Source organism: Alkalibacillus haloalkaliphilus (assembly GCF_007991275.1).
GTDB classification, from domain to species: domain Bacteria; phylum Bacillota; class Bacilli; order Bacillales; family Alkalibacillaceae; genus Alkalibacillus; species Alkalibacillus haloalkaliphilus.
This window is the reverse complement of record NZ_BJYA01000001.1, coordinates 286020-516705: the sequence shown is the minus strand read 5'-3', so window position 1 is coordinate 516705 and position 230686 is coordinate 286020. Positions and strand designations below refer to the sequence as shown.

The 230686-nt window shown below is 36.8% G+C and carries 237 protein-coding genes, 5 tRNA genes, 1 other RNA gene, 1 riboswitch and 1 other annotated feature (2 of these 245 only partly in view); of the genes, 118 read left to right on the top strand and 125 right to left on the bottom strand.

Going from position 1 to position 230686, the window contains the following annotated elements:
* Nucleotides 1–221 carry the start of a vWA domain-containing protein gene (locus AHA02nite_RS02600; RefSeq protein WP_146814054.1) on the bottom strand. 529 nt of this gene lie to the left of the window's left edge, so only the first 221 of its 750 coding nucleotides appear in the window; the start codon lies at nt 219–221; its stop codon lies off the left edge, out of view.
* Nucleotides 222–284: 63 nt separating this feature from the next.
* Nucleotides 285–2732 (bottom strand): stage II sporulation protein E, encoded by a 2448-nt coding sequence (gene spoIIE / locus AHA02nite_RS02595; RefSeq protein WP_146814052.1) that lies wholly within the window; start codon nt 2730–2732, stop codon nt 285–287.
* Between the two features lie 289 nt (nt 2733–3021).
* On the opposite strand from spoIIE, the gene AHA02nite_RS02590 reads away from it, so the two are divergent.
* Together AHA02nite_RS02590 and AHA02nite_RS02585 are read left to right on the top strand one after the other, a co-directional pair.
* Nucleotides 3022–3098: transfer RNA gene (locus tag AHA02nite_RS02590), tRNA-Met, on the top strand.
* A 12-nt stretch (nt 3099–3110) separates the two neighbouring features.
* A tRNA-Glu gene (locus AHA02nite_RS02585) sits at nt 3111–3182 on the top strand.
* A 175-nt stretch (nt 3183–3357) separates the two neighbouring features.
* On the opposite strand, the gene AHA02nite_RS02580 is transcribed toward AHA02nite_RS02585, so the two are convergent.
* From AHA02nite_RS02580 to veg, 19 genes are all read right to left on the bottom strand, one after another.
* Nucleotides 3358–3738 carry a S1 domain-containing RNA-binding protein gene (locus AHA02nite_RS02580; RefSeq protein ID WP_146814050.1) on the bottom strand — a complete coding sequence of 127 codons (381 nt, stop codon included), beginning with the start codon at nt 3736–3738 and terminating at the stop codon, nt 3358–3360.
* Nucleotides 3739–3811: 73 nt separating this feature from the next.
* Nucleotides 3812–4210 (bottom strand): septum formation initiator family protein, encoded by a 399-nt coding sequence (locus tag AHA02nite_RS02575; protein WP_146814048.1) that lies wholly within the window; start codon nt 4208–4210, stop codon nt 3812–3814.
* Nucleotides 4179–4787 (bottom strand): spore cortex biosynthesis protein YabQ, encoded by a 609-nt coding sequence (yabQ, locus tag AHA02nite_RS02570; RefSeq protein WP_146814046.1) that lies wholly within the window; start codon nt 4785–4787, stop codon nt 4179–4181. Before yabQ ends, AHA02nite_RS02575 begins: the two co-directional genes overlap by 32 nt.
* Nucleotides 4784–5089, bottom strand: coding sequence for a sporulation protein YabP (gene yabP, locus AHA02nite_RS02565; RefSeq protein WP_017187582.1), 306 nt, complete (start codon nt 5087–5089; stop codon nt 4784–4786). The genes yabQ and yabP overlap by 4 nt, the downstream gene beginning before the upstream one ends.
* Before the next feature lie 54 nt (nt 5090–5143).
* The gene (locus tag AHA02nite_RS02560) at nt 5144–5413 is read right to left on the bottom strand and encodes an RNA-binding S4 domain-containing protein (protein WP_146814044.1); all 270 of its coding nucleotides are present in this window, start codon (nt 5411–5413) and stop codon (nt 5144–5146) included.
* A 13-nt stretch (nt 5414–5426) separates the two neighbouring features.
* Entirely contained in the window at nt 5427–6875 is a 1449-nt protein-coding gene (gene yabN / locus AHA02nite_RS02555; protein ID WP_146814041.1) for a bifunctional methyltransferase/pyrophosphohydrolase YabN, read from the bottom strand.
* Nucleotides 6862–8442, bottom strand: a complete 1581-nt coding sequence (locus tag AHA02nite_RS02550) for a polysaccharide biosynthesis protein (protein ID WP_146814040.1) — start codon at nt 8440–8442, stop codon at nt 6862–6864. The genes yabN and AHA02nite_RS02550 overlap by 14 nt, the downstream gene beginning before the upstream one ends.
* A gap of 71 nt (nt 8443–8513) precedes the next feature.
* Nucleotides 8514–9047 (bottom strand): stage V sporulation protein T, encoded by a 534-nt coding sequence (gene spoVT / locus AHA02nite_RS02545; RefSeq protein ID WP_146814038.1) that lies wholly within the window; start codon nt 9045–9047, stop codon nt 8514–8516.
* Between the two features lie 90 nt (nt 9048–9137).
* Entirely contained in the window at nt 9138–12677 is a 3540-nt protein-coding gene (gene mfd, locus AHA02nite_RS02540) for a transcription-repair coupling factor (protein ID WP_146814036.1), read from the bottom strand.
* A 73-nt stretch (nt 12678–12750) separates the two neighbouring features.
* Entirely contained in the window at nt 12751–12981 is a 231-nt protein-coding gene (locus AHA02nite_RS02535; RefSeq protein ID WP_146814034.1) for an anti-sigma-F factor Fin, read from the bottom strand.
* A gap of 128 nt (nt 12982–13109) precedes the next feature.
* Entirely contained in the window at nt 13110–13673 is a 564-nt protein-coding gene (gene pth, locus AHA02nite_RS02530; protein ID WP_146814032.1) for an aminoacyl-tRNA hydrolase, read from the bottom strand.
* A gap of 140 nt (nt 13674–13813) precedes the next feature.
* Complete coding sequence (locus AHA02nite_RS02525) at nt 13814–14470, bottom strand: 50S ribosomal protein L25/general stress protein Ctc (RefSeq protein WP_146814030.1); 657 nt, start codon at nt 14468–14470, stop codon at nt 13814–13816.
* Nucleotides 14471–14608: 138 nt separating this feature from the next.
* Nucleotides 14609–15562 (bottom strand): ribose-phosphate diphosphokinase, encoded by a 954-nt coding sequence (locus AHA02nite_RS02520; RefSeq protein WP_146814028.1) that lies wholly within the window; start codon nt 15560–15562, stop codon nt 14609–14611.
* 57 nt (nt 15563–15619) lie between these two features.
* Nucleotides 15620–16993 carry a bifunctional UDP-N-acetylglucosamine diphosphorylase/glucosamine-1-phosphate N-acetyltransferase GlmU gene (gene glmU / locus AHA02nite_RS02515; protein WP_146814026.1) on the bottom strand — a complete coding sequence of 458 codons (1374 nt, stop codon included), beginning with the start codon at nt 16991–16993 and terminating at the stop codon, nt 15620–15622.
* A 259-nt stretch (nt 16994–17252) separates the two neighbouring features.
* Nucleotides 17253–17540, bottom strand: coding sequence for a septation regulator SpoVG (gene spoVG / locus AHA02nite_RS02510; RefSeq protein ID WP_017186526.1), 288 nt, complete (start codon nt 17538–17540; stop codon nt 17253–17255).
* 192 nt (nt 17541–17732) lie between these two features.
* The gene (gene purR, locus AHA02nite_RS02505; protein ID WP_146814025.1) at nt 17733–18548 is read right to left on the bottom strand and encodes a pur operon repressor; all 816 of its coding nucleotides are present in this window, start codon (nt 18546–18548) and stop codon (nt 17733–17735) included.
* Nucleotides 18549–18612: 64 nt separating this feature from the next.
* A complete protein-coding gene (gene ispE, locus AHA02nite_RS02500) occupies nt 18613–19461 on the bottom strand; it encodes a 4-(cytidine 5'-diphospho)-2-C-methyl-D-erythritol kinase (protein WP_146814128.1) in 849 nt (282 codons plus the stop codon).
* 141 nt (nt 19462–19602) lie between these two features.
* Nucleotides 19603–19782, bottom strand: coding sequence for a small, acid-soluble spore protein, alpha/beta type (locus AHA02nite_RS02495; RefSeq protein ID WP_017186529.1), 180 nt, complete (start codon nt 19780–19782; stop codon nt 19603–19605).
* Nucleotides 19783–19902: 120 nt separating this feature from the next.
* Nucleotides 19903–20157 (bottom strand): biofilm formation stimulator Veg, encoded by a 255-nt coding sequence (gene veg / locus AHA02nite_RS02490; protein ID WP_146814022.1) that lies wholly within the window; start codon nt 20155–20157, stop codon nt 19903–19905.
* Between the two features lie 490 nt (nt 20158–20647).
* On the opposite strand from veg, the gene AHA02nite_RS02485 reads away from it, so the two are divergent.
* A protein-coding gene (locus tag AHA02nite_RS02485) for an IS3 family transposase (RefSeq protein WP_146814021.1) occupies nt 20648–21975 on the top strand; the annotation gives its coding sequence in 2 pieces (ribosomal slippage) (nt 20648–21020 and nt 21020–21975; 1329 coding nt in all).
* Nucleotides 21976–22027: 52 nt separating this feature from the next.
* On the opposite strand, the gene yabG is transcribed toward AHA02nite_RS02485, so the two are convergent.
* The 6 genes from yabG to metG all read right to left on the bottom strand — a co-directional run bounded on the left by yabG (nt 22028) and on the right by metG (nt 28792).
* Nucleotides 22028–22918 (bottom strand): sporulation peptidase YabG, encoded by an 891-nt coding sequence (yabG, locus tag AHA02nite_RS02480; RefSeq protein ID WP_146814019.1) that lies wholly within the window; start codon nt 22916–22918, stop codon nt 22028–22030.
* Between the two features lie 105 nt (nt 22919–23023).
* The gene (gene rsmA / locus AHA02nite_RS02475; protein WP_146814017.1) at nt 23024–23902 is read right to left on the bottom strand and encodes a 16S rRNA (adenine(1518)-N(6)/adenine(1519)-N(6))-dimethyltransferase RsmA; all 879 of its coding nucleotides are present in this window, start codon (nt 23900–23902) and stop codon (nt 23024–23026) included.
* A complete protein-coding gene (rnmV, locus tag AHA02nite_RS02470; protein ID WP_146814016.1) occupies nt 23899–24459 on the bottom strand; it encodes a ribonuclease M5 in 561 nt (186 codons plus the stop codon). Before rnmV ends, rsmA begins: the two co-directional genes overlap by 4 nt.
* Nucleotides 24460–24591: 132 nt before the next feature.
* The gene (locus AHA02nite_RS02465) at nt 24592–25800 is read right to left on the bottom strand and encodes a G5 and 3D domain-containing protein (protein WP_146814014.1); all 1209 of its coding nucleotides are present in this window, start codon (nt 25798–25800) and stop codon (nt 24592–24594) included.
* 208 nt (nt 25801–26008) lie between these two features.
* Nucleotides 26009–26773, bottom strand: a complete 765-nt coding sequence (locus AHA02nite_RS02460; RefSeq protein WP_146814012.1) for a TatD family hydrolase — start codon at nt 26771–26773, stop codon at nt 26009–26011.
* Nucleotides 26774–26839: 66 nt separating this feature from the next.
* Entirely contained in the window at nt 26840–28792 is a 1953-nt protein-coding gene (metG, locus tag AHA02nite_RS02455) for a methionine--tRNA ligase (protein WP_146814010.1), read from the bottom strand.
* Between the two features lie 276 nt (nt 28793–29068).
* On the opposite strand from metG, the gene AHA02nite_RS02450 reads away from it, so the two are divergent.
* The gene (locus AHA02nite_RS02450; RefSeq protein ID WP_146814008.1) at nt 29069–29341 is read left to right on the top strand and encodes an AbrB/MazE/SpoVT family DNA-binding domain-containing protein; all 273 of its coding nucleotides are present in this window, start codon (nt 29069–29071) and stop codon (nt 29339–29341) included.
* Between the two features lie 36 nt (nt 29342–29377).
* Here AHA02nite_RS02450 and rsmI read toward each other — a convergent pair whose 3' ends face one another.
* From rsmI to AHA02nite_RS02405, 9 genes are all read right to left on the bottom strand, one after another.
* On the bottom strand, nt 29378–30253 hold the full coding sequence (rsmI, locus tag AHA02nite_RS02445) for a 16S rRNA (cytidine(1402)-2'-O)-methyltransferase (RefSeq protein WP_146814006.1): 876 nt from the start codon (nt 30251–30253) through the stop codon (nt 29378–29380).
* A complete protein-coding gene (locus tag AHA02nite_RS02440) occupies nt 30246–31007 on the bottom strand; it encodes a tRNA1(Val) (adenine(37)-N6)-methyltransferase (protein WP_146814003.1) in 762 nt (253 codons plus the stop codon). Before AHA02nite_RS02440 ends, rsmI begins: the two co-directional genes overlap by 8 nt.
* Nucleotides 31008–31262: 255 nt before the next feature.
* Nucleotides 31263–31595, bottom strand: coding sequence for a DNA replication initiation control protein YabA (gene yabA / locus AHA02nite_RS02435; protein WP_146814126.1), 333 nt, complete (start codon nt 31593–31595; stop codon nt 31263–31265).
* A 13-nt stretch (nt 31596–31608) separates the two neighbouring features.
* Nucleotides 31609–32436, bottom strand: a complete 828-nt coding sequence (locus AHA02nite_RS02430) for a PSP1 domain-containing protein (RefSeq protein ID WP_146814001.1) — start codon at nt 32434–32436, stop codon at nt 31609–31611.
* A 6-nt stretch (nt 32437–32442) separates the two neighbouring features.
* Nucleotides 32443–33438, bottom strand: coding sequence for a DNA polymerase III subunit delta' (gene holB / locus AHA02nite_RS02425; protein WP_146813999.1), 996 nt, complete (start codon nt 33436–33438; stop codon nt 32443–32445).
* Between the two features lie 18 nt (nt 33439–33456).
* Nucleotides 33457–33897, bottom strand: a complete 441-nt coding sequence (locus tag AHA02nite_RS02420) for a YaaR family protein (protein ID WP_146813997.1) — start codon at nt 33895–33897, stop codon at nt 33457–33459.
* A gap of 15 nt (nt 33898–33912) precedes the next feature.
* Nucleotides 33913–34242 (bottom strand): cyclic-di-AMP receptor, encoded by a 330-nt coding sequence (locus AHA02nite_RS02415; protein ID WP_146813994.1) that lies wholly within the window; start codon nt 34240–34242, stop codon nt 33913–33915.
* A gap of 103 nt (nt 34243–34345) precedes the next feature.
* Nucleotides 34346–34978, bottom strand: a complete 633-nt coding sequence (gene tmk / locus AHA02nite_RS02410) for a dTMP kinase (RefSeq protein WP_146813992.1) — start codon at nt 34976–34978, stop codon at nt 34346–34348.
* Nucleotides 34979–34997: 19 nt separating this feature from the next.
* Nucleotides 34998–36428: an aminotransferase class I/II-fold pyridoxal phosphate-dependent enzyme gene (locus AHA02nite_RS02405; RefSeq protein ID WP_146813991.1), complete on the bottom strand. Its 1431-nt coding sequence runs from the start codon at nt 36426–36428 to the stop codon at nt 34998–35000.
* Between the two features lie 197 nt (nt 36429–36625).
* Between AHA02nite_RS02405 and murB the strand changes: the two genes are divergently transcribed.
* Nucleotides 36626–37546, top strand: a complete 921-nt coding sequence (gene murB / locus AHA02nite_RS02400) for a UDP-N-acetylmuramate dehydrogenase (RefSeq protein ID WP_146813989.1) — start codon at nt 36626–36628, stop codon at nt 37544–37546.
* Between the two features lie 67 nt (nt 37547–37613).
* Here murB and AHA02nite_RS02395 read toward each other — a convergent pair whose 3' ends face one another.
* The 7 genes from AHA02nite_RS02395 to tadA form a co-directional block, all read right to left on the bottom strand.
* Nucleotides 37614–37805, bottom strand: coding sequence for a sigma factor G inhibitor Gin (locus AHA02nite_RS02395; RefSeq protein ID WP_146813987.1), 192 nt, complete (start codon nt 37803–37805; stop codon nt 37614–37616).
* 124 nt (nt 37806–37929) lie between these two features.
* The gene (locus AHA02nite_RS02390) at nt 37930–38193 is read right to left on the bottom strand and encodes a pro-sigmaK processing inhibitor BofA family protein (RefSeq protein WP_146813985.1); all 264 of its coding nucleotides are present in this window, start codon (nt 38191–38193) and stop codon (nt 37930–37932) included.
* A gap of 79 nt (nt 38194–38272) precedes the next feature.
* A complete protein-coding gene (gene recR, locus AHA02nite_RS02385; protein ID WP_146813984.1) occupies nt 38273–38869 on the bottom strand; it encodes a recombination mediator RecR in 597 nt (198 codons plus the stop codon).
* Nucleotides 38870–38882: 13 nt separating this feature from the next.
* On the bottom strand, nt 38883–39203 hold the full coding sequence (locus AHA02nite_RS02380) for a YbaB/EbfC family nucleoid-associated protein (protein WP_146813982.1): 321 nt from the start codon (nt 39201–39203) through the stop codon (nt 38883–38885).
* Between the two features lie 15 nt (nt 39204–39218).
* Nucleotides 39219–40934, bottom strand: a complete 1716-nt coding sequence (gene dnaX / locus AHA02nite_RS02375) for a DNA polymerase III subunit gamma/tau (protein WP_146813980.1) — start codon at nt 40932–40934, stop codon at nt 39219–39221.
* A gap of 135 nt (nt 40935–41069) precedes the next feature.
* An RNA gene (gene ffs / locus AHA02nite_RS02370) (signal recognition particle sRNA large type) lies at nt 41070–41337 on the bottom strand.
* 95 nt (nt 41338–41432) lie between these two features.
* Complete coding sequence (gene tadA / locus AHA02nite_RS02365; RefSeq protein WP_174758173.1) at nt 41433–41894, bottom strand: tRNA adenosine(34) deaminase TadA; 462 nt, start codon at nt 41892–41894, stop codon at nt 41433–41435.
* Nucleotides 41895–41997: 103 nt separating this feature from the next.
* Between tadA and AHA02nite_RS02360 the strand changes: the two genes are divergently transcribed.
* Entirely contained in the window at nt 41998–43278 is a 1281-nt protein-coding gene (locus AHA02nite_RS02360) for a glycoside hydrolase family 18 protein (RefSeq protein ID WP_146813976.1), read from the top strand.
* On the opposite strand, the gene AHA02nite_RS02355 is transcribed toward AHA02nite_RS02360, so the two are convergent.
* The 14 genes from AHA02nite_RS02355 to AHA02nite_RS02290 form a co-directional block, all read right to left on the bottom strand.
* The gene (locus AHA02nite_RS02355; protein WP_146813974.1) at nt 43275–44033 is read right to left on the bottom strand and encodes a DUF3891 family protein; all 759 of its coding nucleotides are present in this window, start codon (nt 44031–44033) and stop codon (nt 43275–43277) included. The genes AHA02nite_RS02360 and AHA02nite_RS02355 overlap by 4 nt on opposite strands.
* A gap of 62 nt (nt 44034–44095) precedes the next feature.
* Nucleotides 44096–44611, bottom strand: coding sequence for a type 1 glutamine amidotransferase domain-containing protein (locus AHA02nite_RS02350; RefSeq protein WP_146813972.1), 516 nt, complete (start codon nt 44609–44611; stop codon nt 44096–44098).
* Nucleotides 44612–44698: 87 nt separating this feature from the next.
* Nucleotides 44699–46015, bottom strand: coding sequence for a lysine N(6)-hydroxylase/L-ornithine N(5)-oxygenase family protein (locus AHA02nite_RS02345; RefSeq protein ID WP_146813970.1), 1317 nt, complete (start codon nt 46013–46015; stop codon nt 44699–44701).
* A gap of 133 nt (nt 46016–46148) precedes the next feature.
* Entirely contained in the window at nt 46149–47870 is a 1722-nt protein-coding gene (gene acsA / locus AHA02nite_RS02340; protein WP_146813968.1) for an acetate--CoA ligase, read from the bottom strand.
* Between the two features lie 361 nt (nt 47871–48231).
* A complete protein-coding gene (locus AHA02nite_RS02335; protein WP_017185086.1) occupies nt 48232–48588 on the bottom strand; it encodes a YidH family protein in 357 nt (118 codons plus the stop codon).
* 36 nt (nt 48589–48624) lie between these two features.
* On the bottom strand, nt 48625–50277 hold the full coding sequence (locus tag AHA02nite_RS02330) for a SulP family inorganic anion transporter (RefSeq protein ID WP_146813966.1): 1653 nt from the start codon (nt 50275–50277) through the stop codon (nt 48625–48627).
* 81 nt (nt 50278–50358) lie between these two features.
* Complete coding sequence (locus tag AHA02nite_RS02325; protein WP_146813964.1) at nt 50359–51489, bottom strand: MBL fold metallo-hydrolase; 1131 nt, start codon at nt 51487–51489, stop codon at nt 50359–50361.
* A 24-nt stretch (nt 51490–51513) separates the two neighbouring features.
* Nucleotides 51514–52083: a sulfurtransferase TusA family protein gene (locus AHA02nite_RS02320; protein ID WP_146813962.1), complete on the bottom strand. Its 570-nt coding sequence runs from the start codon at nt 52081–52083 to the stop codon at nt 51514–51516.
* A 17-nt stretch (nt 52084–52100) separates the two neighbouring features.
* Nucleotides 52101–52400: a rhodanese-like domain-containing protein gene (locus tag AHA02nite_RS02315; RefSeq protein ID WP_146813960.1), complete on the bottom strand. Its 300-nt coding sequence runs from the start codon at nt 52398–52400 to the stop codon at nt 52101–52103.
* A gap of 76 nt (nt 52401–52476) precedes the next feature.
* Nucleotides 52477–52956, bottom strand: coding sequence for a DsrE/DsrF/DrsH-like family protein (locus tag AHA02nite_RS02310; RefSeq protein ID WP_017185091.1), 480 nt, complete (start codon nt 52954–52956; stop codon nt 52477–52479).
* Nucleotides 52957–53011: 55 nt separating this feature from the next.
* Nucleotides 53012–53239: a sulfurtransferase TusA family protein gene (locus AHA02nite_RS02305; protein ID WP_146813958.1), complete on the bottom strand. Its 228-nt coding sequence runs from the start codon at nt 53237–53239 to the stop codon at nt 53012–53014.
* A 49-nt stretch (nt 53240–53288) separates the two neighbouring features.
* On the bottom strand, nt 53289–53516 hold the full coding sequence (locus AHA02nite_RS02300; RefSeq protein ID WP_146813956.1) for a sulfurtransferase TusA family protein: 228 nt from the start codon (nt 53514–53516) through the stop codon (nt 53289–53291).
* A 93-nt stretch (nt 53517–53609) separates the two neighbouring features.
* On the bottom strand, nt 53610–53870 hold the full coding sequence (locus AHA02nite_RS02295) for a metal-sensitive transcriptional regulator (protein WP_146813954.1): 261 nt from the start codon (nt 53868–53870) through the stop codon (nt 53610–53612).
* A gap of 204 nt (nt 53871–54074) precedes the next feature.
* The gene (locus AHA02nite_RS02290) at nt 54075–54626 is read right to left on the bottom strand and encodes a CotY/CotZ family spore coat protein (RefSeq protein WP_146813953.1); all 552 of its coding nucleotides are present in this window, start codon (nt 54624–54626) and stop codon (nt 54075–54077) included.
* A 170-nt stretch (nt 54627–54796) separates the two neighbouring features.
* On the opposite strand from AHA02nite_RS02290, the gene AHA02nite_RS02285 reads away from it, so the two are divergent.
* Together AHA02nite_RS02285 and AHA02nite_RS02280 are read left to right on the top strand one after the other, a co-directional pair.
* The gene (locus AHA02nite_RS02285; RefSeq protein WP_146814125.1) at nt 54797–55450 is read left to right on the top strand and encodes a deoxynucleoside kinase; all 654 of its coding nucleotides are present in this window, start codon (nt 54797–54799) and stop codon (nt 55448–55450) included.
* On the top strand, nt 55447–56118 hold the full coding sequence (locus tag AHA02nite_RS02280; RefSeq protein WP_146813951.1) for a deoxynucleoside kinase: 672 nt from the start codon (nt 55447–55449) through the stop codon (nt 56116–56118). The genes AHA02nite_RS02285 and AHA02nite_RS02280 overlap by 4 nt, the downstream gene beginning before the upstream one ends.
* A gap of 43 nt (nt 56119–56161) precedes the next feature.
* On the opposite strand, the gene AHA02nite_RS02275 is transcribed toward AHA02nite_RS02280, so the two are convergent.
* The 15 genes from AHA02nite_RS02275 to dnaA all read right to left on the bottom strand — a co-directional run bounded on the left by AHA02nite_RS02275 (nt 56162) and on the right by dnaA (nt 72799).
* Nucleotides 56162–56566, bottom strand: coding sequence for a bactofilin family protein (locus AHA02nite_RS02275; RefSeq protein WP_146813949.1), 405 nt, complete (start codon nt 56564–56566; stop codon nt 56162–56164).
* 15 nt (nt 56567–56581) lie between these two features.
* On the bottom strand, nt 56582–57523 hold the full coding sequence (locus tag AHA02nite_RS02270; protein WP_146813947.1) for a M23 family metallopeptidase: 942 nt from the start codon (nt 57521–57523) through the stop codon (nt 56582–56584).
* A gap of 133 nt (nt 57524–57656) precedes the next feature.
* A tRNA-Ser gene (locus tag AHA02nite_RS02265) sits at nt 57657–57749 on the bottom strand.
* A gap of 246 nt (nt 57750–57995) precedes the next feature.
* Nucleotides 57996–59276 carry a serine--tRNA ligase gene (gene serS, locus AHA02nite_RS02260; protein WP_146813945.1) on the bottom strand — a complete coding sequence of 427 codons (1281 nt, stop codon included), beginning with the start codon at nt 59274–59276 and terminating at the stop codon, nt 57996–57998.
* A 73-nt stretch (nt 59277–59349) separates the two neighbouring features.
* Nucleotides 59350–59565 (bottom strand) — a binding site (T-box leader).
* A 36-nt stretch (nt 59566–59601) separates the two neighbouring features.
* The gene (gene pdxT, locus AHA02nite_RS02255) at nt 59602–60198 is read right to left on the bottom strand and encodes a pyridoxal 5'-phosphate synthase glutaminase subunit PdxT (protein WP_146813943.1); all 597 of its coding nucleotides are present in this window, start codon (nt 60196–60198) and stop codon (nt 59602–59604) included.
* 12 nt (nt 60199–60210) lie between these two features.
* Nucleotides 60211–61098 carry a pyridoxal 5'-phosphate synthase lyase subunit PdxS gene (gene pdxS / locus AHA02nite_RS02250; protein ID WP_146813942.1) on the bottom strand — a complete coding sequence of 296 codons (888 nt, stop codon included), beginning with the start codon at nt 61096–61098 and terminating at the stop codon, nt 60211–60213.
* Between the two features lie 32 nt (nt 61099–61130).
* A complete protein-coding gene (locus tag AHA02nite_RS02245) occupies nt 61131–62453 on the bottom strand; it encodes a serine hydrolase (protein ID WP_146813940.1) in 1323 nt (440 codons plus the stop codon).
* 212 nt (nt 62454–62665) lie between these two features.
* On the bottom strand, nt 62666–63727 hold the full coding sequence (locus AHA02nite_RS02240) for an HD-GYP domain-containing protein (protein WP_146813938.1): 1062 nt from the start codon (nt 63725–63727) through the stop codon (nt 62666–62668).
* A 32-nt stretch (nt 63728–63759) separates the two neighbouring features.
* A complete protein-coding gene (gene gyrA, locus AHA02nite_RS02235; RefSeq protein ID WP_174758175.1) occupies nt 63760–66234 on the bottom strand; it encodes a DNA gyrase subunit A in 2475 nt (824 codons plus the stop codon).
* A gap of 111 nt (nt 66235–66345) precedes the next feature.
* On the bottom strand, nt 66346–68268 hold the full coding sequence (gene gyrB, locus AHA02nite_RS02230) for a DNA topoisomerase (ATP-hydrolyzing) subunit B (protein ID WP_146814122.1): 1923 nt from the start codon (nt 68266–68268) through the stop codon (nt 66346–66348).
* 39 nt (nt 68269–68307) lie between these two features.
* Nucleotides 68308–68592 (bottom strand): extracellular matrix regulator RemB, encoded by a 285-nt coding sequence (gene remB, locus AHA02nite_RS02225; protein ID WP_146813935.1) that lies wholly within the window; start codon nt 68590–68592, stop codon nt 68308–68310.
* A gap of 9 nt (nt 68593–68601) precedes the next feature.
* Nucleotides 68602–69720, bottom strand: a complete 1119-nt coding sequence (gene recF / locus AHA02nite_RS02220) for a DNA replication/repair protein RecF (RefSeq protein ID WP_146813933.1) — start codon at nt 69718–69720, stop codon at nt 68602–68604.
* A gap of 23 nt (nt 69721–69743) precedes the next feature.
* The gene (yaaA, locus tag AHA02nite_RS02215) at nt 69744–69965 is read right to left on the bottom strand and encodes a S4 domain-containing protein YaaA (RefSeq protein ID WP_146813931.1); all 222 of its coding nucleotides are present in this window, start codon (nt 69963–69965) and stop codon (nt 69744–69746) included.
* 160 nt (nt 69966–70125) lie between these two features.
* A complete protein-coding gene (gene dnaN, locus AHA02nite_RS02210; RefSeq protein ID WP_146813929.1) occupies nt 70126–71271 on the bottom strand; it encodes a DNA polymerase III subunit beta in 1146 nt (381 codons plus the stop codon).
* Nucleotides 71272–71455: 184 nt separating this feature from the next.
* The gene (dnaA, locus tag AHA02nite_RS02205; protein WP_146813927.1) at nt 71456–72799 is read right to left on the bottom strand and encodes a chromosomal replication initiator protein DnaA; all 1344 of its coding nucleotides are present in this window, start codon (nt 72797–72799) and stop codon (nt 71456–71458) included.
* Between the two features lie 542 nt (nt 72800–73341).
* On the opposite strand from dnaA, the gene rpmH reads away from it, so the two are divergent.
* The 11 genes from rpmH to AHA02nite_RS02150 all read left to right on the top strand — a co-directional run bounded on the left by rpmH (nt 73342) and on the right by AHA02nite_RS02150 (nt 83240).
* Complete coding sequence (gene rpmH / locus AHA02nite_RS02200) at nt 73342–73476, top strand: 50S ribosomal protein L34 (RefSeq protein ID WP_017185403.1); 135 nt, start codon at nt 73342–73344, stop codon at nt 73474–73476.
* Nucleotides 73477–73551: 75 nt separating this feature from the next.
* Nucleotides 73552–73893: a ribonuclease P protein component gene (gene rnpA, locus AHA02nite_RS02195; protein WP_146814120.1), complete on the top strand. Its 342-nt coding sequence runs from the start codon at nt 73552–73554 to the stop codon at nt 73891–73893.
* Nucleotides 73894–73991: 98 nt separating this feature from the next.
* Nucleotides 73992–74765, top strand: a complete 774-nt coding sequence (gene spoIIIJ / locus AHA02nite_RS02190) for a YidC family membrane integrase SpoIIIJ (RefSeq protein WP_146813925.1) — start codon at nt 73992–73994, stop codon at nt 74763–74765.
* On the top strand, nt 74762–75391 hold the full coding sequence (gene jag, locus AHA02nite_RS02185; protein ID WP_146813923.1) for an RNA-binding cell elongation regulator Jag/EloR: 630 nt from the start codon (nt 74762–74764) through the stop codon (nt 75389–75391). The genes spoIIIJ and jag overlap by 4 nt, the downstream gene beginning before the upstream one ends.
* 210 nt (nt 75392–75601) lie before the next feature.
* Nucleotides 75602–76978 carry a tRNA uridine-5-carboxymethylaminomethyl(34) synthesis GTPase MnmE gene (gene mnmE, locus AHA02nite_RS02180; protein WP_146813921.1) on the top strand — a complete coding sequence of 459 codons (1377 nt, stop codon included), beginning with the start codon at nt 75602–75604 and terminating at the stop codon, nt 76976–76978.
* A 28-nt stretch (nt 76979–77006) separates the two neighbouring features.
* Entirely contained in the window at nt 77007–78896 is a 1890-nt protein-coding gene (mnmG, locus tag AHA02nite_RS02175; protein WP_146813919.1) for a tRNA uridine-5-carboxymethylaminomethyl(34) synthesis enzyme MnmG, read from the top strand.
* A 9-nt stretch (nt 78897–78905) separates the two neighbouring features.
* Nucleotides 78906–79625, top strand: coding sequence for a 16S rRNA (guanine(527)-N(7))-methyltransferase RsmG (gene rsmG, locus AHA02nite_RS02170; RefSeq protein WP_146813917.1), 720 nt, complete (start codon nt 78906–78908; stop codon nt 79623–79625).
* 215 nt (nt 79626–79840) lie between these two features.
* Nucleotides 79841–80698 (top strand): nucleoid occlusion protein, encoded by an 858-nt coding sequence (gene noc, locus AHA02nite_RS02165; RefSeq protein ID WP_146813915.1) that lies wholly within the window; start codon nt 79841–79843, stop codon nt 80696–80698.
* A gap of 130 nt (nt 80699–80828) precedes the next feature.
* Nucleotides 80829–81602 (top strand): ParA family protein, encoded by a 774-nt coding sequence (locus AHA02nite_RS02160; protein ID WP_146813913.1) that lies wholly within the window; start codon nt 80829–80831, stop codon nt 81600–81602.
* Entirely contained in the window at nt 81583–82422 is an 840-nt protein-coding gene (locus AHA02nite_RS02155; RefSeq protein WP_146813911.1) for a ParB/RepB/Spo0J family partition protein, read from the top strand. Before AHA02nite_RS02160 ends, AHA02nite_RS02155 begins: the two co-directional genes overlap by 20 nt.
* A 101-nt stretch (nt 82423–82523) precedes the next feature.
* The gene (locus AHA02nite_RS02150) at nt 82524–83240 is read left to right on the top strand and encodes a DUF554 domain-containing protein (protein WP_146814118.1); all 717 of its coding nucleotides are present in this window, start codon (nt 82524–82526) and stop codon (nt 83238–83240) included.
* A gap of 39 nt (nt 83241–83279) precedes the next feature.
* Here the strand turns inward: AHA02nite_RS02150 and yyaC are convergent, their stop codons facing one another.
* On the bottom strand, nt 83280–83837 hold the full coding sequence (gene yyaC / locus AHA02nite_RS02145) for a spore protease YyaC (RefSeq protein WP_146813909.1): 558 nt from the start codon (nt 83835–83837) through the stop codon (nt 83280–83282).
* A gap of 83 nt (nt 83838–83920) precedes the next feature.
* Between yyaC and AHA02nite_RS02140 the strand changes: the two genes are divergently transcribed.
* The 24 genes from AHA02nite_RS02140 (at nt 83921) to AHA02nite_RS02025 (ending at nt 108022) form a co-directional block, all read left to right on the top strand.
* Nucleotides 83921–84943: a YkvI family membrane protein gene (locus AHA02nite_RS02140; RefSeq protein ID WP_146813907.1), complete on the top strand. Its 1023-nt coding sequence runs from the start codon at nt 83921–83923 to the stop codon at nt 84941–84943.
* Between the two features lie 42 nt (nt 84944–84985).
* Nucleotides 84986–85180 carry a DUF951 domain-containing protein gene (locus tag AHA02nite_RS02135; RefSeq protein ID WP_146813905.1) on the top strand — a complete coding sequence of 65 codons (195 nt, stop codon included), beginning with the start codon at nt 84986–84988 and terminating at the stop codon, nt 85178–85180.
* A 195-nt stretch (nt 85181–85375) separates the two neighbouring features.
* Nucleotides 85376–86476: a redox-regulated ATPase YchF gene (gene ychF / locus AHA02nite_RS02130; protein ID WP_146813903.1), complete on the top strand. Its 1101-nt coding sequence runs from the start codon at nt 85376–85378 to the stop codon at nt 86474–86476.
* Between the two features lie 131 nt (nt 86477–86607).
* Nucleotides 86608–86895: a 30S ribosomal protein S6 gene (gene rpsF / locus AHA02nite_RS02125; RefSeq protein ID WP_146813901.1), complete on the top strand. Its 288-nt coding sequence runs from the start codon at nt 86608–86610 to the stop codon at nt 86893–86895.
* 12 nt (nt 86896–86907) lie between these two features.
* Nucleotides 86908–87399, top strand: coding sequence for a single-stranded DNA-binding protein (ssb, locus tag AHA02nite_RS02120; RefSeq protein ID WP_146813899.1), 492 nt, complete (start codon nt 86908–86910; stop codon nt 87397–87399).
* Between the two features lie 26 nt (nt 87400–87425).
* Nucleotides 87426–87653 (top strand): 30S ribosomal protein S18, encoded by a 228-nt coding sequence (gene rpsR / locus AHA02nite_RS02115; RefSeq protein WP_017185420.1) that lies wholly within the window; start codon nt 87426–87428, stop codon nt 87651–87653.
* A gap of 185 nt (nt 87654–87838) precedes the next feature.
* Nucleotides 87839–88780 carry a YybS family protein gene (locus AHA02nite_RS02110; protein ID WP_146813897.1) on the top strand — a complete coding sequence of 314 codons (942 nt, stop codon included), beginning with the start codon at nt 87839–87841 and terminating at the stop codon, nt 88778–88780.
* 38 nt (nt 88781–88818) lie between these two features.
* Nucleotides 88819–90792, top strand: a complete 1974-nt coding sequence (locus AHA02nite_RS02105; protein ID WP_146813895.1) for a DHH family phosphoesterase — start codon at nt 88819–88821, stop codon at nt 90790–90792.
* Nucleotides 90789–91235 (top strand): 50S ribosomal protein L9, encoded by a 447-nt coding sequence (rplI, locus tag AHA02nite_RS02100; RefSeq protein WP_146813893.1) that lies wholly within the window; start codon nt 90789–90791, stop codon nt 91233–91235. The genes AHA02nite_RS02105 and rplI overlap by 4 nt, the downstream gene beginning before the upstream one ends.
* Nucleotides 91236–91282: 47 nt before the next feature.
* The gene (dnaB, locus tag AHA02nite_RS02095) at nt 91283–92632 is read left to right on the top strand and encodes a replicative DNA helicase (protein ID WP_146814116.1); all 1350 of its coding nucleotides are present in this window, start codon (nt 91283–91285) and stop codon (nt 92630–92632) included.
* 171 nt (nt 92633–92803) lie between these two features.
* Nucleotides 92804–94090: an adenylosuccinate synthase gene (locus AHA02nite_RS02090; RefSeq protein ID WP_146813891.1), complete on the top strand. Its 1287-nt coding sequence runs from the start codon at nt 92804–92806 to the stop codon at nt 94088–94090.
* A gap of 143 nt (nt 94091–94233) precedes the next feature.
* Nucleotides 94234–94310, top strand: a tRNA-Asp gene (locus AHA02nite_RS02085).
* Nucleotides 94311–94479: 169 nt separating this feature from the next.
* Nucleotides 94480–94555, top strand: a tRNA-Phe gene (locus AHA02nite_RS02080).
* A gap of 303 nt (nt 94556–94858) precedes the next feature.
* Complete coding sequence (locus AHA02nite_RS02075) at nt 94859–96433, top strand: M23 family metallopeptidase (protein WP_146813889.1); 1575 nt, start codon at nt 94859–94861, stop codon at nt 96431–96433.
* 194 nt (nt 96434–96627) lie between these two features.
* The gene (yycF, locus tag AHA02nite_RS02070) at nt 96628–97332 is read left to right on the top strand and encodes a response regulator YycF (protein WP_146813887.1); all 705 of its coding nucleotides are present in this window, start codon (nt 96628–96630) and stop codon (nt 97330–97332) included.
* A gap of 5 nt (nt 97333–97337) precedes the next feature.
* Nucleotides 97338–99167 (top strand): cell wall metabolism sensor histidine kinase WalK, encoded by a 1830-nt coding sequence (gene walK, locus AHA02nite_RS02065; RefSeq protein WP_146813885.1) that lies wholly within the window; start codon nt 97338–97340, stop codon nt 99165–99167.
* Entirely contained in the window at nt 99164–100519 is a 1356-nt protein-coding gene (locus tag AHA02nite_RS02060) for a YycH family regulatory protein (protein WP_146813883.1), read from the top strand. Before walK ends, AHA02nite_RS02060 begins: the two co-directional genes overlap by 4 nt.
* Before the next feature lie 2 nt (nt 100520–100521).
* The gene (locus AHA02nite_RS02055) at nt 100522–101352 is read left to right on the top strand and encodes a two-component system regulatory protein YycI (protein WP_146813881.1); all 831 of its coding nucleotides are present in this window, start codon (nt 100522–100524) and stop codon (nt 101350–101352) included.
* Nucleotides 101349–102143: an MBL fold metallo-hydrolase gene (locus tag AHA02nite_RS02050; protein ID WP_146813879.1), complete on the top strand. Its 795-nt coding sequence runs from the start codon at nt 101349–101351 to the stop codon at nt 102141–102143. Before AHA02nite_RS02055 ends, AHA02nite_RS02050 begins: the two co-directional genes overlap by 4 nt.
* Before the next feature lie 28 nt (nt 102144–102171).
* Nucleotides 102172–103395 (top strand): S1C family serine protease, encoded by a 1224-nt coding sequence (locus tag AHA02nite_RS02045; RefSeq protein ID WP_146813877.1) that lies wholly within the window; start codon nt 102172–102174, stop codon nt 103393–103395.
* A gap of 400 nt (nt 103396–103795) precedes the next feature.
* Nucleotides 103796–105301, top strand: coding sequence for an asparagine synthase B (gene asnB, locus AHA02nite_RS02040; protein WP_281284087.1), 1506 nt, complete (start codon nt 103796–103798; stop codon nt 105299–105301).
* 83 nt (nt 105302–105384) lie between these two features.
* Nucleotides 105385–105864: a 23S rRNA (pseudouridine(1915)-N(3))-methyltransferase RlmH gene (gene rlmH / locus AHA02nite_RS02035; protein WP_146813875.1), complete on the top strand. Its 480-nt coding sequence runs from the start codon at nt 105385–105387 to the stop codon at nt 105862–105864.
* A gap of 170 nt (nt 105865–106034) precedes the next feature.
* Nucleotides 106035–107030 (top strand): virulence RhuM family protein, encoded by a 996-nt coding sequence (locus tag AHA02nite_RS02030; RefSeq protein ID WP_146813873.1) that lies wholly within the window; start codon nt 106035–106037, stop codon nt 107028–107030.
* Between the two features lie 158 nt (nt 107031–107188).
* Complete coding sequence (locus AHA02nite_RS02025) at nt 107189–108022, top strand: NAD(P)-dependent oxidoreductase (RefSeq protein WP_146813871.1); 834 nt, start codon at nt 107189–107191, stop codon at nt 108020–108022.
* A 225-nt stretch (nt 108023–108247) separates the two neighbouring features.
* On the opposite strand, the gene AHA02nite_RS02020 is transcribed toward AHA02nite_RS02025, so the two are convergent.
* A complete protein-coding gene (locus tag AHA02nite_RS02020) occupies nt 108248–108433 on the bottom strand; it encodes a hypothetical protein (RefSeq protein ID WP_146813869.1) in 186 nt (61 codons plus the stop codon).
* Nucleotides 108434–108463: 30 nt separating this feature from the next.
* Nucleotides 108464–108994: a hypothetical protein gene (locus tag AHA02nite_RS02015; RefSeq protein WP_146813867.1), complete on the bottom strand. Its 531-nt coding sequence runs from the start codon at nt 108992–108994 to the stop codon at nt 108464–108466.
* Between the two features lie 611 nt (nt 108995–109605).
* On the opposite strand from AHA02nite_RS02015, the gene AHA02nite_RS02010 reads away from it, so the two are divergent.
* The gene (locus tag AHA02nite_RS02010; protein ID WP_146813865.1) at nt 109606–111126 is read left to right on the top strand and encodes a hypothetical protein; all 1521 of its coding nucleotides are present in this window, start codon (nt 109606–109608) and stop codon (nt 111124–111126) included.
* Between the two features lie 138 nt (nt 111127–111264).
* Here AHA02nite_RS02010 and AHA02nite_RS02005 read toward each other — a convergent pair whose 3' ends face one another.
* Nucleotides 111265–111417, bottom strand: coding sequence for a small acid-soluble spore protein P (locus AHA02nite_RS02005; RefSeq protein WP_017186188.1), 153 nt, complete (start codon nt 111415–111417; stop codon nt 111265–111267).
* A gap of 338 nt (nt 111418–111755) precedes the next feature.
* Here AHA02nite_RS02005 and AHA02nite_RS02000 point away from each other — a divergent pair, with 338 nt between their 5' ends.
* Together AHA02nite_RS02000 and katG are read left to right on the top strand one after the other, a co-directional pair.
* A complete protein-coding gene (locus AHA02nite_RS02000; protein ID WP_146813863.1) occupies nt 111756–112625 on the top strand; it encodes a DMT family transporter in 870 nt (289 codons plus the stop codon).
* Nucleotides 112626–112896: 271 nt separating this feature from the next.
* Complete coding sequence (gene katG / locus AHA02nite_RS01995) at nt 112897–115080, top strand: catalase/peroxidase HPI (RefSeq protein ID WP_146813861.1); 2184 nt, start codon at nt 112897–112899, stop codon at nt 115078–115080.
* A gap of 95 nt (nt 115081–115175) precedes the next feature.
* Here katG and betB read toward each other — a convergent pair whose 3' ends face one another.
* Genes betB through AHA02nite_RS01975 form a run of 4 tightly spaced genes read right to left on the bottom strand, consistent with a single transcriptional unit; the run spans nt 115176 to nt 119136 of the window.
* Nucleotides 115176–116651 (bottom strand): betaine-aldehyde dehydrogenase, encoded by a 1476-nt coding sequence (gene betB / locus AHA02nite_RS01990; protein WP_146813859.1) that lies wholly within the window; start codon nt 116649–116651, stop codon nt 115176–115178.
* Between the two features lie 30 nt (nt 116652–116681).
* Nucleotides 116682–117683, bottom strand: a complete 1002-nt coding sequence (locus AHA02nite_RS01985; protein WP_146813857.1) for an NAD(P)/FAD-dependent oxidoreductase — start codon at nt 117681–117683, stop codon at nt 116682–116684.
* A 19-nt stretch (nt 117684–117702) separates the two neighbouring features.
* Nucleotides 117703–118062, bottom strand: coding sequence for a Rieske (2Fe-2S) protein (locus AHA02nite_RS01980; protein ID WP_146813856.1), 360 nt, complete (start codon nt 118060–118062; stop codon nt 117703–117705).
* Between the two features lie 15 nt (nt 118063–118077).
* Complete coding sequence (locus tag AHA02nite_RS01975; protein WP_146813854.1) at nt 118078–119136, bottom strand: amidohydrolase family protein; 1059 nt, start codon at nt 119134–119136, stop codon at nt 118078–118080.
* 466 nt (nt 119137–119602) lie between these two features.
* Here AHA02nite_RS01975 and AHA02nite_RS01970 point away from each other — a divergent pair, with 466 nt between their 5' ends.
* The 3 genes from AHA02nite_RS01970 (at nt 119603) to AHA02nite_RS01960 (ending at nt 122643) form a co-directional block, all read left to right on the top strand.
* The gene (locus tag AHA02nite_RS01970) at nt 119603–120274 is read left to right on the top strand and encodes a GOLPH3/VPS74 family protein (protein WP_146813852.1); all 672 of its coding nucleotides are present in this window, start codon (nt 119603–119605) and stop codon (nt 120272–120274) included.
* A gap of 180 nt (nt 120275–120454) precedes the next feature.
* Complete coding sequence (locus tag AHA02nite_RS01965) at nt 120455–121174, top strand: alpha/beta fold hydrolase (RefSeq protein ID WP_146813850.1); 720 nt, start codon at nt 120455–120457, stop codon at nt 121172–121174.
* Nucleotides 121175–121824: 650 nt separating this feature from the next.
* Nucleotides 121825–122643 carry an AraC family transcriptional regulator gene (locus AHA02nite_RS01960; protein ID WP_146813848.1) on the top strand — a complete coding sequence of 273 codons (819 nt, stop codon included), beginning with the start codon at nt 121825–121827 and terminating at the stop codon, nt 122641–122643.
* On the opposite strand, the gene AHA02nite_RS01955 is transcribed toward AHA02nite_RS01960, so the two are convergent.
* Nucleotides 122619–123821 carry an MFS transporter gene (locus AHA02nite_RS01955; RefSeq protein WP_146813847.1) on the bottom strand — a complete coding sequence of 401 codons (1203 nt, stop codon included), beginning with the start codon at nt 123819–123821 and terminating at the stop codon, nt 122619–122621. The genes AHA02nite_RS01960 and AHA02nite_RS01955 overlap by 25 nt on opposite strands.
* Nucleotides 123822–124008: 187 nt before the next feature.
* Nucleotides 124009–124899, bottom strand: coding sequence for a fructose bisphosphate aldolase (locus tag AHA02nite_RS01950; protein WP_146813845.1), 891 nt, complete (start codon nt 124897–124899; stop codon nt 124009–124011).
* Between the two features lie 322 nt (nt 124900–125221).
* On the opposite strand from AHA02nite_RS01950, the gene AHA02nite_RS01945 reads away from it, so the two are divergent.
* A complete protein-coding gene (locus tag AHA02nite_RS01945; protein WP_146813843.1) occupies nt 125222–126493 on the top strand; it encodes a patatin-like phospholipase family protein in 1272 nt (423 codons plus the stop codon).
* Between the two features lie 38 nt (nt 126494–126531).
* Here AHA02nite_RS01945 and AHA02nite_RS01940 read toward each other — a convergent pair whose 3' ends face one another.
* Nucleotides 126532–126783: a spore coat protein gene (locus tag AHA02nite_RS01940; protein WP_146813841.1), complete on the bottom strand. Its 252-nt coding sequence runs from the start codon at nt 126781–126783 to the stop codon at nt 126532–126534.
* A gap of 13 nt (nt 126784–126796) precedes the next feature.
* The gene (locus AHA02nite_RS01935) at nt 126797–126982 is read right to left on the bottom strand and encodes a hypothetical protein (RefSeq protein ID WP_146813839.1); all 186 of its coding nucleotides are present in this window, start codon (nt 126980–126982) and stop codon (nt 126797–126799) included.
* 349 nt (nt 126983–127331) lie between these two features.
* Between AHA02nite_RS01935 and AHA02nite_RS01930 the strand changes: the two genes are divergently transcribed.
* The 6 genes from AHA02nite_RS01930 to AHA02nite_RS01905 all read left to right on the top strand — a co-directional run bounded on the left by AHA02nite_RS01930 (nt 127332) and on the right by AHA02nite_RS01905 (nt 132567).
* Nucleotides 127332–128840 (top strand): malate:quinone oxidoreductase, encoded by a 1509-nt coding sequence (locus AHA02nite_RS01930; RefSeq protein ID WP_146813837.1) that lies wholly within the window; start codon nt 127332–127334, stop codon nt 128838–128840.
* 197 nt (nt 128841–129037) lie between these two features.
* Nucleotides 129038–129784 carry a methionine ABC transporter ATP-binding protein gene (locus AHA02nite_RS01925; protein WP_146813835.1) on the top strand — a complete coding sequence of 249 codons (747 nt, stop codon included), beginning with the start codon at nt 129038–129040 and terminating at the stop codon, nt 129782–129784.
* Entirely contained in the window at nt 129777–130439 is a 663-nt protein-coding gene (locus AHA02nite_RS01920) for a methionine ABC transporter permease (protein ID WP_146813833.1), read from the top strand. The genes AHA02nite_RS01925 and AHA02nite_RS01920 overlap by 8 nt, the downstream gene beginning before the upstream one ends.
* A gap of 12 nt (nt 130440–130451) precedes the next feature.
* Nucleotides 130452–131273, top strand: a complete 822-nt coding sequence (locus AHA02nite_RS01915; RefSeq protein WP_146813831.1) for a MetQ/NlpA family ABC transporter substrate-binding protein — start codon at nt 130452–130454, stop codon at nt 131271–131273.
* A 118-nt stretch (nt 131274–131391) separates the two neighbouring features.
* On the top strand, nt 131392–131778 hold the full coding sequence (locus AHA02nite_RS01910; RefSeq protein ID WP_146813829.1) for a DUF1761 domain-containing protein: 387 nt from the start codon (nt 131392–131394) through the stop codon (nt 131776–131778).
* Between the two features lie 72 nt (nt 131779–131850).
* Complete coding sequence (locus tag AHA02nite_RS01905; RefSeq protein WP_146813827.1) at nt 131851–132567, top strand: VCBS repeat-containing protein; 717 nt, start codon at nt 131851–131853, stop codon at nt 132565–132567.
* Nucleotides 132568–132608: 41 nt separating this feature from the next.
* Here the strand turns inward: AHA02nite_RS01905 and AHA02nite_RS01900 are convergent, their stop codons facing one another.
* Nucleotides 132609–132788 carry an H-type small acid-soluble spore protein gene (locus tag AHA02nite_RS01900; protein WP_146813825.1) on the bottom strand — a complete coding sequence of 60 codons (180 nt, stop codon included), beginning with the start codon at nt 132786–132788 and terminating at the stop codon, nt 132609–132611.
* Nucleotides 132789–133004: 216 nt separating this feature from the next.
* Between AHA02nite_RS01900 and AHA02nite_RS01895 the strand changes: the two genes are divergently transcribed.
* From AHA02nite_RS01895 to AHA02nite_RS01880, 4 genes are all read left to right on the top strand, one after another.
* Complete coding sequence (locus tag AHA02nite_RS01895) at nt 133005–133997, top strand: DUF3231 family protein (RefSeq protein WP_146813823.1); 993 nt, start codon at nt 133005–133007, stop codon at nt 133995–133997.
* Between the two features lie 250 nt (nt 133998–134247).
* Nucleotides 134248–134781 carry a diaminobutyrate acetyltransferase gene (gene ectA, locus AHA02nite_RS01890; RefSeq protein WP_017187169.1) on the top strand — a complete coding sequence of 178 codons (534 nt, stop codon included), beginning with the start codon at nt 134248–134250 and terminating at the stop codon, nt 134779–134781.
* Nucleotides 134782–134860: 79 nt separating this feature from the next.
* Nucleotides 134861–136135 (top strand): diaminobutyrate--2-oxoglutarate transaminase, encoded by a 1275-nt coding sequence (gene ectB, locus AHA02nite_RS01885; RefSeq protein WP_174758172.1) that lies wholly within the window; start codon nt 134861–134863, stop codon nt 136133–136135.
* A gap of 187 nt (nt 136136–136322) precedes the next feature.
* Nucleotides 136323–137522, top strand: coding sequence for a D-alanyl-D-alanine carboxypeptidase family protein (locus AHA02nite_RS01880; RefSeq protein WP_146813821.1), 1200 nt, complete (start codon nt 136323–136325; stop codon nt 137520–137522).
* A 13-nt stretch (nt 137523–137535) separates the two neighbouring features.
* Here AHA02nite_RS01880 and AHA02nite_RS01875 read toward each other — a convergent pair whose 3' ends face one another.
* Entirely contained in the window at nt 137536–138168 is a 633-nt protein-coding gene (locus AHA02nite_RS01875) for an NUDIX hydrolase (protein WP_146813819.1), read from the bottom strand.
* Nucleotides 138169–138481: 313 nt separating this feature from the next.
* On the opposite strand from AHA02nite_RS01875, the gene AHA02nite_RS01870 reads away from it, so the two are divergent.
* Nucleotides 138482–140113, top strand: a complete 1632-nt coding sequence (locus AHA02nite_RS01870; protein ID WP_146813817.1) for a BCCT family transporter — start codon at nt 138482–138484, stop codon at nt 140111–140113.
* Between the two features lie 46 nt (nt 140114–140159).
* Here AHA02nite_RS01870 and AHA02nite_RS01865 read toward each other — a convergent pair whose 3' ends face one another.
* The gene (locus tag AHA02nite_RS01865; RefSeq protein ID WP_146813815.1) at nt 140160–141152 is read right to left on the bottom strand and encodes a hypothetical protein; all 993 of its coding nucleotides are present in this window, start codon (nt 141150–141152) and stop codon (nt 140160–140162) included.
* A 102-nt stretch (nt 141153–141254) separates the two neighbouring features.
* Nucleotides 141255–142514 (bottom strand): L-lactate MFS transporter, encoded by a 1260-nt coding sequence (locus AHA02nite_RS01860; protein WP_146813813.1) that lies wholly within the window; start codon nt 142512–142514, stop codon nt 141255–141257.
* Between the two features lie 278 nt (nt 142515–142792).
* Between AHA02nite_RS01860 and AHA02nite_RS01855 the strand changes: the two genes are divergently transcribed.
* Together AHA02nite_RS01855 and AHA02nite_RS01850 are read left to right on the top strand one after the other, a co-directional pair.
* Nucleotides 142793–143836: an SDR family NAD(P)-dependent oxidoreductase gene (locus AHA02nite_RS01855; RefSeq protein WP_146813811.1), complete on the top strand. Its 1044-nt coding sequence runs from the start codon at nt 142793–142795 to the stop codon at nt 143834–143836.
* 72 nt (nt 143837–143908) lie between these two features.
* Nucleotides 143909–144643 (top strand): GntR family transcriptional regulator, encoded by a 735-nt coding sequence (locus AHA02nite_RS01850; protein WP_146813809.1) that lies wholly within the window; start codon nt 143909–143911, stop codon nt 144641–144643.
* Between the two features lie 61 nt (nt 144644–144704).
* Here the strand turns inward: AHA02nite_RS01850 and AHA02nite_RS01845 are convergent, their stop codons facing one another.
* Nucleotides 144705–146180, bottom strand: a complete 1476-nt coding sequence (locus AHA02nite_RS01845) for a DEAD/DEAH box helicase (protein ID WP_146813807.1) — start codon at nt 146178–146180, stop codon at nt 144705–144707.
* A 315-nt stretch (nt 146181–146495) separates the two neighbouring features.
* Here AHA02nite_RS01845 and AHA02nite_RS01840 point away from each other — a divergent pair, with 315 nt between their 5' ends.
* Both AHA02nite_RS01840 and AHA02nite_RS01835 read left to right on the top strand, forming a co-directional pair.
* Nucleotides 146496–147731, top strand: coding sequence for a TraB/GumN family protein (locus AHA02nite_RS01840; RefSeq protein WP_170235946.1), 1236 nt, complete (start codon nt 146496–146498; stop codon nt 147729–147731).
* Between the two features lie 78 nt (nt 147732–147809).
* Nucleotides 147810–149096, top strand: a complete 1287-nt coding sequence (locus tag AHA02nite_RS01835) for a glucose-6-phosphate isomerase (protein ID WP_146813803.1) — start codon at nt 147810–147812, stop codon at nt 149094–149096.
* Nucleotides 149097–149235: 139 nt separating this feature from the next.
* Here the strand turns inward: AHA02nite_RS01835 and AHA02nite_RS01830 are convergent, their stop codons facing one another.
* The 7 genes from AHA02nite_RS01830 to AHA02nite_RS01800 form a co-directional block, all read right to left on the bottom strand.
* Complete coding sequence (locus AHA02nite_RS01830) at nt 149236–150852, bottom strand: glycoside hydrolase family 13 protein (RefSeq protein ID WP_146813800.1); 1617 nt, start codon at nt 150850–150852, stop codon at nt 149236–149238.
* 13 nt (nt 150853–150865) lie between these two features.
* Nucleotides 150866–151888, bottom strand: coding sequence for a LacI family DNA-binding transcriptional regulator (locus AHA02nite_RS01825; RefSeq protein WP_146813798.1), 1023 nt, complete (start codon nt 151886–151888; stop codon nt 150866–150868).
* A gap of 14 nt (nt 151889–151902) precedes the next feature.
* Complete coding sequence (locus AHA02nite_RS01820; RefSeq protein ID WP_146813796.1) at nt 151903–152715, bottom strand: carbohydrate ABC transporter permease; 813 nt, start codon at nt 152713–152715, stop codon at nt 151903–151905.
* The gene (locus AHA02nite_RS01815) at nt 152715–153575 is read right to left on the bottom strand and encodes a carbohydrate ABC transporter permease (RefSeq protein WP_017185035.1); all 861 of its coding nucleotides are present in this window, start codon (nt 153573–153575) and stop codon (nt 152715–152717) included. Before AHA02nite_RS01815 ends, AHA02nite_RS01820 begins: the two co-directional genes overlap by 1 nt.
* An 81-nt stretch (nt 153576–153656) precedes the next feature.
* Nucleotides 153657–154943, bottom strand: a complete 1287-nt coding sequence (locus AHA02nite_RS01810; protein WP_146813794.1) for an ABC transporter substrate-binding protein — start codon at nt 154941–154943, stop codon at nt 153657–153659.
* 131 nt (nt 154944–155074) lie between these two features.
* Nucleotides 155075–155944 (bottom strand): ROK family protein, encoded by an 870-nt coding sequence (locus tag AHA02nite_RS01805; RefSeq protein ID WP_146813792.1) that lies wholly within the window; start codon nt 155942–155944, stop codon nt 155075–155077.
* Between the two features lie 15 nt (nt 155945–155959).
* Nucleotides 155960–157558 carry a glycoside hydrolase family 13 protein gene (locus AHA02nite_RS01800; protein ID WP_146813790.1) on the bottom strand — a complete coding sequence of 533 codons (1599 nt, stop codon included), beginning with the start codon at nt 157556–157558 and terminating at the stop codon, nt 155960–155962.
* 217 nt (nt 157559–157775) lie between these two features.
* Between AHA02nite_RS01800 and AHA02nite_RS01795 the strand changes: the two genes are divergently transcribed.
* The 4 genes from AHA02nite_RS01795 to AHA02nite_RS01780 all read left to right on the top strand — a co-directional run bounded on the left by AHA02nite_RS01795 (nt 157776) and on the right by AHA02nite_RS01780 (nt 162135).
* On the top strand, nt 157776–158942 hold the full coding sequence (locus tag AHA02nite_RS01795) for a TraB/GumN family protein (protein ID WP_146813788.1): 1167 nt from the start codon (nt 157776–157778) through the stop codon (nt 158940–158942).
* Nucleotides 158943–159071: 129 nt separating this feature from the next.
* The gene (locus AHA02nite_RS01790) at nt 159072–160118 is read left to right on the top strand and encodes a hypothetical protein (protein WP_146813786.1); all 1047 of its coding nucleotides are present in this window, start codon (nt 159072–159074) and stop codon (nt 160116–160118) included.
* A gap of 99 nt (nt 160119–160217) precedes the next feature.
* The gene (rlmN, locus tag AHA02nite_RS01785) at nt 160218–161291 is read left to right on the top strand and encodes a 23S rRNA (adenine(2503)-C(2))-methyltransferase RlmN (protein ID WP_146813785.1); all 1074 of its coding nucleotides are present in this window, start codon (nt 160218–160220) and stop codon (nt 161289–161291) included.
* Nucleotides 161292–161388: 97 nt separating this feature from the next.
* Nucleotides 161389–162135 (top strand): coiled-coil domain-containing protein, encoded by a 747-nt coding sequence (locus AHA02nite_RS01780; protein ID WP_146813783.1) that lies wholly within the window; start codon nt 161389–161391, stop codon nt 162133–162135.
* Nucleotides 162136–162264: 129 nt separating this feature from the next.
* On the opposite strand, the gene AHA02nite_RS01775 is transcribed toward AHA02nite_RS01780, so the two are convergent.
* The 6 genes from AHA02nite_RS01775 to AHA02nite_RS01750 all read right to left on the bottom strand — a co-directional run bounded on the left by AHA02nite_RS01775 (nt 162265) and on the right by AHA02nite_RS01750 (nt 166655).
* Nucleotides 162265–162444 carry an H-type small acid-soluble spore protein gene (locus AHA02nite_RS01775; RefSeq protein ID WP_146813781.1) on the bottom strand — a complete coding sequence of 60 codons (180 nt, stop codon included), beginning with the start codon at nt 162442–162444 and terminating at the stop codon, nt 162265–162267.
* A gap of 17 nt (nt 162445–162461) precedes the next feature.
* A complete protein-coding gene (locus AHA02nite_RS01770) occupies nt 162462–162647 on the bottom strand; it encodes an H-type small acid-soluble spore protein (protein WP_146813779.1) in 186 nt (61 codons plus the stop codon).
* 126 nt (nt 162648–162773) lie between these two features.
* Nucleotides 162774–163334 carry a choline uptake/conversion transcriptional regulator CudC gene (gene cudC / locus AHA02nite_RS01765; protein WP_146813777.1) on the bottom strand — a complete coding sequence of 187 codons (561 nt, stop codon included), beginning with the start codon at nt 163332–163334 and terminating at the stop codon, nt 162774–162776.
* Between the two features lie 146 nt (nt 163335–163480).
* Complete coding sequence (locus AHA02nite_RS01760; RefSeq protein ID WP_146813775.1) at nt 163481–164212, bottom strand: metallophosphoesterase family protein; 732 nt, start codon at nt 164210–164212, stop codon at nt 163481–163483.
* A gap of 16 nt (nt 164213–164228) precedes the next feature.
* A complete protein-coding gene (locus AHA02nite_RS01755; RefSeq protein ID WP_146813773.1) occupies nt 164229–164981 on the bottom strand; it encodes a 3-hydroxybutyrate dehydrogenase in 753 nt (250 codons plus the stop codon).
* A gap of 108 nt (nt 164982–165089) precedes the next feature.
* Complete coding sequence (locus AHA02nite_RS01750; RefSeq protein WP_146813771.1) at nt 165090–166655, bottom strand: vanadium-dependent haloperoxidase; 1566 nt, start codon at nt 166653–166655, stop codon at nt 165090–165092.
* Between the two features lie 165 nt (nt 166656–166820).
* On the opposite strand from AHA02nite_RS01750, the gene AHA02nite_RS01745 reads away from it, so the two are divergent.
* Complete coding sequence (locus AHA02nite_RS01745) at nt 166821–167171, top strand: DUF4870 domain-containing protein (RefSeq protein ID WP_146813769.1); 351 nt, start codon at nt 166821–166823, stop codon at nt 167169–167171.
* A 95-nt stretch (nt 167172–167266) separates the two neighbouring features.
* Here AHA02nite_RS01745 and AHA02nite_RS01740 read toward each other — a convergent pair whose 3' ends face one another.
* The 7 genes from AHA02nite_RS01740 to AHA02nite_RS01710 all read right to left on the bottom strand — a co-directional run bounded on the left by AHA02nite_RS01740 (nt 167267) and on the right by AHA02nite_RS01710 (nt 173118).
* Nucleotides 167267–168031 carry a YiiX/YebB-like N1pC/P60 family cysteine hydrolase gene (locus AHA02nite_RS01740; protein WP_146813767.1) on the bottom strand — a complete coding sequence of 255 codons (765 nt, stop codon included), beginning with the start codon at nt 168029–168031 and terminating at the stop codon, nt 167267–167269.
* A gap of 64 nt (nt 168032–168095) precedes the next feature.
* Nucleotides 168096–168818 carry a DUF421 domain-containing protein gene (locus AHA02nite_RS01735; protein WP_146813765.1) on the bottom strand — a complete coding sequence of 241 codons (723 nt, stop codon included), beginning with the start codon at nt 168816–168818 and terminating at the stop codon, nt 168096–168098.
* Between the two features lie 115 nt (nt 168819–168933).
* Complete coding sequence (locus AHA02nite_RS01730; protein WP_146813763.1) at nt 168934–170181, bottom strand: ABC transporter permease; 1248 nt, start codon at nt 170179–170181, stop codon at nt 168934–168936.
* Nucleotides 170171–171106, bottom strand: coding sequence for an ABC transporter ATP-binding protein (locus tag AHA02nite_RS01725; RefSeq protein WP_146813761.1), 936 nt, complete (start codon nt 171104–171106; stop codon nt 170171–170173). The genes AHA02nite_RS01730 and AHA02nite_RS01725 overlap by 11 nt, the downstream gene beginning before the upstream one ends.
* A gap of 21 nt (nt 171107–171127) precedes the next feature.
* Nucleotides 171128–171979 carry an ABC transporter ATP-binding protein gene (locus AHA02nite_RS01720; protein WP_146813759.1) on the bottom strand — a complete coding sequence of 284 codons (852 nt, stop codon included), beginning with the start codon at nt 171977–171979 and terminating at the stop codon, nt 171128–171130.
* Nucleotides 171976–172368: a GntR family transcriptional regulator gene (locus tag AHA02nite_RS01715; RefSeq protein ID WP_146813757.1), complete on the bottom strand. Its 393-nt coding sequence runs from the start codon at nt 172366–172368 to the stop codon at nt 171976–171978. Before AHA02nite_RS01715 ends, AHA02nite_RS01720 begins: the two co-directional genes overlap by 4 nt.
* Nucleotides 172369–172392: 24 nt before the next feature.
* On the bottom strand, nt 172393–173118 hold the full coding sequence (locus AHA02nite_RS01710; RefSeq protein ID WP_146813755.1) for a hypothetical protein: 726 nt from the start codon (nt 173116–173118) through the stop codon (nt 172393–172395).
* A 180-nt stretch (nt 173119–173298) separates the two neighbouring features.
* Here AHA02nite_RS01710 and AHA02nite_RS01705 point away from each other — a divergent pair, with 180 nt between their 5' ends.
* From AHA02nite_RS01705 to AHA02nite_RS01675, 7 genes are all read left to right on the top strand, one after another.
* Nucleotides 173299–174492, top strand: a complete 1194-nt coding sequence (locus AHA02nite_RS01705; RefSeq protein ID WP_146814111.1) for a multidrug effflux MFS transporter — start codon at nt 173299–173301, stop codon at nt 174490–174492.
* A 190-nt stretch (nt 174493–174682) separates the two neighbouring features.
* Complete coding sequence (gene exaC, locus AHA02nite_RS01700) at nt 174683–176203, top strand: acetaldehyde dehydrogenase ExaC (protein ID WP_146813753.1); 1521 nt, start codon at nt 174683–174685, stop codon at nt 176201–176203.
* A gap of 23 nt (nt 176204–176226) precedes the next feature.
* Nucleotides 176227–176589, top strand: a complete 363-nt coding sequence (locus AHA02nite_RS01695) for a DUF779 domain-containing protein (RefSeq protein WP_146813751.1) — start codon at nt 176227–176229, stop codon at nt 176587–176589.
* Between the two features lie 80 nt (nt 176590–176669).
* A riboswitch (SAM riboswitch) is annotated at nt 176670–176785 on the top strand.
* Between the two features lie 100 nt (nt 176786–176885).
* Complete coding sequence (locus AHA02nite_RS01690) at nt 176886–177914, top strand: methionine ABC transporter ATP-binding protein (protein ID WP_146813750.1); 1029 nt, start codon at nt 176886–176888, stop codon at nt 177912–177914.
* Nucleotides 177904–178566 (top strand): methionine ABC transporter permease, encoded by a 663-nt coding sequence (locus AHA02nite_RS01685; protein WP_146813748.1) that lies wholly within the window; start codon nt 177904–177906, stop codon nt 178564–178566. The genes AHA02nite_RS01690 and AHA02nite_RS01685 overlap by 11 nt, the downstream gene beginning before the upstream one ends.
* Nucleotides 178567–178583: 17 nt before the next feature.
* A complete protein-coding gene (locus AHA02nite_RS01680; protein ID WP_146813746.1) occupies nt 178584–179402 on the top strand; it encodes a MetQ/NlpA family ABC transporter substrate-binding protein in 819 nt (272 codons plus the stop codon).
* Between the two features lie 72 nt (nt 179403–179474).
* Nucleotides 179475–180179 carry a DsbA family oxidoreductase gene (locus AHA02nite_RS01675; protein WP_146813744.1) on the top strand — a complete coding sequence of 235 codons (705 nt, stop codon included), beginning with the start codon at nt 179475–179477 and terminating at the stop codon, nt 180177–180179.
* Nucleotides 180180–180224: 45 nt separating this feature from the next.
* Here AHA02nite_RS01675 and AHA02nite_RS01670 read toward each other — a convergent pair whose 3' ends face one another.
* On the bottom strand, nt 180225–180863 hold the full coding sequence (locus AHA02nite_RS01670; protein ID WP_146813742.1) for a GDSL-type esterase/lipase family protein: 639 nt from the start codon (nt 180861–180863) through the stop codon (nt 180225–180227).
* 79 nt (nt 180864–180942) lie between these two features.
* Entirely contained in the window at nt 180943–181458 is a 516-nt protein-coding gene (locus tag AHA02nite_RS01665; RefSeq protein ID WP_146813740.1) for a hypothetical protein, read from the bottom strand.
* Nucleotides 181459–181644: 186 nt separating this feature from the next.
* Between AHA02nite_RS01665 and AHA02nite_RS01660 the strand changes: the two genes are divergently transcribed.
* Entirely contained in the window at nt 181645–181890 is a 246-nt protein-coding gene (locus AHA02nite_RS01660) for a hypothetical protein (RefSeq protein WP_146813738.1), read from the top strand.
* A gap of 19 nt (nt 181891–181909) precedes the next feature.
* Here AHA02nite_RS01660 and AHA02nite_RS01655 read toward each other — a convergent pair whose 3' ends face one another.
* Both AHA02nite_RS01655 and AHA02nite_RS01650 read right to left on the bottom strand, forming a co-directional pair.
* A complete protein-coding gene (locus tag AHA02nite_RS01655) occupies nt 181910–182392 on the bottom strand; it encodes a hypothetical protein (RefSeq protein ID WP_146813736.1) in 483 nt (160 codons plus the stop codon).
* 139 nt (nt 182393–182531) lie between these two features.
* Nucleotides 182532–182912: a rhodanese-like domain-containing protein gene (locus tag AHA02nite_RS01650; protein ID WP_146813734.1), complete on the bottom strand. Its 381-nt coding sequence runs from the start codon at nt 182910–182912 to the stop codon at nt 182532–182534.
* Between the two features lie 105 nt (nt 182913–183017).
* Between AHA02nite_RS01650 and AHA02nite_RS01645 the strand changes: the two genes are divergently transcribed.
* From AHA02nite_RS01645 to AHA02nite_RS01635, 3 genes are all read left to right on the top strand, one after another.
* Entirely contained in the window at nt 183018–183608 is a 591-nt protein-coding gene (locus AHA02nite_RS01645) for a class I SAM-dependent methyltransferase (protein WP_146813732.1), read from the top strand.
* Nucleotides 183609–183667: 59 nt separating this feature from the next.
* A complete protein-coding gene (locus AHA02nite_RS01640; RefSeq protein WP_146813730.1) occupies nt 183668–184147 on the top strand; it encodes a GNAT family N-acetyltransferase in 480 nt (159 codons plus the stop codon).
* A 231-nt stretch (nt 184148–184378) separates the two neighbouring features.
* On the top strand, nt 184379–185335 hold the full coding sequence (locus AHA02nite_RS01635) for an MBL fold metallo-hydrolase (RefSeq protein WP_146813728.1): 957 nt from the start codon (nt 184379–184381) through the stop codon (nt 185333–185335).
* Between the two features lie 32 nt (nt 185336–185367).
* Here AHA02nite_RS01635 and AHA02nite_RS01630 read toward each other — a convergent pair whose 3' ends face one another.
* On the bottom strand, nt 185368–185568 hold the full coding sequence (locus AHA02nite_RS01630; protein WP_146813726.1) for a hypothetical protein: 201 nt from the start codon (nt 185566–185568) through the stop codon (nt 185368–185370).
* Nucleotides 185569–185715: 147 nt separating this feature from the next.
* Between AHA02nite_RS01630 and AHA02nite_RS01625 the strand changes: the two genes are divergently transcribed.
* From AHA02nite_RS01625 to AHA02nite_RS01605, 5 genes are all read left to right on the top strand, one after another.
* The gene (locus AHA02nite_RS01625) at nt 185716–186975 is read left to right on the top strand and encodes a YeeE/YedE family protein (RefSeq protein ID WP_146813724.1); all 1260 of its coding nucleotides are present in this window, start codon (nt 185716–185718) and stop codon (nt 186973–186975) included.
* Nucleotides 186976–187307: 332 nt separating this feature from the next.
* Nucleotides 187308–188003, top strand: a complete 696-nt coding sequence (locus tag AHA02nite_RS01620; RefSeq protein WP_174758171.1) for a response regulator transcription factor — start codon at nt 187308–187310, stop codon at nt 188001–188003.
* Nucleotides 187987–189321 (top strand): HAMP domain-containing sensor histidine kinase, encoded by a 1335-nt coding sequence (locus AHA02nite_RS01615; protein WP_017187220.1) that lies wholly within the window; start codon nt 187987–187989, stop codon nt 189319–189321. Before AHA02nite_RS01620 ends, AHA02nite_RS01615 begins: the two co-directional genes overlap by 17 nt.
* A 120-nt stretch (nt 189322–189441) precedes the next feature.
* On the top strand, nt 189442–191586 hold the full coding sequence (locus tag AHA02nite_RS01610; RefSeq protein ID WP_146813722.1) for an MMPL family transporter: 2145 nt from the start codon (nt 189442–189444) through the stop codon (nt 191584–191586).
* Between the two features lie 15 nt (nt 191587–191601).
* Nucleotides 191602–192060 (top strand): hypothetical protein, encoded by a 459-nt coding sequence (locus AHA02nite_RS01605; protein WP_017187222.1) that lies wholly within the window; start codon nt 191602–191604, stop codon nt 192058–192060.
* Nucleotides 192061–192112: 52 nt separating this feature from the next.
* On the opposite strand, the gene AHA02nite_RS01600 is transcribed toward AHA02nite_RS01605, so the two are convergent.
* Genes AHA02nite_RS01600 through AHA02nite_RS01580 form a run of 5 tightly spaced genes read right to left on the bottom strand, consistent with a single transcriptional unit; the run spans nt 192113 to nt 195884 of the window.
* Entirely contained in the window at nt 192113–193189 is a 1077-nt protein-coding gene (locus tag AHA02nite_RS01600; RefSeq protein WP_246118796.1) for a sensor histidine kinase, read from the bottom strand.
* Nucleotides 193164–193856, bottom strand: coding sequence for a response regulator transcription factor (locus tag AHA02nite_RS01595; protein WP_146813718.1), 693 nt, complete (start codon nt 193854–193856; stop codon nt 193164–193166). Before AHA02nite_RS01595 ends, AHA02nite_RS01600 begins: the two co-directional genes overlap by 26 nt.
* Nucleotides 193857–193899: 43 nt before the next feature.
* Nucleotides 193900–194475 (bottom strand): peroxiredoxin family protein, encoded by a 576-nt coding sequence (locus AHA02nite_RS01590; RefSeq protein WP_146813716.1) that lies wholly within the window; start codon nt 194473–194475, stop codon nt 193900–193902.
* Between the two features lie 21 nt (nt 194476–194496).
* Nucleotides 194497–195240: a cytochrome c biogenesis CcdA family protein gene (locus tag AHA02nite_RS01585; RefSeq protein ID WP_017185798.1), complete on the bottom strand. Its 744-nt coding sequence runs from the start codon at nt 195238–195240 to the stop codon at nt 194497–194499.
* Nucleotides 195237–195884, bottom strand: a complete 648-nt coding sequence (locus AHA02nite_RS01580) for a hypothetical protein (RefSeq protein ID WP_146813714.1) — start codon at nt 195882–195884, stop codon at nt 195237–195239. The genes AHA02nite_RS01585 and AHA02nite_RS01580 overlap by 4 nt, the downstream gene beginning before the upstream one ends.
* Before the next feature lie 137 nt (nt 195885–196021).
* Here AHA02nite_RS01580 and AHA02nite_RS01575 point away from each other — a divergent pair, with 137 nt between their 5' ends.
* The 4 genes from AHA02nite_RS01575 to AHA02nite_RS01560 all read left to right on the top strand — a co-directional run bounded on the left by AHA02nite_RS01575 (nt 196022) and on the right by AHA02nite_RS01560 (nt 200157).
* Nucleotides 196022–197659 carry a CocE/NonD family hydrolase gene (locus AHA02nite_RS01575; protein WP_146813712.1) on the top strand — a complete coding sequence of 546 codons (1638 nt, stop codon included), beginning with the start codon at nt 196022–196024 and terminating at the stop codon, nt 197657–197659.
* Between the two features lie 20 nt (nt 197660–197679).
* Nucleotides 197680–198765 (top strand): alanine racemase, encoded by a 1086-nt coding sequence (locus tag AHA02nite_RS01570; protein ID WP_146813710.1) that lies wholly within the window; start codon nt 197680–197682, stop codon nt 198763–198765.
* A 63-nt stretch (nt 198766–198828) separates the two neighbouring features.
* Nucleotides 198829–199395 (top strand): DUF3231 family protein, encoded by a 567-nt coding sequence (locus AHA02nite_RS01565; protein ID WP_146813708.1) that lies wholly within the window; start codon nt 198829–198831, stop codon nt 199393–199395.
* A gap of 150 nt (nt 199396–199545) precedes the next feature.
* On the top strand, nt 199546–200157 hold the full coding sequence (locus AHA02nite_RS01560) for a hypothetical protein (RefSeq protein WP_146813706.1): 612 nt from the start codon (nt 199546–199548) through the stop codon (nt 200155–200157).
* Nucleotides 200158–200235: 78 nt separating this feature from the next.
* On the opposite strand, the gene AHA02nite_RS01555 is transcribed toward AHA02nite_RS01560, so the two are convergent.
* Both AHA02nite_RS01555 and AHA02nite_RS01550 read right to left on the bottom strand, forming a co-directional pair.
* Nucleotides 200236–201147, bottom strand: coding sequence for a pseudouridine-5'-phosphate glycosidase (locus AHA02nite_RS01555; RefSeq protein WP_146813704.1), 912 nt, complete (start codon nt 201145–201147; stop codon nt 200236–200238).
* Nucleotides 201148–202239, bottom strand: a complete 1092-nt coding sequence (locus AHA02nite_RS01550) for a carbohydrate kinase (RefSeq protein WP_146813702.1) — start codon at nt 202237–202239, stop codon at nt 201148–201150.
* Nucleotides 202240–202578: 339 nt separating this feature from the next.
* Here AHA02nite_RS01550 and AHA02nite_RS01545 point away from each other — a divergent pair, with 339 nt between their 5' ends.
* The 5 genes from AHA02nite_RS01545 to AHA02nite_RS01525 all read left to right on the top strand — a co-directional run bounded on the left by AHA02nite_RS01545 (nt 202579) and on the right by AHA02nite_RS01525 (nt 208087).
* Nucleotides 202579–204150, top strand: a complete 1572-nt coding sequence (locus tag AHA02nite_RS01545) for an ABC transporter substrate-binding protein (protein WP_146813700.1) — start codon at nt 202579–202581, stop codon at nt 204148–204150.
* Between the two features lie 72 nt (nt 204151–204222).
* Nucleotides 204223–205179 carry an ABC transporter permease gene (locus AHA02nite_RS01540; RefSeq protein WP_146813698.1) on the top strand — a complete coding sequence of 319 codons (957 nt, stop codon included), beginning with the start codon at nt 204223–204225 and terminating at the stop codon, nt 205177–205179.
* Nucleotides 205179–206072, top strand: coding sequence for an ABC transporter permease (locus AHA02nite_RS01535; protein ID WP_146813696.1), 894 nt, complete (start codon nt 205179–205181; stop codon nt 206070–206072). The genes AHA02nite_RS01540 and AHA02nite_RS01535 overlap by 1 nt, the downstream gene beginning before the upstream one ends.
* Nucleotides 206073–206085: 13 nt before the next feature.
* Nucleotides 206086–207150: an ABC transporter ATP-binding protein gene (locus AHA02nite_RS01530; RefSeq protein WP_146813694.1), complete on the top strand. Its 1065-nt coding sequence runs from the start codon at nt 206086–206088 to the stop codon at nt 207148–207150.
* Nucleotides 207101–208087 (top strand): ABC transporter ATP-binding protein, encoded by a 987-nt coding sequence (locus tag AHA02nite_RS01525; RefSeq protein ID WP_146813692.1) that lies wholly within the window; start codon nt 207101–207103, stop codon nt 208085–208087. The genes AHA02nite_RS01530 and AHA02nite_RS01525 overlap by 50 nt, the downstream gene beginning before the upstream one ends.
* Before the next feature lie 39 nt (nt 208088–208126).
* Here the strand turns inward: AHA02nite_RS01525 and AHA02nite_RS15430 are convergent, their stop codons facing one another.
* On the bottom strand, nt 208127–208462 hold the full coding sequence (locus AHA02nite_RS15430) for a TIGR04104 family putative zinc finger protein (protein ID WP_146813690.1): 336 nt from the start codon (nt 208460–208462) through the stop codon (nt 208127–208129).
* Between the two features lie 453 nt (nt 208463–208915).
* Between AHA02nite_RS15430 and cpaB the strand changes: the two genes are divergently transcribed.
* The 19 genes from cpaB to AHA02nite_RS01425 all read left to right on the top strand — a co-directional run bounded on the left by cpaB (nt 208916) and on the right by AHA02nite_RS01425 (nt 225761).
* Nucleotides 208916–209620 (top strand): Flp pilus assembly protein CpaB, encoded by a 705-nt coding sequence (cpaB, locus tag AHA02nite_RS01515; protein WP_146813688.1) that lies wholly within the window; start codon nt 208916–208918, stop codon nt 209618–209620.
* Nucleotides 209607–210776: an AAA family ATPase gene (locus AHA02nite_RS01510; RefSeq protein ID WP_146813686.1), complete on the top strand. Its 1170-nt coding sequence runs from the start codon at nt 209607–209609 to the stop codon at nt 210774–210776. The genes cpaB and AHA02nite_RS01510 overlap by 14 nt, the downstream gene beginning before the upstream one ends.
* Nucleotides 210777–210794: 18 nt before the next feature.
* Nucleotides 210795–212165, top strand: coding sequence for a CpaF family protein (locus AHA02nite_RS01505; RefSeq protein ID WP_146813684.1), 1371 nt, complete (start codon nt 210795–210797; stop codon nt 212163–212165).
* Entirely contained in the window at nt 212137–213066 is a 930-nt protein-coding gene (locus tag AHA02nite_RS01500; RefSeq protein ID WP_146813682.1) for a type II secretion system F family protein, read from the top strand. The genes AHA02nite_RS01505 and AHA02nite_RS01500 overlap by 29 nt, the downstream gene beginning before the upstream one ends.
* A 3-nt stretch (nt 213067–213069) precedes the next feature.
* Nucleotides 213070–214005, top strand: coding sequence for a type II secretion system F family protein (locus AHA02nite_RS01495; RefSeq protein WP_146813680.1), 936 nt, complete (start codon nt 213070–213072; stop codon nt 214003–214005).
* Between the two features lie 21 nt (nt 214006–214026).
* On the top strand, nt 214027–214242 hold the full coding sequence (locus tag AHA02nite_RS01490) for a hypothetical protein (RefSeq protein WP_146813678.1): 216 nt from the start codon (nt 214027–214029) through the stop codon (nt 214240–214242).
* A 120-nt stretch (nt 214243–214362) separates the two neighbouring features.
* Nucleotides 214363–215775: a VWA domain-containing protein gene (locus tag AHA02nite_RS01485; protein ID WP_170235944.1), complete on the top strand. Its 1413-nt coding sequence runs from the start codon at nt 214363–214365 to the stop codon at nt 215773–215775.
* A 26-nt stretch (nt 215776–215801) separates the two neighbouring features.
* A complete protein-coding gene (locus AHA02nite_RS01480) occupies nt 215802–217214 on the top strand; it encodes a VWA domain-containing protein (protein ID WP_146813674.1) in 1413 nt (470 codons plus the stop codon).
* Nucleotides 217215–217428: 214 nt separating this feature from the next.
* Nucleotides 217429–217986, top strand: a complete 558-nt coding sequence (locus AHA02nite_RS01475; RefSeq protein WP_246118795.1) for a hypothetical protein — start codon at nt 217429–217431, stop codon at nt 217984–217986.
* Between the two features lie 16 nt (nt 217987–218002).
* Entirely contained in the window at nt 218003–219235 is a 1233-nt protein-coding gene (locus AHA02nite_RS01470) for a hypothetical protein (protein WP_146813670.1), read from the top strand.
* Nucleotides 219236–219250: 15 nt separating this feature from the next.
* Entirely contained in the window at nt 219251–220087 is an 837-nt protein-coding gene (locus tag AHA02nite_RS01465; RefSeq protein ID WP_146813668.1) for a hypothetical protein, read from the top strand.
* Between the two features lie 84 nt (nt 220088–220171).
* The gene (locus AHA02nite_RS01460; protein ID WP_146813666.1) at nt 220172–221491 is read left to right on the top strand and encodes a hypothetical protein; all 1320 of its coding nucleotides are present in this window, start codon (nt 220172–220174) and stop codon (nt 221489–221491) included.
* Between the two features lie 22 nt (nt 221492–221513).
* Nucleotides 221514–222356, top strand: coding sequence for a hypothetical protein (locus AHA02nite_RS01455; protein WP_146813664.1), 843 nt, complete (start codon nt 221514–221516; stop codon nt 222354–222356).
* 7 nt (nt 222357–222363) lie between these two features.
* Entirely contained in the window at nt 222364–222768 is a 405-nt protein-coding gene (locus tag AHA02nite_RS01450; protein ID WP_146813662.1) for a TadE/TadG family type IV pilus assembly protein, read from the top strand.
* The gene (locus AHA02nite_RS01445; protein ID WP_146813660.1) at nt 222768–223436 is read left to right on the top strand and encodes a Tad domain-containing protein; all 669 of its coding nucleotides are present in this window, start codon (nt 222768–222770) and stop codon (nt 223434–223436) included. The genes AHA02nite_RS01450 and AHA02nite_RS01445 overlap by 1 nt, the downstream gene beginning before the upstream one ends.
* Nucleotides 223437–223449: 13 nt before the next feature.
* A complete protein-coding gene (locus AHA02nite_RS01440) occupies nt 223450–223656 on the top strand; it encodes a hypothetical protein (protein ID WP_146813658.1) in 207 nt (68 codons plus the stop codon).
* An 81-nt stretch (nt 223657–223737) separates the two neighbouring features.
* Entirely contained in the window at nt 223738–224319 is a 582-nt protein-coding gene (locus tag AHA02nite_RS01435) for a hypothetical protein (RefSeq protein WP_146813656.1), read from the top strand.
* A 269-nt stretch (nt 224320–224588) separates the two neighbouring features.
* On the top strand, nt 224589–225182 hold the full coding sequence (locus AHA02nite_RS01430) for a hypothetical protein (protein ID WP_146813654.1): 594 nt from the start codon (nt 224589–224591) through the stop codon (nt 225180–225182).
* 75 nt (nt 225183–225257) lie between these two features.
* Nucleotides 225258–225761: a hypothetical protein gene (locus AHA02nite_RS01425; protein WP_146813652.1), complete on the top strand. Its 504-nt coding sequence runs from the start codon at nt 225258–225260 to the stop codon at nt 225759–225761.
* Between the two features lie 49 nt (nt 225762–225810).
* Here AHA02nite_RS01425 and AHA02nite_RS01420 read toward each other — a convergent pair whose 3' ends face one another.
* Entirely contained in the window at nt 225811–226806 is a 996-nt protein-coding gene (locus AHA02nite_RS01420; RefSeq protein ID WP_146813650.1) for an NAD(P)/FAD-dependent oxidoreductase, read from the bottom strand.
* A 158-nt stretch (nt 226807–226964) separates the two neighbouring features.
* Between AHA02nite_RS01420 and AHA02nite_RS01415 the strand changes: the two genes are divergently transcribed.
* A complete protein-coding gene (locus tag AHA02nite_RS01415; RefSeq protein WP_146813648.1) occupies nt 226965–227495 on the top strand; it encodes a gamma carbonic anhydrase family protein in 531 nt (176 codons plus the stop codon).
* A gap of 3 nt (nt 227496–227498) precedes the next feature.
* On the opposite strand, the gene AHA02nite_RS01410 is transcribed toward AHA02nite_RS01415, so the two are convergent.
* Both AHA02nite_RS01410 and paaX read right to left on the bottom strand, forming a co-directional pair.
* The gene (locus tag AHA02nite_RS01410; protein ID WP_146813646.1) at nt 227499–228068 is read right to left on the bottom strand and encodes a VanZ family protein; all 570 of its coding nucleotides are present in this window, start codon (nt 228066–228068) and stop codon (nt 227499–227501) included.
* A gap of 64 nt (nt 228069–228132) precedes the next feature.
* The gene (paaX, locus tag AHA02nite_RS01405; RefSeq protein ID WP_146813644.1) at nt 228133–228954 is read right to left on the bottom strand and encodes a phenylacetic acid degradation operon negative regulatory protein PaaX; all 822 of its coding nucleotides are present in this window, start codon (nt 228952–228954) and stop codon (nt 228133–228135) included.
* Nucleotides 228955–229210: 256 nt separating this feature from the next.
* Here paaX and paaA point away from each other — a divergent pair, with 256 nt between their 5' ends.
* The 3 genes in view from paaA to paaC are tightly spaced (at most 18 nt apart) and all read left to right on the top strand, a layout consistent with a single transcriptional unit that may run on beyond the window.
* On the top strand, nt 229211–230200 hold the full coding sequence (gene paaA / locus AHA02nite_RS01400) for a 1,2-phenylacetyl-CoA epoxidase subunit PaaA (protein ID WP_146813642.1): 990 nt from the start codon (nt 229211–229213) through the stop codon (nt 230198–230200).
* Between the two features lie 18 nt (nt 230201–230218).
* Nucleotides 230219–230578 carry a 1,2-phenylacetyl-CoA epoxidase subunit PaaB gene (paaB, locus tag AHA02nite_RS01395; RefSeq protein WP_017185599.1) on the top strand — a complete coding sequence of 120 codons (360 nt, stop codon included), beginning with the start codon at nt 230219–230221 and terminating at the stop codon, nt 230576–230578.
* On the top strand, nt 230575–230686 hold the 5' portion of the coding sequence (paaC, locus tag AHA02nite_RS01390) for a 1,2-phenylacetyl-CoA epoxidase subunit PaaC (RefSeq protein WP_100214242.1). 704 nt of this gene lie beyond the right edge of the window; the window shows 112 of its 816 coding nt (coding positions 1–112); it begins with the start codon at nt 230575–230577; the stop codon falls past the right edge of the window. The genes paaB and paaC overlap by 4 nt, the downstream gene beginning before the upstream one ends.

The following is a 230686-nucleotide window of genomic DNA, read 5'->3' as shown; positions in this document are numbered from 1 at the left end:
TCAGCATATACAATGCGACTAATGCCACCACCTGCTTCTGCAATATCATTAACTTCTTGCAAACCAGTTGGATCTTCTGTTTGATCATCTTCTAGTACACCTATGACATTGACGGTAATTCCCTCTTGTGCAATTTGCTGACTAACAGATACCGGGTCTTCACCTTGGTTTGAACACCCGTCTGTGATTAATAGAATTTGACTAACCGTACCCTTATTCATACAAACGCCTCCTCTTTTTTGCTATAACCATTGTTGACATGAAATGAGGAGAATATACGTCAGCTAGACAGATGCTACAGAAGAGAAAGAAGCCCACTTCGGTCTACTTTTCTCTACTTTCGTAACGAGTACCGTCATATCATCAATGATATGACCATGATTACTCCGAATTGTCTCTTCTAATACTAAATCTGCTACGGCTTGTGGGTCTTCTGTTTCAATTTCACGGATTTTGCGCTTTAACCACGCTTCACGGTTTTCACTAAAATTCATGGACTCTAATATGCCGTCACTTACCATAATTAATAGGTCACCGTCTTTTAACTCTTCACGAACAGGCTCTACATCAAATTCTTCTAAAATACCGATTGGCAAGTTACCGGACTCTACAGGGTACACTGAACTTCCACGTTTTATATAACTTACCATCGCGCCGATCTTTAAAAAGTTGGCATGAGGCTCTTGTAAATCAATGAACGCCAAATCTAATGTCGCATAGATCTCATCTGAAGTTCTTAACGATAAGATTGAATTAATGGATTGTAATGCCACTTGCTCATTTATTCCTGATTGTAAAATTTGCTTAAGTAACTTCAATGTCTCAGAGCTTTCTAAATAAGCGCGTTCACCATTACCCATTCCATCACTAATTGCTAAAGCGAATCGACTTTTACCTAACTCTAGCATTAAATAACTATCACCTGATAAGAAGTTGCCTTTCTTCGCTGCGTGGGCAACACCTGAACTAAGCTGATAATTTTTCACGGAACTAAACGTAAATGTACGGTCTCCATTCCTTTCGTTTACTGATTGTTCATCTTCAACGACAACTGTTTCATCTAACAGATCCGATAAGAGGGGCGCAATTAACTTCTCGCCTTCACCTCGATAATCATTAAAATATACCGTCATCTCAACATCAACATTTCCTTTTTCAATAGAAAACAATTCTAAATGCTCTAAGGAAAAATGATGAGCTTCTAGCATTCTACGAATTTCTTGCTCGTGCCAAAAATACTCTTCTCGTTCTTTCACCATTTCTTTTGCAAAGTTATTCATAACTTCTGACACACCATTTAATTGTTCAGAAACAAACTTCCTACTCTCTTTCACTTGTTGCTTTAAGCGTTTGTTCGCTTTATAGTAAGACAATTCATAACGCATTTGATCGACAACTTGATCACTTTTAACGCAAAAGTTTTTAAGTTTGCCGACATTAAAATTAACATTGGATGTATCATTCTCTTCAATCGACATAATCGTTTGTTGTAAGACTGGGTAAGTTCGATCAAAATTATTCACCCAGCAAGAATGCTTTTTTAAGCAAGTTTGACAAGTTTTCTCTGTTACTCGACTTAAATATTCGTCTACATCACTATTCGGATCACTTGGCTTACCATCTGTATCGATATAAGCAAAACTATGAGATAACGCTTCGAACATTTCAGAAAAACGTTCTACACGACTAGCAGTAGCATCTCGAACTTTTTGTAAATACTGTTCATTTTCCTCTTTTTCTTCTTCAGTTCCTGGAACGTATTTCGCAACTTTACTAATTAAACTTTTCGGGGTTAACATAAACAAAGCTGCTGCAACAACCGCTTGTAATAACAGTTGCTCAAGTGGAATGACTTCAATGTTGTACATACCGATTAAAAAAGCTGACACAAAAAGCCCTATTGTAACAGCATACCGATTAACATCTTTCATTAGCCCACCTAGTAACCCGGCTAGTGCTAACAAACTGACTTGATACAAATGAAAAGCGCTGACTAAACTTAACATTAACCCGATCATAACACCGACCGCTGAACCGACAGTTGCTCCAGCAATAAAAGCAGCCATAACTACTAAGTACATAGCTCCTATTTGTTCTAAAGACAATTCATATATTGAGAGGCCGACAAACCCTGTTAAGACAGCCGTTGATAAAATAACGATACAAACCATTTCTTCGACTTTCAGTTTAAGACGAGGCGCTTTAAGTTTTAAAAAAGGATAAGATTGAATAAAGACCATAACAAGAAAACCAGCTAAAGCTGCCTCTAACACAAAAGTTGCTACATCGTATATAACTACTGTTCCTGTAACAGCTTGTACAATTAGTCGACCAACTACAACACTAACGAATGTAGACACTGCCATCCATTTAATTCGCTTCTCTACTTTGTGCACCCATTTCTTATAGAGCATCATTAATATTAAGCCTGAAAGCAAAATATAGGAAGCGTGCGAGAAACTAACCGTAATCGCCCCAGCTACCGCAAAAAGAAATGTTGGAAAAGCAAATTGCCTTTTTGCTATGATTGCAGTTGCTAAAAATGCTAAAGCAAATGGAGATATTGATGTTAATACAATAGCTCGTCCTAAAAAGAAGCTTAATATATAAAGTAAAACCCCACGGGCAAAAAGTAGTTGGCTAACAGAGCTTTTTAACGATGCGATCCATTGACCAATTTTATGGATCTTTGAACCATCAGCTAATACTGCCATTTTAAGTAATCGTTCCATTTTGTCACCACCCCTTTATATGAAAATTCAAACATATTTATGACTAAAACTTTGTCAAAATAAAGGATAGTGGTAAAAAAAGTATTCGACTTACATACTTCATGAAATAACTTTATTCTACACTTTTTATACTGAAGGCTCGCGCGGTTTAAAGCAGTTTTTAGCTTTTGTTAGCTCTTTTCGTATAAGTAAATCGAATTTTTATTAAAGAAAAGATGAAAATATTGTTGACATGTGAAATAACGTGTTGTACTATAATTTTTGTGCTCAACAAGAGGAAACAACATATGGCGGTGTAGCTCAGCTGGCGAGAGCGTACGGTTCATACCCGTGAGGTCGGGGGTTCGATCCCCTCCGCCGCTACCATTTAAATATTAAGGCCCATTGGTCAAGTGGTTAAGACACCGCCCTTTCACGGCGGTAACAGGGGTTCGAATCCCCTATGGGTCACTACTTAAAACACGTCATATAATTATGGCGTGTTTTTTATTTTGATTATTTATGCTCTAAAGTAGGGCTACTTCAACAAGTATATTAGAACCAAAAAACACGTAACCCTAAAAAGAGTTACGTGCTGTATTATCAACATTAACTATATATACTGCTACTTTCATAGACAGCAAGATTATCCTCTTTTAGCACCTCGACCTCCACGACGGGATTCTGTGTGCTTCTTAAGTGAGGCTAACTTATCTTCACTATCTTTTAGAAATTGATTCATCTTTGATTCAAAGTTTTCAGTTCGCTTTTTCTGCTCTTGCCTTTCGAACTTTTCATCCGCCTTTTTAATTGAAAGGCCGATCTTTCCGTTGTCTTCTACATTTAAAACTTTAACATCAACTTCATCCCCTACTGCTAAATGTTCATTGATGTCTTTAACGTACTTATTAGCTACCTCACTAATGTGGACCAGTCCTGTTGAGCCCTCTGGTAATTCCACAAATGCTCCAAAGTTAGTAATGCGGGTAACTTTACCGCGCACCTTGCTGCCTACTTCAACTGACATAAAGAAAATGCTCCTCCTTAGATTTATTAAAAGATCTATTCCTTACTATTATATATAAGCTTTTTAAAAAGTGTCAATAAGAAGGCTCTTCCTCTTCCTCTGGTAAAGTAAAAATAATTTCTCCTTCTTTAGAAAAAAAGTAATCTTTTCTTGCTATTTGCAATAAATAATCCACATCATTTAACAACTCAACTTCGCGCTCTAGCTCTTCTTGCTCTTCTAACTGAGCTTGAAGCTCGCTTTGAAGTTGTTCGTACTCACTTTCCTTCTCACTATGAATAGTCTGCTGTTGAAAAAAATAAAGTGAAAGGGTTCCGACTATGATCGAAAAGAGAACGCCAAAAGCTACAAGTCGACGAATCAATAGTTTCTTTTCTCGTTGCTTACGTTCTAAATGTTGTTCTTGTTGTTTAACATAAGTCGTATTTATTTTTTTTACGTTATTCGTCTTCGTTCCCTTTCTTTTCAACACTTGTCTTCCTCCTATTTTCCCACCAAGACCTTAATATTTTCCACCATCTTCTAATTTCATTATCGCAAGTATGGACAAAACTATTAAGGTACTTTTTTACTATTCTTGGAACGAAAGGCGAGATTATTGCGAACAAGACCTTAATGAGCAATTGCAACAACTTTAGTAAAAACCTTCCAATTGCAACAATTATACTAAAACTCAGTAGTAAAATCCATACTATTGGCTTAACAAGTAATAGATTTACTAAGTTTGTAATAAAATTGTACAAGTTCACAATGATCCGAATGGTTACTTCTAACATTTTTAAAAATAAACTTTGAAACAATGCATAGTACGCTGAAACTCCTAGCAAGAATGCTATGACTAAGTAAAATCGTAAAATACCACCATTAGCTAAGAACAACAAGTAATAAACAACAGATCCCATCGTTAGAAAGAACAATATATCTATTGCGTACTGTTGCCAATAGACTTGTGGTCTTAACAACCTTTTATAAGTATCAAATGATCCGACAGAGAGGATGCCTGCGAAGACCATTGTTAACATGGTAATAAACTGTGTACTTAGCGTCATTTAAACAACTTGCTAAAGATTCCTTTAGCTTGGTTTTGTTTATTTTCATCAATGTAGTCAAATGAATGAATTTTACCTTGAATCGTTAAGAAACCTTCATCAACATTCAAGTTCTTCATATGCAAGTTGTGACCGCGAATCAGTAAATAGCCCATCGTTGTTTTTAATAGAAACTCTTCTGTATCAAAGCTATCTACATCTAAAACACCTGTCACTTCTAACTTGCGACGGTCTTTCAACTTCAGGTCATGTTCACGTTTCGTTTCACGTTCCCCTTGATATAACTGTTTTTCGTATGGCATGTCCTTCCCTCCTATTCACTACTACCGTATGATAGAGGGATTAAAAACATGCTATTAAATTGAATTGGACTCTATTTTTTCTTCATTAATTACTGAATATAGTCGAGACGTTTGATCTTTTTTTACATGTTCCTGTAAGGACTCTACTTTAATTGTTAGTTTTTTATGTCCGTATTGAATCATCACTTCATCACCGACTTTTAAGTCAGTAGAAGCTTTGGCTGACTGTCCATTAACTTGGATTCTACCTTGGCTAGCTACGTCTTTTGCAACTGTTCTTCTTTTAATGAGTCTCGATAGTTTCAAAAATTTATCTAAGCGCATGTTAACACCTCTTTCATGCTTTTGATGATTTAACTTGTTCCCAATACTGATCTAAATGCTCTAAAGATAAATTAGTTAACGTTTCATTATTTTGTTGCACTAATTTTTCTACTTCTTTAAAGCGACTAATAAACTTCTCACACGTTTTATTTAAAGCTATTTCAGGGTCAATTTTATAAAATCGGCCTAAATTAACAATCGAGAATAAAACATCACCTAACTCCATTTCTGCTTCATCTATTGACTTATTCGCTATAGCGTCATGGAATTCCTCTATTTCTTCTTTAACTTTATTAATTACTGGGCTTTCTTCTTGCCAATCAAAGCCTACTTTCGCTACTTTCTTTTGGATCTCTTTTGCATACAACAAGCGCGGTAGAGCGTCATTTAATCCATCAAGAACTGACTGTGTCTTCGGCTTGTCTTTCTGTTTAATTGCTTCCCAGTTGTCTGTTACTTCATCGACAGATTTAACTGATACATCACTAAAAACATGTGGATGGCGCTCAACCATTTTGTCTGTAATTCCTTTTATTACATCATCGACGGTAAAGAATCCATTCTCTTCACCAATTTGGCTATGTAACATAATTTGTAACAAGACATCACCTAACTCTTCAGCAAGGTGATCATCATCTTGAGCATCAATTGCTTCGATTACTTCATATGCTTCCTCAATTAAATACGGTCTTAACGACTCGTGTGTTTGTTTTTGATCCCACGGGCAACCATTTGGCCCTCTTAAAGTAGCAATAACTTCCTTTAATGCAGCAAAAGTATGGTGTAACTGATTGCGTTCTTGTGGTCTAATATATAGCGTAATTAAATTACTCACTTGAAAGTCACGATCTAATTCATGTAAAGGTACTGTTTTAACTGTTTCATTATGGCTACCGGCTTCTTCAACAATTGTAATTGGGTAGTCAAACGGTAAGTCTTCCATTAGCGTCAGTTTTACCTCTGAAGCTGTAAAAGTATCAAACACTTGGCTAATGAGTAGATGGTTTTCATATTGAATCTTGCTTCTATCTAAATTAGTTCCATCTAACAGTTGAAAACCTTCAATTGGATCAATTTGAACCGCTGTAAATAGAGGGTCAAGGAAACTTTGTCCTCCTTCTATTTCTACTTCTACGTTAGTTTCATTTGCATTTAATAGAAGTTGAACCGTTTTTTCAGCAACCATTGGATGTCCTGGAACCGTATAGATAACGTCTTCTTCCTTTGCTTGGTTAATTAGATCATTGGCGATGACATCATAAACATTTTCAAATTGTTCGTTCTTTTCATAGATTTTATCAAAGCTTTGAAATTGAACTCCTTCATCTACTAATTCGTCTATTACTGGGTGATTTATAGTCCTCGTTAAGACTCGGCTACTCTTAATCAGTTCACGATAGACACCTAACGGTAGCTGTTCAATCGTACTAGCTCCTAGACCAATTACTTTAATGCGCCCCATACTTACCCAACTTTCTTAGCTTTTTTATCAATGGTATCGTATTAATTGCTGCTTGTTCTTCGTCTGTAAATAACTTTATTCGATCAATACAATATAAAACAATTACAGCACCTATAAAACAAAGAGCAATTACTATTAATAGTAATAGTAATCTTTCATCTAGTGCAACAAAGTATCTCGCTAACAAGTTCAAGCTATATACCACAGTAGTCATTAAGAGAACAACAGCAGAAGCTTTAACTAAAAATCGATTAATCCCTTTAGCCACCACTCTTGATGACCATAATCGATAAAATACTATTACAATAAGTCCAGTCGCGATCACTGAAGCAAGACTAGCTCCAATTATGCCAAACTGTTGTATTAATAGAATGTTTAACATCCACTTCACAACTAATAGTAGAGCTAGCCATTTGACTTGTGCTACGCGAATACCATGTCCTTGTAGAAGTACAGAAAGCGTCATAATCATTGAAAACAAAAAGACTAATACCATCATTAACTGAATCGCTACTGTACCATCACTAGACAAGTAAAATAATGGGTTTAAAACAGGCATGATCGCCACTAAACCAAAGGCAGCACTCAACGAAAACAAAAATGTTAATTTAAAAGCAAATACTTGATTCCACTCGGTAACTTTTTGTTCACTCGGTTCATTCATTTGGATCGCTGGAACAATCGATAAAGCTAAAGCTGAACCAAAAACAAGCCCTAGCTGCACTAATGGATTGCCCCGATCGTAGACACCTTTTGAATTGACCGCTTCTGTAAATGTATTGCCAAATTCTTTTAAGCTGTTAACCATTGTCAAAACATCAACGAACTGAACAATGAGATGTAAGACGTGAGTTAAGCTATAAACAACCATACCTGTTATTAACGGAACTAAAACTTTTTTTAGTTTTAAAGAAACTGTTTCCTTCGTAGTCTTTCTATACTTAAAGTAAAAAAATAATAAAACTAAAATAGCAAAGACTACACCTGCTAATGTTGCCACTGTAGCAAGCCATCCAATGTTATACACCGATAGCCCATAGTTCACGATGATTATAGTTGAAACAACAATTAATAACACACGTATTAATTGCTCTGTCACTTGTGATAAAGCAAAAATCGCTTCTTGTTGTTTAAACTGAAAATATCCTCTGAAAAAGGCTGTGATCGGGATAAGCAAAAATAGTAGGCTTGTCATCTTAAATGGGAACAATAATCGGTCGTCTCCCATTAAATTAACTAAGAAAGGCGATGCCACATATAGCGTTAAAGCTACCATAAAACCTAATGTCACTAATAAATAAAACACCACAGATACGTTTTTGAAACGAATCTGGGCGTTTTGTGGTGAGTAATATGTTAATACATGCGAAAAAGCGCTTGGCAAACTATAAATGGACAACATAAGAGCTAATGAAATAACAGGGTAAATCTGTTGGTATACATATAGCCCTTCATCCCCTGCCAAGTTTTGCAACGGGATGCGATAAACCATTCCAAGCACCTTTCCAATCAATGCTGCGATTGTTAATATAACCGTACCTTTAATCCATGCACTCGAGTTCGACATGTCGTTCCTCACTTGTCTAAATAAGTATTGGTTATATTATATCACATACATAATTAAAGATATTATTTTTATTATTCCATCTGCCTAGCTAAGAAGTTAGCTGCCGTTTCACACACTTTAATTTCAACATCAGTAAGAGATCCTTTATCTGCATACATAATAATACTGCCTACTGGATCACCATTTGTTACAATCGGTTGAATAAGAAACGATGCGACCGTCTCTTCTTGCCCTTGAATCATTTCTAACGTATATTCATTTCGTTCCACTACTGCTTCTCGTTTTTCCATTGCCTTTTCAATAGGTTGGCCAATACTTTTATTTAAGTACTCTTTCTTCGAAGCACCCGCGGCAGATATAAACTCGTCTCGATCGGAAATTAATACTTTATATCCCGTGGCATCGAAAAGTGAATGAGCATACTCTTGTGCAAACTCACTTAATTCGTTAATAGGTGAGTACTTTTTTAAAATGACTTCACCTTCACGGTCAACAAAGATCTCCAAAGGGTCTCCCTCTCGAATGCGTAACGTGCGCCTTATTTCTTTAGGGACAACAACTCTTCCTAGGTCATCAATACGACGTACTATTCCTGTTGCTTTCATACTCTGCAATCCCCGCTTTCTGTGATGTACTCATATAGATGAGTGTTTAATGATTTACTCGTGTTTGTAGTATGAAGCAACAGGAGAAAACTATTCATGATTTGGTTGTTTTTTCACGTTTTCTAATTTTGATAGCAAATCTTCCAATACATCGTAACGCTCTTGTTTGTTTTTATGGTTGTATTGAATCTTGATTTTTAACTTTTGACCTTCTGTACCTAATTGAACCATCCGACCATACTCATTAGCTAACATGAATAATTCAGACCCATCAATTTTTAGACTTTCTTCTTCTTGCATAAGCATTTCTATTTTATTGTTTTTCTCATGAACTGTTTCTACTTTTTCTTTTTGAGCAAGTAACCTAATACGTGCTACTTGCATAAGCTCTTCAACTTCTTGCGGATACGGTCCAAAACGGTCGATTAGTTCATCTTTAATCTCAAAGATCTCACTAACTTCTTTAACCGCATGAATGCGTTTGTACATATGAATCTTCTGTGTTTCATCCTCAATGTATTCGCTTGGAATATATGCATCTAAAGATAACGTCATTTCGACTTCAAATGGTTTCGTTTCTTCATAAGTTTTGCCTTCTTGTTTCGCTTGAATGGCTTCGTTAAGCATTTGTGAGTACAAATCAAAACCGACTGAATCAATGAAACCATGCTGTTCAGTACCTAATAAGTTACCAGCACCTCTTATCGATAAATCGCGCATAGCGATTTTAAAACCAGAGCCTAACTCAGTAAATTCTTTTATCGCCTCTAACCTCTTTTCAGCCACTTCACTTAACACTTTATCTTTTTGATGTGTGAAATAAGCGTAAGCTAAACGGTTTGAACGTCCAACTCGCCCCCGCAACTGATAAAGCTGACTTAAGCCCATTTTATCAGCATCGTTAACAATTAAAGTATTAACATTCGGTATATCAACACCGGTTTCAATGATTGTGGTACTCACTAAAACATCATAATTCCCTTCAAGGAAATCTAAAATAATGTTCTCAAGCTGCCTTTCATTCATTTGTCCATGAGCATGTGCAACCCGCGCATCTTCCACTAGCTCATCGATCTCGGCTGCAACACGATCAATCATATCGACTCGATTATATAAGAAGAAGACTTGGCCATCGCGCGACATTTCTCTTTCAATCGCTTCCTTAATGAATGGTGGGTTGTACTCCACTACGTAAGTTTGAATTGGAAAACGATTTTCAGGCGGTGTTTCAATTACAGAAAGGTCTCTTACACCAACCATTGACATATGAAGTGTTCTTGGAATTGGCGTAGCTGTTAACGTTAGTACATCAACATTCGACCTTAGCTGTTTAATCTTCTCTTTATGTTTAACACCGAAACGTTGCTCTTCATCAATAATTAATAACCCTAAATCTTTAAATTTAATGTCTTTTGAAAGAAGACGATGCGTTCCAATTACAACATCGACTAGACCTTTTTCAAGTTGGTCTAACGTTTCCTTTTGTTGTTTAGCCGTTTGGAAACGACTTAGTATACCTACATTTAGTCCAAAGTCTTGAAACCTTTCTAGAAACGTTTCAAAATGTTGCTGTGCTAAAATAGTCGTTGGCACAAGTAAAGCAACTTGCTTATTATCGATTACTGCTTTAAACGCTGCACGAATAGCAACTTCTGTCTTACCATAACCAACATCACCACAAAGAAGACGGTCCATTGGGCGTTCTCTTTCCATGTCGTCCTTAACTTCTTCAATACAACGCAACTGATCCTCTGTCTCTTCGTAAGGAAAAGCCGCTTCAAAGTCTTTTTGCATTTCACTATCTTTTGAGAAAGCATATCCTTTTGAAGCTTCTCGTTCTGCATAAAGTTGAATTAAATCATCAGCAATATCTTCTACTGAAGACTGGACTCGTGATTTAACTTTCTTCCATTCAGTTCCACCTAAACGATAAAGTTTAGGCTCTTTTCCTTCTGAGCCGACATACTTTTGCACTTGATCAATTTGTTCGACAGGGACAAACAGTTTATCATTACCCGAATAACGTAATACCATATAATCTTTGTGCACATTATTTACTTGCATCGTTTCAATTCCTAAATACTTACCAATACCATGGTTCGTATGTACAACATAGTCGCCTGTTTCAAGCTCTTGATAACTTTTAATTCGCTCAGCGTTTGAGATCTTTTGCTTCTTACGCTTTTTTGGCATTTTCTTTCTGAACAGTTCTTCCTCTGTTAATACCGCCAGTTTGTAACTCGGCATTTCAAAACCTTCACTAATACTACCTTGAATAATAATTGGTTCTTGGACAGGCAGTTCAGTTAACTGATTCGGTCTATGAGAAACCATGTCATAATCTTCTAAAACACGCTCTACTCTTTTAGCTCTTTCATCATCGGCAGCAATAATGACAACGGAATATTCTGCTTGCATCCATCTGTCCATTTCATTTTTTAACAAATTCATCTGACCATGGAATTGCTGCATTTGACGGCTTGAAATGTTAATAATGTTTTCCGGTTTCGTATTAGGGATATGTCTTAAAAATAATGACATATAGATTTTAGAGAATTTCATTTTGTCCCATACTTGATACCAATCGAATGACAATTGTAAGCCATTTACAATATCTTGTTGTTCAAGCATTTCAGTGTACCAATTAGCCTCTTCACGATCCAATTGTTCTGCTGTTTCCGAAATACGACTCATTTCATCTAGTAATACAACACTATTTTTAGGTAAATAATCTAGTAAACTACTCGTATCTTCATAAAGCAACGTCAAATACTGATATATCCCGGTAAAAATCTCTCCTTGTTCAAGCCGCTCAATGTCGTAGTTTACTTTTTCATACAAACGCTCTTTTTGTTGATCGCTCTTTAACTGTTCAACCGATGACTTCAGTAATGATTTAAGCTTCTCAGCTGCTTGTTCCATTTGTTCATGTGTTAAAACAAATTCCTCTGCAGGTGAGATATCAAAATGGTCCATCTCACCTTGTGAACGCTGAGTTTCGGCATCAAAATACCGAATCGATTCTACTTCGTCATCAAACCACTCGATTCGAACGGGGTAGGCTTCGGTTAAAGGATATACGTCAACAATTCCTCCACGGCGACTCATCTCACCCGGTGCGTTCACTAAATCAACCATCTTATAACCTAATCGTTGTACATCTTTAATCGCTTCTTCCAGTGGCTTTTCCTCACCAACTTTAAAATAAACTTGAAATTGTTCAACTAACTCTTTAGGGGGCAATAATCGTTTTAAAGCTGATACTGGTACGACCATGATCCCTTTTTCGTGTTTCTGCCAATTTTTCAATGCTTCAAGTCTTTGAGCTTTTAACTCAGGTGAAGATGAGACGATCTCTGCTGCTAATAACTCATTGGCAGGGTATAAATGGATCTTACTTTCATCTTCTGTAATGGATAATAACTCTTCATATACTTTTTGCGCTTGTGATAATTGATGGGTTACATATAGAATTGGTTGTTTAGCGGATTCATGAATAAGTGAAGCTAATACAGCTCTTGTTGAGTTCGTTAACCCAGATATGAGCTGTTCATTCATGCCAGTTTCTATACCATCAATTATATGAGCAAAATCATCTTGAGTTACTAAATAGTCTTTTATGTTCTTCATTCTATGCTCCCCCTTCAAATCACAAGACGGGTATTTCTCAACAGAAAAATGCTTTGGCTCTCACCAAAGCGGGTTAATGGATAAAGTTTTCTAATTCAAATAAACTTGGATTTTGTGAGAGTATATCCTCACATTCTTCACATACGAGAAGAACATTCAACTCACCCTGTTCTCCTTCTTGTAATATATCATTTAATTCTTCTTGCGTTAGCGACTGTTGTTCAATCAATTGTTGCACTTGTTTTGTATCATCGATCTCACCGAGGTTTCGACTACAATGACGACATTTTACTTTTGCTGACACAAAGGAACCTCCTTAAACTTCCACATTTCAACTAATTCATGATATGCAAAACTACACAAATCTGTTTTTAAAATGTGAAGTGAAAACTAGTTATAGGTTTTCCAAATAAAAGGTTCCTTATTCAATTATTAAGATTGGTTGAAATCGTTCATCACTTGTAAAAATGGTTTCTCACACCAAGTTTCATAGGCTTCTTTCGACTTTTTAATTGACGGTGTAATGTCAACTTGCTCTGCTTTTGAGAATTTGCCTAATACATAATCTGTTACACTTTCATTACCTTCTGGTCGACCAATTCCAAAGCGGATTCGATTAAATTCTTTAGTGTCTAATTGAGCGATTATATCTCTTATTCCGTTATGCCCACCATGTCCACCTTTTTGGCGCAACCTAATTTTCCCTGTCGGTAAGTCTAGGTCATCGTATATTACTAATACATTCTCTGCATCGATATTAAAGTAATCAGTTGCTTCTTTGACTGATTGGCCTGAACGATTCATATATGTTTGTGGCTTTAGCAATAATACTTTCTCTCCATTAACTACTTCTTGAATGTAATGGGCATTGAACTTATCTTTTTTAAACTTCCAGCCATTTTCTTTCGCTATATAATCAATGACTTGAAATCCAATATTATGTCGTGTTTTTTTGTACTTTAAGCCTGGATTGCCTAACCCAACAATGCACTTCATTATATGTAACTCCTTTAACTCGATATGCTGTTAAGTTTATATTTTACATAATAGTCACTTTTATCAGTATAAATTAGAAAACAGACCGAAGCTCACAACTGAGTATGACTTCGATCTGTTCACTTCAAGTAAATATCAAATTATTCTTCGTTTTCGCCTTCGCCATCAGATTTATCATTAATCACTTCAGGCTCAGCTTGTTCATCTCCAGCTGCTCCTTCTTCACCTACTTCAGGAACATCTGCTTGTTGTGGTGGTAAAACCGTCACAATCGTCGACTCATCATCATCTAGGATTTCATAGTCTTTTGTTGTTTTAAGGTCGCCAACTGTAACACTGTCGCCAATATCTAAATCAGCTGAAGCTATAGTAATTTCATCTGGGATCTTATTAGGTGTTGTTCTAATGTTTAATGTATGCAACGTTTGCTGCAGTACGCCACCTTCTTTTTCACCCTTAGACTCACCATCAATATTAATCGTCACTTCGACATCCACTTCAGTAGACATATCTACTAGGTAGAAATCGATATGAGTTAAGTCTTGTCTAATTGAATCTGTTTGGTAATCATATAGCATAGCGTCTAACGATTTACCGCCTTCAATTTGTAATGAGAATACCGCGTTACGGCCTTCATCTCTTACTTTCTTAACTAAATCCATGTTTTCTACTGAAATTGTTACTGGTTCTTTACCTTTGCCGTAAACGACTGCAGGTACAAAACCTTCTCTACGAATTGATTTAGTGACAGAATTTCTTGTGTCTGGTCTTTCTTTCGCTTGAATTACTGCTGCCATGTGTTACAACCTCCGTTTTAAGAAATCTCTGATATTTACTCTTACCCTTTATTATACCTTTTTAAACGCAAAAGTAAAATTTAAAAGATGCAAATCTTAACAAAAATTAGCAGAGTGACTAAATTTATTAACTAAATTTTAGTCAAATAGACTGCTGATAGAACGGTGCTCATGAACACGTTTAATTGATTCACCAACCATCTTTCCGACTGATAGTGTAACAATTTTATCTGTGCCTAAGTCATCCGATAGTTTGATTGTATTCGTCACAACACATTCTTTAATTGCTGAGTTTTCAATTCGTTCAATTGCTGGTCCGGATAATACCGGGTGTGTACAGCAAGCATATACTTCTTTTGCTCCATTTTCGATCATCGCATTCGCTGCTAACGTAATCGTACCCGCAGTATCGATAATATCATCGACCAAAATAGCCGTCTTTCCTTCAATATTACCAACGATGTTCATTACTTCGGCTACGTTTGGTTGAGGACGACGCTTATCAATAATCGCTATTGGAGCTTTTAATCGGTCAGCCATATGTCTAGCACGCGTTACACCACCATGGTCAGGTGAAACGATGACCACATCTTCTAACTCTTTGCTTAAGAAATAGTCAGATAATGTCGGAACTCCAACTAAGTGGTCAATTGGAATGTTAAAGAAACCTTGAATTTGAGCTGCATGTAAGTCTACTGTAACGACACGGTCAGCGCCTGCTGTTTCTAATAGATCTGCCACAAGCTTCGATGTAATCGGTTCTCTTGATCGAGCTTTACGGTCCTGTCTTGCATAACCATAGTAAGGCATTACAATATTGATCGTACGAGCTGAAGCTCTCTTTAATGCGTCTACCATAATGAGTAATTCCATTAAATGTTCGTTTACTGGATTACTTGTTGATTGAACGACGAAAACGTCACAACCACGAATACTTTCTTCAATATTAATTTGTACTTCACCGTCTTTAAAGCGTTTAACAGAACATTTCCCTAATTCAACGCCAACAGAATCTGCAATTTCTTGCGCTAATTCAGGGTTAGAGTTTAATGTGAACACTTTCAAATAAGGGTCTTTGTAATGATTAGCCATAGAACAGGAACCTCCACAATAATAATTGTTATATTTTCAGGCTATATTAAGCCAAAATTATGATCGTTTATTTAATCGCTCCACATATCCTTCTTTGTTTTCTTGGCGAGATCGAGCAATTGATAATGCTTTTTCGGGTACGTTTTTTGTAATAGTTGAACCTGCTGCAACATATGCACCCTTCTCTACTTTAACTGGGGCTACTAAATTAGAGTTACAGCCAATAAAAGCGCCGTCCTCAATAACTGTCTTATGCTTCGATCGACCATCGTAGTTCACTGTAATACTACCACAGCCAACATTAACGTCTGATCCAATTTCAGCATCTCCTAAGTACGAAAGGTGAGAAGCTTTACTACCTGTTTGCATACTTGTCTTCTTCACTTCTACAAAGTTACCAATTTTTACTTCATCTTCTAAATGACTTTCTGGTCTAATATGGGCAAATGGACCAATTTGTACATTGGATCCAACATAACTGTCTGTAACAACACTTTGTTTGATCGTTGACCCTTCACCGATTTCACAGTTTTCAACTTCCGTATTTGGACCAATAGTCGTATAGTTACCCACTCGAGTCTGGCCTTTAATGTGTGTACCAGGCTCGATTGTAACGTCTGTGCCAATTAAAACATCCGCTCCAATATATGTGTTGTCAGGATCTACAATGGAGACGCCATTACGCATATGCTGTTCATTAATGCGATCCTTTAGCAGTTTTTCTGCTTTAGAAAGGGCGACACGATCATTTACACCTACTGTTTCACTTACGTTTTTCGTTTGAAAAGCGGCTACTTTTTCTCCATGATTATTAGCAATTTCTAAAACATCCGGTAAATAATATTCACCTTGCGCATTGTTATTAGACACTTGTTTTAATGCATCAAACAACAACTTATTGTCAAAACAATACGTTCCTGTATTAATTTCTTGTACGGCCTTTTCTGTTTCGTTTGCATCTTTTTCTTCAACGATTTTTTCGACATGTCCTTGTTCATTGCGAATAATTCGACCATATCCAGTTGGTTCTTCAACTTCAGTTGTTAGAACAGTTACTTTAGCCTGTTCTTGCTCATGTTGATTCATTAACTGACTAATCGTTTCTGAAGTTAAAAGTGGTGTATCCCCACAGACAACAACTGTTGTTCCTTGCTTTCCTTCTAACTGACTACTTGCCATTTGGACAGCATGACCTGTCCCTAATTGTTCTCCTTGAATGGCATAAGCTGTTTGATCACCTAACTGCTCTTGTACAGACTCAGCTCCATGACCAACAATTGTTACTATTTCATCTAACTGAGATTTATGTAGTTGGTCGACAACATGTTGAACCATTGGCTTACCACATACAGGATGTAACACTTTATAGAGGCTTGATTTCATTCTTGAGCCTACTCCTGCAGCCAATACGACCGCGAAACGTTTTGACATCATTTTCCCTCCAACTAATCATGCGAAATTTATCGAAAAAAGGGTATCTTAATCCTTATAATCATCCATTATGAATATATCTTAAATAGATAGCACATGCAACTTAATCCTATTTAATATTGTTGTGGTATTTTTTACTTTCATAAGTAGGGCATTTAATAATTCTTCTATTTCGATTAATCGGGGTTTAATTCTATTGAAAAGAGGTAAAATATAAAAAAGAAGTCCAATCACGGGCGATTGAACTTCTCTAAAAATTTTAAGAAGCACCTGCTTCTTCATATTCAACTTCTTCACCGACACGGTGGTATTCTTCTAAAACGGCATCTTGAATCTTACCACGTGTACCCGAATTAATTGGATGAGCAATGTCTCTAAACTCTCCATCTGGAGTTCGTTTACTCGGCATCGCTACAAATAATCCATTGTTCCCATCAATGACACGAATGTCATGTACAACGAACTCATCATCCAATGTAATCGAAGCGATCGCTCGCATACGACCATCCGTATTCACGCGACGAAGCCTTACGTCAGTTACTTGCATTATGTCTCACCACCTTTTAGATAAATAACTACAAAACATGTCGTAAGTCTCACAAGCTCAACACTAAGCTTTTAAGACCCTCTCTATTACCTTTCAACAATGAATCCGAAAATCCTTCTAAAAAATTTATTTTTTTATAATTTTGTGACAAAATTTACTGTAAAAAAAGAGGGGGCTATTTCCCCCTACTAATTAACTATTAAAATAATTACCTGGTATAACTTTTATAGCACCTGATCTTTCATTTACTTCTTGAATTTTTAATAACGACACATAGTCTTCTACACGACGTTCTTCGTCTTCATCTTCAGCTTCTGCTAATACAGCAATTCCTTTAACCGTAGCATTAAACTCTTGCATTAAATTTTCCATACCTTTAATGGTGCCACCAGCTTTCATAAAGTCATCAATTAGTAGAACGTTTGACTCTTCTTGAATACTTCTTTTAGCTAAAGCCATCGTTTGAATTTTTCTTGAAGAACCAGAGACATAATTAATACTTACGGTTGAACCTTCTGTTACTTTAGGATCCCTTCTAATTATGACGACTGGTACATTTAGCACTTCAGCAACCGCATATGCTAATGGTATTCCTTTAGTCGCTACTGTAACAATATAATCAAGGTCTACATCTTTAAAGGCAGCACCGAACACTTTACCCGTTTCTCTAATGTAATTGTAATCACCTAATATATCACTCATGTATACATAACCGCCTGGTAAAATACGGTTTGGATCTTCTAATACATGAATTAATCGGTCAATAAATTGACGGCCTTGGTCATGGTTAAAATCAGGTATATAACGAACACCACCAGAAGCTCCTGCTGTTGTCTCAATTCTACCGATCCCTAAAGACTGGAACATTTCATCAATAATATCTATATCCTCGCTTACAGATGACTTTGCTGCCTGAAAAGAATCAACAAAATAAGGAAGCGAGATTAATTTCCTCGGATTTTCTTTAAAGTGATGTGTCATCGCCACAATTCTCTCACTACGTTTCATCTACTACACCTCAAAACACGAATATTAACCTATAATATATCATGTATTATTTGTAATTTCCAACTTATCGCAAAGAATGGACGACATAAACTTCCTCACAAAAACCTTTCAAGCTATTATAAATTCTTTCAGCCTTGGACTGTTGCTTAACTATTGCATATACAGTCGGCCCGCTCCCACTCATTAAAACGCCATCAGCATCCGCGTTATCCATTTGTTCTTTAATTGGACTAATTTCTTTATGCATGTTCATCGTTATAGGTTCAAGTACATTTACCATTTGATCACACACCGCTTGAAAGTCTTGGTCTTCTAATGCTTTAATAGCTAGTTCATTGTTAGGGTGGATCATATTATTTAAATCTACTTTTCCATAAACCTCTTTCGTTGATACACCAATTTTCGGTTTTGCTAATACGACGTAACAAGCCGGCAATGGAGGTAGTGGTGTCAACACTTCACCCCGTCCTTTTGCTAGCTGAGTACCACCTTGAATACAATAAGGCACATCAGAGCCGATTTGCTCAGCCATTTTTTCCATCTGTTCGTTTGAAAGGCCAGTCGAAAACAAACGGTTCAAACCTCTAATTGTTGCTGCAGCATCACTACTTCCCCCAGCTAAACCTGCAGCTACAGGTATGTTTTTATCAATATCAATTTTAACACCTGAACGAATTCCACATTGTTTCTTAAAAACTTTAGCAGCTTGATACGCTAAGTTTCGATGATCATTAGGGACGTATCGATTTTCAGAATCAACAATGATTACATCTTTAGTCAAAACTTCAAAAAATAATCGGTCTGACAAATCAATCGATGTCATAATCATTTCAACCTCATGGAATCCATCTTTTCGTTTATGTAATATATCTAAAGTTAAATTAATTTTTGCTGGCGCTTTTTCATAAACCATATTTTCACCTTCTGTTTTTATTATCACCGTGATTGTATCATAATCATCATGTGTTCGCTCAACTAAATTAATATATAGCAAATTACAAAAGTGTAAAAAAAGTAGGCCTTTTAAAAGACCTACTTTTTACTATGTCCAACGTTAGCGTTGGCCCTTTTCCATTTGTTCTTGTGCCATCTCAACTGCTCTTTTCACCATGTTACCTGCATCGCGAGACTTAATCCCGCCCCAACCTTCTCTTTGTACAGTGTCGTAAATACCTAACTCTTTTGCGATCTCCTCTTTAAAACGGTCAGACATAACGCCTTTACGTCTACTCAACGGACCACAACTCCTTTTGTCGTTTTTTACGACACACTTATTATATGTACTTTTGAGAAACTGAAACATGGAAAGTGTTGAGGATGTTAGCAAAAAGAAGTAATGCAGTAGAACTACGGATTATGCCATCTTGGTGATTTCGTCTGTGAAGGTAATTTTGACCGTTTCAGTCAACACATCCGCGTAACTATAAGATACGCGCTCAAATGAATGCTCGTCTTGGTCGAGTTCAACAATAAAAACAGATGGATACGTTTCCGCTAGAATTCCACAACGCTCAATTGTTTTGCGGCGCCCACCATTAGCTTCTAACGTTAAACGTTGACCAATTTTTACATCTAATGCTTGTTTAATTTCACCCAATGTCTTGCCCATTAGACTCCACCTCGCTGTCAATAATATACCATATTTAAGCCGTTAAGTCAAAAATTTTTCATTATAACAATTTAACAGTTACAATGTCAATAAAATATCCATTCCTTTTCTTAACATTACCTAATAAGACGTAATCATACATAAATATACAATTTTCAACAGTGTTGTTTTGACAAAAAATTAAAAACACCGCTTTTAGACGGTTGAACTATACCCCAGTTAGTGGACTTAAAATAAAAAGTCCCCTAGCTGGGGTTTATTATGTTAATTGTTGTCTTGTTGCTTGTTATAATAGGTAATAATAAATTAATCAAGTAAGGCTTAAACACTCCGCAGTGGAAATACACTTCGCTTTCCATGGGCACGGCCTCAACTTCCCAAAACTCACTGCCGTGTCGTTTTGGGTGATTTTCGGCTCGCGCTGTTCCCATTGGAGTCTCCGTGTATTTCCACTGCTGGGTAAAACTTTCTCTCTGGGGGATGTGTCGTAATGAGTAAAAGAATTTTTAATGCCAAACAGATGGAACAACTTGAACAAAATCCAAATGTAGATAAAGCATCTGACCGTTCAATCAGTTACAGATCTGACTTCAAAATACGAGCTGTTAAAGAAAACTTACAAGGTAAAGGCCCTCAACAAATATTCACAGAGAATGGGTTTGACCTTAAGGTCATTGGTTCTAAGAAGCCTGGAGAATGTTTGAAAAGATGGCGTGCAACCTATAACAAATACGGTGAAATAGGGTTTCAGACAGAAAGAAGGGGAAAAGGCTCAACAGGCCGCCCTGCTGAAAAAGAGTTAACATCTGAGCAAAAGCTAAAAAAAGCAGAAGCTAGAATTGCCTATTTAGAAGGCGAAGTTGATTTCTTAAAAAAGCTCGAAGAACTAGAAAGGCAGGCGATGAAAAAGAAGTACTAAAACCGCATGAAAAATATGAACTTATAGAACGAACAATTCGAACTAATCAATTACATGGTATGACGAGGCATCTGTGTCAATTAGCCGGCGTGAGTAAGAGTGGTTATTACAAGTGGTTAAATAATGAAGAGTATAGACTGAAATCCGCACAAAGTGATGCACAAGACCTTAATTTGATCCAACATATTTTTCTAATTAAAAATAAAAAAGTAGGAGCCAAAAGCATTAAGATGATACTAGAAAATGATTATGGTGTCATTATGAACTTAAAGAAGATCCGTCGGTTAATGAATCAAGGTGGATTAGAGACGAAGGTTAGACAAGCCAATCCCTATAAAAAGATGGCTCAAGCCACTCAAGAGCATAAAACATGTGAAAACCTTGTAAATCGTGAGTTTGATCAAGGTGAGCCAGGAAAAGTATTACTAACAGATATAACATATTTACACTATGGAAAAGGTCATGTCGCTTATCTATCAGCTATTAAGGATGGTGCAACGAATGAAATTTTGGCTCATTATGTTTCAACTTCGTTGAAGATGGATTTAGTTTATAACACACTAGAAACATTATTCGAAAATGGTCATGTAGTGTCCCCTGAGTGCTATTTCCACTCAGATCAAGGCTTTCACTATACGCACCCAGAATTTCAGGTACAAATTAAAGAATATGGTTTTATACAATCGATGTCCCGAAAGGGAAACTGTTGGGATAATGCGCCAATAGAGTCTTTCTTTGGGCATTTAAAAGATGAATTAGAGATTAAGAGGTGTCAAACAATCAAAGAATTGAAATCCTTAATAAATGAGTATATATTAGAATACAATTCTTCAAGATATCAGTGGACATTAAAAAAGATGACCCCTAACCAGTATCGGGATCACCTTTTAGCTGCGTAGTTTTTTTAATACTGTCCACTTTTCGGGGTACAGTTCAGGTGTTTAAATTTATTCATTCTTCTTTTGATTTCTCATTTGTTACTGGCAAGCCTTTCATGTATGGCAAACCAATTCTAAATAAGCCTCTAGTTTCAACGCCGCCAATCCCTTTTTCTCTTGTGATGGTTTTATTTATGACATCATGCAAGTTAACCTTTTCCATAAAAGATGTATAACCAATCTTAGCAATGACATAAACTGGGTCTAACGCATGAATGTTAATTCTCGTAGGGGAACTTGCGAAATTGGCTCCAGCTTTAATAAGCGATTCAAAGTGAGACTGGCATGCACCTGCAAATATAACTAATTGGTCAAGACTCGGCTCGATCTTCCTAGCTTCTCTAACCGACTCAACGAAGTACTTACTATTACGATAAGCCCTAATGTCATGCTCTTCACCTTTTTGCTTCGAGTATGAGTCATGACCTGTAATCACTAAAATGTCTGGTTGTACTTTCTCCATTAATTCTTTTATTTTCAATGGCATCTCTGATTCTTCAACGTGAATTCCATGCACTTGTAAGCCAAGTCTTTTATAAAGCATGACACATTTCTTCAAGAACAAAGCGTCTCCATCAATATGAAGAACTTTAGGACATAACTGAAATTGTGCTACATCCTCTTCTTTAACCGAAGTCGGTTGTGCATAATCACGGAATGAACGTAAATAATAATCCTGTCTAAACATTCGATAAGATGTTGCTTCTTTTTGGCGTACTTGTCGTTCAATTTTGTGTCTCTCATCATTTTGTACACGCTTTAAGTCATCTAATGGGGCATCTGCTTCTAAGCGAAAGTTTTCCCCATAGATGATTGCTTGGTTGTTATAAACTTTTTGCACCCGAAATAACAAGTCATGACCATAAGAGTGCCGTGTCACGATTTCTCCTCTATGCCAATTCATCTCGTTCTCCCTTTCACTAATTACCTTCTCTTATAACGTATTGTGAAAGCGAACAGATTGTGCATAAGCCCTTAATAAAAGTAAAACTCACCATATAAAGGTGAGTTAAGAACGCGTTATATATTGATTAAACACATTAGCAAGCTCTGCAAATTCTTCTAAGCTTAACGATTCTCCGCGACGTGTTGGATCTATACTTGCCTCTTTAAATATTCCTTCTAACGTTTCACTGTCTATTTCATCGCTATAAGCTCTTTTTAAGTTGTTTTTTAACGTTTTACGCCTTTGACCAAAGCTAGCTTGAACAAGCTCAAAATAAAGCTCCTCATGCTCAACATGAACTTTAGGTTGTGAACGAACATTTAACTGCAAAATAGCCGAATCGACATTTGGTTGAGGCATAAAACAAGTCTTCGGAACATTCATTACAACTTTTGATGTCGTATAATACTGTACAGCAATTGATAAAGAACCATAATCTTTATTATTTGGATCGGCAGACATTCTTGCTGCTACTTCTTTTTGCATCATGACAGTAATTGAGTCGACTGGTAAATGGCTCGTTAATAATTTCATCAAAATTGGTGTTGTAATATAGTAAGGTAAATTGGCTACAACTTTGACTTTCTCACCTTGATTAACATGTTCTTCAATAAAGTTTTGTAAATCCACATCTAAAATATCCTGTTGAAAAACCGTGACGTTGTCATAAGGCGATAACGTGTCTTCTAAAACATCAATTAAACGGCCATCAATTTCAAAAGCATAAACATGTTTAGCTTTCTTCGCAATTTGTTCTGTTAATGCCCCAATTCCTGGTCCAACCTCAATAACAATACATTCTTCATCGACGTCTGCTTTTGATACAATGTTTTCTAATATATTTACATCAATTAAGAAGTTTTGACCTAAACTTTTCTTAAAAGATAAGTTATGCCTTTCCATGATTGCTTTCGTTCTTGTAATTGTTGCAATCGGCTTCATTCACTCGTTCGCTCCTCTTCATAGATCTTTTTCATAGCTTGCTCTAGAGTTGATATTTCAATTTGAAACATATTTAATCGTTTTTCTAACTGCTTGGCGTTCGCGTACCCGATCTTTAATAAATGCCCTAATTTTTCACGCCTTTGTTTAGCTTTAGTTCCACCTATTAAGCCATAATGGACTAAATACGGCTTCCATATGATATTTTCATGTTTTGTCTCATTAACTTCATATACTGCTTCTAACGCTGTTTTAAGATCATCGACGTTAGCATGTTCTATACCTAAACCTTTCTTTCCTTTTGCTTGACCTCGAGGTAAAAAGGCATGTTTACACCCTGGGACGTGTTCATCGATAATTCTTCTTATTCTCTCTCCTGGATAATCTGGGTCCGTAAAGATGATTACACCGCGTTTTTCTTTCGCGTGCTTAATTTGTTCAATCGTTTCTTCATTAATCGCTGAACCATTCGTTTCAATTGTATCAGCATCGACAGCTAGCTTAACACGTACGGTGTCGTCTTTACCTTCAACGACAATCACTTCATTTATTCGCAAACGGACGCTTCCTTTCTCGTTCAAGTCTCTCATTCAGTTATGTAATCTTAAGGATTTAAACCAAAAAAAGATAATCCTAACTATACGTTATTATAGTATAGCAGGATTATCTATAAATCAAAAAAGATTGTTTTATTCAATTACGCGAACTTGAACTGTTCGGCGGCCCCAATTCATCGCTTCATTTCTTGAATCAACTAAAATATCAATCTTGTTTCCGACAATTGCACCACCTGTATCAAGTGCAATAGCTGTGAAAGTTTCACTTGGTGTTTTAACTTCGACAATCGAGTAAAGTGGAATGACACTAGGGTCAACTGCAATTACTCTCATACCATTATGGTGAATTGTATTATTGACGTTAACACCCGTAGCCGTTACACCACTACATCCTGAACAATTAGCTGTATACTTCGTTGATGTAAACTCTTGAAACTCACCAGAAGATGAAGATGCGAGTTGAACTTCTTCTTCCTTAGTTCCTTCCATCACAACACGATTGACACTTTCTTCTACAATCTCTTCATCGACAAGTTCTCGAGATACGACTTCACCGTTTTCTTTTACGACTTCATACTCTTGAACTTTTTTACCTTCTTCACCTAATTGAACAACTTCATTTTCACCTTGTAACATTGAGTCGTCTTCGCGTGTCTCTGTTGTATATGGAACACTTTCTTCAACAGTTTCATAGTCTATAGACACACGTACGATTTCAATATCACGTTGGTCTCTAACCATTTGCGACGGTTCAACGTTTAACTTATCATGCTCACTTAAATCAATATCTTCTTGATTAAGTAAACTTTGGACCGTCTGGTTTGTTACAACCTTTGTCTTTTCTTCGCCACCATCCACAATTTTAACTTCAAAAGCTGAGCTAATGGCAATATGCATCTGATCATGAACCGAATCATTTAGAGAGACTGACATTTGGTCATGCTCTGATAATTCGATATCTTTATTATTTAAAAAGTCTTCTACTGTATTTTCAGTTGTATAGTAATGTTCTGTACGTTGGTCCATTGTAACAATAACTTCTCTTGCCTGCTCATAAGTAATGTCCATACCATCTTCTAAATCAGCATTGACATCTACAGATAGATGATCATGTTCACCGACTTCAACATCAAGTTCATCTAGCAATTCATCTACTGTATCCGCTGTTGTCACAACTGTTTGTTCTTCATCGTCTAATACAACAGTTACTTCAGCCCTCATAGAGTCATAGACAAAGAAAGTAATTGAGGCTAAAACTAAAATTGTTGCGAACAAGGTTAGGGCTATTTGCTTAAAACCAAAACGACTAAAACCCTTTTTCGCCTGTTCTGTACCTGCCATAAAAATGCCTCCTCTGTACGCATCTGATTATAGGCACCATATAGTTATAAGTCAAATAATATTTGTTTAAGAGAATATTACATGTTTATTACAAGTAGTACTTTAGCCATAGAATAATAGACTAAAGTAGGTGCCTACATGCCATCTTAACCAAAACAGGCCTCTATTATACGTACGTTAAACATACATTTTTATGACTGCACCTATACTAGATTTTAAATAATTGTCTAGCATTTTGATTCGTATGTCTTGCTACTTCTTCTACTGATAAATCTTTTAACTCAGCTATTTTTTCAGCGACTAGTTTGACGTATGCAGGTTCATTACGCTTACCACGATTCGGATGCGGTGCTAAGAATGGACAATCTGTTTCAATTAATAACTTTTCAAGTGGGACTTCTTGTGCAACCAATTTAGGGTCTTTCGCATTCTTGAAAGTAACTGGTCCACCTAGTGAGATATGAAAGCCCATATCTAAACACGCTTTAGCATAGTCAACATTGTCGTTATAACAATGCATAATGCCCCCAACTTGTCCTGCTTGCTCTTCTTGTAAAATTTCAACAATATCTTCAGTTGCTTCTCGATTATGAATAATGATTGGCATGTTAATACGTTTAGCTAATGCGACTTGTTTGCGAAATACATCTTTTTGTACCTCTTTCGGTGATTTATCCCAGTGATAGTCTAGACCCATCTCACCAATCGCGACGACTTTTTCGTGGCGACTTAGTTCTTCAATCCAATTTAAATCTTCATCTGTCATATCGATAGCATCTACAGGGTGCCATCCTACCGCTGCATAGATGAAATCATATTTTTCAGCAATTTCGATAGCTATTGGAATCGTTTTGCGGTCAAATCCAACAACAACCATATGTGTAACACCTTCAGATTGTGCACGTTGGATCACTTCCTCGCGGTCTTCATTAAATTGATCAGCATTTAAATGTACATGTGTATCAAATAACATTATACCCACTCCTCTAGTTATACAAGACAAAAGGGAACGTAAAACTCCGCCCCCTTTTTGTTAGTATTATTTTATTGGTGTTCCATTCGGTAACGTTTGATCAACTGTAGCTAATGACAAGTTTCCATCATCATCTTCACCAGCTAAGATCATTCCTTCTGATAATTCGCCTCTTAATTTAGCTGGCTTTAAGTTTGTAACACAAATTACTTTACGCCCTACTAAATCTTCTTCTGTATAATGCTCAGCTATACCAGAGATCACTTGTCTCTTTTCTGAACCTAAATCAATTTGAATTTTTAATAACTTGTTTGTTTTCTTAACTTTCTCGACATGAACAACTTCAGCTACTTTGAAATCAACTTTGAAGAAGTCATCGGTCGTAATTTCATCTTTTTGTTCAGACTTTTCTTCTTCTGATTGCTTTGGTGTATTTTTAGTCATCATATCTTTAATCGCTTGAACTTCGTCTTCTGTTTCTAAGCGAGGGAAGATCGGTTTACCTTTTTTGACTACTTGTGCACCATTAACTAAGTCGTGTTGTGAAATGCTATCCCAAGCTTTTAGCGATTCTTCTTCAAGACCTAATTGACTGAAGACTTTCTCAGGTGTAGACGTTAAGAATGGCTGTAACATTACAGCTGTCTTGCGTAGTGACTCGACTAAGTGAGCCATCACATTACCTAAACGGCCTTTTTGTGACTCATCTTTAGCTAATACCCACGGTTCATTTTCATCAATATATTTATTTGTACGACTTATAAACTGCCATAACGTTGATAAAGCAACAGAGAACTCCATCTCATCCATCGCATTTTCTACTTCTTGCTTCGTTTGTTCAGCTAGTTCAATTAAGCTTTGATCATATTCAGTTTCATTTAGCGTAATGGATGGAATATTTCCATCAAAGTATTTATTAACCATCGCCACTGTACGGTTTAATAGGTTACCTAAATCGTTCGCTAAGTCATAATTAGAACGTTCCACAAACGCCTCTGGTGTAAAGACACCGTCAGAACCAAACGGCACTTCGCGTAATAAATAGTAACGTAATGAATCTAATCCGTAACGGTCAATTAAATCAACAGGGTCAACGACGTTCCCTTTAGATTTGGACATTTTACCATCTTTCATTAGTAGCCAACCGTGAGCGAATACTTTTTTCGGTAATGGTAAATCAAGCGCCATTAACATGATCGGCCAATAGATGGTGTGGAAACGAACAATTTCTTTACCAACTAAATGAACATCAGCTGGCCAATATTTTTGATAACGTTCGTCCTGATCTGTTCCGTAGCCTAATGCTGTTATATAGTTTGTTAAAGCATCGATCCAAATGTAAATAACGTGTTTTGGATCACCAGGTACTTTAATACCCCAGTCAACTGTCGTACGTGATACAGCCAAATCCTCTAAGCCTGGTTTAATGAAGTTATTTAACATTTCATTTTTGCGGCTTTCTGGCTGAATGAATTCTGGATTATCTTCATAAAACTGAACAAGGCGGTCAACGTACTTACTCATTTTGAAGAAATACGACTCTTCTTTAACTTTCTCTACTGGGCGACCACAGTCTGGACAGTTTCCTTCTTCTAACTGACGATCCGTAAAGAAAGATTCACACGGTGTACAATACCAACCTTCATACTCATCAAGGTAAATATCACCTTGTTGAACAAGTTGATCAAAAATCTTCTCAACGATATCTTTGTGGCGTTTTTCAGTAGTACGAATAAAGTCATCATGAGTAATTTCTAACTTATTCCAAAGCTTTTCAATACCACTTACAATATCATCAACATATTCTTTAGGTGTTACACCATTTTCTTCAGCTTTTTGTTGAATTTTTTGACCATGTTCATCAGTACCGGTTAAATACATCACATCATAACCTCTTAACCGCTTATAACGCGCCATGGCATCACCAGCAACTGTCGTGTAAGCATGGCCAATATGTAAATTGCCGCTCGGATAATAAATAGGTGTTGTAATATAAAACGTATTACGTTCTTCTGGCATGGTTTGACCTCCTATATTTAAATACTGTTTCTTCATTATATAACTAAGTTTATATACAACTAGGTACTATATATTGTAACGATTAAATTAAACAATTTCCATTGTTATTCGTAGTTTATCTCACATAACTTTGACAACTTATGTAAATCATCTATGTTGTTTCAAAATGAAACAATTTACAATTATTTATATTTTAATTAATTGACTATACATACAAAGAGTGGTAAATTTAGTTGCGAAAGATAGCGAAATTATGATCGAGAGGGGAGAAAAATAATGAAATCAACTGGTATCGTAAGAAAAGTAGACGAATTAGGAAGAGTAGTAATTCCTATTGAGTTGCGTCGCACACTAGATATAAACGTAAAAGACGCACTAGAGATCTACGTAGATGACGATCAAATCGTCCTAAAGAAATACCAGCCAAACATGGCTTGCCAAATCACTGGCGAAATCTCTAACGACAACATCTCTGTTGGAGACAATATCGTCCTTAGCAAAGAAGGCGCACAACAACTAATGGACGAGATCCAAAAGAAAATGAGCTAATTGTAACGGGGCTATTAAAGGCCCCGTTTTTTTATGTTACTGATGAAACTCGTTATACACGTCACGACTTGAAAGTCCTCGGTCTTGCGAAACTCGTTTAACAGCTGCTTTTGTCTTTAATTGCTCGTTTTCCATATAGTATTCTACATGTTCGACTAATGATAAATCATCCCACCAAATATCACTTTCCATATCTTTTTCATCAATTGGCTCAACAATGATGCAAAATTCACCACGTATTGTAGAATCGTCCGATATAGACCAATCATAAACGTCATTTATAGAACCACTAATATACTCTTCGAACTTCTTCGTTAACTCCCTAGCAAGTGTAACCTTTCGATCACTACTGTATACTTCTTTCATAACTTCTAATGTCTTAGTCACTCGATAGGGCGATTCGTAAAATATAAGCGTATGTTGTTGTTGATCAAGTGATTCTAATATATTAACGATCTCTTTCTTTTTCTTAGGTAAGAAACCTGCAAATGTAAAGGAATTAGTCGGTAATCCTGAGCCGACTAAAGCACATAACGCTGCATTTGCTCCGGGTAATACGACAACATCAATTCCTTCTTCTCGAGCTCGGCTAACTAAAGTATATCCTGGATCTGAAATTAAAGGCATGCCTGCATCACTTACTAACGCAAGGGACTCACCGTTATGAATACGTTGTAAAATGTCTTCAGTACGTTTGTCATGGCTGTGCTCATGGAAACTAATTAATGAATTGTTTAAGTCAAAAAAGTTAAGTAACTTTTGCGTTTGCCTCGTATCTTCACACGCAATTAGATCAGCATTCTCTAATACTTTTAGCGCTCTAAATGTGAGGTCTTCTAAATTTCCAATGGGTGTTGGAACAACGTATAGTTTAGCCCCTTCTTCTCCAAAACTCTTTTGAACGTTAACCATGAGCGGAACTCCCTTCTTCACCGTACAAAATTTTCGTCATCTCTTTAGTATAATCCCCATTTTCCTCATGGATATATAATGGCGGTTCTACTTTTAAATCAGGTTGTCCATCTTTTGCGAATTCAACTAATAAAATATTAGCTTCTTTATGTCTTTTTGGGTAAACAAACTTCAAACGTTTTACTTCTAACTTATAACTTTTAGCAATTGTTATAATTTCGGAAAGTCTATTAGGACGATGAACCATTGATACTTTGCCACCTGATTTCACTGAACGGCTACATGCTTTTAATACATCATTTAAATCACAATAGACTTCATGGCGAGCAATCGTTAAGTGTTCGTTTTGATTACGTTTATTGGGTTCTTCTGTTTTAAAGTACGGTGGATTACATGTGACAACATCAAACGTTTGATTAAAACGTCTCGTTTCTTCTCGCAAATCACCATGAATCATATCAATTTGATCTGTTAGTTTGTTAAGTTGAACATTTCGTACAGCCATATCATAAAGGCGTTCTTGTATTTCAACCCCGACCATTTCTGCTTGCGAACGTTTAGTTAAAAAAAGTGGTATAACACCATTACCAGTACATAAGTCTAAAACACGACCCCGTTTAATCGGCAAATATGTAAAATGAGCTAATAGCACAGCATCCACCGAGAAAGCGAACACCGTTGGGCTTTGAATAATTTGCCTTCTTTGGTCATTTAATAAATAGTCTATTCTTTCATCACTTTTTAACTCTACCATATAGCTCATCCCTCTTATGTGTCTTAACGTTGTTCTATTTTAAGTGTGGTGGTGTAAAAATTTACACCATCCACTTATTATCCTTTTAACAAATAAATTTTATCATCGCTACATCAAAATGCTTCGCTTCTACCCACAGGGCACAAGTGCAACATCTGCTCAAACTCCCTAAGGTCGTTTGTCGCAGTGAAGTTCCCCCTACATAAAACAACCTTTACTACATTATTTGCAGTAAAGGATGTTACAAATGTATATTTAATTAAAAAACTTTAAACAAAACATACAATCTTCTTCTTCACGAGGTGTTCCGAAATAAACGTGACATATGTGGAAGCCTTCCTCGTAAATTCTAGCTAAATTATCATAACCTTCACCGACGCTTTTTGAAGGAGTTTGATGATCGTTTGACGAGTCCTCTTGTGTTAAATCATCTAAACGTTGACGTAAATGATGATTTTCATGCGCCAGTTGATGGTTTTCTTCCATTAACTGTACGAGGTCGTTTTTTAATAATGAAAAGTCTTTCTGTAAGTCTTCAAACTGTTTTTCTAAATGAGAAAAACGGTCTAAAACTTCTTTTTTGTTCACAACATCCACCTCATTACTCTGCTGCTGGAACGGAAATTGCTCCTTCATCAATTAACTCATCAAGTGTATATTCGACAACACGTTCCATCTCTGATAATTCAACTTGTACTAATCTTTCTAGCATGTTTAAACCGACAACTTTACCTGAACCATGTGATGTTGTTAGTCTTTCACCGATATCTGGAAGCTCTTGTTTAGCATCTTCATACATATCATTTTCATACTTTAAACAACACATTAAACGACCACATAGGCCTGAGATTTTAGCAGGATTCAATGATAAGTTTTGGTCCTTTGCCATTTTAATTGATACAGGTTCAAAATCACCTAAAAACGTAGAACAACACAGCATTCTTCCACAAGGTCCGATTCCGCCTAACATTTTAGCCTCATCACGAACTCCGATTTGTCTAAGTTCGATTCGTGTTTTAAACACGGCAGCTAAATCTTTAACTAAATGACGGAAATCAACACGGCCATCTGCTGTAAAGTAAAAGATTATTTTGTTACGGTCGAATGTATACTCGGCATCAACTAAATTCATATCAAGTTGATGTTCTTTAATCTTATCTGAACAAGTACGGACTGCTTCTTCGGTCATCTCGTTGTTCTCACTTACCGTTAGCTTGTCCTTATCATCTGCAATTCGAATAACTTTCTTAAGTGGAAGAACGACATCTTCTTCATCAACTTGTTTATTCGAGATTACGACTTTACCAAATTCGACTCCGCGTACTGTTTCAACAATGACATAATCATCCGTTGTTAAGTCAGCATCACCTGGGTCGAAATAATATATTTTACCCGCTTGTTTGAAGCGAACTCCAATTACTTCTAACAATCTATATCACCTCTGCAATTGAAGGACTAAATGTTCCATTGCAAGTGTATTGTGAACGTTATATGCTAACTTACGCTTTGTCTGTAAGAGTTCATAAACACATGTTTTTGCATCACTTAACGAAATTGTGTACTGATATTGTTGTAGTCTGTCTAGTTGATCTGTTAGCACGACCATATCTTCTCTATTTAAATGAGACGATATAAGGTCTTGGTACCATAACAACAGCAAATCTATACCTAACTCCTGTTGGTGGCGCTCTTGAAAATGATTTAACCACACTTGATGGAGAAACAAGTAACCTTCTTCTTTAGGATTCATTACTTTATCTATTAATTGTATCACTATTCTTCTTGCTTCGGCAAACCAACTATCTTGACTAAGCTCTTTCGCTTCATCTAAACCTATATTTAAAGCAGCACAAATTTTGGCTGTCGACTCTGGAATCCCTTCACCAATAAATTGTTCGTACATATCTTCGCTTTTCAAAGGGTGAAATTGAATTCTTTGGCAACGAGACAAAATCGTATTTAAAACAGAACCAGTATTTTCTGTTAATAAGATGGCAACGGTTTGTCTACTCGGTTCTTCTAGAAATTTTAACAAACGGTTTGCTGCATTTGTCGTCATTTTCTCTGCTTGATGTAAAACATATACTTTTTGATTCGATTCTAATCCTGTATATGTAAACTCTTTCTGTAAATACTCAATTTGGTCTTTTTTGATCGACTGCCCATCTGGTTCGATAAAGTGCACATCAGGATGGTTGCCTGTTTGAATTCTTTTGCACGAGCTACACTCATAACAAGGTTCGCTATACGACTTGTCAGCTTGCTCACAAAAGTAACGCATCGCAAACAAAAGACTGGCCTTTTGTTTGCCAGTCCCTTTAGGTCCGTGGAATAAATACGCATGAGCTATTCTATCTTTCACAATACTGTTTTGTAACATACGTGTTGCTACAGGTTGTACTTCACGCATCGTTGACCAAGTTGTTGTCATTTCATTCATCCTGTTCCTTTAAGCATATAAGTTAAGTAACATACCTTTAATTTCTCCAATGACATCTAAAACGTCAATTGAACTTTTCTCTTGATCTAATACGTCATCTGTTAAATCAATTAACTTATCATCAATTTGCTTAACTAAAGAAAGGGTCTGGCTGCCGCCTTCTAAATCCCATTTACGGGACTGCTCGAGATCTAACCCATAGTTAACCGCTTCTTGAATAAACTGTCTGACCATCTTTTTATACTTTCCTAAATCCTGAAACGAGCGGAACTTCGCTACCTTTTCACCTTGCTTAGTTAAATCAGCCAAAAGACGGTTTAGTTCTGTTTCCTTTAGCTTTTGTGTTTCCTGTCCTACAACGCTTTGAAAAGATGATTTAGCATTACTCTGTTTCAGATTACTTTGTTTAGATGTTTCCATTTGCGTACGTACTTCTTGGCTTACCTTCACTACTTGTCACTCCTACTAAAATTGGTGAAATGCATCGACTGGAAGAACAAAAACAGTCGCTCCACCAACCTCTACTTTAACAGGCTTGGGAATGTATGAGTCTGCATTACCACCCATTGGTGAAATTGGTGCTACCATTTGCTCGCGGTAACTACAATTATCTTTAATGATTTCTAAAGCTTGATCAACATCACCGTCGTCACAACCGATCATTAATGTCGTGTTACCTTCCTTTAAGAAACCACCACTTGATGATAATTTAGTCGACTTAAAATTCTCTTCAGACAACGCATCTGAAAGACGATTTGAATCTTTATCTTGAACAATCGCAAGGATTAATTTCATCCTTTTCCTCCTCATAATTTGTACTTACTAATATTATAACAAGTTTTCTGATTATTTAGCACATGATATGATTATTTTTCACAAAACGTGTGCATACCAAACATTACTTGCTTGATAAGAAAGAACGTATAACAGTTTCACATTCAGCCTGAACATTATCTAAAGGCTCGTGAGCATCTATACTTTTAATTCGATCAGAGAAACGCTCTTTTAATTGACGGTAAGCTTCTTCTACTTTTTTATGAAAATCTAGCTTTTCTAAATCAAGTCGGTTTTTCTCTCTTTGTTCGTTGTCACTGATTCGCTCTAAACCAACTTTAGGATCAAGTTCAAATAAAATAGTCAAGTCAGGCATACAGTCCTCAATCGCAAACTCGTTTACTTGATAGACTTCTTCCATCCCTAATCCTCTTGCATAACCTTGATACGCTAAACTACTATCGACAAACCGGTCGCACAAAACAACTTGTCCACGCTGTAATGCGGGCATTACTCGTTCTACTAAATGTTGCCTACGGGCAGCAGCATAAAGTAAAGCTTCTGTACGACTGTCCATAGCAGTATGCCCTTTATTTAAAATGACTTCACGAATTTTTTCAGCAATTTCAATGCCTCCAGGTTCACGTGTTGTTACAACTTCATAACCTTCAGCTCTTAACTGAGTCGAAATATATTGAATAACTGTAGACTTCCCCGCACCTTCTACACCTTCAAACGTTATAAATAATCCGCTCACGAAGATAACTCCCTTTATACTAAATTTGATAAACTTTTATTTTATTAACATGACCATTATTGTTCCTTTGGATATGTTGCTTATGTTTTTCAGCTTTTTCAATTGTGTTTAAAGATTGTTGAGAAATATACTCACCATTTAATATAACTGGTATTCCAGGTGGATAAGGTGTAATCGACTCCGCAGCGATTCGTCCGATCGCCTCACGAACATCCACCCACTCTGTTTTTAACAACTTTAACTCACGATATGAATATGGAAAATGCTGAATTGTACTTACATTAAAATGACTGTCTACCATTTTATCATGATAAGCGTTGTCTTCCACTGTTTTTATACAATTAATTATTGCCGCACTCTGCTTTTGTCTTAAATTTATATCTGATTTGATTCCATGGATCAGTAATAATTGATTTTGGTCAACTAATTCTGCATCAATACCGTAATCGTGTAAATGCTTGTACACTACATTCAAGTCGATCGTATTTGAAGTTAGAACCGTTTTTAATGGGTCATCTATTTGTTCACGAACAGGTAGAACATTACAGTTAGGCAACGTGCTTAATTGGTTATTGAACTCCGTAATTTCTTCAACTAACTGAACTTGATTTTCTTTACTAAAGTTAGCTATGTACTGCCTAGCTAAATCTAAGCTCGCCATAATTAAATAAGATGGACTGCTCGATTGGACAACTTCTAAATAATACTCTAACTTACTGCGCTCGATTCGGTTAGAATTCACATGTAGAAAAGAACCCATCGTTAATGCAGGTAAGGTTTTATGAGCTGATTGAACGACGAGGTCAGCACCACATTGTATGGCTGATTTAGGAAAAGGTGCATCGAATGAAAAATGAGCACCGTGTGCTTCGTCGACTAACACTGGGACATTATAAGAATGTGCTACTTCTACAACCGACGATAAATCAAAAGTTGTTCCGAAATAATCTGGATAAGTAAGAATAACTGCCTTTATATTTTGGTCACTCGTTAAAGCTTGCTTAACAACATCAGAAGAAATATGACAGTATCGACGTGCAGTTGGGTCATATTCAGGTGAGATGAAAACAGGCTTTGCTCCAACTAACTCTAAAGCATGCATCACTGATTTATGGCAATTTCGTTGCACTAACACGTGTTCATCTGCATTTAAACTAGCTAAAATCATTGCCAAATTACCAGAAGTTGTCCCATTTACTAAAAAGTAAGTCTGTTTTGTACCAAAGTATTGAGCAGCTAAGTTTTGGGCTTCTAATATAGGTCCTTCTGGTTCATGAAGATCATCAAGGCCTGGCAATTCCGTTAAGTCATAGCGAAACAGTTCTTGCATGTGCCTGAATAGATTATGTACGACGTCCCCACTTTTATGTCCCGGGACATGAAATGAATGACGCTTTTGATTTACATGCTGTTGAATGGCCTCAAACAAAGGCGCTCGTTGTTGATTCATATAAACACCTAACTTAAACTCGTTTTAATTCATATTGTACACGAAAATAAAACACGTAACATAAACGTTATACACTCCTAAACTAACTTTTATAAATTTTCATGTTACAATAATAAAATAATACAATAAATAAAAGAGAGACCTTTGACACACCATGCGTTAAATTCTCTATGATAAATATTAGAGGTGAATAATTAATGTTAGATGATCAATCAATTGAACATAAACTACGTGAAATCCTTTCAGATGAAAATATTTTAATTAATGAACCGTTAAATAATCATACTTATACAAAATTAGGCGGTAAAGCTGACTTTTTCGTAACACCTACTTCTTATAAAGCAGTCCAAGACGTTGTAAAGCTTGCTAATCAAGAACAGCTACCTTTCACACTACTTGGAAACGGCTCTAACTTAATCGTAAAAGATGGCGGTGTTCGCGGCGTTGTTTTAAGTCTTAAAAAGTTAGATGATATAACTGTAGATGGCTATGAGATGATTGCCCAAAGCGGTGCTCGAATCATTGATGCTTCACGCGAAGCTTTAGCAGAACATTTAACAGGGTTAGAGTTCGCTTGCGGTATTCCAGGAACAGTCGGTGGTGCTTTGTTTATGAATGCAGGTGCCTATGGCGGTGAAATTAAAGATGTATTAAAAGAAGCCGTCGTCGTTGACCGGGAAGGCAACCTTCTAACACTACCAGCAGACGCTTTTGACTTACAATACCGTCATAGTAATATACCAGAAAAAGGTTATATCGTTTTAGAAGCATTGTTCGAATTAAAACCTGGTAAATATGATGAGATTAAAGCTGTCATGGATGACCTTACGTACAAACGTGAGTCAAAACAACCGTTAGAGTACCCATCTTGTGGCAGTGTGTTTAAACGTCCTCCAGGTTACTTCGCAGGAAAACTAATTCAAGATAGTGGTCTGCAAGGTAAAGGTGTCGGTGGAGCTGAAGTATCTAAAAAACATGCCGGGTTTATCATTAATAAAAACAACGCGACCGCAACCGAATACATTCAATCGATCGAAATGGTCCAAAAAACCGTTAGTGAAAAATTCGGAGTAAATTTAGAACGTGAGGTTCGTATAATCGGCGAAGACCTTGAGTAAATGCAAAGAAGCGGCTAATCATTAGCCGCTTCTTTTTTATATAAAATTAGGGGAGATATCTATTAAGTTATGATGTTGTTTGATTTAGTAAACGGCGGAATTTCATTCGATCAACAAAATATTGATAGCGCTCATCATCAGGGTTAGTATTAACAATCTCTCTTTCACAACCTTTACAAATAAAAGAAGATAATACATGAATCCCCTCTTGCTTCCATTCTCCACAAATTTGACAACAATTAATTGATTGACCTTTCATCGTCTCCCACCTCCATTAACTAGAGTGGACAACTTACTAGATTTTTATACGTATCTATTAAACTTTTTTTATAAAAATAACCGTAAAAAAGAGAGGCGCATTTGCACCCCTCCTTAAATGACCGTTATAAAATAAATACATGGATCGCAACTAATGCACCAACACCAAATATTCCTAAAAAACCTGCTATCGCTGATGTAAACAAATTGATCGGTATATGCAGACCGAACATTGAGCCAAATACATTAGCGAAAAATATAAACAGTGCACCAACTATGACCTTCAAGACCCCTTTTGAAGCCCATTGCATAAACTTCAGTGGTGGTCCAAAAAACAACAATAAAATAACAACCGCCAAAAATGCTAATGTCACAACTATTGGATCCATATTTGATCTCCTTTCGCTTGTCCTACTAATACGCTATGTCGCTTAGCCTATTAATAGAACTAAAAAAGGAAAATCTTTATTATAGGTCTCTTCTTCCTTCTAACGCTTTGGATAACGTCACTTCATCGGCATATTCTAAGTCGCCTCCGACCGGTAGTCCGTGAGCGATTCTAGTTAATCGTAAACCTGAAGGCTTCACTAACCTTGAAATATACATGGCCGTAGCTTCACCTTCAACATTCGGATTAGTCGCTAGAATAAGTTCCTCGACTTTTTCATCTTTTAATCGTTCAATTAAAGTTGAAACGTTTATATCCTCAGGGCCAATACCTTCCATAGGAGATATTGTGCCATGTAGCACATGATACTTCCCTTGAAAGTCTTTCATTTTCTCCATCGCGATCACATCTTTCGGGTCTTGAACGACACAAATGACAGAGTTATCACGACTTTGATCACTACAAATACTACATGGGTCTTGGTCTGTAATATGACCACAAACTGTGCAATGCGTTAATTCACGCTTAGCATTAACTAACGACTTCGCAAAGTCTAACACGTCATCTTCTTTCATTTCTAACACAAAAAATGCCAGGCGAGCGGCAGTTTTTGGACCTATACCTGGCAATTTTGTAAAGCTGTCAATTAACTTTGTAATTGGTTCTGGATAATACATGGTGGCATGCCTCCTAGAACATTCCTGGCATATTCATACCTTTCGTGAATTGTCCCATTTTTTCATTCGTTGTATCATCAACTTGCTTTAGCACATCGTTTGTCGCAGCAATGATTAAGTCTTGTAACATATCTACATCATCTGGGTCGACGACTTCTTCGTTAATTTCAACGTCTGTAATTTCTTTCTTACCATTAGCGGCGACTTTAACCATACCACCGCCAGCAGTTGCTTCAAACGTCATTTCATGAAGCTCCTCTTGCGCTTTCATCATTTTCTTTTGCATTTTTTGCATTTGTTTCATCATGTTATTCATATTTCCCATTCCTTTCATATTTGTAATTTTTCATTAAGAATCCTTAATCTCTATTAAATCATCGCCAACTAATTTTTGTGCTTCAGAAATTAATTGATCTCCATCGGTGCTAGTATTTTGGTGACTTTCTCCATCTTCATCACTTTCACCTAGCTCAGATTGTTGGCTTAAGAAGTCTTCTCTTATTGGTTTCCATTCTTCCTCTGGAATTGGAATAATCGTTATTCTTTTTCCAATATAATCACTTAGTACAGTTTCCACCATTTCCTGGTTTTCTTGAATAAGTGAACAATGAATCTCGAACTTAAAAGCTAATATTAAGTTTTGAGAAGAGGCTGCTTTCGGTTGACTATTAACTAGTTTAGCATGTGCTGGTGGACTTGTCTTTTTCAATCCGTCCATAAAGCTAGCCCAGTTAGTTTTAATCGCGTTAATATCCTCTTTCGTTGCTTCTGCTAAAGTTTGACGTACTTTTTCATAAGGTACTTTATATTTATTTTGGCGACTAGGTGCTGGTCGTTTATTCGTTTCACTTCTCGGTTGTTCTGTATTATTCACCGTGACACCTTGTTCTTTTAAAGCCTTTAATTCTTTTTCTAAAGTTGCTATTTGTTGTAACAACTCTGGTGATGTCGTTTGTACTTGCTCGCTAGTTGATTGATGACTGATTTCTTGAATATTTAACAAAGCAACTTCTACTAAAATTTTAGGGCTACTTGTCCATTTCATGTCTTGTTGTGTTTGGTTTAGAATTGAAATCGCTTCTTCTAACCAGTCTGATGTTAAAAGTTCTCTTACTTGATGAAACTGTTCGTTCGGAATAGCTCGGACTAACGCTTCTTCAACACCTTCTGCACTGTTGTACATGTACAGATCCCTTAGAAAGTGGATAAAATCAAAGACAAAGCGACTTGGGTCTTTACCTTCTTGCATCATTTGATCAAGCAAGCTTAACGCTTCTTTTCCATCTTGGTTAACAAGGGCATCAATCATGGATAACAGCTGCTCTTGAGCAATTGATCCTGTAACAGCTAACACATCTTCCATATGAATATGACCATCTTCACTATATGCAATGGCTTGGTCTAATATACTAAGTGCATCACGCATTCCGCCTTCAGCTGTTAAACCAACATGTACGACAGCGTGATCATCATATTGAATTCCACCATCATCTAAGATCAATTTCAGTCGATCGACAATAGCTTGTTGCGAAATTCGTTTAAAATCAAACCGTTGACACCTTGAAATGATCGTTAATGGAATTTTGTGTGGTTCTGTCGTTGCTAATATGAAAATGACGTGAGCTGGAGGTTCTTCTAATGTTTTTAACAGTGCGTTAAAAGCTCCAGTTGATAACATGTGCACTTCATCAATGATGTAAACTTTAAACGGAACAGAGCTTGGTGCATACTTCACTTTATCTCTAATTTCGCGAATGTCATCTACACCGTTGTTAGAAGCTGCGTCAATTTCAATTATGTCTGAGATCGAACCGTCTTGAATTCCTCGACAAGCATCACATTCTCCACAAGGCTCTTTAACAGGGGAATGTTTACAATTGATAGCTTTTGCGAAAATTTTCGCAGCACTTGTCTTACCTGTACCACGTGGACCAGTAAAAAGGTAAGCATGTGCTACTTTTGATTGTTCAATCGCATTTTGTAGCGTTCTTGTAATATGTACTTGACCAACAACATCTTGAAACTGTTGTGGGCGCCAAACTCGGTACAATGCTTGATATGCCATGGACATAATCTCCTTTAAGTTCTCTCTTCATTATAACTGATTCGAATCAGACATTTCAAAATGTATCGTACGTTTTTACGAAATATATGAAAAAACTCACCTGATTAACCAGGTGAGTTTCATCGTTTATGTACGCCGTGCACCCATCTTCGATAAAGTAACCCATAAGCGTTACGCAAGATCCTAGCTCGGTTCAGGTAACCCTGCGACACACGAGAGAGACCGCTTACTGCTGCTTCCTTCCGGACCTGACAGGGTTCACGGGTTCTCGTTGCACAGGACCCAAACGTCAACACTATTCACTTACGTCAGACCTTAAGATTACTTTACCTCAGACGGGAATTCAGCCCCACTATAGCGGATTGTGGGTAACAGGGCACCGCTACCTCCCCACCTAGCACGGCAAGTGTTATAAGGTTTGCGCTTTGTTTAGCGCATATACAAGTATATTATCTTTTAAGTGAAAATGCAATAATAATAACGAACCAATATTTTCTCCTATTTTTGCTTTCTTTTTTGTCTTAATTGACGAAAGAAGTTCGTTAAAAGTTGCGCACATTCTGCCTCAAGTACACCATGTTCCACTTTAGCACGGTGGTTAAAACGTGGTTCTTCTAACAAGTTAGTAATAGACCCAGCACAACCTGCTTTCGGATCTTTTGCTCCATATATAACGTGAGGAATTCTTGATTGAACAATAGCTCCTGCACACATAGGGCATGGTTCTAACGTGACATACAACTGACAATCTTCCAAACGCCAGCTCCCAATGACTTCATTTGCCTTTTCAATTGCAATTAGTTCAGCATGAGAAGTGCTTTTTTGACTCGATTCTCGCTTATTATACCCTGTTGCAATGACATTTCCATCAAATACAATAACTGCACCAATCGGTACTTCACCAATAACTTCTGCTTTTTTCGCTTCTTCAATGGCTAACTGCATATATTGCTCATGCATGATAATTTCACCTCTAGGCTTATGAACATCTATTTCATTTATGCATATCTATAGAAACTGACACATACATTCAAAAAGAATAAATTGGAAAGGAGTGTGCTCATTGCTCATCCACGTCGTACAACAAGGTGATTCTGTATACTCTGTTGCTAACCGGTATCAAACGCCTATTGAGGATATCGTTGAAGTAAACCAATTAGATCAACCAGACGACCTTGTCATTGGGCAAGCATTAGTAGTTCCTGTATCTCAGTATACTGTTCAAGAAGGTGACAGTTATTATTCAATCGGTCAAAGGTTGAATATTCCGTATGAATTACTAGCCTCTTACAATGAATTAGATTTAAATGAGCCATTAATGATTGGTCAGGAGTTAATATTACCTGAGCCTGACCGTCGCACGATTACCACTAACGCCTATATTGAACCATTTGGTGAATCAGTAAGTGAAGAGTTATTACAGTCAGCTTGGGCTCGCACACCTTTATTAACATACTTAGGTATGTTTAGTTATGAAGTGAACGAAGATGGAACACTTTCTCCACCGCCATTAGATGACATTCCTATGATTGCACAAGCTAATAATACAGCATTAATGATGGTGATTACAAATTTACGTGACGGTGCTTTTGATCAAGAGTTAGGAAGAATTATTTTAACTGATGAACAAGTTCAAGACCAACTGCTAGATGAAATTATTCGTGTAGCAAATGAAATCGGCTATCGTGATATTCACTTTGACTTTGAATTTTTACCACCAGAAACACGTGAAGATTATAACAACTTCTTAAGAAAGGCAAGAGAAAGACTAAGCCCACAAGGTTTACTCATCTCAACAGCATTAGCACCAAAGACAAGTGACGAACAAACAGGGCCATGGTATGAAGCCCATGACTATCAAGCCCACGGTGAAATTGTTGATTTTGTTATTTTAATGACTTATGAATGGGGTTATGGTGGCGGTCCAGCAATGGCTGTCTCGCCGATTGGGCCAGTTCGTGAAGTTGTAGAATATGCCTTATCAGAAATGCCAGCTGAAAAAATTATGCTTGGTCAAAACACTTATGGATATGATTGGACTTTACCGTTTGAAGAAGGCGTTACAGCACCTGCTATTAGTCCTAACGAAGCAATTCAAATCGCAAGGGAGAATAATCAAGCAATTGAATATGATGAAGAAGCACAAGCACCATACTTCTATTATTGGGATGAAGAAGGGAACCAGCATGAAGTATGGTTTGAAGATGCTCGTTCAATCCAAGCTAAATTTGACTTAATTGATGAACTAGGATTAAAAGGAATCAGTTATTGGAAGTTAGGCTTGGCCTTCCCACAAAACTGGGCACTTTTGAATTATAACTTTGATATCGATAAAATAGTTTAACGAATATAAACTTCTCTAAGTTCGTTTGGTGTTAAGTCATAGGCTTGCTGTAGTCCTCTCGTTTCACAGTCTTCTTTTGATACAGCTTTGTATGGGATTTCAACTTTAAATGGATTTTTAAAAGGGTTAGGCGAAACGGAAACAGCCTGTTCGTCTAACCATTTTGCTTTGATTTTACCTTTAATGCCTGAAAATTGTTGCCTAAAACCATCTTTAAACATCGGGTTTTCATCTTCTTTTGCAGTACCCGGTTCATTCAAGCATAGGTATAAAGATAAGTCATCACAAAACTGAAGTAAACGAAAGTGAAAGTCGATATATTCTTCTGGCACTTGAATGTTTAAGATTCTTTTTATCTTATCTTGTCGAATCATTTCCTGGGAAATGAAGTCGGTAATAGTCGAATTTGTACTATTTTGATCGAAGAATGATAAATAGTGTTGGCTACATAATAAAGCTGCATATTCAGACTGATCTTCTACTAAATCAATTCCTTTTCGATAATGCTCAACCTTTGGCTTCAACGGGTAATCCATAAAGGAATGCGGTTGGTCTTTTTCTTCGTTCCAAGTGGGGTGTTTGTCTAATGGGATCCAAGCACAATCATGTTGGCTTACTGCATACTCAACTTCCTTACGGTAAAGCCCGCCTTCAAATATTGAATCTGACCAGTTTTTCGCTAATTCCCCACTCACTAAAGCATGATCATGTTGTGTAATCATTTTAAAATGAGTGTTAGAAGATGTCACAATCATGCGCACTCTCTCCTTTTGTATGTATAGTATGAAAGCCAGCTACATGTAGCTGGCTTTTTAATTTAATTACTTAATTGTTTTAATGACTCACGATTAAATGCTGGTAAATCATCTGGCTGTCTACTTGTCACTAAGTTATGACAAACAACTACCTCTTCGTCCTTAAAATTAACACCGGCATATTCTAAATCAACAGCTATTGATTTATACCCAGTTACCGTTCGCCCTTCTAATGCTTTTGCTGTAATAAGTAATTGAGGACCATGGCATATTGCAAAAACGGGTTTATTTTCGTCCATAAAATGTTTACTAAATTCAACGAAACGTTCATCTGCTCTTAGTATATCTGGAGAAAATCCACCAGGAATAAAGAGTGCATCGTAATCCTCTGCTTTTACTTCATCAATACCATAATCAATGGCTACTTCCGTTTCTCCTTGCTTACCAGTTACAACTACTCCGCTTTCTTTTTCAATCGTTTCAACAGCGTGTCCTGCTTCACGTAAAGCATTAGCTGGCTCAGTATATTCGCTATCTTCGAATAAGTTAGTCATGACACATGCTATTCTTTTTGCCATAATAATGCCTCCTTTAATTATTCAATGATGTTTCTATAAACAATATTCCCAATATCAATCGAATAGAAACTTAAACGCTCATACTTATTAACCTTCATGCTTAAATTGTTGAAAAATCGAATGCCCTTTTGCTTGATACACTTCTTTATCGAGCATATCATTAATAATCTCCATATTTCTTTGGATAGCCAAGCCTAAATTAGTGGCAGCTGTTCCGTGAGAATGCTCTAAATTAGTCACCATATAAAACTGGTTTTGACGTTCATCTTTAAACTTCAAGCGGTAACGACGCGAGATATCAAATAAATAATCTTCTTTTTGTTCCCATTTTATTTTATTTTCAAATCGATTCATAAACCAATCCGGAATGTTAGGTTTATAGCCTGTCGCTAGAACCACTTTTTCTGTTTCATAATTAAATGATTCCTCTTGTTGCCACTGCTCACAGTTCAGCTCATACCGTTGACCTTTTTTCTCAATGCCATTTACTTCTGTTAACGGTTGGATCGTCACTTTCGGGTCTTGTTCACCGATTGAATAGTGATACAACATATCATATATACCTTCAAGAGTTGATTCATCTACACCATTACGTAATGGATCTAACGTATCTAAAGTTTCTTGACGCTTTTTAAAATTTAATTGATGGAAGTAATCAACGTAGTTAGGTGAGAAAAACTCCTGCCCCATCTTAGCTGATTCCAGTTGAAAAATGCCTTTACTACGCGTAAACCAAGTTATATGAAACTCTTTATTTTCCCGTTCTTCTAACAAATCATAAAACACTTCCGCTGCACTCTGTCCTGATCCAACGACTGTTATGTGATTAGAGTTTAACAGTTCATCTTTATGATACAAATAACGGCTCGTATGCAGCACATCTTCTTCTGGCAATCCTTCTGTAGACTCAAGAACAAAAGGCTCAGAACCTGTTGCCATGACGACATGCTTAGCATAATAACTTGAAATCTCTTTCGTTTCTTGGTCTTCGACAACGACTTCATAATGAGGCGTTTCGGTATCTTGATGTTCGATTACATCAACGACACGGTGACCAAAATAAAGACCGCTAATTTGATCTGTTGCCCATTGTAAATAGTCATTATATTCTTGTCTTGGAATCTCTAACTTTTGAAAGAAGAAAAACTTATATAAACGGCCATGTTCATGTAAGTAATTTAAAAAAGTGTAGCGACTTTTCGGGTCTGCAAACGTAATTAAATCTGCTAAAAACGGAACTTGCAAGTCTGCTCCTTCAATTAACATACCAGGGTGCCAATCCATCTTTGGTGTTTGGTCAAAAAATACGCGGTCAACGTCGTTTAAGTCTTCTGTTAGTGCAGCTAATCCTAAGTTATAAGGTCCTATCCCAATACCGATAAATGTATATAACTTATGTTCCATTACACGATCACCCTTTTTCCATTTTTTATTAGTATGTACTTATTTAAGTTTCCTAACTATAAGTGTTCTAAACACTTTTTCGCACAAAAAAGTGAGCACCTTCTAAAGGCACTCACTTTAATAGACACTTAATTTATTCTTCTAACGTTGAAGTATCACCTTCTGGTAAGCCAAGCTCCCTAGACTTCAATAGGCGGCGCATAATCTTACCACTACGTGTTTTCGGAATAGCTTTTGCTACTTCAATTTCACGAGGAGCAGCATGGGCAGCGAACCCTGTCTTAACAAACTGTCGAATATCTTCAAGTAATTCTTCTGATTCTTCATAGCCTTCATTTAACGCAATGAAAGCTTTAATAATCTCACCACGTTCAGGGTCAGGTTTACCAATTACACCAGCTTCTGAAACCGCTTCGTGCTCGATTAATTTACTTTCCACTTCAAATGGACCAACACGTTCACCTGATGTATTAATGACATCGTCTAAACGGCCTTGGAACCAGAAATAACCGTCCTCATCACGGTAGGCACTATCACCTGATACATACCAACCATTTAAGAAATAGCTCTCATACTTTTCAGGACGTTTCCAAATGGCACGCATCATCGATGGCCATCCTTCTTTAATCGCTAAATTACCCATTTGATTCGGTGGTAGCTCCTGACCTTGGTCATCAACAATTGATGCAACAACACCTGGAATTGGTTTACCCATAGAGCCAGGACGAATATCCATTGTTGGGTAGTTACAGATCAACTGTGCACCCGTTTCAGTCATCCACCACGTATCATGAATACGTAAGTCAAAAGCTTTCATTCCCCAGTGAATAACTTCTGGGTTCAACGGTTCACCTACACTTAAAATATGGCGAACTTTAGATAAATCAAACTGCTTAACGGCATCCTCACCAGCACTCATTAATTTTCTGAATGCTGTAGGTGCTGAATACCATACTGTCACATTATAATCAGCTAAAGCTTTATACCATGCTTCTGGCGTAAAACGGCCACCAACGACCACATTTGTCACACCATTTAACCACGGGGCAAAAATACCGTAACTTGTGCCTGTTACCCAACCAGGGTCAGCAGTACACCAGTAAACGTCATCATCTTGTAAATCTAACACCCACTTACCTGTTTGGTAATGCTGAATCATCGCATTGTGTACGTGATAGACACCTTTAGGTTTACCAGTGGAACCTGACGTATAGTGAATTAACATACCATCTTCTAGATCAACCCACTCAATATCAAATTGTTCACTAGCACTGATCATTTCTTTATGATAGTCAATGTATCCATCTTGAATATCGCTTGCATCACCTACTAAAACAACCTTCTTCAAGTTTGGCAACTCATCTTCTGGAACACGTGATAATAAATCAGGTGTTGTAATAAGCATTGTCGCTTCACTATCTTCTAAACGGTCTTGAACAGCTTGCTCCATAAATGCTTCAAATAAAGGTCCAGCAATCGCACCAACCTTTAAAATGCCTAAAAAGCTTGCGTAGAACTCTGGTGATCTTGGCATGAATAAGAAAACACGGTCGCCCTTCTCAATACCTTGACCTTTTAACACATTAGCAAATTGGTTACTTTGCTTACTTAATTGTTCAAACGTTAACGATTCATTTCGATCAGGTGAAACATAATGTAATGCTACTTGATCTTTCTTATCAGGATTTTCTGCGTGACGGTCAACTGCTTCATAAGCAATGTTTACTTTCCCTGTATCGTTCCAAGAAAAAGCTTTGTTCGCTTCTTCCCAGTTGAAGTTTTGGTAAGTTTCTTCATAGTTTCCTAAATTGTGTTGATTACTTCTAGCTTTTAAAACGCTTTCACTCACAACCATCACCTCATATCTTTGTTTTAATGGAACATTATAAATATTTAAAAAATTCTAGTAATGATATTGTATAGCAAAACAACTAATTTTAAAAGTACTAAACTTCAAATATTAACCACTTTTTTGTTAATGATCTAAATTAGAGACTTTAATATAAAGGGGGAAGTGTGCAAAGATGCACTTTCGATGAAGTTGCCTGACTCAAGTGTGTCCCGGCAAAGAAGCAAGCGTAGGGAACTTGAGCAGATGTTTAACTTGTGCCCTGCGGGTGAAAGCGAAGCGTTTTGATGGAGCGATGATTAGAAAGTCAAAACCCGGACGAAGTCAAAAGTGATTTCGTCCGGGTTTTGTCTATCCCTTTGATTAGTTAATATAAATAAAAGTAAAGGAAAAATAAAATCACCATTAAGATCATCAACCCAGAAATGAGCCAAACAAGATGAACAGCTGGCTTAAATGTCTGTTCATTTATTTGTGTTCTTTTGCGTACATAATGAACCGTTGCAAAAATAATACCCACTAACCCTATTAACACGGACAAAATTCCAATCATCTCAGCTAAACGGTCTGAGTATGGAGTTAAGCTTGTATTAGTTGAGAAATGTATATTCACAATCAAAAAGCCAATTCCGATAATAGCTAAGGCTGTACGAATCCATGCTAAATACGTTCGTTCATTAGCGAGATGTTGTTGTATATAGTTCGAGTCTTTTGTTGGTTCCATTTATAACAACCCCTTAATGAAAAGCCATGCGTAACGTTATTTTACACATTGGTTAATAGAAAGATACTGGATTCGGTCTTCATATTTGTCGTACCAACCTGCTTTTTTCACTAAATCTTTAACGGGGCCTTTCATATTCGCAATATTAACCTCTACACCATAATCATCATACTCTTGGATCAGTTCATCTAATTCATCTATCGCTACAGCATCCATATCATTGACTGCTGAAAAATCTAGAATGATTCGATTTGTATCAGGTTTCTTATCTAATAGTTTTTCTAATTTATTTTCTAAGAAAGCAATATTCGCAAAATATAGTGCTTCATCAATTCTAAATATAATAGTATTAGGGAACGTTTTTGCTTCAGGGAAACGTTCAATATTACGGTATACCCCTTCTTGTTCTAGATAACCTAACTCCGCTACGTGCGGATATGCACTACGCCAAATAAATACGACTAATGAGAAGACAATACCTGTTAAAATACCAGTCTCTATACTCGTCAGCAGTGTTGCAAAAAATGTAACAGCTAAAGTCCATCCGTCAATTCGTTTCACTTTAAATAGATGAACAGCTTCTTTAACATCAATTAGTCCGTATACCGCAACGATAATAATCGCTGCTAAAGCTGCTTGCGGTAGGTAGTAAAACCATTCTGTAAAAAACAATAACGTCAAAATGATCATAACTGCAGTAATAATAGTTGCCATTCCTGTCCTGGCTCCAGACTGATAGTTAACCGCTGAACGTGAAAAACCACCTGTCACTGGAAAAGCTGAGAAAAAGGAACCGACTATATTTGCAGCACCTAAACCATTTAATTCTTGATTTGAATTTATTTTGTAACCTTCTTTAGCTGCAAGCTTTTTCGCCACAGCTACAGATTCCATAAACCCAACAAACGCGATCGTCAAAGCGATCGGAAGTAAGGCTGAAATAGAGTCCCAACTCATTGATGGTAAAGTTAAAGAAGGTAAGCCTGACGGTACATCTCCAACAATTGCAACACCTTCATTCTCAAGGTTAAACAAATATACAGCTAAACTTGTCGCCACAACCACCACTAATGGACCTGGTATTTTAGGTACATACTTTTTAAATAAAATTAAAATAATGATGCTACCAATACCTAATGCAACTGTTTGTATATGAACAGCATTTAGGTTTACAACCGCTTCAGTTAATAGCTCCAACACATTACCTTTACTCGGTAATTCAATTCCAAGTAATCCACTTAACTGCGATAATGCAATAATAATTGCAGCAGCTGATGTAAAACCACTAATAACAGCATGTGATAAAAAGTTAACTAAAAAGCCAAGTTTAAATAGACCCATGGCAAGTTGGATGACACCAACCATGAGAGCTAATAGTAAAGCATAGGAAATGAACTGATCACTTCCTGGCTCAGCTAATGTAGAAACACCGGAATAAACTAATAAAGATACCATAGCAACTGGACCAACAGCTAATTGCCTTGAAGATCCTAATAATGCATATATAATGAGTGGAATAGTTGATGCATAAAGACCCATAACAGGTGGTAAGCCAGCAAGCATCGCGTAAGCCATACCTTGAGGGATTAACATAATTGCAACGATTAGGCCGGCAATTAAGTCACCTTTAAAGTCCATTCCGTTATAGCGTTTAAGCCAGTCCACTGACGGTACGTACTTACTTAACATATTTTCACCTCTCTTACTTCTTAACTGCACCTTTGTGCAAAAATTAAGAAGGAGCCTAACCGCTCCTTCTTAATACATCTTTTATCTTACTGCACAACGGTTTGGTCCAATTTCCATCTCACGTTGTTCTTCTTCATCTGGTGTTTCTTTACCCATATTAGTGAAACGGATTTTTTCGTGTGAATTTGGTTGAGGTGGTAAGTTTTCTGTTACCATCTTACGGAATTCATTTTCGTCTTCAACTTGTAGACCATCGTTTTCATCAAACAATACCCCTAACTTCTCTTGTACAGAACCGTCGTCGTTTAATTCTTCTTTGAAAGAGAAGTGTGCAGGTAATACGATTAATTCATCTGATAGTTCTTTGTAACGTTCATATAACGTCGTACGTAGATCGCCTACCCAATCCTCTGCTTTACCTGCTAAGTCTGGACGGCCAATGGATTGAACAAATAAAATATCACCTGACATTAAATACTTCTCATCAACGATAAATGACGTTGAACCGATTGTGTGTCCTGGAGAATATAATGCTTGCACATCAATTTTAGATGATCCCACTTGAATTTCATTGCCATCTTCAATCGGCTCATAATCGAATTGAACTTCTTCAGCATCTTTAGGTGGTAAATAGTAAGTTGCACCTGTTTTCTCAGCAATTGTGCGGCCACCTGAAATATGGTCTGCGTGTAAGTGAGTATCTAATGCATACTTAATTTTTGCACCTTTTTCTTCAGCAAAATTAATAAACGTATCCGCCATACGTGTCGCATCAATAACAGCAGCTTCGCCATCTGAAATGACCATATACGATAGGCAACCTTTACCTAGGCGTACGAACTGGTATAGTTCACCGTTTCCTTCAAGGTCTCCAATTTTAACTGGCTCTAAATGTTCACTCCAAGCTTTCATTCCACCTGTTACTGAATAAATATTATCAAAGCCTGCATCAACTAATTGTTCAGCAACAAACTGTGATGAACCACCTTTTGCACAAATAACAGCAACATCTTGATCTTCAGGAATTTGATCTTGGATTGGTTCAACTCCATCCATTAAATCAAAGTAAGGTTTGTTAAGATGTTCAAAGCTGTCACTTTCTACTTTCCAATCTTCAAACGCGTCTTCATTACGTACATCTAGTAAAAACAAGTTATCTTGGTTCACTACTTTTTTTGCTAATTGGTCTACTGTTAACTCTTTAAAGCTCATAAATGATACCTCCTATAGTATTACTTAAGCTTTCTCTACGTCTCCGTCCCATTCACTCATACCTGGAACTACATTCGTTACATTTTTATAGCCTTTTTCAGAAAGTTTCTGAGCCGCTAAGTCACTTCTATTTCCTGTGCGACAAACGACAAATATTTCATCATCTTCACTTAGTTCATCAGCTCGATTGTCTAATTCACCTAAAGGAATAGATTTTGCACCTGGAATATGACCAAATGCGTACTCTGCTGATTCTCGAACATCTACAATAGTAGCATTGCCACTTGCCATTTTTTCTTTAAGTTCATCGTTATTTACGATGTGTTCAAATGATGTTTCACCTTTAGCCTCTTCATCGCTTGCTTTACGAATATAATGCTTAAGTGTGTCACCATCTTCTGTAAAGCCTAAATACTGATGACCAGTGCTCTCAGCCCAAGCCTTCATATCTGCTTTAGTACCTGGATCTGTCGCTTCAATTAACAACACTTTTCCAGAATCGATGTTTTTCATTTCTTTTTTCGTCTTTACAATTGGCATCGGACAAGCCATACCCTTTGCATCTAAACTGTGATCGGATTTAATTTCCGCCATGCGAAATCCCTCCAAATTTATTTTTCAACAGGACCTTCCCAGTCCAACATTCCACCGGCCATGTTCGTTACATCATAGCCACGTTCTTCTAAATACTGCGTTGCTTTACCACTACGACCACCCGAACGGCAAATCATAATGTAGTCTTCATTCTTCTCTAACTCATTCTCACGAAATTCGATTAAACCTAAAGGAATATGCTTTGCACCTGGAATGATACCTTGTGCGACCTCATCTGCTTCTCTTACATCAATTAAGTTAAGTTTTTCACCGTTTTCTAAACGTTCTTGTACTTCTTTAGCTGTAACTTCCTTCATGGTATACCCTCACTTTAAGTTGATTTTTATGAATCATAGGTGGCAACTTTATAAAATTGCCGCCTATCTTACTAATTTAGATAAATAAATTAATTGCTCCATCTTCACCTTCAGCTATATAAGCTGCTACACCACCATATTCAATATCATCTAACAGTTCCTCTTCTTTTAATCCTAAAAGATCCATCGTCATCGTACATGCTAGTAGTGTAATCTCTTGTTCTTGAGCCATTGAAATTAAGTCATCTAACGGCATTGCATTGTGCTTCTTCATAACATTTTTAATCATTTTAGGGCCCATACCTGCATACTGCATTTTTGATAATGGTAAGTTTTCAGCACCTTTGGGCATCATTTTGCCAAACATTTTTTCCATGAATGTTTTGCTAGGACGTAGTTTTTCGTCCTTTCTTAAGGCGTTTAGTCCCCAAAACGTGTGGAAAATGGTTACTTTATGATCATAAGCTGCCGCACCATTTGCAATAATATAAGCAGCCATCGCTCGATCATAATCTCCACTGAATAAGATAATATTTGTTTTCTTTTGTTCTGACATCTTAAATTCCTCCTCATTTTTATACCCCTTAAGGTATATAATTCATTAAAAAAACTTAGCCTTTTTCAACGTAAAACGTATATACACCGTCTTCTTCTTTCGTCTCTAATAACTTATGACCTGATGATTTCGTCCATGCTGCTAGATCACTTTTTGCTCCTGCATCTGTTGCGACAACTTCTAATACTTCACCAGAGTTTACTTCATCGATTGCTTTTTTCGTTCTTACGATTGGCATTGGGCATGCTAAGCCTTTTGCGTCTAATGTTTTTGTAATATTCATTGATATTCCTCCTTAGTTTTTCTGTTTCCGATTTATTTATGAACCAAACTTAGCCTTTTTGAACGTAAAACGTATATACGCCGTCTTCTTCTTTTGCCTCTAATAGTTCATGACCTGATGAATTCGTCCATGCTGTTAGATCACTTTTTGCTCCTGCATCTGTTGCGACAACTTCTAATACTTCACCAGGGTTTACTTCATCGATCGCTTTCTTTGTTCTTACGATTGGCATTGGGCATGCTAAGCCTTTTGCATCTAATGTTTTTGTGATATTCATTGTTATTCCTCCTAATTTTTCTTTTAACTAATACCCTACGGGGTATATTATATTATAAAATAAATTGTGTCAACCCTTTAACCTTTTAATACTTTAACGGCTTTTTACTAATAAGTTGACAGCTTCTTTAACTCGATCGTCTGTGTTTTCGCCATTCTCTTCAGCTTCTCTTACACACTCAATTAAATTTTCACTGACAATGACACCAATCGTTCTGTCAATTGCTGTACGACTAGCTGATAATTGTGTAATAACTTCTTTACAATCTTCGCCTTCTTCCATCATTCGTAGTACTCCACGTAATTGTCCTTCAAGACGTTTAATTCTATTTTTAACTTTTGCATCGTATTCCATTTTCATTACCTCCTTTATCGGTACGCCTGAAAAGTTGTTTTATTAACTTATATGGTAAGTATATACCCCTGTAGGTATTTTGTCAAACACATATATTAAAATTTTTTTGGGCCTAAGCCTTACATAATTCTTTTACCCCGTTAGGTATAGTTTCAAACAAAGAAAAAGCTGGTACCTATTTATTTTAGGTACCAGCTATTATATTTAGTGATCTTTACGCTCATCTGCAGCTGCTGTGACGTTAAAATCAGACACTGGAAGAGCTCTTACTGGTTCTAGACAAGCGATTCCAACAAAGTCACATAAATCTACTTTAATACAGATTCCTGTTCTTTGAAGGTTTCGAATTGAATTGCCAGGGAAGTAGTCACATACATTTTTTCCACCTGGTCCTGGAGTTGATCCACCTTGAGTTACTGGTAATAATAGTTCTAGGTCTGCACAACAATCCTTGTGAATTTTACTCACTCGGAAAATTGGTGATTCAAAACAACGGAATACTCTGTTTTGACCAACCGTTGCTTGTAAAACACTACTTCCAACAAACGGTTTACAAGTTCCTTTACAATATAGAATAAAAGGAATTGTGTCGTTACCAGTCGTTACTGCTGGAGAAACTAAATTTTGAATTGACTGTTTACAGCTTACATCACAATCTGGTGTGACAACTTCATCTTGTGCTGCAGCAATTTGTCTTACTGTCTTACAAACACACTTATTATCCTTACAATCGAAATCTTTGCAATCATCCCACATACTTTTTCACTCCTTTGTTGTATCGTTATTATAGATTATGTGGGGCGACAAAAAGTGTATAGGTGAGTGGTAACATTTAGAGAATATTTTTTAAAAGTACATTTATGTCCAATTATGTCTAAAAATTTGGTATGATGGAGGGCATAATGATATATGTCACGAATGGAGGAATGAATGTGAAATATGAGCATGTCCCATTCATCGCTGTAGAAGGCCCGATCGGTGTTGGTAAGACATCCTTATCTAAAAAAATTGCGACACACTTTTATTTTCATCTTTTAAAAGAAATCGTCGAGGAAAATCCGTTCTTAGGTAAGTTTTACGACAACATTGAAGAGTGGAGTTTTCAAACGGAAATGTTTTTCTTATGTAACCGTTATAAACAGTTAGAGGATATAGAGAAACATTATTTAAATAATGGGAAACCTGTTGTTTCAGACTATCATATTATGAAAAATATGATTTTTGCTAAACGAACATTACAAAGTCAACAATACGATAAATATGAGCAAATTTTTAATATTTTAACACAAGATATGCCAAAACCTAATGTGATGATTTACATCCATGCTAGTCTTGATACGTTACTTGAGCGTATTGAAAGGCGTGGCCGAGAAGTAGAACAAAATATTCAATCATCTTATTTACAACAATTATCACAGGATTATGATATCTTCATGGACCATTTTGAAGCGGAAAATCCTGATATTCCTGTCATTCGGTTAAATGGTGATCAATTAGATTTCATCGAACATCAATCTGATTTGGACTACATCTTATCAATTGTAAAACAACACATCCAAAAAGGAGAAGTATTAACATGATCCAAACGAATTCTCATGGCATTCCAAATGATGCCGTCATTACAATAGCAGGTACAGTCGGTGTCGGAAAGTCAACAATGACAAATGCACTTGCCAATGCTTTAAATTTTAGAACGTCTTTTGAAAAAGTTGAAAACAACCCTTATTTAGATAAGTTTTATTCTGACTTTGAACGTTGGAGTTTTCATTTACAAATTTACTTTTTAGCTGAACGTTTTAAAGAACAGAAAAGAATCTTCGAATACGGTGGTGGGTTTATACAAGACCGTTCGATTTATGAAGATACAGGTATATTTGCTAAGATGCATTATGATAAAGGTACAATGACTCCAACGGATTATGGTACTTATAAAAACTTATTTGATTCAATGGTAATGACTCCTTATTTTCCACACCCAGACTTACTCATATACCTAGAGGGGTCTTTTGATGATGTGTTAGATCGATTACAGAGCCGTGGTCGCCAAATGGAACAAGATACGCCGATTGAATATTGGAAAGAGATGTATGACCGTTACGAAAACTGGATTAATAACTTTAATACATGCCCTGTTATGCGTATTAATATTAACGACTATGATTTAATGAATCCAAATACATCAGTTGAACCAATCTTAGAACGTATCGGTGAACATATCCAAACGTCAAGAAAGTATATTAAAGCATAAAAAAAGACTCCCAGCTAATTTTAGCTGGGAGATTTTTATCCTTTTAAGACACTTGCTCTTCATTTTGTGAATCTTGTTTAGCTTTTTTTGATTTCTTTGAATCATCTACAATCATATTACTTCGACCTGTAAATGTTCCACCTTCATCAATTACTAATACACCCATTGTAATATCACCATTAATAACACCTGTAGCTTCAATTCTTAAAGTACCTGATGCATGGACATTACCATCAATTTGACCTGCTACCGTTAAATCTCGGCCTGTTACATCTGCTTCAACTTTCCCTTCTCCACCAATGACAACATCACCATTACAAGTGATATTCCCTTTAAATTCACCGTCAATACGAATGCTAGCTTGTGAGTTTAAATCCCCTTGAAACTTAGAAGCTGAACCTATAACTGTATCAACATTACTCACTTGTTTTTCATGTTTTGAAAACATACTAATGACCACCTTTTAATTATTTAACACACGTTGTAAAAAAGTCATATATGGATAAGGGTTTGTCGTATCCCCATTTCGAATAATTTCATAATGTAAATGGACACCAGTACTTCTACCTGTTGATCCCATTAATCCAATTAAATCACCTTGTTGAACTTCATCTCCAACTTCGACATTCAATTGACCTAAATGGGCATATCTCGTTTCATAAGAATTTGGGTGGTCAATGATTACAGATATACCGTAACCACCATCACGTCCTGCCAAAGATACAACACCGTCTGCAGTTGCATAAATCTCTGTTCCCCAGCTATCTGCTAAATCAATACCACTGTGATAAGCTGTTGAAGATGTAAATGGATCAGATCGATAACCGTATTCCGATGTCACTCTCTCAGTATCTGCAGGCCAATATATTGGCACCGTCTCTAAATCTTCTTTCACTTCATTTAATTGATCAATAGAACTTTCATATCGTTCAATCAACGTTGGAGCTGTCTCTTTAAGAGAAGTTAGTTCAATCCCTCTTTCAGATTCTTGTTCCTCATTTTGATCGCTATTATTTACGACTAGCTCTATTCCACCTTGAGGTCTTTCTTCTTCAAATGAAGGGATTTCAGTTGGTTCAAGTGTCGTAATCATATTAGATAACTGTTCTTCTAATTGTTCTAGCTCATGAAGGTGGTGCTCTATTTCAGAGCGGTCATCTTCAAATGCTATGATTTGTTGTTCTTGTTCAGCTAACGTATTCGCCACTTGGCTTACCGTCTCTTTTAAATGAGCATTTTCAGAAGATAATTGATTTAAAAGAGTTAATGAAATGATTAAGCTTAATGAAACGAAAGCTACACAAGTTAATAGGCTATACCCTATTAACTTGTTAACATTAACGTGCTTAACACTACGCCCAGCATCAGACATAATTAAAATACGCCATTTATTACGCAGTTTCATAAAAAGGTACCTACCTTTTTCAAAAGTCTATCGTGAGTTTATGTAATATTTGAATTTTCTATACAAATACATATAAAAAAAAGGCTACTTTAGTAGTAACCATTTCGAACTTTATTATTATTTAGAATAAATATGGCGGAGGAGGAGGGATTCGAACCCCCGCGGGCCGTGAAGCCCCTGGCGGTTTTCAAGACCGCTCCCTTCAGCCGAACTTGGGTACTCCTCCGTGAACTGACAAAATAAAATATATCATATGTTTCGACAGTATGCAACAAGAAAATTAAAATTTTATTTAATATCTTGTAAAACTGCTATGTCGCTTCATAAAGCTACATAACCTCTGTCGACCAACGATAATTAGTATATCACACGAACATCTAAATTATAAAGAGGAAATTTAAAAAATTATAGTAAAAATAGCTGGGGCAAAATAAGTTATAAGAACTCTTTTGCCCCAACTTCAATGCTTATTTTATTTTCCAGAAATGTACTCGACATTCCCCATATATGGTCTTAGAGCTTGAGGAATAGTTACAGATCCATCTTCATTTTGATAGTTTTCTAAAATGGCAGCAACTGTACGTCCTACTGCTAAACCTGACCCATTTAAAGTGTGAACAAACTCTGGTTTTGCTTTGGCTTCACGTCTGAACCTTAAACCGGCACGACGAGCTTGGAAATCCTCAAAATTCGAACAAGAAGAGATTTCACGATAAGTTTCGTAACTTGGGATCCAAACTTCAATATCATACTTCTTAGCCGCTGTGAAACCTAAATCAGCTGTACACATATTCATTACTCGGTATGGCAGTTCTAACAATTGTAGAACCTTTTCCGCGTGCCCTGTTAATTGCTCTAACGTATCATAAGAATCTTCTGGTTTAACTAATTGCACTAGCTCAACCTTATTAAATTGGTGCTGTCTAATGAGACCTCTTGTATCACGCCCTGCAGAACCAGCCTCACTTCTAAAGTTCGTGCTAAAAGCTGTAAACTTCTTCGGTAAATCTTCAGCTGATAAAATTTCGTCACGATGAACGTTCGTTACAGGGACTTCAGCTGTCGGAATTAAGAAGTAATCCCATTCCTCTAACTTAAATACATCCTCTCCGAACTTTGGCAGTTGTCCAGTACCTGTTAAGCTATCACGATTAACAATTTGCGGAGGTAACATCTCTTCATAACCATGTTCATCAGCATGTAAGTCCATCATAAAGTTAATAAGTGCACGTTCTAAGCGCGCGCCTAACCCTTTATAAAACGCAAAGCGGCTACCTGTAACTTTAGAAGCACGTTCAAAATCAATTATGTCTAATTCATCTGCTACATCCCAGTGTGGCTTAACATCAAATTTAAAGTTTGGTACTTCACCCCAATGTTTAACTGCAACATTATCATCTTCTGTTTCGCCAACTGGTACTGATTCATGCGGGATGTTCGGGATAGATAGCATTAACTGGTTTAATTGCTCTTCTACTTCGTTTAATTGGCTATCGACTTCTTTGACACGGTCACCAACTTCTCTCATTTCTTTAATAAGGTGATCAGCGTCTTGTTTTTCCTTTTTAAGCTGAGAGATTTCTTTAGATACTTCATTACGGCGTGCCTTTAACTCTTCTGATTCTTGAATATAAGCACGTCTTTTCTCATCCCAATCTAAAAACTTGTCTAAATCAGTTAAATCTTCACCACGATTTTGCATTTTTGCTTTTACTTCATCAAAATTTTGACGTAAATACTTTAAATCAAGCATGTCTATTCCTCCTAAAAATATTTAATAGAGCTTAAAAATAAAAAAAACGCCCCTTTACTACATAAACCTGTAGTAAAGGGACGAGGTATTTTCCCGCGTTGCCACCCTTGTTGAAGAGTTAGTCTCTTCCAACTTGTTAAGTCTTAACGGCACTTAACCGGATTGACTTACTGTAGTTCGGTCAACCTGCTTAAGGATGGATTCACAAGCTGTTTATACTAGTTCACAGCACCCACTAGCTCTCTGAAATAAACTAAAACTTGTTACTACTTCCTATCAACGCATTTAATTCGTCATTTATATAACAATTAATATACCTTATATTTTACACAGAAGCAAGCTTATTACCATTAGCTTGATCAACCATTTCTACAAAGTGTTGAACTAAACGATGATCGTCTGTCAGTTCTGGGTGAAATGCAGTTGCTAATAGATGACCTTGTTGAGCTGCAACAATTTTACCATCATAGACACCTAAAACTTCTGTATCAGCTTTAACTTCTTGTATATAAGGCGCTCGAATAAATACTGCTTCAAAGTCTTCTGCCACACCATTAATCTCAACTGGTGCTTCAAAGCTTTCTTTCTGTCTACCAAAAGCATTACGAGCGACAGTCATGTCCATTAAGCCAAGATGTGCATCATTTTGACCTTCTATATCTGATGCTAATAAAATTAATCCTGCACATGTTCCAAAGATCGGCTTTCCAGCTTTTCCAAACTGTTGAAGTGGCTCAAAGAAATTATAACGATCAATTAAACGTCTCATCGTTGTACTTTCACCACCAGGTAGAATTAAGCCATCTACCTCTTCTAATTGCTCTGGCTTTTTCACAACGACCGCTTCTTTACCGCAAGCTTCAATCGATCTAACATGTTCACGAATAGCACCTTGTAGTCCTAATACACCAATTGTTGTCATAAAGATACCCCTTTATTCACTGCGATCTTGCATGCGATCTTGTTCTTGTAAAGATGACATTTCTAAACCTGGCATCGCAGTACCAAGGTCTTTGGATAGTTTAGCAATTAATTCATAGTCTTGATAATGAGTCGTTGCTTCTACAATTGAACGAGCAAACTTCTCCGGGTTATCTGATTTAAATATGCCTGAACCAACAAATACACCATCAGCACCTAACTCCATCATTAGAGCTGCATCTGAAGGTGTTGCAATTCCACCAGCAGCAAAGTTTACAACTGGTAAACGACCTTCTTCCTGTATTTGTAATAGTAATTCATAAGGAGCACCAGTTTCTTTTGCATATACCATTAATTCATCTTTAGCCATGCTTTGAACTTGGCGAATTTGTGTTTGAACTTCACGCATATGACGAACTGCTTCAACAATATTACCAGTACCTGGTTCACCTTTCGTACGTAACATTGAAGCACCTTCACCAATACGGCGTAAAGCTTCACCTAAGTTACGGCAACCACAAACAAATGGTACAGTAAAGTCATTTTTATCAATATGATAAATATCGTCAGCTGGTGTTAAAACTTCACTTTCATCAATGTAGTCAGCACCCATTGCTTCTAAAACACGTGCCTCAACAATATGACCGATACGTGCTTTAGCCATTACTGGAATACTAACAGCATTAAGCACTTCTTCTGTAACAGTTGGATCGGCCATACGTGCAACACCACCGGCAGCGCGAATATCTGATGGCACTCTCTCTAAAGCCATTACAGCTACAGCACCAGCTTCTTCAGCAATTTTAGCTTGTTCTGCGTTTACAACGTCCATAATGACGCCGCCTTTTTGCATTTCAGCCATCCCTCTTTTGACACGATTTGTTCCTACACTTGTTGACATATAAAACTCCCCCTTATTCTTTTAGGTTGTGCTTAAGTGAAAATCCCTTTAATACTATTAAACAAACCAACAAAGAAGTCGCCAATGGCTTGTAAGATTAACATGAACCAATTAGAACGTTCGACTTCATCAGTTGTATAAACCGGCACTTCGACTGCTTCTTCATCAGATGATAAATTGCCGTAATCTATATCTCCTTCATATGTTAACACTAATTGACCAACTTCTAAACCTTCTTCAACTGGTGCCTCTAATGCACCTTCTTCATTTAGTACTTCTTCATCTAATTGAAGCGTAACTGAATAAAGATCTTCTTCACCGTCACGAACCATAGCTTCTATTGCTTCTCCTGATGCAATTTCAACTTCATTTTCTTTACCTTTTACAACAGGGATCGTGGATTCATCTTCAACTTGATAACCCTCTTCAAAAAGAACTTGTTTTGAGAAATTGTCAAAGCCATATTCTAATAACTTTTCAGTTTCAGAGAAACGTTCCTCAACACTATCTGTTCGCATAACAACAGAAATCAACCTATTCCCGTCACGTTCTGCTGTACCCGTAAAAGTATAGCCCGCTAATTCTGTATAGCCTGTTTTAAGTCCATCAAGACCTTCATAAGTATACTGCGCAATATGTCCAGGCATACCTGGTAACATCCAGTTAAAATTCAACATTTCATGACCTTCAAATTCTTGAGTCGGTACACTAGACACTTCAAGCGAATCTGGATAATCATTAACTAAATGATAAGCTAAAATTGCCATTGAACGCGCTGATAATAAGTTATCATCATCTGGCTCTGTCCCTTCAGGATAGTTGTCTCCTAAATGACTATTAGCAAGCCCTGTTGAATTTACAAAGTGTGCATCAGGCATACCCATCTCATCAGCTTTTTCGTTCATCATTTTTACGAATTCGCCTTCAGAACCAGCAACTAACTCAGCTAATGCAATAGATGTTGCATTATCAGAATAAATTGCCATCGCATCATACAATTCTTTTACTGTATATTCATGATCCATACGTAATCCTACGCCTGAAAATGAGTTATTTGCTGATATAGAATAAGCATACTCACTTATTTCAGTTGTTGTATCCCAACTAATTTCGCCATTAGCAACCGCTTCTGACACTAAATACTCTGTCATTACCTTTGTCATACTCGCTGGAGGCAATGCGATATCTGCTTCTTTTGCGTATAAAATATCACCTGTCTCAGCATCAACTAAAATAGCTGATTCAGCTTCTACATTAACTTCTGCAAAAGTTGCCATTGGTGCAATTACTAAAGAACTAAACAGAAACACTGCTGTCATTGTTAACATCATGATGATTTTCTTAGTTTGTTTCATAAACGTTCCCCCAAATCCAATCTCTTTATAATCTATTTGAATAGCTTCGTAACTATTTTATTTTAGGCTATTCCAACATCTTTTATTATACAATATTTTTCATTAATCAACATCGTTTTTATAATAGAAAAGTAAAAATGCGTAAATAGACTTAAAACTTAGTAGAACATAGCAAAAAAGCCATTAGTTACCGTCGTAACTAATGGCTTTTATTATAATATTTCCTCAATATAGATACTTTTATCTTCGATTAAATTGATAATTTCTTGATCTTTAGCTAGTTTAACTAAAGGACGTGTTGGATGTCTTTCATCTGTAAAAACAATCGTACCATATTCATTATTTGATAGTTTCACTTGAGTGCCATTACTAAAATTAACAATCGACTTCACGAGCTGATTTAACACCTTCATATCTAGCTTATCAATATGTTCTTTCATTAATTCCTCAACAACTTTATACGGCGATTGTTTACGTCGATAAACTCTTTCTGATGTCATAGCATGGAATATATCACTTACTGCAATAATGTTAGCAAACGGGTGTATTTTATCTGCTTTAACACCCATAGGATAACCGGAACCATCTATTCTTTCATGGTGTTGAAGTACCGCTACTTTCACATCTTGATGAACAGGTAAGTTCTCTATGAACCGGTAAGATTCAACTGGATGTTGTCTAATCTTTTTAAATTCCTCTTGTGTTAAGTTTCGGTTTTGTAAATAAATATCTTCTTGGTCCTTGAGCATTCCAATATCGCTTAAAAAAGCAGCAAGTGCAATATTCAAACGTTCTTTACTACTATAACCTAATTGTTTAGCCAAAAATGTTGCAATTACTGGCATTGATACAATATGATAATAAAAATAATTTTCTGGTTTATTATAATGATGCATTTTTAACAGTACGTCACTTTTATTTTCCCCTTGTTCAATTAACGGGTAAATAAGTTCACGAATTTTTTGAACATCAACTTTCGAACGATGGTCCCAAGATTTAAACAAACCCTCTGTCTTTTTAACGACATCGACATATTGTTCATAAAAAGGCATTTCCTGTTCTTCAGTAATGACTTCTTGTTGATCTGTCTCAAAAACATCACCATTAACTAACTTATTAGCAATTTCAACTTCTAACACTTTAAACTTTTTTAATACTTGTAAGTGTATAGGCTCGACAACAGTATTTTTAGGGATAATTGGCGTCAACGTTTGACCCATTACATCTTTTATAATTAAACATCCTGGAATTAGCTGTTGTGGATGAACTTTCATAACCTAACACCTCTTAAGTCTTAGTCGTTATTTTACTCTTCATTCTTTATTTCGTCATCTTTTCCATCATTTTCAATAGTTTCTTCATTTTCTTTTTCGTCTTCTTCTAATTCATCTGGCTCGTCTTCTTCTTTTTCAACAGGAGCTACAGTAGCTACTTCCTCATCTTCTGACAGTCTAATTAAACGAACACCTTGCGTGTTACGTCCAGTAGTTGAAATCGATTCAGAAGGCATACGAATTAACACACCATCAACCGTAATGATCATAAGGTCTTCTTCACCTGTTACTGGTTTGACCGCAACGACGTGGCCATTTCTTGGGTTAAGCTTACAAGTTAAAATACCTTTACCACCACGGTTTTGCATACGATATTCACTCTCTGGTGTACGCTTACCGTAACCTTTAGACGTTACCGTTAATACTTCAACACCTTCATTTAAGATCTCCATAGAAACGACTTCATCTTCATCATGTAATGTAATACCTTTAACGCCTGTTGCTGTACGGCCCATAACGCGCACATTTTGTTCATCAAAACGAATTAGCGAACCATCTTTAGTACCAATCATAATTTGCTTTTCCCCATCGGTTAAGCGCACGGAGATTAACTCATCGTCTTCACGTAAGTTAATCGCTCTTAAACCTCCGCGACGAATGTTAGCAAATTGTTCGAGTGTTGTACGTTTGGATAATCCATTTTTCGTTGTGAAGAATAAATACCAATCATCAACAAATTCACGAACTGTAATTACAGCATTTACCCACTCATCATTTTCAACTTCAATGACATTTACAAGCGGTAAACCTTTTGCTGTACGACTAAACTCTGGGATCTCATACCCTTTAGCTCGATACACTTTACCTTTATTCGTAAAGAACAATAACGTATCGTGTGTCGAAGTCGATATTAAATGTTCAACAAAGTCATCATCATTAGTATTCATACCTTGAATACCTCGTCCACCACGGTTTTGTGTACGATAAGTTGTTGCTGGTAAACGTTTTACATAACCTTTATGTGTTACTGTGATGACTACAGTTTCTTCTGGAATTAAGTCTTCATCTTCAATTAAGTCAACGCCGCCGGCAACAATTTCAGTTCGACGTTTATCATTAAAGCGTTCTTTAACTTCAAGTAATTCTTCACGAATAATCTCTAATACTTTATTTTCATCAGCTAAAATCGCTTTAAGCTCCGCAATTAACTCTGATAATTCACTATATTCATTTTCAATTTTTTCACGTTCTAACCCTGTTAGTCGCTGCAAGCGCATATCTAAGATCGCTTGTGCTTGTTTTTCAGATAAGCCAAAACGCGTGATTAATCCTTCACGAGCTATATCAGTCGTTTGTGATTGACGAATTAGTTCGATGACTTCATCTAAGTGATCTAATGCTATACGTAAACCTTCTAATATATGCGCTCTAGCTTCAGCTTTATCTAATTCAAACTGTGTTCTTCTAACAATGACTACTTTTTGGTGTTCTAAGTAATGACTTAATGATTGTTTTAAGTTTAGTACTTTAGGCTGTCCATCTACTAAAGCAAGCATATTAATACCGAATGAAGTTTGTAAGGCTGTCTGTTTATAAAGATTATTTAAAACGACATTAGGGTTAGTATCACGGCGAATTTCAATCACGACTCTTAAACCATCACGGTCGGATTCATCACGTAAGTCTGTAATTCCATCGATCTTCTTGTCTCGAACTAACTCCGCTATTTTCTCGATTAATCTCGCTTTGTTTACTTGGAATGGAATCTCGGTAACAATGATTTTTGCTTTACCGTTTGCATCTTCTTCAATATCTGCTTTAGAACGGATCGTTACTGAGCCTTTTCCAGTTTCAAAAGCTTGCCTAATTCCGCTTCTTCCTAAAATTTGACCACCAGTTGGAAAGTCTGGTCCGTGAATATATCCTTCCATTAGTTCTTGGATTGTTATATCAGGATTTTCACTTAAAGCTAAAACGGCATCAATAACTTCACCTAATTGGTGTGGTGGGATATTCGTCGCCATACCAACAGCAATCCCTGATGCACCATTAACTAAAAGGTTAGGGAAACGAGCTGGTAATACGACAGGCTCTTTTTCCGTACCATCATAGTTTTCTGCATAGTCTATCGTGTTTTTATTAATGTCACGTAAAATCTCCATTGAAATTTTAGACATTCTTGCTTCTGTATAACGCATTGCAGCTGCTGCATCACCGTCAACAGAACCGAAGTTACCATGGCCATCTACTAACATGTAACGGAAGTTAAAATCTTGTGCCATACGTACCATCGCATCGTATACGGCTGAGTCACCGTGTGGGTGGTACTTACCAATTACTTCACCGACAATACGTGCTGACTTTTTATAAGCTTTATCTGAATGCATTCCTAAATCATGCATAGCATATAAAATACGGCGGTGAACTGGTTTTAAACCGTCACGGACATCCGGTAATGCACGAGATACGATAACACTCATCGCATAATCTAAAAATGACGTTCGCATTTCTTGGCTAATATTTATTTCTTGGACTTGAGGACGTTGTTGATCCAAAAGTGATTACCTCCCTAATCAGAAGAACATTAACGCCATTGAATAGGCGTTAATGATTCACTGTTAAATATCTAAGTTTTGTACGTATTGCGCATTTTGCTGGATGAAGTCACGTCGTGGTTCTACTTGATCACCCATTAAAATTTCAAAGATTTCATCTGCTTCCATAGCATCTTGTGAGTTTACTTGTAATAAGGTTCTAGATTCAGGATTCATTGTCGTCTCCCAAAGCTGTGTTGGGTTCATTTCACCTAAACCTTTGTAACGCTGCAAACTAATTTTAGGAGAGTTTGGTAGTTCACCGAATATTTTCTCCATCTCATGTTCATTGTAAGCGTAATAATCTTTTTTACCTTGAGACATTTTATATAAAGGTGGCTGAGCGATATAAATGTAGCCACTCTCTACTAATGGGCGCATATAACGATATAAGAAGGTTAATAACAAAGTACGAATGTGCGCACCGTCAACATCGGCATCGGTCATAATAACGATCTTTTGATAACGTGCTTGTGATAAATCGAATTCTTCACCGATCCCTGTACCTAATGCCGTAATGATTGCACGAATTTCATTGTTTGAAAGAATTTTATCTAAGCGAGCTTTTTCGACGTTTATAATTTTACCTCTTAGCGGTAATATCGCTTGGAAATGACGGTCACGTCCTTGTTTTGCTGAGCCACCTGCTGAGTCACCCTCAACGATGTAAAGTTCGCTTAAGGTTGCATCTTTCGTAGCACAATCCGCTAACTTACCTGGTAGACTTGAAACTTCTAAAGCACTCTTTCTCCTCGTTACTTCACGAGCTTTTTTCGCAGCAATTCTAGCACGTGATGCCATTAAACCTTTTTCAACGATTTGTTTGGCAACTTTCGGGTGCTCAACTAGAAATTGTGAAAATTTATCTGAGAAGATTTGGTCTGTGATCGTACGAACTTCACTATTACCTAATTTTGTTTTAGTTTGTCCTTCAAATTGTGGGTCTGGGTGTTTAACCGAAATGATCGCAGTTAGTCCCTCTCGTACATCATCACCAATTAAGTTCGGATCGTTTTCTTTGTACAAATGATTTTTACGCGCATAATCATTAATGACACGTGTCAGTGCTGTTTTAAACCCTGATTCATGTGTACCGCCTTCAGCCGTATTAATATTGTTAGCGAAGGAATATAAGTTACTTGCAAAACCATCGTTATATTGAATCGCAAACTCAACGGTAATATCGTCTAATTCACTTTCACCATAAATCGGGTCATGCAAAGCTTCCCGTGTACGATTTAAATGCTCAACGTACTCAGAAATACCGCCTTCGTAATAAAAGTCTTCACGAACTTCTTCTTCCTCACGTTGGTCTTCTATTGAAATTTTAAGCTTTTTATTTAAGTAAGCTAATTCACGTGTACGATTAAGTAACGAGTCATACGAATATTCTTGTGTTTCACTGAAAATTTCTGGATCTGGCTTAAAGCGTGTTCTTGTTCCTGTAATATCTGTTTCACCAATAACTGATACTTCTTCGTTAGGAACACCTCGCGTATAACTTTGATAATAAAGCTTGCCGTCACGATGGACATAGACTTCACATTCACTGGATAAAGCATTTACAACTGAAGCACCTACACCGTGTAGACCACCAGAAACTTTATATGAACCACCGTCGAACTTACCGCCAGCGTGTAAAACAGTCATAATGACTTCTAAAGCTGGTTTACCTGCTTTTTGGTGTAAATCAACCGGTATTCCACGGCCATCGTCTGTTACTGTAATACTATTATCTTCTCCAATTATAATTTCAATTGAATCACAATGACCAGCTAATGCTTCATCAATACTATTATCGACAACTTCCCATACTAAATGGTGTAAGCCTCTTTCACTTGTTGAACCAATATACATACCTGGTCTTTTTCTTACTGCTTCTAGACCTTCTAATACTTGGATTTGACTAGCACCGTAATCTGTTTGTTGATTTAAATTATCTTCCATTGTCATCGTCTCACCTTCATTTTCCTTAATGGTCATTCATTACTCAGGTGTATCCTCAGTAACTTCATCAATTTGATCTAAAATATTTGAGATTTGCGCACGCTTATTCAATGTGGATACAGATAAAGAACTAAAATAAATATGGTCAACTGTAATTACAATTGATTTCGGTTCCTCATATTGCACTTCTGTCACATTTCCATTTTTACGTTGATTAAAAATCATCTCCTCAATAATGGATGAAGATTTATATAATGTGTAATCTATAATTGAAATGACTTCATCGGATTGAATGACGTGTTCATCACCAATATGTATAAACAACAGTGAACCTCACCTTTCTGATAACAACTGTCCGTTGTGAATATTAAATATTTGTGCATCTTTTAACGTTTCATGGTGAATTCCATCAACACTTGTTGTAGTGACAAATGTTTGGACTTTTCCTTGAATGGTATTAAGTAAATGAGATTGCCTATGAGCATCTAACTCACTTAAAACATCATCTAATAAAAGAATAGGATACTCACCTACTTCTTGATCAATTAATTCAATTTCCGCTAATTTCAAAGAAAGGGCTGTTGTTCTTTGTTGTCCTTGTGAACCATAAGTTTGAACATTACGATTATTAACGTAGAAGATTAAGTCATCTCGATGCGGACCTGCTAATGTCGTTCCTCGTTCAACTTCACGGTCTTCAATGGAGTCATAATAAGAGGTATATGTCTCTATTATTCTCTCCAAATCCGTGTCTTCTGATACATTAATAGACCCTTCATAATCAATGGTTAACGCTTCTAAACCACGACTTATTCCATCATGTATTGGAGTAGCCCATTCTCTTAATTTTTGTAGAAACTGTAGCCTTTTCTTTAAAACTATACTTCCATGTTCAATTAATTGCTCTGTTAAAACTTTTAACATTGTCCGATCTGTTTGTTTTTGTCTCTGTAAGTCTTTTAAAAGTGCATTGCGTTGTTTTAATATCTTTTGATATTGACCTAGGTGGTATATATAAACAGGCTGAATTTGGCCTATTTCCATATCGATAAACTTACGCCGCTCTTGTGGGCTTCCCTTTACTAAATTTAGATGTTCAGGAGCAAACATCACAACATTTAAAGCTCCAATATAATCACTTAACCGTTTCTGCTCAATATGATTAAATTTTGCCTTTTTGCCTTTTTGAGAAAAAATGACTTCTAAAGGGAAGGAGCGATTACGTTTAAATACATCTCCTTTTATTTTAGCATAATTAGAGTCCCATTTTATTAATTCTTTATCTTTTGCTGTTCGATGAGATTTCGTAAAGGCTAATACGTAAATAGCCTCCATAAGATTTGTTTTACCTTGTGCATTCTCACCGATTATGACATTGATTTGGTTATCAAACTGTAGTGATAGTTCATCATAATTTCGATAATTTTCTACCGATATTTCTTTTATATACATAAAATGAGACTCCTAATTCTTAGTTAGTTTTCTTTTGCTACGATAAAAGTACCAACTTCTTCGACCTCAACGCGATCATCGATTTTCAGCTTTCGACCTCTTCTTTGATCCTGTTCTCCATTTACATAAATGTTATAATCTTGTAAAAACATTTTTACCATTCCGCCTGATTCTACAATGTTGGCTAATTTAATAAATTGCCCTAAAGTAATCTCATCAGTTTTAATTTCAATTGGCTCTGCCATTATGTCACCTTCTTAATTTAATGTGTTAATTGTAGAATTTCCCTAAATATATATTTTACTAAAGATTAAGCAATAAGAAAAGGAACTGAGCCTTTTACTTAACAGGGTAACAGTAGGCTCAGTTCCTTTAGTTTTAATTGTCATAATTTAAATGAATGATTTAATACGTTCGAACCGGTGTGATCAGTTGTAAGATTTGTTCTCCTTCATCAAGTGGCTCAATAATAAATGGTCGCATAGCACCTGTGAACTGAATCTTTATCTCTTCTGCATCAATCGCTCTTAATGCATCAATCATATATTTAGCGTTAAATGATATTTTTAATTCTTCACCGGAAATTTCATTCGTATTTAAAACTTCTTCTGCTGTACCAATTTCTGGTGAATTACTCGAAATCTCAATAGCATTATTTTCTTTAGTTTCTAGTTTTACAATATTGTTTCGGTTGTCTTTAGCTAAAAGACTAGCACGATCAATTGTTTGCATTAATTCTTTAGAATCGACTTTAACTTCTGTTTTGCTTTGTTCTGGAATTAATCTCGACGTTTCTGGATAATTCCCATCTAATAAACGAGATAAGAAGAATAAATGTTTTGTTCTAAATAAGATTTGATTATCAGAAACACTTATTTGAATAGAGTCTTGTGAGTCGTCTAAGATCTTGTTTAATTCTCCTAAACTTTTACCTGGTATAACAATGTTTTTAAAGGATAAAGAGTCTGTTTCCTCATTCATTGCTATTTTCCTTGATGCTAAACGGTGGCTATCTGTTGCAACTAGTTCTAATTGATCGTTTTCAAGTTTAAAGTGTACACCTGTTAAGATTGGTCGAGTTTCAGATGTTGATACGGCAAAGTTTGTTTGTCTTATTAATGTTTTTAAGAGATCTGTTTGTATTTGAAAGCTATTTTCTGTTTGTAAAACTGGTAATTGTGGATATTCTTCTGGATCTTGTCCATTTAACGTAAATTCAGCTTTTCCAGAACGAATCGTAATATTTAATTCACCATCAGCTTCAATCTCAACTAAATCCTCTGGTAACTTTTTAATTATATCAGGTAAAAACTTAGCTTGTACGACAACTTTTCCTGGAATAACTTCGTGAATATGAACGATCCCATCTTCTTCTTTTGGAATAATTGATTCAATTGTAATATCTGAATCACTTCCTGTAAGCTTCACTTCTTCTTCATTTGCTTCTAGTTTCATACCTGAAAGAATCGGAATAGTAGTTTTAGGTGAAATAGCTCTCATGACATTTTGAATACTTTGCATTAATTGGTCTCGATTGATGACGATTTTCATAGTGTCCTCCTAATTTTTATATTCCACGCATATATTTATTTATTTTTAATATAAATAGTATTCATAGTAATAGGGGTTGTGAATTTGTGGACAAGTCTATTTTCAATAAACAACACGGGTTATCCACATGTTAATAACCTGTTCGTATGTTTGTATGAGTTATTAACACTGTTAACAATTGTGATTAACTAGTTTTTATTTGTTCAGTTAACTCATCAATTTCTCTTTGAAGCTGTAAATCATCAGAAATCATCTTAGAAATCTTTTCATGAGCATGAATAACTGTTGTATGATCTCGGCCCCCAAACTCTTCACCAATTTTAGGTAGCGAAAAGTCAGTTAACTCACGAGCTAAATACATAGCAATCTGTCTTGGGAAAGCAACTGATTTTGTACGTTTTTTAGCTGCGAAATCATCCAGTTGAATGTTAAAACGATTAGCGATCACTTCTTGAATTCCTTTAATCGTAATTTCTTTCGGTTTTGAATTAGGCACGATATCCTTTAAGGCATCTGCAGCTAGTGAAGCATCTATATCTTCGTTAACGAGAGATGAATAGGCTACAACTCTAATTAATGCGCCTTCAAGTTCTCTAATGTTCGTGTCAATTTGATTAGCGATATAAAGCATGACTTCATTAGGGATATCTAACCCATCAGCTTTTGCCTTTTTCCTTAAAATAGCGATTCTCGTCTCTAAATCTGGAGGTGTAATGTCTGTAATTAAGCCCCATTCGAAACGTGAACGCAAGCGATCTTCTAATGTTGGAATTTCTTTAGGTGGTCGATCACTTGAGATGACAATTTGTTTGTTGTCTTCATGTAATGAATTAAACGTGTGGAAAAATTCTTCTTGTGTTTGTTCTTTTCCAGCTAAAAATTGAATATCATCAATTAACAGCACGTCCACATTACGGTATTTATTTCTAAAATCGATTGTTTTGTTATCTCTAATAGAGTTAATAAACTCATTAGTGAACTTCTCTGACGATAAATAGACTACTTTTGCATCTGGATTATGTTCAATTACATAATGTCCAATGGCATGCATTAAGTGCGTTTTCCCTAAACCAACGCCTCCATAAATAAATAGAGGGTTATAAGCTTTAGCTGGAGCCTCAGCAACAGCTAGTGAAGCAGCATGGGCAAAACGGTTACCAGAACCAATAACAAATGTTTCAAACGTATACTTAGAGTTAAGCATCGTCTTTGAATCTTGTTCACTTTTTGTTTGGTTCATTTTTTTAATTGGTTGATTAACAGGCTCATCTTCTCCTTTAGTTTCTGGAATAATGAACTTTGGAGTTAGTTGTGATCCAGTTAATTCGTAAACTGTTTCAGAGATTAAATTTGAATAGCTATTTTCCAACCAATCTCTTGCAAATTCATTTGGTGCAACAATATATATATTTCCACCATCAATTGCTTTTGCTTCAGTAGATTTTAACCAAGTGTCAAAGCTAGGTTTGCTTATTTTTTTCTCTAGTTCTTTTAATGTCTCGTTCCAAATTTCAGAGATGTTTTGCAAACAGTTACACACCCTTTCTGTTTGAATCGTGGATGGGGGTAAAAAAATTATGTATGTGGATATTTTTAATTAGAGTATACAAGAAATTATAACAGATATCGACAATATCCACATTAATGTGAGTAAGTCCCTAAACAACATGTGTATGTTTATTCACATTGTATCCACAATCTGTGGAGAATCTATTTTGCTTACATATGTTATCCACGGTTAAAACAACATAATCATAACAAATAAACATAGAACTTTCAATGTTTTATCTAACTTATCCACAAAGAAAACAATCATGTGACTAAAAACTATCCACAAGGGTGAAAAGTGTGGGTTTTTGATGAAAACTCATGTGGATATTAACAAAATGGTTTGTTTAAATTAAGTAAGGGTTGTGGATAATGAATAATAAAGTATCATTGAGTTGTTATAAATTATGCGTTATAATATGTAATGGTTTGTCTGTTGACATTCAATGCTAAATTTTAATATACTAATTTGGACTGCTTATGGAACGAAGTAAGTTTGTCTAATTGCAGGAGGTGTAGATCATGAAACGCACTTATCAACCAAATAATCGTAAGCGTAATAAAGTACACGGCTTCCGCGCACGTATGTCTACTAAGAACGGAAGAAAAGTTCTAGCGCGTCGTCGTCGTAAAGGAAGAAAAGTTCTTTCTGCCTAGACCACTGAAGACTTATCAGTGGTCTTTTTTCTAGTAACTAAAAGGTTTAGTAATAACTAGATGGGAAGATCGTATTTGAAGAAAGCTTATCGAGTTAAAAAAAATGAAGAGTTTCAGCAGATATTTAAAGATGGTCATTCATTTGCTAATCGACAGTTAGTTATTTATGCACTGGAAAAGGAAGAACAATCCCATTTCAGAGTTGGTTTATCTGTGGGCAAAAAAATTGGGAATGCTGTGTTACGTAACCAGATCAAACGTTATTTAAGACAAGCTTTTATTGATTTAGAATCTGATATAAAACCTAATTATGATTACGTGATCATTACTAGAATGCCAACTCGAAATATGGGTTACTATGAAATAAAAAGTAGTTTAAATCATCTGTTGAAAAAAACGAAGAAATTTCGTCAATAAATAGTAATATTCATATATAGTATGTATAGTTGAATAATGCTAAAATACTTTTAGTGTGTGAAGTGTGTATTGGAAAGGAAAGTTAGGAGGAACAACAATTGCGTAAAAGACTGTTATTAATTGGTTCCTTAATTGCTATGGCAACTTTACTATCTGGTTGTTTTGAAATTAATGAACCTATTACGTCAGAAAGTGAAGGAATATGGAATAGTTTCTTCGTATATCCGCTATCATTTTTAATCACATATATTGCTGAAGGAGTCTTTAATGAAGCTTTTGGTGCTGCAATCGTTATTGTAACGGTATTATTAAGGATTTTAATCTTACCTTTAAACGTTAAACAGTTAAAATCATCTCAAGCAATGCAGTTAATTCAACCAGAATTAAAAGAGATTCGTGAAAAGTATTCATCTAAAGATGCACAAACACAGCAAAAATTACAACAAGAGACGATGGCATTGTTCCAGCGTCACGGCGTTAACCCGTTAGCAGGTTGTTTACCAATTATAGCGCAAATGCCGATCTTGATTGCATTCTATCATGCGATCGTTAGAACAGATGAGATTGCTGAACATAGTTTCTTGTGGTTTGCATTAGGTGAGCCAAGTATTATCTTAGCGATCATCACTTTTGCTACAACGTTCATTCAGCAAAAAATTATGATGGCTGGTACACCAGCAGCTGACAACCCACAAATGCAAATTATGTTATACTTGTTACCAGTAATGATTGGTGCATTTGCATTGTTCTTCCCAGCAGCATTAGCGTTGTACTGGGTAGTAGGTAACTTCTTTATGATTGCTCAAACACTATTAATTCGTCGTCCAATGATGAGAGAATTCGAAAAAAATAATGGAGGATCGAACAAGTGAGAGAAATAACGGCTAGTGGTCAAACAGTTGAAGAGGCAAAAGAAAATGCTTTAAATCAATTAGATTTAACAGAAGATCAAGTGAATGTTGAAGTGATTGATGAAGGAAAGAAAGGTCTTCTAGGTGTCTTTGGAGCTAAACGTGCTTACGTAAAAATTCAAGAAAAGCGTGATTTAGTCAGTGAAGGGAAGTCATACCTTCAAAACATCGCACTGGAAATGGGAGCAGAAGGTACTGATGTAACAGTTACTCAGCAAGGTAATGAAGTAACATATGAGTTAATCGGTGATCGGATCGGATTACTGATCGGTAAAAGAGGTCAAACGATTAATTCACTACAGTATTTAACTAGTTTAGTTGTGAATAAAGACCAAAACTCTTATATTACAGTCGTTGTAGATGCTGAAGGTTACCGTGAACGACGGAAAGAAACTTTAGAAAATCTGGCAAGTAATTTAGCTAAAAAAGCTATGAGGCTAAACGAAGAAGTTCAAATTGAACCAATGCCTTCATTTGAAAGAAAAATTATTCACACTGCTCTTCATGACCACAGCGAAGTTTCAACTTACTCAGACGGAAAAGATCCGAATCGAAGAGTTGTGATTCAACCGAACAATTTATCGTAATACGATATTTAAAGCTAACCTTTCATAAGGTTGGCTTTTTCTTTTGGATAAGTGTCTTAAAAAGTAATAACTATGGTCATGCTAATAAGTAGACTATAGTTTATTAAAAAGATTGAACCTAAGGCATAACATGCTTGTATTTCTTTCCTTTTGACTCGTTTTGTGTTATTGTGTTTAGTTAGGAAATTGTGCTTTAAAGGGGTGAAGGTCATGGAACAAGATACAATTGCAGCTATTTCAACACCAGTTGGAGAAGGTGCTATTGCGATTGTGCGATTAACTGGAGATGAAGCTATCTCAATTACAAATCAAATATTACCGACGAAAGATTTACAACAAGTCGACTCCCATACAATCCATTATGGGAAAATCGTTGATCCAAAAACAGAAGACCAATTAGAAGAAGTTATGGTTTCAGTATTGAAGGCACCCAAAACCTTCACCCGTGAAGATACGATCGAGATTAACTGTCACGGTGGAATGGTATCAGTTAACCGTGTTCTTCAACTTGTGTTAAGACATGGTGCCAGATTAGCTGAGCCAGGTGAGTTTACGAAAAGAGCTTTTCTAAATGGCCGTATTGACTTGTCACAAGCTGAAGCCGTTATGGATCTAATTCGTTCTAAGACTGATCGTGCAATGTCTGTTGCATTAAAACAAATGGATGGAAGATTATCGAATTTAATTCGCGATCTTCGCCAACAGTTAATTGAAACAGTTGCACATGTTGAAGTGAATATAGATTATCCAGAATATGATGATGTAGAAGAAATGACACATGAATTATTAAGAGAGCGTGCTCAATATGTTAAAGGTGAAATTCAGTCATTACTTCGTACAGCTAAGCAAGGTAAAATTTTACGCGAAGGAATTGCTACAGCGATCATCGGAAAACCTAATGTCGGGAAATCATCTTTAATGAACGTTTTAGCTCATGAAAACAAAGCGATCGTAACTGATGTTCCAGGTACTACACGTGATGTTATTGAAGAATATGTTAACGTACGCGGAGTACCATTAAGGTTAATTGACACCGCTGGAATTCGTGAAACTGAGGATATAGTTGAGAAAATTGGTGTCGAGCGTTCGAGGCAGGCACTTCAAGATGCGGATTTAATCTTACTTGTTTTAAATGGTAATGAACCTTTTTCTAAAGAAGACCAAGCTCTATTTGAAGCAGCACGTGATTTAGATGTAATTGCTATTGTCAACAAAACAGATTTAAATCAAGAAATAGACATGAATGAAGTGACAAAAGCAGCTAATGGAGCTCCGATTATCACGACGTCATTAGTTGAAGAACAAGGTATCGATGAATTAGAGCAGGCTATTGCAGATACATTTTTCGATGGAGAGTTAGACCAAGGTGATTTAACTTACGTCTCTAACGTTCGTCACATTCAACTTCTAGAACAATCAGAAGATGCTTTAAATGACGCTTTAAATTCATTAGAAATGGGTATGCCATTAGACTTAATACAAATTGATATTACAAGAACTTGGGAGTTATTAGGCGAAATTATCGGTGAAGATGTACATGAATCACTGATCGATCAATTATTCTCTCAATTCTGTTTAGGTAAATAAGAAACTTAAGATAAAGGAGGTTGTCTTCATGTATGATGCAGGGCGTTACGATGTCATAGTAATTGGTGCAGGCCACGCAGGTGTAGAAGCTGGTTTAGCCGCAGCTAAACGTGGAGCAAAGACGTTAATGCTCACTTTAAATTTAGATTTAATTGCTTTTATGCCATGTAATCCATCTGTTGGTGGGCCTGCAAAAGGTGTTGTCGTTCGAGAGGTTGATGCACTCGGCGGCCAAATGGGTAAAACAATCGATCAAACGCATATACAAATGCGTCTATTAAATACAAGTAAAGGGCCAGCTGTTCGAGCTTTACGTGCCCAAGCAGATAAAGTGTTATACCAACAAGAAATGAAGCGCGTAATCGAAAAACAAGAAAACTTAACACTACGTCAAGGTATGGTTGAAGAATTGCTAGTTGAAGATGGTGAAGTAAAAGGCGTCAAAACAGAGACCAGAGCGTGTTATTATGCAGACCAAGTGATCATTACTACAGGTACTTTTATGCGCGGGAAAGTGTTAATTGGAGATATAGAGTACGAAAGCGGTCCTAATAACCAACGACCAACAATCACGTTATCTGAACAATTAGATGAGTTAGGTTTTGACTTAGTTCGATTCAAAACGGGTACCCCAATGCGAGTGAATTCTCATACAATTGATTACTCCAAAACAGAAGAGCAACCGGGTGATGAAGTACCACGCGCTTTTTCATATGAAACGACTGAGTATATTACTGATCAAATTCCGTGCTGGTTAACATATACAGGTGAAGTAACTCACCAAATCATTGATGATAACTTAAGTAAATCAGCGATGTACTCCGGTGCTGATCGCGGAACAGGCCCAAGGTATTGTCCGTCAATTGAAGATAAAATTGTTCGTTTTAATGATAAACCTCGTCACCAAGTGTTTTTAGAACCAGAAGGGCGAAACACGGATGAGATTTACGTCCAAGGACTATCTACATCTTTACCAGAATACGTCCAAAAACAGATGCTTGAAACAGTACCAGGTTTAGAAAAAGCTGAAATAATGCGCGCAGGATATGCAATTGAATATGATGCTGTTGTGCCTACTCAATTATGGCCTACTTTAGAGACAAAGCAAATTCAAGGTTTATATACTGCAGGTCAAATTAACGGAACAAGTGGTTATGAAGAAGCGGCTGGTCAAGGGTTAATGGCAGGTATTAATGCAGCTGCACAAGCATTAAATAAAGAGCCGTTAATTTTAGATCGTTCACAAGCTTATATTGGTGTTATGATCGATGATTTAGTAACAAAAGGAACTAATGAACCTTACCGTTTATTAACGTCACGAGCAGAGTATCGTTTACTACTACGTCACGATAATGCAGATCTTCGCTTAACTGATATTGGCTATGAAATGGAATTAATTCCAGAAGAACGTTACGCACGTTTTAATCGTAAAAAAGAATTAATTCAACAAGAAGTAGACCGTTTAACAGGCTATCGAATTAAGCCAAGCGAAGAGGTTCAACAGATCATTGAAGAGATCGGCGGTTCTAAATTAAAAGATGGCATTTTAGCGATCGATCTATTACGTAGACCAGAAGTGAAATACGAAACCATTAAACGCATTACACCACCCGAAGAAAAACTACCTAATGACGTTGAAGAGCAGGTAGAAATTCAAGTGAAGTATGAAGGTTATATTAAGAAATCTAATCAGCAAGTTGATAAAATGCGTAAGATGGAAAACAAAAAAATTCCAGACCATATTGATTATGATGACATTAGCGGTTTAGCTACAGAAGCTAAAGATCGTTTGAAAAAGGTACGTCCATTGTCAGTAGGTCAAGCTTCTCGTATTTCAGGTGTAAACCCTGCAGACGTTTCAATTTTACTTGTCTATTTAGAACAAAGTTACAAAACGAAATCCGCTGCAAATGAATAGAGGGTGCTTATGAACGAAAAACAGTTTCAAGATGCATTAAAAGAGCATGGCATTAACTTAAACGAACAGCAGCTAAAACAATTTTATCAGTACTATGAGTTATTAGTTGAATGGAATAACAATATGAACTTAACTGCGATTACCGACCGTGAAGAAGTTTATTTAAAACATTTTTTTGATTCTATAACTGCCGCTTTCTATTATGATTTTAGCTCTGAACATTTTTCTATTTGTGATGTTGGTGCAGGAGCGGGATTCCCTTCAATCCCGCTCAAAATTGTTTATCCTGATTTAAAAGTTACCATTGTCGATTCATTAAAGAAACGCATTACTTTTTTAAATCAACTAGCTGATGAACTAAATTTAACTAATGTTGCTTTTTATCATGATCGAGCAGAAACCTTTGCGAAAAACAAAAAGTTTAGAGAAACTTTTGACCTAGTAATGGCTCGCGCAGTCGCTCGGACATCTGTGTTAAGCGAACTATGCTTACCTCTAGTTAAAGTAAATGGAGACTTTATTATGATGAAAGGCCCTAATATTACTGAAGAATTAGAGACCGGTAAGCTAGCTATTAAAACTTTAGGTGGTGAATTAAAAGACAACAATCGATTTAATTTGCCATTTGAGAACAGTGAGCGACATATTGTGCAAGTTAATAAAAAACGCAAAACACCTAATAAATATCCTAGAAAACCAGGCACACCAAACAAAGAACCAATCGAATGATAGTAGAAACATGTAGATATTTGCCATATTATCACGAAGGAATATCATTAAGTTTCACTTTATATTCACTCTACTTTTGTGGTAATATAAAAATAGAGTAAGAGCGATAGAACAATGATGAACAGTAATCTTATGATTATGAATGAAATGTTTCACGTGAAACATTTCATTTTTTACATAGATTAAGAGAGTTGTAGAAGGTAGGTGCCAACTGAATGAGTTCGCTTAGTAGATTGTTTGGCAAGAATGAAACCAAATCAGATGAACAGCAAAGCAATATTCAGGCAAATGAAGTTGTCGAGATAGAAGTAAGTAAGATTCAACCGAATCAATATCAACCTAGAACCATTTTTGATGAAGAAAAGATCTCGGAATTAGCACAAACAATCCATACACATGGTATGATTCAGCCGATTGTAGTACGTAAGTTAGAAGACCATGATGCCTATGAATTGATTGCTGGTGAACGCAGGTGGCGTGCAGTCACTTCATTAGAATGGGAGACAATCCCTGCAATCGTAAAAAACATGACTGATACGGAGACTGCTTCAGTTGCTTTAATAGAAAACTTACAACGTGAAGAGTTAACAGTTGTAGAAGAAGCAATAGCTTACGACCAACTACTTCACACTCACGGACTTACACAAGAAGCCTTAGCACAACGTTTAGGGAAAAGTCAGTCAACGATCGCAAATAAATTAAGATTACTTAAACTACCAAGTGTTGTTCAACAATCGTTATTAAATAAACAAATTACAGAAAGACATGCAAGAGCACTCATCGCATTAAAAGATGAATCATTACAAGAAAAAGTGTTGTCTCAAATTATTGAAGAACAATTAAATGTTAAACAAACAGAAGAACGAGTCCAACAAGTGTTAAACCCAGGAGAGAAAGAGGAAAAGAAAACACGCAAACCGAAAGTACAAGGTGTTAATAAAGATGTCCGCATTGCTCTTAACACTATAAGACAATCATTAAATATGGTGCAAGATACTGGGATGGACGTTGAGACAGAAGAAGAAGAAGTCGATGATTATTACCAAATAACAATTAAAATACCAAAAAAATAATGAATTGAGCCATGATTTCCCATCTTTTTTAAAAAGATGGGTCTTTTTTTCTAGCATATTACATATAACAAAATTCGATTTCATGGTAGAATAATAGATGTTGATAAAATTTTATAGGGCAGGTGACATTATGGGGAAAGTCATTGCCATCGCAAACCAAAAAGGTGGCGTAGGAAAAACAACGACAGCAGTCAATCTGAGCGCTTGTTTAGCTAATTTAAATAATAAAGTATTACTTATTGATATAGATCCTCAAGGAAATGCCACTAGTGGAGTTGGCATAAATAAAGGGGATATGGAAACGTGTATTTATGACATATTAATTGAGGAAGAGGACGCTAAAAATGTATGCGTTCCTTCAAAGGTACCTAATTTAGATGCAATACCGGCAACAATACAGTTAGCAGGGTCAGAAATTGAATTAGTACCAACAATTTCAAGAGAACTTCGTTTAAGAAAAGCTTTAGAAAGCGTTAGATACGATTATGACTATATAATTATCGATTGCCCTCCATCTTTAGGGTTATTAACATTAAACGCTTTAACTGCAGCAGATAGCGTTGTAATCCCGGTACAATGTGAATATTATGCATTGGAAGGTTTAAGCCAATTGTTGAATTCAGTCAGACTAGTCCAACGTCGTTTAAACCAAAGTCTTCAAATCGAAGGTGTATTGCTAACGATGTTTGATGCTAGAACAAATTTAGGGATTCAAGTTATTGAAGAGGTTAAAAAGTATTTTCAAGATAAGGTGTTCAACTCAGTCATCCCAAGAAATGTTCGCTTAGGAGAGGCACCAAGTCATGGAGAGCCTATCATACAGTATGATTCAAAGTCTAAAGGCGCAGAAGTATATAGCGATCTAGCGAAGGAAGTGATGGCGAATGGCCAAAGGGTTGGGTAAAGGTTTAAACACAATCTTTCAAGAAGTGGATTATTATGAGGAATCAGTGCAGGAAGTTGAGCTGAAAGCCTGTCGACCAAATCCATATCAGCCACGTAAAGTATTTGATACTGAAGCAATAGAGGAACTTAAAGATTCAATTGTGGAACACGGTGTATTACAGCCAATCATCGTTCGAAAAGCAATTAAAGGTTACGAAATTGTCGTAGGTGAAAGACGTTTTCGTGCATCTAAAGAAGCTGGCTTCACTACAATTCCAGCTGTTGTAAGGGAATTGTCAGAAGAACAAATGATGGAGCTAGCGTTGTTAGAGAACTTGCAACGTGAGGATTTAAGCCCGATTGAAGAAGCTGAAGCTTATGACAGATTAATTAATGAATTGAAAATTAAACAAGATGAATTAGCTAAGCGTCTAGGTAAAAGTCGTCCACACATAGCAAACATGGTTCGTTTGCTTTCCTTACCAGAAAGAGTTCGCGCTATGGTGAATAGTAAAGAATTATCAATGGGACACGCACGTGCGCTACTCTCAATTAAGGATGAGGATCAACTATATCTAGTCGCAGAAAAGGTTCGTAAAGAAGGTTTAAATGTAAGACAAACCGAAGAGCTTATTACAAATCTTAGCAACAAACCGAAGAAAAAACCGAAAACGAAAAAAGATGTTTTCATAACATCGAAAGAAAATGAGTTACGAGAGAAGTTAGGTACTGGTGTAAGTATTCAACAAGGTAAACAAAAAGGGAAAATCGAAATTGAATATTTTGATCGAGAAGATCTAGACCGAATCATTGAATTACTTATGTATACGAATGAATAAATTGATGTCTATCCTTAATGAGAGGATAGACTTTTTTCATAAATGTTTCACGTGAAACATTTTATGTGTTGGCTATTTCTTAGAAAAGCGTGGTGGTTATAATCGAACTACTAGGTCCGATTGTTAATGGAATAGGAATCCTGATTGGTACATTGTTTGGTCTGTTTTTTAATCGAATTCCAGAGCGGTTTAAAGAAACGGTAATGAGCGGAATAGGGCTAACAGTGATCCTGATTGGACTTTCGATGGGATTTGCATCAGATCGCATAATCGTCATTTTGCTTAGTCTATTAACAGGTGCGGTTATAGGTGAGCTATTTGACCTTGATGAAAAGTTAAACCGTCTTGGCGCATTTATTGAAGTTAAGTTTAAAGGAAAGCGAGAAGAGTCTAATATTGCAGAAGGATTTGTGACAGCTTCTTTAATATTCGTGATTGGAGCAATGGCTGTTGTAGGAGCATTAGACAGTGGTTTAAGAGGAGACCATGAAATATTGTTTACAAAAGCGTTAATCGATGGTTTTGTGGCGCTAGTGTTGACTACCACTTTAGGGATTGGTGTCATATTCTCAGCTATACCAGTTGTCTTGTACCAAGGGAGTATTGCTTTGTTTGCTACTCAAATTGACCGTTTTGTACCAGAGTATTTGTTAGAATTATTTATTGAAGATATGACAGCAACAGGTGGGTTATTAATTGTAGCGATTGGCCTTAACTTGCTAAAGATTACACAGATTAGAGTAGCTAATTTACTTCCTAGTTTAATCACGGTTGGAATTGTATTGTACTTTTATATCCAAGTTGGTAATTGGTTTTAATATAAGATGGGTGCTAAGGCAGGTTAAATAAACCTGCCTTTATTTTTTACTCAACCTTAAATCTAGCAAAGTAAAAGACTGAGCTAACGTTTCAGCCATCTCCATAATGTCATATAACCTTGTGCTTTGAAGGACTGCTAGTTGTAAGAAGCCACCTGTGTTTACAAAGCCTTTAACATTTATGTCACCTATACATGGTAGTTGCTTGTTGAAGGCTGCCCCAGGTTCTAATCCTCCGTCACTGATTTTCATTGTTTTAACTTGATCACTTTTACCTAACGCCGCATCAATCGCAATAATAAAGGGGTTGGCATATTCTGTATTAATGTATTCAATATATGAATCTAAATTTCTTGCATGGACGGGGTCTTTTAAAGTTCCGTAAACGTTCAAGTGATTTATAGGCTTTGAACTTAAAATAGTTCCAGTTAATGGACCAAAGCTATCACCTGTTGAACGATCTGTACCTATGAACAACAAAATAATCTCATGAACTTGTGTCGGTAGCATTTTCTCTAGAGTGTTTGCCATTTTCCAACTTACTAGTTTCTCATTACAATGGAAAGAACTTGTCCGATCCTCAATTAATTTAGACATAGATTAATCTCCTTAAACATACTTTTTAATAGTATATGGATAAGCCTATCTTTTTATACTTCGTACCCATTGGAGGATAAGTAATGATAAGAGGATTTCGTTGGATTGGTTTAATAATTGCTACGATGGTAGGGGCAGGATATGCATCAGGTAGAGAGATTTGGGAGTTCTTTGGTCATGAGAGTAGTCTAGCAATATTGGTCTTTACTATATTATTTATAATTAGTTGTCATGTTGTGTTAACGATTAGTTATGAGTTAAAAACGAAACATTATATGCCGTTATTAAAGTTGTTTTTAGGTGAAAAGGCAGCTAAAATATATGATTGGTGTATTTTATTGTATTTATTTACTACGTTATTTGTTATGATTTCCGGAAGTGGAGCAGCCGTATCAATGTTCAACTTACCTTTTTACGCCGGTGTTTTGTTAATGATTTTAGGGTTGTTAGTCATTATCCCCAGAGGTATGGATGGTATATTATCGATCAATCGAATCTTATTACCTGTAATGATTATCACTTTATTTTCGGTATTATTATTTTTTGTTTATCAAAAGCATGTACCTTTTATTTATCAAATAGGGGAACAGTCTAATTGGGTTGCTTCAATTCCGTTTACATCTTTAAATGTCTTGCCGTTAGTTGCTGTATTAGGCGCTATAGGAAAAGAGATAGAGAGTAAAAAAGAGATTTTCGTAGCGAGTATCGGAAGTGGTTTAATATTAGGTGTTGTTTCATATTTATATAATATTAGTTTAATACACGTTGCCGATCAGTTATATTTTTACGAAATCCCGTTATTTGCGATACTTTATGGATATCCGATCGAGCTATTTTTAATTATGGCCGGTTTATTAATATTTGCTATTTATACGACTGCTCTTACAAGCTTGTTTGGTTTAATTGCAAGAATTGAAGATATGGTTAAGTATAGTAAAGGGAAATTAGGTCTAATCATTATAGGGATTGCATTACCGTTTACTTTTGTTGGATTCTCAACCTTAGTGAGTTATTTATATCCTTTATATGGTGTGATTAATTTATATGTATTAGCAATGATTTTATTATATCCTATAATTAAACGAGCAGAAGCTTTTAAAATTTGATAAACTATATGTACTAACTACATAGAAGTAGGAGGTTTAAAAGTGGAGCAAAACTATGAATTAAATGATTACGTTCAAATGAAGAAAGAACATCCGTGTGGTTCTAATGAGTGGCAAATTATTCGTATGGGTGCTGATATAAGAATCAAATGCCAAGGTTGCCAACATAGTGTTCTAGTTCCGAGGCGAAAGTTTAATAAAAGTGTAAAAAAAGTGATAAAAAATGAAGAAAATTAAAATGTTTCACGTGAAACATATTGTATAGTTTTTAAATAAATAAAATAAGAGAAGATTATTGATAACAAAGGCCTTTTTTGCCTTTGTTTTTTTGATTTTCTTTGAACTTGTTTTTTTCTAATTTAATCACTATAATTGGTATGACTAATCTTGATTTATTATTGGGAACGGAAAATTGAAGGAGTGGAGTGTTACATGTCATTAACAGCAGGTATTGTTGGTTTGCCTAACGTGGGGAAATCGACGTTATTTAATGCAATTACACAAGCAGGGGCGTTATCAGCTAACTACCCTTTCGCAACGATTGACCCGAACGTAGGTATTGTAGAGGTACCTGATCAACGATTGCATAAATTAACAGAGTTAGTAAAACCTCAAAAAACGATTCCGACGTCTTTTGAGTTCACGGATATTGCAGGTATTGTTGAAGGAGCTAGTAAAGGTGAAGGATTAGGTAACCAATTTTTATCACATATTAGACAAGTTGATGCGATCTGTCATGTTGTCCGTTGTTTTTCTGACGATGATATTACACACGTATCGGGCCGTGTAGATCCAATTAGTGATATTGAAACGATTAACTTGGAGCTAATTTTAGCCGACCTAGAGACAGTGATGAAGCGCTATCCAAAAGTTGAAAAGATGGCAAAGCAAAAAGATAAAGATGCAACTTATGAATTTGAAGTGTTAGAAAAGTTGAAAGATGCATTAGAAGCAGAACAACCTGCTCGTTCCTTAGAATTCTCGAAGGAACAAATGAAGTATGTAAAATCACTACATTTATTAACGAGTAAGCCAATCTTATATGTAGCTAATGTAGGTGAAGATGAATTATTAGATGTAGAAAATAATGAAAAAGTACAACAAGTAAAAGAGTTTGCAGCAAACGAAGGAGCAGGCGTTATTGTTGTTTGTGCAAAAGTTGAATCAGAAATTGCTGAGCTTCAAGGTGAGGAGAAGCAGGAATTTCTTGATGAATTGGGCATTGAGGAGTCAGGATTAGATCAGTTAATTAAGGCTTCATATGACATGCTTGGTTTAGCAACATATTTCACAGCGGGTGAAAAAGAAGTGCGTGCCTGGACGTTTAAGAAAGGAATGACTGCACCACAAGCGGCTGGTGTTATTCACTCTGACTTTGAAAGAGGCTTTATTAGAGCAGAGACTGTCTCTTATGATGATTTAGTCAATGCAGGATCAGAATCAGCTGCGAAAGATCAAGGTAAAGTACGCTTAGAAGGTAAAGAATATCTTGTAAAAGACGGCGATGTAATTCACTTTAGGTTTAACGTATAAAAAGGGTCTTAGTTTATTGTTGTAAGTGTTCTATCTTTTTGTTATAATCTTATGATGTGAGTAATTAACATATAAATTACTCCTTGCCCTTTTTAAAAAGGGCCGCTAAGTCCAAGAGGAGGTGAAGACGGATGAATAAATATGAAATCATGTACATCATCCGCCCAGACGTTGAGGAGGAAGCTCGCAAAGAAGTTGTTGAGCGCTTCAACCAGGTTTTAACTGATCATGGTGCGGAGATCGAAAATGTAGATGAAATGGGTATGCGTCGTTTAGCTTATGAAATTAACGACTATCGTGATGGTTATTATGTAGTTGTTAACTTCGATGGCGATTCGAACGCAATCGATGAATTTGACCGCAAAGCGAAGTTTACTGACGATATTATTCGTCATATGGCTATTCGTAACGACCAATAAGGAGTGTTTGATGTGTTAAATCGTGTAGTATTAGTTGGTAGGTTAACGAAAGACCCTGAACTACGTTATACACCCAACGGAGTAGCAGTTGCCAATTTTACAATTGCCGTCAACAGACCTTTTTCTAACCAACAAGGTGAACGAGAAGCAGACTTTATTAATTGTGTGATTTGGAGACGTCCAGCAGAAAACTTAGCCAATTATATGGGCAAAGGTAGTATGATCGGCGTTGACGGTCGCATTCAAACAAGGAACTTCGAAGGTCAAGATGGTAAGCGTGTCTTTATGACAGAAGTGGTTGCTGATAGCGTACAGTTTCTTGAGTCAAAAAACTCCAATCAGGGTGGACAACCAGGCCGCACATCAAACCAATCACAACAAACAAATCAAAATGCAAACCAAAGTGGATTCCAACCACAACAGGATACTAAGCCGAAAAGTGAGAATCCATTCGAAGATAGTGGTGAACCAGTCGACTTATCGGATGATGATTTACCATTTTAAAAGTTTAAAAAGGGAGGTTTTGACCTATGGCACGTCGTGGACGTAAGCGTCGTAAGGTTTGTTATTTCAAAGCAAATAACATTACGCATATCGACTATAAAGACATTGATCTTCTAAAACGTTTCATTTCTGAGCGTGGTAAAATTTTACCTCGTCGTGTAACTGGAACGTCTGCAAAGTATCAACGTAAATTAACAGTTGCAATTAAGCGCGCTAGACAAATGGCTCTATTGCCATATGTGAGCGGCGAATAATATAACAATGGTGTTGTAAATCTGATATTTACAACACCATTTTCTTTATATTTAAGTGTATAATGATACATAAGTTAGTGGTTTAGTAAATTCACATAAACACGATGATTTGGTAATAGTTTATTTTTACATATTACTTATAAAATTGATAAAATAGTAATGAACATGAAGTAGAGGTGCAAGCGATGGAAGACCGAAATATAGTTAAACAAGGTGCAATAGCTGGTGCTGCTTTTATATTACTTATGATAGCAACATTTTTTGTACCGATTATTAGCCTTGTTACAGTCTTTTTATTACCAATTCCACTCATTGTGTTTGGTAGCAGGTTTGGTTTAAAACCTGTAGCAATATTGTTCTTAATCATTAGTTTGATTAGTATTTTAATACTATCAATATATTCGTTACCAATTGTGTTTGTAATGGGCTTAGGTGGCCTTGCAATTGGTGCTGCTATTTATAGTAAAAAAGATGCTTATGAAACATGGGCTCAAGGAACGTTTAGCTTTGCTATAGGAATGGCTGTAGTTTATGCTATCACTCAATTTATGTTTGACGTTAATTGGGTACATGAATTAAATACTCTAATAGAAGAATCTCTTGAGTCAACTGTTGCTTTTGCTGAGCAAGTAGGTACTCCGATTAGTCAAGAAGAGTATGAAGCATTACAGCAAAGCTTAAGTGAGCTGACTTACTTGATACCGACAGGCATGGTATTGATTGGTTTAGCTTTAGCTTTTATTTCACAGTGGTTAAGTTATAAATTTATTAATCGAGCTGATGGTGAACGTTTAAAGTTTCCACCTTTCAAAGACTTTAAATTACCAACATCAATTATATGGATCTTTTTATTAGGGATTATTTTAACTTGGATTTATACAGATCCAGCTGAAACAATGTATTTAGCTGCTGCGAACTTATATGCACTACCTGGGCTATTATTAGTCATACAAGGATTATCTTTTGTGTTTTTCTTTACACATTATAAGAGTTGGTCTAAAGCGATTCCGATCTTTACCGTTATTTTATTTGTGTTATTTCCGTTCCTTCTGATTTATCCATTAAGAATTTTAGGTATAATTGACTTAGGATTCCGATTAAGGGAACGTCTTAACGGAAGTAAATAATCCAAGAGCATGTCTGTTTTTAGGGAGATGACGTTAGAATGAATGATGTTAAAAGCTTGATTGTAAATAAAAATATTTGGTTGCTATATATTTTAGCAGGCATTTTAACGTTAATTGTTATTTATTATCAGTGGATGATTGGTTTGTTTCTTTCCATTGTACTTGGTCTTATCATATTTTTAGGATTGAAAACAGAAGACCGTTTAAGGAAGAAAACAGAACAATATATTTCTACACTATCTTATCGAGTTAAAAAGGTAGGAGAAGAGGCTCTGTTAGAGATGCCTTTTGGTATTATTTTGTTTAATGATGAATACCAAATTGAATGGGCAAACCCGTATATGAATGACTTTCAAGGACAAGATGAAACGTTAATTGGGGAGAATTTAACAACTTTATCAGAAAATATTATCTCTGCAATAAAAGATGACGAGGAAGAGTTTTGGGTTAATATTGACGAGAAAGTTTATCAAGTCGTTGTAAAGCGTGAAGAGAAGTTATTATACTTCTTTGACCGTACAACTTACTCGGATTTAGAAACAAAGTATCATAATGAAGAAACAATTCTTTCTATTATATATTTAGATAACTATGAAGAATTAACACAAGCGATGGATGATACGTCTAAAAGTCATATGAACTCACAAGTAACATCCATTTTAAATAATTGGTCCAGTGATTATGGTTTCTATTTAAAACGTACCTCACAAGAGCGATTTATCGCTGTTATGAACCGTGAAATATTAGAGCAATTGGAAGCGACTAAGTTTGAAATATTAGATGAAGTAAGAGAGTTAATTTCCGATCAAAATGTACCCCTTACATTAAGTATCGGAATTGGACGTGGTGCTGCAAATTTACCGGAATTAGGTGAGATGGCACAGTCTAGTCTTGATTTAGCATTAGGTCGCGGTGGTGACCAAGTAGCAATTAAAAATGAACATGGAAAAGTAAAATTCTTCGGTGGTAAGACGAACCCAATGGAGAAAAGGACGCGTGTTCGTGCTAGGGTAATTTCTCATGCGTTACGAGAGTTAGTTAACGAAAGTGAAAAAGTCATCATTATGGGGCACCAAATGCCTGATATGGATTCTATTGGTTCGTCTGTAGGAATTCTTAAAATGGTTCAACAAAACAATAAAGATGGTTTTATTGTTTTTGACCCAGACGGTGTTAATACAGGTGTTCAAAAGTTAATGGATGAAATTGACGAAGACGAATCACTAGCGGATTGGTTTATTACTCCAGAACAATCGTTAGATATCGTATCGAAGAACACGTTAGTAGTAGTAGTAGATACACACAAACCTTCAATGGTAATGGAAGAAAAATTATTAAGCCGTACAGAGCATGTTGTTGTAATTGACCACCATAGAAGAGCTGAGGAGTTCATTGAAGATCCAACATTAGTCTATATGGAGCCTTATGCTTCATCAACAGCTGAACTTGTTACAGAGCTACTACAGTATCAAGACGGTCGTGTTAAGTTATCAACGCTTGAATCATCGGCCTTATTAGCAGGCATTATTGTCGATACAAAATCCTTTACGTTAAGAACAGGTTCAAGAACGTTTGATGCAGCTTCTTATTTACGTTCTAAAGGTGCTGATACAGTCTTTGTTCAAAAGTTACTAAAAGAAGATTTAGATGTTTATATTAAAAGAAGTGAGTTAATAAAAAACGCAACAGTTTATAAAGAAGGTGTTGCGATTGCTAAAGGAAACTCAGGTGAAAGTTATGGTCCGATTATCATTGCACAAGCCGCTGACACATTGCTAACAATGGATGGTGTTCAAGCTTCATTTGTTATTTCTGAACGTAAAGACGGGCGAGTTGGTGTAAGTTCAAGGTCATTAGGAGACATTAACGTGCAAGTCATTATGGAAAAGATGAATGGCGGTGGCCATTTAACGAATGCTGCTACTCAGCTTGAAGATACGACGATTGAACAAGTAGAAGAGCAGCTACGCGAAATTATTGACGAATATTTACAAGGGGGAGAATCATCATGAAGGTAATTTTTACTAGTGACGTTAAAGGTAAAGGTAAAAAAGGCGAAGTTAAAGATGTAAATGAAGGTTACGCTCGTAACTATCTATTCAAGCACAACTTAGCCGTTGAAGCGAATAAAGGTAATTTAAAGCAATTAGAAGGACAGCAGAAGAAACAACAAGAAAAAGAACAACAAGAGTTAGATGAATCGAAACAGCTTAAAGAAACAATCGAAAGTTTAACAGTAGAACTCACGGCAAAATCAGGTGATTCAGGTCGCTTATTTGGTTCTGTAACGAGTAAGCATATTTCTGACGAGTTAAAGAGTTCACACAACATTAAAATTGATAAAAGAAAAATCGAACTAGATGATCCGATAAGATCTCTAGGTTACACAAATGTGCCAGTTAAGTTACATCCAAAAGTAACAGCTACTGTAAAAGTACACGTGCAAGAAAAATAATGTAAGATGAACTCCGATTTAAGGGAGGAACTATTGTGGCAGAAGATATGACGCATGATCGCACCCCACCGCATAATATAGAAGCAGAACAAGCGGTTTTAGGAGCTATATTTTTAGAACCAGATGCAATTGTTTCAGCAAGTGAAACGTTATCTTCAGAAGATTTTTATCGAATAAGTCATAAAAGAATTTTCGAGATCATGTTAAAGCTGATGGACAAAGGAGAGCCGATTGACTTAGTTACAGTTACGACTGCTCTTACGGATGCAGAGCTATTAAATGATATTGGAGGGGTGTCATACTTAACGGATATCGCACACTCTGTTCCAACTGCAGCAAATATTAGTTATTACGTCAAAATCGTTGAAGAAAAATCAACGTTAAGAAAGATTATTTCAGCGGCAACGGGAATTGTTACTAAAACATTTGAAGAAAATGAAGAAGTAACCGAATTACTAGATTACTCTGAGAAAACGATATTAGATATTTCTCAAGATAAATCATCGGGTAAGTTCCGTAATATTAAAGATGTTTTAATTAATGTTTATGACAATATTGAACAGCTCCATCACCATGATGAAGAAGTCACTGGAACTGCAACAGGATTTAGAGATTTAGATCAGATTACATCAGGCTTCCAAAAGAACGATTTAATTATTATTGCAGCAAGGCCTTCAGTTGGTAAAACAGCATTTGCTTTAAACATTGCACAAAATGTTGCGATTCATTCAGATGAGAATGTCGCTTTATTTAGTTTAGAGATGGGTGCTGAACAATTAGTTAGCCGTATGTTATGTGCTGAAGGTAATATTGATGCACAACGTTTGCGTACTGGTCGATTAGAAGAAGAGGACTGGAGTAAACTGACGATGGCAATGGGTAGTTTATCTAATGCGGGTATTTTCATTGATGATACACCGGGTGTTAAAATTAATGAAATTCGCTCGAAATGTCGTAGGTTAAAACAAGAATCAGGTTTAGGCATGATTATGATTGACTACTTACAGCTCATTCAAGGCTCAGGAAGTAGCGAAAGCCGTCAGCAAGAGGTATCTGAGATCTCAAGGTCACTTAAAGCGTTAGCACGTGAACTTGAAGTACCAGTCATTGCCCTATCACAGTTATCACGTGGTGTTGAACAAAGACAAGATAAGCGTCCAATGATGTCTGACTTACGTGAGTCAGGAAGTATTGAGCAGGACGCAGACATTGTTGGTTTCTTATATCGTGATGACTATTATGAAGAAGATAGTGAAAAAGAAAATATTATTGAAATTTTGATCGCGAAGCAACGTAACGGTCCAGTCGGCACAGTAGAACTAGCCTTTGTTAAGGAATATAATAAATTCGTAGATTTAGACCGGCGTTACGATGAAGCTGACATTCCACCTGCATAAATGAATCGCTAGGGTAATACCTAGCGATTTTTTAATGAAGCTAATACACAAAAACCGTACAATAACTAATTTCTAAATAAATTAATTCGGATTTAAATTGAAAAAACCTATATAAACTGTTAATATTATTTTGTACTTATTGATATTCTGAATTTTTAGGAGGTCCTATTTATGACAACAGCCATCGTAGTCGGTACACAGTGGGGCGATGAAGGTAAAGGTAAAATTACAGATTTTTTAGCACAACAAGCAGATGTCATTGCGCGTTACCAAGGTGGCGACAATGCTGGACATACAATTAAATTTAATGGTGATACATATAAATTACACCTCATTCCATCTGGTGTATTTAACTCTAATAAAACTTGTCTTTTAGGTAATGGAATGGTTATTAACCCACAGTCGCTAATAAAGGAAATGGATTACTTAAAAGGATTTGGGTTAACTTTAGACCATCTAAAAATTAGTAATAGAGCACATGTCATTATGCCTTATCATATTGAATTAGATCGATTACAAGAAGAAAGCAAAGGGAAAGAGAAGCAAATTGGCACGACGAAAAAAGGGATCGGGCCAGCTTATAGTGATAAAGTGAACCGTTCAGGTGTCCGTTTTGCTGATCTAATTGACCCAGATTCATTACATGAACTTGTGCACACACAAGTAGAGCAAACTAATGAAGTGTTAGAAAAGATTTATAATGCATCAAAGCTTAATGCAGAGGAGATCTATGAAACGTATAAACAGTATGGCGAAATGTTAAAGTCATATGTCGTTGATACTTCCGTTTTGTTAGATGAGGCGGTAATAGAAGGGCGTCACATCTTATTTGAAGGAGCACAAGGTGTCATGCTCGATATTGACCATGGTACTTATCCTTACGTGACATCATCAAGCACGTCAGCAGCAGGTGTTGCAACAGGAAGCGGAATTGGTCCGAATAAAGTTGACCGTGTCATTGGTGTATCAAAAGCTTATACAACACGTGTCGGTGATGGTCCATTCCCAACTGAACTTCATGATGACATTGGTGAGCAAATTCGTGAAGTAGGTAGAGAATACGGAACAACTACTGGACGCCCAAGAAGAGTCGGTTGGTTTGATGCAGTTGTTATTAACCATGCGAGAAGAACGAGTGGTATTACAGACATTTCATTAAACTCACTTGATGTACTGACAGGTATTAAAGAATTGAAATTATGTGTTGGTTATGAACGTGACGGCGAACTAATTAAAGGTTATCCAGCTAGTCAGAAAGAACTGACAAAGTGTACGCCAGTTTATGAGACGTTATCAGGTTGGGATGAAGACTTAACGAACGTTAACACATTTGATGAATTACCAAAAGAAGCACAACAATACATTAATCGTATTGAAGCTTTAACAGGTGTCCAAGTAGCTATATTTTCAGTTGGGCCAGATCGTGAACAAACAGTCGTTAGAAATTCAATATATTAATGAAACAAAAAAGCTAGAGCTACTAAATACTGAAGCTCTAGCTTTTACATTATGTAAAAGTTGTAACACAAAACGTAATAAAATTTATAAAATAGCTTGTCAAACGTAAAAATACTGTGGTAATATTAAACTCGTCGCCAATTGGTCCGGTAGTTCAGTTGGTTAGAATGCCTGCCTGTCACGCAGGAGGTCGCGGGTTCGAGTCCCGTCCGGACCGCCATTATTATACATAATTAAAACTAAGTTGGTTATACCAAAGCGTAAACCACAAGGAAAAACATCCGTGTAGCTTTGCGAGCAAGAAGACATCATTGAAACACCCAAGTCTGTGAGCACAGAAGAACAGACACAAGTATGCGTGAACTACTCAATAAACTTAATACTATTATGGCTCGGTAGCTCAGTCGGTAGAGCAACGGACTGAAAATCCGTGTGTCGGCGGTTCGATTCCGTCCCGAGCCACCATTTATTCACACAGTTTAAATACTGTGTATTTTTTTGTTTAAGCTAAATTTCCATAATTAAACATTGTCATATTGTGAAGTCGAAAAAGTGTATAATTACACCTTTAGTTACAATTAGACTATAATATTTTCAAATTTTTACTAACTTCTATACATTTTGATTACAACTTAGTAAAATAGGTTCATTTTTGATATACGGGTATGGTAGATTATTAGTTGTGAGAGAATAGAATAAAAGTAGACTTTCAAATAAATATAAAGAATAAAGATAGAAAAGATAGAGTCGGATTTGGGGGAAAAGAAGTTGTTTGACTTGAAAGAGGTAATAACAGGTAGCGTTAATAAAACTAAAAATATACTCAAAAAATCAATAGCTAAAAAAATTACGATCACTTCAATAGTAGGTGCAACACTAGTATTAGGAACAGCTTATGCTGATTCGGGTGGTGAACACCTTTCAAATGTGTATCACGTATATGTAGATGATGAACTGATTGGAACAGTAGCTGATGAAGAAGATATCCAACAGTATATCAACGAATGGGCTGAGGAAGAGCAGGAAAAAGAAGGTGATGGTGTTACATTAGTTCCATCACAAGAAGTCGAGTTCATTGAAGAATTTGTCTTCTCAGCTAACACAGATCAAGAAGAAGTAGTAGATGCATTAGAAGAGCAATTAACTTTTGATGCAGCTGCCATTGAATTAAGAGCTAATGATGAAATAATTGGTTACGTTAAAAATTTAGATGAAGCAAACCAGGCTGTTAACCAAGTTATTTCTCAGTATTTACCTGATGGTGTTGATGAAGAGATTTCTCTATTAGAAGAAGAACTAGAAGAAATGATCGGCCATTCTGCTGAATTAGTTGATTTGTTACCACAAAATATGTTCCAAACAGGTAATATTAATTCAACATTAGAAGAAGAAGATGGTTTACACTACCAGCAAACAATTGAACTTGATGGCTCTACTGTATTAGACGTTGGGTTCACCGAAAATGTTACATTTTCTGAAGTAGCAGTTGATTCTAGTAAATTATTAAACGTAGATCAGTTAGCTAAAATGATTGAGCGCGGAACAATGACTCAACAAATTCATGAAATACAAGATAATGAAGCTTTAAGTACTGTAGCTAGTGATTATGACCTAAGTGTCGATGAGTTAATCGAGATTAATCCAGATGTTGAAGAAGATAGTGTCATAAGGGTTGGTGACGAGTTAAATGTTACAGGCTTAAGTTCATTAATTGAAGTATCTTATACAGAAACAATTACTGAAGAAGAATCAATAGAATATGAAACAATTACGGAACAAACCGACTCACTTTACGAAGGAGAGTCTGAAGTTGAACAATCTGGTTCAGACGGATTAAAAGAGCTAAAGTATGAAGTGACAATGAATAATGGTGAGGAATTAGAGCGTAATCTGGTTGAAGAAGAAGTGATAGAAGAACCACGTGATGAAATAATAAAAGAGGGCACTAAAGTGATCTCTTCACGAGGCACAGGCGACTTTGCATGGCCTGCTGTTGGTGGTAGTGTGACGAGCACATATGGTCCTAGATGGGGATCTCACCATGATGGAATTGATATTGCAGGAGTTAGTGACCGTTCAATTCTAGCAGCAGACAATGGTGTTGTTGTTGAAGCAGGATATCACTCAGGTGGACATGGTAATCGCGTTATTATTGATCACAATAATGGGTACCGTACTTTATACGCTCACTTATCATCAATTGATGTAAATGTTGGCGAAACGGTTAAACAAGGATCAACAATTGGCCAAATGGGTACAACAGGTAGATCAACAGGAATTCACTTACACTTTGAAGTTGAAAAAAATGGACAAACAGTTGACCCAGGACCATATATTCGGTAAAAGTTAGTTTATAAGGTAAACCTCTAGCGAACTTGCTAGAGGTTTTGTCATATAATCTGTATCTAAGGGGGGATATACTTATATAAGTATAGAATCTTATAATAAAGGTATATATGACTGTTATAATAAGACAATTTAATAAAGTTACGATAAAATATAAGTAAAGACAATTTAAGTAAGGATGGTGTCATTCAATGAAACATACAATTCTTGTCGTTGATGATGAAGAACCAATTGCAGATATACTCAAGTTCAATTTAGAAAAAGAAGGTTATGATGTTGTTTGTGCCTATGACGGTAATGAAGCAGTTGAACTAACGAAACAACATGAGCCTGACTTAATTTTGTTAGATATTATGTTACCTGAAAAAGATGGTATGGAAGTTTGCCGCGAAATTCGCCAGGACTATCAAATACCAATTATTATGTTAACAGCAAAAGATTCCGAAATTGATAAAGTGCTCGGTTTAGAGCTAGGAGCAGATGATTACGTGACAAAACCATTTAGCAATCGTGAGCTAGTTGCTCGCGTTAAAGCGAATTTAAGAAGACGTGGAACAGAAGACCAAGATACAGCGACGTCTATTCCTAACTTAAAAATTGGTGAATTAGAAATTAATAGAGAAAACTATTCAGTAACACGTAGTGGCCAACCAGTTGATTTAACTCATCGTGAATTTGAGTTATTACTTTACTTAGCTAAGCATATTGGACAAGTAATGACGCGTGAACATTTACTAGAAACCGTATGGGGTTATGATTATTACGGAGATGTTCGTACAGTAGATGTAACTGTACGTCGACTTCGTGAAAAGATCGAAGAAAACCCTAGTAACCCGAATTGGATTGTAACGAGAAGAGGGGTCGGTTATTACCTTAGAAACCCAGAGCAGGAGTAGGTTAAATGGGAAAGCTCAAAAGCTTTTTTAAGTCGATACAATTAAAGTTCATCATCATTTATATCCTTCTTTTGTTAATTGCGATACAAGTTATTGGCGCTTATTTTGCTAGGCAATTAGAAACACAATTGCTAGAGAATTTCACCGAATCGGTCAATGAGCGCGTTGAACTATTAAGTTATAACCTTGAACAAGCATTAACAGAAGAAAGAGATGATGATTCACCTTCTATAGAAGCGGATGTAAGGTCGATTATATATGACTTTGACTCTGATGATATTACCGGTATTCAAGTCATTGATAACAACAGTCGTGTATTAGGGACTACGAGTCAATTTGACCGGGAGAATATTGGTAACCGAACAACTGAGTTAAGAATCCAACGTGCTCTATCTGCAGGAAACCGCGAGGAGAATATCGTTTATAACCCTCAAAATGGTCATAGAACTTTAATTATATCTACACCAATTGAAAACGGAGATGAAATTGTAGGCGCCCTTTCATTAGAAGCTTCAATGGAGGGTGTCTACACACAATTAAATGATATTAACCGAATCTTTGCTAACGGTACTGCGCTCGCTATTACAGTATCGGCATTACTCGGTATTTTAGTAGCAAGAACGATTACAAGGCCTATTACTGAAATGCGAGGACAAGCCAAAGTAATGGCGACAGGTGATTATTCTAAGAAAGTAAATGTTTACGGTGAAGATGAGATCGGTCAATTAGCTGTAAGTTTTAATGAATTAAATGACCAGTTACAGTTAGCTCAAGCAACCACAGAAGGTGAGCGTCGTAAGTTAAGTTCAGTACTTTCCAATATGACTGATGGTGTTATTGCGACTGATGAGCATGGTGACATTATCTTAATGAACGAACCAGCTTCCAAACTTATTGGCAAAAACTATATTGAAGTACAAAGTGAACCGCTGTTAGATGTTTTAGGTTTAAATTCGCACGTTAACAACCTAGAGGAAATTAAAGAGATTGGTAGTACTATTATCGATTTTTCAGATGATGACCAAGAGTTGTTGTTAAAAGCGAACTTTTCAGCTATTCAAGATGAAGCCGATGAAATGAATGGTTTCTTAACCGTAATTAGTGACGTAACAGAAGAAGAGCGCGTGGAAAGGGAACGTCGCGAGTTCGTCGCTAACGTTTCACACGAATTACGTACGCCTTTAACGACGATGAGAAGTTATTTAGAAGCATTAACAGATGATTCAACATGGAAAGATGAGACGATTACACCAAAGTTTTTAAATGTCGTTCAAAATGAATCTGAAAGAATGATCAGATTAGTTAACGATTTATTACAGTTATCTAAAATGGATAATAAAGACTATTTATTAGAAAAAGAGCGGGTTGAATATGTTAAGTATATTGATCAAATCGTCGATCGTTTTTCATTTAATATAAAAGATGGCTTGTCACTAACACGTAATTTACCGAAAGATCATTGTTATGTATGGATGGATTCAGATAAGTTAACGCAAGTACTTGATAACATTATTTCGAATGCCATTAAGTATTCACCTGAGGGCGGAGAAATTAATGTTACCGTGAAAAAGGAACGTCACCATATTTTAACTCAAGTTTCTGATGAAGGTGTAGGTATCCCAACAGAAAACTTAGAGAAAGTCTTTGACCGTTTTTATCGCGTTGATAAAGCGAGAACACGTCAATTAGGTGGGACAGGCTTAGGACTTGCAATTGCTAAGGAGCTTATTGAAGCCCATGACGGTAAGATCTGGGCAGATAGCCGTGAAGGAAAAGGAACGACGATTTCGTTTAGCTTACCGTTGATGAGAAAGAAACGGGGGCGTAGTTCATGAACAAAGAACAGTTTAAAACAGCTTTATTAGTATTACTAGTCATATCAAGCTTGTTACTCACGTTAGCTTTATGGACATATCAGCCAGAGTATGAAGAATTAGACCAGGCTACTTACTTAGAAGAAACGGAATTAGATGGTGAGCCTAAGCATCTCAGCCAAGTTCTACAACCTGACCTAATCGTTTTCAATGAAACACAACAGTCAACAACAGAGTCAGCCATCATTCCAGACAAACAAGAAGAAGTGGAACTATTTGAAGAAATTGCCGATTGGTCTTTCTCGCAAATAGATTCACATATTTCAAGTGGTAGTTGGGGATTGTGGTCTCCTAACATGGAACTCGTATTCCCAGTAGATGTACCAATCAGTTTAATTGACCAACTATTTAATGTGGAACAGTTTGAATTTCAGCATGATCATACATTTAACCGAGTTTACTTCCAATTAATACAAAGCTCAGAGGAAAGAATAGAAGTAACCTTCATGTCTGACAACGAAGAGGAAGTCCTAAATGGTGAAATTGAATCAGTTAGTGCTTATGAAACGATTCAAAACTTTTTCTACCGTGCAGATATGGCTTCAGTTGAGAAAGTTGATATCGGTTCTGATGAGGAACGTAAAATTTACTTAACGACTGATGAGATGGAGGTTCCACAACAGACAGTTTTTACAGAAGACTTAAATGAACAACCGTTAGTTAATGTCTTGTTTAGCAATCCATCGTTAGTCCGTCAACAAAACGTAGAGAATGAAAATGAAGTTAACTATACGGATGGTACGAGACTTCTAACGTTAATAGATGCATTCAACTCGAGCCAATATTTGAGCTACTATAAGCCTCCAGTATCAGGTGAAGATCATTCAGGAAGGCAAGATATTTTATTAAGAAGCCTAGATTTTACAAATGATCATTACGGTTGGACTGATGATTTCCGTTTAGAAGATGTTAATTATATGAATCAAGTGGTAGACTATCGAATTCATCAGAATGGTATTCCAGTCTTTGATGACAATGGATACATGGTGATGGAACAAGCTTGGGGACCTCAAGAGCTTCAATCGTTAAGTAGACCATTATTTAGAGTGACTAACCGCTTTGACCTTGGTGAAGGGGATCAAGTAACGTTACAGTCAGGTAAGTCGGTCTATAGCTTTTTAGAAAATGCTTCTGATGAATTTTACTTACCAGCAATTGAGGATATTAAAATTGGTTATGAAGTCGTTCGAGACACCGATTCGGCGAACAATTTAATCTTTTTGGAACCAACATGGTTTATCGAGTATGCAAACGGTGTGTGGCGTCCATTGAGCTATTTTGAAGATCGAGCCAGCTTGCAGGAGGATGGATAAGTATGCAGTGGGGACAAATTAAAACACTGTTTATTATTAGTTTCTTAATCTTAAACTTGTTTCTAGCTCAACAATTTCTAGAGAAAATTGGTGATACTAACCTTGAAATGTTAGCTCAAACGAGTTTTGAAGATCAATTGGTCGCTGATGAAATTGAGGTCGGTGATTTGCCTGAAAGAGGCGAGCGTGAAGTATATATATCAGCTGAGCGTTATGAGTTTGAAGAAGAAGAATTTGAAGATATAGCTGACTCTGTTAATAATCAAACAATGATTCTCGTCAATGAAGATACGATTTTAAGTGAATTTGATGAGCCCTTTGAGTTTAATGGCAACCACGAGGAGTTACTAGAACAAATTCATCGTGGTAGTGAGTATGAATTTTGGGGCGAGTATGATGAACACGTGATTTTGTTCTTTCAAGAGCAAAACGACCGTACAGTATTTTTCAATACTTCAGGATTAATCGCGGTAACTCTCAATGAAGATGGTGAGGCGGTTAACTATGCTCAGCGTATTTTAGGTGACACAGCTGTTCAAAGTGAAGAACAAACAGTATTAGACCCAATCAATGCAATTGAAGTATTGTATTCATCCGTTTTACAAAGACAAGATGAAGTGACAGATATGAGTTTAGGTTACCATACGTTAATTGAAGAAGGGCCACAAATCTTTACACCAACGTGGAAAATAACAATTAATGATGAAAGTGATTATTTCGTCAACGCAATTGAAGGACAGTTAATTCCTAATAATGAAGAAAACTTTGTCCAAGCAATTTCCTATTTTATAGACTATCAAGTGCAAGAATTTATGCGGAGTGAAAGTGAATGAGTTTACATTTTAGTGTACTAGCATCAGGAAGTTCGGGTAATGCTTTCTATATAGGGACTAATAATACGAAATTGTTAGTGGACGCTGGCTTAAGCGGTAAGAAAATTGAAAGCCTTTTAAATGAGGTAAACGTTGATCCACATGACCTTGATGGTATTTTAGTAACACATGAGCATAGTGATCATATTAAAGGTTTAGGCATTATGGCTAGACGGTATAACTTACCGATTTACGCTAATGCTAAAACATGGCAAGCAATGGAACATTCTATTGGCAAAGTGACGACTGATCAAAAGTTTGAGTTTGGAATGGAAACAGTTCAAAGCTTTTATGGTTTAGATATTGAAAGCTTTGGTGTTTCACATGATGCAGCAGAACCAATGTTTTACGCGTTTCACTATGAAGGGAAGAAAGTGGCCGTGTTAACCGATACGGGATATGTATCTGAACGGATGAAAAAAACAATCGAGAATGCGGATGCTTTGCTGTTTGAAACTAATCATGATGTGGGTATGTTACAAATGGGGAAATACCCATGGAATGTTAAGCGTAGAATATTAAGTGATTTAGGTCACGTATCTAATGATGATGCAGCCCATGCCATGATGGATGTCATTGGAGATCAAACAAAGAAAATATATTTAGGCCATTTAAGCCAAGATAACAATATGGTTGATTTAGCTCGAATGAGTGTAGAGCAGAGACTGAAGGAGAATGGATTTCCTGTAGGAGAGGCTTTACAGCTAGAGAACACAAGTCCTGTGAAGCCGACACCTATTTTACATCTTTAAAGTTAATAGAATGAGTGAGGTGTTTTAAATGGGTTACTATGATGATCATATTAAATCATCAAAGCAAAAACAGGGCCGCCCATGGTTCGCAGCAATCGTCGGCGCCATTATAGGTTCAGCAATCATGTTTTTTGCATTATCTGCAATAACAGGTACTGATGTGTTATCAAATAACACAAATGAACAAGCTGGAACATCTAATCAAGACCAAGAGTTAAACGAAGAAGGCGTTGCTGAACAAAGGAATGTCGAGGTAAACATCCAGTCACAAATAACTGACATAGTAGATGAAGTTTCGGATGCTGTTGTAGGAGTCGTTAATATTCAAAATCAAAATATTTTCGGTCAACAAATGGAACAAGACCCAGATGACGCCCCTACAGGCTCAGGCGTTGTTTATAAACAAACAGACGGCGAAGCTTACGTTGTGACTAATTATCACGTTATTGAAGGTGCAGATTCAGTAGAAGTCGTTTTTTCTGAAGAAGAGCAAGTAGAAGCAGAAGTCATTGGTGGCGATATGTATTCTGACTTAGCCGTGTTACGAGTTGAAGATACATTCGTCGACCAAGTGATTGAGTTAGGACAATCTGAAACAATCAATGTAGGGGAACCAGTTTTAGCCATTGGTAACCCATTAGGTCTTCAGTTTGCAGGGTCAGTCACACAAGGAATCATTAGCGGTAAAGACCGCTTAATTCCAATCGACTACACGCAAAATGGGGTTATCGATTGGCAGATGGAAGTTATTCAAACTGATGCAGCGATTAACCCAGGTAACTCAGGTGGCGCCCTTGTGAATTTAGAAGGCGAGTTAATCGGTATTAACTCAATGAAGATCGCATCACCACAGTTAGAAGGTTTAGGCTTTGCCATCCCAATTGATATGGCCCGTCCAATTATGGAAGAGTTAGAGCAACAAGGTGCGGTGACCCGTTCATACTTAGGTATTTCACCATATTCATTACAAGATGTTGCTCAACACCATTTACGCAACACGCTTAATTTACCTGAAGATGTTGATCGAGGTGTATTAGTCGCATCAGTTGAGACGATATCACCAGCAGATCAAGCAGGTTTCGAACAGTACGATGTAATTATCGATATGAATGGTGAAGAAATCGGTAATGTTTATGAGTTAAGACAATATTTATATAATGAAACAAACCCTGGTGATGAAATTGATATAACGTTCTATAGAAATGGAGAACTTTATGAAACAAGTCTGACATTAACATCACAGGAGTTTTAATTAAAGAAGACTTACTCACATTGTGGGTAAGTCTTTTTATATTGTTCGGAATTGAGTAGTTATCCACATTATTAAGAGGTTTATACACAAAATGTGGGTAAAATAAATTGACTAGACCATATATTGTGTTAAGTGAATCATTTAAGACTAAATATAGCACGAACATATGTTGATATGTTAGTAAGTCTGTGGATAACGTATGTTTTTCCCCAGAAAAAGTCTTTAATAGTTGTTTATAAACAAGTTACACACATAGAATGTGTATAACTTAGGGATAATTAAAGACTTGTTAAACCAGGCGTTATAGAAGTTACATAAATATTATTTCAATACTCACTTGTAAAAAGACGAACATTTGATAGAATGTTAAACAATATTAAATTTTAAAAAAACGAATGAGGTGTTAATTATCTGTGGAATATTTGCGACAACAGGAATGTTAAACAAAACAGAAATGGATCAAGTGCTTGAAAGCATGGTGCACAGAGGTCCAGATGAAGGAAAAGACGTACGTTTAAATCATTTTCACTTAGGTCATCAACGTTTATCCATTATCGGTTTAGATGATGGAATTCAACCTATTACTAATAAAGAAGAAACGAAATGGGTAGTCGTTAACGGCGAGATTTATAATTATCCACAATTAAAACAAAAGTATGAGGATAAGCTATTAACGCAATCGGATAGCGAAATCGTCTTAAAGCTGTATGAAGATGAAGGTGTGGATAGCATTAAGAAGTTAGAAGGTATGTTTGCCTTCTTCTTAGCAGATGATGAGAACAATACTTTTGTAGCTGGAAGAGATACATTAGGCATCAAACCGTTGTATTATGCTAAAGATGAAAATGGTGAGTATGTATTTGCTTCAGAGTTAAAGACGTTATACTTAATGACTGATGACGTTTACGAATTTCCAGCTGGTCATTATTATACGCCTGAGACGGGTTTTGTTTGTTATCGCGAAATTCAGCAACCAGAAGATATGCGCGAGCCTAACCAGGAGGCTATATGCGAAACGATTAATGATACATTAACGCACGCTGTTAAAAAACGATTATTATCTGACGTTGAAGTAGGTGTTTTACTTAGTGGTGGTTTAGACAGTAGCTTAATTGCTGCGATTGCTAAAGAGCACTATAGAGGTAAGACGCCATTAAAATCATTTTGTGTTGGCTCTGAAGGAAGCGAAGACGTCTTACGCGCTCGTGAAGTAGCCGAAGCGATTGGAACCGACCATTATGAATATATATATACGAAAGAAGAATTAGTCGAAGTGATCCGTACAGTGATCTACCATTTAGAATCGTACGAACCGTCACTCGTTAGAAGTGCCTTGCCAAACTATTTCGTCTCTAAATTAGCATCACAGCACGTTAAAGTGATTTTATCAGGTGAAGGAGCAGACGAGCTTTTCGCTGGTTATGATTACTTAAAAGACTACAACAAAACAGAAGTATTGAATGATGAGATCATTCGAATCATTAATTCACTGCACAACATTAATTTACAACGTGCTGACCGAATGAGCATGGCGCATTCATTAGAGCTAAGAGTACCCTTCTTAGACTTAAAGCTTATAGATGAGGCATTGAAAATCCCAGCTGAATTGAAGCTGCATAAAGAAGGTCAAATGGAGAAGACGATTTTAAGAAAAGCCTTTGATGGAGTGTTGCCAGAAAATGTTCTATGGCGTAAAAAGGAAGAATTCTCAGAGGGAAGCGGCGCATTAGACATTTTAGAACAGCATGCGAATGAGACAATTTCTGATGAAGAATTGAAAACATATCAACAAGAAGCAGCAGTTGAATTAAGAAGTAAACAAGAAGCATTATATTATAAAATCTTTAAAGAATTGTTCCCAAGCCGTTCAGCGGTTGAAACGGTCGGTAAATGGGCAACAGCATAAGAGTATGAACCCTGGCTATGCATAGTCAGGGTTTTATTGTTTTATAAGCTTAAGATATACTAAGAGTAGATGGAGGTGTGGGAATGAACATTACAATTGTCTCAGTCGGCAAAATAAAAGAAAAATACTTAAAACAAGGTATCGATGAATATATGAAGCGGCTTAGTAAATATGCCAAAGTGAAAATAGAAGAAGTACCAGATGAACAAGCACCAGACAATATGAGTGAAGCAGAAGAAGAAGCGGTCAAAAACAAAGAAGGCGAGAAGATATTAACAAAGATATCCACAGATACATACGTCATCACACTTGAAATTGAAGGCAAGCAATTAACATCAGAAGCCTTTGCTAAGAAAATGGACGAATTAGCTACGTATGGCAAGAGTAAGATCGCTTTTGTTATTGGTGGTTCACTTGGCCTAAGCGATGAAGTTAAACAACGAAGTGACTACGCCATTTCATTTAGCAAAATGACTTATCCACATCAGTTAATGCGGTTGATTTTGTTGGAGCAGGTTTATCGGGGGTATAGGATTAATAGGGGTGAACCGTATCATAAATAGTGGAAAAGCAGATGGAGAAGAAATTTATTAGAACAATAAAATGAAAGTTGATACTAGATGCCCTTTAAACAGTAAAAAGTTTGAAGGGTTTTCTATAATCAATAAAAGAACAAATGTTCTAAAAATGATATAATTATAGAGAATAGGAGATAAAAGGAGTGAGAGGTTTAATGCAAAATGATACAAATATCCTGATTTACCAAACTGAAGAAGGAAATACAAAAATAGATGTAAGATTAGAAAATGAAACAGTTTGGATGACTCAAAAGGCAATAGCAGAGCTTTATCAAACATCACCACAAAATATCACATTACACATAAAAAAAATTTACGAAGAGTGCGAATTACAAGAAGAAGCAACTTGTAAGTATTACTTACAAGTTCAAAATGAAGGTTCAAGAGAGATAAAAAGAAAAGCAAAACACTACAATCTCGAAATGATTATCGCAATCGGTTATCGAGTTCGATCCCATAGAGGTACACAATTCCGCCAGTGGGCGACAGAACGTTTGAATGAATATTTGGTCAAAGGCTTTACAATGGATGATGAACGCTTAAAAGAAATTCGTAATTTTGGTCAAGACTATTTCGACGAACTCCTTGAACGAATTCGAGATATCCGTGCTTCTGAGAAGAGATTTTATAATAAAATCACTGATATTTATTCTACATCTGTTGATTATGATCCTAGAGCAGAAATTACACAGGAATTCTTTGCAACAGTTCAAAATAAACTTCATTTTGCTATACATGGTCAGACGGCTGCCGAATTGATTGCAAATAGAGCTAGTGCTCAAGAAGAAAATATGGGTTTGACTTCTTGGAAAGGAGATAAAGTTCGTAAGCCGGATGTTACAGTCGCTAAAAATTACTTAACTGAAAAAGAGTTAAAGTCATTAAATCGAATTGTAACAATGTATTTGGATTATGCAGAAGACCAAGCAGAGAGGCAAAGACCAATGTATATGAATGATTGGGTTGATAAACTAAATGCTTTTCTTCAGTTTAATGAAAGGGATATTCTCGAAAACGCTGGAAAAGTATCGAAGACCGTGGCTGAACAAATTGCCATTGAGCAATATGAAAAATATAACCAAAACCGCTTAAAACAAAATATAAAAGACGATTTTGATGATTTTGTTGAAAAAAATCACTTGAAGAAATAACTACAAAACACATAGAGTATATGAGTTTACCAGTAAATTTTACTTAGCTTGAAAGTTCCTAAGGTTGATTCACATTGATTAGATCGCTTTTATTTGCTGTGAATAATTAAAGTGGTTACGATAAGAGAAATTATTTATATATTGAGGGGGCATGACCATTGAGTAAAAAAATTGGTTTCGTAGGATTAGGGGCAGTGGGTTTTCCGATGGCTGTTAATTTAAAGAAAGCTGGTTTTGAAGTGATCGGTTATGATGCTTTTAAAGGCGTTTACGAAAAAGCTGAAGCAGAAGGAATAACGATGGTAGAGACTTTAAAAGAAGTGGCCGACCAATCTGATGAAGCGATTATATCGATGGTGCGTGACTATGATCAGAATGTTGAGGTCATTTTTGGAACGGATGGTCTTTTCACTGGTGAGACGAAAGGTAAGACGGTCACTTGTATGAGTACACTTGACCCAGATACGATGAAACAGTTAAACCAAAAAGTAGAAGAAGAAAGCGACTTGAATTTAATTGATGCTGGTGTGAGTGGAGGCGTTTCCGGTGCTGAAGCGGGCACCTTGTCCATTATGGTTTCGGGTCCTGAAAATATCGTAACGTCGTTTCAGCCATACTTTGAGGCGATGGGTTCCAACATATTTTACTACGGGAACGAAACAGGTAATAGCCAGATTGCTAAGCTAATTAACAATCTTATTCTTGGAATTAATACGAATGCTGTTGCAGAAGGCCTTAAATTAGCAAAACACTTCAACTTACCTGAAGACGAATTATTGAACCTGTTACAAGTCAGTACAGGTGATAGCTGGGTAGTTAGAAATTGGAGTGATGTGTCTGAATGGACTGCAGATACTACCTTAAATATCCTACTAAATGATTTAACAGCTGCTAACAACCAAGGACTTAAACATCATGTTCCATTACCGTTTAGTGCCTTAGCTACTACGCAACTACTAGATTCTATGGGAGAAGCAAAATCAAAATGCTGAGGGTATGGCCACTGGCATATTAGCAGAAGATTAAATCCGAAGCATTAGCTTCGGATTTTTAATAGTTTCTACATGTTACCTTTTTAGCACAATAAAGATGGATTTAGAATGATATGGTGTCCCTATATCACAGTGTTTATGAGATAGGTTATCTTCCTATTAATCAAGAAGAATGCCAAACTCTTCTTCCACTCATTGATATGAGGTAAGAGAAGGAAGGTTGTTTTAAAGGTTGTTATGTTTTTTCTGTTTATTAAAATAATAGTAATAACTCAATTCAAGAATTAAAAAGCCAACAAATAGACTTGCTAAAATAGGATAGGGAGATTCGATAAGAAAAGCCAAAAATAATGTAATAAAGAAAGCAAATAAACCAAATGTAATTGGATATTTATGGTTTTTTCTTTTCATATAAAACCCTCCTGAATTATTGGACCGGCATTAAGTGATAATAAAAAGACTGTACAATTGAGAGGTTACAAAGTTTATAATGACCCATACCCAGCGTTTCCTCCCCGAACCGAATGCTGCGGCTATTATTCCTAAAATGGGCATAAATCCTATTAAACCAATCCATGTGCTAACTTCGAATCCAAAGTGTTCCATAGCGAGAAGAACGCCTAATGCAACTCCAAAAGTTGCTAATATAGACTGAGCAATAATAATTGGGATATTTCGATCCTTTTGATGAGTCCACACTTTAGCAGTTTGAATATAATAATTTTCTTCATTAGGGTTTTCCTGAGCAAAAATAAATGCATTAACTAAGCGTAGCGGCTCTTTTCGTTTTGGAAGAGAGCCAGCTAATAAACCAGATTCATCTAATATCCCATGCTCCTGTAATTGTTTTTCAAAATCTCTCATTGTTGATTCAACTTCTATTCGGTTTTTATCTTTATTAATTTTTTTCAGCAGCTGGTTAGTAGTCATTTTCAAGTACTTTAGTGTTAGATCATAGAAAAATTTTCGCATGTACTATCCCCTCCAAAGCCAATTTTACCATAATCCAATAGTTAAATTTGGGTGGTTCAAGACCCTAGAAAGTATCAAAACTTAGGTTCTTGAATTATCTGCAATTACTGCATAGTTAGAACTTTAATCACCTAATGTGAAAAGAATTTGAGTTAAAACTTATTTGGAGGTTAAGATATTGGATTGGTTAACAATTATTTCTATTATACTGATTAGTGCCACTATATAATTATGTTTGTATGGAAGCAAAAATCTCAAGTGCTCTTACTCATTGGTAGAATAGTCTTTTTAACAGCAATATTATAATTAAAAGGTTGGATAATAAGGGAGCAGTTAATATACAAGAGATTATTTAAGTTAAATCCAAAGTCAGGCTGTTAATTTACTATAACAGCCTGACTTTTTATGAATTTTCAATAGCAATGGAGACATCAAGTTAAATTTAAATTCGCTGCAGTCTTAGAATGCCATAGGCTATGAAATATTTCTAACTCTTCATAATTTTTAAACAATAGTAACTAAAAATTACCTAAATATGTTATTATTATGGAAAAGATATGAAAGAAAAGCCCCGTTTTGATTACAGTCTATGATAAGGAGAGGGTATACTCATGCATTTACAAGATGTATTACCGTTAATGTCGAAGATGTATTTGTCAAGGACAGTGGATAGCTTTTTAAAAGATGTGAAGTTAAACAATGAAGAGGAAATGCGGGACATTATAATTAAGAATATTGATGAGTTTAAGAATGCTGAAAGAGTCAAACTAAATTTGGACTTTAGGGAAGCGAATCGTGATATTACATTAATGAATCGATTTATTTTGAAATGTTTACTTGGAAGCGAAGGTTACATTCTTTCAGAAAAAGAGATGCATGAGAATGTTTTGGAACTTGAAAGGCAGATTCTAGAGGATAGTCAGGATGATTATTTTGTTGAAAATAAGATTGATGAGACGTCTTTCCGAGTGTATAGTGCCGTCTTGAACACGGCTTGGAGTAAAGGGGAAGCTTTAACGTCCGATGAAATAAATATTTTATATACTCTTCGTGAGGTCCTTGGGCTGACAACAAGAGAGCATTACATTATGGAAAGTAGAATTGGGAGATTTCCTCAGAAGGGTAATAAACTACATAACTCAAAACATGTGGATCAATCTCTTAAGGATCTTCAACTTAGAGGGATATTGTTGCGGTTCAAAACGGATGATGTTTATTACGTCATACCTCATGATATCGTTAGAGAAGTTAGGTATGAGATGGGAGAAGAGCTTCGAACAGCAACTTACATTGAGTTATTGAACTCATTAAACATAAAACAGATAAAGACTATATTATCTACAATTAATATAAATATGAGTGGTAACAAAGATCAGTTAGTAGATAAGATTGTAAAATATAATATATTACCTTCAAAAGCACTCTCTCATTTAAATACTTCAGATTTAACACAGTTACTTCGTTCACTAGATGGATCTAATGTAAGCGGAACAAAGGAAACCAAGATACAGAATATAATAGATTATTATGAAAATGTGACGACAACGGTAGACTCAGATCCTACAGATGAACGTTCTATTTATTATGATTATTTTGATGATCTAGCTTCGCGTAACTATAAAGCTTTACGGGCTAATAAAGTAATTGAGAAGGATAACCAGGTTGAGAAATATTTTGAGGAAGCCACACGATACCTTTTCGAGAAGAAACTTAAGCTGCAATTAGAGAACATGAAAGGAAGTAAGCACGCTGACGGTAAAATTAAGATTAGTTCTAAGGATAGTTTATTATGGGACAACAAAAGTGTAGAAAAGCCTTACACCTTCCCAGAAGAACACCTTGAACAATTTTTAGGGTATATTAGATCAGAACCTACACGAGTTTCGATATTCTTGATAGTTACCAGTGACTTTACTCAAGAAGCGGTTTATCAGGCGCAAAAACTTAAAGCATTTTCAGAAGATGATACGGATGTTGCTATAATTACTGCTGAAAACTTAAAATATGTAAGTGAAGTGTGGGAAGAGTATTCGGGTAAAAAGGAACCAGAATTTAGCCATCAAGTACTGAACTTAACAGGAGGGCTTAATAGAAGTTTACTTACTAGTCGAATGGAGTGGGCTTTAAGATGATGCTCAAGAACTTCTAAATTAACGACTTCTTTCCAATTTATAATTACTCAATCAATGTTACTCTCCTCTCCAGGACACACTTACCCTGAAGAGGAGTTTTTCTATCTTTCTTATTGAGTAGCCCTTGTCTTCTGCAATCTACATATCATGATCCGATTTTTGTTTTTGCCGTGAATGGTTTCCCTGTTTGACTTTGTGTGAGCCTTGCATTGGTTCGCCATATGGCTGTTTCGGACTCTTTGGTAAATTTGGTTCTTTCTGCTGTTTTGGTCCTTTAGGTGTTCCGCCCATTTTCGATCCCCTCCTTTGATGTTTATGAATAGCTTTTGATAAGGCGAAGAAATCTATACTTCGAAAGCTAAATTTTCACCGTGATTGGCTAACCCATTCAGTTGTTTTTTATTATTACAAATTTCCAGTATTGGAACACATTAAAGTTAAAAAATACTTTTGTGTTAATTTGAGTTTAAATTGGTGATTTAAGAGGAAATATCTTTAATACCTTTTTTAAATACACATAAGTTTGGTAAGGAGAATTATTTTGCCATTGAGTTTAAGTTATTAAACCCTGGTTGGTTTTATATAGTGTAAATGATTGGTACTATGACTGATTTGTAGGGGGCACGCGATTGAAATTTGCAGGTGTAGGTTTAGTGATGTTAGCTGCTATATGCTGGGGGATTACGGGTGGAATTGCTGATATATTAATGAGCAAAGGCTGGAGTCCTATTGTCATTTCATTTTTTCGAGGAGCTGTTGGGTTTATATGTTTTTTCTTGTGGTTCCTCTATCGCTTTAGGCTGAATTGGATTTACTCCACTCGTTTCTACATATGGTCTTTTTTAGCTGGTGTTGGTGTTGCAGGAAATTTCACTTTTTATTTTTTAAGTATCCAAGAATCAAGCGTTGCTGTGGCTGTTACTTTAATGTATACCGCTCCTATATTTGTCCTTTTGGTTTCCTTTTTAATAGGTATAGAGCAATCGACTTGGTTTAAATGGGGATGTATTTCCTCTGTCCTTATGGGGATCTTCTTCCTTACAGGTGCTTACAATACCGAATCGATTTCAGTAAGTTTTCTAGGGACAGCAGCAGGGTTAGCTTCTGGACTTTCTTATGCTTTGTTTATATTTGGATTTAAAAATGCCTCTTCGATCGGTAAGCCACAGGCCACTTTAACAATCGCCTTTTTATCATTTTGTCTTGTCCTTTTCCTATTCATGGACAATGAGGAAGCAGCGACTGTCGTGACATCTAGTGACATAGGCTGGTTTTTACTAATAGGAATATTAGGGGCTGGAATATCATTTATTATCTATCTGATTGGTCTTCGAATGACTACTCCAACCACTGCATCAATGGTCGCTATGGTAGAGCCGGTGACAGCTTCATTATTCGGACTGCTACTTTTAGGAGATCATATGACTATTATTCAGTTTCTTGGCATGGGGCTTATCCTAGTTACAATTACCCTGCTTAGTTTGAAACAATCAGACTGAAAAATAACCTGAGTATAACGTTTGTATAGTTACATTTCATCGTGTTTAAATAATGATATAAATAATCTATTAAACTCACAACATGCTTTATTTATAATTATTATAAATAAATATTGACTATAAAGTGATATATGGTATTATTAATTTAGGCTCACATTTAGTTTTTGGTGAGCAAATTAAAGGCAAGTAAATCCCAAATATGTAATAATTATTAATAGAATAGTCCAAATGTTGGCTATTTTAAATTGTATGAGGAGGGTAATAAATAATTATGGACACAAAGAAAAATACAAACACTGGAGGCTGCCCATTTAGTCACGGTAGTGTTACAACGAATGAATCAAACGCTACTACTAATAAAGACTGGTGGCCAAATCAACTAAACTTAAGTATCCTTCATCAGCATGACACAAAACCTAATCCGATGAGTGAAGACTTTGATTATGCAGAGGAATTCCAAAAACTAGATTACAAGGCTCTAAAAAAAGACCTTCATGATCTAATGACAGATAGCCAAGACTGGTGGCCGGCAGACTTTGGTCACTATGGTCCGTTCTTTATTCGTATGGCTTGGCACGCAGCTGGTACTTACCGTTCTGGTGACGGCCGTGGTGGCGGTGGAACGGGTAACCAACGTTTTGCTCCACTTAACAGCTGGGAAGACAACGGTAACTTAGATAAAGCACGTCGCCTGCTATGGCCAATTAAGCAGAAGTATGGTAACCAAATTTCTTGGGCTGACTTACTGCTTCTAACTGGTAACGTGGCAATCGAATCTATGGGTGGTAAGACATTCGGTTTCGGTGGTGGCCGCGAAGATATTTGGCATCCAGAAGAGGACATCTACTGGGGTACTGAAACGGAAATGTTAGGTAACAACCGTTACAGCGAAGACCGCGAGCTTGAGAACCCACTTGCTGCTGTTCAGATGGGTCTAATCTATGTTAACCCAGAAGGTCCAGACGGTAACCCTGACCCGTTAAAGAGTGCTGAAGACATTCGTGAAACGTTTGCACGTATGGGAATGAACGATGAAGAGACAGTAGCTTTAACAGCTGGTGGACATACTTTCGGTAAATCACACGGTGCAGGAGATGCAGCTCACGTAGGTCCAGAACCAGAAGCGGCTCCGATTGAAGCACAAGGCTTAGGTTGGTTAAGCACACATGCTAGTGGAAAAGGCAGTGATACCATTACAAGTGGTATTGAAGGCGCTTGGACTCCAACACCAACAAAATGGGACAACACTTACTTTGACCTATTGTTTGGTTATGAATGGGAGCTAACAAAGAGCCCTGCAGGTGCAAATCAGTGGAGACCAGTTAACCCTACTGAAGATCACTTAGCACCTGATGCAGAAGATTCTTCTGTTAAGGTTGAAACAATGATGACAACTGCAGATATGGCAATGCGTATGGATCCAACTTATGAAAAGATTTCTCGTCGTTTCCATGAGAATCCAGAAGAGTTCGCAGACGCGTTTGCTCGTGCATGGTTTAAGTTATTACACCGTGACATGGGGCCTCGTTCAAGATATTTAGGTCCAGAAGTTCCAGAAGAAGAACTAATCTGGCAAGATCCAGTACCAGAAGTTGATTACGAGCTATCAGATGAAGAGGTAGAAAAGATTAAAGCTTTAATCTTAGACACTGATCTTACAACTAGTGAACTTGTAACAACGGCATGGGCTTCAGCAAGCACTTACCGTGGTTCAGACCACCGCGGAGGCGCAAATGGTGCACGTATTCGCCTTGCTCCACAAAAGGATTGGGATGTTAACCAGCCTGAACAACTTGAAAGAGTACTAAATGTACTAGAAGAAGTTCAAGGTCATCTAGATCAGAAAGTTAGCCTTGCTGACTTAATTGTACTAGGTGGTAGTGCAGCAGTAGAAAAAGCGGCACGTGATGCAGGCGTTGATGTAACTGTTCCATTCGCTCCAGGACGTGGTGATGCTACAGAAGAGCAAACAGATGCAGATAGCTTTGACGATTTAGAGCCAGTAGCTGACGGATTCCGCAACTATCAAAAGAAAGAGTACAGTGTAAGTCCAGAAGAGCTAATGTTAGACAAAGCTCAACTACTAGGCTTAACGGCACCAGAAATGACTGTACTAGTTGGTGGTATGCGTGTACTAGGTACTAACCACAGTGGAACACAACACGGCGTATTCACTGATCAAGTTGGTACTCTAACTAACGACTTCTTTGTAAACCTACTAGATATGGGCGTTGAGTGGAAGCCTGTAGACGGTACTATTTATGAAGGACATGACCGTAAGACTGGTGAAGTCACTCGTACAGCAACTCGTGTTGACCTTGTGTTCGGCTCAAACTCTGTATTACGCTCAATTGCAGAAGTTTATGCACAAGATGATAATAAAGAGAAGTTCGTACGTGACTTCGTTGATGCATGGGTTAAAGTAATGAATGCAGACCGTTTTGATCTTAAATAAAAAATAAAATAGCCTTAAAAAAAGACGATCATACTTAATGATCGTCTTTTTTGCTATTACTCCTATACTTGCTAAAAACTATTATAAAATACTAATTAATCGCCAAACCAGTTAATAGGTTCTGGTTTCAAGTTGTGGAGAATATGCTTTGTTTCTGTATATTCTTCTAGTCCAAGTTTACCTAATTCGCGACCGATACCAGATTGTTTGTAACCACCCCATGGTGCATGAGGGAAATAAACGTTATATTCGTTAATCCACACAGTTCCCATGCGCATTTTAGCAACGCAACGCTCTGCTTTAACAATGTCGTTTGTCCACACGCCACCTGCTAGGCCATAAGTGGAGTTATTTGCTAGGTTGATCGCTTCTTGCTCTGTTTGGAACTTTTCTACGGTAATGATTGGGGCGAATGCTTCATATTGTATAATGTGCATATCGGTTGTGCAATTCGTAAAAATCGTCGGTAAATAGAAAAAGCCGTTTTGAAGTGCTGGGTCTTTTGGGCGCCTACCGCCTGTTAAAAGTTTCGCTCCTTCTTGTTTACCTGTTTCCACATACTTTTCCACCTTTGCTAAATGCTCAGCAGAAATGAGTGGACCCATTTGGGTGTCTTTATCAAAACCATTACCTAGTTTTATATTATTAACACGTTCGACTAATGCTTCAACAAACTCGTCGTGAATACTTTCTTCAACAATAAGCCTCGTACCTGCTGAACAAATTTGTCCAGCGTGGAAGAATACAGCATTCATAGCTTGATCGACTGCTGTATTAAAATCAGCATCAGCAAACACAATGTTAGGGTTTTTCCCACCGAGTTCAAGTGCTAGTTTTTTCACATTAACACTAGCAGCTTGCATAATCTTTTTCCCTGTTTCAATACCACCTGTAAAAGAGATTAAGTCAACATCAACATTTGTAGAAAGCTCAGCCCCAACGGTATGGCCTGCGCCGAGCACAAGGTTCGCAACACCTGCTGGGACACCTGCTTCTTCTATTAATTCAAACATTTTAATAGTCGTAAGTGGTGTTATTTCACTTGGTTTCATCACAAGTGTGTTCCCAGTAACCAAGGCAGGTGCAAGTTTCCATGATGCTTGTAGTAATGGATAGTTCCAAGGTGTAATTTGACCACAAACCCCGACAGGCTCGTGCACAACTTTACTCACTGAGTTTGGTATTGGAGAAGAAATGATTTCGCCACCATTTTTATCACCAATTTCAGCATAATAGCGGAATACTCCAGCAATATCAACCATATCTTCACGACTTTCTTCAACTGTTTTACCTGTATCCAACGACTCAAGTTCGGCTAGTTTTTGTTGGTCTCTTTCGATTAAGTCGGCAATTTTATGAACAATACTTGATCGTTCTGTAGCTGGGGTACTTGACCAATCACCTTGATCGAAAGCTTTTCTAGCGGCTATGATTGCCGCTTTTGCATCTGATTGATCGCCTTCTGTTACAGTTGCAATCTCTTCTTGGTTGAATGGATTAATAATGGTACGTATTTGTCCACTACTTGCATGCACCCATTTCCCATCTATGAACATCTTTTTTATTGTCATAAAGTCGAGCTTCCTCCTTTTAAAACTAACCTACATCCCGGCAAACACTGTCGTACTGTGTGGTGGTTGTACTCTTGCTTTAGGGTTGATATAGTGTTTTGCTTGGCTGATGGCGGTTGGTGCTTCCCCAAAACCGGAAGCGATTAGTTTAACTTTACCGGCGTGTGTAGTAATGTCACCAGCTGCATAAATCCCTGAAATATTCGTTTCCATCTTTTCATTGACGACAATTGAATTCTTTTGCAGATCCAATCCCCATTCTTTGATAACACCTAAGTCTGTAATGAATCCGTGATTAACTATAAGAGAATCGACATTAAGATTTTCTGTCAGATCCCCTTTGCTTTCTTTGATTAAAATCTGTTCAATGAACCCGCCATGACCAATGAGGTCATCAATAACCATTGGTGTTTTAATTTGAATAGTAGACTTATTTAATAGATTGACACTGTGCTCATGTGCTCTAAATTTATCTCGACGATGGATAAGTGTGACTTCCTTTGCAATGTCTTCTAACATTAATGCCCAATCAACAGCAGAATCGCCACCGCCTGCCACGCATACTTTTTTACCTTTAAAAGAATGAAAATCCGTAATCGAGTAGTGAAGGTTATTCCCTTCGTACTGACTTGCTTTCTCATGTTTCAGGCGGCGTGGTTGGAAGGCACCAGCACCACTTGTAATAATCACTGTCTTCGCGTAGTGAACATGTTTAGTCGTCGTGACTTCAAAGAGCTGGTCATCCAACTTTTTCACATATTGAACACTTTCTTCTAAGCATATTTCCGGGTTGAATTGCTTCGCTTGTTCTTCTAATTGGTTAACTAAGTCTTTTGCTAAAATTTTTGGAAAGCCGGCTACATCATAAATATATTTTTCTGGGTAAAGAGCCATTAACTGCCCGCCCACTTGTGGTAAGCTATCAATGACTTTGATCGACATCTCGCGCATACCGCCGTAAAAGGCAGCGAATAAACCTGCAGGTCCTGCTCCAATAATAATGGAATCTACAGCATTCTCAGGTTGGTTCATAGTTTTCACCTTCTTTTTATTACTTGTATACGATTACGTCTTCGTTTTCTACTCGTACTTTATAACTAGGTAGTTTTTTATTAGGATTGGCTAGCATTCTACCTTCGTCTTTTATATCAAATTCTCTGCCATGCCATGGGCAACGAATAATTTCCCCTTTTCGGCAGTAATGGTAGTCTCCTGGTTGACTCTCACCAGTTGTTGCTCCACAAATCATCCCTTTATCTAGTGGAGCGCCTTGGTGGGTACATTGATTTAAAAAAGCATAAAATTCACCATCTAGTGTTCGGCAAATTAATATATTTTGCTTCCCGAGATCAACTGCTTTCATTTCACCAGGCTCTAAATCAGTTTTTTTACATACTATATTTTCAGTCATAACATAGTCCTCCTACTAATTAGGTAGTTTTGGATAAAATGCTTTTGCATTATCTGCGAATATTTTCTTCTTTAGTTCTAAGTCTAGATTCGGTAATGCACGAGTTGGCGAATCATAGTCCCAGTGTGGGTAATCGGTAGAGAAGCATAATATTTCATCCGTTCCCATTTGTTCAATGAGAGACATAAATTCTTGTTTAGTTACTTCTTCAGCTGGTTGAGTTGTTACTCGAATCTGTGCTTTGAAAATATCACTGGGCTTTCGTTTCAACCAAGGGACTTCATGGCGCAAGTCGCGGTATTGCTGGTCCATTTTCCACATAATGTGGGGAACCCAAGTAAATCCGCCTTCAATCATCATTAACCCGAGATTAGGGAACTTATCAAATACACCATTGAAAATCATATTCGTCACTTGTTTCATATGAGCAGTAGAAATTAATGTATGCCACTCAATAAAATACCTTGGCCATTTCCCATAATAGACAGGCGGCTCATTATGGTGCATACCAATCATTAAATTATGCTTTTCTGCAGCTTCAAAAATAGGGTGATAGAATGGATCGCCCCACATAATGTCATCAATGGGTAGTAAAACTTGGACCATCTTTGGATGGGATCCAACTCTTTCAATCTCTTTTACTGCAGCGTCACGATCTTGTGCTGCAATATGAACAGATCCATATAAACGATCATCTTTCTCTAACCATTCTTCAATTTGCCAATCATTGTAAGCAGATGCTAAAGCTGTCGCCATTTCATACCAACCATGCATCGATGATGGTGAAGGATCTAATGCACTCGTTAAAATGCCAAACTCATGACCGATATCATCTAGCAGTTGTTCTTGCATAAATGTTAAGTCTGAACCAGCCGGACGCCCATCTGGTACAACTGCGTCTGCCCGGTTTACACCTGCAACAGAGGGCTGGGTGTATGGCATATGTTTTTCTTGTACCCAATGACAATTTTGAATGTAATGTTTAAAAGGTTCGTCTAAATATTTCAGTATATCTTCGTAGTGAACGCGCTCGTGTATATCTGTATCTACAATTCGAATGTGTTCTTTAGCCATTAATAATTCCTCCCGATAGTTTTTGTTTCGCTACTAAAAATCTTATCAGCATACCGAAATACCTCCAAAGTTACTGAGAGGCGGTGAGAGCCATTTAAATTGCTCAGTGCGGGTCAGTGAAGCTCAGTGAAGGTCAGTGACAGTTTTTTAACTTTTTTGAATTTAGCGTTTGAAAAGTAGGGGAGGAAGCTAGTTGGTTAATATTCGTGAGGAAATTTGTTAAAACCTTACTGCGTGGTATGTTAATGAATATTTTCAATTGAATTGATCTTATTATGATTTACACACAGGCAACTCCTGCATGCTGTTAGTTTTAGATCAATAACCTGTTTCACTTTTAGGACATTTTAAATGCCAAAAAATCCAAACTGTTGTATCCTATTTGTAAGGATTTATTCCACATGCCACGACTTATAACAAACATTAGTTTAATAGTTGCAATATTAAATACACTTGGAGGGGTAGAATGCTATTACCGAAACGGCTATTACTTTTAGCGACAAGGAGAGAAAAGGGGACGATTTATTTAAGAGCCTCATCTCGAATTAATTATGGCCTTGCAGGTGCTGTATTAATGGAATTGGCTTCAAGAGATAAAGTTGATATAAGGAAAAAGAAGTTGATCGTTGTCGACTCAAAGCCGACTGGGACGGCTTATCTTGATTATGCTTTAGAGCGAATTACTCAAGCGAAAAGTAATAAAAAAGCAAAGTACTGGGTACAAAAGCTCGGTAACAACAAATTGCGAAAGCAGGTATATAGAGATTTAGTGAACGAAGACATGGTTAAAGATGACAGTCGTCATTTTCTAGGAATCTTTCCAATTCACCGTTACCCAATTGAAAATGTTGATGCAGTGGACAAACTCGTTCGTGATGTTCAAGAAGCGGTATTTACAGAAGAAATTGATCAAGTAGAAGAAAACCGAACAGTCTTACTACTCGGTTTATTGAATACGTGTCAGCTTACTTCGATTTTGTTTTCACCAGAAGATAAAAAAGAAGCTAAAAAACGCATTAAGGCGATCATGGAAAGTAATGTTTTAGCCAATTCAGTTTCAGAAGCTGTTCAAGCTGTCGATTCTGCAGTGGTAACGGCAGTAGCAGCAACAAGTGCAGCGAATTCAAGTTCGTCATAATTAATATTTAGGTGATACCATTTGGAATTATATGCAAGGTTCCCAATAGTTTCATTATGCCTTATCCAATCTTTTAGAGGGTATAATCGAGTAGTCATCTTATTGGGGTGGAAGTAAATATAATGAAGTATTACACTCAAAGAAGATCTTATATGATTCAAATAGTTGGGGGAGAAGTTCATGATTTTACATAACACCACTACTGGTGAAGGGGAACCAATAGTTTTAATTCACTCTGGAGGCATGACAAGTTTAACTGAATTTGAGGAACAAACTGAGTACCTTTCTGCTCGAAACTTCAAGGTAATTCGCCCAGATCTAAGAGGTCATGGAAAGTCTAATGGGAAAATTGATGATTACTTTACTGATTGTGTAAAAGATCTTAAGGATACTTTGGATAGTTTAAATGTTGAAAAGTGCCATATTGCTGGAGTTTCATTGGGAGGAATTGCAGCATTACTTCTTGCAAAGGCTTACCCTAATAAAGTAAAATCTTTAACATTTTCTGGGGTTTTTCCTGTTAGGCCTAACAATTGGTCTGAAATGTTAAGAGAAGAAGCTGCAAACTATGAACAACTGTTTAATAATGAAGAAGCGGTTTCCTATCTAAATGAAATTCATGAAGATAATGACTGGAAGACTTTGTTGAAATCCTTTAGCGATGAAGACTTTTATCCGTTTGAACAGACAGGGGAGGTATCTCAACTTGCTATGCCAACTTTATATATGGTCGGTGAACAGCAAGATTTAGAAGTATCAGCTGCTATAACTTATAAGCAATTTAACCCAAAAATTCATACGTCAGTGATCCCGTTGGCTGGTCACCTAGTTCATAGAGAGCAACCAGATTTATACTCAAGAACTTTATATGCGTTTATAAAAGAAATTGAGAGTTCATAATACACGTGAGTTCTGCCATATAGCGGTTTATGTATAATAAGTTAGTAAAATTGGTGATTTAATTATAGAAACTATTTATAAAGAGTGGAGGGGTTATTATGGTTGAAGCAAAAAGGTTAATGCCTTTAGATATCATTATTCATATTATAATTTTAGTAGTCGGCATTGCATGGCTATACCTCGGTCTTTATGGAGCTTCAGAGAGTTTGTTGTATATCATTCTAGGTAGTTTTTGTGTAGGGGAGTCCCTATTTAGGTTTTATGTCTTATACAAAAGAACTAAGTGAGTCACATTTTTCTTTTAGGAGGCCTTGTAATGAGAAGAAGTAAGTTTTTTTATTGGAACTTAAATGAGCTTGAAAAGTTTCAACGAACTATTTTGGTCTCATTATTCTCAGTGGTATTGATTTTTATAATGATCTACACAGAGACATTCTCAAGTGAAGTGACTTTTATTTTATCCTTACTATTAATTATTACTTGTGTAATCTGGTTAGTTTATACATATATCAAATACAAAAAATCGTCACAATATGAATAAAAAGGCTAAAAAGACCTGTCTCACTTTTTCAAATGAGACAGGTCTTTTTATTAGGTAATCTGAAAGTGTTATAATAGTAGTTAAATTTCATGATCTACGAGGTTATTCAATGAACACATTACTACATAGCGACGTTGGGCTATTTTTACTAAGACAAAATTTTGATCAAGAAAGTGATTGGCGCTCGGATAATTGTTACAAATTTGTATTTTCTGTTGGTGGTGCAACTAATTATCAAACCAACCGTCAAGAAATGACAATGTCTCAGCATCAATTCCTTATGTTCAATCCTAGTGAAGACCACAAACAAATCGCTGTTGATCACAGTAAATTTTTAGTTGAATTAGATCGACAAATGTTAAACGAATTGTCGTCATCCATATATAACCAACCTTTTGAAGTCCAATTTGCTTCATTGGTCCAATTTACAAATCCCGTTTCTCAATGGACACAATTTATCATTAGACATTTAAAAGTCTTAGAAGATGAGCCCTTGATGGTTAAGCAATCTTTTTTAGATCACAACTTAACTTCCTTAAGTATTATACTCTTAAACAATGCTGTTAGCAGTCACATACCAGACATTAACTTAAGTCATTACAATGTTTTTAATGCGCCTATTTCCAAAACATTAACAGCGTTAAAAGATGACTATAAGAGTAATTGGACCCTAGAAGACATGGCAAAAGTTGCGAACTTAAGTAAGTATCAATTCGCACATGTATTTAAAGAGCTAATTGGTATTTCTCCTTATTCATGGCTACAAGTTTACAGGTTAGTGCGTAGTCAGCAATTATTAAAATACACTAACCTAACAATATTAGAGATCGCTTTAGAATGTGGTTTTTCATCAGTCAATGTATATAACCGTTTATTTAATATGCTTTACGGAAAATCACCTGGTCACTTTCGTAAAATCGTAAGGTAGTAACTTACTAATCCCGCTAAAATCATGAGTAGACCACATACTACAAAGATTATGTTAATGCTTACAAAGGTAGATAATAATCCAAATACACCAAGTGAGATCGCATTCGATAGGTATAGGAGGAATGCATTAAAACTAAACCCTTTTCCTAACATATCGTTCGGTAGCAGTAACTGGAGTAAATAAACTCTAGCTAAGCTTGAAATGGGTAGTCCCATAGCAACAATAAGCGCCCCAATAAAATATATAGGTAATGCAAAGGCCAATCCTATTGTAAAGATTCCCATGCTCCAAACAGATGAAGCAATTAAATAATGTTTAAGGTTCAACTGTTCCCATACATAAGGGACAATGATATTAACAAGAATTACACATACACCAAATGTGCCTAAAATTATACTATACCATTCTTCTGCATTACTGAGAGTAGCTGATAACTGTAGTAAAAGACCTACTTGCCAAACCCATGTATTCAAAAACACCATGATAAATGTGACGATAAATAGTGTTTTTAACTGTGTCTGTTGATTAGCCCATATGACAAAACTTTTTAGAGTGAGAAATACATCCTTAATACTCTTACCAGCTAACCCCTTTTCATCTTCTTTCAACGTTATTTTCGATATAAGTAATGCACTTATTAAAAAAGTAACGGCATCTATTGTAAAAAAATGAATGATCCCCACTGTGTTAATCAACACAATACTTATAATTGGACCTAAAACCGTGGCACCGCGAGTAACAGAGTCTAGTAAACTATTAATTGCCGTACGGTTCTCTACAGGAACTATAATGGGGAGTAAAGCCCTGTGAGCAGGGTTATAGAAACACCCTAGTAACTGAATTAAAAAGCTTACTACAATCAAATGCCAATATTCCAACAATCCAAAATAAAAGAAAAAGACTAACGAAAATATAAGAGGAACTCTGATTAAGTCAAAGATAATTAGAAGTCTCCTCTTTTGAATCCAATCACTAACAACGCCACCAATTAATCCAAAAAATAGATAAGGAAGCACTTGTGAAATAGCAATGCCGGTTGTATAAAGGTTGGACTGCGTTAGCTCATAAGCTAAAAACAAGAATGCCATCCCTGAAATAACATTCCCAGCATTCGTAATACCAGCGCTTAGAATATAAAACAGTGCGTTTCTATTTTTCAAAGCGTTTAGATACATTTTAATCACCTCTCGTTCATCTTAAGAGGTAATTAAACTTCATTCTTCATCAATCTTGCTGAATTATATATTTTATATTCTTTTGCGATAGCAGATATTGTTTTCTTAACATATTGAATACAATTAAACTTTATGTAAAAAAAGCCTGTTTCACTTTTCACGTGAAACAGGCTTCGTTTATGCTCATTTAGTTTTTGTTAACTGACGCGTCGTAGATTGAATCTACAGCTTCTTGAAGTGTATTATTAAATTCTTCTTCTGATTGGTTAACGTTTAGTTCACTTGCTAGTGCACGAGAGAAGCTTGCGATTAGGTTTTCGTGGTCTTTTAACTTTTCGTTAGCTTCATCACGAGTGTAACCACCAGATAGTGCAACAACGCGTACAACGTTTGGATGGTCAGCTAAGTCTTTGTAAAGGTTAGCTTTTGATGGAATCGTTAGCTTAAGCATAACGTACTCATCAGAACCTAACTGATCTAAATGCTTCTTAAGTTCAGCTTTTAGGATCTCTTCACATTGTTCTTTGTCAGAGCTGTTAATGTCAACTTCTGGCTCGATAATTGGAACTAAGCCAGCATCGATAATCTTCTTACCGATTTCGAACTGTTGTTCAACAACTTCTTGAATATTAGCTTCGTTTGGTTCATGAACGACTGAACGCATTTTTGTACCAAACATGCCACGCTCATTAGCACGGCGTAGCGTTTCATCAAGATCGTGGATTGGCTTCATTAGTTGAACACCGTTTTCTACGTCAGCTAAGCCTTTGTCGATCTTTAAGAAAGGTACAATACCTTTTTCAGATAGGTAGTCACCAGTGTACTTACCTTCAATTTCACGATCCATCGTTTGTTCGAATAGGATCGCTCCTAGAATCTTGTCTGCATCAAAAGCTGGAGAAGTAATGATGCGTGTGCGCATTTGATGGACAAGGTCAAACATCTCTTCTTCGTTTGAGTACTGGTCTTCTGTTACGCCGTATCCTGCTAACGCCTTTGGAGTACTACCGCCACTTTGGTCAAGTGCAGCAATGAAACCATTGCCGTTTTTCATTTTGTCAAAATGTGTTTGATTCATTTCAAATCACTTCCTTATCGTCATTCTATATATTTCCCATCTACAATCATATCATTATCAACTACAACAGGTCTATTCGGAAAGCGTTTTTATTTATAAAAAAATCTTATTTTAATCGTCTAAGTCCAAATGCCTGAATATTCATAATTGACTAGGTGTTTGAACTTATTTTAGAAGGAGTAGAGCGGTGTATGTCGAATTTCACTATAAGTGGTGTTAAAAGAGGCATACACTAATATAATTTAATAGCGACTTAGCACAAACTGAACTCAGAAAAAGCAATATATTAACAATAAAGATTTTTAAGAGAGTAGGTATAAACATGAAGTTATCTACTGTTAAACCCACTCAGAAGAAAGTAGGCTTAGCTCTGTCAGGTGGAGGTTTTCGAGCTGCCTTATTTCACGTTGGTTTGTTAGCTCAGTTAGCAGAGTTCAGGAAGTTAAAAGACGTCGATACAATTTCAACCGTTTCAGGCGGTTCGATTGTTGGTATGATCTATTATCTACATTTAAAGAAGTGGCTCGAATCGAATGACCGACCAATTCAAGACGAGGATTACCTTAGAATTGTTCAAGCTGTTGAGAGTGATCTTTTAACCATTGTTCAAAAAGGGTTTCGAATTTTCGGGTTAAGGGGTCTTCATAAGCTCTATACGATGACAGGTGATGAGTTAAGTGAAAAGTTAGATGAAGTGTTTAAAAGTATCCTTAATGAGGATCATTACCTATCTTTAAATGATTTACAAATTGATCCATTATATGAACAAAATAAATCACATAAAATAATCGTTAACACGACTTCGTTAAATAACGGTGAGTTGTGGTTATTTACGAGTGAAGGAAATGGTGAGATTAAACAGTATCTCGATGAAATGATGAAGGTTGAAGGCCATCATAATGATGAACCTCATTGTTTAACTGGTTTTACGGTTGGAAAGGCTGTTGCTGCATCAGCTGCCGTACCAGCATTTATAAAACCTGTCTCAATAAAAAAAGATCCACTCAATATTCAGTTAGTTGATGGAGGGATCTTAGATAATCTAGGTACTAATAGTCTGTTAAATGAAGGGTGTAATCATTTAATCATAAGTGATGGCTCTAAGTATTTGGAAGCAAAACCTAAGCCGTCGAACTTTTTAATTAACGTCATTGTACGGACTCAAAACATATTTATTAACGCCATTATAAGAAACAACTTAAGAAATATTGATATCGATCAAGAACATATTGATATGAGATACGCGCTCCCACGTTACACGAGAACAAATAAAGAACTAAGCGAAGTTAACCATGGCGTTAACATTAAAGTACAACACTATTTATCAAATATTAGAACAGACCTTGATTCTTTTTCTGAAGTTGAGGCTAAATCATTGATGCTTTTAGGCTACAAATTTGGCTTAGCAGAATTCAGTGGTATGGATTTTTTAAGAAACTTAAATAGAATGAAGCTGACCCCTAATCAAGACTGGCAGTTCAAATCAATCAAACAGCGATTTCAAAATCCTGACGAAGACTATTTAAAAGAGTTAAAGGTTGGGGAGTATAGTTTATTTAGGCGCCTTCGGAAAAGGTTTGCTCGATTAGAGTAAAAAGCGATTCCAACTTTGGAATCGCTTTTTAATTTCTGTTATGAAGAGGATAGTTGACTCTTCGTTTCTTGGACAACTTGATCTGACGCTGGAGCAGCTGGTTGGTAGTAACCTTTTTGAAGAGCGTAGTCGTATAACGTTCTTTGTCTTGATTCATCTTGGTTTCTTAATTGGATTAAAGTTTGTCTCAGCTCTGAATTATGTGATTCGTTAATAAACCCTGCATAGCCAGTGAGACTAGCATTTAATCCTGCTAAGTAATCGTTAACCATATCTTTTTCCTGTAGCATGTGGCATTCCTCCTTATTGAAAAAATTGCATAAGCTGCTGTTGGGCTTGTCTAGCTGCTTGAGCATCATTTTGTAAGATCTGTTTTAGTTCTGGGTCCGTACTGTTTTGAGCGTAATCTTCAAGCTTGTTTGCAATAGTTGCGTGGCCGCCAATAATGTGACGTAAGTTTTCTACTTCTAACTCAGTTAAATTAGCCATTTTAAAGGCCTCCTTTCATAAGTACCAATATTAATTTTTGTATAATACAAAAAGATATACAAAAGACGGTACCAAAAGTTTTTAAAAGTAAAAGTCTAGTTGTGTTTATTTTTTCAAAATATTGAGATAAAATAGAAGTTGTTAATTGAGTGGAATCTATAATACGTATAAAAATTCCGCCTTTTTTGTCGGGTCGTAATATATATTTCAATCTATTAGTATTAGTGATAAACTTATAGTAGAAAAACTTTAAACTAGAGTAGTATGAGGATTTTTATAGATTGATCTTGCTAGACATTAGTGTGGTCAATACATCTTTTGGACAAAACGTTAAGGAGTTTGAAAGAACATGAGTAATAATACAGATGTGATCTTAATTGGTGCCGGCATCATGAGTGCAACATTAGGTTCTCTTATAAATGAATTAGAGCCAAGTTGGAACATTAAAGTTTTCGAAAAGCTCGAGCGTTCGGGTGAAGAAAGCTCAAATGAATGGAATAATGCAGGAACAGGACATGCTGCGTTGTGTGAATTAAACTACACAAGCGAAAATTCAGACGGCTCAATTGATACGACAAAAGCGACTAAGATTAATGAACAGTTTCAAGTGTCCAAGCAGTTTTGGTCTTATCAAGTAAATCATAACCAACTTGACCGTCCAGAAGAATTTATCAAGGCTTTACCACATATGAGTTTAGTTCATGGTAAAGATAATGTTGATTTCTTAAAGAGACGTTATGAAGCGATGGTTAGTAATCCGTTATTTACAGGCATGGAGTTCTCGGATGATCCAGAACAAATTAAAGAATGGACACCTTTAATTATGGAAGATCGTCAAGTAGAGGAACCGATTGCTGCGACTAAAATTGATGGTGGAACGGATGTTAATTTTGGTGCTTTAACACGTAAGACTTTCGACCATTTAAAAGAACAAAATGTAGAAGTTCACTATAAGCATAGTGTCGATCAACTGAACCAAAAAGATGACGGCTCATGGGAGTTAAAGGTCCGCAACCTAGAGACGAATACAGTAGAACGTCATACTGCAAAATTCGTCTTTATCGGTGCTGGCGGTGGAAGTATACACTTACTCCAAAAGTCAGGGATCCCTGAAGGTAAGAATATTGGTGGTTTCCCAGTTAGTGGACTGTTCATGGTATGTAAAAACCCTGAGGTTGTGGAACAACATTATGCTAAAGTATACGGTAAAGCCCCAGTCGGCGCACCACCAATGTCAGTGCCACACCTAGACACACGTTATATTAATAATGAGAAATCATTATTGTTTGGACCATTTGCCGGCTTTACACCTAAGTTCTTAAAAACAGGCTCCATGTTTGATTTGATGACTTCAGTTAAGCCAAGCAACTTGTTTACGATGTTGTCAGCAGGGGCGAAAGAAATGCCTCTAACAAAATATTTGATTCAACAATTAATGCTTTCTAAAGAAAAGCGTATGGAAACGTTAAGAGAGTTTATCCCAAATGCGAAAAGCGAAGATTGGGATTTAGTTGTAGCAGGCCAACGTGTACAAGTGATTAAAGACACTGAAGAAGGTGGAAAAGGAACACTTCAATTTGGTACAGAAGTTGTTACAGCATCTGACGGTTCTATTGCAGCCTTACTTGGTGCATCTCCAGGTGCATCAACAGCCGTTTCAGTTATGCTTGAAGTGTTAGAGAGATGTTTCCCTCAGCAAATTAATGCTTGGGAACCTAAACTTAAAGAAATGATCCCATCGTATGGTCAGTCATTAGTCGAAAACCGAGAACTTATCCGTGAAATACATGCATCAACAGCTGAAATTTTAGAGCTAAATGAACAAGAAGTTGCCGATGAAGTAGCAGCAACAACATAAGAGAGAAAAGCATAATTAGTTAAGCTAATTATGCTTTTTTATGTGGTTTTAACACAATTGTGCTATGATAGGTTTAGTACTAAATTATTTATACTAAGCAATCAAAATCTAAATTCTACTAAATGACAAGAGTGTGAACATAAGTTATAATATAAAAGTTCTTAATCACCTTTCATGCCATGGGAAGGGGTTTTTTTATGATTAAAATTCAAAATGTTACTAAACGTTTTGGTGATTATGAAGCGATTAAATCGGTTTCTTTATCAGTTAATCATGGCGAAATTTATGGTGTCATAGGCGCAAGTGGGGCAGGTAAATCGACCTTGTTAAGGTTGATCAATTTACTTGAAAGTCCAGACCATGGAGAAGTCATTGTTAACGATGATTCACTTACTAGATTAAAAGGAAGAAAGTTAAGAGAAGCAAGACAATCTATTGCGATGATCTTCCAACAGTATAACTTGTTAGGTAATAAAACGGTCTATGATAATGTCGTTGTACCATTAGAGTTATCAAAAGTGCCGAAACAAGAACGAGAAAGTCGCGTGATGGAAAGTTTACAATTCGTAGGTTTAGACCATTTTAAAGATCAATATACAGCTCAATTAAGTGGTGGACAAAAGCAGCGTGTCGCGATTGCACGTGCTCTTGTGAACAATCCGACAGTGTTGTTATGTGATGAACCAACATCTTCGCTTGATCCTAATACAACAGCAGAGATTTTAAGTGTATTGAAGCGGATTAACGAAAACTTTGGTGTAACGATTGTGATCGTTAGTCATGAGATGGAAGTAATTAAAAGTATATGTGAGCGCGTAACTGTTATGGCAGATGGTGAAGAGTATGAAACAGTTACAATAGAACCGGCTGGTATTCAAAAAATTGATCGAAGCGCTCAAGGTTTTGTTGAACGTCTCACTGATGGTGGTGAACCTCATGCCTGAAGTGATCGTTGAATACCAAGCTGAAATATGGCAGTCAATTGGTGAAACTTTTATTATGGTTGGCTTTTCAATACTAGCTGCTGTTTTGGTTGGATTACCGTTAGGGACTTTTTTATACTTATGTCGAAAAGATCAAATACTAGAAAACCAAGCTGTATTTTCTACATTAAACTTACTCGTAAATGTTATTAGGTCATTTCCATTCTTATTACTAGTTGTGTTTATGATTCCATTTACCCGTTGGATTGTTGGAACAGCATTTGGAACAACGGCAGCAATCGTTCCCTTAACAGTTATTGCTATAGCGCATTACTCACGTTTAGTGGAACAGTCGCTACTTGATATTCCTAAAGGGGTCATGGAAGCGGCGATTTCAATGGGTGCTTCAGCGAAGGATATTATATTTAAGTTCTTATATGTTGAAGCACGTTCAGGTTTAGTGCTTGGATTGACGACATCGACAATTAGTTTTATATCATACTCGACAATTATGGGTGTTGTCGGTGGCGGAGGAATTGGTGACTTTGCTATTCGTTATGGTTATCAAAATTTTAGAACTGATTTAATGTTTTATATGATTTTCATCATGGTTATACTTGTACAGCTAATCCAATATACAGGTATTACAGTTGCAAGAAAGATTGACAAAAGATAGGAGAGGCATAATATGAAAAAACTATTAATTCCAATGACAATCTTGTTATTAATATTAGCTGCATGTGGTGGAGCTGATGAAGCAGAAGAGCAAACAGAGGAACAAACGGAAGATCAAACGTTAGAAGTTGCTTCTTTAATTTCACCGATGCTAGATATTCTTGAGATTGCTCAAGAGCAACTAGCTGAAGAAGGGATCGAGCTTGAAATTGTAGAGTTAAGTGATAATGTACAACCTAATGATGCATTAGCTCACGATGAAGTTGATGCAAACTTCTTCCAACACGTACCGTATATGGAGGAATATAATCGTAACAATGATACAAACTTAACACCGATTCAGCCAATTTATTATGCAAATTACGGTGTATATGCTAAAGATTATGACGCTATGGAAGAAATTCCTGATGGTGCAACATTAGCTGTTGCCAATGATATGACTAATTTAGACCGTTCATTAAGATTATTAGATGACCATGGTGTGATCACTTTAGGTGAAACAGACAATCCGCATTATCGTTTATCAGACATTGAGGAAAACCCTCATGACTTTGAATTTGAAGAAATTGATTTATTAATGTTAGCAAGAGCTTATGACGATGTTGATGCTGTGTTGATGACGCCTGCTTATGCAGAGCCATTAGGTCTAACACCAGCGGCTGACGCTTTACTAACTGAAGGTGAAGACAATGACTTTGCGATTACGTTAATCGCGCGTGAAGACAATGAAGATTCAGAAGCCATTCAAAAGTTAGCTGAAGCAATGACAAGTGATGAAGTTCGTGATTTCTTAGAAGAGAATTATGAAGAAACATCTATTCCAGCATTTGATTAATAACGAGCCTATCCTTGACTAAGTGTCGAGGGTAGGTTTTTTTATAGTTTTGCAGGGAGTGTATTACAATTAGTCGAATATGTTTGAATGACATAAGATTTTATTTAGAGGTGAAAGAATGCTGTTAGCTATTATATTGGGTGTCATTATTTACATGGTTTTAGGGATGGTTTACTATTCGCCTAAAGTGCTAGGGCGTTTATGGGTCAAGTATTTAAATATCCAAGAGTTTAAAACGCCACGGTATGATGTGTTATCGTTAGCAACCTTTCTTACGGTGAGCATATTGTATTTTATTTTACGGTGGTCAGAGGCAAACACAGCACTAGAGGGGTTGTATTTAGGGGCCCTAGTTGGTTTGTTAGTTGCGTTGGCGTATGCAAAGGACTTTGTCTTTGGTCTTGGTGAAAATACGGGAAGTTCATTAAAAGTATATTTCATTGCTGTTGGGTTTCACATCATTGTCTTATCTGTGATCGGTTTGGTAATGGGGAATATTTTATAAAATAGTAAGAACGAGTAGCACTTTCCGCGTTCGCCCATAACATATTAGAAAAGGGGAACGAAGGGGAATGTTATGTACTTTTATGATGTAAGAAAGGCAATTGAACTTATTGATTCAGCACATGGTGATGTAAATGGTGACGGGGTCATAGATGGTGTATTTCTAGTCGGCTACCAAACTCAAGATAGCCCATTTATACAAAACATTACACTTGTCGTTCAAGACGGTGCTACTCATGAGATTTACAGTACACCTTTAGTAGACAATGTTGGTTATAACCCTACTCTATTTTTAGGTGACTTCACGGGTAATGGTCTAGACGAAATTCTCATTAGTATTGCAACTGGTGGAAATGGTGGCATTATGAATGAGTTTATATATTCTTTCGTTCATAATCGTTTTAACCTTATTTTTAATAGCAATGAGTATAATGATTACTATCAATATACTGTAAATTATGAGGATGATGCGAAGGTCCGTGTCGTAAGTGAAGTGAACCAACAGCAATATGTCATTGACCTATCCGACCGTGATCCACAATACTTAAATGAAATATATGATGCTAATGGAACCTTAATTGAACCGATTGAAGGCTGGGTGAACCCATTGAGTGGTTTATATCCAGTAGACTTTGATATGGATGGTGTGTATGAGCTTTTAGTTTATCAAAGAATAGCAGGGCGTTATAATGCTGATGCATTAGGTTATGTATTGAATACGTTAGGGTGGGCTGGAGATCAATTTGCTTTGAGTCAGCAATTTGTTGCTATATATGGTGCAGATCTATAAATTTGAGGCGAACGCAACAGTGAATGCGTTCGCCTTTTTAATTACTCTTCGTTTAATTCAGTGACATCAACTTCGAACTCTGTACCACTTTCTTTTAAGTAGTGAATGATCGCCTTTTGTTTGTCATCGTTAACTTCATTGATGTAGACATACTTTCCTTTGTAAACGACATTCTTCATGTTAGGGTCATCTTTAATTTCTTTTGCACGCATTAAGTTCATTTACGATCCCTCCTCGAAATGTCTTTGTACATGTCACATAACCTTATTAGATTATATTTAAACATATCTTAGAGTTAAGTTTTTGTCGTTTGATAAATGGTCATGGTTTGTATCTAGTCATGACGAAAGATTAATTCTCCAACTAAGAGTGTATGATTTAACAGGTATTGTTCATAATAAAAAGTGATTATTATGAAATGATGGAGGACTCGTCTAATGCCACAAACTCCTGGTTTAGTTTCATCAGAAATCGGTACGTTATGGATGACCTATCAGCAAAAAACTATGTCTCTTAGAATGTTAGAGTATTTTATTAAAAAAGCGGATGATCAAGAGGCTAAAGCTATAATGGTAAACATATATGAACAAATGGAACCTTATGCTGAAAAGATTGTCACCATTTTTCAAGAAGAAAATCTGCCTATACCAACTGGTTTTACTGGTGTAGATGTTAACGAAGACGTTCCAAAGCTTTATGACAATGGGTTTGACATTATGTTCTTACGCTTAATCAAAGAAATTAGTACAGGAATGCACACTTTAAACTTATCAATGTCATACAGAGAGGATATTACACAGTTTTATAGAGAACTATCGGTTATTACGCAACAATGTTATGATGACTGTACACAGTATTTACTAAAGAAGGGTTTAATAGCTAAGAGTCCCTATGTTGCTGTTGAAAAGACCGTAGAATATGTTAGTAATACAAATTACTTAAGTGGATTAAATCCTTTTAGTGACAAGAGGCCTTTAAGTACAGTTGAGTTAGCTCACTTATACCATGGCATTGAATCTAATAAGATGGGTTTACAGATGATTAAGGGGTTTGCACAATGTGCTGAAGAGCAAGAGGTAAGAAAATATTTTGATAAAGGTGTAAAGCTTGCTAAAAACATCGTGGATGATTTAAGTAAGTTTCTAGAAGATGGGTATATCCAAGTTCCTGGAACGGAAGGCGGGAATGTTACAACCTCTTCTGTGGCACCGTTCTCCGATAAGCTAATGCTTTATTGTGTTAACTTATTTTGTGGATTTTCAATAGGTGGTAGTTCTTTAGGGACTTCATTTAGTTTAAGAAATGATATACCGACGCGTATGTCTATTTTAATGAAAGACATATTTAGCTATGCGCATGAAGGGGCAAAAATTTTAATTAAGTATGGTTGGATGGAGGAATCACCTCAATCCTTTAAGAAGAATCAGTAAAAGAGAAGGGTAATCCTTCTCTTTTTTAATGCAAATTTTAAAATCATCAAAAAATTAAATGGTAAAAAAGACTAAATTCTTAATAAATTAGAGAAATACATACAATACTGTAGCATTCATTAAGTTCGTAACTCTTAATTAACGACATCAACAATAAGATAGTTGTATGCTTGTTAATCACTTTCTAAGTCGTTTGATAAAATTTGCTCCGCTCGTTAACATAATAAATGGAAACAATCGTTAACCAAAAATGAAGGGAGCATTTAACATTAATAGTCAAACAGCTACTTTAAGTCCATTAGATACGGTCACTTTTGAGAAGCCGACTGTAGAAGATGGTTCAGAAATGTGGGAGTTAGTAAATAATTCAAGTTTAGATCAAAATTCAGCTTATAAGTATATTATGATGTGTGAACATTTTGCAGAGACATGTGTTGTCGCTAAAGAAGACAATAAGGTTGTCGGGTTTGTTACCGCATTTATACCTCCAGAGAGGCAAGATGTTGTATTCGTTTGGCAAATCGGAGTTGATGCGTCACAAAGAGGAAAAGGACTAGCATCTAGAATTTTAAACGAATTAATACAACGGGAATCTTGTCGAGATGTGCGCTTTTTACAAGCGACAGTGACTCCATCAAATAAAGCATCCCAATCGTTATTTAAAGGATTTGCGCGTAATCTTGGCACGAAATGTGAAGTGTCAGAGTGCTTTCCTGAAGAGTTATTCCCAAGTGATGAACATGAAGAAGAGTTAAGCTTTTTAATTGGACCAATCGAAAAATAATTTAAAAATTAAAAAGTAACACCTAATAATAGTGTTTAGATTATAATACCCTTAGGGGTAATTTTGAGGAGGATAAATTTTGAATAAAACAGACATGAAAGTTTTTGAAAAACATGAATCAGAGGTTCGTAGTTATTGCAGAAGCTTTCCAACAGTATTTAATGAAGCAAAAGGCTCTAAGATGTGGGATGAAGATGGAAATGAATACCTTGACTTCTTCTCAGGTGCTGGTGCATTAAATTATGGTCACAACGATCCGAAAATGAAAGAAGCATTGATTGATTATATAACAAATGATGGGATTACACATTCATTAGACAAAGCTACAACAGCTAAAGGGCAATTTATTGAGCAATTTAATGAAGTGATTTTAAAGCCAAGAGGTTTTGATTATAAAATCATGTTCCCAGGACCAACTGGAACAAATACCGTTGAAAGTGCATTAAAATTAGCGCGTAAAGTAACAGGGCGTACAGATGTTATTAGCTTTACTAATGGTTTCCACGGTATGACAATTGGCTCTTTATCAGTAACAGGGAATGCCGCTAAACGTAGAGGTGCAGGGGTTCCGTTAAACCACTCTGTTACAATGCCTTATGATCGTTTTATGGATTCTGCAGATACTTTAGATTATTTAGAGCGTTTCTTAGAAAATGGTGGTAGCGGAGTAGACCTACCTGCAGCTATGATTGTTGAGACTGTCCAAGGTGAAGGTGGCATTAACGTTGCTAGTAAAGAATGGTTACAAAGATTAGAATCTATTTGTAAGCGTTGGGATATCTTATTAATTATCGATGACGTCCAAGCTGGAGTTGGTCGCACAGGTTCATTCTTTAGCTTTGAAGAAGCGGGTATTACACCAGATATCGTTTGTATGTCTAAGTCTTTAAGTGGTTACGGTGTGCCGTTTGCTATCACGTTGTTAAGACCAGATCTAGATATTTGGGCACCAGGTGAACATAACGGTACTTTCCGAGGAAATAACCATGCATTCATTACAGCAACAGCTGCTTTAGACTACTGGAAAGATGATAAGTTAGAAAAGAGTGTTAAGCATAAAGCAGAGATCACTCATGAATACTTGCAGAAAATCGTTGAAAACTACTCTGAACTAAAAGGTGAAGTACGTGGTCGAGGGTTAATGGTAGGAATCGCTTGTGGCGAAAAAGAACTAGCTGAGAAAGTTGCCGAAAAAGCCTTTGAACTAGGATTAATTATGGAAACAGCAGGTCCAGACGATGAAGTGTTTAAGCTGTTCCCTGCTATTACAATAGAAGAAGCAGACTTGAAAAAAGGCTTAGAGATTATTGAAGAAAGTGTTAAAAGTGTAGTAAAAGAACCAGTGTTATCTTAATATGCGAACGAGGAAGCTGACCTTAAGTGGGGTCGGCTTCTTTTTTTGTTAGTTTTTACCTATAACAGGGCAATACTTTAACTAAATGAAATATAATTGTAATCTTTTATTAGTATTTATACATATTTTGATTTGGTAAAATTAATAAAGCGAAATAATTACGATTACAAAAATGAGGAATGCTCATATGCTTATAAATAGATTGTGTTTTAGTATAATAATTGTTTTAGCATTAATGTTAGTAGTCACAACTCCATCTTCTACGCATGCGCACGTTCAAGACATAGATTTGCATAGCGAATCAGCTATATTAATTGATCAGTCTAGTGGTGAAGTGTTGTATGACAAAAGTAGCCAGCAACAAATGTATCCGGCTAGTATTACTAAAATTATTACCGGGATTATAGCTATTGAACAAGGTGAGCTTGATGATAAAGTGACGATTAGTGAGGGTGCAACTGAAGTCATCGGGACAAGTGTATATTTATTAGAGGATGAAGAGGTTGAGTTACGTAAATTAGTGAAAGGCATGCTTATTAATTCTGGTAACGATGCCTCTGCTGCGATTGCTGAGCATATTGCTGGTAGCGAAGAAGAGTTTTCAGAGTTAATGAATGAGTTTGTGAATGATGTTGTCGGTGTAAGTGATACTAATTTCACAAATCCACATGGCTTATTTGACGAAAACCAATATACGACTGCAAGCGATATGGCAAAGATCACACAATATGCTATGGATAATGATAAATTCCGAGATATTGTCGCGATGACTGAGTTTGAGTGGGAAACTGAAGGTTGGGAGACAACGATCTATAATCACCACCAGATGGTTAGACAGTATGATGAAGTTACGGGTGTGAAAAATGGGTTTGTTAGAAAGTCTGGTTATACCCTAGTAACAACAGCAACTCATGAGGATGATCAAATTGATTTAGTCGTCGTTACATTAAACTCTCCATCTGCCAACCATGCTTATAATGACACAAGGAAATTAATTGATTATGGCTTTGACAACTTTGAAACTAATAAACTTGAAGAAGGCGAAGTTCTTTTTGATGAAAATGGACAAGAATATGAGTTAGAAGAACCTATCTATTTCACCTCTGAAACAGACAATAATTGGGAGAAGGAAATCGATGATGGTGGAGTGTTAAGTGTTTTTAATGAAGAAGAAGAAGTGTTGTTAGAGAAACAATTGAAGACACAAGAAGAATTAAATAAAGAGCCTGACCCAAAAGATGCACAAATGGCTATGGGGACAGCAAACCAAAGTGATGACGGTATAAATATCATTTTTTGGATTGGAATGACTTCATTAGTAACATTAATAACTGGAGTCGTATTATTTATTAGAAAAAGAAGAAAACGTGATTGGTTTTTCAGATAAGAGAGGAGATAGGTTAGGTCCTATCTCCTTTTATAATAGCAATGAAATCATTCAAGATCCTAGCAGTTAATCCCCAAATGACATAGTCTTCATAGTAATAAAAATGCTCCTCATACTGTACTTTTTGTACTTCATAAGATTCACCGTTTGGAATATCATCATAAGGAAAGTTGTCATCTGGTTTAATTTCAACGTCTATGTAATGGACTTCTGGTTTGTTTTCTAGGAAGAAAGATAAAGGAACAGTGAAGATTGAATCTACTTCCAATGGGTTAGGTTGAAACCCTTCATAAGAACCAATCGTAATGAACCCAGTATACGCACTTACGCTAAGTCGAAATGGAGTAACAAGAAGCCCAAGGTACTCAACGTTATTAACTTGTCCTTCTGAAACACCTAACTCTTCACAAAGCTCTCTAACGGCTGTCTCAGATGTGTTCAAGTCATCTTGATCTACTTTTCCACCGGGGAAACAAACTTCACCTGGTTGGCGCCTCATATATTTAGAGCGTACTTCAAATACAATCTGTAGTTCACCGTCTTTTTCAATTAAAGGGATGATAATAGCGTACTTTCGGTTGTTAGGTAAGCCGAGCGTCTCAGATTGGTGCTTTTTGATTATGTTATTTAAAGTCTTATAATCCATCGTTTCACCTCATGAAAAGCTTGTTAACTATTCATTATACCAACAAAAAGCTATTCCTACTAATTTAACAGGGTAGGAGGTTAACTTGTAACATTATAGTTAATATGTTAGGGTAATAAACGCATAATAACAGTACATATAAGTCCAGTATGTCAATAATTACAGTATGTTTTCATTAGTTTTATGTTTTTGGCAAAAAATGTTTCAATATATTGATTTAGGGTATTTTATTGAATGTACACACATAGAACTTATGACTCATTTATCAAGTGATTATAATGAAACTGGATTTAAAATTTTAGGAGGAGAATCTATGTCAAAGAAAACGAAGGGGTTGACCTCTTTTAGTCAAGCAGCTAAGACCCCTGCTTTTATCATTTCATTGATTATCGCTTCAGCATTTGTTATTTCAGGATCATTTCTACCTAATTTTGATGAATATGTTGAGGTAACGTTCAACTGGACGGTAACGAACTTAGGTTGGTCGTTTATTTTAGGTGGAAGTGCCTTTATATTAGTGACGGTCTTCTTAATTTTAAGCCCACTTGGTGAGATTAAATTAGGGGATGATGATGAAAAGCCGATGTATTCCACGCCGGCATGGTTTGCTATGTTGTTTAGTGCAGGTATGGGTATTGGTTTATTATTCTGGGGTGTATCAGAACCAATTAACCACTATGATTGGCCAGCGTATGGTGAAGGTGGAACAGCTCAAGCATTACACGCAGCATTGCAATATTCATTCTTCCACTGGGGACTTCACCCATGGGCGATTTATGCGGTCGTAGCATTATCATTAGCATATTTCTCATATAGAAAAGGTTTACCGATGTTACTAAGCTCAACGTTAGAACCGTTAATTGGTCGTGATCGTCTAAACGGTTTCTGGGGTAATACAGTTAACATTATTGGTGTTATTGCAACATTATTCGGTATTTCAACATCACTAGGTTTAGGTGTTATGCAAATCGGTGGTGGTTTTTCAACGCTATTTGGAATTCCGAACTCTGAAGGCTTATGGTTAATTATCATTGTTGTTGTAACATTGTTAGCAATCATTTCAACATCAACAGGTATTGACCGAGGTATTAAATTTTTAAGCCAAGCAAACTTAGGTGTAGCTGGTTTATTGTTATTGTTTGTCTTTATTTTAGGACCAACTTTATTCATCTTACAGGCTATGACACATTCTACAGGTGGATATTTACAGAACCTGTTTTCAATGTCATTCGGTATTGATGCAGCAGGAGAAGGTGCTGATGGTTGGTATGATGCATGGACAATCTTCTACTGGGCTTGGTGGATTGCTTGGGCACCATTCGTAGGTTCATTTATTGCCCGTGTATCTCGTGGACGTACAATTCGTAGCTTTGCTGTCGGTGTGTTGTTAGTGCCGACTGCAGTAAGTATTTTCTGGTTCAGTGTTTTCGGTGGTACAGCATTATTCCAAGAACACTTTACAGATAATAGTATTATGGACGCTGTATTCGAAGATGAAGCACAAGGGTTCTTCGCATTATTAGAAGGTTTCCCATTCTCATCTGTACTCATTGCAGTTGCGATGATTTCATTAACAATTTTCTTTATTACGTCATCTGACTCAGGTACGTATGTAATTGGTATGTTAACGTCTAAAGGTAATATGAACCCACCAGTAGGTTTACGTATTACTTGGGGTATCATTGAAGGTGCATTTGCTGCCGTATTACTAATGGCTGGTGGACTAGGAGCATTACAAACAGCATCACTAGTCGGTGGTTTCCCATTCATGATCCTCATGTTCTTAATGATGTACTGCTTGATTTGGGCACTGTTTAAAGAACTAGGTGATGGTTCACTACCACGTGAAAGAGAAAGAATTTACAACGCACTTGAAGACTTGCGAGAAGAAAATAAAGTCGCAGATGATGTTATTACAGATGAAGCTGAACAAAACAATAATTAATTAATGCAAAAGCCCTGGGGGGATTCCCCAGGGCTTAGTTATGTTGTTATGTTGTTTGTTCTGCCTTTTGAACGTCTTCATCTTTCTTATTGAATAGTTGTTTAAACTTAGATGAAACATTAAGCAGTTTTTGCTGTAGATCAATACTTGGCTCCATATCTTCAATGTTTAATTGATATGTTCTAACCATTGCAATCATAGCGATTGGATCAACAAACGCACGCTTAACCATTGAGGTGAAGATGTATGCTCCAATAATCGCAAAATATCCGAGTATTCCAGCGGCACCAGCATTGTCCGTAATCATAGATGCCAGAGCCATAAGCGGGAACACAGTAACTAAAAAGACTGTAATATTAAGAATGTAGACGAATGCTACAATTCCAGCCGCTGTTATAATTATTTTCTTCCAGCTTTGAGCATAAAGAACGACACCATCACAAGCGTTTTTCCATACACTTTCTTCTTTCTCGGATTCTGCATCTTTAGCTTCGCTTTTTCTAAGCATAATATAGCTTAAGATTGCTTCATCAACATAGCGAAGACTGACTGCCATAACTTTACTTAAAATGCCAATAATGTTTTTCGCACCTGGGATGAAATTTAAGAAGTTTCCAATCCTCATTAACCAACGTTGAATTTGCTTAACCGCTCCATAAATAATTTTATCAACGACAAAGGCTACATTGGCTGACCCAAAGTTGTTAACGACTTGATCTTTACCATAGCTAATTTGACTTTTCCCATCTGGCACTGAGCCTTTACGTAAAAGCTCAGTCACAACAGCTATATGGCCAACTTTCACCATATAGAGGAAATACCTTTCAATGAATCGCAGAAGACCAAGTACACCGAAAAATGTCCCTATCATAAGGAAAATAAAGAAACCAGAAGCGAAATCAAACCACCTAAATAGTAAGATACCTAAACCGAGCATTAGTCCTAAAAAGATTAGTGAAATTGCGCCAAATATGAGATAGACCAAGATCCTAGAGATGAAAAAGGGAATTGTCCGTTTAATTAGTTGTAATATACTCATTTTGTTAACCCCTCCCAACGTAAAAATTCCCACCTTTTAAAGGTTATGGTCGGAAGAGGCGAAATAGAAGATAAATAAAAAAGAGGGGAAGTCCCCCTCTTTTTAAGCTATCATTTCTTCATCTAGAGATGCTTGTTTTTCTTGGCGTTTAATATCGAGTTGTAATAGTAAGGCGATGACTAATGCAGCAGCCATCAGTGCCATGAACAAGTAGAAGACAGGCATGTAGCTTCCTGTACTACTATAGATCTGTGTTACGACACTTGGGCCAATAATTCCCCCTAAAGACCATGTCGTTAGCAGGTATCCATGAATAGCACCTAAGTTTTTCGTACCAAACAAGTCGCCGATAAAGGCAGGTAAGTTGGAGAATCCACCTCCGTAACAACTAACGACGATAAATATTAGAGCTTGGAATAATAGAACGCTTGTAATGTTCGGAAACGATATAAATGCAACGAGTTGTAGTGCAAAGAATGTTATAAAGATGGCAGGTCGTCCAACATAATCTGATAAAGCAGCCCAACCGAGGCGACCTCCACCATTAAAGATTCCCATGATCCCTACCATTGTTGCAGCAGCAGCTGCTGAAAGCCCAACGACTTCCTGAGCCATTGGTGATGCGACTGAGATGATCATAATACCAGCAGTTGTATTGATGAGCATCATCGTCCATAACATCCAAAAGCGTCTTGATTTAACGGCTTGCTTAGCAGTCATTTGTGCTAAGTCTTTCTTTATCACTTTCTCACCTGAAGCTATATCACGTTTCATTTTAGCAGGCATCCAACCTTCTGGAGGTGGGGCAATGTAAGAAGCACCTAAAATAATGACAATGAAATAAGCAACACCTAATATATAAAATGTTGATGATACACCAACTGTATTCATAAGAATTTCTGCTACTGGAGCTGTAATTAAAGCCCCTGTACCGAAACCTAATACAGCCATTCCCGTAGCGAGTCCTCTTCGGTCTGGGAACCATTTAACAAGTGTAGAAACAGGTGAAATGTAACCAATCCCTAAACCTAAACCACTTGCAAAACCGTACATTAATAAGAATAGAATGTGTGAATCGATTGCTACAGCTAGTCCAGAACCGGCCTGACCAATACCGAATAAAACGGCTGCGAACATAGCAGAACGTCTAGGGCCTTGCTTTTCGACAAATGGGCCGAAAAACGCTGCAGCAAAACCAGCTAGTCCCATCATAATTGTAAAGGCTAAAGTAATCTGTCCAGTAGACCAACCAATCGTATCATGAATAGGGTTTGTATAAACACTGTAAGCATAAGAAGCACCGATCGATAAATGAATTGCGATAGCGGATAGTGCGATTAACCAACGATTCTTGTTTGCCATTTGTATTACCTCCATTGCGTCGATTTTTTTGGGATAGTTTTTATTGTACTATTTATCAACAAACAAATAAATAGAAAATTTACAAAATTTTAATAAATCCGACTTGTTAACGGTTACAAAAGTATGATTCAAATTGGAGTGAACACTTACAAAATGTTTGTTTAAATTTGTAGATTTTTGTAGCCGTGCGTTATAAACTAGTGTTAGAAGAAATAATAAGAAGAAGTTTTATTATTTTGTTACGGGTTCGAATATTAGAAAGGGTTTGAGGCTTTTTTATGAATATATTTATTACTGGTGCAACAGGGTTTCTAGGGACTAACTTAGTTCAACGGTTAGTTAATGAAGGCCACAACGTCTATTTATTAGTAAGAAATAAACGGAAGTTAGAAGGCGTATACAATCAAGTTCCAAACACTCAACACGATCAAATTAACGTAGTTGAAGGAGACTTGTTAGATCAAGGGTTAGGCATTTCACCTGATACAACTAAACAACTACAAGGAAAAATTGATGCTGTATATCACACGGCGGCTTATTTATCCTTTGATGAGTCAGAACGCGACTTAGTATTTGATATTAACTTAAAAGGAACAGAGCGTGTTCTTGAAGTAGCTAAGCAATTACAGGTGAAGAAATTTATTCACGTTAGTACTGCTTATACATTAGGAGAGTCAACTGAAGGATATGAAAAACTCCACTCGACAGACAATGATTTTGTTAATGCTTATGAAGAAAGTAAGTGTCATGCAGAGCATTTAGTTATGTCTTACGAAGATGATCTAGATGTTATTATTGTTAGACCAGCAATTATCATTGGAGATTCGGCTACAGGTGAAGCGGACACAACATTTGGTTTGTATGGCATTTTACGTACTGTACAACTTTTGAAGAAGCGTGCTGAACGTAAAGAAAATGATCAAGTTTACCGCTTACTTATTGAGCGTGATACGGTATCAAACTTAGTTCCTGTTAATTTCATTATTGACGTTTTAGCGTTGAGTTTAACAGCAGGAGAAGCAAGTACTATTTATCATGCTACGAATCCTAATCCGCCGACGAATGGCCAGATTTTCAAAGCGATCAAGGATGGGCTAGATTTTCACCAAGTTGAAATTGTGTCTTATGAAGATGAGCGCTTGTTGACTGAGGAAGAGAAGAAGTTAAATCAACCTCTAGAAGTGTTTAAACAGTATTTAAATCGGTCTATTACGTTTAACCGTGATAATACGAAGAAGTTGTTAAATGAAACGAATCAAGAAGATCTAAATATGGATGAGCAAGTGCTCTTAAGAATAGTACAAGGCTTTATAAAGTCGTAAAGACAGGTGAATAGCCTGTCTTTTTTCAAGGCTGAATATTTTACTGTAATAAAGGGCAGAGAGGGATTTAATGTGAAGTTTGTCAAACAGAATGATGGTAAACCATTGTATCAGCAAATTGCCAAGTGGATGACTGAACATATTAACTTAGGAAAGTGGAGAGAAGGTTATAAGCTACCAGCTGAAGAGGAGTTAGCTCATCAGTTAAATGTAAGCCGAGGAACAGTAAGAAAGGCGATTTCTAAGCTTCTGAAACAAGGCTTACTTGAGCAAATTCAAGGTAAAGGGACGTTTGTTAGAAGGCAGAAAATTTCATACCCCTTTGCTCAAGAGCTCGTCTCGTTTGCAGAGGCAATGGAAATCAAAGGGTATTACTTTGATACAGATGTTGTGTCATATAAAGTGATGCAGCCGAGTGAATGGGTGCAAAATAAATTAGAAGTCGGCTTGTATGACTTAGTATATTACGTGAAACGTGTTAGGAAGATTGACGATGAACCTGCAATTATTATCGAGAATTGGGTATCGATGGACAGGTGTCCAGGTGTCGACCAAGCTAATATAAATGAAAAAGGTCTGTTTAAAGTAATAGAAGAATGTGCGGATGTTGAACTAACCTATGGTGTCCGAAGCTTTGCGGCCAAAGCATTGAATGAAGAAGAGGCGAGGTTGTTAAATTTAAATGAAGGTGACCCCGTATTGTATTTAGACCAACAAACATTTGGTCCCAATGATTTACCATTAGAATGTTCAAGAATTGTTTTAAGAACAGATCAATACGAAGTGACATCAGTGTTAAAGAGATAATAAGTTATAAATATAAAAAAGCTCGGTTTAGATAAATAATCTAAGCCGAGCTTCTTCTATATTATTGGTTTTTATTACGGTTGTTTCGTCTGTTTCCGCCATCTTGTTTTTGGTTATTACGGCGTCTACGGCCGCCACCGCCACCACCACGACGGTTTTGATTACCACCGCGTCCACCGCGGTTGTTTTGTTGTCCTCCACCTTTAACTCGTTTTACACGTAAAGGTTCAACGGACGTTAGGTTTACAGGCGTTTGACTTGGTTCTTTCGCAAGAAGTTTAATCGCTGAAGCGACAACATCGACAGCATCTTCTTCAGATAATAAACGTTTGGCTGCTTCACGGTAATTGTCACCTTCATGAGCCCAAACCGTTTGTTTTAATTCTTCGATAGCACCTTCTTGTAAGCCTTCCATAACATCTTTATATGTTGGGAAAGACTGTTTTTCAATTTGGCGTTTCGTTAATTTTTCAATTGTTTTTAGGTGATCCATCTCACGTGGTGTAACAAATGTATATGCACTTCCTTTTTTACCAGCACGACCAGTACGTCCAATACGGTGAACGTAGCTTTCTGGGTCTTGTGGTAAGTCAAAGTTATATACGTGGGTGACACCTGAGATATCTAGGCCACGAGCTGCAACGTCTGTTGCAACTAAAATGTCAGTTGCTTGGTCTTTAAAGCGCTTAATGACTTTTTCACGTTTAACTTGTGGAATGTCACCGTGAATACCTTCGGCTGAATAACCACGTTTCAGTAAACCTTCAACTACCTCATCAACGCGTTTTTTCGTTCTACCGAAAATAATCGCCAAATCAGGGGATTCAATATCTAATGAACGACAAAGAACATCGAACTTCTGATTTTCTTTAACGTCATAGTAATATTGATCAATGTGGTCAACGGTTAACTGCTTTGATTTAACGCGGACAATTTCAGGCTGATTCATGAACTTTTCTGCTAGTAGCTGAATACGCTTAGGCATTGTCGCTGAGAAAAGTAATGTTTGGTGCTTTTGTGGCATTTCAGCTAAGATTGCCTCAATATCTTCGATGAAGCCCATGTTAAGCATTTCATCTGCTTCGTCTAAAACGACTGTTTCGATGTTTTGTAACTTAATAGTACGTCTTCTAATGTGGTCTAATAAACGACCTGGAGTCGCTGTAATTAGTTGTGGACGACGTTTTAGAGCTTTGATTTGACGAGTGATATCCTGTCCACCGTAAATTGGTACAGTCTTAACACCTTTATTGTGACCAATACGGTTTAGCTCTTCGCCTACTTGGATCGCTAATTCACGTGTAGGTGCAATAACAATCCCTTGTACGTCTTTGTTTTCTGGGTCGATCTTTTGGATCATCGGTACTCCGAAAGCTGTAGTCTTTCCTGTACCCGTTTGTGCTTGCCCAATTAAGTCTTTTCCTTCCAATGCTGTTGGAATGGCTTGTGCTTGAATTGGTGTTGTTGTTTCAAATCCCATCTTAGCTAATGCATCTAATACATTTGCTTCAATGTTTAATTCGTTAAATGTTTTCAAACTTGTTCCTCCTAAAAATTCTCTTTACCTATATTATTTACATAAAAAAAGTAGCTAATGCTAAATGTCGGAAAAAAAGTGGAATCCTACATTTATAGTAGCTACGTAACTTTTCTTCTTATGGGCAGAAATTGGAAAACTCGTGCCTAGTTTCTATTCTGCAATGTTTCACAACACAACTTTACATCGGCAATAGTACTTATTGTATGTATAGACGGTTTATTATAACCTTTACTATTGATTTTGTCAATTTTTACCCGAGACGAGACAACTTTATGGAAAAACATGTATAATCAGGAAGAGGGGGAGATGATTTTGAAAACGAACAAAGTATACATATTGTTTATTCTTTTGGCATTGCTATTAGGGGCATGTTCAGATGATACGATTACTTTTAATGATGAAAACTTAGAGAATGCGGTTTTAGATGAGTTAAGGATCAATGAAGAGCTTACAGAAAGTGGGGTTGAAACAGTTACTAGCCTTGATTTGTCGGGTGAAAATATCGACTCTTTATCTGGAATTGAAGCTCTCTATAACCTTGAAGTGTTAGATGTATCTAACAATAATATTGAAGATGTATCTGTTTTGTTAGAACTTAATTCCTTGGAAGAAGTTACAATTGCGGCGAATCCTGTAATAGAAGATCGTGAACAAAGTGAGTTGTTAGATGAACTCTCTGAACAAGGAACTGTAGTTATTGAATCACAGCAATTGGGTGACCCTGATGGTCCAGGTGGCTTCTTATGGCAAGTTGAGAATGAAGAGACGACGGTTTATTTACTAGGTACGATTCATGCAGGGACAAGAGACTTTTACCCATTACATGAATCAATTGAGACTGCATATTACGAGGCAGATGTCGTTGTGCCTGAGATTGATTTAAATGACTTAAATATGTATGAAATGCAACAAATACAACAAGAGTTAGGAATGTATGAAGAAGGGGAGACAATTGAGGACCACGTTTCTAACGAAATGTATGAACAATTAGACGAAACAATAAGTGACTTAGGTATGAGTATAGAAATGGTTGAAAGCTATAAACCGTGGTTACTATCTTCATTAATTCAAAGTTTGCGTCTTCAACAGTTAGGCTATTTACACGGTGTTGATGAGTACTTTTTAAATCAAGCAGCGATTGATGGCAAAGAAGTTGAAGCTTTAGAGACATTTGAATCCCAGTTTGAAGTACTCGCTAGCCCATCAGAAGAGTACCAAATGACTATGTTAGAACAATCTTTAGTTAGCCTAGATCAATTTGATGAAGAAATAACGACCATGTTTGAATTGTATAAAGCCGGTGATGCAGACGATTTGATTGGTTATTTGTTTGATGAAGATGCTACTGTTACAGAAGAAGAAGAGGCATATATGGAAGAGTTAAATGATAATCGAAACTATAATATGGCAGAACAAATTGATGAGTATTTAACAACAAATGATGGTAAGACGTATTTTGTCATTGTTGGTGCTGCTCATTTAATAATTGAGCCTCACATCGTGTCAATTTTAGAAGAAGAAGGCTACTCGGTTAATCATATACATTAATTATCTTCTTAACATTTAAAAGCTTAGAAATTTTGGTATAATACGAAGCAGATATTCAACGAGAAAAGGGGACGAACGATGATTAACGTAACTTACTCTGGACAGAAACAAGATGTATTAAACCAAAATCAAGTTTCTCGTCTACAAGCTATTCATGAAGATTTATATAAAAAGCAAGGTGCAGGAAATGACTTCTTAGGTTGGTTAGATTGGCCAAGTGGACTTTCAGATGAATTTTTGAACAATATAAGAAATACTGCAGACCAAATTCAAAAACAAGCTGATGTACTGATCGTTATTGGTATTGGTGGTTCGTATTTAGGATCTAAGGCTGTTATTGAAGCGTTAAAACCACATTTCGAAAAAAACCCTAATTTTGAAGTGTTGTTTGCGGGTCAGCATGTTAGTGGCGCTTATTTAAAACAGTTAATGGACTACATAGATGACCGAGAAGTGGCTCTAAATGTTATTTCAAAGTCAGGAACTACAACAGAACCAGCTATTGCTTTTCGATTTTTACAAAATTATATGGAAGACCGTTATGGAGAGGAAGCATCAAGTCGTATTTACGTAACGACAGACGAAAACAAAGGTGCTCTCTTAAATCTAGCAAAAGAAAAGGGTTATCAGCGTTTTGTCGTACCAGACGATGTAGGTGGACGTTATTCTGTATTTACAGCGGTAGGGTTACTTCCTATTGCAGCAGCAGGCTATAATATTGATGAACTTATTCATGGTGCTAAACAAGCTGAGGATGGATTATCAACATTTGACCCAGAAAATAACCCTGCTATTCAATATGCAGCTATTCGTCATAACCTTTATGAACAAGGGTTTACAAATGAAGTGTTAGCAACATTTGAGCCGAAGTTGAGCTATGTACAAGAGTGGTGGAAGCAACTATATGGTGAGAGTGAAGGTAAAGAACATAAAGGTATTTTCCCAGTTTCAGTTACTTACACGACAGACCTTCATTCTTTAGGGCAATATATTCAAGACGGAAAAAGGGACTTGCTAGAATCATTTTTAATTGTTGAAGAGGTTGAGGAAGATTTAGAGCTGTTTGAAGCGGAACAAAATGCTGATGAGTTAAATTATTTAGCTGGCACGTCATTAAATGACTTCAACTTAGTCGCTTATGAAGGAACGTCAAAGGCTCACTTATCTGGTGGTGTTCCACAGATCGGAATCCATTTGCCGAAGATCGATGAGTACCATATTGGTTATTTATTATATTTCTACATGCTAGCATGTGCTTATAGCGCATATTTACTTGATATTAACCCATTCAACCAACCCGGTGTTGAAGAGTATAAGACTAATATCTTTAAACTTCTAAAAAAACCAGGCTACGAAACAGAGTAAAATATTTATAAAGTCTAAAAGGTGACCTCGAAGCTAATTCAGGTCACCTTTTTTAGTAAGGAATTGTACAGATGCCATAAAAAAACCCAGCAAGAGTCATTTGTTTTATCTCTAGCTGGGGTGTAATTCATTTATGGTTTTACTTAACTTGATAAACCCTTGCTTCGTAAGGTTTTAGCACAGTTTCGTCAACTTCTGAGTAGTTGTTTAATAATAAGTGACCTAATTCGTATTGGGATAAATCAATAGGAGTTCGGTCTTCGCTTAAGTTAGTCAATACAAGAACTTGGTCTTCGTTCAACGTTCTAGTGTATGCAAAGACAGTTGGTGAACTTTCAAAAACGAGGTCATACTTACCATATGTGAACGTCTCATTAGATTTTTTAAGTTGAATCATGTCTTTGTAAAATGACAGAACAGAATTAGGGTCATTTAACTGTGATTCAACATTAATTGTTTTATAGTTAGGGTTTGTTTTAAGCCAAGGTGTGCCAGTAGTAAAGCCGGCATTCGGTTCAGCTGACCATTGCATCGGTGTTCTAGAGTGATCGCGGCTTGTTACGTTTAATGTGTCGATAATTGCTTGAGCACTTTCACCTTGTTCGCTTTGTTGTTTATAAAAGTTATGGTCTTTAATGTCATTGAAATCATTAATCGAAGAAAACTCAGCATTTTTCATACCAATTTCTTGACCTTGATAAATGAAAGGGGTTCCTTTCATGAAGAAGTACATAACACCTAAAGCTGTTGCGCACTCATACCAATAATCTTCGTCATTCCCCCATGTTGTCGTGGCCCTTGGAATGTCATGGTTTTCGATAAATAAGGCGTTCCAACCGTCTTCATCTAATGCGTGTTGCCATTTCGTTAGTACTTCTTTCAGTTTTGGGACATCGACACCTGCATTCGAATTACGATCCCACAAATCAAGGTGTTCAAATTGGAAGATCATGCTGAATTTACCTTCATCTTTTCCTACCCATTTGTAAATATCGTCTGTGCTAACACCATTTGCTTCTCCGACAGTCATAATATCATAGTTTGAAAACGTCTTATCATATAACTCATCTAAGTAGTTGTGAATACCGTCAACATTCATCATGTGTTCCCACGGTGGTTCAGTGGAGCTTTGTCCATTTGGAAGGCCTTTTGTTTTTTTAATATGGCTAATAGCATCAACTCTAAAACCATCAATGCCTTTATCTAACCACCAATTAATCATGTCGTAGATAGATTGTCTCATGTCTTTGTTTTCCCAATTTAAATCGGGTTGTTTGACTGAGAATATGTGTAAGTAGTATTGGTCGCTATGTTTGTCATACTGCCATGCCGGGCCACCAAAGATACTTTGCCAATTGTTTGGTTGGTCAGCCCAAATGTACCAATCACGCTTAGGGTGATCTTTTGATGAGCGCGACTCGATAAACCAAGGGTGTTCATCACTCGTATGATTGACGACTAAGTCTATAATCAGTTTCATATCACGCTTGTGGGCTTCTTCTAATAACCGATCAAAGTCATCCATCGTTCCAAACTCTTCTAACACAGCTTGATAATCACTAATATCGTAACCGTTATCTGCATTAGGTGATTTGTAAAAGGGACAGACCCAAATGACATCAATACCTAAGTCTTTTAAGTAGTCGAGTTTTTCAATGATTCCTGGTATATCACCTATTCCGTCACCATTTGAATCATAGAAGCTTCGTAAATATATTTGATAGGCTACAGCCTCTTTCCACCAAATTCTTTCCATAATCATACCCCTTCTAGTTGTTCCGTCTACAAGAGCCACGTTTAATCAGTGTAGAAGAAACGATTTTGTGTGTGTCTTGTATGTTTGGTTGATTAATTTTATCTATTAACAGAGAGCTAGCTTGAAAACCAAGGTCATAAATAGAAATATCTACAGATGTCAAAGGTGGTCTTAAGTGTTCAGAAATTTTATGGTTATTAAAGCTAACGATCGACACATCTTTTGGTACAGTAATTTTCAACTCTTCTAAATACCTAATTAACTCATATGCTACTAAATCGTCATGAGTCACAATGGCCGTAGGTGGTTCAGATCTGTTCATTAATTGGATCACCGAATCTTGATCAATACTAGCTGTCATTTCTTGGTGAAAGATTAAATCCTCTCGATACTGGATACCAGCTTTTTTCAAAGCTTGTTTATAACCAGTTAAACGGTCTTGTGACACGACAAAGTCTAAACTACCACCTACGAAGGCGATCTTCTCATGACCTAACTCAACTAAATGTTGAACAGCTTCTTTTGAGTTCTCAATATTGTTATTGTCGACGTAAGTGAACTGGTTTGGGTTTACACTAGGTCTACCGACAATTGTAAATGGAAATGAAGAGTTTGCTAAGTAATCTATCGTTTGATCATTCTCTTTTGAATATAGCAAGATGATCCCATCGACTCGTTTTCCTTGAACCATTGACACGACTTCATTGTACACTTCCTCTTCTGTAGCACCAGTCGTTAAATATAACCCGTACTGGTTCGCATGCGCAGTAGCAGATACGCCTCTTAACACTTCTGGGAAGAAAGGGTTTTGAAATGATAATGCGGCGGAATTTGCCATGACAATACCAATTGTATTCGTTTTATTTGCCACTAGATTACGCGCTTGGAAATTAGGATAATACCCTAACTCTTCCATAACTTCACGAACACGCTTTTTAGTTTCCTCGGTAATACGAGGGTTGTTAGCAATGACGCGTGAAACAGTTGAAGGGGAAACATTAGCTTTTTTGGCAACATCTTTTATTGTAACGCTCATAGAAACACTCCTCTTTATTTAACAGCCCCATCAGTAACACCTTTAATGATCGCCCTTTGAGCAAAGAAGTAACCAATAATAACTGGTAGAATTGCTAAAGTAAGACCTGCCATCGCAAGGTGCCATTGTGTAGTGTATTGGCCAAAGAAGTAAAACATTCTTAACGGAATCGTCTCACTACCAGGGCTATTAATAACTAAGGATGGTAGTAAGTAATCGTTCCAAATCCAAATAGTATTGAGAATTCCGACAGTGACAGTAATAGGTTTCAACATAGGGAAGATAATGTACCAAAATATTTGAAACTTATTTGCTCCATCAATTCTCGCTGCTTCATCTAAGGTTTCTGGAATATTATTCATCGCCCCGTGATATAGGAAAATGGATAAGCTAGAACCAAAGCCTAAATACATGAAAATTAACCCGCCACGGTTTAATAAATCAATTTCGCCGAAAAGGGAAACTAATGGAATCATAACAGATTGAAACGGGATCAGCATCGCAGATATAAATATGAACAAAATGACTGTACTCACTTTGCTTTTAGTTCGTGCTAAAGCATAAGCTGCCATGGCTGAGAAAAAGATTATAATTACAATACTAAACCCAGTTACTAAAACGGAGTTAAATAAAGTTTGTAAGAAATTCATTTCTTGAAATGCTTCAATATAGTTACTGAAATCAAGGGAGGAAGGCAAATTTAATGTTCCTTCAAACAATTCACGCTGTGTTTTAAATGAGTTAACGAACATTAAGTAAAAAGGTGCAATCCATATTAGTCCTAGTAAAACTCCAAGAAGTTCTAGGCGCCACTTTTTCCACTTCATTACATCTGCACCTCCCGTTTCTTATTAAAGTAAACTTGAACTAGTGTGATAGCTGCCACTACGATAAAGAAAATAACAGCTTTAGATTGAGCGTATGCGAATGAGTTTTGAACGAATGCCGTATTGTAAATTTCCATCGCTAACATTTCAGTCGAATTGTATGGTCCACCATCTGTTAAAGCTAAGTTTTGATCGTAAAGTTTAAACGTATTAGATAATGTCAAAAACATACTTACAGTAAATGCTGGTGCTACAAGAGGGAATACAATATGACGGAATCTCTGCCACGCTGATGCGCCATCTATGTGAGCAGCTTCAATTAATTCTTTTGAAACCCCTTGTAAATAAGCGATATAAATTACCATTATATAACCCGACATTTGCCAGCTCATTAATATGACCAATCCCCAAAAACCAGTAGTCGTCGTAGAGAGCCAACCTTGCATGGCTTCAATTCCAAACGCCTGACCAATATTAGCGAACACGCGAATGAAAATGAACTGCCAAATAAACCCTAATATTAAACCACCAATTAAGTTAGGCATAAAAAAGACAGTTCTTAAAAGGTTGTTAGTCTTAATTTTGGATGTAACAATTAAAGCTAATGATAAACCAATTACATTAATCAAAATGACACTAGCTATTGAGAACTTAATTGTAAACCAAAGAGAATCTATAAAACGTTGGTCTTGTAGGGCGTTAATATAGTTTTCGAATCCGACAAAATCACCTGTCGTAATGCCGTTCCACTCAGTAAATGAATAATATGTACCGACACCGAGCGGTATAATAACAACTGTCGTCAGTGCAAATAGTACAGGTGTTAGAAATAACCAATATGATAAATCTCTCGTGCGCACAACGATCTCTCCCTCTTTTAGCTTGAAAATGAAACAAAGTAGCAAAGCTGCTACTTTGTTTCACTTCTAGCTTTTCACAGATTATTCTCTAGAGGACTCCCAAGCTTCTTGTGTCTCTGAAATAATTTCGTCCCAGCTAGCTTCTTCACTTAAGTACTTTTGAATTAAAGCACCTAGTTGATCTTCACCCCAACCAGTTGGGTAACCCATAAACACCCAGCCGATTGTTTGGTCATTTTCTGAGTACTCATAAATTGTTTGAGATAATGGGTCATTAATATCTTCAGCATCATATCCTTCATATGCAGGAATGAAGTTAAAGTCATTTACAACAGCTTCCTTACCTAAATCAGAAGTGTATAACCAATCTAAGAAATCTTTCGAAGCTTCAACAACTTCTTCATCTAAATTCTCGTTAACTGCCCAATACATCGGAACGCCTACTGGTAATAAATCTTCATCATAACCTTCAACTGGAATAGGCATCATATCAATATCTTCATTAGCAAACTCTTCGTCAATTCCCGTAATTGAAGGATAGACCCAGTTACCTTGTTGAATAATAGCTACACGCTGTAGTGAGAATAACTCTTCAACTTGTTGTGAATAATCTAAACTTACAGTTGGTTGTACTGAATATTCGTCTTGTAAATCAACAATTGACTCAAATGCTTCACCGTATTCGAATTCTACCCCGTCAGCCTCATAAGCATCAGTTACATTGTGGTTGAATTCAGGTGCTAAAAATGTGTTAGATAAATGTAGTCCTGTTACCCATGCTTCTGCACCAGGGAAAGCAAATACAGCATCTAAGCCTAACTCTTCTTTTTGAGAATCAAGTGTCTCAACAACACCTTCTAAATCATCAAAGCTTTGGATTGAATCGACATCAATGCCAGCCTCTTCAAAGATTCTTGTATTATAAATAAATCCATAGCCTTCTAGGTTGTATGGCAGGCCATAAACGCCATCATTTACAGTTACACCATCTAAAGTGCCAGGAAGTGCAGCATTAGCAGATTCTGTTTCAGATAGGTCCGCTAAATAATCTGACCAGTCTTCAACATCCTGTGGTCCACCAACGTTGAAAATGGACGGTTCATTACCTGAGTTGAAACGTGAACGTAAAGCTGAACCATAATCTTCACCGCCACCAACAGTTGTAATATTAATGCTCACATCTGGGTTTTCTTCTTCATAAGTCTCAGCAAGCTGTTCGAATTCTTCTCTAAATTCTACTTTGAACTGAAATACATCTACTTCTACTTGATCACCGCTTGACCCATCGTCACTACCGCAACCAGCAAGTAAACCTCCCGTTAACATAATTGAACCTAACAAACCGGTACTCCACTTTTTTAAATTCATTTAAATAAATCCCCCTAAAGTATAAGTTGTGAAAACGTTTGCACAAAACTGTAAAAAAATTGCGCGTAAACGCTTTCATGTTTGTTAAGTGAAATATTATCACAATGAAAACGTTTGCGCAACAAATTTTTTTAATTATCTAAAACTAATAAACTTGCTCCTAACATGCCAGCCTCATTACCGAATTGTGCAATTTTAACGTCAATTGGATTTAATAGATGATCATTTAATTGTACTATTAAAGTATCAAACCAATACTCAGCTGATTCTGATACACCACCACCAATGACAACGCAATCCATATCGAACGTCGCTTGGAGAGAACTAATAATGACAGCCAAGTCAAAAGTGAACGCATTAATAAGTTCTTTCGCTTTAGCGTCTTGGTCAGCATTTAAAAATAGCTCTCGAGGTGAATATGAAAGGTTAGCTTCTTCAATACGTCGTTTAAGTGCTGTACCTGAAACATATTGTTCATAACAACCTTTATGACCACATGGGCAAGGGTGACCATTCGGATATAAGATCATATGACCAATTTCAGCAGCACCGCCATTTGGACCTCCAGAAACGATATAGTCATCTAAAATAATTCCGCCACCTAGTCCTGTACCTAAAGTCAAACAGACCGTTCGTTCATACTCCTTAGCTGCTCCAACTTTTGCTTCAGCTAGTGCTGCAACGTTTGCATCGTTATCGACACGGACTAGTTTGCCAGTTGCTTGTTCCAATTGCTGTTTTACTTCAGTTCCAGACCAGCCAGGTAACAATTCCGTAGCATAAACAACACGCCCACGTTTTGAATCGACGAAGCCATGAGTTCCAATGCCAATTCGTTCAACGTCAGGGTGTTTCTCTAAAACGTTTTTGACCTCTTTTTCTAGCGAGTCATAAAGAGGAAAAGTTGTCGGAACTTGCTCATCTAAGTGAACATTTAAGTCTTCATCAACAACGCCCATTCTAATTTTTGTCCCGCCTATATCAACACCTAGTACTTTCACTTTTTATACCTCCAATTATTGACCTTTATATACAATCGTTTCATACGGTCGTAACGTTATTTGATGACTATTAGCTTGGACATCATAATTATGGATTAATGTTTCACCTTTAGGTTGTTCATCAACTTCAATTGTTTGGTCACTGAAGTTGCAATATACCGTAATTGTTTCACCTTTACCTTCTCTTTTATAAGCGAATAAGTTAGGGTGTTCACGGTAGATTAACTTGAATTTGCCGGTTGTAATTAAACTGACCTCTTTTCTTAGCTTAATTAAAGCTTTGTAGTAATTATAAATAGACTTACTCTGTTTTAAATCGCTTTCAACATTAATCTCGCTAAAGTTAGGGTTCACTTGGATCCAAGGTGTTCCAGTAGTGAAGCTTGCTTGTTCATTAGCTGTCCATTGCATAGGTGTTCGAGCATTGTCACGACTAACATGGTGAATTTGGTCTAAAATCTTACGTTCTCGTATGCCATTATTCTTTTTATCGTTATACATGTTCAATGTTTCAATGTCTTTATAATCAGCAATTGAAGAGAATGCTACATTCGTCATACCGATCTCTTCTCCTTGATAGATGTAAGGTGTTCCTTGTAGAAAGTGTAGACAAGTTGCTAGCATTGTTGCTGACTCATAGCGATAGTTTGTATCATCACCGAAGCGAGAAACAATTCTCGGCTGATCGTGATTGTTCCAATATAAACTATTCCAACCTTTATCATATAAGGCATTTTGCCATTTTTCTAGGTTTTCTTTTAAATCAATTAAGTTTAACGGTTTATAATCCCATTTCTCATCAGGTCCGTGGTCTAAATCCATATGTTCGAAAGTAAAGATCATATTAACTTCACGGTTGTTAGGATCTGTGTAAACTTGAGCATCTTCTGGTGTTGTCCCTGGCATTTCACCGACTGTTACACAATTATAATGAGATAGTACTTCATCATTCATCTCTTGTAAAAACTCATGAATACGTGGGCCATTCATGAAATAGTCACTTCCGTCACCGTTCGGCCCGTCTGGTAAGTCAGGGTGTTTAGAGATGAAGTTAATCACGTCCATACGAAAACCGTCTACTCCTTTTTGTAACCACCAATGCATCATTTCGTAGATCCGCTTTCTTAGTTCAGGGTTTTCCCAGTTTAAGTCAGGTTGCTTTTTACTAAACAAATGTAAATAATATTTACCTTTTTCTTCGTCATACTCCCAAGCTGAGCCACCAAAAATTGATTGCCAGTTGTTTGGCTTCTCTCGCCAAATATAATAATCTTCATGCTCTTTAAACCATTGGTGCTCATCTGATGTGTGATTAACGACTAGGTCCATCATGAGCTTCATGTCGCGCTTATGCACCTCATCTAGTAGTTGATCAAAGTCTTCCATCGTCCCAAACTCAGGGTTTATACTGTAGTAATCGCGTATATCATATCCATTATCATCATTAGGTGAATCATACACTGGACTTAACCAAATTAAGTCAATGCCTAACTCTTTTAAGTAATCAAGCTTTTCGATCATGCCTTGTAAATCTCCAACCCCATCACCATTTGAATCGTTAAAGCTTCGTGGGTATATTTGATATACAGTTGCCTTTTTCCACCAATCTTGCATATGTTCGCTCCCACCTTTTCAGTTATGTAATTATTAACTAATTTATCATAGAAGCGACTTTTGTAAATAATCAAAATTTGTTTGTTTCGTTACACGGGCTCTATGTATATACATAAGTATATGTTTTCTAAAATTTTAATAAAATAATTTCTTCATGGTGGTAATTTAATGTTAAACTATTGTATATGTAGAAATACGAGGGAAAAGGAAGTCTAATATGGATGAAAATAATATTACTCGACTCGATATAGACGGAAAAGAAGTTATTATAATTGGTACTGCACATGTATCTAAGAAGAGTGCAGAACAAGTAAAAGAAGTGATCGAGACTGAACGACCTGATTCTGTTTGTGTCGAACTAGATGAACAACGTTATCAATCGGTTCGAGAAGGTAACAAGTGGAAAGATATGAACATATTCAAAGTCGTTAAAGAGAAGAAATCAACTTTGTTGTTAATGAATATGATGATCTCATCTTTCCAAAACCGTGTTGCGAAACAGTTTGGTATTAAGCCTGGTCAGGAAATGATTCAAGGGATCGATTCAGCTGAAGAAGTTGAGGCTGATTTAGTATTGGCTGATCGTAATATCCAGACGACTTTTTCAAGAGTTTGGCGAAGTATTGGTGTTTCCGGTCGTGCCAAATTAATGCTATCGATTCTTTATAGTATATTTAACCGTGAGACAATCTCTGAACAAGAACTTGAGAAGATGAAGCAACAAGATATGTTGAACTCTGTTATGCAAGAGTTCACTGAAGCTTTTCCAAGACTAAAAAAGCCATTAATAGATGAACGTGACCAATATTTAGCTCAGAAGATTAAAGATGCACCAGGGGATAAAGTAGTAGCTGTTTTAGGTGCTGCACACGTTCCAGGGGTTAAGAGAGAAATAAATAAGGAGCAAGACTTAGATCAACTAACGACTGTACCGCCTAAGTCAAAAGCGCCGAAAGTAATCGCTTGGATGATTCCGATTTTAATCTTATCGATTATTGCTTACACATTTATGAATAACCCTGATGCGGCATACCAACAAACACTTAGCTGGATTCTTTGGAATGGTTCGATGTCCGCTTTAGGTGCAGCGATTGCCTTTGGACACCCGCTGACGATTATGACCGCCTTTTTAGTAGCACCGTTAAGTTCATTGAACCCGATGCTAGCTGCGGGTTGGTTTGCTGGTATTGTGCAAGCGTCGATCCGTAAACCACACGTTTCAGATTTTGAAAATATAGCTGAAGATGTTACGACAGTTAAAGGTTTTTGGCAAAATAAAGTGACAAGAGTTTTATTAATTGTCGTACTAACGAATATCGGAAGTTCATTAGGTACGTTTATCGGTGGGGCAGACGTTATTCGTGTCTTCTTTGAGAATTTATAAAAGGAAATTGTAAGTTGAGAGCTGGGTTATGCCCAGTTCTTTTTTTGTTATAAAATCATTTAAAAAGAAGGAAGAATTTATCTTGTATAGAAAATTAGTGTAGATAGATGTCGGAAGGGGTCAAACAAGATGAGTCATACAAATAAATTTATTATGCAAATTGGAGTATGTATAGGGGTCATTGCTTTATTGTCTTTCGCTATTGGAATAATGTTAATTAGTTCTCGAATTGAAACGTACCAAGATGAACAGGTCGACTCTGCTACAAGAACGGTTCAATCTGCGATGCAATCAACGCAACATGCGACAGATACAATAGAACATATGGTAGAGATGCGGTTGTACACAGCGTCTAAAGGAATAATGACAGACCTTCGTGGTCGAGACATTAACGATATTAGTCAAAGTGAGCTAAGAGAAGTAGCGGACCAATGGGATGTTCAAGAAATATCACTATGGGAAAGGGAAAGTGATGACATAGTGGTAACACAATCAACGGATGATTCACAAGTTGGCTTACCATCACAAGACTGGGGGTATTGGTATACAGCTTTTGATCAGCTCATGTCACAAGAACCAGTTACTGTTGAGGAAGGATTTGCTTTAGATAACTTTTGGGTAGGGCCGATCTCGCGTGCTGAGTTATTTGATCACATTTACTATAAGTTTGCTTATTATTATGATGGTACAACTGATTACATGGTAAATGCCTACATTGAGGATGAAGAAATTTATAGTGTGAGCTTTGAATCAGGACCTTCTGAAGTCATTTCCCAAATCGAAGTTCATAATGATGTGGTAGAAGAGATCGCCGTATTAAATGCACCCGCGTGGTTAAAACGTGATGAAGAGCATGAAGTGATTGAACCTGAAACAGATCTACCCGTTTTATACGGACATATGACACTAGATATTAGTGAAGATGAAGAAATGGTTGAAGCGGCTTGGCAACAAAACGAGTCCCAAACTGTTGATTTTACAATGGATCAAAATAACTATCGCAAAATTTATAAACCGTTAGACCATGATCGTGTGATGGTTTCTGTCATGAATTTAAATAGTGAAGAGTTACTGAAACAGCAGTTGAGTTGGGTCTTTTTCGGTGCTATGACTTTAGGTGTCGTTTGTATGCTTCTAATCATGAGGGTTGTTGCTAAGAGAGCGAAGAGAGTGTAAGTGGATTTGGAACATGTTGTCTATATAAATTACTTGATACATTGTGTTATATCCATTAGTATTAACAAAGTAACTTAGGTTTTGAAATGAGGGTTTAAAATGAAACCATCTATTTATGGACTAACACAAGAAAAATTACAAAATTGGTTAGTCGAAAATGGTGAAAAGCGCTTTAGAGCTGACCAAGTATGGGATTGGCTATATCAAAAGCGTGTTAAATCGTTTTCTGAGATGAAAAACGTCAATAAAAAAACAATCGAACTATTAGAAGAACATTATCAGATCCAGTCATTAACTGAAACAATAAAGCAAGAGTCACAAGACGGAACGATTAAGTTTTTATTCGAGCTACCTGATGGCAACCATATCGAAACGGTATTAATGCGTTTTGATTACGGACTTTCTGTTTGTGTTACGACACAAGTTGGTTGTAATATTGGTTGTTCATTCTGTGCAAGTGGTATTTTAAGTAAGAATCGTGACCTAACAAGTGGAGAAATTGTTGAGCAAATTATGAACGTTCAACACCATTTAGATGAAAGAGGCGATTCTGAGCGCGTAAGCCACATTGTTGTTATGGGAATCGGTGAGCCATTTGATAACTACGACCATACGATGGACTTTCTACGTGTCGTTAATGATCAAAAAGGGCTTTCGATTGGAGCAAGACACATTACAGTTTCGACGAGTGGTATTGTTCCGAAGATGTATGATTTTGCTGATGAAAATATTCAAATTAACTTAGCACTATCACTACATGCGCCGAATAATAAGCTAAGAACAGACATTATGAAAATTAACCGCGCTTATCCAATTGAGCAATTGATGGACGCTGTTGATTATTATTTAGAGAAGACAAATCGCAGAATTACGTTTGAATATATTTTGCTACATGATGTCAATGATCAAAAGGAACATGCGTTAGAACTAGTGAAGCTACTAAAAGATAAACGTCACCTTTCTTACGTTAACTTAATTCCGTATAACCCGGTAGAAGACCATCCTTATGATCGTAGTAGTAAGCAAAATATCCTAACGTTCTACGAAACATTACTTGAAAATAATATTAACTGCGGTGTTCGTGTTGAACAAGGTAGTGATATTGACGCAGCTTGTGGTCAGTTAAGAAGTAAACAGCTTAGCAAAAAATCTAAGGCTAAATCAAAAGCCTAATATAGTGAAGTGCCTGTTACGAATAAAATCGTGACAGGCACTTTTTATATGGACATTCGCATATGTTATAAGTAAGACATTAAAGGGATGTGGAAACATGACATTATACATTAATGATGGCGAACATCCGACTGTATATCGCTCAAAACGGAAAGTAAGTGCACGTAACCAAGATTATACGAAATTTGACAGGTTATCAGAGTGGATGGAAGAACAGCAGAAAGTGAATCGTTCGTTAAAGCGTTCTAATAGCTTTCTTAATCAGTTGTATGAACGGCAAGATCATATCCAAACACAAATGGATACACAAGTTCAAGAACTTGTAACTAAACAACATAGCCATGATCAGTTTAAACAAGATGTATTGGAGAGATTGCGCATGTTAGACAACAAAAGCAGCCAGTTGGAAGAGTGGCTTAAAACTGAAGAACATGCTCGAGAAGATTTAATTAACCAAGTTAAAAGTATAAATGAATCTAATAAAGAAATTATAAATAAAATTACAGATCAAAAAGTCTCAAACGATGAATTAATAGACCAATTAAATCAAATTGTCAGTGCTCATGAAGAAATGAACGAACAGCTTAAACACTTTGATGAAAACCAAAAGGAAATGTCAGAACAAGTCCAAAGACAAGAAGCATTAATGGAAAAGCTTCATCGACAAATGCTTAATTTTAGATCCATCTTATATGAACGAAGCCATCATTTAGCAGAGAAAATTGAGGATCAGTATGAAATTACCTCTTCTTATGTTCATCAGCTGATGACAGGTAGTGACAAACCGTTAACGATGGTCATGACTAAGAAAGAGCAAGAAACAGACCAGAAGGATAGTATGTGAAGGTTTGAAATCGCCTAATTATTATAAAATTAGGCGACTTTTTAATTAATTAAGCGAAAAACAAAATAATTAAGCGAACGCCCAAATAATTAAGCGAACGCCTAATTATTTGGGCGTTCGCTCGATTAATTAAATCTTCTCTCTTAAATTGGACAACTGAGCATCAAATTCATTTTCAGGTTCGTCTAAAAAATAACAATGAGCTGTGCCGTTATCATTTACATGTTGGATATAAACATTTTGCCCATTGTATTGTACATTTTTCATTTCTGGTGATTCAGCAATTTGTTCTGCACGTAAACGGTCCATTTATATCCCTCCTTCTTCTAAGTTGGGTCGTCTTCGTATAACCCTTTCAAATCAACTTGCTGTTCATGGTGCATTTCATCTAATGGAAAGATTTCCGCAGTTTCACTGTTAATAACTTCTTGAATATAGACGGGAATACCGTGGTATTTAACGTTAATCATAACAAGTGAATCGATAATTTCTTTGGCGCGTTGTTCATCCATAGCTTTCCCCTGCCTTTCTTACACTTATTTTTTTCTGGACAGGTTAAAATATACGATGGAACAATAGGTTAAAAATGCCTCAAATAAAAAATCCCTTACCTCAAACAATAGAGATAAGGGATGATGCTATTTGTTCTTGTTATGTTCAGGTGGTGGGAATGCTTCGAAAATCTTGCCGTTACGAATTCCCTCTACAAGTTGTTCAAGCCAGTAGTAATAGGCCTTTGAGTATTCGACTTGTTCGTAAAGTTCTCGAGCTTCATCTCGCACTTCTTCAGAAACATCTTCAGAGTTCATGATTTCCTCAAAAATCGGCTGAGCTTCTTTAATCGCTTCAAGGTTTAAGTTAACCTCACGTTCCCACTTCTTAGTGAAGAATTTACTAAAGAAGCTAAAAAAGTCTTTTTCAGCAACAAATGTTTGCTTTCTCGAACCACGACGAAATGACTGTTTGACGATATCAAATTCTTGCAGCTTTTTAACCCCAGTACTCATACTAGGTTTACTCATTTTTAGTTTCTCGCGCATTTCATCCAACGTCATGCTTTCTTCAAAATACATTGTACCGTAAAGGTTGCCGACACTTCTCGTAACACCATAAAGGTCCATCGTTTCACCTAAAGATTCGATGACAATGTCTTTTGCTTGGTCGACGGACTCCCTTGCCTGTTCGTCATTTTGACTCATTTAACAACCTCCTCAGTGTTAAGTTTGTTAAATTTTTTATTTATAACTCTAATATTAACGAAAAAATTTATATTGTCAAAAGTAAATTTCACTAAGTAGTTGTTAAAATCTTGTCATAACAGTATTCGAGTTAATTGGTAATTTTTTCACTTATTATGTTGATTACCGAAGAAATTATTCAAAATAAATTCGCGAGCAGGCACTTTAAGTCTTTCATAGTCATTTAAAAAATCGGATGGATCATATGGAACTTCAAAAAAAGAAGTATCAATATTGTGTTTGTCACCAACAGTAATTGTGGCATATTGAGCTGTAGGGTTGTGGCTACATCCTAAAGCACCTGGGTTTAAAAACAGTTGGTGATCGTTTTTAAAATGGTGTACGACGTGATGGTGTCCGAAACAGACGACTTTAGACTGCTCACCATCATAGAGTTTCTCAAGCTCATCAATAGTTGGGTCGTAATTGACTGGCAGGAACTTAGGTTCTTTTTTCATGTGGTAATGCAAAAACAAAAATGGAACACCATTGATTTGACGTCTTAACGTGTAAGGAATGTTTCTTAACTTTGGGATAAAGTTCGGATTTAAATGAGACGCGATCCAATGGTGATGCTCGCGTTCTTCACCTTTACTGTTAGGCTTCTCCCCGTCTATAATGCTTAAAATATCTTGGTCATGATTACCACGTACAAACGAGATCTCGTCTCTTGAAAATAATAAGTCTAACACTTCGTTCGTTTGATGACCAACACCTATTAGATCACCTAAACAATAAACATGTTGGACCTTATCTGATTGATCAATTTGTTTTAATACTTCTTTTAAAGCTGAGGCATTACCATGTATATCAGCTATTACCGCAATTTTATAACTCAAATCTTCACCTTCTTAATTACCATCCACCAGAGACACTGACCGTTTCGCCTGTTATGGCATTTGCTTTGTCAGACGCTAAAAATAAAGCCGTTTCCGCAATTTCATCCGGCTCTAGCAGACGTTTCATCGGTTGTTTTATAAGTAAGTTTTTCTCCAATGCTTCTTGTTCTGTAATTTGGTCTTGATGAGCAAGCTTTGCCAATTGGTTTTCAATTAACTTTGTTCTTGTAGCACCAGGCATAATGGCGTTTACTGTAATGCCATCGTTAGCCGTTTCGATCGCAACGGTTTTAGTTAAGCCAACAACTCCATGTTTTGCCGATATGTATGCTGATTTGTAGGGTGAGGCTGTTTTTCCGTGAACAGAGGATATATTAATAATTCTGCCAAACTGCTGCTTTTTCATAACTGGAACGACAGCCTTTGTAAGTAAAAAAGGACCTGTTAGCATGACGTTAATGAGTAAGTTCCATTTTTCTAGTGGGAAATTTTCGACACGGTCAATATGTTGTAGCCCAGCGTTATTAATTAAAATATCAACTTGTCCACTATGACTCACTACACGTTCAACAAACGCGTTAACTTGTTTTTCATCTGTTACATCGACTTGATGACCGGTTGTATTACCTAAGCTATTCGCTGCATTTTTAACTAATTCAGCGTCTAAGTCACAAATATGAACATAGTCACCTTCGCTACTAAATGCTTTTGCAATAGCATATCCGATTCCTTGTGCCCCACCTGTTACGATAACCGTTCTGTTTGCCATCTATTCTCGCCCCTTAAAGTTATTTAAAACAATTTTACTAAACATTCTAAATAATTTAAACCGAGTTAAAGTGTTACCCAGCCGCTACAATGCTACGGCTGGGCTAAATTATATAGTAACTGTTTTACCATCGTACAAAGTTATTTTGAAATGAGAGAACTGTTCGTTAAATGTCTCTTTATAATCTTTTAAGATGTTGAGAGCGACTTGTTCACCTAATTTTATTCCTTCAATACTGTCAGTTCTCCAATGAACACCTGCAGCGTCACGTCCTAAAGCAATATTACTCGCCAGTTTATTTAACTCTCCACCTATTGTAAGGGGGGATTGTTTATATGAATTAAGTGAAAGGCCATCTTGTGATGGAATAACAGGTTCAGGAATGACAAAACCTTCATTGAAAAAAGCTTTAAGCATAGTAATTCCTGCCCCTGCAATACATGCGTGGCCAGCAGGATAAGCCGGGTGAGTTGGACAACCCTCTGCGTATGAAACGGGTAAAAGGTAAGTTCCGAACGTTTCTTCTGTATATTGAAGCGCTTTTGACTCGAGTAATTCTTTATGAATGGGCACTTCAGTACGGCCCATCAAGTAGTTGTGAACAAGGCCACCATACTCTTCAGGTCGCAACCTTCTGTGCACAAGCCACTTTTGATACCAAGCACTCTCTAGGGCTGAACGTGCTGCTCTTGTGACCATATCTAATATATGCGCAGCACCAAACGTAATAAAACCAACTTGTGTTTTTGAACTTGTATACGGATTATTAGAATCAATTGCTTCATTTCCGTATTTTAACAGGATTAAGCACGCATTTAAGAAGGCTTGAAAGCTAAAGTCTCGATGTACCCATTCGGCTAAATCACGAGCAGATCGAATATATCGGTAGCGACGATCGTATTCATTCCTATTGGTCGGTTTGTGTCCATTTTGAACATTTAACCATTCTTTATAATCGGTTAGATGGTCGTCACCTTTAGTCGTTGTGCGATATCGTTGTTTTAGCGTGTTGTTTCCATACGGGATGTCGGTTAATAAAAGTTGTGATACTAAAGGACCTGTTAAGTCAGACTTCGCATCTCCTCTAAAAATGGTATTAGGTGTCACACCCAAACTCGTTTTAGGGCCTTTAAAGTTCGAAAACTTCGTGAGGTCCGTTGATGCTTCCTTTATTAACTTATTTCGACTGTAATCATTAAAAGGTATGTCACGAGTTAGCGCTCGCCAATATAATTCCGCCATCTCACTGGCATGCCAAGCGGTCTCAACAGATGGGGGAGCGGGAATTGATAATTGATGTGAGTCTGTACCAACAAGATTATATGCGTAAGCTGCTTGTGGGTTTGTTAGCTTTAATTCACTTCCTAAAGGAATACTCTCAAAGTCTCTAGCTAACCCGCTGTTAAGTGCCTTTTTAAGAGCATCGTAAGCAGGAATGTCAACCTCACCATACTTGTTATGGGGTAAGCCTTTAGTATAGTTCCCTATCTTTTTAGCGAATTTCTGCTCATCACGGTTACAAGTTGGCTCAGAACGTGAAGTGTACAAATGATTTTCGGCCACTTGGACCTTGATTTGATAAGCTTTCTCTTGCCTTATACTACCTCGAACAGGGCCTAACTCCTCACAATTTGAATCTATAAACTCGTTAAAGAAATCATCAATGTTTTTCACAGTATCTTCACCTTTATAAAAAGTCTTTTAATATAGATATGATTTTTGTTTTCACTTGACCACAAACAAGCTACAAAATCTCCTTGTCCATTAGCTGTTCACAGTCATAGAGCAATTTTTAGTGTCATAAAATGGAGTAAGGATTTTAGATAGGAGGGAGAGGTCATGACGAATGAAAATGAAAACGATAAAGATCCCTCGCAGGACCAAGTGAGTGAAGACGCTCAAAAAAACAAAGGTTTAGGTATTGTAGCGTATATCATTTTCTTTATACCATTGTTAGTCGCAAAAGAGTCTAAGTTTGCAACATACCACGCTAACCAAGGGTTGCTGTTACTTTTAACAGCAATCATAATTAACACGGCTGGAACGTTAATTCCTATTATTGGCTGGTTGTTAATTTTGCCGATTGGGAATTTGTTTGTATTTATTCTTTGGCTAATTGGTATTTTAAACGCGGCTAAAGGTGAAAAGGCACCACTTCCTGTAATCGGAAATTATGACATTATAAAATAAGCTATTGAGGACTTGCCATGATATTTTGGTGAGTCTTTTTTTAAAGAAAATAGTCGACGAATAGAAGTTGCATTCGCCGACTGAATGGGGGGGAGTTAAAGCTTTAAGTTAATTTTAAAATCAAACTCAGGATGCTGATACATCACATCGAATCGGTCATCCATTTCAATATTAGCTTTCAAATCAACCGGAGCGAATAAATAGAAGTTATTTTGGAACTCCACATCCGCACCGTAATAATAGCTTAACCATACTAATTTAGAACAATAGATCGCATCATTAGGGTCATTTAACGGGACACGTGTTGAAAAGGAAAACTCAGGAACAGAGTTACCCTGTTTTAAGTTCGTATCATAAGCCTCTACGTACTCTTTTGCATACTCAGCAGCAGCCATACCAATGCTCGGGTCTTTTGGACGAGCGTGCATCACTTGAGTGTGAACTGATAAAAAGTTTTGGATTGGAGCTTTTCTGACTTGTGGGTGCGATGTGACAGATTCAGCAATACGGTATTCATCAATAACAATTGCAGAGTGGCCTATGTAACCAGGAGGGAAAACATCTCCAAAGTTATCGCTTGCCACTAAAATATCACCAGGCCTAAAGTCACTTGGACGTCTAACTTGGCGGCTTTCATCAAATGTTAAGTAAGTGGAGTAGGAAGTGCCATCTCCAAATACACACTCGACAGTGATCGGTTCTAATCTTTCATTACGTAAGTGAAAACTTCTTACAGGTTCAAAAATGCCAACGAGTTGATCTGATCTAAATACATTTAAATAACTGATCTGGCGCTGGCTTAAGTCAACATCAATTGTGACTATATCTTCTGTAGAAGTACCTGTTACAATTGGGTTCATGTTAAAACACCTCGTTATTATTCATTACTATATAATATAGGTGTTTAACATGAATCGTGCTTGTTTAATGTAATATTCGTGGAACGTTTAAATGATTCTCTTTAAGTGAAATATGCAACTTCTGCTTTTGATTAAGCGTCGCATAAAAGATATCTTCAACATTTTGGACATCTTGTTCATTCATTCGTTTTTGTAACCAATCATAATCAAGACCGAAATCTTCTAATACGTGTGTGTAAACTTTTCCTTCTACGACAATTGGTAACGCTATGTCTGCCGCTTTTCCAGTAATATTTAAATCTGAACGGGTGACATTAGTGCTTGATGATTTTTTTAACACACTTACTTTACCACTTGGTTCAACAATAGCTGTTTTAACTTCATCGATATCAAAGACATCCTTTTCCCTTAGCATTTGTAAGACGTTATCAATTGAATAGCCGATGCTTTTCATATTTTGTTTAAGAAATTGCCCGTTTTGGATCACCACTGTCGGTTCAAATGTAACGATTCTGCCAAAACGTCGGTTTGAGAGCTTGAACTTCGTCACAACTCGTTGTAAAAGTGCTACAGCTACGACAGCAACAGCTGTATGAATGTGACTGATTGATGGGTCAGCTAAGTCGGCACCAACGATTGAGCCTAGAGAAATAATAATTAAGAAGTCAAACACAGGTATTTCTCCAATAGTGCGCTTGCCCATATAGATTGTCATAAATAAAAGTAGGGGTAAGATTGTGACTACGCGGCCAATAACGATCAGAGAATCTTTAATTGTTTCTTCCACTAAACGGTCCCTCCGATAATATAAGTTAGCCTTATTTTGTCACGTTTGATTGAAATTATATAAAAAAGCTGAACGACAGCACGAAGTTCGTGCAAATCGTTCAGCTTTGTAATTGTTATGCTCTTAACCATTTCCATATTTCTTGCGGTGTTGCGTTTTTACCGTAAATTAAAATACCGACTTTAAAGATCTTACCGGCTAACTTCATGAACAACCAAATGCTCACAAGTAGGATTGTAATACCAATTAAAACCTCGACCCATGGCCATTCATCTAATATAGCTAACCTTAAAATGAGAATGGTCGGTGATGTGAATGGTATATAACTACCTACTTGAGCAACGATGCCACTTGGGTCACTTAATACAGGTCCAATAATGACAACCGGTATAAATGGCAACATCATAACCATACCTTGGAAGTTGCTTCCTGAACTTGCATCTTCTAATGTCGCACCTAAACCGACAAATAAAGCAGCAAATAATAAGTACCCTAAAATTGCTATAAACACAAGAATTAACGTTTCAGGGACGAGTAAGTGTTGTAATACTGGCACGTCATCTAACATGTAGATCGCAATCGGAATTGCAAATAGCATCCATACACCTACTTGAATGAGGCCTAAAACAAAGTACCCTAAAATTTTACCTTGCATAAGCTCACCAGGTGTAACGGAAGACAGGATAATTTCAGCAACTTTATCTTTCTTCTCTTGCGATGCGCTTTGGAAAATCATCATACCCGTAATGACAATTGAGAAGAGAACAAGTCCGGCAAAAGCAGCTGGGATCCCACTTTCGTATGGGTCAACCATGCCAATTTCATTTGTGGTGATCTCTTCTTGACTAGCTTGTGACTCTTCATTTCCATCAGCAGCCTCAAATAATATAGGTGTAGAAATTAACTCCAATTGTTCTTCAGTAAGGTTCGCGTTCTGCAATTGGAGTTGTTTTAAAGGTTGCTCAATAATACGAAGTTGGTTTGAAAACTGTGAGCTGACATCATCACCTTTAACGTATGTCACTACTCCATTTTCAGCTGTGTGTTCGTCAATTTGAATGTATGCTGAATTTGGTTCTTCTTCAAATCGATGTTGAACAGTGGGTAACTCTTCATTTGTTTCGGTTAAGTCCCAGTTCATCATGTTATTTTCTTCGATAATTGGCTCAATCACTTCATATGTGCCAAGTTCATCATTCACGTAAACCGTTGTCGTCGTGTCATAATCATTTCCACTTAACAAGTTAGGTACTGTCGCGAAAAAGACAAAGATCAGAGGTGTTAAAAATAATGAAATGATAAAAGATTTATTTTTAATATTCCTTTTAATTTCCCACTTGCCGACTTTAATACTATTGCGCATATGTGCCACCTACTTCCTCTGCAATTGAGCGTCCTAGTGCAACGTCAACGAATATTTCATGAAGTGAAATTCGGTCCACTTTTAACTCTACGATATCTAAATTATTAGGTAGCGTGTGTAACCACGAAGGAAGTTCAATCCCTTGTTCTAAGTATAAAACAGAACTATAGCCATCTTGTTCAACGCGAGTTACTTGATTAATAGACTCAAGTTGCTGTGCAGAGTTATCACCTAAAATAGTACACTTGAAGTTAGCGTACTTTGATTTGACGTCTTTTAACGAACCGTAGATGACTTTTTGGCCACGGTTGATCATGAATAGACGATCACACATTTCTTCTACTAAGTTCATTTGGTGAGAGCTTAATAGAATAGCAGTTCCATTGTTGGCAAGCTCTTTAATTTCTTGTTTAAAGACATCTTGGCTTACGGGATCTAAACCAGAAAATGGCTCATCTAGTATTAATAACTCTGGTTCATGGATGATCGAGCCGATAAATTGCACTTTTTGCCCCATGCCTTTCGACAATTCTTCAACTGAGACATTTTCTTTTCCTTCTAATCCAAACTTTTCTAAGTATTGAAGTGCTCTTTCTTTAGCTTTTTTTATTGGATAATCTTTAAGTTCGGCAAAGTAAAGAATGATGTCCATTACTTTTACGTTTTTATACAACCCTCGTTCTTCTGGTAAGTAACCGATTTTGTGACGGGGTATTTCGCTTCCTTGATGGTTGTGAAACGTTACACTTCCATCATCAGGATACATAATGCCCATAATGTTACGAATGGTCGTCGATTTACCAGCACCGTTAGGCCCTAAAATCGCCATAATTTCCCCTTTATGAACATCGAAGGTAATGTTGTGAAGAACTTTAGTATTTTTAAAAGATTTCTCCAGTCCTTCAACACTTAAAACTGCTTCCATAACTCTCTCTCCCTTAATGGTTTATCGTGTGAGCATAAGTGAAATAACTTCTTCTAAATCAAGATGCTCACTTGTAACCCAATGGATCTGTTCTCTCTGTAAATGGGCTTCAGTTTCTATTGGGTGATCACTTATTAACTGATTTCCTTTACGACTAACCTCCCCTGTGATGTTCTCTTTTGTTGCTGTTTCTTGTAGCCAATACTGTTTAAATTGACTGGTTAAGGAATCTTTCTCTTCATGTGCTAATAGATTTCCGTCTTTCATGATCATGATGTAGTCAGCCAACTTTTTAACTTCATCGACTTGGTGAGTTGTTAATAGTAATGTACGGTCTTCTTGTTCAACCCAATCGTTTAATATGTCGATGACTTGTTGCTTAGATGGGATATCCATTCCAGCGGTTGGTTCATCTAAAATCATAAGTTTAGCATTTTTACCAATGTTTAATGCAAAGTTTAGCTTTTGCTGCATTCCTTTGGACAGTTTACTAAACGGCTTGTGAAGCGGGATATCTAGTATATGGATTATATGTTGGAATCCTTCTTCATCCCAGTTGTAATACGTTTTGCTAAACAATTGTTGAAGCTGTTCACCTGTAAATGGGTCGCACCCAATTAATTGCTGTGGCTGATATGCAATCTCTTGTTGTATATCTACAGTTAGGTCTTCATGACCCTGATTAAGTAGACGAATTTCCCCATCGTTTGGTTTCACAAAATTTAAGATTGATTTAAGTAATGTACTTTTACCAGCTCCGTTATTTCCAACAATGACTGTAATTGTATTGGGATCTAAATCAAAGCTAATGGGACCTAAATTAAAGTCATCGATTTGTTTTGTTAAGTTTTGAACGTTTAAGATCGTGCTCAACTTAAATCCTCCTTTTCACCTAAAATTTCATGAACAATCGTTTTAATGTCATCGTGAGTGTAGTTGTGCTGTTTAGCGGTTTCGATTGCTTTATTAATAGCCTTTCGGACAGTGTCGTGCTGCACTTGTTGCATAGTCCCTTGATTAATTTCAGCGACGAAAGTTCCTTTTCCTTGAGTTGTATAAATAAACCCTTCGTATTCTAAGTTTTGAAAGGCTCTTCGTGTCGTAATGACACTGACTTCTAAATCCTTAGATAAAGCCCGAATGGAAGGTAATGGCGCATTAGCTATTAGTTGACCACTAGCAATTAACGCTTTAATTTGCTCTTCTATTTGGTGGTAGTATGGTTCTCGTGATTGTTTTGACAATTTAATTGGGAGCTTCACTAAAAAATTCTCCTTTCGAGCAGTTTATACGAAGTAATCCATTCGATCGACTTTGTTTTCAGCATATTTTATTGCAAGCTTTAAAGTAATAATGGTTATGATAATTACGCCAATGACACTATATAAAGGCCAGCTAGTTACTAAATTAATCGTAGAGTAAACGAGTCCCCCTAAATATGAGTTAAATATTAAAATGCCAGCTCCTAGACAAAGCACCAGCGCTATAATGATAATATAATATTCTGCTTTACTAATGTGGTGGCCGACACTTGAGGCGGGGAATAAAGCGCCTAAACATAGTCCAATGCATAACCAAAAGATCGAAAAGAAGATGTACTCTGCTATGGACATCATCGTTTGCATTTCAGTTGATAAGACGTATATGAGTATTAGAACGGTGATTTGAACAGGTATTGCTTGTATAAAACTTGCAATAAAACGACTTCTAATGACTGATTTGATATTAATAGGTAGTGAGTGAAGTAATGTGAAATAGGGTGAAACATGCGTATTGTCATTAATCATCTGGTATTGAAGACTTTTAGGAGTCGTCATTGAACCAGCAAAAGCAAATACAATTAAAAATAGTAAATCGAACCCAGTTAATCCAGTCTCAATGTATAGATCTAACATCGAAATAAGGAAAAATACAGTGAATAATACGAACAAGATTTGACTAACAATTCGTTTTTCAGCAGTAACTTTAAGTTCAAATGAAGCAAGCCAAAGCTCTTTTTTCCAATTGTTCATCTAACCACCCTAACGTTAACTGTAATGCTGTGCATATCTATATACACAGTATATGTCTTTTATACACGGTATGCAACTTTTTAATTACAAATCAATTCCTTTAGAACATCAAACATAAGTGTTATGATAGATTTATTGTAATTTTTTAGGGCGTAGAGGGGTATTCATTTGACACACAAGATGACGAACAGCCGGTTTAGGTTATTGTTGATGCTTGGTGCACTAACAGCACTTGTTCCATTAACGATTGATATGTATTTACCGGCTTTTCCAGCTTTAACGGAAGATTTAAATACAACGAATTCTTTAACACAAATTAGCTTAACTGCTAGTTTGCTAGGAATTGCATTTGGTCAGTTAATTATAGGATCAATGAGTGATATATATGGACGGAAGCGACCATTAGTTCTAGCGATCTCTTTATTTGTTATTGCTTCATTTTTATGTGCGATCGCACCGAATATTTGGGTATTTATTGCTTGTCGTTTCATTCAAGGTTTTACTGGAGCAGCAGGAATTGTTCTGTCGCGTTCAATGATTCGCGATCTTTATTCTGGGCCTGATATGACGAAGATGTTCTCTTTGTTAATTTTAGTAATGGGATTAGCTCCAATTTTAGCGCCAGTAATCGGAGGGCAAGTGTTAACTTTTACTTCATGGCGTGGAATTTTTGCGATTCTAGCTATAGCTGGTGTTTTAGTAACATTAATGACTGTGTTTAAGGTACAAGAAACGTTGCCTAAAGAAAGACGCTCAGCTGGCGGTTTAAAAAATACAGTAAATGTATTTGTAGCGCTGTTAAAACAAAAGAGCTTTATCGGTTTTGCATTAATCCAAGGTTTTGTGGCAGCGGCATTATTTTCATACATTTCCGGCTCATCGTTTATTTTACAAGATATCTTTAACTTATCAGCACAAACTTATGGGATTGTTTTTGGTGTTAATGCGTTAGGTTTTATAACGCTCAGTCAAATAACTGGTAGGTTAGTAGATTATGTGAAAGAAGAGAGATTACTTGTCGCAGGGTTCGTGATCGCCTTATCTGGTGGTATTACGTTACTATTAGCATCGATAAACGGTGAGAACTTCTGGTCAGTAATGCTTGGGCTCTTTTTAGTGATCTCAAGTGTTGGTGTGTTAAATCCGACAAGCTTATCACTTGCTATGGAAAAGCAAGAAAATAACGCTGGAAGTGCAGCGGCATTCTTAGGTTTATTCCAGTTTATATTCGGTGGTGTAGCAGCACCGCTTGTTGGTTTCCTAGGGACGACAACCGTTCTTCCATTAGCTTTGATTATTATAGCATGCCAAATGAGTGCTCTATTATCGTATATTTTATTAGTGAGAAGAAAAGGGGAAGCTTTGGGCTCGTGAAGTCCAAAGTTTTTTTAAGGTGTTTTATTTTGAAAATTCATCATTTTCTGATAAAATATTTTTACAAGTTTCCTTGTTTCGCTTTATCATACAGCAAAATGTAAACGCATACATATTAAGTGAGACGTAACTTGTCCAATACACCTAGTTCAGTCCTATTTAACACATTATATAGGGGAGGAATTAATTGATGACGTATGCATTTCCGAACACAGATGGAGCGGTTGTAAACTTTAAATCACGTTATGAAAATTACATTGGCGGAAAATGGACAGCACCTACCAATGGAAAGTACTTTGACAATGTCACACCAGTAACGGGGAAAGCTTTTTGTGAAATACCTGCTTCGACGAAAGAAGACGTGGAACTTGCATTAGATGCAGCTCATGCAGCAAAAGATGCTTGGGGTAAGACGTCAGTTGCAGAGCGCGCTAATATTTTAAACAAAATTGCTGATCGAATTGAAGACAATTTAGAAATGTTAGCAGTTGCTGAAACGTGGGAAAACGGTAAAGCTGTACGCGAGACGTTAAACGCAGATTTACCACTAGCGGTTGACCATTTTCGTTATTTTGCTGGAGCAATCCGCTCACAAGAAGGTACAATTGGTGAGATTAATAACGATACGGTTGCTTACCATTTTAATGAGCCGATTGGTGTTGTAGGCCAAATTATTCCGTGGAACTTCCCGCTATTAATGGCGACATGGAAGTTAGCACCAGCATTGGCGACAGGTAACTGTGTCGTGTTAAAGCCTGCAGAACAAACGCCGACAACAATTTTACTATTAATGGAGTTAATAGAAGACTTGTTACCAGCAGGCGTTTTAAATATCGTTAACGGGTTCGGTTTAGAAGCTGGTAAACCACTTGCTTCAAGTGATCGTGTCGGTAAAGTCGCATTCACAGGTGAAACAACGACAGGCCGCATGATTATGCAATACGCTTCTCAAAATTTAATTCCAGTCACATTAGAACTAGGTGGTAAATCACCGAATATTTTCTTTAAAGATGTTATGGATGAAGATGATGATTTCTTAGATAAAGCAATTGAAGGTTTAGTTATGTTTGCGCTAAACCAAGGTGAAGTTTGTACATGTCCATCGCGTGCTTTAATTCATGAAGATATTTATGATGAGTTTATGGAGCGTGCGCTAAAACGCGTTAAGGAGATTGCAACCGGTAACCCGTTAGATCCAAATACGATGATGGGTGCTCAAGCATCTAGTGAACAGTTAGAGAAGATTTTGTCTTATTTAGATATTGGAAAGCAAGAAGGGGCCGAATGCTTAGTCGGTGGTGACCAAAATAAGAAAGATGGCGATTTTGCTGACGGTTATTATGTGCAGCCGACTGTATTTAAAGGCGATAACAGTATGCGCATTTTCCAAGAGGAGATTTTCGGGCCTGTATTAGCGGTTACGACTTTTAAAACAGATGAAGAAGCTCTACAAATTGCCAATGACACACTTTACGGTTTGGGTGCAGGTGTTTGGACGCGTAATATTAATACAGCTTACCGCTTTGGTCGTGCGATTGAAGCAGGGCGTGTATGGACGAATTGTTATCACGACTATCCTGCACACGCGGCATTTGGTGGTTACAAAATGTCAGGAATCGGACGTGAGAATCATAAGATGATGTTAGAGCATTATCAGCAAACGAAAAACTTGCTTGTTAGCTACAGCCCTCAAAAACTAGGATTCTTTTAAAATTGATGAAAGGGGAAAGGGACATGGTTGAACGTGTAACAGCAACTGAAGAGACGATTCGATTAATTAACCAATTAAAAGAAGAGCATGGTGAGCTTATGTTTCATCAATCTGGCGGTTGCTGTGACGGCAGTTCCCCGATGTGTTACCCGAAAGGTGATCTACTAATTGGAGACCAAGATGTCTATCTAGGAGAAATTGGTGGCACACCTTTCTACATTCATAAAAGCCAATATGAATATTGGAAACATACTCAGTTAATTATCGATGTTGTAGATGGTCGAGGCGGTATGTTTTCAGTAGAAGGTGTTCACGGTAAGCGCTTTTTAACAAGATCTAGAGCGTTTACAGATGAAGAATATCAACAAATTAAAAGTCAATTTTAAAAATATTATTGACATTTAATCGTAAAGTTTTTATGATTGTATTTATCATTTAAAAATTCAAAATAGCAAAACATAAAATCTTCTTATCTCGAGAGGTGGAGGGACTGGCCCTTTGAAACCTCGGCAGCGGATCTGTTATGCGACAGACACTGTGCCAACTCCAGCAAATACTTGTGAAGTATTTGAAAGATAAGAAGAGTCGGGTCGATTATTAACTATTCACCCCCTCTTCTTATCTTTTTATCAAGGTAAGAAGAGGGGGTTTTTTGTTGTTTTTGTAGAAAGGAGCGATCACCATGATTAACTTTAAAAATGTTTCCAAAGTGTATGAACATGAAGGTGAAGAGCTAGTAGCTGTAAATCAAGTGAATCTTCAAGTGGAACGTGGAGAAATTTTCGGTGTAATCGGGTTTAGTGGTGCTGGTAAAAGCACTTTAGTACGATTAGTAAATCAATTGGAGAAACCAACTGATGGAGAGGTGCTTGTTGATGGTCAGGACGTTTCATCTTTATCAGCAAAAGAATTAAGAGGAATGCGTCGGAAGATTAGTATGATTTTTCAGCATTTTAACTTGTTAGAGTCAAAAACGGTCTACCATAACGTTGCTTTTCCACTTATCTTGTCTGGTGAACCTAAAGATGAGATTAAGAAAAGGGTTGAAGAAATATTAGATTTCGTCGGCTTAAAAGACCGGGCTAACTATTACACTGACCAACTTTCAGGAGGTCAAAAACAACGTGTAGGTATTGCCCGAGCCCTTGCAACATCACCTGACATTCTATTATGTGATGAAGCAACGTCCGCTTTAGACCCAGAAACAACTCAGTCAATTTTAGAACTGTTAAGAAGAATTCGAGATGAGTATAATGTGACGATTTTGATGATTACGCATGAGATGAACGTTGTGAAAGACGTTTGTGATCGTGTTGCCGTAATGGAAGATGGGGAAGTGATCGAACAAGGGTCGATTTTTGATTTGTTTACAAACCCAAAACATCAAACAACCCATAAGTTCATTCAAAGCGTTATGAAAGATGATATACCTCAGTCCATTTTGAAAGGTATTGAGGAAAATAACCATCCACGTCATATTTATCGCGTTACATTTTTGAGAGAACATGCGGGTGAACCTGTTTTCTCAAGGATTGCTAAGCGATTTAATGTTGAAGTGAATATACTTTACGGTCAAATATTAGAAATTCAAGAAACGCCGTTTGGAAATCTAATTGTAGAGCTGCAAGGAGAAGATTCAGAAATTGTAAAGGCAGTTCATTACATAGAAGAAACCGTGTCGGTAGAAAGGGTGATGGCAAGTGCAAGTTAATTTATTCGATTTTTGGCCACGTATTTTAGAGGCGACTCATGAGACATTATTGATGGTATCAATCGCCTTAGTACTAGCCACACTCATCGGTTTACCTTTAGGCGTCGCATTAGTTGTAACAAGAGATAACGGGTTAATGGAAAATAAAATTGTGTTTAATGTGTTAAATGGTGTAGTGAATATTTTCCGTTCGATCCCTTTTATCATCTTACTCGTTGCAATACTACCTTTAACACGTTTGTTAGTTGGTACATCAATTGGTACTGCAGCTGCAACTGTACCACTTGTCTTATTTTCAGGCCCTTATATTGCAAGATTAATTGAGAGTAGTTTATTAGATGTGAACAAAGGGGTAATTGAAGCGGCTCAATCGATGGGGGCAACTAATTGGCAAATTATTTATCGTGTTTTATTACCTGAAGCATTAAGTACAATCGCATTGAACTTAACGATTGCGTCTATTGGGTTAGTCGGTGCTTCTGCAATGGCAGGATTTGTTGGTGGCGGAGGTTTAGGTGACTTAGCGATCTCTTACGGCTACCAACGTTTTGAAACGGACATTATGATTGTCACTGTCATTTTATTAATCATAATTGTACAAGCATTCCAGGCAGTCGGTAACTATTTATCTAAAAAACTTCGACGATTATAAACTAGGAGGAATAACAAATGAAAACAACAATTAAAGCTTTATTTGGAGCGATCATATTAACTATTTTTTTAGCAGGTTGTGGGTCGAGTGATGAAACAATTAAAGTAGGTTTAAACGGCTCAGGTGTTCCATTGTGGGAGGAAGTAGCAGATATTGTGTATGAAGAAGAAGGAGTAGAGTTAGAGTTAATTGAATTCGCAGATTACGTAAGGCCGAATATGGCGTTAGAAGACGAGGATGTTGACATTAATGCCTTCCAAACGGTTTCATATTTTGATGAGTTCATTGAAGAGCATGGTTTAAGTTTAGAGCCGATTGGAACGACGTATATTGCGCCAATGGCCATTTATTCAGATGAGCACGAATCAATTGAAGAAGTTCCTGACGGAGGTATTATCGCATTACCTCAAGAGGCAACTAATATGGGTCGAGCTTTATTGTTATTAGAAGAAGCTGGCTTGATTGAATTAGAAGAAGGTTTTAATGGTTATGGTGAACTAGATAAGATTGTGGAGAATCCTAAAGGACTTGAATTCGAACCTGTAGTTGCAGCACAAACTCCACGTGTATTACCAGATGTTGATCTTTCAGTCATTAATAACGGTGTTGCTCGTGAAGCTGACTTTCAGCCGAATGATGACTCAATTTTTATCGAAGGTGATACAGCAACTCCATATATTAATATAATTGCAGCAAGAGAAGAAGATACAGACCGAGAAATATTACAGCGAATCAGTGAGATCGTTCAAACAGAACAAGTAGAAGAAGAAATCATTGACCTTTATGATGAAGCTCTAATTCCAGTGTTCGTTGACCTTGAAGAAATTGGTTGGTAGTACAAATAATTTGATTTCCAGGCTGAATTCATGAATAATGAGAACTGAAAAATGTTGTTGGAGGTTCTATTCATGAAAGTAGAAATTTGGTCGGACGTCGTTTGTCCGTTTTGTTATATAGGTAAAAGGCGCTTTGAACAGGCCTTACAACAATTTAACAATGGGAATGAAGTTGAAGTTACGTTTAAAAGCTTTCAACTCGACCCAACAGTAGAAAAAGGTCAATACGATGATATTCACCAAATGTTAGCAAGTAAATATCAAGTACCTTATGAACAAGGAAAAGAAATGAATGCCCAAATGGCAAAACAAGCGAAAGAAGTTGGGTTAGAGTTTAACTTTGACTCAGTAATCCCGACGAACACAGAAGATGCCCATCGTTTAAGTCAATTTGCTAAACAAGAAGGTAAGTTATATGAACTGATGGAAGAGCTAATGAAGGCTTATTTCACAAAAGGGTTAGATGTAGGCGACCATGGGATTTTACTTGATACTGCAGATGAAGTAGGGCTCAATCGCGATGAAGCATCAAATGTTTTAGAAAGTGGTGCTTACTTATCTAATGTAAGACGTGATCAACAAGAAGCTGGTCAAATAGGTGTTCAAGGTGTTCCGTTCTTCGTCTTTAATGAAAAATATGCAGTCTCAGGTGCACAATCTACTGAAAGCTTTTTAGAAGTGTTAAATAAAGTTTATGAAGAAGAAAAGAGTAAGCCACAAGTACAAGTGTTAAACAAAGATTCTAAAACAGAATACTGTGATGGTGACTCTTGTTAAATATAAGAAAGAGCCAATGGAGATGATCCATTGGCTCTTTTTACATTATATCTTTAAAGGTGAAAAACCTGAGTTAACTAACTGTTTAGCAATAAGGTTATATCCATTGCGGTTTGGGTGGATGCTACCAAATGCTAATAAATTACGACCGCCTTCTGAAAAGTGCGGAAGAATATCAACATAACGAATATGGTCTGTTTGTAACGATTTTAGAACATCATTAAAACGATTAATCCAAAACTGACTATAGCCGAGTTGTGGATACGGATTGTATAAGCCAATTAAACGAATAAAATAAGGGGTAGGATACAACCATTTTAATATTTGAATTTCATATAAAATGTACAATAAATTTTCATATAACTGCTGTTCAGCGTGCTCAAACACGACTGGGTTATATGTTCTTAAAAACATTCGGTTTGCTTGAATTAAGTCGTTCCCACCGACAGATATCGTCACTATATTAGAATGCATCAACCGAGAGCGAACATGTTGGTCGTGAATCATAGCTCTTAACTGTCCACTTGTCATCCGATTTCTAGCAAAAACTTCAGTTCGAACTGGGCGGTTTAATTGCTCAACTGTCATTTGGGCGTAACGGCTGACAAAACCTCGATTAAAATAACTTCCAATACCGACAGTTAGCGAGTCACCTAATGCGCGATAAAACAATTCCTCCTCCATGAAAATTACCCACCCTTCATAAGCCGTCTCTTACATATAATGAAAGAGACGGCTTAGCGGTATGGGTGAGTTCAATGGTTTATAAAAAGAATGGGAAGAAAATTCGTGATAAACCACTAAACGGGAAACGATGTCTTCTAAAACGACGGAAACGTCTAGGGTACTGGCCAGGGCCATAACCTAATCCGTACCCAGGCCCATAACCAGACCCGTAACCAGGTCCGAACCCGCCACCTGGTCCCATACGATCATCATAGCCATGATCCATATCATCAAAATCGCCCCACGGCATAATTAAAGTGACACCGTCTTCACCAACATCATCAATGATTCCATCATAGACTTGCCCGTCATGTGCTTGAACTTGAACTAAATGCATTCTGCTTTTGTGACATGTGTCAAACATGCTTTTCATGTGATGTTTAGGGTCCATTTTTTGATGATGGTGCTTAGGATCTTTTTTCATGTGATGCTTAGGGTCCATCTTTTTGTGGTGGTGCGGTCCATGATGCATCGGGTGCATTTGCTGGTGTTTAGGGTGTTTGTGCTGCCCCATTGGCTGCATCATATGTGGCTGTTTATAATTTTTATCCATATTTCAACCTCCTCATTTGCTTTCACCCTTAACATATTCAAACAATGGGCAGACGTGACAAGTCTTGGGCAAGAGCATAGGTGTAAGAGGTTGAGTAGTCATATTAGATTATTTTAAAATCACTTGTTTATATTTGTCGACGTGAGGGTAAACCCATAGTACAACCTACTTAAAGGAGGTTCTATTATGGTAGATGAAAGAAAAGAACATGTTGAAAGAAGAGAAGAGCCAGATCGTACAGGTTCAACAGCTATTAAGTCAATAACAGCAATTATAATTACTGTCCTACTGTTATTCTTTATTGTGTATTTCGTGTTTCCTATATTTGGTGATGGTGGAGAACAAGAAGATGATGGTGAAGAAGATGTGAATATCGAACTGGATATTGATGAAGATGAAGGTAACGGTGGAGATGAAGGTGGAGAAGAATAGTACTTGACGCGCGTTGACCTTATAAAGTCAACGCGCGTTTTAGATTTAAGGAGTATGACTGAATATTACTAGCTGAGTTTTTACTAGCAACCCACTTTTGGTCATCAATGCTTTGGATGAGGTGTTTGTTTTGGTTGGCTACATTTATGTAAAGTGTGTCAAACGTGTTTATACACTTAGCCATTAACTCATCTAATACAATTTGTAAAAATGCTCTCGTGTGGTATTGCTCTAATAAGACTGGGCCGATCACCGTCGCTTCTAAGTCACCTTCTTTATAAAGGAGACCTGTGAACCCAGCAGGATTCCCGTCTAACTCAATCGTCATAATACAATGGTGAAAAAGGTTTTCATACTCAGTAATTTTCCCCTGTAAATCTTGTAAGTTATTAAACTTAGGGTCACCTAACCCTTGTGCCTGATTACTTGCACTTAACTGACACAACTGATCGATGAAGTTAAAATCTTTCTTTGATGCAGGCCTTAAATTTAATGGTTTCATAGTAAATCCCCCAAATATCCCCCAGTAAAGTAATGCAGGACTATTATACCATCTATAATTGGAAATTTCAGACTTAAGTGCAAATTCACTGCATAAAAAAACTGAATGAAGTTTTAATTCATTCAGTTTGGTCGTTAGTTTATTGGACGACATCGCCTTGCCAAGTGCTCATTCCTTCAGAAACATTAATGACATCATAGCTTTCTTTAGATAAAAGATCACTAGCCTGTTGGGAGCGGTTGCCAGTCTCACAAATAATGACATAAGGCTCATCATCTACAAGTGGTTCAAAATTCCCTTCCCTTAATTCAGAAAGTGGTTTATTAATGGCACCTTCAATATGACCTGCTTCGTACTCATTTACTTCGCGTACGTCAACAATTGTGTAACCTTCTTCTTGTTTAGTCAGTACTTCATCAAGGTCGATTGTTTGATAATCAGCTTCAACTTCTGTATCACCACAAGCTGCAAGTAGAGTTAAAACAGATATAATGGTGATTAATAATAAGTTTTTCTTCAATGTTATACCTCCTATAGTTACATCTTATATAATAATGTTAATCAATTAACTATGTCTAATCGTTAGCTTCGTTATTTACTTGGTAATTTATACATGAGGTTACTTATGAGTAAGTTAGTTCCTAAGTTTTATGATCTAATCATGGCTCCAATTGAAAAGAATCGTTTTAAGCGCGTTCGAAGTGGGTTGTTAAGTCATGCCACTGGTCACGTTTTAGAAATTGGTTCAGGTACTGGGGTTAACTTCCCGCTTTATCAAAACGCCCAATCCGTAACAGCTATTGAACCAGATGAAACAATGAAGGAACGTTCAATGGAAAAAGTATTTAACTCAAAGGTCCCTATAGAAGTAAGACTTGCTTACGCAGAAAATCTCCCTTTTGTTGAAAACCAATTTGATTGCATAGTCGTGACATTGGCTTTATGTACAATTCAAGATGTAAACCACGCTTTAAGTGAGGCGAGAAGAGTCGTGAAGCCGGGTGGACAAGTGATGTTTTTTGAACATGTTCGTTTAAATCACTCGATTGTAGGCAAAGTGCAAGATGTATTAACACCGTTTTGGAAAAAAGTCGCAGGCGGATGTCATCTTAACCGTAATTCCTTAACTTTAATTAAAGAAGCGGGATTTGAAGTAGTCGAGGTAGAACGAATGTATAAAGGCTTATTTCTCGTAATAAAAGCTAAAAATTTTTAAAAATAACTTAAAGTCAGGGGTGAAGTTTGAATAATATAAGTAAAGAGGGAGGAAGTTTGATGGAAAATAGACATAGCGTAAAATTCATACCCATCGACCCAGTCGCACATAGGGACATTGCGATTAGGTTTAGGCGTGATTCTTATCTTGTTAGCTTTGGTACGAATCAATATTTATATGTTGATGAATATCTTCAATTTTTACGCGAGAAAATTACAAAGCACCCTGATGGCTTTGTTTTAGTTGAAGAAGGTGAGGAATTAATTGGCCAAATCGAACTTTCCATTCGTGAGTATAAAGGAAGGGAGATTGGGTACGTTCATCTATATTATTTGATCCCATCCAAACGAGGGAAAGGTTATGGGATTGTATTACAAGACTATGCGCGAGATTTTTTTCAAAAACATCAAGTACCAGAATTTCATTTGCGAGTGTCACCGACTAATAAACAGGCTCGAGCCTTTTATAAGAAGTTAGGTATGAAAGAATCAGGCTTAGAGATTGATGGCAAAGTGATCCGGATGATTGGCAAAGTTTAGCCTTTTTTAATGAAAATGACAAAAATGATAATGAAAAATACAATCCAAAACAGTAAAAACATATTACCTAAAAGGAAATCTAACAAGTTCACCACTCCTTTGTCCATTTACTTATAGAATTACATAAAATAATTAAAAATGCTATGGGAATTGAATAATTAGCAGGGAATTGTCAAGATTCAGTCGAAATAATGACATAAACACATAATAAGAATGAGAAAGAGGGAGTTTATGTCAAAGCCAATCGGTTTAAGTAACGGTGTTTCATTAATTGACGTATACGATTTAGGGTTACCGAAAAGAACAGGCTCATATGTCATTCATGATGAAGAGTTAACGGTTATTGAAACGAGTGCCAGTCCTTCGGTTCCATATTTATTAGAAGGTTTAAAACAATTAGATCTTAAACCAGAAGATGTTAAGCATATTATTGTCACGCATGTTCATTTAGATCATGCAGGCGGTGTTGGTTTATTTTTAGAAAGCTGTCCAAATGCAACAGTACACGTTCACCCACGTGGTAGGCGACATTTAGCAGATCCATCAAAACTTATTCAAGGTGCTAGAGCTGTTTATGGCGACAAGTTTGATAAGTTATTTGATCCAATTGTTCCTGTTCCAGAAGCGAGGTTACAAGAGCAAGAGGATGGTAGTCAGTTGAAACTGCAGGATCGAGAGTTAACGTTTTATGACACACCAGGTCATGCGAAGCACCATTTTTCCATACATGACTCGAAAAGTAATAGTATCTTTACAGGGGATACGATCGGCGTGTATTACCCCGATTTACTAGAGTTTGATGAAGAACTTATTTTACCATCTACATCACCTAATCAATTTGATCCAGAATCAATGTTAGAATCATTAAGCCGAATTGAACGTCTTAAAGTCAATGCGATTAACTTCGGACACTTTGGACAGTCGACAAACCCAGAACTAGTTTACAAGCAAATACGTAACTGGTTGCCTCAATTTCTTGAAGTTAGTGAAGCGGCATTAGTAGAACAAAAAGATGCAGACTTAGAGAAGCAGATAGCAGCTGTTAAGTCAGCACTGTTCAAGTTAGTATCTAGCCATTTAGATCAGTTAGGTGTTCCGCGTGAGCATAAAGTTTATCAGTTTATTAACATGGATGTTGACGTGTGCGCACTTGGAATTGTAGATTACATCGCAAAAGTGAAAAGTTAACAAATGAGTACCGATCTAAAGTAGGTCGGTATTTAATTTGCTTTCTTTATTGAATGAACGAACAAGCCTGCTAATATTCCTCCCGTGGCAATACCAAGCCAGACCGGTATATATGACATAATAGGATCTAAGTTTCCAACACTCCAGTCAACTACCACTCGAAATCCGATAATTATTGTCGGAAATAACAAAATCCAAAATAAGTACAGTAAAACGACTTGTTTTCGAGACATACAAATCCCCTCCTAACGACTATTATAAACTATTGAAGCCTAATTAATAAAAAAATAATCTTAAACGGTTGACGAAAAAGCGCAAACCGAATATAGTATTACAAGTAGATAATTTCCGAGTAAGTTTATCAGAAAAGGAGAATTAACATGACAACTAAAGTACAACCGGTAAATGAAGTTAAAGATCCGGTATCAGTTGAAAAAGACGATACTGGTTTAAATAAACCGCAAAATAAGTTGATCATTGGTGCTTTAGCTGTAACGTTTGTTTTAATGGTTCATTTAATGACATCATATGATGGTGTTCAAGCGTTACTTCTCATCATTGGTCTATTATTAGGTTATACATTATTCCACGCTAGGTTTGGTTTTACATCAGCATTCCGTCGTTTAGCATCTGTCGGTAACGGGCAAGCGTTGAGGTCACATATGCTCATGCTCGCTGTTGCTGTAACACTTTTTGCGCCTATTCTAGCATTTGGTCTATCATTTTTTGGAACAGGTGCATCTGGATACGTTGCACCGATCGGCATTAGTTTACTAGTTGGTGCATTTATGTTCGGTATCGGTATGCAGCTGGGTGGAGGTTGTGCATCAGGTACGTTATACGCTGTTGGTGGCGGTCGTACCGTTATGTTCGTAACACTGATCTTCTTCATTGTAGGTTCAACAATTGGTGCGTATCACTTACCGTTCTGGACTGAAGACTTGCCAGCTTATCAGCCAGTTTCATTAGCTGAAACGACAGGCTTTGGTTACGGTGGAGCTTGGGCTCTTTCGATTGCTTTATTTGGTCTAATTGCCTGGATCACTCTAGTCATTGAAAGAAAGAGGAAAGCACCAAAAATGGCACCAGTTCCATCTGAAAAAGGTTGGAAACGAATCTTCCGTGGTTCTTGGCCATTATTTGCAGCGGCAATTGTTCTAGCAGGTTTGAACGCTTTAACACTACTAACACGTGGTGAACCTTGGGGAGTAACTTCAGCATTTGCGCTATGGGGCTCTAAAGTAGCAGACGTGATCGGCTTTGATGTTGCAAGCTGGGGTTATTGGCAAGGTGAAAGTGCAGCCGCATTAGAAGCTTCAATTCTAACAGATTCAACAACTGTACTGAACTTCGGTGTTATTATTGGTGCGTTCATCGCATCAGCTGCAGGTGGATTATTTAAGTTTACGAGATTAACGAAAGGTAATGTAGCAGCATCCATTATTGGTGGTTTACTAATGGGTTATGGTGCACGTCTAGCATTCGGTTGTAATATCGGTGCTTACTTCGGCGGGATCGCATCATTCAGCCTACACGGATACATTTGGGGAATTCTAGCCTTAGGTGGAACCTTCCTCGCCTTATATTTAAGGCCGCTCTTTGGCTTATCCGTACCAAAATCAAAAGATTCATTCTGTTAGATGTAACCCTCATACAGTCGTATGAGGGTTTTTTCATGTGAATAGCTCATAGAAATTGTGGAATAGCTCATAGAACGCAGCAAATAGCTCATAGAATTTGAAAAATGGCTCATAGAATACAGAAAATAGCTCATAGAAGTAAAATAATAGCTTATAGAATACAAGATTCGACAGAGTTTCTGGCTTATTCGGTAATAAAACACACCTATTCGGTAATAATCCCCACTCATTCGGTAATAAAAAGCCCTATTCGGTAATAATCCACCAACCGTCATTCATACTCTGTTCATATTTCTTCTGTATAATGGAAAGGGAGAAAGGAGACTTGAAGCATGAAAAAGCAGCTGAAGTTTCTAGTCGTAGAAGATGATCCGCACATTAGCGATTTAATTAAATTATATATAAATAAATGGGGACATGATGTCATCGCTCGTTATGATGGTGAATCAGGGTTAGCAGCTTATTATGATGAGCAACCCGACTTTATTGTGTTAGATATTATGCTTCCTGATTTAGATGGGTGGGAAGTGTGCCGTGAAGTCCGTCACGACCAAAAGCACATACCGATTTTAATGCTTACAGGTAAAGGGGAAAGCTATGATCGAATTAAAGGTTTGGAGCTCGGGGCTGACGATTATGTTGTAAAACCGTTTGATCCTAACGAATTAATAGCTCGAATTAAAGCCATTTTAAGACGTTCACATCAATATGACCAACAGTATGAAGTACTGAAATTTAGTAACCTTTCAATTGATCTTAATGAATATATTGTAAAAGTAGAAGGTGAGCCGATTACACTGCCGCCGAAGGAACTCGAGCTATTGTACTATTTAGCCTCTCATCAAAACCAAGTGTTTACCCGCCAGCAATTGCTTGACCATATTTGGGGGTTCGATTTTGACGGCGACCCGAGAACAGTTGATGTTCATATTAAACGTTTGCGTGAGAAAATATCGACTAACAACGAAGCAACCTGGGCGTTAAAAACAGTTAGAGGGGTAGGGTATAAGTTTGAAGTACATTCGTAAGTTGCGTGGCAAAATATTTATTAAACTGTTTTTAAGCTATGCGGGGATTATGTTAGCTTCTTTCGTTTTATTTGCTGGGGTGTTTATTTTTCTATTTCATCTGCAGCTTTATGATCAGTTTGAAGAGGAGTTTTCTTATCACCACGAGCACCTAGAACAACAGTGGCCTGTTGAAGATGAACGGCTAGCTGAGGAAATGTTAACCCAAAGTAAAAGTGAAGTGTTAATTTATAGTGATTGTACAAGTTGTGAGCCTTTTTATTGGAATGAAGAGGTGCTTACAGAAGTACAATCGGGTGAAATCGTACATGACAGTATGTGGTTAGACGATGGTGAGCTTGTCCATGTCGTGGCAGCACCGTTTCAAGATGATGACGTTATGTTGATGGCGTTTTATGACTTAAATCATGAGTATACTCAATTAGCTGTAATGCTGTTGACGCCTTTTATCATTACGTTAATGATTATGACAGTTATCGTTTGGGCAATTTCTAGAAAGATTACAGCTCCTTTAAAAGAACTAAATGACGTCGCATTAAAATTAGCAGAAGGTGACTTTTCTAAAAAGGCAAAACCGAAATCAAACGATGAAATTGCGCAACTTGGTGAAACGTTTAACTATATGGCAGAAGAGCTTGAAAGCCTTGAAGATATGCGTCGTGATTTTATCGCCAATGTTTCTCACGATTTACGCTCACCATTAACTTCGATCAAAGGGTTTCTTGTTGCCTTACTGGATGACACAATCCCAAATGATAAGCGAACGCATTATTACCACATTATGAAAGATGAAACAGAGCGACTGATCAAGTTAGTTAATGACCTATTAGATATGACACAACTCCAATCCGGTACTGTAAACATTCATAAATCAAGATATAATATTTCAGAACAAGTCCGCCAAATCGTTGCGAGAATGGAGCCACAGTTCAATGAGAAAGAGCTTGAGGTTGACCTTAGTTTAGAAGAAGTTGAAATTAACGCTGATAAAGATCGAATAGATCAATTGTTAGTTAATTTAATACAAAATGCGATTCAATTTTCAAAGCGTAATACAACAATCACAATACAAACTAAGATCATTGAAAATGGTGTCGCGATTTCTGTTACGGATGAAGGAGAAGGAATTAAGCAAGAAGATTTGAAAATGATATTTGAAAGGTTTTACAAATCTGATACGTCGAGATCATCAAAAGTCGGTACAGGAATAGGTTTATCAATCGTCCAATCTATTGCAGACCTTCACGATGCAAAGGTCGATGTTACATCGCAACAAGGTAAGGGAGCAACATTTTCAGTTACTTTACCAAATAAATAACTCGACAATAAGCGACTGTATTTTTACAGTCGTTTATTTATGTTTAATCTGTTGTTCATGTTCTGTTCATATAGGCTTGTTATTATTTTTATAGATTGCTAGAAGAAAAGGGGTCGACCAATGGAGAAGTTATCGAGTTTAATTAAAACGAGAAAACGTATGTGGGCTGTCATTATTATTTGGATTTTAGTAGTTGGAGCTTTAAGCGCAGCACCTTCTGCCCAGCAACATACGATTAATACGGGGGAGTTTGATCTTCCGGCAGATGCTCATTCAGTTGTGGCATCTGAAAAAGTTGAAGAACACTTTCCGGACGAAAGTGGTTTACTTGCTTTGCTCGTTTTAGAACATGATTCTGAGTGGAGTGCAGGTGCATTTGAATCAGTTGATGAGTTAAGTGAGTCGTTGTGGGAGCAGGTTGAAGAAGATTCTTTGTTATCGTCTGTTCCATTTCACTTCTTCCCTGAGGATGTAAAAGAAGAATTCGTTTCGGATGATCAATCGACGTTAGTTTTACCTGTTACGTTACCAGACGGGCTTGAAATGGATGAAATTAATGCGAAAGTCGAGCAACTTCATAGTGAGGCAAGTGAAACAGTCTTAAATGCAGAAGTAAATGTGACAGGGCCTGCAGGAATTGCATCTGATACGATTACGATCTTTTCTAATGCCAATTTAGTGTTACTGTTTTCAACGATTGGCTTAGTATTAGTCTTACTAATTATTATTTATCGATCGCCACTTCTTGCTTTAATTCCGTTGTTGGCAGCCTTATTTGTTTATCAAACGGTGGACCGAGTGTTAGGGCTTTTTGCAGCGAATGACGTGTTTTATATTGAGACTCAATCGTTATCCATTGTGTCGATTTTACTTTTCGGTGCAACTGTTGATTATAGTTTATTTATTTTCTCACGGTTCAAAGAGGAGTTGCGGCAAGTTGATAGTAAACATGAAGCAATGGTTCGAGCTGTAACAGGTGTCGCTAGGCCGATTTTCTTCAGTGGTGGAACGGTTTTAGCAGCGATGCTTGTACTGTTTTTAGCGGTCTATGGACCTTATCAAAACTTTGCGCCTGTTTTCTCAATTACCATTGCCATTGTACTAATTGCAGGTTTAACCTTAGTTCCAGCCTTGTTCACAGCGTTTGGACGAAGAGCGTTTTGGCCTGACAAGCCTAAAGTAGGAGAAGATACGTTAGAGAAAAATCGCTTCTGGAGTAAAATGGGGAACTGGGTGACGAAGAAGCCATTTGTTGCAGCTGGGATTGTATTAGTATTCTTAATAGTAAACGGACTAAATGTAATGAATATCAATTATTCATTTAATCTATTAAACTCTTTCCCGGAAGAAATGGATTCGCGAGTCGGTTATGAAAAGTTAGAAGAACAGTTTCCACCTGGTGAGTTAGCCCCAGTCGTCATCGTTTTAGAAAGTGAAGAGGAGATCGTTTTTTCTGAAGAACAACTGCAAGAGCTGAATGAAATTAATACAGCCATTGTGGATTATGAAGGGGTAAGTGAAACGACATTACCATCTCATGATGTTTTTAAAGAAGGTGATCTTCAAGGAGAAACGTTCTCGATATCAGAAGATGAAACGGTTGTGAAACTTGAAGCATTGTTAGCACAAAATCCATATGACCATGAATCTTTAGACACACTCGAGTATTTAATAAATGAACATAACAAAATCATTGAAGGTACTAGCTTTTCGGGGATATATTTTGCAGGAGAGTCAGCACAACAAAGTGAGATTCGTGCTTATAATGAACGAGATACAGCTGTCGTTGTCGCCATTGTTACGCTAGTTATTTTAGCGATGTTAATGTGGCAGTTGCGTTCGGTTGTTGCGCCTATTTACATGATGACAACGATCTTAATCTCTTACTTCTCTGCGCTAGGGATCAGTTGGTTTATTTTTGATAACTTCCTCGGCTATGAAGGTATGAGTTACCGTATTCCGCTTTATGCTTTCGTCTTTTTAGTCGCACTCGGCGTTGACTACAACATTATGTTAATGTCTCGCATAAGAGAAGAGCGCCAAGAGTATGAAATGAAAGAAGCGGTTAGGCGCGGAGTTGCTTTAACAGGAGGAGTTATATCATCTGCAGGGATTATTCTTGCAGGGACGTTCGGCGTATTAATGACTCAGCCTATTTTAGAATTGTTTATGTTCGGTTTCATCGTGAGTTTAGGTATTTTAGTAGACGCCTTTTTAGTACGCGGTATGTTAGTGCCAGCAATTGCGACAATTTTAAAAAGATAAAGGGAGTGTTATAACATGTATGAATTATCGTATAGTTTACACATAGTTGGTGTCGCATTATGGATTGGAGCATTTATTGTTGTCGGCCTTTTATTAAGGTCATTGGCAAAATCTGAAGAAGAGTTAAAGAAACATTCGCTCGTAATAGAGAAGTTGCGTCGCATGATTAATTGGGTTGTGCTACCAAGTGGTATTGTTGTCATGTTAACAGGTGTGTATATGATCTTACAGTTTAACCGCGATACGTTGCCGCTGTACTTGAAGTTGATGGAAGAAATCGGTGGCGTTGCTATTTTACTAACTGTAATCGTCGTGTCCCTGTATAGTAAGAAGCTTAAAAAGAAGCTACAAGGCATTGAACTAAAAAAAGATAAGTCTTTAACAGCGATTACTAAAATGTATACGAACTTCTTATTTATTTCAACAATCCTTTCAATTGTCGTTGTCGTCATTGTTGCGATGAGGTTAGCTTAGCTGAATGAGAACTAGTAAAAACAAAAACCCCGACTCTAAACTCGAGTTGGGGTTAACTTCTAATAGGAATTACAAACCAAAATTCATTTGAATGATTATAACTTTTCACACCTATTGTCCCGTCATGTTTTTCGATGATTTCTTTAGCAATAGATAACCCGAGGCCACTTCCGCCAGATTCTCTAGAACGAGAGTGATCGACTCGGTAAAATCGTTCAAAAATCTTGTCTTGTTCATCAGTTGGAATTGGTTTGCCGCTCGTTGTAACAGAAGCATAATAATTCCCATCATTTTTGTATCCTCTAACTAAAACGGGCTGATCCCCCTCATGGTACCTTAAAGCATTATCTAATAAGTTGTTGATCACTTGTTGAATACCTTCTTGATTGAACTTAGCCATACAAGCTTCAACATCAACTTGAACAGGGATACTAGCTTGTGAAAAGCTCCACTCAAAAACAGAGACACTTTGTTTAATCACATCAGATACGTCTTGTACTGTATGATTGATAAATTGTTGGGCTGAAATATAGTCTAACTCTTTCAACTGATCAACTTGTTCAATTAATTGTTTTAAACGTTGTGATTCTAAATGTAAAGCTTGTAACGTCTCTTCGCTTGCTTCGATAACCCCAGATTTCATCGCATACAAATACCCATTTAGGTTAGAAACAGGCGTGCGTAATTCATGTGATAAATCAGCAATCATCTTATTTCTCACTTCGTCTTGTTGTTTCAATTGATCAATCAGTCCATTATAATGCTCAATTAATTCACCAACTTCATTGTTTGAATCATACTGAACTAAACTAGGGTTTTGTCCAGATTTCAACTCTTTTGTTGATTGAATTAATTGTCTAATCGGGCGTATTAAGTTTCGTGTTAAGTAAAAGTGAAGAATTCCCGCAATTAAAATAGCGACAATTGTAAAAATGACGAGATACTCAAACAATAATGCCTCAAACCGACTTTGAGTACTTGAATCTACTCCACTAATCGACTCAACGAGAAAACATGCCGTTTGATAAATCGCAAAGCTACTTAAAATAATGGCTACGGAAATAATCAACATATTTAATAGAGTTAGTCTGAACAATAACCCTTTAAAAAATGGATTCTTTCGGAACAAACTTATACCCCATTCCTCTTACTGTTTGGATTTTTTTAGGTTCATCTTTATCATGTAATTTCTCTCGTAGCTTTTTTATGTGAGCATCAATTGTACGATCATAAACGACATTTTCGCTTGCTGGGTACAACTGCTCGATTAGCTGATCCCGTGTTAAAACCGTATTCGGGTTTTGCATAAAGAAGTAAAGTAAATGGAATTCATGCTTAGTTAAGTTGATTTCTTCACCATTTAGTAATACTTCTCCTTTTCTAACCTTTAAGCATAGGCCATCATAAGTGATCTTCTGACAATAACGACCAGTTCTCCTTAAGACGGCCTCTACATGAGCAATTAACTCTTCAGGTTCGAAAGGCTTAGTTAAATAATCGTCCGCACCTATTCGAAGCAAATGGACTTTATCTTGAACTTGTGTTTTAGCAGATAAAATAATGATTGAAACTTCTTCTTGTTCATAGTCACGAACCCACTGGCAAAAATCTTCGCCACTAAGTTTAGGCAACATTAAATCTAATATAATTAAACAAGGTTGGTACTTAACAAACTTCTCTTGTGCTTCTAAACCATCTGAAGCTTCAATGACTTCATAATTGGCTTTCTCCAAATAAACTCGAATAAGATGACGAATCATTTGATCATCTTCAACGACTAAAATCGTTTGGTTCATGGCTAACACCTCTTAACCATTCATTATAAATAATTTATAGAGCCTAATCCATCTTTTCATATTCTTGGATCATCATGTCATAGTTCATCGCACCAAATGCTTTATATTGAATGATGCCATTTGAGTCAACCATATACGTCGTTGGAACAGGTAAGACGTGATACAGTGTTGACACTTCTTCGCCTTCATCAAAAAGAATAGGGAACGTTAATTCAAAATCATCAGCAAACTCTCTCACATCGTCTTTAGAGCTTTCTGTTTCAATTAAATCAATTGCTAAAATTTTAATATCTGTATTTTCATAGAAACGTTGCATGTCAGGCATTTCAGCACGACAAGGTGGACACCAAGTAGCCCAAAAATTAATCATAACACGTTGCCCGCGGAAGTCAGACAGTTTTACAGTATCTCCTTCTAACGTTTCAAGCTCAAAGTCAGGAGCTGTACTACCAATGTCTAATCCAACTTCAAGGTCCTCGGGGTCACCGCCATCAGGTTCACCACTTACCATAAAACCGTCTGTACCTTGTTCGTTTGTTTCTTCCTCTTTTATAACAAGGTCATACACCGTCCAACCAAACATTAATACAATGATGGCTAAAATAATAAGACGTTTCATATTATATTTTCCACCTTTCGTTTAACCTAAATTTGAAAACCAAGTATCATCAATTAGTTCTAATAAAAAGATCGAGATTCGTGTCATTTGGCCAGTAAATAGAAGAAGCCCCATAATGATCATGACGACACCACCGACTTTCATAATCATGCCGCTATACTTTACAATCCATCTCGTTCTGCCGATAAAGAACGTTAGAATTAGGAACGGTAAAGCGAAACCGATCACGTAAAAAATGGTGTAAAAAGCGCCTTGAGATGGGTTACTCGCTGCCGCAACTAAGATTGTTGCAAAAATTGGACCAATACATGGCGTCCACCCTGCGGCAAACCCCATTCCAACAAAGACAGTACCTAAGTAACCGGCAGGCTTTCTCGCGAAGTTAAAACGCTTCTCCTTCATAAACGTTTTAATATTGAGCCATCCACCTACGAAAAGTCCCATCACGATAATGAAAATACCAGCGATTCGTTGAATAAACTGACCTGATTCGCCAGCTAGGAAGCTTTGAATCCATTGTCCGATAAAAGATACACCAACACCTAAACCGATAAAAATTAACGATACACCGAATAGGAATAAAACAGAGTGAATAAGTAATTTAGACCTTACTTTCATATCTTTGTTGTTTTCTAATTCTTTTACACTTACCCCAGTAATGTAAGAAAGGTAGGCTGGAAAAAGAGGTAAAGTACAAGGAGATAAGAACGACAACATTCCAGCGCCTAAAGCTAACCATATTGTTAGGTCTGCTACATCAATCATGTTGCACCAACTTTCTTAATATTAGTTATTAATATTGATATTCCGCCCATAAACACAATCATAATGAACCACGGGGAAACCATATAAGAGAAAATGGTTATAAAGGGTTGTACTGTTGTTAAAGCAAGTTGCCCCAAGCTCCACAACGTAATAGTAACCCCACTTGAAATCCCAAATGATAAAGAGTTCATCATGACAAACGTAATTAAAACAATAAATAATAAAGTTAAGTAGTTAAACGAGTAAGTATGACCTTGCACAATAAGTTCCATAAATTCGTAAATAAATGAAGCGAATATGAAAATGGTTAAAAAGGCGTGTAAAAACGGTATAATTCGAATTTCCTTTTTCTTATGTTTTGCTATAAAAATTATAACGGCTACTGTTATGCCAAAGTAAAATTCTCTTGCCCCGCTCGGGTAGGCTAAAACAGCCATCGGGTCAGTTAAAATCAATGAAAGATTAAACACGACTTTACCAAGCCATATAAGTAAAACGATGTTTATAATAAAAGAAACGGTTTCATCTAAGTATTGTTTTTTAAGTTGTTTATTTAACGGGCTAATAAACATAAAAACAATAAAGCTTAACAAAAAGCTCACAATTATGATTGCGATCTGAATCATTGCAGTCGTCGTTGTCAATTTTCACCCTCCTATAACTTAAGCTTAAACCTCCAATGTGAAAGTTTGATGAAAGGTTAAATATTTCTTGCCAACAAATAGAGTTGTGCAGGATATTTTATTCGAATAACGAAATATAATTTATAAGGAGGGTTTGGATGAGTTACCGTGTTAAAAGAGATATAAAGATCCCTTTAAGGGACGAAGTGTTATTATCAGCAGATCATTATCAACCAGAAGAACAAGGTGTATACCCAGCGATCGTTGTAAGAACACCTTATGGAAAAACGCGAGAACAGCAACATTTGCAAGGTGAGTACTTCACTGAACATGGCTATCACGTCATTAATGTTGATGTTAGAGGACGTGGAGATTCAGAAGGAGAGTTCGTCCCTTACCGCAATGATGGTGTTGACGGTTATGACGTCATCGAATGGGTCGCAAACCAAACGTGGTGTGACGGAAATGTTGGTACTCTTGGAGGCTCATACTTAGGACGCATTCAGTGGCTAACCGCATTAGAGCAACCTCCATCACTTAAAGCGATGGTTCCACTAGTAACACCGTCAGATCCTTTTGTTGAATGGCCAACGGGATTACCAAATCCGATGCATATTTGTTGGTTATATATGACGCGAGGTCGTGTTATGCAAAATATAAACTTAGTTGATTGGCAAAAGGTTTACTGGACGTTACCTTATGTCGATATGGATTTACCGACAGGATGGTATTCCGAGCAGTGGCGTGAAGAAATTGAGCATCCATACTTTGATGACTATTGGAAACATATCGCTTATCAGCACCGTTTTGATGAAATTGACGTACCAGTCTTAAATATTTCAGGTTGGTATGATGATGAACAAATCGGGACGCCATTAAATTACCAAGGCATGGTTGAAGCAGGCAAGTCTGATCAACATTTGTTAATGGGTCCTTGGCCACATCAACTTAACAAATCAACCAAACTAGGTGACCTAGACTTTGGAGAAGAATCGCTAATTAATATGAATGACTATCAGCGAAGCTTTTTTGACTACTACTTAAAAGGAATTGACCAAGGGTTCACTAAGAAGGAGCCCGTCGAAATTTTCGTAATGGGAGAAAATAAGTGGAGACAAGAAAAAAAGTGGCCTCTACCAAATACGAAGTGGACCAAATTTTACTTACATAGTGGTGGCAAGGCAAATAGCCGTTTTGGAGATGGTGTTTTAAGTACGAGTGATCCAGCTAAGAGTGTGGCGGATTATGACCAGTACGTTTATGACCCAGCTAACCCGGTACCATTCATCACTGAAATGGTATCACACCAAATTGGTGGTCCAGATGACTACTCTTCAATTGAAAGAAGAGATGATGTACTAGTTTATACAAGTGACGTATTAGAAGACGATCTAGAGGTGACAGGGCCAGTAAAAGCAAATTTATTCGTATCAACTGATGCGAAAGATACTGACTTTACGGTCAAATTACTAGATGTAAGGAAGAGTGGTTTTGCCCAACGTTTAACAGACGGGCTCGTTCGCGGGCGCTTCCGTAACGGAACAGACAAGCCTGAACTAATGACCCCAGGTGAAGTTTACGAAGTGGAAGTCGACTGTTGGAATACGTCACACATCTTTAAAAAAGGTCATCAAATCCGAATTGAAATCGCATCAAGTGCTTTTCCAAAGTATGACCGCAACTTAAATACAGGAGATGAATTAGGTAAAGCGACTGAGATGAAAGTGGCGAATCAAACGGTCTACCACTCGGAGCAGTATCCATCTTCTGTCGTATTGCCGATTATTAAAAGATAAACAGAAAAGGTGATTGAGGGATGAACTTAGATACGCCAAGTTTATTAATACAACAAGATACAATGGAGCGTAACTTAATGAGTATGGTTGGTTTTGCACAATCACAACACATTGCATTACGCCCTCACATTAAAACACATAAAAGTGTCCATATTGCTAAAAGGCAAGTTGAAGAAGGAGCGGTTGGGGTAACCGTTGCTAAACTGGATGAAGCTGAAGTTATGATCGATGGTGGTATTGAAGATATTTTTATTGCCTATCCAATTACTAATAAACAAAAAGCAAACCGTTTAAAAGAGTTAACTAAACGAGCTAATATAATTGCTAGCGTTGATTCTGAGGTCGGCGCAAAAGCTTTAAGTGACACGTTTGAAGGTGAAGTGCTAGAAGTATGGATTAAAGTGAATTCTGGGTTGAACCGTTGTGGTGTTGAGCCAGGTGAAGAGACAGTTAGCCTAGCCAAGTATATAGCAGCACTTCCAGGCCTTGAATTAACTGGTTTATACACTCATGCTGGCCATTCTTACGGTGCTAAGTCAAATGAAGAACGGAAAAGTATCGCCAAGTATGAAGCAGAAAGTGTTGTAAAGAGTGCAAAAGCGTGTGAAGTTGAAGGGATCCGTATTCGGCACCGAAGTGTTGGTGCTACCCCAACGTTCATGGATGCAGGTAAGGTTAAGGGTGTAACTGAAATTAGACCAGGGAATGCGATCTTTTATGATATGGTTCAAGTCGGTTTAGGTATAGCGCAGCCTGAAGATTGTGCTTTAACTGTACTTGCCACGGTTGTTGCTAAACATTCTGATCGTATAGTGATTGATGCAGGAAGCAAATCATTGTCACTTGAAAAAGGAGCACATGGTAACGAAAGTGTTGTCGGGTTTGGTCATGTCATTGGTTACCCAAGTTTAGTTATTGAAAGGCTGTCTGAAGAGCATGGTGTCATTCCAATAGATGAACAGTGTGAGTTGGAAGTTAATGATACAGTCGAAATCATCCCAAACCATGCTTGCGTAGTAGCTAACTTATTTCATGAGTATGTCGTTTGTAATGAAAACGAAGTGGTAAACAATTGGCCAGTTGATGCGCGTGGTGGTCTGAAATAAAAATAACGAATAAATCACCCCCAAATTCTCAAGCTATAAATACAGAATTTGGGGGTGTTTATTTTGGCAAGTAGTTATGGTAAGTGGATTGAAGCATCAGTTAAAGTGTTAAAGGAACTTAATGATAATAGTAAAGACCCTGTTCATGTTGGAGAAGCGATGGCTTGTTGGACATACTTAGCTTTTGTTGAAAGTATTATTGCTTATGAAGAAGTTGGGCTAAATATGACATTGGATAAGGATGTTAAAAAGTTTATTAATGATGCTTATGACGTAGCAAACTCACACATTAAAGAAATGACGACACTTATGAGAAATGAAGGAATCCCAATAGCCTCATCACCAGCTCATAAGCCCATATCAGATCCGAGAAGTGTACCAGTGGGTGCGAGGATGAGTGATGAAGAGTTAATGAATACTTTATCAATAAATTTCGTTTATGCAGGGGATATGTGTGCAGCCTCAGCTAGTCAATGTTTAAGAACAGACTTAGGGTTAATGTTTTTAAAGTTTCAAATAGATAAATTTTCTTTAGGATTTAGTGCAAAAGAAATGATGAAAAAACGCGGTTGGCTAAAGGTGCCGCCAGCGTATAGACCTCCTGGGAGTCCAGATCCAGAAAATAATTAAGTACACTGATCATAATAACGAATATCTTCTAGGGAAGATATTCGTTTGTTTATTTTGCTATACAGTTAAAAAAAGGCCTTTCCAACTATTTACAACAGTAAGTTCAGTGGTATACTCTTTAATAGAAAAAATAAATAGGTGGGGATTAATATGGGGAAACAAAAATGGTTTTACTTAATACTTAGTTGCCTATTTTTATTTATTTTAACAGCTTGTCTAGGTGACTCGGATGATGGAACAGATGAAGATACACAAGAAGAAAGTGAAGGTGTATCTGAAAATGAAGACAACATAGATTCAGAAACGAATGAAGAAGAGGAAACTACAGCTGATAAAGATCAAGATGATAATTCAACTCAAGCTGTTGCACCTTCTGAAATCGAAGACACATTAGAATTCACAAGAGTTTGGTTTACATTTGGTTCACCTGAAAGACAACCTAATGCAGGGGTTTGGTTATATACAGAAGATGACCATCCAAGTGATGTAACAGATGTGTTTGACTTTGATGAGTATGATATCTTGTTATATCAAATTGGGGATGAAGAATATTTAGGCTATGATTTGCGTGCTCAACGAATGGTATTAGAAGATGATGATGTTGTTCGTGTTGTTGTTGGAATACACGATGAGCCTAAGGATTATCGTGACCCAGAAGACTATGAAATGCCTCGTCAGTATTTACAAGTAAACAAAGAAGATCTCAGAGGGAAATCGTTTATCTTTGAGACAGAAGATGGGGAAGCATTAAGTGTACAATAATTAATTATAAATGCAAAAGTGAGTGAACCTAATGTGGTTTTCACTCACTTTTGTTTTATAAAATTATTGAAAGATTGATTAATTTTCTTGATAAGCACTAGCGATTAAACCAGCCACTTCAGCGTTATGATAAACAAGAGCTAAGTTCGTTTCTAAGCTTTGGCCATCTGTTAAACTTTTCACTTTATCTAAAATAAACGGCGTTACTTCTTTACCGGTAATGTTGTTATTTTTCGCTTCTGTGATCGCTTCTTGAATGACATTTTCAATTTTATTATAGTCTAATGCAGCGTGTTCAGGCACTGGGTTAGCAATTATAGCGCCACCTTCAAGACCTAAGTCCCATTTAGTTTTTAGTGACTTAGCAACTGCTTCTGGTTGATCGATTTGGTAATCAACACCGAATTCACTTACTCGAGAATAGAATGAAGGGAATGTGTTTGTTTTGTAACCAATAACCGGAACCCCATGCGTCTCTAAATATTCTAACGTTCGACCGATATCTAATATTGACTTAGCACCAGCGCAAACGACAGCGACATTCGTTTGTGCTAATTCCGTTAAGTCTGCTGAAACGTCCCAAGTGATTTCACCTTCACGATGGACACCACCAATTCCACCAGTGGCAAACACTTTAATACCTGCAAGTTCAGCTGCAATCATCGTCCCAGCAACAGTCGTTGCACCAAGCTCTCGTTGTGCAATAACATGAGCGAAGTCACGACGGCTCACCTTATGAACATTTTCACTTGTAGCAAAAACATTTAACTCTTCTTCTGTTAAACCGATCTTGACCTCACCATCCATAATGCCGATCGTAGCAGGTACTGCCCCTTGCTCACGGATTATTTCTTCAACTTTACGAGCCATTTCTAAGTTTTGCGGGTATGGTAACCCGTGAGAGATAATCGTTGACTCTAATGCAACGACAGGTTGTTTATTTTGTAAAGCCTCTTGTACTTCTTTTGTGTATGATAAAAATTGTTCCATTTACGACAACTCCTTTAATAAAGTATTAATTTTCTCTGTTGATAAGTCTTCTGAACAAGACTGACTTGATTGAAGTGTTAACGTGGCGCACGCTAGTCCGAAACGACAAGCCTGCTGCAACGACTGACCATTTATAAAACCATAAATAATACCAGCAGTGAACGCATCACCAGCTCCGGTTACGTCAGCAACTTCTGTACGAATAGCTTCAACCTTACCTTCTTCATCATTAGAACAATAATAAATGCCCTCTTCACCTAAAGTGATGACAACTTGCTTAACGCCTCTTCGCAGTAACTCATGGCAAGCTTTCCCCAAGTCATTAGCACTATTAATTGTAATACCTGACAGTTCCTCGGCTTCTTCCTTGTTCGGAATAATCGTGTGCACACCTGATAAATCTCCGGGTAGCTTTTTCGCTTTAATTGAGGAGACAGGGTCTAAAAATAATGGCTTTTGATTACTTTTAGAACGTCTTATTACTGCATGGATAGCACTTTCAGAAATATTAGTATCTAAAAAGATGACATCAGAGCGTGCGTATTGTTGCCATTTTTGCTCAATTAACTGCTCAGATACTTTGTTGTAAATCTCCATATCTGCCATAGATACAACGAGTTCACCATTTCGGTCGATCAACGCTGTATAAGTTCCGGTACGGCTTTGAGGTAAAGTAGTAACTTCGCTCGTGTCGATACCAATTTTGTATGCAGACTCCGTTAACCAAGCACCTTCTTTATCTTGACCTACAAAAGTAGCCAAAGTCGGCTTTAAGTCTAGTCTGACTAAGTTTTCAGCGACGTTTCTTGCTACTCCGCCAAGAGATTCGTCAGTTATAACAGGGTTAGACGACTCCATTCTAACGTCTTGCAAAGCATGTGACTTACGGTCAACGTTAGCTCCACCAATGCATGTAACTCCACTGTGGTCATTTAAAATATAGGCTCGTCCTTTAATGTCACCAGACGCAATTAACCTCTTAATATAGTTGGCAACCGCTGGACGCGAGAGACCGACTTCATCAGCTAACTCTTGTTGTGAGATGTAAGGGTTTAATTTTATAAAATTTAAAATTTGTTGTTCTTTTTCCATTTTTGAACCCTCCACTTTCAATAAATGAAATCGCTATCAATTTATTATAACAAAAGTTTATCACTTAAACTTTTGTTTGTAAATAGTTAATAGACAAATATGCTTAGGTCTAAAATAACAATATGAAAGGGTTTTCATAAATGAGTAACAAAATGATAACGATTACATATAAAAACCTATCAAAATGTTATTGACTTTGTGGTTTAAGTAAGTAAAATGGATTTTAAATTTAAATTATCTAACTATTTCAAAAGTTCAGAGGAGTTGGTTCGTGTGGAAAATGACATTAGCGATTTTATTTCAGACTTATGACTTTATTAAAACCTAGGAGGAACTTATATGGACGATCAAATGTATTCTAAAAAGCTATTAACAACACTATTATTAACTTTACTTATGGTACTAGCTGCTTGTGGTGGTAACGATCAAAATGATGAGGCAGCTGGTGGAGAAGAAGAGCCAGAAGATTTAACAAATAACGATGCGGAAGACACTTTAGTTGTTGGTTTAGATGATGATCCACCGTTGTTAGACCCTCACTTATCCACTGCACAAGTAGAGAGTCAAATTTTCAAAGCTGTTTATGAAACGCTAATTAATGTAGATGAAAACTTAGACCCTATCCCTGGACTTGCTAAAGATTGGGATGTCTCAGAGGATGGTTTAACTTATACATTTTATTTACAAGAAGGTGTCACTTTCCACGATGGAGCCGATTTTAACGCTGAAGCAGTAAAGTATAACTTTGAACGTATTTTAGATGAAGATCTTGGTTCGCCAAATGCTTCGGACTTAAGGTTAATTGAAGAAATGTCAGTAGAGGATGAGTACACATTTGTCGTTGAGCTAGAGGAACCGTTTGCTCCTTTCTTATCTGGACTATCTCACCGAGCAGGTCAAATGGTTTCGCCTGAAGCGGCTGAAGATGAGTCAATTGATTTGTCTAACGAACCCGTTGGTACAGGACCATTTCAGTTCGTTGACCGTACAGCTCAAAGCCATTTAGAGTTCGAGCGTCACGATGATTACTGGGGTGATCAACCAGATTATCAGTACTTAGAGTATCATGCGTTTTCCAACGAAGATACGCGCATTACAAACTTAGTATCAGGTGATCTAGATATCGTGAATCGCGTGGCTCACAAAGACCTAGAGCAACTAGAAGAGAATCCAGAAATCAATATGTCTGAAGAAGATGGAATCGGCTTCCAAGGTTTAATGTTAAATACAGACCGAGAGCCATTTGATAACCAAAAAGTAAGACAGGCTATGAATTATGCAGTAGATCGTGAAGCTATTACTGAAGTCGTCTTTCATAATGGCGCTGAACCAGCAGTTAGTCCATTTGCTCCGTCAAGTTGGGCAAACAATCCAGACTTAGAAGTGCCTGATCGTGAAGTTGAAAAGGCACAGGAGCTATTAGAAGAATCAGGGGTTGAGGATTTATCATTCACGTTAACTGTTAGCCCATCACCAGCAGAGCAACAACTATCTGAAATGTTAAAGTCGATGCTAGATGAAGTTGGGTTTAACGTTGAAATTGAGCAAGTTGAGTTTGGTGCTATTTTAGACCGTATGTATGAAGGTGACTTTGATATAGCTCGACTTGGATGGAGTGGTCGAGTAGACCCAGATGGTAATGCATATAGCTGGTTCCACACAGATGAAACGTATAACTTTACAGGAAGTTCTAATGAACAGTTAGATGAATTGCTAATAGATGCTAGAACAACTGTTGATCAAAGTGAAAGACAAGAGATGTACCACGAAGCAGCAGAGATTCTATGGGATGAAGCGCCTTACATTTTCTTATATCACGAAAATGACTATAAACCGATGAAAGACAACGTTCAAGGGTTCAATCACGTACCAGACGGATTAATTCGACCGGCAGATTTAACACTTGAATAAAAGTTGGTAAGGTGCTGCAGCCAATTGCAGCACCTTGCTTTACACTAATTTAGACAATCAGGAGGGGTGAAGGTGCTCTCATTTCTACTTCGCCGTGCAGGCTTAATGATCGTTATATTATTTTTCGTTAGTATTATCGTGTTCTCACTAGTTAATGTCCTACCTGGTGATCCGGCGTTAATGATTTTAGGGCAGGAAGCAACAGACGAATCTTTAGAAGCATTGCGTGAGGATATGGGGTTAAATGACCCTCTAGTTATGCAGTACTTTGCTTGGGTTGGTGACTTATTGCAAGGTGATTTTGGTCAATCGTTTCGAGATAATACTGAAGTTTCGAGTCTATTAGCTGAAAAGATTCCGATCACACTACAGCTAACAGTCATGTCGTTTGCGATTGCTGTTTTAATTGCAATTCCAGCAGGTGTCATTAGTGCGACAAGAAAGGGGACTCTATGGGATTCATCAGCCACCTTATTTGCACTATCAGGCGTGTCATTACCACCTTTTTGGTTAGGTATTCTATTAATCTTTATTTTTGCTGTCACGCTCGGTTGGTTTCCACCATCAGGTTATGTACCTATTACAGAAAGTGTCGCCCAAAGTTTATGGTACATGTTACTACCTGCTGTTGCTTTAGGTGTGAGGCTATCAGCAGAACTAACCCGTATGCTTCGTTCTAGTTTACTAGAGGTATTAGGGTCAGATTATATAAGAACAGGTTATGCCAAAGGGTTACTTGAACGAGCTGTTGTATATGGTCATGCATTAAGGAATTCAATTTTACCGGTCATTACAGTTAGTGCGTTACAGTTTGCTGCTTTCTTAGGCGGAACGGTCATTACAGAAGAGATCTTTAATATTCCAGGATTAGGCCAACTATTAGTCACATCAATTCAAACGCGAGATTTCCCTGTATTACAAGGGGCCGTTATGTTTATGGCTTTAGCTGTGATATTAATCAACTTCTTAACAGATGTTTTATATTCAATCTTAGATCCACGCATTAAGCTAACAGGAGGGTCACAATAATGGAGCAATCTCAAAACCTATCAGTACAAAAGCCCAAAGCTCAAAACCCTCGCCTGCGAATGCTTAAAACAATGCTTGAACGGTTGTTGCAAAATAAACTAGCTGTCTTCGGTGGTGTCGTTACATTCCTGTTAATATTTACAGCTATTTTTGCGCCGTGGTTAGCACCGCATGATCCAACTGAACAAAATTATAGTGCTGTCCTACAAGCACCAAGTATTGAGTATTGGTTTGGAACAGATAATCTAGGCCGTGACATTTTTAGTCGAGTTATATATGGAGCGCAAGTGTCGTTACAAGCAGGTCTAATCTCAGTTGGCATTGCGTTAATTATTGGAGTTCCGGTTGGTTTAATTTCTGGTTATTATCGCGGTTTTATAGATGAGTACATCATTATGAGAATGACAGACGCCATGCTATCAATCCCAGCTTTAGTATTAGCATTAGCTCTAGCCGCGGTATTAGGTGCCGGGTTAACTAATGCGATGATTGCGATTGGTTTAGTGTTAACCCCGAATTTCGTTCGTTTAATTCGCGGTGAAGTATTGGCACACCGTGAGAAAGAATATGTAGAAGCGGGGAAGGCCTCAGGTATTAGTGATTTTAGTATCATTCTAAAGCATATTTTACCGAATACAATTGCGCCAATTATGGTTCAAGCAACGCTTGCTATTGCCGCAGCTATAATCGTCGAAGCTTCACTCAGTTATTTAGGTTTAGGAACTCAGCCACCTAATCCAAGTTGGGGTTCCATGTTAGCAACCGGTCAGGGTTATTTAGATTCGGCTCCGTGGATCGCTTTATTTCCAGGGGCATTAATCTTCATTACCGTCATATCAATTAACTTGTTCGGCGATGGCATACGCGACATGTTAGATCCGAAGATGAAGTAAGGAGTGTCACGTCATGAAAAATACGAGCGAAGAATACCAATTACAAGTCCGCGGCTTAGAAGTTGGATTTAATAATAAAAAGAACTTCACACAAATCTTAAATGGTGTGTCGTTTAACGTGCAAAAAGGAGAAACACTATGTATCGTTGGCGAATCAGGTTGCGGGAAAAGTTTAACTTCACTTTCAATTATGGGACTACTACCAGAATCAGGGGGAATTCGTTCAGGTGAGATTCGATTTGAAGGTCAAGACTTAACGAACCAATCCATGAAAGAAATGAGTAAAATACGTGGCAATGAGATCTCAATGATTTTTCAAGAGCCAATGACGTCATTAAATCCCGTTCATACAGTAGGGAAACAAATTGCAGAAGCAGTCCGAATTCACCGTAACGTAACGAAAAAAGAAGCCTATGAACGCGTTGTTGAAATGTTTGAATTAGTTGGTATTCCTTCTCCACGTGAGCGAGTTCATAACTACCCCCACGAAATGAGTGGAGGAATGCGTCAGCGTGTCATGATTGCGATGGCACTTGCTTGTAATCCCAAATTATTAATCGCCGATGAGCCAACAACAGCATTAGATGTAACGATCCAAGCTCAAATTTTAGACCTTTTAAATGAGTTGAAAGCCGATTTAGACATGTCGATTGTCATGATTACCCATGATTTAGGCGTCGTTTCAGAAATGGGTGACCAAGTGCTCGTGATGTATGCAGGTGAAGTGATCGAATATACTGATTCAAGGTCATTATTTGATAACCCAAAACACCCATACACACAAGGGTTGATCGAATCAATTCCAAAACTACAAGGGAAAACAGAAGAACTACCAGTCATTAAAGGGTCTGTACCGAACCCAGATGAAATGCCCTCTGGTTGTCGCTTTTCGACTAGGTGTGCTTTTGCAAAACAGGAGTGTTTCGTTCAGTCTCCAGAAGAAGTAGGAACAGAAGATCACCCCGTTCGTTGTTGGATGTATTCAGGTGAGTGGCAGAAGATGACACCATTTGAAGGAGGGGAGTCTAATGACAACAGCTCAAGTGAAGCAGTCGACCGACAACCTATTAGAGATTAAAGGGTTAAAAAAGTACTTTGAAGTCGGTGGTGGCTTATTTAAACAAAAACAACAAGTCAAAGCAGTTGATGACTTAACGTTTAATGTTAAAAAAGGTGAAACATTAGGCATTGTCGGTGAGTCTGGTTGTGGTAAGTCAACGATGGGACGTGCACTGCTTCAACTACAAAAACCAACGTCAGGTGAAGTGTTTTACGAAGGTCAAGATATAGCTCAATTGAGTGGAAAGCAGTTACGGAAATTACGTAAAGATATACAAATTATATTCCAGGACCCCTTCGCTTCATTGAACCCTAGAATGACAGTAGGAGCAATGTTGACTGAAATTGTAGCAACTCATGAGATCGTCCCTAAAAAAGAACGGCAAAGCTACGTTCAAAATTTACTTGAAGAAGTCGGATTGAAAGCTGAAGCTTATTGGAAGTATCCACATGAATTTAGCGGTGGGCAAAGGCAGAGAGTTAGTATTGCCAGAGCACTTGCTGTACAACCTAAGTTAATTATATGTGATGAAGCGGTCTCGGCATTAGACGTATCCGTTCAAGCGCAAGTATTGAACTTATTACAAAAGCTCAAAAGGAAACACCAACTAACTTATATTTTCATTTCTCATGATTTATCTGTCGTTAAGCATATTAGCGACCGAGTAGGTGTGATGTATTTAGGTAAAATGGTCGAGTTAGCTGATGAAGACTCCATATATGAGAAACCAGCGCACCCTTACACACAAGCTTTATTTTCAGCAATTCCTGATATAACAGAAGACAATAAGGAAAGAATTCAACTTAAAGGTGATGTTCCTAGTCCGTTAAATGTACCTTCTGGATGTCGTTTTCATACACGTTGCCCCCTTGCGACAGAATATTGTAAACAAGTTGATCCAGCTTTAGAAGAAGTGAAAGAGGACCATTTAGCAGCCTGTCATTATACCGCGTAATAAATAAATCCAGTCGTCATAACTAATTGACGACTGGATTTATTTCATTCTCCCCCAGTTAACTAAATGCTCTTCAGTACTGCTTAACTTCAAGATAAAAGGATAAAAGGAAAAAAACAACACTATAACCGTAAGGCAATGTAAAATAAGGCCTAAAATAGAGAACTCCATGAAAAACGAAGGGAAAATTATAATAAATGGAATAAGTAAAGTTAATACACCCGTTACTTTCAACGTCTTTTTAGAGGCATACTGATGCGCATGACAGTGAGGGCATACCAACCGTGTATCTAAATTAGCAGAAGCTTTATTCGTCTCCCACCACGTCCATTCTGTTCCACATTGCTGACAAACCGGCAAAAACAACACCTCCATTAATTATTATACCATATTAGAAATTACAAAAATCAGGCAATTAGTACTACCTTATGCTTAAGTGATGAAGTAGTAGTAAATAAGCACCATGGAAAAATATTCTAGCTTTGTTACAATGTTTGTCAAACAATTGGAATTTTATAGGTTGTTTCACTTTTATTGCTTTTATAGTCATTACTGTAACAAATTTAGGAATTTAAAAGAAATATACAACTGTAACGCTGAATAAGCCACTTTAGCCTTACAGATTGTTAGATTAATAGAAAAATTAATAGTTATATAATACTAATCCAATATAACTGTTTTTGAAGCGGTATGCAGGTCAGTAACGGCATTGTCTTGAGTTCAAAGTTATTTTCTGAAGGGTTATTCATATAAATGCTTTGTAATAACAATAGTTATGTTTTTCTGTAGTAGTGATTTTAAACAAACAGTGTAAAAGGAGTACATATCATGCTGGAATCAAAACGAAGAGCAATAGTGTTTTTAGTCCTAGCCGTTATATTAGCAGCAGTATCAGGGTTCCTAATCTTACAAAAGGTTCAATCGCTTAACGATGATCTTGGGACAATGGTAACAGTATATACCGCAAGTACAGATATTCCTTCAAGAAAGATTATTACGCCAAGTGATGTTAGAACAGATGAAGTTCCACAACGTTATGTACGTGATGAGTTTATTACAGATGTTAATGAATTAGTTGATCAAGTATCGGTGATTCCTTTAGCTAATGGAGAGATTATCACTGAAAACATGCTGAAAGATGCTTCATCAGTAACTGAACAGGAAAATCGACTTGTTTCAGTATTGAGGTCTGATCAAGTCTACTTCGATGAAGAACTTACAGCTTTGGATCGTGTCGATATTATCGTCTCACATGACTTTGATGATGAACCAATTACTGAAGTTTTTATGGAAGATGTTCAAGTAGCAAGAGTGGCGCATAATGACTCTGGTTTCTCGGGTGTGCAGCTAGAGATACCATTTGATAAAGTGACGGATTTAGTTCATATGCAAAACTATGCTGACAGTATGAGAGTGCTTAAAGCAAACGTAAGTGAAGAGGCTAACCAGTCTACGGAGCCAATAGAGGAAGATGAACAAGTTGAAGATGAAGATTTAACGGATGAGGAAAGTGATTCTGATGAAGATGAATAAGACAGAGATGGTTAATGGTCAAATGAACGCAATTAGTAATGTGTATGTAATAGGCGATCACGATGAATTAAAAGCTATGTTACAAGAGCAGCTCAGTGACAGCTTTGATTTGAAGTTTATTACGACATCAGAGCTAAAAAAAGTTGAAGCAGAGATTATTATTATTGCCAGTCACGGTACTTCTCCTGCTGACTTTACTCAAATCATATTAGCAGAATCACCTAATTCCTCTATTATTTGTGTTACAGGCCAAGAGGACTTCGAATTACTTAGAAACCTCAATCGCTTAGGAGTGACAGACCTATTTGTTATTCCAGGTGAGGAATTATTGTTAAAAGAACGTATTGAGGAAATGGCAACGAATGTACAAATAGTTTCTCAATCGTTAGACCAAGCAGATGGCTATAAAAGAGGTGGAGGTAAAGTCTTTTCATTTTATAGTGGATCGGGTGGTGTTGGGAAATCACTGATCAGTTCGACTTTTGCCCAAACTTTAAAACTTGAGTCGACCGGAAAAGTACTTTTTATTGATTTGAATTTGCAGTTTGGTGGTGCCGAAGCGTATTTAGGGATGGAAAGCAACCGTTCAATAATAGATTTAATACCAGTTATAAACGAATTAGGAGAACACCACATTCGTAACGTTTCAGAGACGGAGGAGAATTCCGAATTAAATGTATTGATTAGTCCTAAAGATGCTGAAATGGCTGAAAAAATTACTGAAGACTTTGTGTTAAGGCTGATCCGTGCAAGTAAGAGGAGTTTTGATTTCATCATTGTCGATTTACCAAGTTGGATAGATGAACGGTCTTTTATTGCTTTGGAAGAAGCTAATCGAATCTACTATATTATGGAGCTCAATACAGTATCATTGCAAGTTTTAAAAGGGGTAGAGCTTCTTCTAAATCGCCTAGGGATTGATTCAAAAGATAAAATTGAAATTGTTTTGAACTATAAGGCGAAAGATCTGGAGTTGACGCAGAAAGACCTTGAACGATTTGTCTCGTACCCTGTTGCTTCAGAAATTAGAAGAGATATAAAAAATGTTCAATCCAGAATTAACCATGGAGAGCCATTACGTAAAGAGCCTCAGGAGAAAAAGTTATCCCCGTTTTCAAAAGATATTCATAAATGGGTACACTCCATGCTGAAATAATCGTTAAGGGGTGATTTCATGTCTCTTTTTCAAAAAGGACGAAAAGAGCTGGCAGATAATGAATTTGATCGTGGTGTCACTTCAAGCTCAGGTTATTTAGATGAGTTAGTTGAACATTATAAATCTAGATTATTAACAGAAATAAACCTTGAACAAATTACAAGCTTAGATGAGTCAGACAAAAGGCTGAAAATTGAACGTTTAGTCAATCAGTTTATGTCTGAAGAACAAGTTGTCATCCCGAAACAAGATAAGAAAAGAATGCTTTCTATGTTAATTGATGAAAGTGTTGGCTTCGGCCCATTAGAACCCCTGTTGAAGGATGATTCCATTACAGAGATTTTAGTTAACTCTCCAAGTGAAGTATTTATAGAAAAGAATGGTCAACTTCAACGCGTGAACGTTTCTTTTAAAGATGAAGATCACGTCAAACATATTGTTGACCGTGTAGTAGCTCCATTAGGGAGGAGAATTGATGAAAGTTCTCCAATGGTAGATGCTAGGTTACCGGATGGAAGTAGAGTTAACGCAGTAATCGACCCTATTAGCTTAGGAGGAACCCTAGTATCGATTCGTAAATTTCGAAAAGAACCTTTTAGTATGAATGATTTGCAAGAGACCGAGACGTTTACACAAGAGATGTCTATGTTTTTAGAAGCACTTGTGAAAGCCAAATTAAGTTTGCTTATATCAGGAGGAACGGGAAGTGGTAAAACAACTTTACTTAATGCCTTAGCGAAGTCGATCCCTAGAAGTGAGCGTGTAATTACAATTGAGGATTCAGCAGAGTTAAGAATTGAACGCCCGAATGCTATCGGAATGGAGTCTCGTCCCCCTAACGTTGAAGGTGAAGGGGAAATTACTATTCGACAATTGGTAAAAAACTCATTAAGAATGCGACCAGACCGCATCATTGTCGGTGAAGTCCGTGGTCCGGAAGCCTTTGACATGTTACAAGCGATGAATACCGGTCATGAAGGTTCATTGACGACTATTCACGCTAACACTCCTGATGACGCTATTAATAGAGTCGAAGGAATGGTTGTTATGGCTGGAATGGATTTAACGACAAACGTTATTCGTGATTACATCACTGGTGCTATACAATATATTGTTCAAGTTCAACGCTTAACAGATGGAAGTCGTAAAGTAATGAACATATCAGAGCTGGAAGTAAATTCAGACGGACGAATTGAAGTTCGGAACATCTTTAAATTTCAACGTACAGGTGTTAAAGAGGATGGAACAGTAAATGGATATTTCACCCCAACAGGTGTCATACCCAAGTGTTTACAACACTTAAAAGTCGTAGGAATAGATATTAATCCATCAATCTTCAATCCTAAGGAGGTTATGGATTATGAATCTAGTCGTAACTATACTGTATAGCTTAGCTGTCTTATCATTTTTATTTAGTATTTATTTCTTCTTAGGTTATAGATCTCAAAAGAAAGAATGGAATCAAACAGTTAAAAAGATTTTCCCTGAAGAAGAGAGAAAAAGTATTATTAGTCGCTGGGGAGAGCGCTTTGATGAAAGAGAGTCTTCTCAGGCGTTGAAAAACAAACTGCATAATGCCAACTTGAAGCTTCTCCCTTCTGAGTATTTAGGGATATTAATTGTAGGATATATGGCTTTGTTTGTATTAATGTTCTCAATCTTTAGTATGCCAATAATGGTCAGTGTGCTTTTGCCATTAGTGTTAATAACCCTTGTTAATTATTTACTGTTTTATTTTAGGAAAAACAGTTACGAACATAGGTTTAATGATCAATTAAGTGAAGTCTGTAGAATACTTGGTAATGCAGCAAGGTCGGGGTTAACGATCAATCAAGGTATTGACCTAGTTGCACGAGAAGTATCAGCCCCAGCTGGAGAAGAGTTTAAACGGATCTCAAATGAATTAAAGATGGGTGTCACGTTAGAAAATGCGCTTAGAACAGTACAAAAAAGAAACAAATCTCGTGATTTTAATCTATTTATAGCCACATTGCTGATTCAGAAGAAAACTGGAGGTAATTTAGCCCTCACTTTAGAGACGATGGCTAATACTTTTGAAGACCGAAAAGTTTTAAATCAAATTATTAAAACGATGACATCAGAACAAAAGTATATATCATTAATCGTTCCAATATTACCGATACTTCTTCTTTTAGTTATGAATAACGTAATAGATGGATTTATCGACCCACTTTGGTCAGGATTTGGCCTTGTTATACTAGTTCTGTTTTTAGCAGCTATTGTACTTTCTTTCATACTGATACGAAAAATAACGGATATAAAGGTGTAGCTTATGGATGCATTAATCATTTTATTTATAATCGCATTTTGGTTATGTACACTTCTTTGTTTAAAGCACTTTTGGACGTTTTTGAATGAAAAACGTGGTGTGTTAGAACATGTATCAAAGGTTACAAAAGTCGACCCATTTGAAAAGAAAGAAAAGAAAAAGGACAGAAGAGCAAAGCTGTTTAGTCGAGTGACAAAGTACGCAGATGATTTCTCTGACTTGGGTCAAAGAATTAACTTCTTTAGTGAAAATCACATAGTTGATCAATGGCTTAGATTGTCTGGTAACCCTTTGAAATTATCAGTTGCGAGATTCCAAGGGCTTAAAATCTTCTTACTAGTTGTTGGATTTATCTCTGGGGTTTTAGCTGTTGTAATCGGATTGCCATTTTCACAATACATGCTTGTTTTCAACCCAATCATTGGTTATTTTCTACCCATTCTCTTAATAAAAAGAGAGGTGAAGCGGAGGCAGCAACTTATTCGCAAAGACTTACCTGATTTTATGGACACAGTAAGTACGAGTTTGCAAGCAGGTGTTAGTTTAGATCAAGCTCTTCGAGAGGTCATTCGTCACTTTGATGGACCTTTGCGAGAAGAGTTCTCCAGGTTCAACCAACAAATTGATTTAGGTGTACCAAGAGAAAAGGCGTATCGTGATTTACTTAAACGAAATGAAAATGAAGAGTTTCAAACCTTAGTTAAAGCATTAATTCAAGGTATGGACCTTGGTATACCGATTGCAAAGACATTCAAAATTCAAGCTGAAGACTTAAGGCAGATGCGTCAAGAGCAAGTGAAAGAGTTAGCAGCAAAAGCATCACCAAAAGTAACTTTAGTTACAACGTTTTTAATTGCACCGGTTTCAATCTTAATGATTGCCGGGCTTATGATTCTTAATATGTTAATGGGAGATAATAGTATCTTTAATTACTTATAAAACATAAGAGGAGGAGTATGAATGAGGATGTTTAACAGAGTTTTTGAAAAAGTGATGAGCAGAGCTGGTGAGGTTACAAAAGAAGAAAGAGGATCACAAACTTTAGAGTGGATAGGTATTGCTGCAGTAATTGTAATTTTGGTAGGTGTAATTTCTACTGCTATGAGTGGTGCTACTGATATTGGAGATCAAGTAGTAGGTAAGATTGTTGAGTTAATTCAGAGTATAGGTGGTTAGACATAAGTGAAAAGGGATAGAGCATTATTAAACTTTGGCCAGAGTGAATTTAGGAGTAAATAGACGAATTTATTTGTAAACAAATCAATGTACAGAACAAAAGAGTTGAAGGTGAAACTTATGAAGATGTTAAGAGCTTTACTAATAGCGGTTATTTTCATTTCTCTTACTGCTTGCTTTGGAGGAGAGGAAGAAGTCCCTCCAGCTGATGAAGCCGAAGAGGAAAAAGAAGTTGAAATTGAATATGAAGAAATTGAAGAAGAGGAAGAGAACCATGAAGATACTTCAACTGAAAGTCAGGAAGATGTAGTCAACTTAGATGATATTGATCCAATCCCTGAAACGATAGAAGAATTAGCATCTCAGATGCCAGGCCCTTTTGCAAATGAGGGTTATGTTCGAGATATCATTGATGAAGTAGCTGATAAGATGGAAGTTTTAGGTCCTATGAGTGATAATCCTTCAGAAGATGAATACGAACTGTATTTACGCCATTTGTATTGGTTATTTGCAGAAGACTATGAAAACCCACGCGATGTCATTCGGAAGTGGGAGTTTGCTATTTCTGGGACGCCTGAGTCACCTGACGACCGCTTTCAATTCAAGGAGAATTACAATGTAGAAATTCTACTTGACGCAAGTGGAAGTATGGGAGCATATGTAGGAAATCGAACACAAATGGATATCGCTAAGGAAGCGATTCAGAGTTTTATGGCTGAAGTGCCAGAGGCAGCTAATGTTTCTTTGCGAGTATACGGTCATGAAGGTTCGAGTTCAGCCAGTGATAAAGAACTCTCATGTGCAGGAATTGAGCAAGTTTATGGGTTTGCGTCATATGATGAATCCGACTTTCAAGAAGCTCTCAATCAATTTGAGCCAAGGGGCTGGACACCGTTAGCTGATGCATTAGAGCAATCTCGAGAAGCATTATCCGAGTATGACGCTAGTAATCATACAAACTTAATATACGTTGTTAGTGATGGAATTGAAACATGTGATGGTGATCCGGTTAAAGTCGCACAATCATTAGCGGAATCAAACGCCCAACCAATTATTAATATTATAGGTTTCCATACAGATGCGGAAGCCCAAAGGCAATTAGAAGAAATGGCAGAAGTAACGGATGGGATTTTTGCGACAGCACGAGATGAAGATGAGTTGAAGAGAGAGTTTGAACGTGCCGAAGAAGTATTAAAGGCTTGGGAAGACTGGAAGAGGGATGCAATGAGAGAGGTTGACCGTCAAGTGGTATTTAATCAATCTGACATTAATAGTACTAGGATAAATTGGAATTCCCGGAATTTATCAATGTCTGTTTCTCTTCAAAGGGCAATAGACCTTTTATGGATAGAATACGATTATTTTACAAATGAACAGAGAAATGAATTGAGTGATAGAAAGAATGAAGTAGTCGATGCTTTTGAAGAGTTAACGGAAGATGTTGATAAAAAAATGAATGAACTTAGTGATCAAACAATCGAGGAGGCAAGACAATCCATTGATGAAACGTTTGAGAGAGAAACTAATGATTAGATTCTAAATATGAAGGTGAAAATCTTATGAAACTGTTACGAACTATACTAATACTAGTAATAGTAGTTTCTCTTACAGCTTGCTTTGGAGGAGAAGAGGAAGTCTCTCCAGCTGATGAAGCTGAAGAGGAGGAAGATGTCGTAGCTGAAGTTGTTGAAGATCAAGATGAAGAGAACCATGAAGATACTTCATCAGAAAGTCAGGAAGATGTAGTCAAATTAGATGATATTGATCCAATACCTACTGATATAAAAGGTTTAGCTACACAGACAGGTGGACCTTTTGAACGGGCTGATAACCTGTGGGATATGGAAGAGGAAGTTACCGAAAAGATGGATAGTCTAGGCTCTATGAGCGACAATCCGTCTGATGAAGAGTATGAATTATATTTACGCTATTTGTATTCACTTGTTGCCGAAAACTATCCTAACCCTGAGGATGCAGTGAAAAAATGGGAGTTTTCTTCATTTGGTTCTCCTGATTTACCTGATGAAAAATTTCATTTCAAGGAGAATTACAATGTAGAAGTCCTCCTTGATGCAAGTGGGAGTATGGGAGCATATGTAGGAAATCGAACACAAATGGATATCGCTAAGGAAGCGATTCAGAGTTTTATGGCTGAAGTGCCAGAGGCAGCTAATGTTTCTTTGCGAGTATACGGTCATGAAGGTTCGAGTTCAGCCAGTGATAAAGAACTCTCATGTGCAGGAATTGAGCAAGTTTATGGGTTTGCACCTTATGATGAGACGGAATTTCAAGAAGCTCTCAATCAATTTGAACCAAGGGGCTGGACACCATTAGCAGGTGCATTAGAACAATCCCGAGAAGCTTTAGCTGAGTATGACGCTAGTAATCATACAAACTTAATATACGTAGTTAGTGATGGAATTGAAACGTGTGATGGTGATCCGGTTAAAGTCGCTCAATCATTAGCGGAATCAAACGCTCAACCGATTATAAATATTATAGGTTTCCATACAGATGCGGAAGCCCAAAGGCAATTAGAAGAAATGGCAGAAGTAACGGATGGGATTTTTGCGACAGCACGAGATGAAGATGAGTTGAAGAAAGAGTTTGAACGTGCTGAAGAAGTATTAAAAGCTTGGGAAGAATGGAAAGTGGATGCTATGAGAGATGTTGATTCGTTAAGTATTGATCACTATTTTGATATTTTAAGTGTTATGAATGAGTGGAATGCAAGAGCTCGTTCTACAAAGAATAATTTAACAAGATTAATTAATGTTGCAGGGAACTTAGGATTTTTCACAAGAGAGCAAAGGCGAGAGTTAAATGAACTGTTAGACGAAACATTCGATGAAATTAACGAATCCATTGATCGATTGGAAAAAAGTCTTGATGAACTTAGTGAACAAACAATCGAGGAGGCAAGACAATCCATTGATGAAACGTTTGAGAGAGAAACTGAGTCTAGTAATTAGGCTATAGAAGGTGAGCATGTCTCACCTTCTACCAATAAATGATGGAGAGATATACATGGATAAACCTTTTAGAAACACATGGGAGATCTATACTGGAAGATTTGAAAAGGTATTAGTAATAATGCTAACTACAACTTTGCCATTATTACTATTACATTCGTTTATTACGAACTATATATATGCGATAACACCTTCATTTGCAAGTGGTTATTCTGTGGCAGATATTTATTATGGCCTAATTACTTTATTATTTTTCCTGTATGCTCAAGCTCCATATATTCGCTTCGTGTATAACGAGCATGTTGGAGTTGAGAACAACCTTAGAAACACAATCTATCATTTTCTTGTAAATGGATTTTCAGTGTTTATATTTGCATGTTTAGTAGCAATCATTAGCACAATTGGTTTTGCACTTTTAATACTTCCAGGCTTAATCTTTCTTTCATTAGTATTTCCTGTACCTTATATAAGCATGTTTGACGAAAAGTCAGTATGGAAGTCTTTTAAAGAAGGTCTCCGAGTTGGAAAGAAGCATTTTATTAAGATATTTCTAATCCTTAGTTTGTTTGGATTAGCAGAACTTTTATTCGGTATTTTTGTCACGTTTCAGTTATTCACTATAACACCATCATTTGCAGCACAAGTCATAACACAAATAGCACTAAACCTAATTGTTTTTCCATTTCTAATAATGTATATGACTTCATTGATTTTAAAATGGAGAGAAACTTTAGCTACTTTGGAAGTTCAGGATGAAAGGAAAATTTCTTAAGGAGTAGGTGCGTAAAATGGGTAATTTGTTAAAGAAGGTCATTCTTTCATTAATAATTATTTTACTTGCACTACATCCAATTGTAACATCACTTGTTTATGCAGTTGAGCCTTGGAGTGGTGAATCCTGGGAAGGTAGTCCATGGGAAGGTGATCCGTGGGATAGTTCAGAACTACAGTGGCAAGGAAAGCCTTGGGAAAGCAGTGAAACTGGGGGTACACCCTGGGAAGGTGAAACAGAAGAAGGGCACACTTGGAATCAAGATGGATTTAATAATGGTGGTTCCTGGTCAGGGAACCATTGGCAGCTCTCCACTTGGTACTTGAATAGTTGGTCACATCCAGGGATTATGGGTGATCCATGGTCCAGGGATGGTTTTACAGGAGACCAAAGCCAAGGCTTATCATGGACTAATGAAGGATCTTTTAGAATTGAAGATCATGGTGAAGCTGATTCAAATTCAAAAAATATCAGTCCATACGATATAGGGAAGTATGTTGTTGACGATGTTTTAATGAGTGGAGCTGAGCTTGTAGGAGATAACATTACACATGATAATATGAATCGGATGAATTATAACTCTTCTCCTTCATATGGACTGAGGTTTAAAACAAACATTATGATAAATGGCTTGAACCTATGGGTGGGAGACAATCACGCAATAAATGCTGCTCACGACATAGAAAACTCAGTTAATGCAGCACAGGGAATCAAAGCTTCTCGTGATATAAGGAGGTATGACCAGAAGGCTGGGACTAGGACCCAGAGCATGCAAAGGAAAGCAGATCAATTAAGTGATATTGCATCCAATTCCAGAGATAAAAATACTAAAAGGGCTAGCCCACACCCAGCTGCTGTAGGTGCTCTATCAAAATTGAATGTAGTGGCTTCAGCGGTTGGAACAGGCTTTTCAGTGATAGATACAGGAGTAAACAGTGTAGAGGCTTATAAATCACTTACGAGTAATGACCCTTATTCTGAGAAGGTGTCAACAACAGCTAGAGTTGGAGAGTCCGCTGGAAATGCCATGTTAAGCGCAGGTGTTGTGGCTGCAGCAGTACCTGCTCTGCAGCCTTTTGCGGGGTTTTTACTAGTTGGTGGCGGGGGATTGTTGTTAGCCTCTCGTACAACGCGATTTTTAGCTGACCATTGGAAAGGAAACATTAAAGATACTGGTAAAGCTATCGCAAGTAAAACTGCAGATAAGGTGAAAAGTACGTTTAATACCGTCAAAGGCTGGTTTAGTTAAAGAGAGGTCGATTTCATGAAAGTTACTGATAGTTTGATTATAAATAAAACGGAAAAATACAAGAAGTTTTATGAAAATTACAGCATTTCTCCAAATCATATAAACATAAATGGAAAAGATTTTTATATTACTTTTTTTCAAACCAAGTTAATTAAAAGAGCTAATGGATCAGCTGTGGTTTCCACAAAAAGCAGCTTAAGCAGTGAAGAAGTTAATTCTGCATATGAAAAATTGGTCTACTTACTAAATTTTATCACCTCAGCCTTAGAAGGGGAATTTAAGTTAGGAAGTAACATGCAAGGCTTTAAAGCGACGCAGGATTTTGTCGAGAAAGTACTATCTAATGTTAATTTAACTGAAAGTAACAAGAAGTTATTTGAACAGTGTTCCCAAGCATTAAAACAAGTTCAACAGTGCCAAAGTGATCACGATCGCGTTATGTATAGTTATCGAGATTATTTAGATGACAAATCGGAAACAGGTCAGAAGTTTTATGAATCTGATATTGATTATGTCTTAGAAGTAATGGCAGATCTTGATTATATTCAATATTACCAAGTGAAAGCGTCACTAGATGCTGCTAAGTTACTTAAGCAGGCTAAAAAGGTCAAAAAGCAACAACCTGAGATTAAAAAGTATATGGATCGAGATGTAGCTTTTTATATAAGGTTAATAGTAAGAGGTGAAGTGGAAGCCAAGAGAAATTTAAAAGAACTAAAACGTGTTGATCATATGGAATCTTTGACGGAAGAGGAGCACAAACGGCTTTTCAAAGAGTCAGCCATTAACAATCAAAAGAAGTATTTCCCAAAATTAAAGAAAGATTTAAGAAATATAGAATTAAAGAATTAGTGAAACCACCATAATACTTATTCAACCTTTTAAATAAGTTCAAATGGAAAACGAACTTAAATTATAAAGAAGAAGGTGCGTAAAATGGGTAGATTGTTTAAAAGAGTAATTCTGGCTTTTATAGCAGTTTTGCTAGTTTTACATCCCCTTATTACACCAGTTGTTCATGCAGTTGGACCTTGGAGCGGTGAAGACTGGGAAGGTAATCCATGGGAGGGTGATCCGTGGGACGGTTCACAATTTCAGTGGCAAGGTGAAGATTGGGAAGGTAGTGAAACTGAAGGAACGCCTTGGGAAAGCAACCCTATAGACGGCACACCTTGGGAGGGTGAAACAGGAGAAGGGAATCCTTGGAACCAAGATGGCTTTAATAATGATGGTTCTTGGTCAGGGTATGATTGGCAGCTCTCCCCTTGGTACTTGAATGGGTGGTCACAGCCCGGAATGAACGGGGAACCTTGGTCTAATGATGGTTTTGTAGGAGATCCAACTCAAGGTTCACCATGGGCTGGCAACGATTTTTCGATGGGTGAGATGAGTGGCGATTCATGGAGGAATACAGGTTTTTCTGGCAATGAAAATAGTATCCCGCCTTGGGGGTACAATGGTTATAATCCTCAAGACACGTCTATTGACCCTAGCTCATATGATGTAGGCAAGTTTTTAGTTAATGATGTTCTAATGGGGCAAGTAGACCTAATGGGTCATCTGGACACTCATCAGAATATGACTGATAGGAATTACAATCAATCTAGGAACTATGGGATTGGTTATAGGTCAAATATATTTGTTAATGGTTTAAGGCTTGGGATAGATAACAACGTAGCGTTAGATACAGCGGATAATGTATTAAACACGTACAATGCAGCGCAAGGAATAAGGACAGCAGCTGATATTGTGTCTTATGAACAAGCTATACGAAATAGTCAAGCTTACCGTGGGAGTATAGATCGTATTGAAGATTTGGCCTCTATCTCTCAACGAACATCTAACCCAAACCCAGTTTCTGTAGGGGCTCTATCTAAACTAAATGTTGCAGCTGCAGCAGTTGGTGCAGGCTTCTCTGCTATAGACACTGGAATTAGTACAGTAGAGGCATATAATGTTCTAACTAGTGAAAACGCCTCAGGAGCGGAAATGACCTCAGCAACAGCGAGAGTAGGCGAGGGTGTTGGGAACACTCTTATGAATGCGGGGATGGTAACAGCTGTTGTTCCAGGAATGCAAGCTGCTGGTGGAATAATGATAGGAGTTGGAGCAGGTTTATGGGCAGTCTCCCGAGGAACAAGGTTTGTAGCAGATCATTGGAAAGGTAATATAAAGGACACGGGTAAAGCAATGGTAAACTCAGCTAAAGATACTGCCAAAAAGACATGGAGTACAGTTAAAGGGTGGTTTTCTTAAATTGAAAGGATGATGTACTACTTTGAAAGTAACAGATCAGTTAATAGTACAAAAAACTAAAGAGTTAAAACGCATATTTGAAAATTATAAAATATCACCAAACCATTTAAACTTTAATGGAGAAGACTTTTATGTTGTTTATTACAGTCCAAAATTTTCTAATAAAGTAAGTGCTCTCACTGTAGTATCTACAAAGAACGACTTAACAATTGATGAGCTTGAAGAAGCTTTTGAAAAATTAACATACTTACACAATTTTATAAATTCAATCTTTTATGGAAAACACAAAAAAGATAATAATATGGCAGGTTTTAAAGCCGTTCAGGATTTTATTATTAGAGTATTATCAGAGATTGAATTAACTGAATCTGATAAGAGAGTATATATACAATGTTTAGATGCTATAAAGGCTGTTCAAAAATATCAGGAAAAACATGATGACATTATGTCTGAGAGTGAAAAATACCTTTTGAACAAAGCGAATGAAGGTCAGAAGTTTTATGAAACTGATATTAATGAATTACTAGGTTTATTGGCAGAACTTGATTATGCTCAGTTTAAGCAATTAAGAAATATACTGGAAGCATCAAAACTGACCTCATTTATAAGTGAACAAATTAATGAATCAAACTCCATGAAAGAACAAGTTAATAATAGTTTACTAACATACATCAATGAATTAATTAACTTAGAAACAAAAGCAAAAGAGAACTTAAAACAAATAACACATGTGAAAAATATTGAGTATTTGTCAGAAGCAGAGCATAAAGAAGTTTTTAAAGAGTTAGCTCTAAGCAATCAAAAAGAGGCTTTGCCAGATTTAAAGAAAGACTTGAGATTACCAATCTTGGTGGACACTAGGTGATGATGTTATGGGGCTGAGAAAAATTAAGAGCTTAGTTAGAAACGACAAAGGATCAGTTACAATTGAATTTTTGGGGATCATTCCACTTGTGTTGATTTTGTTAGCTGTATTAATTCAGTTTATTGTTGGTGTGAACGGATATTTGGTTGCTCAGTCAGCTGCCAATGAGTACGCAAAGGTTTATTCAGTAACACAAAGTTCTACTGAAGCATCAAGTGCAGCTAATCGAATTTTAACATCAACGGGTGATTACTTAGAAGGTTCAGTTTCTAGTCTTAATGTAACTGGAAAGAACTTTGACGCCGACATCAATGTGAGTATAAGTCTAATATTCTTACCTGATGAGATTTTAGGTTGGAGTACACCCTCAATAAGTTTCACTACTTCAGCCCCTGGTCGGGTGATTGAGTAATGAAAAATTATCTAAATGAAAGAGGAAACATTGCCATATTCGTTCTTGGGATGCTAAGTATCATAATGGTCATGTTTATATTAGTTATAAACATGGCGAGTGCTTTAGCTACTAAAGAACAATCCTCTACTACAGTTCAACAAGCAAGCTTGGCTGCGACAAGTGTATTTTATGAAGAGGTTAGTAGGGTTATAGATGAATATGAAGATGAGACGTTGGAAGGATCCTTACTAGCATTTTTCGAGGATTTCAATGAAAAAGTCTCCGACAGAGTTGACCAACTTTCTAGTTCAGGCGGTTATACAGGTTGGTCGCAAAATGAAATTAATATAGAGGCATTTAACCAAGTGTTAACAGAAGAATTAAATGAGCCAATAGTCAGAACAACTTTAAGTGGTTTACTTCAAGACGAAGAAGTAAGAACGAGTGTAATTAATGAAGCAAGAAATACTATTCAAAGAAACAACGGAGTTTTAGATGGTGCTGTATTAACCGTAAGTGACAATCGTTTTTATGTAAGGGCTGCCAATGAGTTTGAATCAACATCTTTAGACGGTATAGTCGGTCAAATAAATGAACATGTTTACCAAGAATCAGCCGGCCCTACTATTAATTTTCTAGAATTGATTTGGCCCAGTTCTAGTTCAACTATTTCATTAGATCATTGAAAGGAGATTACGCATGTCTAAATCAGAGAAGCGTTGGCGCAGGTTTTATCTTATCTTAATGCTATTCATTTACATTATTTATGTGCCGGTGACGGTAATTGATTGGTTAGGTGGATCTGGAAGTTTCCCTTACACTGCCTTTATAGTAGGGATTGGTCTGCCATTAATAAGAAAGAATCATTTAAATTCGATACAACAAAATGAAGTGAGAATAGAATAGTGCTTTTCTAATATTTGTATAGGTTAGTTAACCAAACTCAGTTCCTGTAATAGGGCTAATATTAAAGTGGAAGTGATGTTTATGGCTGAACACAAATTAAGTTTAAAAGAAAGTAAAGTGATCCAAGTATCATTATTGATGTATCTATGTGCCGTCCTTGCAAGTGCGTTTCTAGAAACTTGGAGTATTTTGATTCTAAACTTAATTATTGCGACCGTTTGTAGCATTTCTTATTTCATTTTATGGATGTTATACAAGGACCAGCGTAGAAGGTATTTTTCATTAGCTAGCTTTGTAATGTTAAACGGATTTGCAATCTTTTTTGCAGTACCGTTTTTAGTATTTATTTATGGTTCAATTTCATTTTGGGTCGGCGTATTACTTGTTATTTCGATGTTGCTAGTTCCTTATCTTTTCTCTGAAGAGATTGCACTAAGTGTAAATAAGCCTTATAAGACGAGGCTAGGAAGGGTTTATATCATTTTATCAAGTATGTTATTGATATTTGGGTCAGGTGTTTATGCTGATAGCCTGTACTCTCAAACTACTGATCTTTTACAAGCCTCTTTATATACTTTTCTTTTCTCATTGTGTTGTTGGTTTGTTGCACCTGTTCTCTTAATCAAACCAAAGAAGATGGATGAGGTTATGGCGGAGAAGTAATTTTCTAGGTTAAACAAGCGATGAATTACGTGTATAAATTAGTAAATTGTTAGACTACAAAATAGTTGATTTTCATAACGACATAATAGACTTTACGGAAGAAAAAGGGGAAGAAAGGGATTGGTCTGCCATTAATAAGAAAGAATCATTTAAATTCGATACAGCAAAATGAAGTGAGAGTAGAATAGTGCTTTTCTAATATTTGTATAGGTTAGTTAACCAAACTCAGTTCCTGTAATAGGGCTAATATTAGAGTGGAAGTGATGTTTATGGCTGAACACAAATTAAGTTTAGTAGATAGTAGAATTATTCAAACAACATTAGTAATCTACATATGTGCCTCTACTGGAGCTCTGTTTTCCGGTAGTTGGACAGTTTTTGTTATTAATCTAATCATTGCGACACTATGTGGTGCGATTTTCGTCGTTTTATGGAAAAAGTTCAAAAATGAACATAAAAGGTATTTTTCATTATTTAGCTTTGTAATGATAAACAGTCTAGCGGTATTTTTTGCCACACCTTTCCTCAAGACTATTTATGGATCTATCTCATTCTGGGTTGGCCTATTGCTAACCATAACTATGGTAATGGTTCCTTACTTTTTTTCTGAAGAGATTGCATTTAGCGTAGGAAAACCTAACAAAACAAGGTTAGGAAGAGTTTATACAGTATTAACCACTATACTGTTTGTATTTGGAACAAGTTTATTTGTGGACAGTTTATACTCTCAAAATACTGACCTATTCCAAGCGACTCTATTTATTCTCTTTCTTGTTTTCTTTGTTGTGTTGGTTCTTAGCACCAATCATGTTGATCAAACCGAAGAGGATGGAAGAAGTTATGGCGGAGAAGTAATTATCTAGGTTAGACAAGCGATGAATTACGTGTATAAATTAGTAAATTGTTAGACTACAAAAAAATAAGAGGTGGTAATTGGAATGAAAACAATTAAAGTACTGTTAACAGGATTAATTATGGTGGCATTATTAGTAGCGTGTACAATGCCTCCGGAAGCACAGGAGTTAGTTGATTATCATAACGACATAATAGACTTTACTGAAGAAAAAGGCGAAGAAATGGATGAGATCGACAGTCAGATGACAAACATGTCGTTAGAAGAAGCGTATGAATTGCAACTTGATGAAATGTTACCAATTGCTGATGAAATTCTGGAATACGTTAATGCTCAATCACCTGAATCAGACATAGTCGTAGAATACCACGATATGAGAAGTGCGTTCGTAGAAAAGTGGTATGAGGCAGTATATGAGGAACTTGATGTATATGGTCAATTTATAAATGACGAAATAACTGAAGATGAGTTTAATATGCTATTGTCTGATGTAGAAGCAATGTATATTGAGTCAGCACAACTTCTAGAGGAAGCAGAGGACCGACTGGCTGATTTTGTAGAAGAATATGATTTAGAAGAATTAGAGTAATAGTTACACTTATTTAAAGCCCAGCTAGTTTTATAGCTGGGCTTTAGCATTACTTCGATTTCTCAAAAAGATGGGTACTATGAATGCTTAGTTTTGCTTTTGGATCAATCATCGACTTAGCATGATTAACAGCGATTGGCGCTTCGCCGAATCCAGTTGCAATCAACTTCGGTTTTCCTTCATACGTACAAATATCGCCAGCGGCAAAAATGCCTGGAATGTTCGTTTCCATTTTTGAATTAACGAAAATGCTATTCTTTTGCAACTCAAGCCCCCACGATTTTAAAGGACCTAATGAAGTGACAAAACCATAGTTAACAATGACATCGTCTACATCAATCAACTCGAGTTGTTCACCTTTTACTTCTTTTATAGCGACTTGCTCGATCCGATTACCGTCACCAATTAAACGGTCAACTTCAAAAGGTGTCATAATGTTAACGTTCGAGTTTTTTAACTGTGTGACACTATGCTCGTGAGCGCGGAATTTATCACGACGGTGAACTAACGTAACTTGTTCAGCAATAGGTTCTAATGCTAATGACCAGTCAATTGCTGAGTCACCACCCCCACATAAAAGGATGCGACGGTTTTTAAACTGATCTAATTTCTGTACGAAATAGTGAAGGTTACTGCCTTCATATTGTTCCGCTTGTTCTGCTTTAAGTTTTCGTGGTTGGAATGCTCCTGCACCTGCTGTAATAATAATCGTTTTGGAATAATGTGTCCCTTGGGTAGTAAAGATCTCGAAGTACTCGTCGTGGCGACTAATGTCTGTTACAGATTGTTCTAAGTGAATGGAAGGTGAAAACGTCTTAGCTTGTTCGTGTAAGTGGTCAACTAACTCTTGTGCTTTAACTTTCGGAAAGCCTGCAACATCGTAAATGTATTTGTCGGGGTATAGTGCAGCTAGCTGGCCTCCTACTTGTGGCATGCTGTCGATCACATTGACAGAAGCTTCCCTCATCCCTGCGTAGAAAGCGGTAAATAATCCGACTGGTCCTGCCCCAATAACGGTAATATCATATATGCGGTCATTAAACATGACCACCCTCCTTTTTATAACGTTTTAAATACGCTTTAAGTAATTTCGTTATATAAAAGAATACAAAAGTTCCTCTACACTGTCAATATATTATGAGATTATTACGCTATGATAAAAATGTGTTATATTAAACTTACAGAATAATAGGAGGGATGGTTATGATCTACCGCTACAAGAATCATACTCCACGAATAGATGAGACAGCTTTTATTGCAGATAACGCTAGAGTTATTGGTGATGTTGAGATTGGAAAGGAATCTAGCATCTGGTTCAATGTCACAGTACGAGGTGATGAAGGACCTATTCGAATTGGTAAGCGTTGCAATATACAGGAAAACTCCATGTGTCACCTGTATGAACAGTTTCCGCTTACTTTAGAAGATGAAGTGTCAGTTGGTCACAATGCAATTGTTCACGGTTGCACATTAAGAAGAGGCGTCCTTGTAGGTATGGGGGCGACTGTTTTAGACGGTGCTGAAATTGGAGAGTATTCGATTATCGGCGCTAATAGTCTAGTACCATCTGGTAAAGTGATTCCGCCACGTTCACTCGTCTTAGGATCACCAGGTCAGGTCGTACGTGAATTGACAGATGAGGACATGAAGATGATTGAAGAAACGATTGATGTTTATGCTAATAAAGGTCAAGAGTTTAACGATTCGACTATATTTGAACGTGTTTCGAGGTAGCTTTTACCTTTTAGCAATATAGTTAAGTAGTTTATTTTGGTTAATATGGCTTTGGTCAAAGGTTATAAATATTACTTTGATCGAAGCCTTTAGTATAAGAAAACCAATTAGAACGCCAAGGCCATTCATAATGAAATCGTTAATATCAAAGATACGGTGGCTATACCCTGTAGATAAACCGACTATAAGTTGTGTTACTTCTATGATAAACGGTAAAAGTAACGCCCATAACAAAATCTTCTTCATCGTAACTTGAGCAATTAGAGGAAGAAGAAAGCCAAAGGGGATAGTCAATAATACATTTAAGAACATAAACTTTAAGTTAATTTCTAAGTTTTGAAACGGGACTAAGTTGATATTATGTCTTAACACACTTAATGGGTCGTACATTTCTGGAATATACGTGATTGGGAATTGCGTATACCTAATCACTTGAGTGATGTATAAGTAGAATATTGAAAAAAAGAATAAATACATCATCCCTTTATTATGCTTAAATTTTAAATATAAAAGCAAAGCAATATAAATGATTAAGGCCACTATTATAACCGGGCCCTCAAAGTACATCCTCATAATTAACCGTCCTTACCTTAAAGCATAAATTAAATCACCGGAAATCATCCGGCGACCGGTTTCCCTATTCAAACACAGACTCAAAAAAACGTGTAGCTGGTGTTTGTAACAGCTCATGATAATCCGAGAATAACGCTGCTGCAGAGTCACCTAACCATTGATTAGGTACTAACTCTTCAGGCAAGTTTGGATCAACGAACAAAAACTTACGGTATTCATGGACAAGTGAGGCGCATTTGACGAAGCACTGGCCATCACTAATATCCCCTTTTTCTACTAAATTCTTATCGATGTAATACATTTCACTGTACTCTTTTATGAACTGTGAGTATTTAGCATTCACATCATCTAAATCCCAACACTGATCGACTAATTCTTTCGGGGAACTCATCCCTTCATAAGTCGCATTAAAAAACGTTACATACTGACTAATATCATACTTCTCAACTAAACGATGCACTTGTTCTTCAAGTGGATTTGGCGTGATCCAGCAACTATTCGTTAAGGAACCAAAACCACTCCATACTAACTCTTTACGTAATTCATCTCGTAAATGACGTTGGCTTTCAGGAATCGAATAGACAAGCATGCGCCATTGCCCATCCCACTTAGGTGACTCTGACCTATAAATTCGTTTAGAAGCTTCTTCCATGCGGGCTTTTCCTTGTTCGGTAAGAGAATAATAGCTTTTGTTCCCTCTTTTTTCAGATTGAAGCCAACCTTGTTTACTCATTCTAGAAACAGCAGCTCTAACTGATTGTTCATTATGCCCGAACTCTTCTAACAACTGAATTAAACTACCGATCCAAATAACATTTCCATAATGCCTTATGTAATCACCATATAACGTAAAGATCATAGACCGTGTTTTAAACTGTTTATCCATACTCTACCATTTCCTTCTTCGTCTAGTTCGATATTTATTTACTAGTTTACTACATGGTGGTGCAAAATTCACTTCTTTTTTAACAAAATGTACAAGCTATCCATTGATAAAACAACGAATATTAACCATAAATGTCATCATATAATAAGTTATATAACCTATATTATTTTTTGAAAATTAAAATATTTATATTGAAGTTTGTATAACGTTTTGATATTATTACGTTAAATAAACGTGATGGAGGAGAGGTGGCTGTATGTATAATTACTTGGAATACGGCGGTTCTGATCAGCCTAATGTACCAGAACATGACCAAGAAAAATACGAGCAGTTTATGGCACGGATTGAAGCGGGGGAGAAAATTGAACCGGACGATTGGATGCCAGAGGATTACAGGCAAGGTTTAGTAAAATTAATTTCCATGCACGGTATTAGTGAAATTATGGGGGCCTTACCTGAGAAAGAATGGACGCCAAAAGCACCGACGATGAAGCGTAAGCTCGGTATTATGGCGAAGGTGCAAGATGAAATGGGGCACGGTCAATTGTTGTTGCGAGTGGCTGAAGATTTATTGAAACCATACGGCAAAAACCGTGAAAACATAATGGAAGACTTGTTAAGTGGCGACCTTAAGTTTCACAACGTTTTCCATATGCCGACGAAAACGTGGGCTGATGCTGGCATGGTTGGCTGGTTAGTTGACGGTGCAGCCATCATTTCACAAACGAACATGTTAGATGCTTCTTATGGCCCCTACCAACGCGCACTTCAACGCATTTGCCAAGAAGAAGTTTTCCACGCACAGCATGGTGAAGCAATCATCATGGCATTAGCTGAAGGAACTGAGTACCAAAGAGAAATATTGCAAGAGTCACTGAACCGCTGGTGGCCAGCATTGTTAATGTTTTTTGGACCGAGCTCAGCTGACACGACTGGAACCTCCAAACAAGACACGATGATTAAATACCGCATTCGTAAAAGCTCCAACGAAGAACTACGACAAGCATTCCTTGATAAATACTTACCGCGTGTATTCTCACTAGGACTTACAGTACCAGATGAAACCGTCCACTATGACGAAGAACAAGAAAAATGGGTTTACGAGCAACCTGATTGGAATGAGTTTAAACAAATTATTAAAAATAAAGGACCACGATCTAAAGAGCGCTTGCGCTTACGTGAAGTTGCTTACGAAAACAACCGTTGGGTAAGAGAAGCACTTTCACCTGAAGCGATTGGCCAATAACGGGGAAGGAGAGGTTTTATGTCGGAGTCGAATGAAACAAACTTTTACCAAGAGTATGAAGTTTTTAGTAAGAAAAGTGTTAAATCACCCATTCAACATCAATTCAGTCTGCTTGCTCCTAATGAAGAGATGGCACTCAGCATGGCTGTTGAAAATTTTATGCGCCGTGAAGACGTGCTAGACGTTTGGGTAGTTAAGCGAAGTAATATTCGCTCAATGACGAGTGAGGAGCGCTTGAATTTAACGAAGCGTTTAGACAATAAAGACTACCGCAGAACGAAAGGTTACGGCTATTTGCGTAAGAAGTGGAAGGAAAAAGAGCAAGGCATGTTAGATGAGAAAGAGATCATGTCGTGGAAAGAGGTGAAAAAGAAATGACAAAAGTGACATCTGCACAAGAGGCAATGAATGATGATGTTTATTTAAAAGCTTTAACAGACTTACTTTATCAATTAGCTGATGATGACTTTCTCATTTCTTTTCGCG

What these genes read in the sequence shown, in the direction of transcription:
- spoIIE (WP_146814052.1), bottom strand. Translation starts at nt 2,732, where the DNA reads ATGGAACGATTACTTAAAATGGCAGTATTAGCTGATGGTTCAAAGATC.
- AHA02nite_RS02580 (WP_146814050.1), bottom strand. Translation starts at nt 3,738, where the DNA reads ATGTCAGTTGAAGTAGGCAGCAAGGTGCGCGGTAAAGTTACCCGCATT.
- yabQ (WP_146814046.1), bottom strand. Translation starts at nt 4,787, where the DNA reads ATGACGCTAAGTACACAGTTTATTACCATGTTAACAATGGTCTTCGCA.
- yabP (WP_017187582.1), bottom strand. Translation starts at nt 5,089, where the DNA reads ATGCCATACGAAAAACAGTTATATCAAGGGGAACGTGAAACGAAACGT.
- AHA02nite_RS02560 (WP_146814044.1), bottom strand. Translation starts at nt 5,413, where the DNA reads ATGCGCTTAGATAAATTTTTGAAACTATCGAGACTCATTAAAAGAAGA.
- yabN (WP_146814041.1), bottom strand. Translation starts at nt 6,875, where the DNA reads ATGGGGCGCATTAAAGTAATTGGTCTAGGAGCTAGTACGATTGAACAG.
- AHA02nite_RS02550 (WP_146814040.1), bottom strand. Translation starts at nt 8,442, where the DNA reads ATGTCGAACTCGAGTGCATGGATTAAAGGTACGGTTATATTAACAATC.
- spoVT (WP_146814038.1), bottom strand. Translation starts at nt 9,047, where the DNA reads ATGAAAGCAACAGGAATAGTACGTCGTATTGATGACCTAGGAAGAGTT.
- mfd (WP_146814036.1), bottom strand. Translation starts at nt 12,677, where the DNA reads ATGAAGAACATAAAAGACTATTTAGTAACTCAAGATGATTTTGCTCAT.
- pth (WP_146814032.1), bottom strand. Translation starts at nt 13,673, where the DNA reads ATGAAGTGCATTGTTGGGTTAGGCAATCCAGGCTTAAAGTACAAAAAA.
- AHA02nite_RS02525 (WP_146814030.1), bottom strand. Translation starts at nt 14,470, where the DNA reads ATGGCAGCAGTAATTCAAGCGAAAGAAAGACCAGACACAAGAAATTCT.
- AHA02nite_RS02520 (WP_146814028.1), bottom strand. Translation starts at nt 15,562, where the DNA reads ATGGCTAATCATTACAAAGACCCTTATTTGAAAGTGTTCACATTAAAC.
- glmU (WP_146814026.1), bottom strand. Translation starts at nt 16,993, where the DNA reads ATGTCAAAACGTTTCGCGGTCGTATTGGCTGCAGGAGTAGGCTCAAGA.
- spoVG (WP_017186526.1), bottom strand. Translation starts at nt 17,540, where the DNA reads ATGCAAGTAACTGACGTAAGGCTTCGTCGCGTGAATACGGATGGTCGT.
- purR (WP_146814025.1), bottom strand. Translation starts at nt 18,548, where the DNA reads ATGAAACGTAGTGAGAGAATTGTGGCGATGACACATCACTTTAAAGAA.
- ispE (WP_146814128.1), bottom strand. Translation starts at nt 19,461, where the DNA reads ATGGTTTATGAAAAAGCGCCAGCAAAAATTAATTTAACTTTAGATATA.
- veg (WP_146814022.1), bottom strand. Translation starts at nt 20,157, where the DNA reads ATGGGCAAGACATTGGGTGAAATTAAACAAGCATTAGATGTAAAAATT.
- yabG (WP_146814019.1), bottom strand. Translation starts at nt 22,918, where the DNA reads ATGAATTGGCATAGAGGAGAAATCGTGACACGGCACTCTTATGGTCAT.
- rsmA (WP_146814017.1), bottom strand. Translation starts at nt 23,902, where the DNA reads ATGAAGCCGATTGCAACAATTACAAGAACGAAAGCAATCATGGAAAGG.
- AHA02nite_RS02465 (WP_146814014.1), bottom strand. Translation starts at nt 25,800, where the DNA reads ATGGCAGGTACAGAACAGGCGAAAAAGGGTTTTAGTCGTTTTGGTTTT.
- AHA02nite_RS02460 (WP_146814012.1), bottom strand. Translation starts at nt 26,773, where the DNA reads ATGTTATTTGATACACATGTACATTTAAATGCTGATCAATTTAATGAA.
- metG (WP_146814010.1), bottom strand. Translation starts at nt 28,792, where the DNA reads ATGCCAGAAGAACGTAATACGTTTTATATTACAACACCTATTTATTAT.
- AHA02nite_RS02450 (WP_146814008.1), top strand. Translation starts at nt 29,069, where the DNA reads ATGAAATCAACTGGTATCGTAAGAAAAGTAGACGAATTAGGAAGAGTA.
- rsmI (WP_146814006.1), bottom strand. Translation starts at nt 30,253, where the DNA reads ATGGTTAACGTTCAAAAGAGTTTTGGAGAAGAAGGGGCTAAACTATAC.
- AHA02nite_RS02440 (WP_146814003.1), bottom strand. Translation starts at nt 31,007, where the DNA reads ATGGTAGAGTTAAAAAGTGATGAAAGAATAGACTATTTATTAAATGAC.
- holB (WP_146813999.1), bottom strand. Translation starts at nt 33,438, where the DNA reads ATGACAACAACTTGGTCAACGATGCGTGAAGTACAACCTGTAGCAACA.
- AHA02nite_RS02415 (WP_146813994.1), bottom strand. Translation starts at nt 34,242, where the DNA reads ATGAAATTAATCCTTGCGATTGTTCAAGATAAAGATTCAAATCGTCTT.
- AHA02nite_RS02405 (WP_146813991.1), bottom strand. Translation starts at nt 36,428, where the DNA reads ATGAATCAACAACGAGCGCCTTTGTTTGAGGCCATTCAACAGCATGTA.
- murB (WP_146813989.1), top strand. Translation starts at nt 36,626, where the DNA reads ATGTTAGATGATCAATCAATTGAACATAAACTACGTGAAATCCTTTCA.
- AHA02nite_RS02395 (WP_146813987.1), bottom strand. Translation starts at nt 37,805, where the DNA reads ATGAAAGGTCAATCAATTAATTGTTGTCAAATTTGTGGAGAATGGAAG.
- AHA02nite_RS02390 (WP_146813985.1), bottom strand. Translation starts at nt 38,193, where the DNA reads ATGGATCCAATAGTTGTGACATTAGCATTTTTGGCGGTTGTTATTTTA.
- recR (WP_146813984.1), bottom strand. Translation starts at nt 38,869, where the DNA reads ATGTATTATCCAGAACCAATTACAAAGTTAATTGACAGCTTTACAAAA.
- AHA02nite_RS02380 (WP_146813982.1), bottom strand. Translation starts at nt 39,203, where the DNA reads ATGAAAGGAATGGGAAATATGAATAACATGATGAAACAAATGCAAAAA.
- dnaX (WP_146813980.1), bottom strand. Translation starts at nt 40,934, where the DNA reads ATGGCATATCAAGCATTGTACCGAGTTTGGCGCCCACAACAGTTTCAA.
- tadA (WP_174758173.1), bottom strand. Translation starts at nt 41,894, where the DNA reads ATGCATGAGCAATATATGCAGTTAGCCATTGAAGAAGCGAAAAAAGCA.
- AHA02nite_RS02355 (WP_146813974.1), bottom strand. Translation starts at nt 44,033, where the DNA reads ATGATTGTGACATCTTCTAACACTCATTTTAAAATGATTACACAACAT.
- AHA02nite_RS02350 (WP_146813972.1), bottom strand. Translation starts at nt 44,611, where the DNA reads ATGGCAAAAAGAATAGCATGTGTCATGACTAACTTATTCGAAGATAGC.
- AHA02nite_RS02345 (WP_146813970.1), bottom strand. Translation starts at nt 46,015, where the DNA reads ATGGAACATAAGTTATATACATTTATCGGTATTGGGATAGGACCTTAT.
- acsA (WP_146813968.1), bottom strand. Translation starts at nt 47,870, where the DNA reads ATGGTTGTGAGTGAAAGCGTTTTAAAAGCTAGAAGTAATCAACACAAT.
- AHA02nite_RS02335 (WP_017185086.1), bottom strand. Translation starts at nt 48,588, where the DNA reads ATGGAACCAACAAAAGACTCGAACTATATACAACAACATCTCGCTAAT.
- AHA02nite_RS02330 (WP_146813966.1), bottom strand. Translation starts at nt 50,277, where the DNA reads ATGTTAAGTAAGTACGTACCGTCAGTGGACTGGCTTAAACGCTATAAC.
- AHA02nite_RS02325 (WP_146813964.1), bottom strand. Translation starts at nt 51,489, where the DNA reads ATGAGCTTTAAAGAGTTAACAGTAGACCAATTAGCAAAAAAAGTAGTG.
- AHA02nite_RS02320 (WP_146813962.1), bottom strand. Translation starts at nt 52,083, where the DNA reads ATGGCGGAAATTAAATCCGATCACAGTTTAGATGCAAAGGGTATGGCT.
- AHA02nite_RS02315 (WP_146813960.1), bottom strand. Translation starts at nt 52,400, where the DNA reads ATGAAGGAAGTTACAGCTAAAGAAGTACAAGAACGTTTAGAAAACGGT.
- AHA02nite_RS02310 (WP_017185091.1), bottom strand. Translation starts at nt 52,956, where the DNA reads ATGTCAGAACAAAAGAAAACAAATATTATCTTATTCAGTGGAGATTAT.
- AHA02nite_RS02305 (WP_146813958.1), bottom strand. Translation starts at nt 53,239, where the DNA reads ATGAATATTACAAAAACATTAGACGCAAAAGGCTTAGCATGCCCAATG.
- AHA02nite_RS02300 (WP_146813956.1), bottom strand. Translation starts at nt 53,516, where the DNA reads ATGAATATCACAAAAACATTAGATGCAAAAGGCTTAGCATGCCCAATG.
- AHA02nite_RS02295 (WP_146813954.1), bottom strand. Translation starts at nt 53,870, where the DNA reads ATGGAATACGATGCAAAAGTTAAAAATAGAATTAAACGTCTTGAAGGA.
- AHA02nite_RS02290 (WP_146813953.1), bottom strand. Translation starts at nt 54,626, where the DNA reads ATGTGGGATGATTGCAAAGATTTCGATTGTAAGGATAATAAGTGTGTT.
- AHA02nite_RS02285 (WP_146814125.1), top strand. Translation starts at nt 54,797, where the DNA reads ATGAATGTGAAATATGAGCATGTCCCATTCATCGCTGTAGAAGGCCCG.
- AHA02nite_RS02280 (WP_146813951.1), top strand. Translation starts at nt 55,447, where the DNA reads ATGATCCAAACGAATTCTCATGGCATTCCAAATGATGCCGTCATTACA.
- AHA02nite_RS02275 (WP_146813949.1), bottom strand. Translation starts at nt 56,566, where the DNA reads ATGTTTTCAAAACATGAAAAACAAGTGAGTAATGTTGATACAGTTATA.
- AHA02nite_RS02270 (WP_146813947.1), bottom strand. Translation starts at nt 57,523, where the DNA reads ATGAAACTGCGTAATAAATGGCGTATTTTAATTATGTCTGATGCTGGG.
- serS (WP_146813945.1), bottom strand. Translation starts at nt 59,276, where the DNA reads ATGCTTGATTTAAAGTATTTACGTCAAAATTTTGATGAAGTAAAAGCA.
- pdxT (WP_146813943.1), bottom strand. Translation starts at nt 60,198, where the DNA reads ATGACAACAATTGGTGTATTAGGACTACAAGGTGCTATTCGTGAACAT.
- pdxS (WP_146813942.1), bottom strand. Translation starts at nt 61,098, where the DNA reads ATGTCAACAAGTGTAGGAACAAATCGTGTCAAAAGAGGGATGGCTGAA.
- AHA02nite_RS02245 (WP_146813940.1), bottom strand. Translation starts at nt 62,453, where the DNA reads ATGAAACAAACTAAGAAAATCATCATGATGTTAACAATGACAGCAGTG.
- AHA02nite_RS02240 (WP_146813938.1), bottom strand. Translation starts at nt 63,727, where the DNA reads ATGAAAGTTCATCCACAACAGCTAATTCCAGGATGTTTAATTATAAAA.
- gyrA (WP_174758175.1), bottom strand. Translation starts at nt 66,234, where the DNA reads ATGCGAACGTCATTTTTAGATTATGCGATGAGTGTTATCGTATCTCGT.
- gyrB (WP_146814122.1), bottom strand. Translation starts at nt 68,268, where the DNA reads ATGGAAGATAATTTAAATCAACAAACAGATTACGGTGCTAGTCAAATC.
- recF (WP_146813933.1), bottom strand. Translation starts at nt 69,720, where the DNA reads ATGTATATAAAAGAAATATCGGTAGAAAATTATCGAAATTATGATGAA.
- yaaA (WP_146813931.1), bottom strand. Translation starts at nt 69,965, where the DNA reads ATGGCAGAGCCAATTGAAATTAAAACTGATGAGATTACTTTAGGGCAA.
- dnaN (WP_146813929.1), bottom strand. Translation starts at nt 71,271, where the DNA reads ATGAAAATCGTCATCAATCGAGACCAATTAATGCAAAGTATTCAAAAT.
- rpmH (WP_017185403.1), top strand. Translation starts at nt 73,342, where the DNA reads ATGAAACGCACTTATCAACCAAATAATCGTAAGCGTAATAAAGTACAC.
- mnmE (WP_146813921.1), top strand. Translation starts at nt 75,602, where the DNA reads ATGGAACAAGATACAATTGCAGCTATTTCAACACCAGTTGGAGAAGGT.
- mnmG (WP_146813919.1), top strand. Translation starts at nt 77,007, where the DNA reads ATGTATGATGCAGGGCGTTACGATGTCATAGTAATTGGTGCAGGCCAC.
- rsmG (WP_146813917.1), top strand. Translation starts at nt 78,906, where the DNA reads ATGAACGAAAAACAGTTTCAAGATGCATTAAAAGAGCATGGCATTAAC.
- noc (WP_146813915.1), top strand. Translation starts at nt 79,841, where the DNA reads ATGAGTTCGCTTAGTAGATTGTTTGGCAAGAATGAAACCAAATCAGAT.
- AHA02nite_RS02160 (WP_146813913.1), top strand. Translation starts at nt 80,829, where the DNA reads ATGGGGAAAGTCATTGCCATCGCAAACCAAAAAGGTGGCGTAGGAAAA.
- AHA02nite_RS02155 (WP_146813911.1), top strand. Translation starts at nt 81,583, where the DNA reads ATGGCCAAAGGGTTGGGTAAAGGTTTAAACACAATCTTTCAAGAAGTG.
- yyaC (WP_146813909.1), bottom strand. Translation starts at nt 83,837, where the DNA reads ATGTCTAAATTAATTGAGGATCGGACAAGTTCTTTCCATTGTAATGAG.
- AHA02nite_RS02140 (WP_146813907.1), top strand. Translation starts at nt 83,921, where the DNA reads ATGATAAGAGGATTTCGTTGGATTGGTTTAATAATTGCTACGATGGTA.
- ychF (WP_146813903.1), top strand. Translation starts at nt 85,376, where the DNA reads ATGTCATTAACAGCAGGTATTGTTGGTTTGCCTAACGTGGGGAAATCG.
- rpsF (WP_146813901.1), top strand. Translation starts at nt 86,608, where the DNA reads ATGAATAAATATGAAATCATGTACATCATCCGCCCAGACGTTGAGGAG.
- rpsR (WP_017185420.1), top strand. Translation starts at nt 87,426, where the DNA reads ATGGCACGTCGTGGACGTAAGCGTCGTAAGGTTTGTTATTTCAAAGCA.
- AHA02nite_RS02110 (WP_146813897.1), top strand. Translation starts at nt 87,839, where the DNA reads ATGGAAGACCGAAATATAGTTAAACAAGGTGCAATAGCTGGTGCTGCT.
- AHA02nite_RS02105 (WP_146813895.1), top strand. Translation starts at nt 88,819, where the DNA reads ATGAATGATGTTAAAAGCTTGATTGTAAATAAAAATATTTGGTTGCTA.
- rplI (WP_146813893.1), top strand. Translation starts at nt 90,789, where the DNA reads ATGAAGGTAATTTTTACTAGTGACGTTAAAGGTAAAGGTAAAAAAGGC.
- dnaB (WP_146814116.1), top strand. Translation starts at nt 91,283, where the DNA reads ATGACGCATGATCGCACCCCACCGCATAATATAGAAGCAGAACAAGCG.
- AHA02nite_RS02090 (WP_146813891.1), top strand. Translation starts at nt 92,804, where the DNA reads ATGACAACAGCCATCGTAGTCGGTACACAGTGGGGCGATGAAGGTAAA.
- yycF (WP_146813887.1), top strand. Translation starts at nt 96,628, where the DNA reads ATGAAACATACAATTCTTGTCGTTGATGATGAAGAACCAATTGCAGAT.
- walK (WP_146813885.1), top strand. Translation starts at nt 97,338, where the DNA reads ATGGGAAAGCTCAAAAGCTTTTTTAAGTCGATACAATTAAAGTTCATC.
- AHA02nite_RS02060 (WP_146813883.1), top strand. Translation starts at nt 99,164, where the DNA reads ATGAACAAAGAACAGTTTAAAACAGCTTTATTAGTATTACTAGTCATA.
- AHA02nite_RS02055 (WP_146813881.1), top strand. Translation starts at nt 100,522, where the DNA reads ATGCAGTGGGGACAAATTAAAACACTGTTTATTATTAGTTTCTTAATC.
- AHA02nite_RS02050 (WP_146813879.1), top strand. Translation starts at nt 101,349, where the DNA reads ATGAGTTTACATTTTAGTGTACTAGCATCAGGAAGTTCGGGTAATGCT.
- AHA02nite_RS02045 (WP_146813877.1), top strand. Translation starts at nt 102,172, where the DNA reads ATGGGTTACTATGATGATCATATTAAATCATCAAAGCAAAAACAGGGC.
- rlmH (WP_146813875.1), top strand. Translation starts at nt 105,385, where the DNA reads ATGAACATTACAATTGTCTCAGTCGGCAAAATAAAAGAAAAATACTTA.
- AHA02nite_RS02030 (WP_146813873.1), top strand. Translation starts at nt 106,035, where the DNA reads ATGCAAAATGATACAAATATCCTGATTTACCAAACTGAAGAAGGAAAT.
- AHA02nite_RS02020 (WP_146813869.1), bottom strand. Translation starts at nt 108,433, where the DNA reads ATGAAAAGAAAAAACCATAAATATCCAATTACATTTGGTTTATTTGCT.
- AHA02nite_RS02015 (WP_146813867.1), bottom strand. Translation starts at nt 108,994, where the DNA reads ATGCGAAAATTTTTCTATGATCTAACACTAAAGTACTTGAAAATGACT.
- AHA02nite_RS02010 (WP_146813865.1), top strand. Translation starts at nt 109,606, where the DNA reads ATGCATTTACAAGATGTATTACCGTTAATGTCGAAGATGTATTTGTCA.
- AHA02nite_RS02005 (WP_017186188.1), bottom strand. Translation starts at nt 111,417, where the DNA reads ATGGGCGGAACACCTAAAGGACCAAAACAGCAGAAAGAACCAAATTTA.
- katG (WP_146813861.1), top strand. Translation starts at nt 112,897, where the DNA reads ATGGACACAAAGAAAAATACAAACACTGGAGGCTGCCCATTTAGTCAC.
- betB (WP_146813859.1), bottom strand. Translation starts at nt 116,651, where the DNA reads ATGACAATAAAAAAGATGTTCATAGATGGGAAATGGGTGCATGCAAGT.
- AHA02nite_RS01985 (WP_146813857.1), bottom strand. Translation starts at nt 117,683, where the DNA reads ATGAACCAACCTGAGAATGCTGTAGATTCCATTATTATTGGAGCAGGA.
- AHA02nite_RS01980 (WP_146813856.1), bottom strand. Translation starts at nt 118,062, where the DNA reads ATGACTGAAAATATAGTATGTAAAAAAACTGATTTAGAGCCTGGTGAA.
- AHA02nite_RS01975 (WP_146813854.1), bottom strand. Translation starts at nt 119,136, where the DNA reads ATGGCTAAAGAACACATTCGAATTGTAGATACAGATATACACGAGCGC.
- AHA02nite_RS01970 (WP_146813852.1), top strand. Translation starts at nt 119,603, where the DNA reads ATGCTATTACCGAAACGGCTATTACTTTTAGCGACAAGGAGAGAAAAG.
- AHA02nite_RS01965 (WP_146813850.1), top strand. Translation starts at nt 120,455, where the DNA reads ATGATTTTACATAACACCACTACTGGTGAAGGGGAACCAATAGTTTTA.
- AHA02nite_RS01960 (WP_146813848.1), top strand. Translation starts at nt 121,825, where the DNA reads ATGAACACATTACTACATAGCGACGTTGGGCTATTTTTACTAAGACAA.
- AHA02nite_RS01955 (WP_146813847.1), bottom strand. Translation starts at nt 123,821, where the DNA reads ATGTATCTAAACGCTTTGAAAAATAGAAACGCACTGTTTTATATTCTA.
- AHA02nite_RS01950 (WP_146813845.1), bottom strand. Translation starts at nt 124,899, where the DNA reads ATGAATCAAACACATTTTGACAAAATGAAAAACGGCAATGGTTTCATT.
- AHA02nite_RS01945 (WP_146813843.1), top strand. Translation starts at nt 125,222, where the DNA reads ATGAAGTTATCTACTGTTAAACCCACTCAGAAGAAAGTAGGCTTAGCT.
- AHA02nite_RS01940 (WP_146813841.1), bottom strand. Translation starts at nt 126,783, where the DNA reads ATGCTACAGGAAAAAGATATGGTTAACGATTACTTAGCAGGATTAAAT.
- AHA02nite_RS01935 (WP_146813839.1), bottom strand. Translation starts at nt 126,982, where the DNA reads ATGGCTAATTTAACTGAGTTAGAAGTAGAAAACTTACGTCACATTATT.
- AHA02nite_RS01930 (WP_146813837.1), top strand. Translation starts at nt 127,332, where the DNA reads ATGAGTAATAATACAGATGTGATCTTAATTGGTGCCGGCATCATGAGT.
- AHA02nite_RS01925 (WP_146813835.1), top strand. Translation starts at nt 129,038, where the DNA reads ATGATTAAAATTCAAAATGTTACTAAACGTTTTGGTGATTATGAAGCG.
- AHA02nite_RS01920 (WP_146813833.1), top strand. Translation starts at nt 129,777, where the DNA reads ATGCCTGAAGTGATCGTTGAATACCAAGCTGAAATATGGCAGTCAATT.
- AHA02nite_RS01915 (WP_146813831.1), top strand. Translation starts at nt 130,452, where the DNA reads ATGAAAAAACTATTAATTCCAATGACAATCTTGTTATTAATATTAGCT.
- AHA02nite_RS01910 (WP_146813829.1), top strand. Translation starts at nt 131,392, where the DNA reads ATGCTGTTAGCTATTATATTGGGTGTCATTATTTACATGGTTTTAGGG.
- AHA02nite_RS01905 (WP_146813827.1), top strand. Translation starts at nt 131,851, where the DNA reads ATGTACTTTTATGATGTAAGAAAGGCAATTGAACTTATTGATTCAGCA.
- AHA02nite_RS01900 (WP_146813825.1), bottom strand. Translation starts at nt 132,788, where the DNA reads ATGAACTTAATGCGTGCAAAAGAAATTAAAGATGACCCTAACATGAAG.
- AHA02nite_RS01895 (WP_146813823.1), top strand. Translation starts at nt 133,005, where the DNA reads ATGCCACAAACTCCTGGTTTAGTTTCATCAGAAATCGGTACGTTATGG.
- ectA (WP_017187169.1), top strand. Translation starts at nt 134,248, where the DNA reads ATGAAGGGAGCATTTAACATTAATAGTCAAACAGCTACTTTAAGTCCA.
- AHA02nite_RS01880 (WP_146813821.1), top strand. Translation starts at nt 136,323, where the DNA reads ATGCTTATAAATAGATTGTGTTTTAGTATAATAATTGTTTTAGCATTA.
- AHA02nite_RS01875 (WP_146813819.1), bottom strand. Translation starts at nt 138,168, where the DNA reads ATGGATTATAAGACTTTAAATAACATAATCAAAAAGCACCAATCTGAG.
- AHA02nite_RS01870 (WP_146813817.1), top strand. Translation starts at nt 138,482, where the DNA reads ATGTCAAAGAAAACGAAGGGGTTGACCTCTTTTAGTCAAGCAGCTAAG.
- AHA02nite_RS01865 (WP_146813815.1), bottom strand. Translation starts at nt 141,152, where the DNA reads ATGAGTATATTACAACTAATTAAACGGACAATTCCCTTTTTCATCTCT.
- AHA02nite_RS01860 (WP_146813813.1), bottom strand. Translation starts at nt 142,514, where the DNA reads ATGGCAAACAAGAATCGTTGGTTAATCGCACTATCCGCTATCGCAATT.
- AHA02nite_RS01855 (WP_146813811.1), top strand. Translation starts at nt 142,793, where the DNA reads ATGAATATATTTATTACTGGTGCAACAGGGTTTCTAGGGACTAACTTA.
- AHA02nite_RS01835 (WP_146813803.1), top strand. Translation starts at nt 147,810, where the DNA reads ATGATTAACGTAACTTACTCTGGACAGAAACAAGATGTATTAAACCAA.
- AHA02nite_RS01830 (WP_146813800.1), bottom strand. Translation starts at nt 150,852, where the DNA reads ATGGAAAGAATTTGGTGGAAAGAGGCTGTAGCCTATCAAATATATTTA.
- AHA02nite_RS01825 (WP_146813798.1), bottom strand. Translation starts at nt 151,888, where the DNA reads ATGAGCGTTACAATAAAAGATGTTGCCAAAAAAGCTAATGTTTCCCCT.
- AHA02nite_RS01820 (WP_146813796.1), bottom strand. Translation starts at nt 152,715, where the DNA reads ATGAAGTGGAAAAAGTGGCGCCTAGAACTTCTTGGAGTTTTACTAGGA.
- AHA02nite_RS01810 (WP_146813794.1), bottom strand. Translation starts at nt 154,943, where the DNA reads ATGAATTTAAAAAAGTGGAGTACCGGTTTGTTAGGTTCAATTATGTTA.
- AHA02nite_RS01800 (WP_146813790.1), bottom strand. Translation starts at nt 157,558, where the DNA reads ATGCAAGATTGGTGGAAAAAGGCAACTGTATATCAAATATACCCACGA.
- AHA02nite_RS01795 (WP_146813788.1), top strand. Translation starts at nt 157,776, where the DNA reads ATGGATGAAAATAATATTACTCGACTCGATATAGACGGAAAAGAAGTT.
- AHA02nite_RS01790 (WP_146813786.1), top strand. Translation starts at nt 159,072, where the DNA reads ATGAGTCATACAAATAAATTTATTATGCAAATTGGAGTATGTATAGGG.
- rlmN (WP_146813785.1), top strand. Translation starts at nt 160,218, where the DNA reads ATGAAACCATCTATTTATGGACTAACACAAGAAAAATTACAAAATTGG.
- AHA02nite_RS01780 (WP_146813783.1), top strand. Translation starts at nt 161,389, where the DNA reads ATGACATTATACATTAATGATGGCGAACATCCGACTGTATATCGCTCA.
- AHA02nite_RS01775 (WP_146813781.1), bottom strand. Translation starts at nt 162,444, where the DNA reads ATGGACCGTTTACGTGCAGAACAAATTGCTGAATCACCAGAAATGAAA.
- AHA02nite_RS01770 (WP_146813779.1), bottom strand. Translation starts at nt 162,647, where the DNA reads ATGGATGAACAACGCGCCAAAGAAATTATCGATTCACTTGTTATGATT.
- cudC (WP_146813777.1), bottom strand. Translation starts at nt 163,334, where the DNA reads ATGAGTCAAAATGACGAACAGGCAAGGGAGTCCGTCGACCAAGCAAAA.
- AHA02nite_RS01755 (WP_146813773.1), bottom strand. Translation starts at nt 164,981, where the DNA reads ATGGCAAACAGAACGGTTATCGTAACAGGTGGGGCACAAGGAATCGGA.
- AHA02nite_RS01745 (WP_146813769.1), top strand. Translation starts at nt 166,821, where the DNA reads ATGACGAATGAAAATGAAAACGATAAAGATCCCTCGCAGGACCAAGTG.
- AHA02nite_RS01740 (WP_146813767.1), bottom strand. Translation starts at nt 168,031, where the DNA reads ATGAACCCAATTGTAACAGGTACTTCTACAGAAGATATAGTCACAATT.
- AHA02nite_RS01730 (WP_146813763.1), bottom strand. Translation starts at nt 170,181, where the DNA reads ATGCGCAATAGTATTAAAGTCGGCAAGTGGGAAATTAAAAGGAATATT.
- AHA02nite_RS01725 (WP_146813761.1), bottom strand. Translation starts at nt 171,106, where the DNA reads ATGGAAGCAGTTTTAAGTGTTGAAGGACTGGAGAAATCTTTTAAAAAT.
- AHA02nite_RS01710 (WP_146813755.1), bottom strand. Translation starts at nt 173,118, where the DNA reads ATGAACAATTGGAAAAAAGAGCTTTGGCTTGCTTCATTTGAACTTAAA.
- AHA02nite_RS01705 (WP_146814111.1), top strand. Translation starts at nt 173,299, where the DNA reads ATGACGAACAGCCGGTTTAGGTTATTGTTGATGCTTGGTGCACTAACA.
- exaC (WP_146813753.1), top strand. Translation starts at nt 174,683, where the DNA reads ATGACGTATGCATTTCCGAACACAGATGGAGCGGTTGTAAACTTTAAA.
- AHA02nite_RS01695 (WP_146813751.1), top strand. Translation starts at nt 176,227, where the DNA reads ATGGTTGAACGTGTAACAGCAACTGAAGAGACGATTCGATTAATTAAC.
- AHA02nite_RS01690 (WP_146813750.1), top strand. Translation starts at nt 176,886, where the DNA reads ATGATTAACTTTAAAAATGTTTCCAAAGTGTATGAACATGAAGGTGAA.
- AHA02nite_RS01680 (WP_146813746.1), top strand. Translation starts at nt 178,584, where the DNA reads ATGAAAACAACAATTAAAGCTTTATTTGGAGCGATCATATTAACTATT.
- AHA02nite_RS01675 (WP_146813744.1), top strand. Translation starts at nt 179,475, where the DNA reads ATGAAAGTAGAAATTTGGTCGGACGTCGTTTGTCCGTTTTGTTATATA.
- AHA02nite_RS01670 (WP_146813742.1), bottom strand. Translation starts at nt 180,863, where the DNA reads ATGGAGGAGGAATTGTTTTATCGCGCATTAGGTGACTCGCTAACTGTC.
- AHA02nite_RS01665 (WP_146813740.1), bottom strand. Translation starts at nt 181,458, where the DNA reads ATGGATAAAAATTATAAACAGCCACATATGATGCAGCCAATGGGGCAG.
- AHA02nite_RS01660 (WP_146813738.1), top strand. Translation starts at nt 181,645, where the DNA reads ATGGTAGATGAAAGAAAAGAACATGTTGAAAGAAGAGAAGAGCCAGAT.
- AHA02nite_RS01655 (WP_146813736.1), bottom strand. Translation starts at nt 182,392, where the DNA reads ATGAAACCATTAAATTTAAGGCCTGCATCAAAGAAAGATTTTAACTTC.
- AHA02nite_RS01645 (WP_146813732.1), top strand. Translation starts at nt 183,018, where the DNA reads ATGAGTAAGTTAGTTCCTAAGTTTTATGATCTAATCATGGCTCCAATT.
- AHA02nite_RS01640 (WP_146813730.1), top strand. Translation starts at nt 183,668, where the DNA reads ATGGAAAATAGACATAGCGTAAAATTCATACCCATCGACCCAGTCGCA.
- AHA02nite_RS01635 (WP_146813728.1), top strand. Translation starts at nt 184,379, where the DNA reads ATGTCAAAGCCAATCGGTTTAAGTAACGGTGTTTCATTAATTGACGTA.
- AHA02nite_RS01630 (WP_146813726.1), bottom strand. Translation starts at nt 185,568, where the DNA reads ATGTCTCGAAAACAAGTCGTTTTACTGTACTTATTTTGGATTTTGTTA.
- AHA02nite_RS01625 (WP_146813724.1), top strand. Translation starts at nt 185,716, where the DNA reads ATGACAACTAAAGTACAACCGGTAAATGAAGTTAAAGATCCGGTATCA.
- AHA02nite_RS01620 (WP_174758171.1), top strand. Translation starts at nt 187,308, where the DNA reads ATGAAAAAGCAGCTGAAGTTTCTAGTCGTAGAAGATGATCCGCACATT.
- AHA02nite_RS01610 (WP_146813722.1), top strand. Translation starts at nt 189,442, where the DNA reads ATGGAGAAGTTATCGAGTTTAATTAAAACGAGAAAACGTATGTGGGCT.
- AHA02nite_RS01605 (WP_017187222.1), top strand. Translation starts at nt 191,602, where the DNA reads ATGTATGAATTATCGTATAGTTTACACATAGTTGGTGTCGCATTATGG.
- AHA02nite_RS01595 (WP_146813718.1), bottom strand. Translation starts at nt 193,856, where the DNA reads ATGAACCAAACGATTTTAGTCGTTGAAGATGATCAAATGATTCGTCAT.
- AHA02nite_RS01590 (WP_146813716.1), bottom strand. Translation starts at nt 194,475, where the DNA reads ATGAAACGTCTTATTATTTTAGCCATCATTGTATTAATGTTTGGTTGG.
- AHA02nite_RS01585 (WP_017185798.1), bottom strand. Translation starts at nt 195,240, where the DNA reads ATGATTGATGTAGCAGACCTAACAATATGGTTAGCTTTAGGCGCTGGA.
- AHA02nite_RS01575 (WP_146813712.1), top strand. Translation starts at nt 196,022, where the DNA reads ATGAGTTACCGTGTTAAAAGAGATATAAAGATCCCTTTAAGGGACGAA.
- AHA02nite_RS01570 (WP_146813710.1), top strand. Translation starts at nt 197,680, where the DNA reads ATGAACTTAGATACGCCAAGTTTATTAATACAACAAGATACAATGGAG.
- AHA02nite_RS01560 (WP_146813706.1), top strand. Translation starts at nt 199,546, where the DNA reads ATGGGGAAACAAAAATGGTTTTACTTAATACTTAGTTGCCTATTTTTA.
- AHA02nite_RS01555 (WP_146813704.1), bottom strand. Translation starts at nt 201,147, where the DNA reads ATGGAACAATTTTTATCATACACAAAAGAAGTACAAGAGGCTTTACAA.
- AHA02nite_RS01550 (WP_146813702.1), bottom strand. Translation starts at nt 202,239, where the DNA reads ATGGAAAAAGAACAACAAATTTTAAATTTTATAAAATTAAACCCTTAC.
- AHA02nite_RS01545 (WP_146813700.1), top strand. Translation starts at nt 202,579, where the DNA reads ATGGACGATCAAATGTATTCTAAAAAGCTATTAACAACACTATTATTA.
- AHA02nite_RS01535 (WP_146813696.1), top strand. Translation starts at nt 205,179, where the DNA reads ATGGAGCAATCTCAAAACCTATCAGTACAAAAGCCCAAAGCTCAAAAC.
- AHA02nite_RS01530 (WP_146813694.1), top strand. Translation starts at nt 206,086, where the DNA reads ATGAAAAATACGAGCGAAGAATACCAATTACAAGTCCGCGGCTTAGAA.
- AHA02nite_RS01525 (WP_146813692.1), top strand. Translation starts at nt 207,101, where the DNA reads ATGACAACAGCTCAAGTGAAGCAGTCGACCGACAACCTATTAGAGATT.
- AHA02nite_RS15430 (WP_146813690.1), bottom strand. Translation starts at nt 208,462, where the DNA reads ATGGAGGTGTTGTTTTTGCCGGTTTGTCAGCAATGTGGAACAGAATGG.
- cpaB (WP_146813688.1), top strand. Translation starts at nt 208,916, where the DNA reads ATGCTGGAATCAAAACGAAGAGCAATAGTGTTTTTAGTCCTAGCCGTT.
- AHA02nite_RS01510 (WP_146813686.1), top strand. Translation starts at nt 209,607, where the DNA reads ATGAAGATGAATAAGACAGAGATGGTTAATGGTCAAATGAACGCAATT.
- AHA02nite_RS01505 (WP_146813684.1), top strand. Translation starts at nt 210,795, where the DNA reads ATGTCTCTTTTTCAAAAAGGACGAAAAGAGCTGGCAGATAATGAATTT.
- AHA02nite_RS01500 (WP_146813682.1), top strand. Translation starts at nt 212,137, where the DNA reads ATGAATCTAGTCGTAACTATACTGTATAGCTTAGCTGTCTTATCATTT.
- AHA02nite_RS01495 (WP_146813680.1), top strand. Translation starts at nt 213,070, where the DNA reads ATGGATGCATTAATCATTTTATTTATAATCGCATTTTGGTTATGTACA.
- AHA02nite_RS01490 (WP_146813678.1), top strand. Translation starts at nt 214,027, where the DNA reads ATGAGGATGTTTAACAGAGTTTTTGAAAAAGTGATGAGCAGAGCTGGT.
- AHA02nite_RS01485 (WP_170235944.1), top strand. Translation starts at nt 214,363, where the DNA reads ATGAAGATGTTAAGAGCTTTACTAATAGCGGTTATTTTCATTTCTCTT.
- AHA02nite_RS01480 (WP_146813674.1), top strand. Translation starts at nt 215,802, where the DNA reads ATGAAACTGTTACGAACTATACTAATACTAGTAATAGTAGTTTCTCTT.
- AHA02nite_RS01470 (WP_146813670.1), top strand. Translation starts at nt 218,003, where the DNA reads ATGGGTAATTTGTTAAAGAAGGTCATTCTTTCATTAATAATTATTTTA.
- AHA02nite_RS01465 (WP_146813668.1), top strand. Translation starts at nt 219,251, where the DNA reads ATGAAAGTTACTGATAGTTTGATTATAAATAAAACGGAAAAATACAAG.
- AHA02nite_RS01460 (WP_146813666.1), top strand. Translation starts at nt 220,172, where the DNA reads ATGGGTAGATTGTTTAAAAGAGTAATTCTGGCTTTTATAGCAGTTTTG.
- AHA02nite_RS01450 (WP_146813662.1), top strand. Translation starts at nt 222,364, where the DNA reads ATGGGGCTGAGAAAAATTAAGAGCTTAGTTAGAAACGACAAAGGATCA.
- AHA02nite_RS01445 (WP_146813660.1), top strand. Translation starts at nt 222,768, where the DNA reads ATGAAAAATTATCTAAATGAAAGAGGAAACATTGCCATATTCGTTCTT.
- AHA02nite_RS01440 (WP_146813658.1), top strand. Translation starts at nt 223,450, where the DNA reads ATGTCTAAATCAGAGAAGCGTTGGCGCAGGTTTTATCTTATCTTAATG.
- AHA02nite_RS01435 (WP_146813656.1), top strand. Translation starts at nt 223,738, where the DNA reads ATGGCTGAACACAAATTAAGTTTAAAAGAAAGTAAAGTGATCCAAGTA.
- AHA02nite_RS01430 (WP_146813654.1), top strand. Translation starts at nt 224,589, where the DNA reads ATGGCTGAACACAAATTAAGTTTAGTAGATAGTAGAATTATTCAAACA.
- AHA02nite_RS01425 (WP_146813652.1), top strand. Translation starts at nt 225,258, where the DNA reads ATGAAAACAATTAAAGTACTGTTAACAGGATTAATTATGGTGGCATTA.
- AHA02nite_RS01420 (WP_146813650.1), bottom strand. Translation starts at nt 226,806, where the DNA reads ATGTTTAATGACCGCATATATGATATTACCGTTATTGGGGCAGGACCA.
- AHA02nite_RS01415 (WP_146813648.1), top strand. Translation starts at nt 226,965, where the DNA reads ATGATCTACCGCTACAAGAATCATACTCCACGAATAGATGAGACAGCT.
- AHA02nite_RS01410 (WP_146813646.1), bottom strand. Translation starts at nt 228,068, where the DNA reads ATGAGGATGTACTTTGAGGGCCCGGTTATAATAGTGGCCTTAATCATT.
- paaX (WP_146813644.1), bottom strand. Translation starts at nt 228,954, where the DNA reads ATGGATAAACAGTTTAAAACACGGTCTATGATCTTTACGTTATATGGT.
- paaA (WP_146813642.1), top strand. Translation starts at nt 229,211, where the DNA reads ATGTATAATTACTTGGAATACGGCGGTTCTGATCAGCCTAATGTACCA.
- paaB (WP_017185599.1), top strand. Translation starts at nt 230,219, where the DNA reads ATGTCGGAGTCGAATGAAACAAACTTTTACCAAGAGTATGAAGTTTTT.